General features: G+C 71.8%; 207 protein-coding genes, 1 tRNA gene and 4 pseudogenes (2 of these 212 cut by a window edge). 72 read left to right on the forward strand and 140 right to left on the reverse strand.

The features are described from left to right. Positions 1 to 515: the 5' portion of a glycoside hydrolase family 3 N-terminal domain-containing protein gene (locus CHC05_RS07825; RefSeq protein ID WP_089246288.1), read on the reverse strand. Its footprint begins 937 nt before the window's first position; 515 of the gene's 1452 nt are visible here — the first part of the coding sequence; it begins with the start codon at positions 513 to 515; its stop codon lies off the left edge, out of view. Between the two features lie 133 nt (positions 516 to 648). Between CHC05_RS07825 and CHC05_RS07830 the strand changes: the two genes are divergently transcribed. Continuing rightward, a complete protein-coding gene (locus CHC05_RS07830) occupies positions 649 to 1824 on the forward strand; it encodes an ROK family transcriptional regulator (protein ID WP_089246290.1) in 1176 nt (391 codons plus the stop codon). Between the two features lie 96 nt (positions 1825 to 1920). On the opposite strand, the gene CHC05_RS07835 is transcribed toward CHC05_RS07830, so the two are convergent. Continuing rightward, positions 1921 to 2592, reverse strand: coding sequence for a GNAT family N-acetyltransferase (locus CHC05_RS07835; protein WP_089246292.1), 672 nt, complete (start codon positions 2590 to 2592; stop codon positions 1921 to 1923). Positions 2593 to 2607: 15 nt separating this feature from the next. After that, a complete protein-coding gene (locus CHC05_RS07840; protein ID WP_089246294.1) occupies positions 2608 to 4806 on the reverse strand; it encodes a heavy metal translocating P-type ATPase in 2199 nt (732 codons plus the stop codon). 77 nt (positions 4807 to 4883) lie between these two features. Here CHC05_RS07840 and CHC05_RS07845 point away from each other — a divergent pair, with 77 nt between their 5' ends. Beyond that, positions 4884 to 5324, forward strand: a complete 441-nt coding sequence (locus tag CHC05_RS07845; RefSeq protein WP_144022517.1) for a hypothetical protein — start codon at positions 4884 to 4886, stop codon at positions 5322 to 5324. 444 nt (positions 5325 to 5768) lie between these two features. Here the strand turns inward: CHC05_RS07845 and CHC05_RS07855 are convergent, their stop codons facing one another. From CHC05_RS07855 to CHC05_RS07865, 3 genes are all read right to left on the reverse strand, one after another. Further along, positions 5769 to 6320: a Panacea domain-containing protein gene (locus CHC05_RS07855; RefSeq protein ID WP_089246300.1), complete on the reverse strand. Its 552-nt coding sequence runs from the start codon at positions 6318 to 6320 to the stop codon at positions 5769 to 5771. Positions 6321 to 6457: 137 nt separating this feature from the next. Continuing rightward, a complete protein-coding gene (locus CHC05_RS07860; RefSeq protein WP_089246302.1) occupies positions 6458 to 7297 on the reverse strand; it encodes a hypothetical protein in 840 nt (279 codons plus the stop codon). A gap of 201 nt (positions 7298 to 7498) precedes the next feature. Then, positions 7499 to 9409, reverse strand: coding sequence for a penicillin-binding transpeptidase domain-containing protein (locus CHC05_RS07865; RefSeq protein ID WP_089246304.1), 1911 nt, complete (start codon positions 9407 to 9409; stop codon positions 7499 to 7501). Between the two features lie 172 nt (positions 9410 to 9581). On the opposite strand from CHC05_RS07865, the gene CHC05_RS07870 reads away from it, so the two are divergent. After that, positions 9582 to 14570, forward strand: a complete 4989-nt coding sequence (locus CHC05_RS07870; protein WP_089246306.1) for an NAD-glutamate dehydrogenase — start codon at positions 9582 to 9584, stop codon at positions 14568 to 14570. Between the two features lie 821 nt (positions 14571 to 15391). On the opposite strand, the pseudogene CHC05_RS07875 reads toward CHC05_RS07870, so the two are convergent. The 12 genes and pseudogenes from CHC05_RS07875 to CHC05_RS07930 form a co-directional block, all read right to left on the reverse strand. Next, positions 15392 to 16570, reverse strand: a pseudogene (locus CHC05_RS07875) (arginase family protein); the annotation flags it as partial. 13 nt (positions 16571 to 16583) lie between these two features. Beyond that, entirely contained in the window at positions 16584 to 17516 is a 933-nt protein-coding gene (locus CHC05_RS07880; protein ID WP_089246308.1) for a tetratricopeptide repeat protein, read from the reverse strand. 6 nt (positions 17517 to 17522) lie between these two features. Next, positions 17523 to 20534: an FtsX-like permease family protein gene (locus CHC05_RS07885; RefSeq protein ID WP_089246310.1), complete on the reverse strand. Its 3012-nt coding sequence runs from the start codon at positions 20532 to 20534 to the stop codon at positions 17523 to 17525. After that, a complete protein-coding gene (locus CHC05_RS07890) occupies positions 20531 to 23629 on the reverse strand; it encodes an FtsX-like permease family protein (RefSeq protein WP_089246312.1) in 3099 nt (1032 codons plus the stop codon). Before CHC05_RS07890 ends, CHC05_RS07885 begins: the two co-directional genes overlap by 4 nt. Positions 23630 to 23636: 7 nt before the next feature. Then, positions 23637 to 24503, reverse strand: coding sequence for an ABC transporter ATP-binding protein (locus CHC05_RS07895; protein WP_089246314.1), 867 nt, complete (start codon positions 24501 to 24503; stop codon positions 23637 to 23639). A gap of 66 nt (positions 24504 to 24569) precedes the next feature. Next, on the reverse strand, positions 24570 to 26243 hold the full coding sequence (icmA, locus tag CHC05_RS07900; protein ID WP_089246316.1) for a coenzyme B12-dependent isobutyryl-CoA mutase large subunit: 1674 nt from the start codon (positions 26241 to 26243) through the stop codon (positions 24570 to 24572). A 33-nt stretch (positions 26244 to 26276) separates the two neighbouring features. Further along, complete coding sequence (locus tag CHC05_RS07905) at positions 26277 to 26810, reverse strand: Asp23/Gls24 family envelope stress response protein (protein ID WP_089246318.1); 534 nt, start codon at positions 26808 to 26810, stop codon at positions 26277 to 26279. 32 nt (positions 26811 to 26842) lie between these two features. After that, positions 26843 to 27517, reverse strand: a complete 675-nt coding sequence (locus CHC05_RS07910) for an ATP-binding cassette domain-containing protein (protein ID WP_089246320.1) — start codon at positions 27515 to 27517, stop codon at positions 26843 to 26845. Next, complete coding sequence (locus CHC05_RS07915; protein WP_089246322.1) at positions 27514 to 28392, reverse strand: ABC transporter ATP-binding protein; 879 nt, start codon at positions 28390 to 28392, stop codon at positions 27514 to 27516. The genes CHC05_RS07910 and CHC05_RS07915 overlap by 4 nt, the downstream gene beginning before the upstream one ends. Next, positions 28389 to 31436, reverse strand: a complete 3048-nt coding sequence (locus CHC05_RS07920) for an FtsX-like permease family protein (RefSeq protein ID WP_089246324.1) — start codon at positions 31434 to 31436, stop codon at positions 28389 to 28391. The genes CHC05_RS07915 and CHC05_RS07920 overlap by 4 nt, the downstream gene beginning before the upstream one ends. Before the next feature lie 48 nt (positions 31437 to 31484). Further along, complete coding sequence (meaB, locus tag CHC05_RS07925; protein WP_089246326.1) at positions 31485 to 32456, reverse strand: methylmalonyl Co-A mutase-associated GTPase MeaB; 972 nt, start codon at positions 32454 to 32456, stop codon at positions 31485 to 31487. After that, positions 32453 to 33637, reverse strand: coding sequence for an acetyl-CoA C-acetyltransferase (locus CHC05_RS07930; RefSeq protein WP_089246328.1), 1185 nt, complete (start codon positions 33635 to 33637; stop codon positions 32453 to 32455). The genes meaB and CHC05_RS07930 overlap by 4 nt, the downstream gene beginning before the upstream one ends. Positions 33638 to 33702: 65 nt before the next feature. On the opposite strand from CHC05_RS07930, the gene mce reads away from it, so the two are divergent. The 6 genes from mce to CHC05_RS07960 all read left to right on the forward strand — a co-directional run bounded on the left by mce (position 33703) and on the right by CHC05_RS07960 (position 41051). After that, the gene (gene mce, locus CHC05_RS07935) at positions 33703 to 34179 is read left to right on the forward strand and encodes a methylmalonyl-CoA epimerase (protein WP_089246330.1); all 477 of its coding nucleotides are present in this window, start codon (positions 33703 to 33705) and stop codon (positions 34177 to 34179) included. 75 nt (positions 34180 to 34254) lie between these two features. Beyond that, positions 34255 to 35604 carry a crotonyl-CoA carboxylase/reductase gene (gene ccrA / locus CHC05_RS07940; protein WP_089246332.1) on the forward strand — a complete coding sequence of 450 codons (1350 nt, stop codon included), beginning with the start codon at positions 34255 to 34257 and terminating at the stop codon, positions 35602 to 35604. 138 nt (positions 35605 to 35742) lie between these two features. Next, entirely contained in the window at positions 35743 to 36981 is a 1239-nt protein-coding gene (locus CHC05_RS07945; RefSeq protein ID WP_089246334.1) for a coiled-coil domain-containing protein, read from the forward strand. Positions 36982 to 37165: 184 nt separating this feature from the next. Next, complete coding sequence (locus tag CHC05_RS07950; protein WP_144022518.1) at positions 37166 to 38395, forward strand: coiled-coil domain-containing protein; 1230 nt, start codon at positions 37166 to 37168, stop codon at positions 38393 to 38395. An 86-nt stretch (positions 38396 to 38481) separates the two neighbouring features. Beyond that, positions 38482 to 39828, forward strand: coding sequence for a carbohydrate-binding domain-containing protein (locus CHC05_RS07955; RefSeq protein WP_089246338.1), 1347 nt, complete (start codon positions 38482 to 38484; stop codon positions 39826 to 39828). 86 nt (positions 39829 to 39914) lie between these two features. Beyond that, positions 39915 to 41051, forward strand: a complete 1137-nt coding sequence (locus CHC05_RS07960) for an AI-2E family transporter (protein ID WP_089246340.1) — start codon at positions 39915 to 39917, stop codon at positions 41049 to 41051. Positions 41052 to 41174: 123 nt separating this feature from the next. On the opposite strand, the gene urtE is transcribed toward CHC05_RS07960, so the two are convergent. From urtE to urtA, 5 genes are read right to left on the reverse strand one after another with little or no spacing between them, the layout of a single operon-like run. Next, on the reverse strand, positions 41175 to 41870 hold the full coding sequence (gene urtE / locus CHC05_RS07965; protein ID WP_245870708.1) for an urea ABC transporter ATP-binding subunit UrtE: 696 nt from the start codon (positions 41868 to 41870) through the stop codon (positions 41175 to 41177). Next, complete coding sequence (gene urtD / locus CHC05_RS07970; protein WP_089246342.1) at positions 41867 to 42601, reverse strand: urea ABC transporter ATP-binding protein UrtD; 735 nt, start codon at positions 42599 to 42601, stop codon at positions 41867 to 41869. Before urtD ends, urtE begins: the two co-directional genes overlap by 4 nt. Further along, complete coding sequence (urtC, locus tag CHC05_RS07975) at positions 42598 to 43716, reverse strand: urea ABC transporter permease subunit UrtC (RefSeq protein ID WP_089246344.1); 1119 nt, start codon at positions 43714 to 43716, stop codon at positions 42598 to 42600. The genes urtD and urtC overlap by 4 nt, the downstream gene beginning before the upstream one ends. Continuing rightward, entirely contained in the window at positions 43713 to 44600 is an 888-nt protein-coding gene (urtB, locus tag CHC05_RS07980; protein ID WP_089247436.1) for an urea ABC transporter permease subunit UrtB, read from the reverse strand. The genes urtC and urtB overlap by 4 nt, the downstream gene beginning before the upstream one ends. Continuing rightward, on the reverse strand, positions 44600 to 45853 hold the full coding sequence (gene urtA, locus CHC05_RS07985; protein ID WP_089246346.1) for an urea ABC transporter substrate-binding protein: 1254 nt from the start codon (positions 45851 to 45853) through the stop codon (positions 44600 to 44602). Before urtA ends, urtB begins: the two co-directional genes overlap by 1 nt. A 190-nt stretch (positions 45854 to 46043) precedes the next feature. Here urtA and CHC05_RS07990 point away from each other — a divergent pair, with 190 nt between their 5' ends. From CHC05_RS07990 to CHC05_RS08000, 3 genes are all read left to right on the forward strand, one after another. Further along, on the forward strand, positions 46044 to 46577 hold the full coding sequence (locus CHC05_RS07990; RefSeq protein ID WP_245870709.1) for a GNAT family N-acetyltransferase: 534 nt from the start codon (positions 46044 to 46046) through the stop codon (positions 46575 to 46577). After that, positions 46574 to 47104 (forward strand): GNAT family N-acetyltransferase, encoded by a 531-nt coding sequence (locus tag CHC05_RS07995; protein WP_089246350.1) that lies wholly within the window; start codon positions 46574 to 46576, stop codon positions 47102 to 47104. The genes CHC05_RS07990 and CHC05_RS07995 overlap by 4 nt, the downstream gene beginning before the upstream one ends. Positions 47105 to 47267: 163 nt before the next feature. Further along, complete coding sequence (locus CHC05_RS08000; RefSeq protein WP_089246352.1) at positions 47268 to 48497, forward strand: class I SAM-dependent methyltransferase; 1230 nt, start codon at positions 47268 to 47270, stop codon at positions 48495 to 48497. Positions 48498 to 48502: 5 nt separating this feature from the next. Here CHC05_RS08000 and CHC05_RS08005 read toward each other — a convergent pair whose 3' ends face one another. Continuing rightward, positions 48503 to 48865 (reverse strand): winged helix-turn-helix transcriptional regulator, encoded by a 363-nt coding sequence (locus CHC05_RS08005; RefSeq protein WP_089246354.1) that lies wholly within the window; start codon positions 48863 to 48865, stop codon positions 48503 to 48505. Positions 48866 to 48969: 104 nt separating this feature from the next. Here CHC05_RS08005 and CHC05_RS42335 point away from each other — a divergent pair, with 104 nt between their 5' ends. Continuing rightward, entirely contained in the window at positions 48970 to 49449 is a 480-nt protein-coding gene (locus tag CHC05_RS42335) for an SDR family oxidoreductase (protein WP_245870711.1), read from the forward strand. 14 nt (positions 49450 to 49463) lie between these two features. Beyond that, complete coding sequence (locus CHC05_RS42340) at positions 49464 to 49733, forward strand: Rossmann-fold NAD(P)-binding domain-containing protein (protein WP_245870712.1); 270 nt, start codon at positions 49464 to 49466, stop codon at positions 49731 to 49733. On the opposite strand, the gene CHC05_RS08015 is transcribed toward CHC05_RS42340, so the two are convergent. From CHC05_RS08015 to CHC05_RS08025, 3 genes are read right to left on the reverse strand one after another with little or no spacing between them, the layout of a single operon-like run. Further along, positions 49719 to 50540: an ABC transporter permease gene (locus tag CHC05_RS08015; protein WP_089246356.1), complete on the reverse strand. Its 822-nt coding sequence runs from the start codon at positions 50538 to 50540 to the stop codon at positions 49719 to 49721. The genes CHC05_RS42340 and CHC05_RS08015 overlap by 15 nt on opposite strands. After that, entirely contained in the window at positions 50537 to 51514 is a 978-nt protein-coding gene (locus tag CHC05_RS08020; protein WP_245870713.1) for an ABC transporter ATP-binding protein, read from the reverse strand. The genes CHC05_RS08015 and CHC05_RS08020 overlap by 4 nt, the downstream gene beginning before the upstream one ends. Next, complete coding sequence (locus CHC05_RS08025; RefSeq protein ID WP_089246360.1) at positions 51511 to 52320, reverse strand: ABC transporter permease; 810 nt, start codon at positions 52318 to 52320, stop codon at positions 51511 to 51513. Before CHC05_RS08025 ends, CHC05_RS08020 begins: the two co-directional genes overlap by 4 nt. 100 nt (positions 52321 to 52420) lie before the next feature. Here CHC05_RS08025 and CHC05_RS08030 point away from each other — a divergent pair, with 100 nt between their 5' ends. Beyond that, a complete protein-coding gene (locus tag CHC05_RS08030) occupies positions 52421 to 53287 on the forward strand; it encodes a winged helix-turn-helix transcriptional regulator (RefSeq protein ID WP_245870714.1) in 867 nt (288 codons plus the stop codon). Here CHC05_RS08030 and CHC05_RS08035 read toward each other — a convergent pair. From CHC05_RS08035 to CHC05_RS08060, 6 genes are all read right to left on the reverse strand, one after another. Continuing rightward, positions 53282 to 54457: an MFS transporter gene (locus CHC05_RS08035; protein ID WP_089246362.1), complete on the reverse strand. Its 1176-nt coding sequence runs from the start codon at positions 54455 to 54457 to the stop codon at positions 53282 to 53284. The two genes, CHC05_RS08030 and CHC05_RS08035, sit on opposite strands and share 6 nt — an antisense overlap. A gap of 69 nt (positions 54458 to 54526) precedes the next feature. Further along, complete coding sequence (locus CHC05_RS08040; protein ID WP_089246364.1) at positions 54527 to 55300, reverse strand: GNAT family N-acetyltransferase; 774 nt, start codon at positions 55298 to 55300, stop codon at positions 54527 to 54529. 44 nt (positions 55301 to 55344) lie between these two features. Next, the gene (locus tag CHC05_RS08045; RefSeq protein WP_089246366.1) at positions 55345 to 56568 is read right to left on the reverse strand and encodes a cellulase-like family protein; all 1224 of its coding nucleotides are present in this window, start codon (positions 56566 to 56568) and stop codon (positions 55345 to 55347) included. Next, positions 56565 to 57401, reverse strand: a complete 837-nt coding sequence (locus CHC05_RS08050; protein WP_089246368.1) for a carbohydrate ABC transporter permease — start codon at positions 57399 to 57401, stop codon at positions 56565 to 56567. The genes CHC05_RS08045 and CHC05_RS08050 overlap by 4 nt, the downstream gene beginning before the upstream one ends. Next, the gene (locus CHC05_RS08055) at positions 57401 to 58309 is read right to left on the reverse strand and encodes a carbohydrate ABC transporter permease (RefSeq protein ID WP_218824487.1); all 909 of its coding nucleotides are present in this window, start codon (positions 58307 to 58309) and stop codon (positions 57401 to 57403) included. The genes CHC05_RS08050 and CHC05_RS08055 overlap by 1 nt, the downstream gene beginning before the upstream one ends. Further along, a complete protein-coding gene (locus CHC05_RS08060; protein WP_089246372.1) occupies positions 58306 to 59583 on the reverse strand; it encodes an ABC transporter substrate-binding protein in 1278 nt (425 codons plus the stop codon). Before CHC05_RS08060 ends, CHC05_RS08055 begins: the two co-directional genes overlap by 4 nt. A 159-nt stretch (positions 59584 to 59742) precedes the next feature. On the opposite strand from CHC05_RS08060, the gene CHC05_RS08065 reads away from it, so the two are divergent. The 5 genes from CHC05_RS08065 to CHC05_RS08085 are packed head-to-tail and all read left to right on the forward strand — an operon-like array spanning position 59743 to position 63775. Then, a complete protein-coding gene (locus CHC05_RS08065) occupies positions 59743 to 60492 on the forward strand; it encodes an SDR family NAD(P)-dependent oxidoreductase (protein ID WP_089246374.1) in 750 nt (249 codons plus the stop codon). Positions 60493 to 60500: 8 nt separating this feature from the next. Continuing rightward, positions 60501 to 61220 carry a FadR/GntR family transcriptional regulator gene (locus CHC05_RS08070; protein ID WP_089246376.1) on the forward strand — a complete coding sequence of 240 codons (720 nt, stop codon included), beginning with the start codon at positions 60501 to 60503 and terminating at the stop codon, positions 61218 to 61220. Beyond that, positions 61201 to 62349 (forward strand): galactonate dehydratase, encoded by a 1149-nt coding sequence (gene dgoD, locus CHC05_RS08075; protein ID WP_089246378.1) that lies wholly within the window; start codon positions 61201 to 61203, stop codon positions 62347 to 62349. The genes CHC05_RS08070 and dgoD overlap by 20 nt, the downstream gene beginning before the upstream one ends. Before the next feature lie 15 nt (positions 62350 to 62364). Next, positions 62365 to 63234 carry a class I SAM-dependent methyltransferase gene (locus CHC05_RS08080; RefSeq protein ID WP_089246380.1) on the forward strand — a complete coding sequence of 290 codons (870 nt, stop codon included), beginning with the start codon at positions 62365 to 62367 and terminating at the stop codon, positions 63232 to 63234. 43 nt (positions 63235 to 63277) lie between these two features. Continuing rightward, complete coding sequence (locus CHC05_RS08085; RefSeq protein WP_089247440.1) at positions 63278 to 63775, forward strand: FBP domain-containing protein; 498 nt, start codon at positions 63278 to 63280, stop codon at positions 63773 to 63775. A gap of 5 nt (positions 63776 to 63780) precedes the next feature. Here the strand turns inward: CHC05_RS08085 and CHC05_RS08090 are convergent, their stop codons facing one another. Continuing rightward, the gene (locus CHC05_RS08090) at positions 63781 to 64848 is read right to left on the reverse strand and encodes a DUF2855 family protein (protein ID WP_089246382.1); all 1068 of its coding nucleotides are present in this window, start codon (positions 64846 to 64848) and stop codon (positions 63781 to 63783) included. A 66-nt stretch (positions 64849 to 64914) separates the two neighbouring features. On the opposite strand from CHC05_RS08090, the gene CHC05_RS08095 reads away from it, so the two are divergent. Then, positions 64915 to 65733 (forward strand): serine hydrolase domain-containing protein, encoded by an 819-nt coding sequence (locus CHC05_RS08095; protein WP_218824488.1) that lies wholly within the window; start codon positions 64915 to 64917, stop codon positions 65731 to 65733. On the opposite strand, the gene CHC05_RS08100 is transcribed toward CHC05_RS08095, so the two are convergent. The 4 genes from CHC05_RS08100 to CHC05_RS08115 all read right to left on the reverse strand — a co-directional run bounded on the left by CHC05_RS08100 (position 65724) and on the right by CHC05_RS08115 (position 69795). Then, positions 65724 to 66002 carry a hypothetical protein gene (locus CHC05_RS08100; RefSeq protein WP_089247444.1) on the reverse strand — a complete coding sequence of 93 codons (279 nt, stop codon included), beginning with the start codon at positions 66000 to 66002 and terminating at the stop codon, positions 65724 to 65726. The two genes, CHC05_RS08095 and CHC05_RS08100, sit on opposite strands and share 10 nt — an antisense overlap. A 47-nt stretch (positions 66003 to 66049) precedes the next feature. Next, complete coding sequence (locus CHC05_RS08105) at positions 66050 to 67783, reverse strand: 3-hydroxyacyl-CoA dehydrogenase family protein (protein WP_425426727.1); 1734 nt, start codon at positions 67781 to 67783, stop codon at positions 66050 to 66052. 78 nt (positions 67784 to 67861) lie between these two features. Beyond that, positions 67862 to 68740 carry an alpha/beta fold hydrolase gene (locus CHC05_RS41335; RefSeq protein ID WP_179266094.1) on the reverse strand — a complete coding sequence of 293 codons (879 nt, stop codon included), beginning with the start codon at positions 68738 to 68740 and terminating at the stop codon, positions 67862 to 67864. Next, positions 68737 to 69795, reverse strand: a complete 1059-nt coding sequence (locus CHC05_RS08115; protein ID WP_425426717.1) for an alpha/beta fold hydrolase — start codon at positions 69793 to 69795, stop codon at positions 68737 to 68739. Before CHC05_RS08115 ends, CHC05_RS41335 begins: the two co-directional genes overlap by 4 nt. 81 nt (positions 69796 to 69876) lie before the next feature. On the opposite strand from CHC05_RS08115, the gene CHC05_RS08120 reads away from it, so the two are divergent. Beyond that, entirely contained in the window at positions 69877 to 71385 is a 1509-nt protein-coding gene (locus tag CHC05_RS08120; RefSeq protein ID WP_089246388.1) for an aldehyde dehydrogenase family protein, read from the forward strand. Here CHC05_RS08120 and CHC05_RS08125 read toward each other — a convergent pair. From CHC05_RS08125 to nucS, 5 genes are read right to left on the reverse strand one after another with little or no spacing between them, the layout of a single operon-like run. Next, entirely contained in the window at positions 71354 to 74083 is a 2730-nt protein-coding gene (locus CHC05_RS08125) for a tetratricopeptide repeat protein (RefSeq protein WP_089246390.1), read from the reverse strand. The two genes, CHC05_RS08120 and CHC05_RS08125, sit on opposite strands and share 32 nt — an antisense overlap. Positions 74084 to 74088: 5 nt before the next feature. Next, a complete protein-coding gene (locus tag CHC05_RS08130; protein ID WP_144022520.1) occupies positions 74089 to 75396 on the reverse strand; it encodes a hypothetical protein in 1308 nt (435 codons plus the stop codon). Continuing rightward, positions 75389 to 76468 carry a hypothetical protein gene (locus CHC05_RS08135; RefSeq protein ID WP_089246394.1) on the reverse strand — a complete coding sequence of 360 codons (1080 nt, stop codon included), beginning with the start codon at positions 76466 to 76468 and terminating at the stop codon, positions 75389 to 75391. The genes CHC05_RS08130 and CHC05_RS08135 overlap by 8 nt, the downstream gene beginning before the upstream one ends. Next, a complete protein-coding gene (locus CHC05_RS08140) occupies positions 76465 to 77559 on the reverse strand; it encodes a hypothetical protein (protein WP_089246396.1) in 1095 nt (364 codons plus the stop codon). Before CHC05_RS08140 ends, CHC05_RS08135 begins: the two co-directional genes overlap by 4 nt. Positions 77560 to 77595: 36 nt before the next feature. After that, entirely contained in the window at positions 77596 to 78255 is a 660-nt protein-coding gene (gene nucS, locus CHC05_RS08145) for an endonuclease NucS (RefSeq protein ID WP_089246398.1), read from the reverse strand. A gap of 66 nt (positions 78256 to 78321) precedes the next feature. Here nucS and CHC05_RS08150 point away from each other — a divergent pair, with 66 nt between their 5' ends. The 5 genes from CHC05_RS08150 to CHC05_RS08170 all read left to right on the forward strand — a co-directional run bounded on the left by CHC05_RS08150 (position 78322) and on the right by CHC05_RS08170 (position 83341). Further along, the gene (locus CHC05_RS08150) at positions 78322 to 78906 is read left to right on the forward strand and encodes a DUF4126 domain-containing protein (protein WP_089246400.1); all 585 of its coding nucleotides are present in this window, start codon (positions 78322 to 78324) and stop codon (positions 78904 to 78906) included. A 78-nt stretch (positions 78907 to 78984) separates the two neighbouring features. Then, on the forward strand, positions 78985 to 79245 hold the full coding sequence (locus tag CHC05_RS08155; RefSeq protein ID WP_089246402.1) for a hypothetical protein: 261 nt from the start codon (positions 78985 to 78987) through the stop codon (positions 79243 to 79245). Then, positions 79242 to 79961 (forward strand): hypothetical protein, encoded by a 720-nt coding sequence (locus CHC05_RS08160; RefSeq protein WP_089246404.1) that lies wholly within the window; start codon positions 79242 to 79244, stop codon positions 79959 to 79961. The genes CHC05_RS08155 and CHC05_RS08160 overlap by 4 nt, the downstream gene beginning before the upstream one ends. Before the next feature lies 1 nt (position 79962). Beyond that, positions 79963 to 82617, forward strand: a complete 2655-nt coding sequence (locus CHC05_RS08165; RefSeq protein ID WP_089246406.1) for an FtsK/SpoIIIE domain-containing protein — start codon at positions 79963 to 79965, stop codon at positions 82615 to 82617. Between the two features lie 34 nt (positions 82618 to 82651). Beyond that, positions 82652 to 83341 (forward strand): hypothetical protein, encoded by a 690-nt coding sequence (locus tag CHC05_RS08170; RefSeq protein ID WP_089246408.1) that lies wholly within the window; start codon positions 82652 to 82654, stop codon positions 83339 to 83341. Between the two features lie 257 nt (positions 83342 to 83598). Here the strand turns inward: CHC05_RS08170 and CHC05_RS08175 are convergent, their stop codons facing one another. Next, positions 83599 to 85590 (reverse strand): protein meaA, encoded by a 1992-nt coding sequence (locus CHC05_RS08175; protein WP_089246410.1) that lies wholly within the window; start codon positions 85588 to 85590, stop codon positions 83599 to 83601. Between the two features lie 177 nt (positions 85591 to 85767). Between CHC05_RS08175 and CHC05_RS08180 the strand changes: the two genes are divergently transcribed. Both CHC05_RS08180 and CHC05_RS08185 read left to right on the forward strand, forming a co-directional pair. Further along, a complete protein-coding gene (locus tag CHC05_RS08180; RefSeq protein ID WP_089246412.1) occupies positions 85768 to 86619 on the forward strand; it encodes an ABC transporter ATP-binding protein in 852 nt (283 codons plus the stop codon). Beyond that, complete coding sequence (locus CHC05_RS08185; protein ID WP_089246414.1) at positions 86616 to 87437, forward strand: ABC transporter permease; 822 nt, start codon at positions 86616 to 86618, stop codon at positions 87435 to 87437. The genes CHC05_RS08180 and CHC05_RS08185 overlap by 4 nt, the downstream gene beginning before the upstream one ends. A 267-nt stretch (positions 87438 to 87704) precedes the next feature. Here the strand turns inward: CHC05_RS08185 and CHC05_RS41340 are convergent, their stop codons facing one another. Together CHC05_RS41340 and CHC05_RS08190 are read right to left on the reverse strand one after the other, a co-directional pair. Then, entirely contained in the window at positions 87705 to 87866 is a 162-nt protein-coding gene (locus CHC05_RS41340; protein ID WP_179266095.1) for a hypothetical protein, read from the reverse strand. 232 nt (positions 87867 to 88098) lie between these two features. Next, entirely contained in the window at positions 88099 to 88683 is a 585-nt protein-coding gene (locus tag CHC05_RS08190) for a cob(I)yrinic acid a,c-diamide adenosyltransferase (protein ID WP_089246416.1), read from the reverse strand. Here CHC05_RS08190 and murA point away from each other — a divergent pair. After that, positions 88682 to 90079: a UDP-N-acetylglucosamine 1-carboxyvinyltransferase gene (gene murA / locus CHC05_RS08195; RefSeq protein WP_089246418.1), complete on the forward strand. Its 1398-nt coding sequence runs from the start codon at positions 88682 to 88684 to the stop codon at positions 90077 to 90079. The genes CHC05_RS08190 and murA overlap by 2 nt on opposite strands. Before the next feature lie 1348 nt (positions 90080 to 91427). Here the strand turns inward: murA and CHC05_RS43245 are convergent. Beyond that, positions 91428 to 91709: an SPOR domain-containing protein gene (locus CHC05_RS43245; RefSeq protein ID WP_089246420.1), complete on the reverse strand. Its 282-nt coding sequence runs from the start codon at positions 91707 to 91709 to the stop codon at positions 91428 to 91430. 135 nt (positions 91710 to 91844) lie between these two features. Between CHC05_RS43245 and CHC05_RS08205 the strand changes: the two genes are divergently transcribed. Further along, positions 91845 to 92705 carry a 3-hydroxyacyl-CoA dehydrogenase family protein gene (locus tag CHC05_RS08205; protein ID WP_089246422.1) on the forward strand — a complete coding sequence of 287 codons (861 nt, stop codon included), beginning with the start codon at positions 91845 to 91847 and terminating at the stop codon, positions 92703 to 92705. Between the two features lie 6 nt (positions 92706 to 92711). On the opposite strand, the gene CHC05_RS08210 is transcribed toward CHC05_RS08205, so the two are convergent. The 12 genes from CHC05_RS08210 to CHC05_RS08265 form a co-directional block, all read right to left on the reverse strand. After that, complete coding sequence (locus tag CHC05_RS08210) at positions 92712 to 93161, reverse strand: DUF2550 domain-containing protein (RefSeq protein WP_089246424.1); 450 nt, start codon at positions 93159 to 93161, stop codon at positions 92712 to 92714. A gap of 13 nt (positions 93162 to 93174) precedes the next feature. Then, entirely contained in the window at positions 93175 to 93456 is a 282-nt protein-coding gene (locus tag CHC05_RS08215) for a F0F1 ATP synthase subunit epsilon (protein WP_089246426.1), read from the reverse strand. Positions 93457 to 93599: 143 nt separating this feature from the next. Beyond that, positions 93600 to 94832, reverse strand: a complete 1233-nt coding sequence (locus tag CHC05_RS08220; RefSeq protein WP_089246428.1) for an LCP family protein — start codon at positions 94830 to 94832, stop codon at positions 93600 to 93602. A 230-nt stretch (positions 94833 to 95062) separates the two neighbouring features. Further along, positions 95063 to 96508 (reverse strand): F0F1 ATP synthase subunit beta, encoded by a 1446-nt coding sequence (gene atpD / locus CHC05_RS08225; protein ID WP_425426728.1) that lies wholly within the window; start codon positions 96506 to 96508, stop codon positions 95063 to 95065. Next, positions 96505 to 97434: a F0F1 ATP synthase subunit gamma gene (locus tag CHC05_RS08230; protein WP_089246432.1), complete on the reverse strand. Its 930-nt coding sequence runs from the start codon at positions 97432 to 97434 to the stop codon at positions 96505 to 96507. Before CHC05_RS08230 ends, atpD begins: the two co-directional genes overlap by 4 nt. A 7-nt stretch (positions 97435 to 97441) precedes the next feature. Then, complete coding sequence (atpA, locus tag CHC05_RS08235; RefSeq protein ID WP_089246434.1) at positions 97442 to 99085, reverse strand: F0F1 ATP synthase subunit alpha; 1644 nt, start codon at positions 99083 to 99085, stop codon at positions 97442 to 97444. 66 nt (positions 99086 to 99151) lie between these two features. Next, positions 99152 to 99976 (reverse strand): F0F1 ATP synthase subunit delta, encoded by an 825-nt coding sequence (locus tag CHC05_RS08240; RefSeq protein WP_425426718.1) that lies wholly within the window; start codon positions 99974 to 99976, stop codon positions 99152 to 99154. Then, complete coding sequence (locus CHC05_RS08245; protein ID WP_089246438.1) at positions 99973 to 100500, reverse strand: F0F1 ATP synthase subunit B; 528 nt, start codon at positions 100498 to 100500, stop codon at positions 99973 to 99975. Before CHC05_RS08245 ends, CHC05_RS08240 begins: the two co-directional genes overlap by 4 nt. A 34-nt stretch (positions 100501 to 100534) precedes the next feature. Next, on the reverse strand, positions 100535 to 100759 hold the full coding sequence (locus tag CHC05_RS08250; protein ID WP_089246440.1) for an ATP synthase F0 subunit C: 225 nt from the start codon (positions 100757 to 100759) through the stop codon (positions 100535 to 100537). Between the two features lie 94 nt (positions 100760 to 100853). After that, positions 100854 to 101648, reverse strand: a complete 795-nt coding sequence (gene atpB, locus CHC05_RS08255) for a F0F1 ATP synthase subunit A (protein WP_089246442.1) — start codon at positions 101646 to 101648, stop codon at positions 100854 to 100856. 13 nt (positions 101649 to 101661) lie between these two features. Then, positions 101662 to 101919 carry an AtpZ/AtpI family protein gene (locus CHC05_RS08260; RefSeq protein ID WP_089246444.1) on the reverse strand — a complete coding sequence of 86 codons (258 nt, stop codon included), beginning with the start codon at positions 101917 to 101919 and terminating at the stop codon, positions 101662 to 101664. Positions 101920 to 102065: 146 nt separating this feature from the next. Next, positions 102066 to 102506 carry a hypothetical protein gene (locus CHC05_RS08265; RefSeq protein ID WP_089246446.1) on the reverse strand — a complete coding sequence of 147 codons (441 nt, stop codon included), beginning with the start codon at positions 102504 to 102506 and terminating at the stop codon, positions 102066 to 102068. Positions 102507 to 102664: 158 nt separating this feature from the next. Between CHC05_RS08265 and CHC05_RS08270 the strand changes: the two genes are divergently transcribed. Beyond that, positions 102665 to 104191, forward strand: a complete 1527-nt coding sequence (locus CHC05_RS08270; protein WP_089246448.1) for an SDR family oxidoreductase — start codon at positions 102665 to 102667, stop codon at positions 104189 to 104191. On the opposite strand, the gene CHC05_RS08275 is transcribed toward CHC05_RS08270, so the two are convergent. From CHC05_RS08275 to prmC, 4 genes are read right to left on the reverse strand one after another with little or no spacing between them, the layout of a single operon-like run. Beyond that, positions 104112 to 104771 carry an L-threonylcarbamoyladenylate synthase gene (locus CHC05_RS08275; protein WP_089246450.1) on the reverse strand — a complete coding sequence of 220 codons (660 nt, stop codon included), beginning with the start codon at positions 104769 to 104771 and terminating at the stop codon, positions 104112 to 104114. The genes CHC05_RS08270 and CHC05_RS08275 overlap by 80 nt on opposite strands. Before the next feature lie 10 nt (positions 104772 to 104781). Beyond that, positions 104782 to 105402 carry an arsenate reductase/protein-tyrosine-phosphatase family protein gene (locus CHC05_RS08280; protein ID WP_089247449.1) on the reverse strand — a complete coding sequence of 207 codons (621 nt, stop codon included), beginning with the start codon at positions 105400 to 105402 and terminating at the stop codon, positions 104782 to 104784. Positions 105403 to 105404: 2 nt separating this feature from the next. Next, entirely contained in the window at positions 105405 to 106049 is a 645-nt protein-coding gene (locus tag CHC05_RS08285; protein ID WP_089247451.1) for an L-threonylcarbamoyladenylate synthase, read from the reverse strand. Beyond that, entirely contained in the window at positions 106049 to 106909 is an 861-nt protein-coding gene (prmC, locus tag CHC05_RS08290; protein WP_089246452.1) for a peptide chain release factor N(5)-glutamine methyltransferase, read from the reverse strand. Before prmC ends, CHC05_RS08285 begins: the two co-directional genes overlap by 1 nt. Before the next feature lie 106 nt (positions 106910 to 107015). Between prmC and CHC05_RS08295 the strand changes: the two genes are divergently transcribed. After that, the gene (locus tag CHC05_RS08295) at positions 107016 to 108563 is read left to right on the forward strand and encodes a GGDEF domain-containing protein (protein ID WP_089246454.1); all 1548 of its coding nucleotides are present in this window, start codon (positions 107016 to 107018) and stop codon (positions 108561 to 108563) included. Here CHC05_RS08295 and CHC05_RS08300 read toward each other — a convergent pair. Further along, positions 108560 to 109993 carry a DUF11 domain-containing protein gene (locus CHC05_RS08300; protein WP_144022521.1) on the reverse strand — a complete coding sequence of 478 codons (1434 nt, stop codon included), beginning with the start codon at positions 109991 to 109993 and terminating at the stop codon, positions 108560 to 108562. The genes CHC05_RS08295 and CHC05_RS08300 overlap by 4 nt on opposite strands. Positions 109994 to 110114: 121 nt before the next feature. On the opposite strand from CHC05_RS08300, the gene CHC05_RS08305 reads away from it, so the two are divergent. Further along, positions 110115 to 110618 (forward strand): endonuclease V, encoded by a 504-nt coding sequence (locus CHC05_RS08305; RefSeq protein WP_089246458.1) that lies wholly within the window; start codon positions 110115 to 110117, stop codon positions 110616 to 110618. Here the strand turns inward: CHC05_RS08305 and prfA are convergent. Together prfA and rpmE are read right to left on the reverse strand one after the other, a co-directional pair. Continuing rightward, positions 110604 to 111692 (reverse strand): peptide chain release factor 1, encoded by a 1089-nt coding sequence (prfA, locus tag CHC05_RS08310; RefSeq protein ID WP_089246460.1) that lies wholly within the window; start codon positions 111690 to 111692, stop codon positions 110604 to 110606. The genes CHC05_RS08305 and prfA overlap by 15 nt on opposite strands. An 84-nt stretch (positions 111693 to 111776) precedes the next feature. Next, complete coding sequence (gene rpmE, locus CHC05_RS08315; protein WP_089246462.1) at positions 111777 to 111998, reverse strand: 50S ribosomal protein L31; 222 nt, start codon at positions 111996 to 111998, stop codon at positions 111777 to 111779. A gap of 168 nt (positions 111999 to 112166) precedes the next feature. Here rpmE and CHC05_RS08320 point away from each other — a divergent pair, with 168 nt between their 5' ends. Then, positions 112167 to 113075: a phosphatase domain-containing protein gene (locus CHC05_RS08320; RefSeq protein ID WP_089246464.1), complete on the forward strand. Its 909-nt coding sequence runs from the start codon at positions 112167 to 112169 to the stop codon at positions 113073 to 113075. Positions 113076 to 113182: 107 nt separating this feature from the next. Here CHC05_RS08320 and CHC05_RS08325 read toward each other — a convergent pair whose 3' ends face one another. The 9 genes from CHC05_RS08325 to CHC05_RS08365 form a co-directional block, all read right to left on the reverse strand. Beyond that, complete coding sequence (locus CHC05_RS08325) at positions 113183 to 114562, reverse strand: nitric oxide synthase oxygenase (RefSeq protein WP_089246466.1); 1380 nt, start codon at positions 114560 to 114562, stop codon at positions 113183 to 113185. A 235-nt stretch (positions 114563 to 114797) separates the two neighbouring features. Then, positions 114798 to 116828: a transcription termination factor Rho gene (gene rho / locus CHC05_RS08330; protein ID WP_089246468.1), complete on the reverse strand. Its 2031-nt coding sequence runs from the start codon at positions 116826 to 116828 to the stop codon at positions 114798 to 114800. 238 nt (positions 116829 to 117066) lie between these two features. Then, a complete protein-coding gene (gene thrB / locus CHC05_RS08335; RefSeq protein WP_089246470.1) occupies positions 117067 to 118017 on the reverse strand; it encodes a homoserine kinase in 951 nt (316 codons plus the stop codon). A gap of 40 nt (positions 118018 to 118057) precedes the next feature. Next, positions 118058 to 118255 carry a type II toxin-antitoxin system antitoxin gene (locus CHC05_RS08340; RefSeq protein WP_089246472.1) on the reverse strand — a complete coding sequence of 66 codons (198 nt, stop codon included), beginning with the start codon at positions 118253 to 118255 and terminating at the stop codon, positions 118058 to 118060. Positions 118256 to 118259: 4 nt separating this feature from the next. After that, the gene (locus CHC05_RS08345; RefSeq protein ID WP_089246474.1) at positions 118260 to 119108 is read right to left on the reverse strand and encodes an SPFH domain-containing protein; all 849 of its coding nucleotides are present in this window, start codon (positions 119106 to 119108) and stop codon (positions 118260 to 118262) included. Positions 119109 to 119141: 33 nt separating this feature from the next. Continuing rightward, positions 119142 to 120368, reverse strand: a complete 1227-nt coding sequence (locus CHC05_RS08350; protein ID WP_089246476.1) for an MFS transporter — start codon at positions 120366 to 120368, stop codon at positions 119142 to 119144. Between the two features lie 36 nt (positions 120369 to 120404). Next, positions 120405 to 123674, reverse strand: coding sequence for an efflux RND transporter permease subunit (locus CHC05_RS08355; protein ID WP_089247453.1), 3270 nt, complete (start codon positions 123672 to 123674; stop codon positions 120405 to 120407). Between the two features lie 60 nt (positions 123675 to 123734). After that, positions 123735 to 124784 (reverse strand): threonine synthase, encoded by a 1050-nt coding sequence (thrC, locus tag CHC05_RS08360; RefSeq protein WP_089246478.1) that lies wholly within the window; start codon positions 124782 to 124784, stop codon positions 123735 to 123737. A gap of 64 nt (positions 124785 to 124848) precedes the next feature. Next, complete coding sequence (locus CHC05_RS08365; RefSeq protein WP_245870716.1) at positions 124849 to 125916, reverse strand: ArsR/SmtB family transcription factor; 1068 nt, start codon at positions 125914 to 125916, stop codon at positions 124849 to 124851. A 25-nt stretch (positions 125917 to 125941) separates the two neighbouring features. Here CHC05_RS08365 and CHC05_RS08370 point away from each other — a divergent pair, with 25 nt between their 5' ends. Beyond that, positions 125942 to 126436, forward strand: coding sequence for a tetratricopeptide repeat protein (locus CHC05_RS08370; RefSeq protein ID WP_089246480.1), 495 nt, complete (start codon positions 125942 to 125944; stop codon positions 126434 to 126436). A gap of 9 nt (positions 126437 to 126445) precedes the next feature. Here the strand turns inward: CHC05_RS08370 and CHC05_RS08375 are convergent, their stop codons facing one another. The 3 genes from CHC05_RS08375 to argS are packed head-to-tail and all read right to left on the reverse strand — an operon-like array spanning position 126446 to position 130805. Further along, positions 126446 to 127750 carry a homoserine dehydrogenase gene (locus CHC05_RS08375; protein ID WP_089246482.1) on the reverse strand — a complete coding sequence of 435 codons (1305 nt, stop codon included), beginning with the start codon at positions 127748 to 127750 and terminating at the stop codon, positions 126446 to 126448. After that, complete coding sequence (gene lysA, locus CHC05_RS08380) at positions 127747 to 129132, reverse strand: diaminopimelate decarboxylase (RefSeq protein WP_089246484.1); 1386 nt, start codon at positions 129130 to 129132, stop codon at positions 127747 to 127749. Before lysA ends, CHC05_RS08375 begins: the two co-directional genes overlap by 4 nt. Positions 129133 to 129140: 8 nt before the next feature. Further along, positions 129141 to 130805, reverse strand: a complete 1665-nt coding sequence (gene argS, locus CHC05_RS08385) for an arginine--tRNA ligase (RefSeq protein ID WP_089246486.1) — start codon at positions 130803 to 130805, stop codon at positions 129141 to 129143. 96 nt (positions 130806 to 130901) lie between these two features. Here argS and CHC05_RS08390 point away from each other — a divergent pair, with 96 nt between their 5' ends. From CHC05_RS08390 to CHC05_RS08400, 3 genes are read left to right on the forward strand one after another with little or no spacing between them, the layout of a single operon-like run. Continuing rightward, positions 130902 to 131711 (forward strand): thioredoxin-like domain-containing protein, encoded by an 810-nt coding sequence (locus CHC05_RS08390; protein ID WP_089246488.1) that lies wholly within the window; start codon positions 130902 to 130904, stop codon positions 131709 to 131711. Positions 131712 to 131714: 3 nt separating this feature from the next. Continuing rightward, positions 131715 to 132371: a DUF305 domain-containing protein gene (locus CHC05_RS08395; protein ID WP_089246490.1), complete on the forward strand. Its 657-nt coding sequence runs from the start codon at positions 131715 to 131717 to the stop codon at positions 132369 to 132371. 56 nt (positions 132372 to 132427) lie between these two features. Further along, on the forward strand, positions 132428 to 133099 hold the full coding sequence (locus CHC05_RS08400) for a winged helix-turn-helix domain-containing protein (protein WP_089246492.1): 672 nt from the start codon (positions 132428 to 132430) through the stop codon (positions 133097 to 133099). On the opposite strand, the gene CHC05_RS08405 is transcribed toward CHC05_RS08400, so the two are convergent. Beyond that, entirely contained in the window at positions 133096 to 133737 is a 642-nt protein-coding gene (locus CHC05_RS08405) for a hypothetical protein (RefSeq protein WP_144022522.1), read from the reverse strand. The genes CHC05_RS08400 and CHC05_RS08405 overlap by 4 nt on opposite strands. Positions 133738 to 133911: 174 nt before the next feature. On the opposite strand from CHC05_RS08405, the gene CHC05_RS08410 reads away from it, so the two are divergent. From CHC05_RS08410 to CHC05_RS08420, 3 genes are all read left to right on the forward strand, one after another. Further along, positions 133912 to 133983 (forward strand) — tRNA-Arg (locus CHC05_RS08410). Between the two features lie 282 nt (positions 133984 to 134265). Further along, the gene (locus tag CHC05_RS08415) at positions 134266 to 134799 is read left to right on the forward strand and encodes a hypothetical protein (RefSeq protein WP_089246496.1); all 534 of its coding nucleotides are present in this window, start codon (positions 134266 to 134268) and stop codon (positions 134797 to 134799) included. A gap of 305 nt (positions 134800 to 135104) precedes the next feature. Further along, positions 135105 to 135896 carry an SDR family oxidoreductase gene (locus tag CHC05_RS08420; protein ID WP_245870717.1) on the forward strand — a complete coding sequence of 264 codons (792 nt, stop codon included), beginning with the start codon at positions 135105 to 135107 and terminating at the stop codon, positions 135894 to 135896. Here CHC05_RS08420 and budA read toward each other — a convergent pair. Then, positions 135893 to 136666: an acetolactate decarboxylase gene (gene budA, locus CHC05_RS08425; RefSeq protein ID WP_089246500.1), complete on the reverse strand. Its 774-nt coding sequence runs from the start codon at positions 136664 to 136666 to the stop codon at positions 135893 to 135895. The two genes, CHC05_RS08420 and budA, sit on opposite strands and share 4 nt — an antisense overlap. Positions 136667 to 136668: 2 nt before the next feature. Beyond that, a complete protein-coding gene (locus CHC05_RS41345) occupies positions 136669 to 136977 on the reverse strand; it encodes a thiamine pyrophosphate-dependent enzyme (protein WP_089246502.1) in 309 nt (102 codons plus the stop codon). Between the two features lie 293 nt (positions 136978 to 137270). Here CHC05_RS41345 and CHC05_RS08435 point away from each other — a divergent pair, with 293 nt between their 5' ends. Next, entirely contained in the window at positions 137271 to 137849 is a 579-nt protein-coding gene (locus tag CHC05_RS08435) for a TetR/AcrR family transcriptional regulator (protein ID WP_089246504.1), read from the forward strand. On the opposite strand, the gene CHC05_RS08440 is transcribed toward CHC05_RS08435, so the two are convergent. Both CHC05_RS08440 and CHC05_RS08445 read right to left on the reverse strand, forming a co-directional pair. After that, positions 137846 to 138841, reverse strand: a complete 996-nt coding sequence (locus CHC05_RS08440; RefSeq protein WP_089246506.1) for a hypothetical protein — start codon at positions 138839 to 138841, stop codon at positions 137846 to 137848. The genes CHC05_RS08435 and CHC05_RS08440 overlap by 4 nt on opposite strands. Next, complete coding sequence (locus CHC05_RS08445) at positions 138838 to 139605, reverse strand: nucleotidyltransferase domain-containing protein (RefSeq protein ID WP_089246508.1); 768 nt, start codon at positions 139603 to 139605, stop codon at positions 138838 to 138840. The genes CHC05_RS08440 and CHC05_RS08445 overlap by 4 nt, the downstream gene beginning before the upstream one ends. A 65-nt stretch (positions 139606 to 139670) precedes the next feature. Here CHC05_RS08445 and CHC05_RS08450 point away from each other — a divergent pair, with 65 nt between their 5' ends. Then, on the forward strand, positions 139671 to 140642 hold the full coding sequence (locus CHC05_RS08450) for a hypothetical protein (protein ID WP_089246510.1): 972 nt from the start codon (positions 139671 to 139673) through the stop codon (positions 140640 to 140642). Here CHC05_RS08450 and CHC05_RS08455 read toward each other — a convergent pair. Next, positions 140639 to 142069, reverse strand: coding sequence for an MDR family MFS transporter (locus tag CHC05_RS08455; RefSeq protein WP_089246512.1), 1431 nt, complete (start codon positions 142067 to 142069; stop codon positions 140639 to 140641). The two genes, CHC05_RS08450 and CHC05_RS08455, sit on opposite strands and share 4 nt — an antisense overlap. Before the next feature lie 99 nt (positions 142070 to 142168). On the opposite strand from CHC05_RS08455, the gene CHC05_RS08460 reads away from it, so the two are divergent. Beyond that, positions 142169 to 142759 carry a TetR/AcrR family transcriptional regulator gene (locus CHC05_RS08460; protein ID WP_089246514.1) on the forward strand — a complete coding sequence of 197 codons (591 nt, stop codon included), beginning with the start codon at positions 142169 to 142171 and terminating at the stop codon, positions 142757 to 142759. A gap of 4 nt (positions 142760 to 142763) precedes the next feature. Here CHC05_RS08460 and CHC05_RS08465 read toward each other — a convergent pair whose 3' ends face one another. Beyond that, complete coding sequence (locus CHC05_RS08465; protein ID WP_089246516.1) at positions 142764 to 143126, reverse strand: ArsR/SmtB family transcription factor; 363 nt, start codon at positions 143124 to 143126, stop codon at positions 142764 to 142766. 80 nt (positions 143127 to 143206) lie between these two features. Between CHC05_RS08465 and arsM the strand changes: the two genes are divergently transcribed. Next, positions 143207 to 143992 (forward strand): arsenite methyltransferase, encoded by a 786-nt coding sequence (gene arsM, locus CHC05_RS08470; protein WP_089246518.1) that lies wholly within the window; start codon positions 143207 to 143209, stop codon positions 143990 to 143992. Between the two features lie 36 nt (positions 143993 to 144028). On the opposite strand, the pseudogene CHC05_RS08475 reads toward arsM, so the two are convergent. From CHC05_RS08475 to CHC05_RS08495, 5 genes and pseudogenes are all read right to left on the reverse strand, one after another. Further along, a pseudogene (locus CHC05_RS08475) lies at positions 144029 to 144796 on the reverse strand (aquaporin); the annotation flags it as partial. Then, positions 144796 to 145209, reverse strand: a complete 414-nt coding sequence (locus CHC05_RS08480) for an arsenate reductase ArsC (protein ID WP_089246522.1) — start codon at positions 145207 to 145209, stop codon at positions 144796 to 144798. The gene CHC05_RS08480 and the pseudogene CHC05_RS08475, both read right to left, overlap by 1 nt. Then, the gene (locus CHC05_RS08485; RefSeq protein ID WP_089246524.1) at positions 145202 to 145879 is read right to left on the reverse strand and encodes an arsenate reductase/protein-tyrosine-phosphatase family protein; all 678 of its coding nucleotides are present in this window, start codon (positions 145877 to 145879) and stop codon (positions 145202 to 145204) included. Before CHC05_RS08485 ends, CHC05_RS08480 begins: the two co-directional genes overlap by 8 nt. A gap of 19 nt (positions 145880 to 145898) precedes the next feature. Next, positions 145899 to 147068, reverse strand: a complete 1170-nt coding sequence (locus CHC05_RS08490; RefSeq protein ID WP_089246526.1) for an RCC1 domain-containing protein — start codon at positions 147066 to 147068, stop codon at positions 145899 to 145901. A 25-nt stretch (positions 147069 to 147093) separates the two neighbouring features. Continuing rightward, positions 147094 to 148332: an RCC1 domain-containing protein gene (locus tag CHC05_RS08495; RefSeq protein ID WP_089246528.1), complete on the reverse strand. Its 1239-nt coding sequence runs from the start codon at positions 148330 to 148332 to the stop codon at positions 147094 to 147096. Positions 148333 to 148539: 207 nt separating this feature from the next. On the opposite strand from CHC05_RS08495, the gene CHC05_RS08500 reads away from it, so the two are divergent. Then, positions 148540 to 149925 (forward strand): MFS transporter, encoded by a 1386-nt coding sequence (locus CHC05_RS08500; protein WP_179266099.1) that lies wholly within the window; start codon positions 148540 to 148542, stop codon positions 149923 to 149925. Here the strand turns inward: CHC05_RS08500 and CHC05_RS42345 are convergent. Together CHC05_RS42345 and CHC05_RS42350 are read right to left on the reverse strand one after the other, a co-directional pair. Next, positions 149922 to 150143, reverse strand: a complete 222-nt coding sequence (locus CHC05_RS42345; protein ID WP_245870718.1) for an MmyB family transcriptional regulator — start codon at positions 150141 to 150143, stop codon at positions 149922 to 149924. The genes CHC05_RS08500 and CHC05_RS42345 overlap by 4 nt on opposite strands. 64 nt (positions 150144 to 150207) lie before the next feature. Beyond that, positions 150208 to 150813 (reverse strand): annotated as a pseudogene (locus CHC05_RS42350) (helix-turn-helix transcriptional regulator); the annotation flags it as partial. Here CHC05_RS42350 and CHC05_RS08510 point away from each other — a divergent pair. Next, positions 150812 to 151573: an SDR family NAD(P)-dependent oxidoreductase gene (locus CHC05_RS08510; RefSeq protein ID WP_089246532.1), complete on the forward strand. Its 762-nt coding sequence runs from the start codon at positions 150812 to 150814 to the stop codon at positions 151571 to 151573. The pseudogene CHC05_RS42350 and the gene CHC05_RS08510 overlap by 2 nt on opposite strands. A 36-nt stretch (positions 151574 to 151609) precedes the next feature. Here the strand turns inward: CHC05_RS08510 and CHC05_RS08515 are convergent, their stop codons facing one another. The 4 genes from CHC05_RS08515 to CHC05_RS08530 all read right to left on the reverse strand — a co-directional run bounded on the left by CHC05_RS08515 (position 151610) and on the right by CHC05_RS08530 (position 159347). Beyond that, positions 151610 to 152104, reverse strand: coding sequence for a PspC domain-containing protein (locus tag CHC05_RS08515; protein WP_089246534.1), 495 nt, complete (start codon positions 152102 to 152104; stop codon positions 151610 to 151612). 3 nt (positions 152105 to 152107) lie between these two features. Further along, positions 152108 to 152431 (reverse strand): PadR family transcriptional regulator, encoded by a 324-nt coding sequence (locus CHC05_RS08520; RefSeq protein WP_089246536.1) that lies wholly within the window; start codon positions 152429 to 152431, stop codon positions 152108 to 152110. Positions 152432 to 152530: 99 nt separating this feature from the next. Continuing rightward, positions 152531 to 158725 (reverse strand): metallophosphoesterase, encoded by a 6195-nt coding sequence (locus tag CHC05_RS08525; RefSeq protein WP_089246538.1) that lies wholly within the window; start codon positions 158723 to 158725, stop codon positions 152531 to 152533. A gap of 115 nt (positions 158726 to 158840) precedes the next feature. Beyond that, the gene (locus CHC05_RS08530; RefSeq protein WP_089246540.1) at positions 158841 to 159347 is read right to left on the reverse strand and encodes a winged helix-turn-helix transcriptional regulator; all 507 of its coding nucleotides are present in this window, start codon (positions 159345 to 159347) and stop codon (positions 158841 to 158843) included. 96 nt (positions 159348 to 159443) lie between these two features. On the opposite strand from CHC05_RS08530, the gene CHC05_RS08535 reads away from it, so the two are divergent. Continuing rightward, on the forward strand, positions 159444 to 159749 hold the full coding sequence (locus tag CHC05_RS08535) for a putative quinol monooxygenase (protein ID WP_089246542.1): 306 nt from the start codon (positions 159444 to 159446) through the stop codon (positions 159747 to 159749). Between the two features lie 10 nt (positions 159750 to 159759). Here CHC05_RS08535 and dhaK read toward each other — a convergent pair whose 3' ends face one another. From dhaK to CHC05_RS08560, 5 genes are all read right to left on the reverse strand, one after another. Beyond that, positions 159760 to 160755 (reverse strand): dihydroxyacetone kinase subunit DhaK, encoded by a 996-nt coding sequence (dhaK, locus tag CHC05_RS08540; RefSeq protein ID WP_089246544.1) that lies wholly within the window; start codon positions 160753 to 160755, stop codon positions 159760 to 159762. Positions 160756 to 160773: 18 nt separating this feature from the next. Beyond that, the gene (gene dhaL / locus CHC05_RS08545; RefSeq protein WP_089246545.1) at positions 160774 to 161409 is read right to left on the reverse strand and encodes a dihydroxyacetone kinase subunit DhaL; all 636 of its coding nucleotides are present in this window, start codon (positions 161407 to 161409) and stop codon (positions 160774 to 160776) included. Continuing rightward, positions 161406 to 162185 (reverse strand): HAD-IA family hydrolase, encoded by a 780-nt coding sequence (locus CHC05_RS08550; RefSeq protein WP_089247457.1) that lies wholly within the window; start codon positions 162183 to 162185, stop codon positions 161406 to 161408. Before CHC05_RS08550 ends, dhaL begins: the two co-directional genes overlap by 4 nt. After that, entirely contained in the window at positions 162182 to 163042 is an 861-nt protein-coding gene (locus tag CHC05_RS08555) for a class II fructose-bisphosphate aldolase (protein ID WP_089246547.1), read from the reverse strand. Before CHC05_RS08555 ends, CHC05_RS08550 begins: the two co-directional genes overlap by 4 nt. Positions 163043 to 163113: 71 nt before the next feature. Next, positions 163114 to 164820: a GAF domain-containing protein gene (locus CHC05_RS08560; protein WP_179266100.1), complete on the reverse strand. Its 1707-nt coding sequence runs from the start codon at positions 164818 to 164820 to the stop codon at positions 163114 to 163116. A gap of 351 nt (positions 164821 to 165171) precedes the next feature. On the opposite strand from CHC05_RS08560, the gene CHC05_RS08565 reads away from it, so the two are divergent. Continuing rightward, on the forward strand, positions 165172 to 166500 hold the full coding sequence (locus CHC05_RS08565; RefSeq protein ID WP_089246551.1) for a hypothetical protein: 1329 nt from the start codon (positions 165172 to 165174) through the stop codon (positions 166498 to 166500). A gap of 67 nt (positions 166501 to 166567) precedes the next feature. On the opposite strand, the gene CHC05_RS08570 is transcribed toward CHC05_RS08565, so the two are convergent. Continuing rightward, complete coding sequence (locus CHC05_RS08570) at positions 166568 to 166957, reverse strand: VOC family protein (RefSeq protein ID WP_089246553.1); 390 nt, start codon at positions 166955 to 166957, stop codon at positions 166568 to 166570. After that, a complete protein-coding gene (locus tag CHC05_RS08575) occupies positions 166954 to 167232 on the reverse strand; it encodes an ArsR/SmtB family transcription factor (RefSeq protein WP_089246555.1) in 279 nt (92 codons plus the stop codon). Before CHC05_RS08575 ends, CHC05_RS08570 begins: the two co-directional genes overlap by 4 nt. 111 nt (positions 167233 to 167343) lie before the next feature. On the opposite strand from CHC05_RS08575, the gene CHC05_RS08580 reads away from it, so the two are divergent. Then, positions 167344 to 168108, forward strand: a complete 765-nt coding sequence (locus CHC05_RS08580; RefSeq protein WP_089246557.1) for an SDR family NAD(P)-dependent oxidoreductase — start codon at positions 167344 to 167346, stop codon at positions 168106 to 168108. 16 nt (positions 168109 to 168124) lie between these two features. Here CHC05_RS08580 and CHC05_RS08585 read toward each other — a convergent pair whose 3' ends face one another. After that, on the reverse strand, positions 168125 to 168622 hold the full coding sequence (locus CHC05_RS08585) for a GNAT family N-acetyltransferase (protein WP_089246559.1): 498 nt from the start codon (positions 168620 to 168622) through the stop codon (positions 168125 to 168127). Between the two features lie 85 nt (positions 168623 to 168707). On the opposite strand from CHC05_RS08585, the gene CHC05_RS08590 reads away from it, so the two are divergent. Continuing rightward, entirely contained in the window at positions 168708 to 168965 is a 258-nt protein-coding gene (locus CHC05_RS08590; protein WP_089246561.1) for a type B 50S ribosomal protein L31, read from the forward strand. Here CHC05_RS08590 and CHC05_RS43000 read toward each other — a convergent pair. Further along, positions 168962 to 169432: a MarR family winged helix-turn-helix transcriptional regulator gene (locus tag CHC05_RS43000; protein ID WP_089246563.1), complete on the reverse strand. Its 471-nt coding sequence runs from the start codon at positions 169430 to 169432 to the stop codon at positions 168962 to 168964. The two genes, CHC05_RS08590 and CHC05_RS43000, sit on opposite strands and share 4 nt — an antisense overlap. Positions 169433 to 169484: 52 nt before the next feature. Between CHC05_RS43000 and CHC05_RS08600 the strand changes: the two genes are divergently transcribed. After that, positions 169485 to 170330, forward strand: coding sequence for an SDR family oxidoreductase (locus CHC05_RS08600; RefSeq protein WP_089246565.1), 846 nt, complete (start codon positions 169485 to 169487; stop codon positions 170328 to 170330). A 1-nt stretch (position 170331) separates the two neighbouring features. On the opposite strand, the gene CHC05_RS08605 is transcribed toward CHC05_RS08600, so the two are convergent. Further along, positions 170332 to 171153, reverse strand: a complete 822-nt coding sequence (locus CHC05_RS08605) for an SAM-dependent methyltransferase (RefSeq protein WP_089246567.1) — start codon at positions 171151 to 171153, stop codon at positions 170332 to 170334. A gap of 128 nt (positions 171154 to 171281) precedes the next feature. Between CHC05_RS08605 and CHC05_RS08610 the strand changes: the two genes are divergently transcribed. Both CHC05_RS08610 and CHC05_RS08615 read left to right on the forward strand, forming a co-directional pair. Beyond that, a complete protein-coding gene (locus CHC05_RS08610; RefSeq protein WP_144022524.1) occupies positions 171282 to 172427 on the forward strand; it encodes a sensor histidine kinase in 1146 nt (381 codons plus the stop codon). Then, positions 172420 to 173103, forward strand: a complete 684-nt coding sequence (locus CHC05_RS08615) for a response regulator (RefSeq protein ID WP_089246571.1) — start codon at positions 172420 to 172422, stop codon at positions 173101 to 173103. Before CHC05_RS08610 ends, CHC05_RS08615 begins: the two co-directional genes overlap by 8 nt. Here the strand turns inward: CHC05_RS08615 and CHC05_RS08620 are convergent. Continuing rightward, positions 173079 to 174281 (reverse strand): amidohydrolase family protein, encoded by a 1203-nt coding sequence (locus CHC05_RS08620; RefSeq protein WP_245870719.1) that lies wholly within the window; start codon positions 174279 to 174281, stop codon positions 173079 to 173081. The genes CHC05_RS08615 and CHC05_RS08620 overlap by 25 nt on opposite strands. 44 nt (positions 174282 to 174325) lie before the next feature. After that, positions 174326 to 175042 carry a hypothetical protein gene (locus CHC05_RS08625; RefSeq protein WP_144022525.1) on the reverse strand — a complete coding sequence of 239 codons (717 nt, stop codon included), beginning with the start codon at positions 175040 to 175042 and terminating at the stop codon, positions 174326 to 174328. A 40-nt stretch (positions 175043 to 175082) separates the two neighbouring features. Between CHC05_RS08625 and CHC05_RS08630 the strand changes: the two genes are divergently transcribed. Next, on the forward strand, positions 175083 to 175712 hold the full coding sequence (locus CHC05_RS08630; RefSeq protein WP_089247461.1) for an MBL fold metallo-hydrolase: 630 nt from the start codon (positions 175083 to 175085) through the stop codon (positions 175710 to 175712). Here CHC05_RS08630 and CHC05_RS08635 read toward each other — a convergent pair. From CHC05_RS08635 to CHC05_RS08645, 3 genes are read right to left on the reverse strand one after another with little or no spacing between them, the layout of a single operon-like run. After that, a complete protein-coding gene (locus CHC05_RS08635) occupies positions 175673 to 177088 on the reverse strand; it encodes an MFS transporter (protein WP_089246575.1) in 1416 nt (471 codons plus the stop codon). The two genes, CHC05_RS08630 and CHC05_RS08635, sit on opposite strands and share 40 nt — an antisense overlap. Positions 177089 to 177135: 47 nt before the next feature. After that, a complete protein-coding gene (locus tag CHC05_RS08640) occupies positions 177136 to 177618 on the reverse strand; it encodes a MarR family winged helix-turn-helix transcriptional regulator (protein WP_089246577.1) in 483 nt (160 codons plus the stop codon). Positions 177619 to 177667: 49 nt separating this feature from the next. Beyond that, the gene (locus CHC05_RS08645) at positions 177668 to 179512 is read right to left on the reverse strand and encodes a M48 family metallopeptidase (protein WP_089246579.1); all 1845 of its coding nucleotides are present in this window, start codon (positions 179510 to 179512) and stop codon (positions 177668 to 177670) included. Between the two features lie 119 nt (positions 179513 to 179631). On the opposite strand from CHC05_RS08645, the gene CHC05_RS08650 reads away from it, so the two are divergent. The 3 genes and pseudogenes from CHC05_RS08650 to CHC05_RS08660 all read left to right on the forward strand — a co-directional run. Then, a complete protein-coding gene (locus CHC05_RS08650; protein WP_089246581.1) occupies positions 179632 to 180570 on the forward strand; it encodes a hypothetical protein in 939 nt (312 codons plus the stop codon). Positions 180571 to 180662: 92 nt separating this feature from the next. Then, the gene (locus tag CHC05_RS08655; RefSeq protein WP_089246583.1) at positions 180663 to 183617 is read left to right on the forward strand and encodes a M36 family metallopeptidase; all 2955 of its coding nucleotides are present in this window, start codon (positions 180663 to 180665) and stop codon (positions 183615 to 183617) included. A gap of 89 nt (positions 183618 to 183706) precedes the next feature. After that, positions 183707 to 185176, forward strand: a pseudogene (locus CHC05_RS08660) (glycine hydroxymethyltransferase); the annotation flags it as partial. An 81-nt stretch (positions 185177 to 185257) separates the two neighbouring features. Here the strand turns inward: CHC05_RS08660 and CHC05_RS08665 are convergent. The 3 genes from CHC05_RS08665 to CHC05_RS08675 all read right to left on the reverse strand — a co-directional run bounded on the left by CHC05_RS08665 (position 185258) and on the right by CHC05_RS08675 (position 187774). After that, complete coding sequence (locus CHC05_RS08665) at positions 185258 to 186250, reverse strand: beta-ketoacyl-ACP synthase 3 (protein ID WP_089246587.1); 993 nt, start codon at positions 186248 to 186250, stop codon at positions 185258 to 185260. 83 nt (positions 186251 to 186333) lie between these two features. Continuing rightward, a complete protein-coding gene (locus tag CHC05_RS08670) occupies positions 186334 to 187341 on the reverse strand; it encodes an FUSC family protein (protein ID WP_089246589.1) in 1008 nt (335 codons plus the stop codon). Beyond that, on the reverse strand, positions 187334 to 187774 hold the full coding sequence (locus CHC05_RS08675; RefSeq protein WP_089247463.1) for a hypothetical protein: 441 nt from the start codon (positions 187772 to 187774) through the stop codon (positions 187334 to 187336). Before CHC05_RS08675 ends, CHC05_RS08670 begins: the two co-directional genes overlap by 8 nt. Positions 187775 to 187927: 153 nt before the next feature. On the opposite strand from CHC05_RS08675, the gene CHC05_RS08680 reads away from it, so the two are divergent. After that, positions 187928 to 189451 (forward strand): glycosyltransferase family 2 protein, encoded by a 1524-nt coding sequence (locus CHC05_RS08680; protein ID WP_179266101.1) that lies wholly within the window; start codon positions 187928 to 187930, stop codon positions 189449 to 189451. On the opposite strand, the gene CHC05_RS08685 is transcribed toward CHC05_RS08680, so the two are convergent. Further along, positions 189423 to 190388, reverse strand: coding sequence for a glycosyltransferase family 2 protein (locus CHC05_RS08685; RefSeq protein ID WP_089246593.1), 966 nt, complete (start codon positions 190386 to 190388; stop codon positions 189423 to 189425). The two genes, CHC05_RS08680 and CHC05_RS08685, sit on opposite strands and share 29 nt — an antisense overlap. A 71-nt stretch (positions 190389 to 190459) precedes the next feature. Between CHC05_RS08685 and CHC05_RS08690 the strand changes: the two genes are divergently transcribed. Genes CHC05_RS08690 through CHC05_RS08700 form a run of 3 tightly spaced genes read left to right on the forward strand, consistent with a single transcriptional unit; the run spans position 190460 to position 192732 of the window. Beyond that, entirely contained in the window at positions 190460 to 191140 is a 681-nt protein-coding gene (locus tag CHC05_RS08690; RefSeq protein ID WP_089246595.1) for a DUF6962 family protein, read from the forward strand. Further along, entirely contained in the window at positions 191140 to 191505 is a 366-nt protein-coding gene (locus tag CHC05_RS08695; RefSeq protein WP_089246597.1) for a YciI family protein, read from the forward strand. Before CHC05_RS08690 ends, CHC05_RS08695 begins: the two co-directional genes overlap by 1 nt. 6 nt (positions 191506 to 191511) lie before the next feature. Next, on the forward strand, positions 191512 to 192732 hold the full coding sequence (locus CHC05_RS08700) for an RNA polymerase sigma factor (protein ID WP_089247465.1): 1221 nt from the start codon (positions 191512 to 191514) through the stop codon (positions 192730 to 192732). Here the strand turns inward: CHC05_RS08700 and CHC05_RS08705 are convergent. From CHC05_RS08705 to CHC05_RS08715, 4 genes are all read right to left on the reverse strand, one after another. Next, complete coding sequence (locus CHC05_RS08705) at positions 192721 to 193344, reverse strand: hypothetical protein (RefSeq protein ID WP_089246599.1); 624 nt, start codon at positions 193342 to 193344, stop codon at positions 192721 to 192723. The two genes, CHC05_RS08700 and CHC05_RS08705, sit on opposite strands and share 12 nt — an antisense overlap. Continuing rightward, positions 193341 to 193472 (reverse strand): hypothetical protein, encoded by a 132-nt coding sequence (locus CHC05_RS43005; protein WP_281257656.1) that lies wholly within the window; start codon positions 193470 to 193472, stop codon positions 193341 to 193343. The genes CHC05_RS08705 and CHC05_RS43005 overlap by 4 nt, the downstream gene beginning before the upstream one ends. Positions 193473 to 193569: 97 nt before the next feature. Beyond that, positions 193570 to 194838, reverse strand: coding sequence for a cytochrome d ubiquinol oxidase subunit II (locus CHC05_RS08710; protein ID WP_089246601.1), 1269 nt, complete (start codon positions 194836 to 194838; stop codon positions 193570 to 193572). 4 nt (positions 194839 to 194842) lie between these two features. After that, entirely contained in the window at positions 194843 to 196204 is a 1362-nt protein-coding gene (locus CHC05_RS08715) for a cytochrome ubiquinol oxidase subunit I (RefSeq protein WP_089246603.1), read from the reverse strand. 94 nt (positions 196205 to 196298) lie between these two features. On the opposite strand from CHC05_RS08715, the gene CHC05_RS08720 reads away from it, so the two are divergent. From CHC05_RS08720 to CHC05_RS08730, 3 genes are read left to right on the forward strand one after another with little or no spacing between them, the layout of a single operon-like run. Further along, a complete protein-coding gene (locus CHC05_RS08720; protein WP_089246605.1) occupies positions 196299 to 196994 on the forward strand; it encodes a response regulator transcription factor in 696 nt (231 codons plus the stop codon). Continuing rightward, complete coding sequence (locus CHC05_RS08725) at positions 196991 to 198394, forward strand: sensor histidine kinase (protein WP_245870721.1); 1404 nt, start codon at positions 196991 to 196993, stop codon at positions 198392 to 198394. The genes CHC05_RS08720 and CHC05_RS08725 overlap by 4 nt, the downstream gene beginning before the upstream one ends. Next, positions 198391 to 198849, forward strand: coding sequence for a GerMN domain-containing protein (locus CHC05_RS08730; protein ID WP_089246607.1), 459 nt, complete (start codon positions 198391 to 198393; stop codon positions 198847 to 198849). The genes CHC05_RS08725 and CHC05_RS08730 overlap by 4 nt, the downstream gene beginning before the upstream one ends. Here the strand turns inward: CHC05_RS08730 and CHC05_RS08735 are convergent. The 8 genes from CHC05_RS08735 to CHC05_RS08770 all read right to left on the reverse strand — a co-directional run bounded on the left by CHC05_RS08735 (position 198800) and on the right by CHC05_RS08770 (position 208690). Next, complete coding sequence (locus CHC05_RS08735) at positions 198800 to 199798, reverse strand: D-alanine--D-alanine ligase family protein (protein WP_089246609.1); 999 nt, start codon at positions 199796 to 199798, stop codon at positions 198800 to 198802. The genes CHC05_RS08730 and CHC05_RS08735 overlap by 50 nt on opposite strands. Continuing rightward, positions 199795 to 201000, reverse strand: a complete 1206-nt coding sequence (gene alr / locus CHC05_RS08740; protein ID WP_089246611.1) for an alanine racemase — start codon at positions 200998 to 201000, stop codon at positions 199795 to 199797. The genes CHC05_RS08735 and alr overlap by 4 nt, the downstream gene beginning before the upstream one ends. Positions 201001 to 201085: 85 nt before the next feature. Beyond that, positions 201086 to 201478, reverse strand: a complete 393-nt coding sequence (locus CHC05_RS08745; protein WP_089246613.1) for a thiol-disulfide oxidoreductase DCC family protein — start codon at positions 201476 to 201478, stop codon at positions 201086 to 201088. Beyond that, positions 201475 to 202359, reverse strand: coding sequence for an MFS transporter permease (locus tag CHC05_RS08750; protein ID WP_245870722.1), 885 nt, complete (start codon positions 202357 to 202359; stop codon positions 201475 to 201477). Before CHC05_RS08750 ends, CHC05_RS08745 begins: the two co-directional genes overlap by 4 nt. Further along, the gene (locus CHC05_RS08755; protein ID WP_089246615.1) at positions 202356 to 202796 is read right to left on the reverse strand and encodes a hypothetical protein; all 441 of its coding nucleotides are present in this window, start codon (positions 202794 to 202796) and stop codon (positions 202356 to 202358) included. The genes CHC05_RS08750 and CHC05_RS08755 overlap by 4 nt, the downstream gene beginning before the upstream one ends. Before the next feature lie 40 nt (positions 202797 to 202836). Continuing rightward, complete coding sequence (locus tag CHC05_RS08760) at positions 202837 to 206340, reverse strand: ATP-binding cassette domain-containing protein (protein WP_089246617.1); 3504 nt, start codon at positions 206338 to 206340, stop codon at positions 202837 to 202839. A gap of 66 nt (positions 206341 to 206406) precedes the next feature. Then, positions 206407 to 207054, reverse strand: a complete 648-nt coding sequence (locus tag CHC05_RS08765; RefSeq protein ID WP_089246619.1) for a hypothetical protein — start codon at positions 207052 to 207054, stop codon at positions 206407 to 206409. A 184-nt stretch (positions 207055 to 207238) separates the two neighbouring features. Beyond that, entirely contained in the window at positions 207239 to 208690 is a 1452-nt protein-coding gene (locus tag CHC05_RS08770; RefSeq protein WP_089246621.1) for a M28 family peptidase, read from the reverse strand. A gap of 95 nt (positions 208691 to 208785) precedes the next feature. On the opposite strand from CHC05_RS08770, the gene CHC05_RS08775 reads away from it, so the two are divergent. Next, on the forward strand, positions 208786 to 209391 hold the full coding sequence (locus CHC05_RS08775) for a hypothetical protein (protein ID WP_089246623.1): 606 nt from the start codon (positions 208786 to 208788) through the stop codon (positions 209389 to 209391). Positions 209392 to 209526: 135 nt separating this feature from the next. Here CHC05_RS08775 and CHC05_RS08780 read toward each other — a convergent pair whose 3' ends face one another. Both CHC05_RS08780 and CHC05_RS08785 read right to left on the reverse strand, forming a co-directional pair. Beyond that, positions 209527 to 209895 (reverse strand): nuclear transport factor 2 family protein, encoded by a 369-nt coding sequence (locus CHC05_RS08780; RefSeq protein ID WP_089246625.1) that lies wholly within the window; start codon positions 209893 to 209895, stop codon positions 209527 to 209529. After that, positions 209892 to 210350 (reverse strand): hypothetical protein, encoded by a 459-nt coding sequence (locus CHC05_RS08785; RefSeq protein ID WP_089246627.1) that lies wholly within the window; start codon positions 210348 to 210350, stop codon positions 209892 to 209894. The genes CHC05_RS08780 and CHC05_RS08785 overlap by 4 nt, the downstream gene beginning before the upstream one ends. Before the next feature lie 62 nt (positions 210351 to 210412). Between CHC05_RS08785 and CHC05_RS08790 the strand changes: the two genes are divergently transcribed. Further along, on the forward strand, positions 210413 to 211456 hold the full coding sequence (locus CHC05_RS08790) for an amidohydrolase family protein (protein ID WP_089246629.1): 1044 nt from the start codon (positions 210413 to 210415) through the stop codon (positions 211454 to 211456). A 7-nt stretch (positions 211457 to 211463) separates the two neighbouring features. Here the strand turns inward: CHC05_RS08790 and CHC05_RS08795 are convergent, their stop codons facing one another. Then, positions 211464 to 212630: a serine hydrolase domain-containing protein gene (locus tag CHC05_RS08795; protein WP_089246631.1), complete on the reverse strand. Its 1167-nt coding sequence runs from the start codon at positions 212628 to 212630 to the stop codon at positions 211464 to 211466. A gap of 45 nt (positions 212631 to 212675) precedes the next feature. Between CHC05_RS08795 and CHC05_RS08800 the strand changes: the two genes are divergently transcribed. The 4 genes from CHC05_RS08800 (at position 212676) to CHC05_RS08815 (ending at position 216571) form a co-directional block, all read left to right on the forward strand. Continuing rightward, positions 212676 to 213503 (forward strand): SDR family NAD(P)-dependent oxidoreductase, encoded by an 828-nt coding sequence (locus CHC05_RS08800; protein ID WP_089246633.1) that lies wholly within the window; start codon positions 212676 to 212678, stop codon positions 213501 to 213503. A 57-nt stretch (positions 213504 to 213560) separates the two neighbouring features. Beyond that, positions 213561 to 214316 (forward strand): ArsR/SmtB family transcription factor, encoded by a 756-nt coding sequence (locus CHC05_RS08805; RefSeq protein ID WP_144022526.1) that lies wholly within the window; start codon positions 213561 to 213563, stop codon positions 214314 to 214316. Beyond that, positions 214313 to 215578 carry an MFS transporter gene (locus CHC05_RS08810; protein ID WP_089246635.1) on the forward strand — a complete coding sequence of 422 codons (1266 nt, stop codon included), beginning with the start codon at positions 214313 to 214315 and terminating at the stop codon, positions 215576 to 215578. The genes CHC05_RS08805 and CHC05_RS08810 overlap by 4 nt, the downstream gene beginning before the upstream one ends. A gap of 99 nt (positions 215579 to 215677) precedes the next feature. Beyond that, positions 215678 to 216571, forward strand: a complete 894-nt coding sequence (locus CHC05_RS08815; protein ID WP_245870723.1) for a class I SAM-dependent methyltransferase — start codon at positions 215678 to 215680, stop codon at positions 216569 to 216571. 34 nt (positions 216572 to 216605) lie between these two features. On the opposite strand, the gene CHC05_RS08820 is transcribed toward CHC05_RS08815, so the two are convergent. From CHC05_RS08820 to CHC05_RS08865, 10 genes are all read right to left on the reverse strand, one after another. Then, positions 216606 to 218093 carry a CYTH and CHAD domain-containing protein gene (locus tag CHC05_RS08820; protein ID WP_089246639.1) on the reverse strand — a complete coding sequence of 496 codons (1488 nt, stop codon included), beginning with the start codon at positions 218091 to 218093 and terminating at the stop codon, positions 216606 to 216608. Positions 218094 to 218130: 37 nt separating this feature from the next. Continuing rightward, positions 218131 to 218457, reverse strand: coding sequence for an STAS domain-containing protein (locus tag CHC05_RS08825; RefSeq protein WP_179266102.1), 327 nt, complete (start codon positions 218455 to 218457; stop codon positions 218131 to 218133). Between the two features lie 85 nt (positions 218458 to 218542). Next, the gene (locus tag CHC05_RS08830) at positions 218543 to 218764 is read right to left on the reverse strand and encodes a hypothetical protein (protein WP_089246643.1); all 222 of its coding nucleotides are present in this window, start codon (positions 218762 to 218764) and stop codon (positions 218543 to 218545) included. After that, a complete protein-coding gene (locus tag CHC05_RS08835) occupies positions 218761 to 219909 on the reverse strand; it encodes an inorganic phosphate transporter (RefSeq protein ID WP_089246645.1) in 1149 nt (382 codons plus the stop codon). The genes CHC05_RS08830 and CHC05_RS08835 overlap by 4 nt, the downstream gene beginning before the upstream one ends. A gap of 92 nt (positions 219910 to 220001) precedes the next feature. Beyond that, positions 220002 to 220370, reverse strand: a complete 369-nt coding sequence (locus tag CHC05_RS08840; RefSeq protein ID WP_089246647.1) for an LPXTG cell wall anchor domain-containing protein — start codon at positions 220368 to 220370, stop codon at positions 220002 to 220004. Then, positions 220367 to 221416 (reverse strand): WxL protein peptidoglycan domain-containing protein, encoded by a 1050-nt coding sequence (locus CHC05_RS08845; RefSeq protein ID WP_089246649.1) that lies wholly within the window; start codon positions 221414 to 221416, stop codon positions 220367 to 220369. Before CHC05_RS08845 ends, CHC05_RS08840 begins: the two co-directional genes overlap by 4 nt. Positions 221417 to 221503: 87 nt before the next feature. Then, positions 221504 to 222700: an Ig-like domain repeat protein gene (locus tag CHC05_RS08850; RefSeq protein ID WP_089246651.1), complete on the reverse strand. Its 1197-nt coding sequence runs from the start codon at positions 222698 to 222700 to the stop codon at positions 221504 to 221506. A gap of 134 nt (positions 222701 to 222834) precedes the next feature. Then, positions 222835 to 223638 (reverse strand): phosphate ABC transporter ATP-binding protein, encoded by an 804-nt coding sequence (locus tag CHC05_RS08855; RefSeq protein WP_089246653.1) that lies wholly within the window; start codon positions 223636 to 223638, stop codon positions 222835 to 222837. Positions 223639 to 223654: 16 nt separating this feature from the next. Beyond that, entirely contained in the window at positions 223655 to 224605 is a 951-nt protein-coding gene (locus CHC05_RS08860; protein WP_089246655.1) for a sortase, read from the reverse strand. Next, on the reverse strand, positions 224592 to 225540 hold the 3' portion of the coding sequence (locus CHC05_RS08865; protein ID WP_089246657.1) for an Ig-like domain-containing protein. The gene runs 701 nt beyond the window's last position; the window shows 949 of its 1650 coding nt (coding positions 702–1650); its start codon lies off the right edge, out of view; the stop codon is at positions 224592 to 224594. The genes CHC05_RS08860 and CHC05_RS08865 overlap by 14 nt, the downstream gene beginning before the upstream one ends.

The following is a 225540-nucleotide window of genomic DNA, read 5'->3' on the forward strand; positions in this document are numbered from 1 at the left end:
TGCTTGGCGCAGGCGGCGACCCGGGTCTCCTGCAGGCCCTCGACCGCCGCCGCGGTGTGCGCGGCGACCAGCGCGGTGTCGGCGCCGAACGACCGGGTGCCGATGATCGGGTTGTCGTCGGCCGTGTTGACGTCGACGGTCGGCGCGAGGTCGACGGTCACGCCGACGGCGGCGAGCTCGGCGCCGATCGCCCGGTAGACCGCGCGGGTCACCTCGACGTCGTCGAGCGCGCCGAGCGCGGCGTTGCCCGGGTACGGGCTGCCGGTGCGGTGCGCCAGCCGGGTGACGTCGCCGCCCTCCTCGTCGATCGCGACGATCACCGAGGGGTTCGCGGCGCGCAGCGCGGCCGTGCAGGCGGCCACCTGGTCGCGATCGACGATGTTGAACCCGAACAGCGTGTAACCGGCCAGCCCGTCGGCGGCGAGGTCCAGCGCCCAGGGTGGCGGGGTCGGGCCGGGGAAGGCAGCGAGCAGCGTACGCAGCGCTAACCGGCGCAGAGCGGGATCAATCGCCATCGGTATTCACCCTCTTATGACTCGCTGCTGCCGGGTCGTGTGATCGTCGCACCATTCGCTTCCCAGTACGCTACGCCTACTCGTAAGGCGACTAATGTATTAGTAAAGATTCCTTATTGCTAGAGGATGTCGCATGGGGTCGACCCGCCTGCCCGGTACCCCGCGCCTGCTGCGCGCGCTGAACGACCGCGCCGCACTGGAGCTGTTGCTCACCCGGGGACCACTCACCCGAGCCCAGCTCGGCGAGCTCACCGGCCTGTCCAAGGTCACCGCCTCGCAGCTGGTCGAGCGGCTGGAGGAGCGCGGCCTGGTCACCCGGGTCGGCGAGCAGGCGGGCGGCCGGGGCCCCAACGCGCAGCTCTACGCCGTGCGGCCGGGCAGCGCGTACGTGGTCGGCGTCGACGTCTCCGCCGACCGGGTGGTCGCGGCCTGCGCCGACATCACCGGCAAGACCGTCGGCCAGGTCGAGATGTCCACCAAGGACACCGACGACCCCGTCGGCGTGGTGCACGAGGCGGTGATGCAGGCGGCCAGCGACGCGCACGCCCCGCTGGCCAGCGTGCGCCGGGTGGTGCTGGGCACGCCGGGTCTGGTCGACCCGGGCTCCGGCGATATCACCTTCGCGTTCAACCTGCCCCGCTGGCATCGCGGCCTGCTCGCCGCGCTCCGCGAGGACCTGCACACCCCGGTGGTCTTCGAGAACGACACGAACCTGGCCGCCTGCGCCGAGGCCGAGTTCGGCGCGGCCGCCGGCGTCGACGACTTCGTGCTGGTCTGGGCCGGGGTCGGCGTCGGCCTCGCGATCGTGCTCGGCGGGCGGCTGCACCACGGCAGCAGCGGCGCGGCCGGCGAGATCGGCTACCTGCCGGTGCCTGGCGTCCCGGTCAACCGCGACCAGTCCCGCAAGTCCCAGCCGCCGTTCGGCCAGCTCGCCGGGGCCGCGGCCCTGCGCGCGGTGGCCCGCGAGCACGGCTTCCGCGGCGGCTCGGCGGCCGACGCGATCCGCGCCACGATCGCGGCGGGCACCGAGGGTGGTCCGGCCCTGGACGAGATCGCCCGGCGGCTCGCGCTCGGCGTGGCCAGCACGTGCGTGGTGCTCGACCCGCCGCTGGTGGTGCTGGCCGGCGAGGTCGGCCAGGCCGGCGGGACGGCGCTGGCCGAGCGGGTGCAGCACGAGGTGGCCGCGATCACCCTGGTCTCACCCAAGGTCGTGGTCACCCAGGTCGACGAGGAGCCGGTGCTGCGCGGCGCGCTGCTGACCGCCCTGGACGCGGTACGCGACGACGTCTTCGGCTCGACGACCTCGTAGTCGGACGGCCCCGCGGTCCGACAGCCCCGCGGCCCGACGACCCCGCGGCCCGACGACCCCGCGGTCCGACGACCCCGCGGTCCGACGACCTTCCGGTTAGCGGCCTTCCGGCCCGAATACCCCGTAGCCGGTCCAGCCCAGGTCGGGGAAGCCGGCCGCCGCGGCGACCTTCGCCGACGCGAGGTTCTCCGCGTCGTGCAGGTAGGTCGGCACCGCGCCCTCGTCGAGGATCCGGCGCGCGGCCTGGGCGACCAGCCGGCGGGCCAGGCCCTGGCCTCGGGCGGCGACCTCGGTGCCCACCGCGAGCTCGTGGCCGTACTGGTCGTGCCGCTTGATCCCGACGCCGGCGAGGTAGCGGCCTTCGTCGTCGCGGGCGATCAGCACCTCGCCGCCGAACGGGTGCAGCCACCCCGGCACGGCCGGGTCGTCGAAGGCCACCCACTCCCCCGCGTCGGCCAGCGGCGCCGGGGCGGTGGTCCAGCGGAAGACGGCGCCGGACGCCCGCCAGCCGTCGTAGCCGACCGCGCCCGGAAGCTTGTCGAGCAGGTCCGGCATCGGTAGGTCGGCCAGGGCCCGGACGGTCTCGACCCGCTGCGGCGGCACCGACAGCAGCACGCCCTCGGGCGCGCCGATGCCGACCGCCGGGCGGAGGGCGCCGTCCCAGGCCGGGCGCAGCCGTTTCTCGAAGCCGACGACCTGCAGCGCCTGCTTGGTGGGCCACTGGCCCAACCAGGTCACCAGATGGTGGTAGAGGCGCGTGTCGAGCACCCGGGACCTCCAGGGTCAGTGGAAGCGTCGTAGCCGAAGGCTGTTGGATACCACGAACACCGACGAGAGTGCCATGGCGGCACCCGCGATCATCGGATTGAGTAGTCCCGCCGCGGCCAACGGTAGCGCGCCGACGTTGTAGGCCAGCGCCCAGAACAGGTTCCCCTTGATGACCCGCAGCGTGCGCCGGGACAGCCGGATCGCGTCGGCGGCGGCGGTCAGGTCGTCGCGGACCAGGGTCAGGTCGGCGGCCTCGATCGCCACGTCCGTGCCGGCGCCCATCGCCAGCCCCAGGTCGGCCTGGGCCAGCGCGGCCGCGTCGTTGACGCCGTCGCCGACCATGGCGACCACGCGGCCCTCGTCCTGGAGCCGCTTGACCGTGTCGACCTTGTCGGCCGGCAGCACCTCGGCAATCACCTGGTCGATCCCGACGGCTTGGGCCACCTTGTGCGCGGCGGCGGCGTTGTCGCCCGTCAGCAGCACCGGCCGCAGGCCGAGCCGGCGTAGCTCCGCGACGGCCTCCCGACTGCTGGGCCGCACCTCGTCGGCGAGCACGAGGCGGCCGCGTACCCGCTGATCGATCGCGACGGTGACCACCGTGTGCCCGGTCTCGTTGTCGGCGGCGTCCGCGCCGGTGAACTCGGCCCGGCCCACCAGCACCTCGTGCCCCTCGACCATGCCGCGGACCCCACGACCGGGAGTCGCGCGGAAGTCTTCGACCGGCGGCAACGTCGGGCCGGCGGCCGCGACGATGGCGCGCCCGATCGGGTGCTCGGAGCCGGCCTCGACCGCGGCGGCGTACCGGAGCAGCTCTTCGGGGCCGTCCGTCTCGACCACCGCGAGCTTGCCGGTGGTCACGGTGCCGGTCTTGTCGAGGACGATCGTGTCGACCGTGCGGGTCGACTCCAGCACCTCGGGTCCCTTGATCAGGATGCCGCGCTGCGCCCCCCGCCCGGTGCCGACGAGCAATGCGGTCGGCGTGGCCAGCCCGAGCGCGCACGGGCAGGCGATGATCAGCACGGCGATGCCGGCTGTGAACGCGGCGGCCAGGCCCCCGCCGGTGCCCCACCAGTAGCCGAACGTGCCGGCGGCGAGCACCAGGACGATTGGGACAAACACCCCGGAGATCCGGTCGGCGAGCCGCTGGACCTCGGCCTTGCCGCTCTGCGCCTGGCTGACCAGCCGGGCGATGTGCGCGAGCTGGGTCTCGGCCCCGACCTTGGTGGCGGTGACGACCAGCCGCCCGTCGGCGTTGACCGTGCCGCCCGTGACGGGGTCGCCCGCTTTGACCTCGACCGGCACGGACTCGCCGGTGAGCAGGCTCTGGTCGATCGCCGAGGCTCCGGCTTCGATCACCCCGTCGGTGGCGATCTTCTCGCCGGGCCGGACGACGAAGCGGTCGCCCTTGCGCAGCTCCTTGATCGGGCGGGTGATCTCGTGGCCGTTCTCCAGGACCGTGACCTCTTTGGCGCCGAGGTCGGCGAGGGCCTTGAGCGCGGCACCGGCCCGCCGCTTGGCGCGCGCCTCGAAATAGCGCCCGGCCAGCACGAACACGGTCACGCCGGCGGCCACCTCGAGGTAGATGGCATCGCTGCCGCCACCGCGTTCGAGGGTGAGCGAGAAACCGTGCCGGACGCCGGGCTCACCGGCCATGCCGAAGAACAAGGCCCAGACCGACCACCCGAGCGCGGCCAGGGTGCCGATCGAGATCAACGTGTCCATGGTCGCGGCGCCGTGCCGCAGGTTGACCCACGCGGCCCGGTGGAAGGCGGCGCCACCCCAGACCACGACGGGCGCGGCGAGGGTGAGCGAGAGCCACTGCCAGTAGGTGAACTGCCAGGCCGGAACCATGGCCAGGACGATCACGGGTACGGCGAGCAGAGCGGAGACCAGAACCTTGTCGCGCAGCCCCCGGGTCTCGTCGCGCGGCTCGTCGTTGGTCGTGGCGACGTCGTCGAACGGGGCCGGGGCGGGCTCGGCGGTGTAGCCGGTCTTCCGGACGGTCTCGATCAGGTCGTCAACGGTGACATCCGGCGGCGCGGCCACGGTCGCGGTCTCGGTGGCGTAGTTGACGGAAGCCGTGACCCCCGTGAGCCGGTTGAGCTTCTTCTCGATCCGGCTGGCACAGGAAGCGCAGGTCATGCCCCCGATCGCCAGCTCGATCCGGTTCTCCACCACGCCCGCCACCTTACCCCCCGGAGGTATACGCACCATGCGAGCATACCCATGGGGGGTATGAAGTCAAGCCGGCCGGGCTCGCGGCGATTCCTGAATACGTTCAGAATTGAGTGGTGCGAGAAGTCCGGTGGAGCGAGCTGCAGCGCGACCCGCGGAGCGTGGCCGCCCTGGTCGACACAAGCGACGTCAGAATCCGGCGGCGCGATGGGGCGACGCTCCTGCTGACCCGCGAAGACCGCATGGACGGGGCAGCCGAAGGGGCCATCGCCGCCGCGCGCACGCTGCGCGGCGTCCTCGCCCAACTGGCGCCGGATCAGGCGCTGGAGGTGTTGAGCGAAGAGTTCCCGTGGCTGGCGCTGCTACCCGAGACCGACGCGACGCTGTTCGTCCGCGACTTTGGCAAGGCGGCCCAGATCTCGGCGGAGCTCGGCCAGTGGACGGTCCTGGCGCAGGCGCTGCGCGAGTGGAAAGCCACCGCCGCCGTCTACGCGAACCCCACCCTCGCAGACGACCTGACGCACCCGCTGAATGAACGTCCCGATCCCAAGACCTGACCTCCGCGCGCCCAACGGCACGCGACGCCCGCCATCGGGACGGGTTCCGCGTGCCGCCAGGCAAGGATCCGAAGGTGCCGGACGTGCTGGCTTCGACCCGGCCGGGCTCGCGCACCTGCTCGCGGGCGCTAGCCCGGCGCGCGGACGTGTGCCTAGATAGGCAGTCCGACGCGCCCGATGAGCATGCAGCGAACGACGCGCGTCCTCGTCAAGATCTCGTAAGCGACCGTAACCAGGGTTCCTTCGCCGTCCAATGTGTAGGGAATGCGGCCGAACCAGAGATTCGGGTGGTTGGTGTCTCGCAGCATGCCGGCGAATGGGTCCGCTCGCCGGTTGCCTATCCACTCGATCACTTTGATCTGGGTCTCAGTGTCAGGGCCGTCGCGTTTCACCCATGAGTCGAACATCTCCTCGAACCGAACCAAGATCTAGGCGCTCGGGGCATCAGGAGCCATCTGCGACTCGCGCACGCAGGCGTCCGAGGTCGTCCGGGCTGCCGCCTCCGGTGTCGCGTTCGACTGCTTCGCGCAACCACGCGCCCATCGCCGCCGAGTCAAAGGGCTGATCGACACCGTCGTCGGGAGCACCATCCGTGCTGAAGAATTCGGCCGGCCAATCGCGCCGGATCTTCACGCTCCCATTTGGACGGCGCGACGCGTTGGCGAGTCGCCACGGCGCCTCTTGATGGGTCATGTTGACCAGGTCGTTGGGAGTGAGCTGCCCGTAGCGAGATATCACGTAGCCGACGGTGTTCAACTCGGCCTCGCCCAGCTCATCACCCGGCGGGGCCGTCAGACCCTCCCGCTCGTCACTCCACAGCTTCGGGACGACCGGGCCGTTGTCCCTCGCGAACACGTCTTCGGCGAAGAGGGGCTCGCCGAATGTCGCCAAGTGATGACCTTGGGCGTAATACAGAAGCTTGTGCAGCTTCAGAACGCCGATCCCCGGGATGCGTTGGCGCAAGACAATGGCGACGTCGTGCGCGTGGGTGGTCATTTGCACAGGATAGGCCGCCTGTCCAGCATGAGCGGCCTGCTGACTTGAAGGGCGCGTCTTGTACATGCGTTCGATTGTCGCGGGTGGGTACGACAGGTTCGGCGGCCCTCACGCGGGCTCGCGGGAGAGGCGACGAACTACGTAGGCGGCGGGAACAGGGCACGCAGGGTCGGAGCGACTGCTGCGGCCAGGGTGCCGTCGTCGTCGACGTGCATGAGCAGGTTGACGACTCCCATCGCGCCGTGACCGGTCCGCGTCTGCACCGCCGCGGTCGCGATGTCAGGGCCGGCGAGGTCGGCGAGCAGCCGCCGCACCAGGACGCCCTCTCCCCAGAGTGCCTCGGCGGGAATCGGAAGCCGGCCCAGCCAGGACAGCAGGGCGGTTGCCCGCGCGTCCGGAGCGGGTTCGGCCGCGACGAGTAGCCGGCCGAACTCGGCGACCTGACCCTCGGACAGCTCGCCGCATTGTCGACCGGTCAGCGCGACCAGCGCGGGATGCAGCACGTCAGGAACCGCCCGCTCGGTCAGGTACCGCTGGCCGGCGACGCCGGCGGGCCGGAACTGTGGACTGCCCTCATAGAGGTTCAACAGCTCGGCCAACGGCGCCAGGAAGGAGGTCAGTTGACCGGGTACGCCCTGCTCGGCCAAGAACAGCTGGAGTCCCGTCGGGTCCACCGTAAGCAGGTCGTTGCGGAACCGCGACCGCTCCCAGCTCACTGAACCGTGGCTATGGAGCGCGGCGCTCGCGAGCACGTCACCTGCCTCGTCGAGGAGCACGATCGACGGGCCACCATGACAACGGCAGACGTCCCGGGTGAACCGACCCGTCGTCGTCAGAGCGCGCACCGCCTCGATCGACGCCGCACCCCGAAGCTCAGCCAGCACCGAACGATCGAGCAGGGGACCACCGTCGTCTCCGCCCTCGACGATCCGAACGGTGAGCGCGCGGGCCCAGACCCCGTCAAGCCATTCGATCACGCTCGAGCTCCTGCCGCGGTTGCCGACGCTGGCCTATTCTGCGGCGGTGCGTCCCACCATGTTCGCCCAGGTAGGTGGTGGATCGACCACGTCAGTCAGGTTGGCTGGATGATCACTCACCCCCGACAGCGACCTCATTGCCGAGCGAAGTCAACGACGAGATGCCTGGGCAGCTCCCGCTCTGGCGAGCGTGAACAGAGGTCAGTGCAGGGCGCGGATGAAGCGTTCCGCTGCCGGGACCGCTGTTGTTCCGCTGCCGCCGCCGTTCTCCACGAAGACCGCGAACGCGATGTCGCCCTGCCAGCCCACGAACCATGCGTGGGTGTGTGCCGGGTTGTCGTCGAACTCCGCCGTGCCTGTCTTGCCCGACACCGCGCCTCCCGGCACGTCCTTCAGGGCCGTTGCCGTGCCCGACGTGACCACCTGGCGCATCATCGACTTCAGCGGGCCCAGGGCCTCCGCCTTCAGAGCAGCACCGTCGCCGGCGGCGGGCTTGTCCGCCAGGATCTTCGGCGTAACCGCCGAGCCCTTCGCGACCGACGCCGTCGCCGACGCCATCGACAGGGGCGAGACCAGCGTCGTGCCTTGGCCGAAGGCCGCCGCCGCGCGTTCGGCCGCCGAGCCGCCGGTCGAGACCTTGCCGCTGAACGCGTCGACGCCCAGGTCCCACTTGGCTTCCAGGCCCAACGCCCGCCCGGCTAGAGCCAGGCCGTCGTCACCGAGGGAGGGCGCCAGGGACGCGAACGCCGTGTTGCACGACTTGGCGAAGTCCACCTGGAACGGGACCTTGCCCAGGGCGAAGTTCTCCGAGTTCTTGAACGACCGGCCGTCCACCGTGAAGGTCTTCGGGCAGTCGACCGACGTCGTCGCCGTCACTTTGCCGCTCGACAGCAGGCCGTAGCCGCTCACCATCTTGAACGTCGAGCCCGGCGGGACCTGCGCAGTGAACGCCAGGTTCTCACCGCTGCCGCCGTCGGGGCCGTTGGCCGCCGCGAGCACCGCGCCGTCGCTGACCCGCACCGCGACGAGCGCCGACCGTTGCCGCAACCCGGACAGAGCCGTGTCTGCCGCGTTCTGCACCGAGACGTCCAGCGTGGTCTTCACCGGCGTGCCGGCCTTCGCCTCCGACCTCCACAGCTCCTCGCCGTCGGTGACCTCGCCGTCCGGGCCCTTGTTGGCGATCACGACCGAGACGCCCGGCGTACCGCGAAGCTGCTTGTCCAACGCACCCTGGAGGCCGCCGTGGCCGACGAGGTCACCCTCCGCGACCTCGTCCGGCCGCTTGTCGATGTCTTCCTTGAGCGCCGGGTCGGCCGAGCCGAGCAGAGCGCGGGCGAACGCCCGGGTCGGCGCCAGGTCGCGCTTCTCCTCGCGGAACCGCGTGCCTTCCAGGGGCTGGATCTTGGACCGGATCTGCAGGTACGCGTCGCGCCGCAGCGTGACCACCTCGAGGAACTGCTCCGGGTCCTCGGCCGAGTTGATCTTCGCGGGCAGGTCCGACACGTCGATCTTGGGTAGCGCCGGCCGCACCGACTTGAACGCCGAGTCCAACGCCCGGGCGATGCCCGCGGGGTCGTCGACGCCGGCCGGCTCGACGCCGACCACCACCACGTCGCGGGGCTCCACGATCGGCTTGCCGGCGCCGTCCAGGATGCCGGCCCGTTCCGGCCGCTGGCGGCGCAGCGCGAGCTGGTCGCCGCTCTTGAGCTTGGCGTTGACGATCGCCGGCTCCCAGATCACCGACCAGACGTCGTCGCCGCCCTTGATCAGCCGGACCGTCGACGGGTAGGTCCAGTGGGTGCCGCCGGGCAGGGTCCAGTCGAGGTCGACGGCCGCGGTCGCGCTGCCCTCGACCTCCTTGGGCTCGCCTTCCCGCCGGACAACTGGCGGAGTCAGCTCCCCGGACAGCTCCTTGAGCGCCGCCTGGACCTCGGTGGCGGCGACCTTGGAGCCGGTCGGCTCGACGAACGCGATCTGGCTCAAGTCGCCGGACTTCCAGGCGGACAGGAAGCTGTCGACGGCGTCGTCGGGGCCAGGGTCGCTGGAACACCCGGCCAGCCCGGCCGCGACGAGCGCCAACCCGGCCAGCAGCGCAGCGGGACGTCTAGTCATGCCAGCAAATCCTTCCCCCGGGAACGTTACGGACCCTAGTACGCGTGGCAAAACAGGTATGAGCACCAGTACTCAGGAAGACCCGATCCGACGCGGAACCTTTACCGGGACCGCCGTACGCTGACGGGATTGGGCCCCACAACGTGGTGGGTTTCGAGAGGGAGTGGCACCGATGGACCGGCGTCCCACGCGTACGTCGCAGAGCACCGCCCGGACCCGCGGCGGTGCGCGCCGCCCAGGCCAGCCGGACGTGACTGAGGAATACGACACCGCGCTCGACGACGACGCCGTGTTGGTCGATCCCGTCGGGGCCGGCACCGCCACCGCGACCGCCGACGACGGCGACGAGAGCGAGCTCGACGAGCCGGTGCCCAACGCCGAGCGGCTGGTCGACGAGGCGGTCACCCTGGCCGGCCCGGGCAGTCCGGAAGCGGCGCTGGTGGCCCGATTCTGGCGGTTCGCCCCCGACGAGGAGCTGGTCGGCTACACCGCGCAGGAGATGGCCGACGCCGCCCGAAGCCATCGCGACCTGGCCGAGCAGCGGATGCCGGGGCAGCTCAAGCTGCGGATCACCGATCCGGTGGCCGACCTGCCACACACCGTGATCGAGATCGTCATCGACGACATGCCGTTCCTGGTCGGCTCGGTCACCGCGCTGCTCACCGGCCGGCACCTCGACGTGCACCTGCTGGTCCACCCGCTGGTCGTGGTCCGCCGCGAGCCCATGGGCAAGCTGGTCGAGGTCGCCGCCGAGGTCGAGCCCGACGACGCCATCGACGGTGACATCGTCGAGAGCTGGATGCGCGTCGAGATCGACGCGATCCGCGACGCCACCGAGCGTGAGCAGCTCGAACGCGAGCTGGTGCGGGTGCTGACCGACGTACGCGAGGCGGTCGAGGACTGGCCCAAGATGCGCCAGAAGGCCCTCTCGATGGCCGACGAGCTGGCCGCCAACCGCACCACCGACGCCCGCCCGCCGGTGCCGGAGAAGGACATCACCGACTCGGTCGAGCTGCTCCGCTGGCTGGCCCACGAGCACTTCACGTTCCTCGGCTACCGGGAATACCGCCTCACTCCGGGCGAGGACGGCGAGCAGCTCCTGGCCGCCGAGCTGGGCACCGGGCTCGGCATCCTGCGCCAGGACCAGACCACGCCGCTGGCGTTGAGTGCCCTGCCCCCCGAGGCGCGGGCCAAGGTGCTGGAGAAGCGGCTGCTGATCATCACCAAGGCCAACTCCCGGGCCACGGTGCAGCGCTCCGCGTATCTCGACTACATCGGTTTCAAGGTCTTCGACGACAAGGGCGAGGTGATCGGCGAGCGCCGGTTCCTGGGCCTGTTCTCCAGCGCCGCCTACCGCACCAGCGTGCGTGAGCTGCCGGTGGTGCGCCGCAAGGTCGCCGAGGTGTTCGACCGGTCCGGGCTGAGCCCCCGCAGCCACTCCGGCAAGGACCTGTTGCAGATCCTGGAGACGTACCCCCGCGACGAGCTCTTCCAGATCAAGACCGACGACCTGTACCGCGCGGTGATCGGCGTGCTGCGGATGGCCGGGCGGCGCCAGCTGCGGGTGTTCGTCCGCCGCGACGGCTACGGCCGGTTCATCTCGTGCCTGATCTATCTACCGCGGGACCGATTCACCACGCACAACCGGCTGCGCATGCAGGAGATCCTGCTGCGCCGGTTCAACGGTGTCGGGCTCGACTACACGACCCGGGTCACCGAGTCGCTGCTGGCCCGCGTGCACGTGGTCGTGCGGACCGACCCGACCAACCCGCCCGGCGCCGTCGACATCGACGCGCTGGCCGAGGAGCTCGCCGACGCAACTCGCCTCTGGGACGACGACTTCAACCTCATGCTCGGCCGCAAACTCGGTGACGAGCAGGGCAAACAGCTTTTCGCGCGGTACGCGGACGCGTTCCCGGACGGCTACAAGGAGGAGAACAGCCCGTACGAGGCGTTCAAGGACCTCGCCAAGCTCGAACTGCTGGAAGAGCCCGGCCAGCTCGAGATGCACCTGTTCCGGAAGAACCGCGACGACCTCGACGTGCGGTTCAAGGTCTTCCGGTACGGCGAGCCGATGGTGCTCTCCGCCGTGCTGCCGGTGCTGCACTCGCTGGGCGTGCGGGTCGCCGACGAGCGGCCGTACGAGGTCGAGCGCGCCGACGGCACCGTCTACCTCTACGACTTCGGCCTGGAGCTGCCCGACGGCCAGACCCTGCCCACCGCGGTCCGGCCGCACGTCGAGAACGCGTTCGCGGCGGCCTGGCGCGGCGAGGCCGAGGTCGACGGCTTCAACCAGCTCGTGCTGCTGGCCGGGCTGACCTGGCGGCAGGCGGTGATCCTGCGGGCGTACGCGAAGTACCTGCGCCAGGCGGGCACGGTCTTCTCGCAGGACTACATGGAGTCGACCTTCGTCGCGTACCCGGAGATCGCGACCCGGCTCGTCGAGCTGTTCGAGGTGCGCTTCTCGCCGCGCCTCGCGCTGACCGAGTCCGAGCGTGCCGAGCGCGCGGCGCTCCTGGTCGACGAGATCGGCAAGCGGCTCGACGACGTCAACAGCCTCGACCAGGACCGGATCCTGCGGTCCTACCTGACGCTGATCCAGGCGACGCTGCGCACCAGCTTCTTCCAGCGCGGCACCGACGGCCGGCCCAAGTCCTATGTGGCCTTCAAGCTCGACCCGCAGGCGGTCCCGGACCTGCCGGCGCCGCGCCCGAAGTTCGAGATCTTCGTGTACTCGCCGCGCTTCGAGGGCGTGCACCTGCGGTTCGGGCCGGTGGCCCGGGGCGGGCTGCGCTGGTCCGACCGGCGCGAGGACTTCCGCACCGAGGTGCTGGGCCTGGTCAAGGCGCAGATGGTGAAGAACGCCGTCATCGTCCCGGTCGGCGCCAAGGGTGGCTTCGTCCTGAAGCAGAAGCCGGGCGACCGCGACGAGGCGGTGACCTGCTACAACCTGTTCATCACGGCGCTGCTCGACGTCACCGACAACATCGTGGGCGGCGAGATTCGTCATCCGTCCGACGTCGTACGGCACGACGGCGACGACCCGTACCTGGTGGTGGCCGCCGACAAGGGCACCGCGACGTTCTCCGACTACGCCAACGCGATCTCGGTGGCGCAGGGGTTCTGGCTGGGCGACGCGTTCGCCTCCGGCGGATCCGCCGGCTACGACCACAAGAAGATGGGCATCACCGCCCGCGGCGCGTGGGAGTCGGTCAAGCGGCACTTCCGCGACCTGGGCACCGACATCCAGACCACCGAGTTCACCGTGGTGGGCGTCGGCGACATGTCCGGCGACGTGTTCGGCAACGGGATGCTGCTCTCGCCGCACATCCGGCTGGTGGCCGCGTTCGACCACCGGCACATCTTCCTCGATCCGGCGCCGGTGGCCGCGCCGTCCTACGCGGAACGGCGGCGGCTGTTCGACCTGCCGCGCTCGTCGTGGGCCGACTACGACACCTCGCTGATCTCGGCCGGTGGCGGGATCTTCGCCCGTACGCTCAAGTCGATCCCGATCTCCCCCCAGGTCCGGGAAGCGCTCGGGCTGGGCGAAGAGGTCGTCGCCATGTCCCCGTCGGACCTGCAGAAGGCGATCCTGCAGGCGCCCGTCGATTTGCTGTGGAACGGCGGCATCGGCACGTACGTCAAGGCCACCTCGGAGACCCACGTCGAGGTGGGCGACAAGTCCAACGACGCGATCCGGGTCAACGGCAAGCAGGTGCGCGCGCGGGTCGTCGGCGAGGGCGGCAACCTGGGCCTGACCCAGTTGGGCCGCATCGAGTACGCGGTCCGCGGCGGCCGGGTCTACACGGACTTCATCGACAACAGCGCGGGCGTCGACTGCTCCGACCACGAGGTCAACATCAAGATCCTGCTGGGCGGTGCCGTCGCCGACGGCGAGCTCACGGTGCCCGACCGCGACGCGCTGCTGGCCGAGATGACCGACGAGGTCGCCGACCTGGTGCTGGCCGACAACTACAGCCAGGCGACGGCGCTCGGCACCGCGATCGTCCAGGCCGAGTCGCTGCTGCCGGTGCACCGCCGGCTGATCACCGACATGGAGCGCTCGGGCCTGCTGGACCGTTCGTTGGAGGGCCTGCCGACCGACGAGGAGCTGGCGGCCCGCCCCGGCGGCCTGACCGCACCGGAGTTCGCGGTCCTGCTCGCGTACGTGAAGATCGACCTGGAGAACCAGGTGCTCGCGGACCCGCTGGTCGACGAGCCGTGGACCTTCGACGTGCTGTCGGGCTACTTCCCGACCCCGTTGCGCGCCGCGTACGCGGACCGGATGGCCGGCCACCGCCTGCGCCGCGAGATCGTCACCACGGTGCTGGTCAACGAGGTCGTCAACCGGGGCGGCACGTCCTTCGTCTACCGCGCGATGGAGGAGACCGGAGCCTCGGCCGCCGACGTGATCCGGGCGTACGTGGTGGCCCGCGAGATCTACGGCCTGCGCGGGCTCTGGGAGTCGGTGGAGGCACTCGACAACGCGGTGCCGACGTCTTCGCAGACGAAGGTGTATTTGGAGCTGCGCCGGTTGCTGGACCGGGCGGTCCGCTGGCTGGTCACCAACCGCCGCTCACCGCTGGACGTGACGGGCGAGATCGCCCGCTTCGCCGCGGTGTCGGACCTGCTGGGCGAGCTCGACACCAGGTTCGTCGGCGCGGAGCGCGAGTCGCTGCTGACGCACATGGAAGAGGTCGAGGCCCGCGGCATGCCGGCGAGCCTGGCCACCGCGGTGGCGCGGGTCATGTACGGCTTCGGCCTTATCGACGTGGTCGAAACGGCCCGGGTCACCGCCCGCGCGCCGGGCGATGTCGCGCAGGTCTACTTCGTCCTGAGCGACCGCCTGCGCGTCGACGCGCTGCTGTCGAAGATCTCGCTGCTGCCGCGCGAGGACCGCTGGCAGACGTTGGCCCGGATGGCGTTGCGCTACGACCTGTACGCGGCCCTGGCCGCGCTAACGGCGGGCATCCTGCAGTCCACACCGGACGGATCACCGGTCGAGGAACGAGTGGAGGCGTGGGAAGCGGCCAACGCGACTGCGGTCGGCCGAGCCCAAAGAGCGATCAACGAGTTCGGCGAATCGAACGCGGACCTGGCCGCCCTGTCGGTCCTACTGCGCCAGATCCGCCAACTGGTCCGCCAGTCCTCCGCGAACTGACGTCGAGTCGGGGCAACCGCGACCCGCGCGTGCCCCACTCGTCGTCGCCGGATCTCGACCAAGAACTCACGCGCCGGGACGATCCCGGCCGAGGGGCCAGGCCAGCTTCCGACGCAAAACGAGGCGCTCCGGGGACAGAGCCCTAGCCGCGGCCGGTGCCCCGACCCTGCGTGCACTGTTCCCGCCGCCTGAGATGTCGTCGGTCTAACCCGTGGCATCTCCCGGGAGCGCACATGTTTGGCATGTACGTACGTGCGAGAACACGTCGGCTCTCACAGAGAGACGACCGAGACTTGGCGAGACGCGGGGCGCGCCGGTCAGGCTTCGTCCACGACCGGCGGTTCGTCGGGCGCCGCGCCGGACCGGCGCAGACCGCCGGGGCGCGCATCGTCGTCACCGTTGTCGGGCGAAGCGTTGCGGCGGAGGCCGCCTGGGCGGGGATCCAGCGGTTCCGCGTCACCTGCGTCCGGCTCGACCCGGCGGCGCAGGCCGCCCGGCCGCGCGACGCCGTCGCCGTCGTCGCCCGGAGACTGGCGGCGTAGGCCGCCTGGGCGGACGTCGGTCGCGATCGCTTCGCCGTCCGTGGCACGGCGGAGGCGGCCTGGGCCCGCGGTGTCGCCGCCGAGTGGGGCCGCGAGGATGTCGGCCGCTGAGCGGCGCTTGCGGCCCGGTTCGGCATCGCCGGAGATGACGTCGAAGGCCGAGCGGCGTTGGCGGCCGATCGTGGGCTTCTTGCGCTCGGTGGTTGCGCTGTCCGCGGGCGGCTGCGGCTCGACCTCGGCCGCCGCGACCTCCGCCGGCACCTCGGCCTCAGCGACGGCCGGTTCCGGCGTGACGGCCTTCGCGGGCGGTTCGGCCTTCGCAGGCGGTTCGGCCTTCGCGGGCGGTTCGGCCTTCGCAGCCGTGACCGCGGGCGGCGGCGTGACCGCCACCTCCGGCGTGAGAGCCGGCGCCGGCTCCACCGCGGGCTCCGCTGGGGTTTCGGGTTCGTCCGGGACTGCGGTCAGTGGCGGGCGGAAGCGGTCCGCGTCCGGAGCCGGACGGCGGCGCTGGGTGAAGGCGAGCGGTGACCGCGTCGACGCCGAAGCGGCCGCGCGAATTGGCGCCAGCCCGGCCACCAGCGAGCTGACGATCTCGGCCGCGTACGTGCCGTCCGGGTCGTAGTCAGGATCAAAGACGGTGAGCTCGATGCCCAGGCAGTGTGGCGTGTCCACCAGGCCCGCGATCAGCAGCTCGAGCTCCGTGAAGGCGATCCCACCCGGGTCCGGCGCGTCGACCGCCGGCATCACCGCCGGGTCCAGGACGTCGACGTCGACGTGCACCCAGTAGCCGGCGCAGTCGGCCAGCTGGTCGCGGGCCCATTGCGCCGAGCGGGCCGCGCCCTCGGCGCGTAGGGCCGGGACCGGGCGGGTCAGGATGCCGGCGGCCTGGAGATCCAGTCTGTACTCGTCCTGGGCTCGGATGCCCAGCACCACCACGTCGATGTCGCGGAAGTACGGTCTTCGACCTTCGATGGCGGCCAGGTCAGCTTGGCCGCGGCCCGTCGCCAGGGCCAGGTCCTCGCCGGCGGCGGCTCCGACGTACGACGCGTTGCCGGGGTGGCGGAAGTCCGAATGGCCGTCGACGAAGACGAGGCCGATCCGGCCGCCGACCGCCTCGCCCAGGCGGTGCATGGCCAGGGCCGAGCCGAGCAGGATGGAGCAGTCGCCACCTAGAACAACCGGGAACTCGTCGGCGTCGATGATCGCGCCGATGCGGCCCGCGAGGGCCACCGAGTACGCGGCGATCGCGTCGGCGTGGCACACCCCGTCGCCGGGGCGCCAGTCGCCCGGGTCGTACCGCGGTGGCGTGAGACAGCCCGCGTCGCGAGCCACCAGCCGGCCCAGCAGGCCGTGGTCGCGGAGAGCGCCGGGCGCCTTGGCGCAGCCCGGAGTGGACGTCGGCGTGGGCGGTCGCAGGCCCAGGTTCGACGGCGCGTCCAGGAGTGCGATCCGGCGCACGGCGCTCACCGGCTCAGAACAGCGCGCTGGCCAGGGCCCGGCGGGCCGCGGAGACCGCCGGGTCGTCTGGTCCGGCGATCGTGAACAACGTCACCAGATGCTTGCGGACCGTCTCCTTGTCGTCGCCGACGCTGCGTCGGACCAGGTCGACCAGTCTCTTGTAGGCACGTTCGGCCTCGCCGCCGAGCACCTCGACGTCGGCCGCGAGCAGCTGCGCCGGAATGTCGTCCGGGGCGGCGGAAAGGGCAGCGGCCGCGTCGACGCCCTGCACCCGGCGGAACAGGCCGACCTGGGCCAGCCCGGCCTCGGCGGCCGCGTCGGCCGGCGCCTCGAACAGGATCTTCTTGTACGCCGCCTCGGCCGCGTCCAGGTCGCCGACCATCAGCGCGTCGTCGGCGGACTCGAGCCGCGGGTCGGCCGGCGTCTCGACCTCGACGCCGCCGGCCTTGAGCACCGCGCCGATCCACTGGCGGAGCTGAGCCTCGGGCACGACGCCGGAGAACGCGTCGACGGGCTGGCCACCGACGACCGCGAAGACCATCGGGATGCCCTGCACCCGGAACATCTGCGCCAGCCGCTGGTTGGCGTCAACATCGATCTTGGCGAGCACCCAGGCGCCGCCGCCCTCGGCCGCCAGCTTCTCCAGGACCGGGGAGAGCTGCTTGCACGGCTCGCACCACTCGGCCCAGAAGTCGATCACCACGGGGGTCGTCATCGAACGTTCGAGGACCTCGGTCTGGAAGGTCGCCTCGGTCACCTCGATCACGGCCGCGTTGCCGCCACCGGAGGGTGAGAACGCGGGCTGCCCAGCCGGGGGGCCGGCCGGCCCGCCCGCATCAGCACCGGAGGCACCGGCCGCCGGGGACGGTGATCCGGACGGCCGCAGTGCGCCGAGATCGACCGCACCGCGGGTGAAGATCGACGGAGAGGTCCGTGGTTCGCTCATGGTTACCTAGTCTCGCACGCGCAGCGCGCGACGCAGACCGACCGCCACCGTGGTGAACAGCAGGGCCGCCGCGACCGCCGGCAGGGCGATAGCGATGGGCCTGGGCCAGTTCGGCGCCGCGAGCGCGAAGTCATCATCGACGAAATACGGGACATACTGGCCGACCACCGCCCAGGCGATGACGGCCGCCACCAAACCGGTGACCACGGCCGCGACGGCGACCGGCAGATAGGCCCAGAGCACCCAGCTCCCGCCGGCACGCGCCGCGAGTCCCTGCCGTCGCAGGGCGACCATGTCGTCGAGGACGCGCCGGCGGTCGACGGCCGCCATCAGCCACATGCCGCACGCGGCGAGCAGCACCGCGACCCCACCGGCCAGCAGGTGGAACCAGACCGCGAGCGCCGGCCCGCGCTCGTCGAGCCGGTCGGCGGCCGCCGTCATCGAGTCGCGGCCGATCACCACGAGCCCCTGCGCGGCCAGGCGCTGCTCGATGTCCGGCGGGGCCGCCGGTCCGAGCCAGACCTCGGCGGTGTCCAGGTCGGTGTTGCCGGTCGCGAGTCGCTCGGCGTAGCCGAGGTCCATCAGCAGCCCCGTGCCGATCCGGGGCAGCGCCCGGCCCTCCGCGACCGCGTGGACGGCCACCACGTTGCCGTCGACACCCTCGGCCTCTCCCGACTTCGGCGGCGGTCCGCCGCTGAGCACGGGCACGTCGGTGGGTGTGCCGGCCGGCATCAGCACGGTCGGCCGGGGCTGGATGACCGCTCCGGGCACGACCACGTGCACGCCGCCGTCCTCCGCGGTCACCTTCACGTCGTCGCCGGCCCGCCACGCGTCGGTCGTGAAGGCGGGCACCACATCGGTGAACGGCTGCGACCGGTCGGCGCGGGCGGCCAGCGAGACGACCGACAGCTCGGCCACCTCACCGCCGGCCGCCTCGTAGATCGCTTCGATCCCGGTCAGGACGCAGCCGTCGACACAGGCCTGGCTGGCCAGCTCCCAGGTGTGCCGGCCGGGCTCGATCTTGGCGCTGCCGGCCCGCACCGGCGCCCCGCCGGCCACCGGACGCAGCAACGCGGTCAGTCGCAACTCGGTGCCGGCCTTCTCCGGCGCGGCCAGGTCGACCGTCAGCGCGAGCTCCGCGCCCTTGACCACGATCGGTTCCTCGGCCGGCGGGCGCAGCGCGGCCGCGACCTCGGCGGGCGATCGGTCGCCGTACTCGGGCCGCCAGAACGCCACCTCGGGCAGTGCGGCGGTGTCGGCGAAGAGCACCTGCGGCCCGTCGACCACGGACCGGGTGCCGACCGCCATCGCGAACCGGCCGTCCGGGTCGACGGCCCGCACGGCCGCCCGCAGTGTGCCCGAGTCGGTCGGCGGCACCCGCAGGGTGCGGACGGCGCCGGTCTCCACGGCGGCCCGGTCCGCGCGCGCTCGGTCGGCCACGTCGACCGCGGTGGTGGCGAAGCCGAGCACCGCGACCGCGACCGCGAGCAGCACGAACAGTCGTTGGCTCCCGGGCCGGCGGGCGACCTGGAGCGCGCCGAGGGCGAGCCCGAGCTTGCCGCGCTGGACCGCGCGGCGGCCGAGCCGGGCCGCGAGCGGCACCAGCAGCCGGCCGGCGAGCACCGCGATGGCCAGCCCGATCAGCCCCGGCACCAGCAGGCCGAGCCCGAGCAACTGCCCGTCGAACGCGCGCAGCTGCACGGCGGCCAGCACGGCCAGGACGACCGCGCCCGCGTCGATCGCGATCGTCTGCCAGGCGGCGCCGCGCGGCGGCACCCGGCGCAGCAGGTCGACCACCGGGCTGGCCAGGTCGCGGCGCAGCGCGAGCAGGCCGACCAGCACCGCACCGGCGACCGCGACCAGGGCGGCGGTGAGCGCACCGGGTGCCGGCGCGAGGTCGAAGACCGGGATCGGGCCGAACCGCGCGTCGGCGACGGCCCGGGTGGCCAGCGTGCCGGCCAGGTAGCCCAGCGGGGCGCCGACCGCGATCGCGATCACGCTCTCGCCGGCGGCGAGCCAGAACCGGCCGACCCGGGGTGCTCCGCGCAGCGCGATCAACGCCTGTTCGTGCCGGCGGGCGGCGGTCGCGCCGGCCACCGCGACGAAGATGACCAGCCAACACAGGCCGATCAGCGGCAGCCCGGCCAGCGGCACCAGCTCGCGGGTCAGCTCGTCGGAACGGCGTACCCGGTCGAAGAGCTTGGGCAGCTCGTCGGTGAGCGAGGCGAAGCGGGCCGTCTCGTCGTCGGAGCCCAGGTCCTCGCTCAGGTTGTCGAGGGCCGCGGACAGCGCGGGCAGGTGGTCGGCGTCGAACGCGCCCGGGCCGGGGATGGCCTCGATGCGCCGGTTGTCGGAGTCGTGCTCGAGCCCGTCGACCGTCGGGCGCCCGGCGAACAGCGGCTCCGCGGAGGCGTCCGGCGCGGTGGGCGAGAAATAGCCGCTGCGCCCCCAGTACGGCTCGGCCGGGTCGAGTGGCCGGTAGACACCGACGACGGTGGTCGGCGCAGGCCGCCCGGCGATGACCCAGGCGCGGCTGACGTCGTCGTAGCGGGCCCAGCTCAACATGGTCGATCCGCCGGGCGTGACGCCCAGCCGGCGGGCGGTGGCCTCGCCGACCACGACCTCACCGGCCGACATGAGGCAGCGCCCGGCGACGATCCGCACGTGGTCGCAGACGCCGTCGCGGAAGGTGAGCCAGGAGATCTCGCCCGGCGTGCTGTCCAGGCCGAGGACCGGCAGCACCGCGGTCAGCACGGTGTCGAATCGCGGCAGGTCGGCCAGGTCGTTGGCCAGCGCGTCGAACCGGTCCCGCTGGGTGCTGTCGATCGGGGCGCTGACCGACACCGTGCGCTCGGCCGGCGGGGTGTTGGCCACCTCGGCGACCGCCGCGGCCCGGTCGACGGCGGCCGTGTAGACCGGGCCGGCCACCGCCGCCGCCGTGGCCAGCGCGCTGAGCAACACCACCAGCGCCGCCTGCACCCGGCGGGCGGTGAGCATGAGGGTCACCAGGGCGATCACGCGGACTCCTCGTCGACCGCGCGGACGAGCAGCGTCGCGGCCGCCGCGCCGGCCGTGCCGACGATCAGCACCGCGCCGAGCAGGGCCAGGCCGAGCGGGACGAACTGCGGGCCGACGGCGACGGGCAGCACGTCCCAGCCGTCGACGAAGAGCGGGATCGGCCGGCGGGTGACCGCCTGGGCCAGCGCGCTCGCGCCGATGCCGAGCGCGATCGCCGCCAGGGCGAGCCCGCCGTAGCCACCCCAGGCGACCCGGCTGACCACCCGGGGCGGCAGGCCCTGTGCGCGCAGCGCGGCGAACTCGGCCGCCCGCTCGGGCCGTTCGACCGCGGCCACCACGATGAACGCGCCCGCGGTGAGCAGCAGCCCGGCGAGGGCGGCCACGAGCTGGAAGCGCAGCGCCGCCGGTGGCGCCTCGCGGCCGAACCGGTCGGTCAGGGCGGCGGACGTCTCGTCGGAGATCACCGTCACCCCGCCGGCGCGCAGCTTGTCGACGATGTCCGGTGCGGCGTCGGCGGTCAGCCACACCTGCGGCACGTCGCCGGTGCCGGGGTTCTGGGCGATCCGGTCCGCGTACTCCAGGTCCATCAGGTAGCCGAAGCGGCCGGCGGTGGGCAGCGTGCCGACGACGCCGACCCGGCGGATCGGCACGTCCTCGCCGCCGAAGACGGGCAGCCGCGGGTCACCGGCCGCGGGCGGCGGCGCGTTGTCGGTGGTGACCACCGGCAGCGGCGCGGGCGCGTCGACGGCGTACACCCGGGTGGCCCGGTCGGCCTCGCGCGCGGCGCGGACCGCGGTGATGGTGAGGGCGCCGTCGGCCATGGTCAGGTTGGGGCCGACGGTGTCGGCGCCGACGCCGGCCCGCCAGCGCGAAACGTCGGCGAGCGTGGCTGGCGGCAGCACCGGCCCCGCCGCGCCCGCGAGCCCGAAGACGGTGACCGTCGTGCCCGGCTCGGGCACGACCGAGCGCCCGACGAAGTTGCGGGTCACCGGCTCCAGGCCGACCACGCGGCAGCCGGCGCCACAGCCGGTCAGCGACGCGGTGTAGGACGAACGCGGGCCGCTGACCGGGCCGAACCGCGCGGTGAGCTGGTCGCCGGACGCGTTCTCCAGATGTAGCAGGACGAACAGGGGATCGGTCACCGCGGAACCGCCCGCGGCTCCGCCGGTGTCGCCGGGGCCGAGCGGGGCCAGCGGCGCCGGCAGCAGCTTGGCCTCCACGTCGAGGGTCACCTCGCCGTCCTTGGTGGACAGTGGGGCGGGCGCGGCCGGGTGGAGGAGCTCGGGCAGCGGCGGGCTCCCGTACAAAGGCTGCCAGTCGGCGACCGCCGCGAAGCGCGCGGAGTCGACCGCGAGCAGCACCGTCGCGGGTCCGTTGGCGCCGCGGACGACCGCCATCGCCTGCCGGCCGCCCGGGTCGGCGGCGCGCACGGCGGCGACGAGCTGGGCACGGCTGCGGGCCTGGACGGTGAGCACCCGGTCGGCGCCGAGCTCGTGCCGGGCCCGCTCGACCCGAGCGTCGCTGGCCGCGGTCCACCCGCCGACCGCGGTGCCGAGCAGCGCGACCGCGATGACCAGCAGGGCGAAGACGCGGTGGGTGCCCGGCCGCCGGGCGAGCTGGGTGGCGCCGAGCGCGACCGGGACCCGCCCGGACCGCAGCGCGCGCCGCCCGACCCGGCCGGCCAGCGGGGTGAGCAGCCGCGCGGCCGCGAGCGCGACGAGGACCGCGACCAGCGCGGGCGCGAGCAGCGCGAGGCCGGTGGTGTCGTCGCGGTCGACCGAGGCCGAGGTCGCGTAGCTCTGGTAGAGGCCGGCCGCGGCGACCAGCACGATGACCAGGTCGACCACCTCGGCCCGCCAGCCACGACGCCGCGACGGCACGTGCCGGAGCAGGTCGGTGACCGGCGCACGCATGCCGCTCGCGTCGGCGGCGACCGCCGCCAGCACGGCACCGAACAGGGCCGCCAGGGCGGCGATGCCGGAGAGCATCGCGGCCGAGCCGGTGTCCTTGACATCACCGGCGACCAGCCGGGCCACGCCGAGCCCGGCGGCGGCACCGACCAGGGCGCCGAACAGCATCGGCACCGCGCTCTGCGCGATCGCGAGGTGCCAGAGCCGCCACCGCTTGGCGCCGCGCAGCTTCAGCAGGCCGATGTCGGGCCGGCGCTGCTCGGCGGTGTGCCGGACCGCGAAGAACAACCCGAACCAGCAGAGCACCAGCAGTTGTACGGCGGCCACCCCGACCCCGAGCCCGACGAGGTCGCGTTCGCGGTCGATCCGGTTCGCCAGCGTCACGGCGTCGGTCGTGACCCGCCAGGCACCGTTGTCGCGGCCGACCGGCGCGAGGTCGGCGCGCAGCCCGGCCAGGTCGTCCAGGAACATGCCGGGCGGGACCCGCAGGTGGTAGTCGGCCAGGATCTCCTTGATCGGCAGTGCCGCGACGGTGTCGGAGCTGACGAAGGCCGGGTCGCCGGGACCGTCCGCGCCGGGGTCGAGCGCGGCCGAGCCGCCGAAGTCGGTCAGCGCCCAGTACTGGCCGAGCGGATCCGCGAGCTGGTACGTGCCGGCGACGGTGAACGCGACCGGTGGCTGCGAGGACAGCACGAAGTCGACCTTGTCGCCGGCCTTCACCTGGAGCGCCTGCGCGGTGCGCCGGCTGAGCAGCACCTCACCGGCGGCGCGCGGGCAACTGCCCTCGATCTCCAGGTGCTCGCACATGTCGTCGCGGTAGGCCACCCGCAGGCCGATCCGGGCCAGCTCCGAGACGATCGCGCCGGTCTCGCGGAGGGAGACGGTGCTCTCGGCGCCGGGCACGTCGACCAGCGCGCCGGCCTGTTCCTCGACCTCGGCGACCACGTCGGCGCCCGGGCGCACGCTGCCGCCAGCGGCGATCGAGCCCTCGACCCGGCCGGACACCCGCACCACGAGCTCGCTGGACCGGGCACCGTCGACATCGGCCACCGCGACCGAGCGTTCCGCGGCCCGGACGTACCAGGGCGCGGCGGCGGCGACGGCCACGGCGAGGCCGGTGAGCACCAGCACCGTCGCGGCCTGGGCGCGGCGCGCCCGCAGCGCGCCCCGTACGACTCCGAACATCCGCGGTTTACGCCGCGTCGCCGGTGTGCGACTCCGGGATCTGGGCGGCGCCGCCGGGAACCAGCGTCACGCTGCCGTCGGCCTGGTCGACGGTGAACAGGGTGCCGGGCGGGAAGTGGCCGAGCACGTCCGGCGGGAGCTGCACGGTGCCGTCGCCGGCCACCACGGCGAAGTCCTGGCCGCCGCGGCCTTCGGCGCCCACCCGGCCGTCGCGGATGGTGACCGCGCGGCCCAGGCGGGCACCGACCTCGGCGTCGTGGGTGACCACGACGACGGTGGTGCCGCGCTCGGCGTTGACCGTCTCCAGCGCGTCGAGCACCTCGTCTCGGCCGTGCGAGTCGAGCTGGCTGGTCGGCTCGTCGACCAGCAGCAGGCCGGGCGACGCGGCGATGCCGACCGCGAGCGCGGCGCGCTGGCGGGCGCCGGGCGCCAGGTCGGTCAGCCGGGCCGCGCCCTTGCCGCGCAGGCCGACCAGGTCGAGGATGCGCTCCGGGTCTTCGAGCTCGATGCCCTCGGTGCGGGCGGCCCGCCGCTGGGCGAGCCAGACGTTGCGCTCCAGCGACGCGTACGGCAGCAGGTTGCGGGCCGCGCCCTGGAGCACCACGCCGATCTGCGTGCCGCGCAGCCGGGAGATCTCGGCGTCGCTGAGCTTGCCGAGGTCGTAGGTGCCCACGTTGACCCGGCCCGCGGACGGGCGCATCAGCCCGGCGAGCAGTGCGACCAACGTGGACTTGCCGGAGCCCGACGGGCCGACGAGCGCGAGCATCTCGCCGGGACCGATGGACAGATCGACACCCGAGAGGGCGACGACGTCGCCCGCCTCGGCACGGTAGATGTGCACCACCCGGCGGCATGCGACTGCGAGTCCCGACACGCGTACTGCCTATCACCTATGGCGGCGAATGCGCAGCCCCGTGATCACAGCGTTAGCGAGCGGACCTCAGAAGCGTGCCGGCTCGCGGTATACGCCCCACTCGTCCTTGAGCACGCCGCAGATCTCGCCCAGCGTCGCCTCGACCCGCACGGCGTCCAGCATCGCGGGGATCATGTTGTCGTCGGTGCGGGCCACCTCGACCATCCGCTTGAGCGCGGCCTCGACGACCGCCTCGTCTCGTGCGGCCCGGCGGCGGCCGAGCAGCGCCTTCTGCTCGATCTCGACCTCGTGCGAGATGCGCAGGATCTCCAGCTCCTTGGCGGTGGTGGAGGTGTGCACGTTGACGCCGACGATCTTCTTCTCGCCCTTTTCGAGCGCGCGCTGGTAGGTGAAGGCCGAGTCGGCGATCGCGGCGGTGAACCAGCCGTCCTCGATGCCGCGCAGGATGCCCGAGGTGATCGTGCCGTCGGAGCCCAGCTCGCGGATCCGCTCGAAGATCTTCTCGGCCTCGGCCTCGATGGCGTCGGTGAGCGCCTCGACGTACCAGGAGCCGCCCAGCGGGTCGGCCACGTTGACCACGCCGGTCTCCTCCATCAGCACCTGCTGCGTGCGCAGGGCGATCTCGGCCGACTCGTCGGTGGGCAACGCCAGCGTCTCGTCGAGCGCGTTGGTGTGCAGCGAGTTGGTGCCGCCGAGCACCGCCGCCAGCGCCTCCACGGCCGTGCGGACGACGTTGTTGACCGGCTGCTGCGCGGTCAGCGAGACACCCGCCGTCTGGGTGTGGAAGCGCAACCACAGGGCGCGCTCGTCGGTGGCCCCGTAGACGTCGCGCAGCCAGCGCGCCCAGATGCGCCGGGCGGCGCGGAACTTGGCGATCTCCTCGAAGAAGTCGACGTGGGAGTCGAAGAAGAACGACAGGCCGGGCGCGAACGTGTTGACGTCGAGACCCCGGGACAGGCCGAGCTCGACGTAGCCGAAGCCGTCGGCGAGCGTGTACGCGAGCTCCTGCGCGGCGGTCGAGCCGGCCTCGCGGATGTGGTAGCCCGAGACCGACAGCGGCTTGTAGCGCGGGATCTCGCGGGCGCAGTATTCCATCAGGTCGCCGATGAGGCGCAGGTGCGGCTCGGGCTCGAAGAGCCACTCCTTCTGCGCGATGTATTCCTTGAAGATGTCGGTCTGCAGCGTGCCGTCGAGCTTGCCCAGGTCGGCGCCCTGCCGCTCGGCGGCCACCAGGTACATGCAGAAGACCGGCACCGCGGGCCCCGAGATGGTCATCGAGGTGGTGACCGAGGCCAGGTCGATGCCGTCGAAGAGCACGTCCATGTCGGCGGCCGAGTCGATCGCCACGCCGCAGTGCCCGACCTCGCCCAGCGCCTGCGCGTCGTCGGAGTCGCGGCCCATCAGGGTCGGCATGTCGAACGCGACCGACAGCCCGCCGCCGCCGGCGCCGAGGATCAGCTTGTAGCGCTCGTTGGTCTGCTGCGCGTTGCCGAAGCCGGCGAACTGGCGGATCGTCCAGGTGCGGCCCCGATATCCGGTCGGATAGAGGCCACGGGTGTACGGGTATTCGCCCGGCCAACCGATCCGCTCGAACCCGGGCACGTCGGCGCCCTCGGGCGGGCCGTAGACCGGCTCGACCGGCATGCCGGAGAGCGTGGTGAAGTCGGCGTCGCGCTTGCGTGCGGCGTCGTAGCGGGCCTGCCAGCGCGCTCGCCCAGCAGCGATCTCCTCGGCGTCCATCGGGCCAGTCTAGATGGTTCGCCTGAACGATCGCTAAGCCTCTGCTACGTGTACGTCGTCAACCCTGATATTCACCTCGGTGACCTGGAGGCTGAGCATCTTCTCGACGGCGGAGATCACCTCGGCCCGGACAGCGTCGCTGACCGTCCGTACGACCTGCCCGTACTCGATGACGATGGTGATCTCGACCGTGGCCTGGTCGCCCTGCAGGCGCACCTGGACGCCCCGGTCGGTGTCGTCGGCGGCGTCGCCGAGCCCGACCCGCTCGCGCAGGCCGGCGAACACCCGGGCGACGTCGCCGCCAAGGTCGTGCACACCCGGCACGCCGCGAGCCGCGATCCCGGCGATCTTCTCGACCACCTCGTCGGCGATCGTGGTCGCGCCGCGCTCGGCGACCAGTGAGCCCTCGTTGCGCAGGCGTTCGACGACCGCCGACGCGACCCGGCCGGACGCCGCGGTGGCGCGCTCGACCACCTCACCGATCGCGCCGCCGTCGCCGTTGCTCTCCGGTCGTTGCGCGGGCACGTGCACCTGGGCTGCCGCCTCCGGGGCGGGAGTGTCGGTCATGGCCGGCACCCTAGCCCCGTGCGGCAAACGTGTCAGCCGGCCGCGAGGGCAGGTCCGCGCACCAGTTCGGCCCGCCCGTCGACGAGGTGCAGCTCCGCGTCACACGCGGCGGCCGCCTCCGGGTCGTGAGTCGCGAACACGACGGCCGCGCCCCGGAACGCCTCCTCCCGCAGCAGGTCGATGACCTTCTGCCGGTTGGTCGCGTCGAGCTCGCTGGTGACCTCGTCGGCCAGCACCACGTCGCCGTGCAGCGCCAGCCCGCGGGCGATCGCGGTGCGCTGCTGCTGGCCGCCGGACAGCTCCTCGACGAGCTGGTCTGCCTGCCCGGACAGGCCCAGCCGCTCCAGGGCCTCCGCGGTGCGCCGGCGCGCCTCGGGCGGCGTGACGCCACCGGCGATGAGGGCGACCTGCACGTTCTCGGCGGCGGTCAGGATCGCGGCCAGCCCGTTGTCCTGCGGCACCAGCACGATCTGCTGGGCCACCGCGAAGTCGCGGTCGCGGATCGCCTCGCCGTCGACGGTCACGCCGCCCGCCGACGGGCGCAACAGCCCGGCCATGGTCCACAGCAGGGTGGTCTTGCCGGCTCCGGACGGGCCGGTCACGGCCAGCACCTGCCCCGGCGTCGCGAGCGCGGAGACGCCGGCCAGCACCGGATCGCCCGCGCCGTACGCGACGGTCACCTCGTCGACGACGATGGTCCTGCTCATCGGTTTCCCCCTTCGAGCGCCGGTACGAGCCGGATGGTGCCGTCGGCGTCAGACGCGATCTTGACAAGCGTTCCCGGCGGCAGCCGGTCGAGCAACTCCGTCGGAAGGTGCACGCTACCGTCGCGCCCCACCACGGAGTAGTCCTCTCCGCGCCGGCCCTCGGCACCGACCCGGCCGTCGCGGATGGTCACGGTGCGGCCGAGCGCCGCGCCGACCTCGATGTCGTGGGTGACCACCACGACCGTGGTGCCGGCCGCGTGCAGTTGGTGCAGCACCGCCAGCACCTCGTCACGCGAGTGCTCGTCGAGCTGGTTGGTCGGCTCGTCGAGCAGCAGCAGGCCCGGCCGGGCGGCGAGGGCCACCGCGAACGCCAGCCGTTGCCGCTCCCCCGGTGCCAGCTCGCGCGGCACCGCGCGGCGCCGGGCGAGCAGGCCCACGTCGTCGAGGATCACCGCCGGGTCCGGCGGGCGCCGGCCGTGGCTCCGCGCCGCCCGCTGGGCGAACCGCACGTTCTGCTCGCAGGTCAGGTACGGCAGCAGGTTGCGCGCACTGCCCTGGAGCGAGACGCCGACGTCGACCGCCCGCAGCCGCTGCACCTCGGCCGGGCCGGCCCGGACCAGGTCGAGCTCGCCGACGTGGAGCCGGCCGGCCGAGGGCCGCAGCACGCCGGACATCAGCGACAGCAGCGTGGACTTGCCCGCGCCGGACGGCCCGACCAGCGCGACCGACTCACCCGGCGCGATGTCGAGGTCGACGCCGGCCAGCGCGACCACGTCGTACCCCTCCAGCCGGTAGATCAGGACCACACCCCGGCAGGTGACGCCGAGCGGGACGAAGCCCACCTCGGCGTCCAGCGTGTCGACCCGCGCGCTCATCGCGCCCCTCCCCGCACTCGACGCAGCACCAGACCCGCGCCCACGAGCGCGACCAGCAGGAACAACAACGAGCCGAGCAGCCACCAACCGCCCAGCCGGTACGCCTGGTCGCCTCCGTCGATCGAGACCAGGGCGATCGCGGGCAGCACCAGGGCCGCACCGCCGACGCCGGCCACGATCCCGGCGACGACCGGATAGCCCAGGACCATCAGGTTCTCCCGGTTGGCCATGCCGCGCAGGGCCCGGGCCGGCACGCCGGTCAGCCGGAGCCCGCGGGCCTGCTCGCGGCGCCACGGGGCGGTGATGCCCGCGTCGAGCACCAGCGCGAGCAGGGCGAGCAACAGCGCGACCAGCCCGGAGAACAGGTAGAGCCGCAGGGCCAGCGCCGGCGCGGCCCGGCCGAGCTGGGTCATCTGCTGCGACCAGTTCTCCGTGCGCACGACCGGTATGCCCTCGGCGGCCAGCCGCGCGCCCAGGTCGGCGGGCGCCGCGTCGGTCGCCCAGACCTCGAAGGTCATCTGGTCGGTGTTGAGCCCGGCGGAGCGTTCGGCCCGGTCCACCATCGCGGGACCGTCGAAGAGCAGCGCGTGGTCGCCGCCGCGCGGCACCAGGTCGACGTGGTCGACGACGTGCACCGGGTCCGGCGCCTTGCCGAGCAGCGGGAAGGTGAAGCTGCCCGCCTCGGGGTCGTCGGCCGGCGCCGGACCCGCCAGCACGACCGGCGCCTGCGCCGCCACGTCGCCGTACTGCGCGACGATGTCCATGCTGCTCGCGCCGGTCACGTCGAGGGTGAGCCCGCTGTCGTCGGTGCTGATGTCCATCGTCTGGGTCGCCGGCAGGGGTTCGGTCGGGCGCCAGGCGCCGGGCACGCTCAGCGCCGCGTCGAGCGGGGTGCCACCGAGCTCCAGGCTTTCGATGGTGACCGTCGCGGCACCTGGCGCGTTGTCACCCGGGTAGCGCCGCACCTGCAGCCCGAGCAGCCGGCAGCCGGCCGGGGCGCAGGTCAGGTCGCCCGCGTACGTGGCGGACCCGGACTTGAGGGGGCCGAGGTAGATCGAGCGCGGCGGGGCGCCGGGCTCGCCGACCACCATGCCGAGGCTCATCGGGCGCTGCTGCTGGAGCGCGCGTACGGTCGCCCGCACCTCGACCCGGCCCGTCTTCAGCTGCACGGTCGGCGCGCTGGCGTCGTCGAGGCTCTTGGCCACCTCGGCGACCTGCGCGGCCGACTTGTCAGGCCAGCGACTGACCGCCAGCATCCGCTCGGTGTCGAGCCCGATCAGGTCGACGTAGTCGAGGTTGTAGCTCTGCTTGACCCGGGTGACCGCCATCGCGAGCTTGCCGGACGGGTCGATCCGCTCGACCGCGGCCCGCACCTGGTTGGGCTCGGTGGCGTTGACGACGTACACCCGGTCGGCGCCGATCTCGGCGTTGGCGGTGCGCAGCCGGTTCGCCGAGGACACGTCCCAGATGGTCGCGGCGAAGGTCAGCAGCGCCAGCGCCACCGTCAGCACGGCGACCAGCCGGGCACTCTCCGGCCGGCGGCCGACCTGGGCGGCGGCCAGCAGCGCGGGCAGCCGGCCCCGGCGGATCGCCCTCGGCAGGCGGCGACGGGCGACCAGGCCGAGCAGCCGGGCGGTGAGCAGGCCGGCGAGCAGGGCGATCAGCGCCGGCGCCGCGTAGCCCAGCGTCGCGCTCTGTCCCTCGCTGCCGACCAGGAGCTGGTAGAGGGCGGCGAGCGCGAGCGCCGCGACGATCGCCTCGACCACCAGCGCGCTCCGCTTGGACCGGTGCGGCACCCGGCGCAGCAGCGCGCCGATGTTCGCCCGCACGGTCTCCCGGGCGCCGAGGACGGCGGCGGCCACGGCCCCGAACAGTGCGCCGAGACCCACGAGCAAGGCCGGCCAGCCGATCTGGACGTCGACGCCCGGCGCCAGGAAGGCCCCGGCGGCGAGGTTGGTCAGCCCGATGCCGAGCAGCAGGCCGAGCGGCGCGGCCAGGGCGATCAGCAGCAACGGCTCACCGACCGCGAACCGGGTGATCCCGCCGAGGCTGAGCCCGCGCAGCTTGCCGACCGCGATCTCCGCCCGCCGGTCGTCGGTGACGGCCGCGACCACCAGGAACAGCACGAACCAGCAGAGGAGAACCAGCGGCAGCGCGACCGTCGGCACCGCGGCGGTGATGGCCGAGCGCTGCCGGTCGGCGTTCCGCAGGCTGTCCAGAAGGCCGATGTTGAACGCGACGTCCTCGATCGAGTTGGCCGCGCTCAGGGCGTTGAGCTCGCGGAGCAGCTCGGGCACGTCACCGAGCCGGACCTTCTCGGGTACGAGCGGGTACTCGATGGAGGCCACCGGACGACCGAGCGGGATGCTCAGCACGGTGCTCTCGGTGCCGGTGAACAGCTCGTCGACGATCTTCGTGCCGTCGCCGTACTCGTTGAACTCCGAGCCGCCGAAGAAGCCGGTGGTCTCCCAGTACGGGTCGGTCGGGTCGCCGATCCGGTAGATGCCCACCACCGGGAAGCTGGGGTTCACCGGTGGGGGCGCCCCGAGCGTGGTGCGCGAGCTCCCGCCGGTCGCCGGCAACTTCACCAGGTCGCCCAGGTGCACGTCGATCCGCTCGACCGTCCGGTCGCTGATCATCAGCTCGTTCGCGCCCGGGCACCGCCCCTCGACGATCGTGAGGTGCTCGCAGGCGCCCGGACGGAAGACGATCCGGCCCCGGCTCTTCTGCTTGATGGCGGGGTCGACGCTGTCGGCGATGGTGTCCTGGGGACTGCCGAGGACGGAGGCCACGATCGGCGTGGCCTTCAGCCGATCGTCGACCTTCGTCGACATGTCCTCGAGCTCCGTGCTGCGCGCCGTCAACCCCGCCACGATCGGCGGCGGGGCCGCGACCGTGTCGGTCAGCACCGACTGCGCGGCAGCCCTCGAATACAGCGGCACGAGCACGGCGGCCGCGATGGCGACCGTCGACAGCAGGACGACGAGGGTCGACCGGCCAAACCGTGATCGGATGCCGCGCAGAGTCACGATCAGACCGGACACTGGCTCACCTCCGGGGAACGTAACGCGCCACGTCACCCCGAAGGTTGCCTAGTTTTCGATCTCCAAAGTCGCGAGCAGCCGGTCGGCCGCGGCATATGGGGACAGTTCGCCTGCGGCCACCGCCGCGGCCAGCTCGCCGAGCGTCGTACCCTCGCGGAAAGAGGCCATCCGGGCCCGCAGCGCGCCCAGCGTGATCGCCTCGACCTCGGCGGCGGCCCGCTTCTCCCGACGGCGGCGCAGCTCGCCGTGCTCGACCAGCCAGGCCCGGTGCTTGTCGACCGCGGCGACGATGTCGGAGATGCCCTCGGCCTTGCTGGCCACCGCGCGCACCACCTGCGGCCGCCACTCCCCCGGACCACGCTCGCCCAGGCCGATCATGCCCTGGATGTCCCGGTAGGTGTTGTCCGCGCCGTCCCGGTCCGCCTTGTTGACGACGAACACGTCGGCGATCTCCAGGATGCCGGCCTTGACCGCCTGGATCGCGTCGCCCATGCCGGGCGCCAGCAGCACCAGTGTGGTGTCGGCCAGCGAGGCGACCTCCACCTCGGCCTGCCCGACACCGACGGTCTCGACCAGCACCACGTCGCAGCCGGCGCCCTCCAGCACCCGGACGGCCTGTGGCGTGGCAGCGCCGAGGCCGCCGAGGTGGCCGCGGGACGACATCGACCGGATGTAGACACCCGGGTCGGTCGCGTGGTCCTGCATCCGCACCCGGTCGCCGAGGATCGCGCCGCCGGTGAACGGGCTGGACGGGTCGACCGCCAGCACGCCCACCCGGTGCCCCTGCTTGCGCAACTGCCGGACCAGCTCGTTGGTGGTCGTCGACTTGCCGACGCCGGGCGACCCGGTCAGGCCGATGACCTGGGCCTGGCCGGTGTGCGGGGCCAGCGCGGCGGCGATCTCGGGCAGCAGCTCGTCGCCGTTCTCCACCAGGGTGATCAGCCGCGCGACGGCGCGGTGGTCACCCTCCCGGGCCAGCGCGACCAGCTCGGGAACGCTTCGGCTGCGCCGAACCGTCATGCCTTGGGGACGGAGATGATGAGGGCGTCGCCTTGGCCGCCCCCGCCGCACAGGGCCGCGGCCCCAACCCCGCCGCCGCGCCGCTTGAGCTCCAGCGCGAGGGTGAGCGCCAGCCGGGCGCCGCTCATGCCGATCGGGTGGCCGAGCGCGATGGCGCCGCCGTTGACGTTGACGATCTCGTCGGTGACACCGAGATCGCGCATCGACTGGATGCCGACCTGGGCGAACGCCTCGTTGATCTCGATCAGGTCGAGGTCAGCGGCGGTGAGACCCTGCTTGGCCAGCGCCTTCTTGATCGCGTTGGACGGCTGCGAGTGCAGCGAGTTGTCGGGGCCGGCCACCATGCCGTGCGCACCGATCTCGGCGAGCCAGGCCAGGCCCAGCTCCTCGGCCTTGGCCTTGCTCATCACGACCACCGCGGCGGCGCCGTCGGAGATCGGCGAGGAGCTGCCGGCGGTGATCGTGCCGTCGGCGGTGAAGGCGGGGCGGAGCTTGCCCAGCGACTCGGCGGTCGAGTCGGGCCGGATGCCCTCGTCCTCGCTGATCACGATCGGCTCGCCCCGGCGCTGCGGCACCTCGATCGGCACGATCTCCTCGGCCAGGAAGCCGTTCTTCTGCGCGGCCGCGGCCCGCTGGTGGCTGCGGGCGGCGAACTCGTCCTGCTCGGCCCGGCCGATGCCCAGCTTCGTGCCCAGCCGCTCGGTCGACTCGCCCATGCTGATCTGGTCGAAGGCGTCGGTGAGCCCGTCGAGCGCCATGTGGTCCTTGACCGTGACGTCGCCGTATTTGTAGCCCCCACGCTGGCCGAGCATCAGGTGCGGCGCGTTGGTCATCGACTCCATGCCGCCGGCCACCACGATCTCCGCCTCGCCCGCCCGGATGAGCTGGTCGGCGAGGGCGATCGCGTCGAGGCCGGAGAGGCAGACCTTGTTGATGGTCAGCGCCGGCACCGACATCGGGATGCCCGCCGCGACGGCGGCCTGGCGGGCGGGGATCTGCCCGGAGCCGGCCTGGAGCACCTGGCCCATGATCACGTAGTCGACCCGGTCGGGCGCCACGCCGGCGCGCTCCAGCGCCGCCTTGATGGCGAACCCACCCAGTTTGGTCGCCGGGAAGTCCTTGAGGTTGCCCAACAGTCGGCCCATCGGCGTGCGGGCGCCGCCAACGATCACGCTCGTCATGTCGTTTACCTCTCAGAACGGGTGTCGACCGGTCACCTTAGCGATCGTTCGGCCAGAATATCGCCATGGGCCAGGACGCCGCCGCGAAGCACGCTGACGACAACGTCACAGGAGATGTGGGACTGCTCCGCATCGACCACGTCGGGGTGGCGGTGCCCGACCTTGACGAGGCCGTCGAGTTCTACTCCCGGGTGTTCGGGATGACCTGTGTACACATCGAGGAGAACACCGAACAGGGTGTACGCGAGGCGATGATGTCGGTCGGCCCGACCACCGAGGGTGGCTGCGTGCAGCTCCTCGCGCCGCTGTCGCCGGAGTCGGCCATCGCCAAGTTCCTCGACCGGTCCGGGCCGGGTGTGCAGCAGGTCGCGTACACGGTGCGTGATGTCGAGGTGGCGGCCTCGGTGCTGCGCGACCGCGGCATGCGGCTGCTCTACGAAGCGCCCCGGCGGGGCACCGCCGGCTCCCGGATCAACTTCGTGCACCCCAAGGACGCCGGCGGCGTGCTGGTCGAGCTCGTCGAGCCGCCCCGGTCCGTTTGACGAACCGGGTCCGGGCCGCGGCGGTCGTGCGTAACGTCCGAACCACCAGGTTTGTCGGGGGTTGCGGAGGTTCCGGTGCGCGAGATCGTCGAAGCGATCATGGCGGGCGAAGGCTCCCCTTCGGCTGAGCTGTCCGGGCTGGGGCGGGTGCCGGTGCCGCCGACCTACCGCGGCGTGGTGGTGCGGGCCGACGAGACCGGCATGTTCGAAGGGCTGGCCACCGGCGACAAGGACCCCCGCAAGTCGCTGCACGTGCAGGAGGTGCCGACTCCGGAGCTGGCGCCGGGCGAGGCGCTGGTCGCGGTGATGGCGAGCGCCATCAACTACAACACCGTCTGGACCAGCATCTTCGAGCCGGTGCCGACGTTCGCGTTCCTGCGCCGCTACGGCAAGCTCTCGGCGATCACCAAGCGGCACGAGCTGCCGTACCAGGTGGTGGGTTCGGACGCCGCCGGCGTCGTGCTGCGGGTGGGTGCCGGCGTCTCCAAGTGGCGGCCCGGTGACGAGGTGGTGGCGCACTGCCTGTCGGTCGAGCTCGAGGAGGCCGACGGCCACGACGACACGATGCTCGACCCGGAGCAGCGGATCTGGGGCTTCGAGACCAACTTCGGCGGCCTGGCCGAGCTGGCCGTGGTCAAGGCCAACCAGCTCATGCCGAAGCCGCGACACCTCGCCTGGGAAGAGGCCGCCTGCCCGGGGCTGGTGAACTCGACCGCGTACCGCCAGCTCGTCTCGCACCACGGCGCGGCGATGAAGCAGGGCGACGTCGTGCTGATCTGGGGCGCCTCCGGCGGGCTCGGCGGGTACGCGACCCAGTACGCGCTGAACGGCGGCGCGACCCCGGTCTGCGTGGTGTCCTCGCCGGAGAAGGCCGAGCTGTGCCGGCGGATGGGCGCGGAGCTCGTCATCGACCGCGCCGCCGAGGGCTTCCGGTTCTGGTCGGACGAGCACACCCAGGACCCGGGCGAGTGGCGCCGGCTGGGCGAGCTGATCCGGACGCTGACCGGCGGGCGCGACCCGGACATCGTCTTCGAGCACCCGGGCCGGGAGACCTTCGGAGCCAGCGTGTACGTCGCCCGGCGCGGCGGGACGATCGTCACGTGCGCGTCGACGAGTGGTTTCCAACACGAGTTCGACAACCGCTATCTGTGGATGAACCTGAAGCGGATCATCGGCAGCCACTTCGCCAACTATCGCGAGGCGTGGGAAGCGAATCGACTCATCTCTTCGGCTCGAATCCACCCGACGCTCTCCCGTGTCTATCCGCTGGAGCAGACCGGTCAGGCGACCCTCGACGTACAACGCAACAGGCACCAGGGAAAGGTCGGCGTCCGCTGCCTCGCTCCGGCCGAAGGGCTGGGCGTTCGTGATCGTGAGCTGCGCGCACGGCACGAAGAAGAGATCAACAGGTTCAGAGGCGAATAGCCCGACTCGCCGTTTGTCCACGATCGGCGGAATTTCCTATGTCGACGGCCAGGACTGGTAAGATGACCATGCTTTGTCGGGCGACAACGGCCGCACCGCCCTTGCGCTGCCCCTGGGTAGGTCTGCCAGGATGTCCCAATGCCCCAGCAGCAGTCCTCCCTTGGCTTCTTCGAGAACGCTAACTCGACGGAAGAGTTCACCGTCGCACTGCGCGGCTACGACCGCAGGCAGGTCGACGACACCATCTCGCGTCTCCAGAACCGCCTCGCCGCCGCCGAGAAGGAGCGCGCCGACGCGGAGCAGAAGACCAACGACGCGCAGCGCCGCCTGCGCCAGGCCGAGCAGCGGCTCGGCGCACTCGAGCAGAAGCTGAACGACACCAACAAGCAGCTCGAGGAGAACAACCGGCCGACGCTCTCGGGCCTCGGCACCCGGGTCGAGCAGATCCTGCGCCTCGCCGAGGAGCAGGCCAACGACCACCGGGGCGAGGCCAAGCGCGAGTCCGAGGGCATCCTCTCCGCGGCCCGCCTCGAGGCCCGCGAGATCACCGACAAGGCACGCGCCGAGGCCGCGGCCATGAAGGCCACCGCCGAGCGCGAGGCCGGCAGCCTGCGCACCGCCGCCGAGCGCGAGGCCGCCGAGGTCCGGGTGCAGGCCCGCCGCGAGGCCGACACGCTGCGCGCCGACGCCGACCGCGAGACCAAGCAGCTGCGCACCGTCACCGCGCACGAGGTCGCCGAGCTGAAGTCGACCGTGGAGCGCGAGGTCGCCACGCTGCGTGCGACCGCCGAGCGCGAGATCACCCAGCTGCGCGCCAAGGCCGGCCGCGAGGCCGAGGAGAAGCGCGCCGAGGCGACCAAGATGCTCAGCGACGCCCGCGACAAGCGCGACAAGGACCTCCAGGCCCTCGCGCTCGAGCTCGCCGAGCGTCGCGAGAAGTCCGAGCGGGAAGAGTCGGAGCGGCACGCCGCCCAGGTCGCGCAGACCCAGAAGCTGGTCGCCGAGGCCGAGGAGCGCGCCCGCGCCGCGGAAGACCGGGCCAAGGAGATCGAGCAGCGCGCCGAGGCGCGTCGCGTCGAGTCCGAGCGCACCGCCGCCGAGACGGTCGACCGGGCCCGCGCCGCGGCCGACAAGACCCTCAAGGAAGCGCAGTCCGAGGCGCACCGCCACCTCACCGAGGCGCGCACCGAGGCCGAGATCACCACGAACACGGCCCGGCGCGAGGTCGAAGACCTCACCCGCCAGAAGGACGCGGTCACCGCGCAGCTCGGCCAGATGCTGTCGGGCCTCGCGGGCATCGTCCCCACGGTGGCGGCGCCCAAGCAGGAGACCAAGAAGGACAAGGACGCCGAGGACAAGTCGGCGGCCACCGCCTGACCCCGCCGCTGGGGCTAACGGCTGGCATCGACAGGCCGCACCGCGAGTTCGCGGTGCGGCCTGTCGCCGTCTGAGCGCTCGGCTAGAATTGGTCTACTCCCCTCAATTCGGCAGCAACAGTCGCACGTCCCGCCATGCGGTGTGTATCGGAGCGCTACGGGACGGCGCATGTGAGGATGTGACCATGTCCAACGGCGCGGAACTGTTCGCTCTGGGCGGCGACAACTCCCCCCACTTCGAGTCCGCGCTGCGCGGTTACGACCGTCGCCAGGTCGACCGCTACGTCAGCTCGGCCGAGCAGGAGATCGCCGCCCTCCTCGCGGAACGCGAAGACCACTTCGGCCAGATCCACACGCTCTCGGCGCAGGTCGAGCAGCTCCAGGTCGAGCTGGCCGCGGTGCGCCGGGAGGCAGCGAGCATCGACGTCGTGCGGTTCCGCCACCTCGGCCCCCGCGTCGAGCAGATCCTCGCGCTCGCCGAGGAGCAGGCCGACGACATCCGCGCCGACGCGCACCGCTCGGTCCAGTCGCAGCGCGACCAGGCCGACAACATCATCGACGAGGCCCGCGGGCACGCCGCCTCGGCGATCCGCGACTTCGAGCTCGCCCTGGCCGCCCGGCGCGCCGACGAGGAGCGGGTCGACGTCGCCCGCCGGGCCGAGGTCGAGCAGCGGTTGGCCGCGACCGAGCGGGAGCTCGGCGAGAAGCGCGCCACCGCCGACCGCGAGGTCACCGCGCTGCGTGCCGAGACCGAGCGGTTCGTCACCGAGCGGCGCGCGGAGACCGAGCAGTTCGTCACGGCGCAGCGCGTCGAGACCGAGCAGTTCGTGACCGCGCGGCGAGCGGCGGTCGAGCAGGAGACGGCCGACCAACGGGCCGCGCTGGAGCGCGCGAGCGCCGAGCAGCGCGCGGCGCTGGAGCAGTCGGCGGCGGCGGGCCGGGCCGCGATCGAGCAGGAGCTCGGTCAGCACCGCACGACGCTGGAGCAGCAGATCGCCGAGCGGCAGCGCTCCGCCGAGCAGGACTACGCCGAGCGCAGCAGCGCCGCCGACCGGGAGCTGACCCAGTGGCGCACCGGCATCGAGCAGCAGGTCACCGCTGCGCGCGTCGAGGCCGAGCGCTACGCGGGCGAGCTGCGCAAGCAGGCCGAGGAGCACGCCGCCGCGATCCGCAGGCAGGCCGAGGAAGAGTCCGAGCGGTTGGCCACCACCCAGCACGAGACGGAGTCGGCCCGCAAGCAGCTCGCCGAGGCCCAGGCCGAACTGGCCAAGGCACACCAGGCGCTGGCCGACGCGCGTGCGGCCGCGGTCGCACCGGCCCCGGATGCGGAGCCGGCAGCGGCCGAGCCCACCAAGGAAGCGGTCGCCGCCAACGGCAACGGGAAGGTCGACGCGGCGACGCTCAGCGCCGACTAACTGGCCACGATCACGACGCCTGGCGTCCATTTCGCGTACCTAACATGCGGGTTGTCCATGGACATCCATGCATGGAGGAACCGACAATGCGGGTCAGTAGGACCAGGCTGGCGCTCGCGGTGGTCATCGCCGGCGCCCTGTCGACGGCGGTTGTCGCCCCGGCCGCACACGCGGCCGAACCGTCGCAGTTCACCGTCGTCAACGGCGCGCTGCGCGCCGCGACCGGCACGCCCAAGCCGGCATCCGGCGTGCACGCCTCGCTGTGGGGCAACTCGAGCTACGCGACCACCACGATCACCGGCGGCGGCCGGGTGCAGATCGGCGCGATCGGCGACAACTGCGAGGGCTGGCCGACGGTGGAGCTCATCGTCGACGGCGTCGTGGCGGGCCGGACGACGATCGTCAGCGCCACGCAGTACGGCACGTACCCGGTCGGCCCGACGCTGGCCGCCGGAACGCACAGCGTCAAGATCCAGTTTGTCAACGACTTCAACTCGACGGCCTGTGACCGGAACGTGCACATCGCGTACGCGAAGATGTCCGGCGCCGTCGCGGACACCAAGTTCAGCTTCGCGGTCATGCCGGACACGCAGCAGGAGGTGCTGAACGCGTCCGACACCCGGTTCCTGAACCGGACCAACTGGCTGGTCGGCAACAGGTCCGCGCTCGACCTGCGGTTCGTCACGTCGTCCGGCGACGTGGTCAACTGGGACACGCCCGACCACTCCCAGTACGTGATCGCCCGCAACGCGATGCGCCCGCTGGAGACCGCTCGCATCCCGTACTCGCTCGCGATCGGCAACCACGACACCCAGGCGACCGGCGTCGGCGGCTCGGCCCGCGACCCCGCACACACCCGGGAGCTCGTCCGCGACACCACGGTGTTCAACCAGTACTTCACGGCCGGCCAGTACGGCGCCGTCCGCGGCCAGTTCGAGCCCGGCAAGGTCGACAACTCGTACTCCACCTTCGAGGGCGGCGGCGCCCAGTGGCTGGTGCTGACCCTGGAGCTGTGGCCGCGGGTCGAGGCGGTCAACTGGGCCAAGAGCGTCGTCGCGGCCAACCCGCACAGCAACGTCATCGTGGTCACGCACGACTACATCGACGGCAACGGCAACATCGAGCAGAGCGCGTCGTACGGGGCGACCAGCCCGCAGTACCTCTACGACAACCTGATCAAGCAGTACGCCAACATCCAGTTCGTCTTCTCCGGGCACGTCGGGATCGCCGGCAACCGCGTCGACACCGGCGTTCACGGGAACAAGATCTATTCGTTCCTGCAGACGTTCCACTCGAACACCACCAACCCGGTGCGGCTGGTCGAGATCGACACGGCCTCCGAGTCGCTGCACACCTGGATCTACGGCCCGTACACCAACCAGACCTTCACGGAGTACGACAGGACCATCTCGGGTATCGGCGTCGTGCGCTGAGCCTCGGGTTCCGGTGCGGCGGCCTCGCGGCTGTCGCACCGGTCTTGTAACGTGCCGAGCCTGGATGGGTAGAAGGGGGAGCCACGGTGAGCGTCGACGATCCGGCCCCGGTGGCTGACGAACAGGCGACCAAGGACGAGCCGGTTCCCAAGCCGCGCTCCGCGGAGACCGACGACCTGCCCTTCGGCAAGCCCGGCCGGCCGTTCCGGCGCAGCCCCTTCTCGATCGGCTTCGCGGGCGGGCTGGGCCTGGTCCTGGCATATGCCACGTATCTGGCCGCGCGCAACGCGCTCGGCATCCTCGTGCTCATCTTCATCGCGCTGTTCCTGGCCATCGGGCTCAACCCGGCGGTGGTCCGGCTGCGCCGGATCGGCGTGCCGCGTGGCGGAGCCGTGGCGATCGTCGCGCTCGCCCTCGTGCTCGTGCTGGCCGGTGCGATCGGTGCGCTGGTGCCGCCGCTGGTCACCCAGGTGGGCGATTTCATCACGGCGGCGCCGGGTTACATCGAGGCGCTGCAGCGCAACGACACCATCAACGACCTGGTCGGCCAGTTCGACCTCGTCGACCGGGCCAAGTCGCTGGCCAGCCCGGAGACGCTGAGCCGGGCGCTGGGCGGCGTCTTCGGCGGAGCCAAGCTGCTCTTCGGCACCATCTTCCAGGTGCTCACCGTGCTGGTGCTGACCATCTACTTCATGGCGTCCTTCGACAAGATGAAGAGCGCCGCGTACGGTCTGGTGCCGGCCTCCCGCCGCGAGCGGGTCCGGCTGCTCTCCGACGAGATCCTGGCCAAGGTCGGCGCCTACATCGTGGGCGCCCTGGCGATCGCGGTGCTGGCCGGCATCAGCGCGTTCGTGTTCTCGATGATCGTCGGCTTGGCCTACCCGTTCGCCCTCGCCGTCGTCGTCGCCGTCTGCGACCTGATCCCCCAGATCGGCGCCACCATCGGCGCGGTGATCGTCACCATCGTCGCCTTCGCCGACTCCCTGACGGTCGGCATCGCGGCCGCGGTGTTCTTCATCGTCTACCAGCAGATCGAGAACTACCTGATCTACCCAAAGGTGATGCGCAAGTCGGTCAAGGTCAGCGACGTGGCCGCGATCGTGGCGGCCCTGGTCGGCGTCGGGTTGTTCGGCGTCCTCGGCGCTCTGGTCGCGATCCCGGCGGTGGCCGCCCTCCAACTCATCGTCCGCGAGGTGGTCATGCCCCGCCAGGAGGCGCGGTGACCGGTTCGACCGCGCTCGCTCCCCTGATCCCTTCCCCGGGCGACGAGCCGGGGCCGGCCGCGGTCGGCCTCAGCGCGCCTGCCGGGCAGGCGGGCGTGCGGGTCTGAGGCGCTCCTGACCGCCTCAGACCGCCAAGGCCGCGCGTACGGTCGCCTCCGCCTCCTGGCCGCCGGCGCCCTGGGAGGTGACGCGGCCCGACTCGAGAACGTAGTAGCGGTCGGCGGCCCGCACCGCGAAGCCGATGTGCTGCTCGACCAGCAGGAACGAGATCCCCCTGGCCCGGCTGATCTCGAGGATGGCGCGCTCGATCTCGGCCACCACCGAAGGCTGGATGCCCTCGGTCGGCTCGTCGAGCAGCAGCAGCCGCGGTGCGGTGATCAACGCCCGGGCGATGGCGAGCTGCTGGCGCTGGCCGCCGGACAGCAACCCCGCCCGCCGCGACATCAGCGGACCCAGCGCCGGGAACAGGTCGATCGCTTCGGCCATCGCGTCGGCGCCGGCGCGCCGGGTGTCGGCGACCAACCGCAGGTTCTCCGCCGTGGTCAGGTGCGGGAAGCACTGCTGGCCCTGCGGCACGTAGCCCATGCCCCGGGCCACCCGCTCGTGCGGCGCGAGCCGGGTCACGTCGGCGCCGGCGAAACTCACCGTGCCGGCACGTGGCCGCAGCAGCCCGATCGCCGTACGCAGCAGCGTGCTCTTGCCCGCACCGTTGTGCCCGAGCAGGGCCGAGATCCGCCCGTCCGGCACCTCCAGCGACACTCCATGTAGGACAGCCGTCCGGCCGTACCCGGAGGCGAGGTCCGTCAGGGACAGCATCATGCGACGCCACCGGTGCCCAGGTAGACCTCCTGCACGCGGGGGTCCGCCTGCACCTGCGCCACCGTGCCCTCGCTGAGGACCCGTCCCGCGTGCAGCACCGTGACCGTCCGGGCGAAGCTGCGCATGAAGTCCATGTCGTGCTCGATCACCACGACCGTGCGGGCCGCGCTGATCGCCGCGAGCAGGGCGCCGGTCGCGTCGCGCTCCTCGTGGCTCATCCCCGCCACCGGCTCGTCGAGCAGCAGCAGGTCGACGTTCTGCACCAGCAGCATCCCGATCTCCAACCACTGCTTGTGGCCGTGGGCGAGCGTGCCGGCCAGCGCGTCCTGCCGCCCGGCCAACCCGATCGTCTCCAGCGCTTCCGACACCGCCACCGGCACCGTCCGCCGGCGCCGGGCCATCGTCCACGCCCCGCGTCCGGCGCCCGCGGCGATGTCCAGGTTCTGCAGCACGGTCAGGCCCTCGAAGACCGACGAGGTCTGGAACGTGCGACCCACGCCGAGCCGGGCGATCCGGTGCACCGGCCGGCCGAGCAGCTCGTGGTCGCCGAACCGGACCGAGCCGGTCGCCTTGACCAGGCCCGTGACCGCGTCGACCAGCGTGGTCTTGCCCGCCCCGTTGGGCCCGATCAGGAACCGGATGTCGCCCGGTGCCACCGTGAGGTCCACCCCGTCGACGGCCACGAACCCGTCGAAGCTGACCCGCAACCCGCGGATCTCCAGCCCGGTCATGTGCCGACCTCCTGTCGTGGTGTGCGGCGCAGACGGCGGGCGAGGGCCGGCAGCGACGCCAGCCCGCCCGGCAGGAACGCGACGACCAGCACGAACAACAGCCCTTGCAGGTACGTCCACGCGGCCGGGAACTCCTCGGACAGGCTCGTCCGGGCCCAGGCCACCGCGACCGCGCCGAGCACCGGGCCGAGCAGCACCGCCCGGCCGCCCACCGCGACGCCGACGACGAACTCGATCGACGGCACGACCCCGATCAGGGCCGGGTTGATGATGCCGACCGCCGGCACGAAGAGCGCTCCGGCCAGGCCCGCCATCCCGGCGGCGACCACGTACGCGACGAGCTTGACGGTCGCCGGGTTGTGGCCGAGGAACCGCACCCGCTCCTCGCCGTCGCGCACCGCCACCAGCAGCTCGCCGTATCGGCTGTGCATGAGCTGCCGGGCCAGCGCGAGCAGCAGGAGCAGGCCGCCGGCGACGATGAAGTAGACCATCCGCTGGTTGACCGGGTCGTCCAGGTCGTACCCGAAGAAGCCCTGGAAGTCGGTCAGGCCGTTGGTGCCGCCCGTGGTGCCCTGCTGCCCGATCAGGAAGATCACCAGGGCGGCGGCCAGGGCCTGGCTGAGGATGGCGAAATAGGCGCCGCGCACCCGCCGGCGGAAGACCAGCGAGCCGAGCAGGAACGCCACGAGCATCGGCAGGAGTACGGTCGCCGGCAGCGCGAACCACGGACTGGCAAACGGGCGCCACCACCACGGCAACGCGTCGAGTTGGCCGTAGAGCGCCATGAAATCCGGCAACTCGCCGGGCCCGGCGTCCGCGAGCTTCATGTGCATGGCCATCGCATAGCCGCCGAGACCGAAGAACACGCCCTGGCCCAGGGTGAGCAGCCCGCCCCGGCCCCACGCTAGGCCGATGCCCACCGCGACCATCGCGAGGCAAAGATATTTGGCCAGCAGGCTCAGCCGGAAGTCGGACAGGGCGGACGGTGCGAGGGCGAACAGCAGCAGGGCACCGGACGCGAAGCCGATCGCGGCGCGGGCCGGCCCGCTGACGACGACCCGCCGGCGCGGTGTCGCGGGCGGCGCCGCCGGGTCCCGCGTGACCGTCGCCGTCATGCCAGGCTCCGGGTGCGCAAGGTGAACAGCCCCTGTGGCCGCCACTGGAGGAACCCGACGATCGCCACGAAGACGACCACCTTGGCAACGCTGAGCGTGGTCGTGTACTCCACCAACGACTGCAGCGTGCCCAGCACGAACGCGACGATCACGCCGCCCTTGAGCGTCCCGATGCCGCCCACGACGACGACCAGGAACGCGTCGATGATCAGGTTTGTGCCCATCGTCGGCCCGATCGGACCCAGCAGGGTCAGCGCGACCCCGGCGACGCCGGCCAGGCCGGAGCCGATGAAGAAGGTCAGCCGGTCGACCCGGCCGGTCGGGATGCCGGAGACGGCGGCGAGATCGCGGTTCTGCACCACCGCCCGGATCCGCCGGCCGAGCGGCGTCAGCCGCAGCACCAGCGTCAACCCGACGACCGCGAGGATCGCCAGCGCCAGGATGAACAGCCGGTTGGTCGACAGCGTCAGGTCACCGAACAACGGCACGTTGCCGGTGAGCCAGTCGGGCGCGCGGGTCTGCACGTTCGGCGCGCCGAAGATGTCGCGGGCGAGTTGCTGCAGGATCAGCGACACGCCCCAGGTGACCAGCAGGGTGTCCAGCGGCCGGGCGTAGAGGCGGCGGATCAGCAGGTACTCCAGCAGGGCGCCGAGCGCGCCGGCGACCAGGAAGGCCACCGGCAGCGCCACGAACAACGAGATCCCCGCGCTGGATATCGCGCCCTGCAGGACGTACACCGTGTAGGCGCCGGCCATGATGAACTCGCCGTGTGCCATGTTGATGACGCCCATCTGGCCGAAGGTCAGCGAGAGGCCGAGGGCGATCAACAGCAGCACGGCCCCGATGCTGACCCCGGTGAAGAGCTGGCCGACGAGGACCGTCATCAGGACAGGCCCGTCGCCCACGGGTAGCCCTTGAGGTACGGGTCCGGCTTGAGCGGCCCGCCGGAGTTCCACACCTCGGTGATCAGGCCGCTCGCGTCCACCTTGCCGATCCGCGCGGTCTTGTGGATGTGCTGGGTCGCGCCGTCGACGGTGACCAGTCCCTCGGGGGCCTCGTACGTGACGCCGTCGGCCGCGGCCTTGACCTTCTCCACGTCGAAGGACCCGGCCTTCTCGACCATCGCCTTCCACAGGTGGACCGAGACGTACGCCGCCTCCATCGGGTCGCTGGTCGGCTTGTCCGCGCCGTACTTCGCCTTGTACGCGGCGACGAACTTCTCGTTGGCCGCACCCGGCGTGGTCTGGTAGTAGTTCCAGGCGGTCAACTGGTCGGCCAGGTACTGCGTGCCGATGCTCTTGACCTCTTCCTCCGCGATCGACACCGACACCACCGGTGTGCTCGCGGCGGTCAACCCGGCCGACTTGTACTCCTTGAAGAACGCGACGTTGCTGTCGCCGTTGAGGGTGTTGAACACGGCCGCGGCCTTGGCCGCCTTGACCTTGTTGACGATCGTGCCGAACTCGGTCGACCCGAGCGGCGCGTAGTCCTCACCGAGGACGGTCATCCCGTTCGCCTGGGCGTACGCCTTGATGATCTTGTTGGCGGTGCGCGGGAACACGTAGTCACTGCCGACCAGGTAGACGCTCGTCTTCCCCTGCGACTTGAGGTAGTCCAGTCCGGGCACGATCTGCTGGTTGGTGGTCGCGCCGGTGTAGAAGATGTACGGCGACTGCTCCAGCCCCTCGTACTGGACCGGGTAGAAGAGCAGCGACTTGTTCGCCTCGAAGACGGGCTTGACGGCCTTGCGGCTGGCGGAGGTCCAGCAACCGAAGACGGCGGCGACGCCGTTCTCCTTGATGAGCTTCTCGGCCTTCTCCGCGAAGGTCGGCCAGTCCGACGCTCCGTCCTCACCGATGGGCTCGATCTTCTTGCCGAGTACGCCACCGGCCGCGTTGATCTCCTCGACGGCGAGCAGGATCGCGTCGCGGACGGTCACCTCGCTGATGGCCATGGTGCCGGACAACGAGTTGAGCAGGCCCACCTTGACCGTGTCGCCCGAGGTGTCCACGCTGGCACCGGCGGCGGCCGTGTTCTGTCCGGTCTTGCTGCCGCAACCGGCCAGGGCCAGGGTCGCGGTGAGGAGAACTGCTAATGCGCCGGCGGTACGGCGGCGGCGCGCATGACCAGCGAGCATCGATCCTCCATACGGGGTCAACGGGAGTCATATCGTCTTTGTCGGCCGTTGCCTGCCCATTTCGGCGACGTTGACCGACCGTTGCCGTTCGAGCGACGGTCGGTAACCAATGGACGCTCCACAAGCGACCTCTTGTCCCTGCCGCCGAGCGTGTGGTTAGGTGAGGCTAACCAAAGCTGAGGAGCTCTCTTTGACGTCTGTCACCGTGACGGACAGCGTGGACATCGCCGAGCTGTCCCGGGTCTATCGCGAGGTGCACGCGGCCGACCTGCACCTCAAAGACCACAGCGACCCGACGGTCGAGCAACGACTGACCTGGACGGCCGAGGCACCCGGCTTCGCGGCCACGGTCGCCTACGTGGACGACAAGCTCGCGGGCACGGTCATGGGCTGCCCGCTGCCCCCCGAAACCTTGTGGTGGCGCGACCTGGCGTCCTCGGAGCCGGCCCTGACCCGGGAATGGCCGGGCCGCACGTTCGCGATCTGCGAGGCGTTCGTGCTGCCCGAGCACCGCAGTCAGCGGCTCGGGGTGCCGCTGATCCTCGAGTTGCTGTCGAGCCGCCCGGAGGAGCGGGTCACGATGGCGGTGGCCGAGACCAACACCCGGGTCTGGCGGGCGTTGCAGGCGGTGGGCTTCACCCACGTCGGCGACCTCGTGCCGTTCCCGGGCTGGCGTCCACATCGGATGCTGGTGTGCCCGCTGCCACTGAGCAGCCGTCGATGACGGTCTACGAAGAGGAGCTCCCTGGGCTGGGCCGGTTCCGGCTGGACCGCCTGGACCCTGTCGCGGACCTGGATCTGGTCTACAAGTGGGTCACGGAACCGCGAGCGGTCTTCTGGGGAATGACCGAGCACTCCCCCGAGCTGGTCCAGGAGATCTACGAGTTCGTCGACGGCCTGCCGACGCACCACGCCTACCTGATGCGGCTGGACGGAAGGCCGGTGGGGATCTTCCAGACGTACGAGCCCGCCGCGGACCCGATCGGCGAGTACTACGAGGTCCGCGAGGGCGACTTCGGCATCCACCTGTTCGTCGCCCCCGCGGACCCACCGGTCCCGGGCTTCACCGGGGCGATCGCCGGCGCGTTGTTCCGCTACGTCTTCGCCGACCCGACCCACCACCGCATCGTGATCGAGCCGGACGTTGACAACGGCCACGCGCTGCGGCGCTGGCGCCGGTTGGGCTTCGTCTTCGGCGATCGGGTTAACACGCCGGGAAAGACCGCCCAACTCGCGTTCCTCGACCGCTGAGGGTCACCGGGTCGCAGCACCGCGCCGAAAGGACCGATCAACTGTCGGACTTCTTACTTCACCCCCCATGGGAATGCGCTAGCTAGCTAGCGTTTCGCCGGGCGTGGGCGGGGGCCGACCGACCGCGCTGACCGGTGTTTGCTCGAAATCGGGGTATCCGCGCATGACAACTGCGGTCTGTCGCCTTTGTGCGGCGGAGTTGACCGAAACATTCGTCGACCTGGGCATGTCCCCGCTGTGCGACACCTACCTGCCGGCGGATCGCCTCGACAGCGCGGAGACCTTCTACCCGTTGCACGTGCGGCTCTGCTCGAGCTGCCTGCTGGTGCAGTTGCCCGAGTACGTGCCCGGCGCGGACATCGTCTCCGACTACGCCTACTTCTCCTCGTTCTCGGACTCGTGGGTGGCGCACGCCAAGCGCTACGCCGACACGATGACCGAGCAGCTCGGCCTCGGCCCCGAGAGCTTGGTGACGGAGGTCGCCAGCAACGACGGTTACCTGCTGCGGCGCTTCGTCGCGCGCGGCGTGCCGGTGCTGGGCGTCGAACCGGCCGCCACCATCGCGGAAGCCGCGCGGGGCAACGGAATCCGCACCGAGACCGCGTTCCTGGACGCCGAGACCGGCGCCGCGCTGGCCACCGAGCACGGCCGGGCCGACCTGGTCGTCGGCAACAACGTCTACGCGAACGTGCCCGACCTGGTCGGCTTCACCGCCGGGCTGGCCGCGCTGGTCAAGCCCGAGGGCCTGGTGACGCTGGAGTTCCCGCACCTGCTGCGGCTGATCGAGCGGCGCCAGTACGACACGATCTACCACGAGCACTACCAGTACCTCTCGCTGCTGACGGCTGAGCGGGCCCTGGCCACCGCCGGCCTCGTCGTGGTCGACGTCGAGGAGCTCTCGACGCACGGCGGTTCGCTGCGGGTGCACGCCCGCCACGGCGCGGCGGCCGGCGAGGCGTCCAGCAACGTCAAGTCGGTGCTCGAGGCCGAGGCCGAGGCGGGGTTGCACACCGTCGAGGGACACCAGGGCTTCGCCGACGCGGTCTTCCACATCAAGCGCGACCTGCTCGACTTCCTGCTCGGAGCGCGGGCCGCGGGCAAGCGGGTGGTCGCCTACGGCGCGCCGGGCAAGGGCAACACCCTGCTGAACCACTGCGGGATCCGGACGGACCTGCTCGACTACACGGTCGACCGCAGCCCGCACAAGCAGGGCCGGTTCCTGCCGGGCACGCACATCCCGATCCACGCGCCGGAACGGATCGCCCAGGACCGCCCCGACTACGTCCTGGTGCTCCCGTGGAACCTGCGAACCGAGCTCTCGGCCCAACTCGCGTACGTGCGGGAATGGGGCGGCCGGCTGGTCTTCGCGATCCCGGACCTCGAGATCCTGTAACGCTCTCAGCGCGTGCCGTCGTAGGCCGCCCGGGCCTCGTCCACGGTGTCGAGGTGCGTGGTGGCCCAGTCGGCGAGGTGGGCGAACAGCGGCGCCAGGGTCCGGCCCAGGTCGCTGATCTCGTACTCGACCCGGGGCGGGATCTCCGCGTGGTACGTGCGGATCACCAACCCGTCGCGTTCCAGCTGGCGGAGTCGTTGGGTCAGCACCTTCGGCGTGATCGTGGTGATGCGCCGCTCCAGCTCCACGAAGCGCTGCCGGCCGTGGTAGTTGAGCGTCCACAGGATCGGCGTCGTCCAGCGGCTGAACACGATGTCGACCACCGGCGAGATGGGGCAGGCCTGTTCCGGCGCGGCGCTGGGCTGCATGCGATAGCCACTTTCCTCTAGGTACCTACTATCAACGCGATGTTAGCGTCGCTCCGCCGCCGCGCACCAGGCGCGGATGACGGCAGGACATCGGGGAGCTTTCGATGATCGTGGTGACCGGGGCGACGGGTAACGTCGGCCGTCCGCTGGTGCGGGCCCTGACCGAAGCGGGCGAGCGGGTGACGGCGGTGTCCCGGACGACACTGCCGCCCGCCGACCTGTTCCAGCCCGAGACGCTCAAGCCGGCGGTGGACGGGGCCGCCGCACTCTTCCTGTTGGTGCCGGGTGTCGGCGCGGGGCTCGACATCGACGCGCTCCTCGCGGTCGCGAAGGCCGGCGGCGTCGAGCGGGTGGTGCTGCTCTCCTCGCAGGCGGTCGGCACGCGACCCGGATCAGCCGCGTACGCGCCGCTGCGGGTCATCGAGGACGCCGTCGCCGGATCGGGTCTCAAGTGGACGGTGTTGCGCGCCGCCGGGTTGGCCTCCAACGCGTTCGGCTGGGCCGCGTCGGTCCGGGCGGAGCGCACCGTGGCCGCACCGTTCGGTGACGTCGGGTTGCCGGTGCCGGCCGGACCTACGAGCTGACCGGACCGGCCACGGTGACACCCCGCGCGCAGGCGGCGGCCATCGGCGCCGCGCTCGGCGAGCCGGTCCGGTTCGTGGAACTGTCCCGGGACGCGGCACGCGAGCGGATGCTCGGCTTCATGCCCGCGCCGGTGGTCGAGGGCACGCTGGCCGTGCTCGGCACGCCGACCGACGCCGAGCGGCGGGTCAGCCCGCACGTGGCGGAGATCCTGGGCCGCTCGCCCGGCGGATTCGGTGACTGGGCGCGGCGCAACGTCGCGGCGTTCCGGTCAGAACAGCTGTAGCGAGCCGGTGCGTTGGGCGTGCCGCTCCCCCACCCGCAGGAGCAGGGCCGTCGCGCCCAGCAGCACCGCCGAGAGGACGGCGAGGAACGTCAGGTGGCCGGCCAGGTCGCCGACGTCCTTGCCGTCGAGCAGGGCGCCGCGGAGCACGACCAGGCTCGTGGTCAGCGGGAAGACCAAGCCGATCGCCTTGATCCAGACCGGGAGGGCGAACAGCGGCAGGCGTACGCCGGCGATGAACCACAGTGGATCGTCGAGCAGCGTGTAGAGGAAGGCCGAGTCGCGGCTGAACATCAGCAGGCTGTTGAGGAACGCGCCCCAGGCGACGGCGGGCACCAGCAGGGCCAGCGCGGCCACCGCGAGCATGCCCGGGTGGGCCAGGTGCAGCGTGCCGGTGGCAACGGCGGCCGCGAGCCCGAAGCACCCGAACAGCCACGCGTTCTGCACGAGCGCGCTGGAACCGTTGGCCAGCACCAGCGCCATCCGGCTGGCCGGCGTCAGGAACATCGCCTCCAGCGTGCCGCTGATCCGTTCCCACGAGAAGTGCCAGGCGGACTGCACGAGCGAGAAGAAGAAGGTGTACGCGAGCGCGCCGGCGGCCAGGAACGCCAGCAGCCGCCCGGGTTGCGCGACCAGCGGCCACCGCTCCGCCGCGCCCGGCGCCTCGGTCACCGGCAGCACCGTGTAGTAGGTCGTCGCCAGCGTCAGCACCGGCCACAGCAGCATCGAGAACACGACCAGCTTGCTGCCGAAGATCCGGCGGTGCTGCTTGAGGCCCTCGGCGGCGAACACCCGCAGGGCGGCCCTCATCGCGCTGCCACCGAGGTCGGTGTGCCGGCCATCGCCAGGATCGCGTCCTCCAGCGTCGGCGGGTTGACCTCCAGCCGGACGATCGCGCCTCCGGCCCGGACCACCGCGGTGGCCAGCTCGCCGGCCAGGTCCTCGGGGCTGCGCAGCAGGAAGGTCGGCCGTTCCTCCGTGTCGACGCCGACCTCGAACTCGGCGCCGAGCGCCGCGACGGCCGCGCTGACCGCCGGCGCGTGCTCGGCCAGGGTCAGCTCCACCGTGTGCGGCAGGCGGGTGCCGGCGGTCAGCGCGGTCGGGCTGCCCTCGGCGACCAGCCGGCCGTGGTCGACCACGTAGACGTGCCCGCACAGCTGCTCGACCTCGGCCAGGTAGTGCGAGGTGAGCAGCACGCCGACGCCGTCGCGGGCCAGGTTCGCGACCACCGCGCGCAGGTCCCGCGCGATCGGCGCGTCCAGGCCCAGGGTCGGCTCGTCGAGCAGCAGGTACGCGGGGGCGTTGATCAGGCCGCGGGCGATGCTCAGCCGCTGCCGCATGCCGCGCGAGTACCGCTCGACGAGCGTGCCGGCCGCGTCCGTCAGCCCGACCAGCTCCAGCAGCTCGTCGATCCTGGTGCCCAGCACGGCGCGGGGCACGTCGTAGAGCTGGCCGAAGTACCAGAGGTTCTCGCGGCCGGTCAGCCGCGCGTACACCATGCGCTCGCCACCGGCGATCAGGTTGATCCGGCGCCGGATCTCGCGGGCGTGGTCGACGACGTCCAGACCGTCCACGGTGACCGATCCGGAGGTGGGGCGCAGCAGGGTCGCGAGCACCTTGATGGTGGTGGTCTTGCCCGCGCCGTTGAGCCCGAGCAGGCCGGTCACCGCGCCGGGCGGGATCGACAGCGAAAGCCCGTCGACCGCGTCGGTCGCGGGGCCGGCCGGCCGGAACAGCTTGCGCTGCGCGGGAAAGCTCTTCCGCAGCTCGTGCGTCACGATCACGCTGATCCTCCACGTTGGATTGCGATGCGTTCGGCGGGCCCGAGCAGGCGGAGCCCGACGGCGAGGTAGGCGAGGCCCAGGGCCAGGCAGAGCAACAGGTCCGGCGCGGCGACCGACAGCGGCGCGTGGTCGAGGGTCGCCGCGCGCAGGGCCCGCAGCGCGGAGGTGACCGGCAGGGCCTCACCGAGCCAGCGGAGCGGGTCGGGCAGGTACGCGGGCGGGAACGTGAAGCCGCACAGCAGGCCCATGGCGACGAACAGCGTGTTCTGCGTGATGTGCGCCTCGCCGACACTGATCATGATGGCGCTCAGCGGCACGGAGATCCCGAAGACCGCGACGGAGGCCGCCACGAACGCGGCGAGCAGGGTGACCGGGTCGGGCGCCGGCAGGCGTACCCCGATCATGATCGCGAAGGCCAGCATCACGACGACCTCGACCACCGTCGTGGTGAGGGCTTGCAGACCCACGCCGACCAGGTACGGGAGCCGCCGGGCGGGGGCCAGCACCTGGCTCTCCAGGGTGCCCTCGCGCTGTTCCGTGATCTGCGCCTTGGCCACCCAGAGCACCATCCGGACGGTGAACATCGAGGCGGCGGCACCGACGGTGACGTAGCCGAGGTAGTCGGCCGTGCCGGCGGCGGCCGCGAAACCGCCGCCGGCCCGGCCACCCCCGATCGCGTGGAAGGCGAGATAGGCGAGGCCGACCGTGAGGATCCCGGTGGCCAGCGTGCCGACGAAGTAGGTCCATTGGTACGCCCGCATGGTGACCAGCCAGTTACGCCGCAGCGTCGGCAGGGCGGTGGCCAAGGTTCCTCCTAAGTTTTAATGTGGAACTTAGTCAGTTTCACTTGGGAACTTAGTGGCTGGCGCTCAAGATGTACAGGTCTGGTGTGCGAGGGAGGCTGCGGTGACCGCTCGGGTACGTGCCGTCGACGAGGCGTGCGGCATCGCGCAGGCCGCCTCGATCATGGGCGACTGGTGGAACCTGCTGGTGCTGCGCGAGGTAGCGCGGGGCCACCACCGCTTCGACGAGCTCGTCGCGGAGCTGGCGGTGTCCCGCCGCGTGCTGACCGAGCGGCTGGGCCACCTGGTCGAGCACGGAGTGCTGTCCCGGCTGCCCTACCAGGACCGCCCGGCCCGTTACGAGTACCGGCTCACCGCACGCGGCGAGGCGTTCCTGCCCGTGCTGGTCGGCATGCAGGACTGGGCCGACCGCTGGCTGCTCGGTGACGGCACGCTGACCGCGACCGCGCCGCCGGCGGGTGCCGAGCACGACCGGGTCCGTTCGTTGCTGGGCACCCGGGTGCCGCCGCTGTCGCTGCCGTCGTCGACCGGAGCGGAGCGCGACGTGCTCGACCCGGCCCCGACCGTGCTGTTCGCGTATCCCGCGACCGGCAGCCCGAACCCCCTGCCGGCGGGCTGGGACACAATCGCCGGCACCATCGGCTGCACCCTGGAGAACCGGCTGTTCCGTGACCGGCTGCCGGCCTTCCGGGCGGCGGGCGTCGCCGTGCACGGCGTGAGCACCCAGCGTCCCGAGGAGCAGGCCACGTTCGCGGCCGAGGAAGGGATCCCGTTCCCCTTGCTGTCCGATGTGGACCTGGCTTTGACGGCGGCGCTGCGGTTGCCGACGGTGCGGATCGCCCAGCAGCAGCGCCTCAAGCGGCTGGTGCTGGTCGCCGACCGCGACCGGGTGGTCCGCCACACGATCTTCCCGGTAACGGACATCCCGGCCGCGGTCGACGAAGTGCTCGCGGTTGGCCGCGAGCTATGAGCGGGCGAACAGCACGGTAGAGACCAGGGCGAACCCGGCGGCGCCGGCGAACACCGCGCCCGGCGCGGCGTGATGCAGTGACCAGGCGAACGCCGCGCCGGCCAGCAGCGGCACCGTGGTTTCGGCGACGGCGGCGACGCCGGTCAGGGCGCCGTTGACCGTGCCCCGCTCGTCGGCCCCGGTCACCCGGGAGAGCCAGGACTGGCCGGCGGCCGCACCGACGGCGCCGAGCACGCCGACGGCCTGGAGCAGGTAGATCGTGGCCGGGCTGGACGCGAATGCGGTGCCGCCCAACGCCACCACGCCGCACAGGCTGCCCACGACGGCCGCCCGCCGGTCGCCGAGGCGGCCGACGATCCGGCCGACCGCCCGCGCCTGGAAGACGGCGCCGGCGACGGCGCCCGCCGACATCGTGACGCCGACCTGGACCGTGTTCCAGGCGAACTGGTGGACGACGAAGAACGTCCAGATCGCCTGGTGCGTCATCCGGGCGACGTCGGCGCAGAACCGGGCGAGCATCAGCCGGCCGAGCACGGGCCGGCGCGCGACAGCCGCGATCGCCGCGAACGGGCTGGCCGCACGCAGGCTCAGCGGCGTGGTCCGGTCGCCGGGCCGGGACTCCGGCAGGACCCACCAGCCGTACGCGACGTTGGCGAAGGCCAGGCCCGCCGCTGCCCAGAACGGCAGCCGCGGGTCGACGGCGCCGAGCAGACCGCCGATCACGGGCCCGGCGACGAAGCCGAGCCCGAACGCGGACCCGACCAGCGCGAAGGCGTGGGCGCGCCGGTCCGGCGGGGTGACGTCGGCGACGTACGCGTTGACGACCGTCGCGGTGCCACCGCAGGCGCCGGCGAGCGCGTGGCAGACCAGCAACAGCCCGACCGTCGGGGTGAGCGCGTGCCCGACCCAGTCGAGCCCGAGGCAGGCCAGGGCGACGAGCAGCACAGGACGGCGGCCGTACCGGTCGGCGAGCCGACCGAGCAGCGGCGCTGTCACGAACTGCGCGAGGCCGAACATCGACCCGAGTAGCCCGGACCAGGCGACGGCGTCGGCCGACCGCCCCGTGAGGTCCAGCATCAGGGCGGGCACGATCGGCACGACGATGCCCAGACCGAGCATGTCGACGAAGACGGTGACGAGCAGGAACGAGAGGGCAGGCGCCCGACGCATGAGGTACTCCCGGGTGGCGGAGGGTTGGCCCCCTGGCCCGAGGTACGGAGGATCAGATTATCGGTGCCGTCAAACGGTTTTCGGCGTCCAGACCATGGGCGTGGTCGTGGTGACCGCGCGTAGGCCCAGGCGCTGCAGGATCGGGCGGCTGTCGTCCGAGGCGTCGACCATCAGGTAGCGGATGCCGCGCTCGGTGGCGACCTGGGCCCGCCGCGCGACCAGCGCGCGGTAGATGCCCTTGCGCCGCCACGGCGCGAGCGTCGAGCCACCCCAGAGTCCCGCGAACTCCGTGCCGGGGAAGATCGGCATCCAGGCGGCCGACACGACCTCGCCGGCGGCCTCGGCGACGAAGACGACCAGGTCGTCCGGCGCGGCCTCGATGCGGTCGCGGAGGTCGTCGGCCAGCGACGAGAGGTCGGTGCCCCAGACCGCGGTCTCCATGGCCGCGATCCGGCGCAGGTCCGCGAGGTCGCTCGTGAGCCGGATGGTCACCCCGTCGGGTGCCTCGCCGGCGCCGACCAGGTCCGTCGCCAGGCCGACCAGCACGGTCTCCTGGTCTTCAGGCACGAAGCCGGCCAGCCGGAGCCGGTCGACGAGGTCCGGCCGGTCGTGCCCGTAGGTCTTCCACTCCACCGTCTCGCCGCGGTCGCGGACCCGGGCGATCAACGCGTCCAGGTCCGCGACGCTGAGATCGTCCAGATCCTGGGCGAAGACCATCGAGCGGAACGGCGTCCGCGCCAGCAGGGCGGGGCCGTCCCACTCGGCGTTCCAGGACTTCGGCAAGCGGGCGGCGAGTGTGCCACGGACCTGTCGATCATGTTGGATCAGGAGTTCGTCAGTCATCACGCCGGAGCATGCCAACGGTGCCCGAGCCCGGCAACCCGGTTTCAGCGGTTCCGGAACTCCGCGTTGAGCCGCTGCTGGAGGGCCACGTCCTGCCACATCGGGTGGTGCGGCGCCGCGTTGGAGCAGACCACCGTCCCCCACGCGCCCAGGTCCCGGGCGGTACGCACGGCGTGTGCGCAGATCTCCGCACCGACCGGGCCTTCCTCGAAGTTCGCGTGCAGTGGCGTGTAGCCGACCCAGCCCTCACCGAACACCAGCGGGATGCCCCGCGCGGCGGCGTGGTCGGCCGCCACCTCGAGCCAGGTGTCCATCGTCTGCCGCATCGCGTGCCGGTGCTCGGCGTAGCGGTCGTACAGCCAGCGGTCCCATTTGTCAGGGTCGCACCAGTCGTGGGTGTAGATCTCGCGGTGCGGCACGATCGTCGCCTCGCTCTTCCACGACGCCGGCGGCCGCCAGTCCTCGAGCTTGGGCGCACCGTCGCGCAACAGCTCGAGGAAGGCCCGGTCCTGCGGAAAGGCTTTAGCCGTGTCGCGCAGCGCGAACTCCTCGTAGAGCTGGCCCAGCACCCCGTACACGTAGGGATGGAAGACCGCGACGTCCATGTTGCGCGGCAGCCCGCGCATCTCGCCCACCGGCACGCGGGCGTAGTTGACGGTCACCGGCACCGCCGGGTGCCGCTGCTTGAACCGGTCGATCCCGAGCTCCAGCGAGTCGCGCAGACCCACCACGCCCTCGCCGGCGTGCAGCCCGCTGTACTGCACCTCGTTGTGCAGCTCGACGTACGCGATCACGTCGTCGAGACCCGCCGCGCGCACGAAGTCGACCAGGTCGGCGTGGGCGTCGGCCAGAGCGACGGCACGCGAGGCGCGCGGCACCGCCTGCATCGCCCGGTGCCACGCGTCGTCGACCCCGAACGACGGGCTCTGCTGGTATTCCCAGCTCGACACGATGATCCGGCAGTCGTGCGCCTTGGCCTGCCGGAACAGCTCCAGCAGGTGGGCCCGGCCGTCGAGCGCGGGGCCGTCCGGCACGTCGTACCAGCGGGTGCGTTGCCCGAACTCGCCACCGAGCCCGGTGAACCGCAACGCCGAGGTGTCGAGCCCCGAGCCGAACAGCAGGTACGGCATCGCGCAGACGCGCACGGTGTCGTAACCCCGCTCGACGGCCTCCGCGAACGCCGAACCCAGGTCCGCGAACGGCTCGCCCGGCCCGGTGCGGGTGTACCAGGTGAAGTCCCACAACGAGATGGTCATCGGCGTCGTCATTTGTTGGATCCCATCAGCAGGCCCGAGACGAAGTGGCGCTGGAAGGCGAAGAACACGATGGCGGTGGGCACCGCCGCGATCACCGAGGCGGCCGCGACCACGTTCCAGTTGCTGACGTACCCACCCTGGAGGTTGAGCAGCGCGGCGGTGACCGGCAGCTTGGCCTCGGTGCGCAACACGGTGATCGCCCAGATCAGGTCGTTGAAGATCCAGGTCGTGGCCAGCGCGCCGAGGGCCGCCAGCGACGGCCGGCACAGCGGCATGATGATCCGCGCGTAGATCTGCACCGGGCCCGCGCCGTCGATCCGCGCCGCCTCGGTCAGCTCACCCGGGATCGACCGCATGAAGCCGTGCAGCACGAAGGTGTAGAAGCCGAGACCGAAGCCCACGTGGATCGTGACCAACGCGAACAGCGTGTCGTAGATGCCCAGCGACTCCATCACCCGCGACACCGGGATCAGCAGGATCTGGGGCGGCAGCAGGTTGCCGGCCAGCATCGTGAGCAGGATCGCCCGCCGGCCGGGGATGTTGAACCGGGCGAGCGCGTACGCCGCCCAGGACGCGAGCAGCAGGCTGAGGATCACGGCTGGGACGGTCACCTGAACACTCGTCCACAGTGCCCGGCCCATCGTGCCCCGGCCGAGGGCCTCGCGGAAGCCTTCGAGGCCGAACGAGACCGGCCAGGCGGCCGTGCCGTTGGCGGCGATGTCGTCGAACGACCGGAACGCCAGGACGACGACGAACACCATGGGCGCCACCCAGAGCAGGGTGAGCGGCGCCATGACGGCGTGGAAAACCCAGCCACGACGGCGTTTGAGGGTCGCGGTGGACATCAGGCGATCTCCTCCTTGGTGGCCCGGACCAGGTACGTGATGATGAAGATCAGTGCGAGCACGAAGATCACCACGGCGATCGCCGACGCGTAGCCCAGGTTCAGGAACGTGAAGCCCTGCTGGAACATGTACGTGCTGAGCAGCTCGGACGAGTGGTAGGGCCCGCCCTGGGTCATCGCCCAGACGATGTCGAAGGTACGCAGCGAGTCGATCACGGTGACCGCGAACACCACCGTGTTGACGCCGCGCAGCTGCGGCCAGGTGACGAAGCGGAACCGTTGCCACGCACCGGCGCCGTCGACCGCGGACGCGTCGTCCAGCGTCGGGTCGGTGCTCTTCAGCCCGGCCAGGTAGAGCACCATCACGTAGCCGACCTGGCGCCAGACCGCGGCGATCAGCACCGCGTAGAGCGCGGTGTCCGGGTCGGCCAGCCACTGCCGCTCGACGCTTTCGAGGCCGATAGCGCCGAGCAGCGTGTTGATGGTGCCGTCCGGCTGGTACTGCACCCGCCAGAACAGGCCGGTCACCGCGAGCGAGAACACCATCGGCAGGTAGATCGCGCTGCGGTAGAGGCCGACGCCGCGGCGGGGGCGGTTGAGCGCCACAGCGAGTGCCAGCCCGCCCACGACCGAGAGCCCGCCGAAGCCGACCGCCCAGATGACGTTGTTCCACAGGGCGCCGCGGAAGATCTCGTCGGAGAACAGGTTCTTGAAGTTGTCGAGCCCGACGGGCTGGGCAGCGCCCAGCCCGTTCCACTCGGTCAACGACAGGTAGAAGCTGTTGACCGCCGGCCAGAACACCATGCCGACCTCGACCGCGGCTGGGATCAGCAGGAAGAACCAGATCACCTTGGGTACGGCGCGCAGGCCCGTGCGCCTGCGCCGTGGTGGTGCCGCCACCGAGGTCACGACCCGAGGACCTTCTTCGCGGACTCCTGCCATTCAGCCAGGATCTTGTTGACGTCGCCGGGCTTGTCCAGGAACTTGGTCAGCGCGGTGTCGGCCGTGGTCTGCAGCTCGTCGCTGGAGTCCCGGTTGAAGAACTGGGTGATCGCCTTGCTCTCGTTGAGCAGCTTGATGCCCTTCTGCACCAGCGGTGCGAAGGTGCTCGTGTCGACCGCCTGCGACGTGGGCAGGTTCGACGACTTGGCGAGCTGGATGAACTGCTGCTGGGCCGGCGCCGACGCCAGGTACGACAGCAGCTCCTTGGCACCCGCGGTGTTCTTCGACTTGGCGCTGGCGAAGTAGCCGTCCGTGGGGGCCTCCTCGGCGACCGGCACGCTCGGGTCGATGATCGGCACCCGGAAGAAGTCGAGGTCGTCGACGGCATCGCTCGGCACGCCGGAGGTGATGAACGCGCCGATCAGGTTCATGCCGGCCTTCTTCGAGGTCAGCGGGGTGACCGCGTCCTGCCACGAGTACGACCGGCCCTTGGGGTCGATGTACTCGACGAGCTGGCGGTAGTGGTCCATGACGGTCTTGACCTCGGGGCCGTCGAAGGAGTGCTTGCCGGCCAGCAGCTCGCGGTGGAACTCGGCGCCGTTGATCCGCAGGTTCAGGTAGTCGAACCAGCCCGAGGCGACCCACGGGGTCGACCCGGTGCCCATGCTGATCGGCGCGACGCCCTTGCTCTTGATGGTCTTGCAGACCGCGATGAACTCGTCCCAGGTGGTCGGGACCTGCACGCCCCACTCCTGGAACGCGGACTTCCGGTAGAAGACGCCCCACCAGTAGTAGTTGGTGGGCACGAAGATCTGCTTGCCGTCCGCAGTGGACAGTTCCTTGAGCGCGGGCGAGAAGTTGGCGCACGCCCCGCTGCCGGTCCACAGGTCGGACACGTCGAGCAGGAAGCCCTTGCTGGCGTAGTCCCGGGCCACCGAGCCGGCGTACCAGGTCAGCACGTCCGGCGGGTTGCCCGAGTTGAGGTAGGTGGGCAGCTGCGCCCGGAACGTCTCGATCGCGATGGTGTTCAGGGTGACCGGGGTCTTCCCGTAGCCCTCGACCACCTTGGTCAGCGCGGCCTTGGGATCGGGGTCGGAAAGCGAAGACTGCAAGGTCAGCGTCGAAGAGGCGGCACCGGCACTGTCGTCACTGCCGGTAGCGCAAGCACCGAGAAGCGAAGCAGCACCGATACCGCCGATCCCGGCGAGGAACCCGCGGCGACTGAAGGGTGCAGAACTCATGCGAAGCCTCCGTACTTTCTAAGGCGCCTGGACCTTCGGTCGGCGCAGTGCAAAGGGGAAACGGGGGAGTCGTGTTTCCAAGAGGTTGCAACACAGTCAATGGCCTGTCAACATATCTTCGTAATTAATGAAGACTTCGTGACCAAGGGGGTTTGGCGCATGGCGGGTCGCTTCGCAGGTCGCACCGCGATTGTCACGGGTGCGGCCGGAGGCATCGGCGCTGCCTGCGCGAGGCGGTTGGCGGCCGAGGGCGCCGCGGTGGTGCTCACCGACGTGCGGCCGGCGGACGAGGTCGCGGACTCGATCCGCGCGTCCGGCGGGCGGGCGCACGCACTGCTGGCGGACGCCTCCGACGAGGCCGACTGGGCTCAGGTCGCGGCTACCGCCAGTGACGGGTTCGGGCCCGTCGGCGTGCTGGTCAGCAATGCGTACACAGTGGACGTTCTGCCCGCCGGGCAGACCAGCCTCGAGTCCTGGAACCGGCAGATCGCGGTCACGCTGACGGGTACTTTCCTCGGCGTCAAGGCGCTGCTGCCCGACCTGACCGCGCACGACGGCAGCGTCGTCGTGGTCTCGTCGGTGCACGCGCTGGTCGGCCTGCCCGGACGTCCGGCGTACGCGGCGGCCAAGGGCGGCCTAACGGCCCTGGCCCGGCAGCTCGCCGTGGAGTATGGTCCGGCGCTGCGGGTCAACACCGTCCTACCTGGACCGATCATGACCGCCGCATGGGACTGGGTGTCCGCGGAAGACCGCGCGAGCAGTGTGGCCGAGACGGTGGCCAAGCGGTTCGGCACGCCCGACGAGGTGGCCGCCGCGGTCGCGTTCCTCGCCTCACCCGAAGCGGCCTACGTGACCGGCGCGAGCCTGGTGGTCGACGGCGGTTGGACTGCCACCAAAGCATCGGCCTAAGGGGAGACATGCAGCAGTACACGGCGCGTGGCGTGCACGGCCAGACGGTGGAGGTGCTCGCGCAGCGGATCCTCACCGGCCAGCTCCCCGAGGGCGCGATCCTCGACCTGACCGCGTTGCAGAGCGAGTTCGACGTCAGCCTCACCGTGCTCCGCGAGGCGTTGCGGGTGCTGGCCGCCAAGGGACTCGTCGACGCCCGACCCAAGCGCGGCACGTTCGTGCGCCCGCGCTCGGCCTGGAGCCTGCTCGACGGCGACGTGCTCCGGTGGCAGTTCGCCCGCTCGCCCGGGCCGGGCCTCTTCGACGACCTGCACGAGCTGCGCAGCATCGTCGAGCCCGGTGCCGCCAGCCTGGCCGCCTCCCGCGCGACCGAGGCGGACCTGGCGGCGCTGGACGCCGCCCTGGAAGACATGGCCGCCGCCGGGTCCGACCCGCTCGCCGCGGTCGCCGCCGACCTCGCCTTCCACCGCGCGCTGCTCGCCGCCACCCACAACGAGCTCATCCAGCGCATGGAGGTGGTGATCGAGACGGGGCTGGCCGAACGCGACCGGATGGTGCACGGCACGGACGGCCCCAGCGATCCGGTGCCCAGCCACAAAGCAGTGGTCGACGGGATCCGACGACACAACCCCGCCCAGGCCGCGCGCGCCATGCGCAAACTGCTCGACCAGGCCATCGAAGACGTGGCCAGGCTGGAGAGGAACCACCTTGAAGATCGACAAGATTGAGACCTTCCTCGTACCCCCGCGCTGGCTGTTCGTCCGCGTCGCCACCGACGAGGGCCTGGTCGGTTGGGGCGAGCCGGTGGTCGAGGGCCGCGCCGAGGTGGTCCGGACCGCGGTCGAGGTGCTCTCCGAATACCTGCTCGGTGAGGACCCGCTGCGGATCGAGCAGCACTGGCAGGTGCTGTCCAAGGGCGGCTTCTACCGGGGTGGTCCGGTGCTCTCCAGCGCCGTCGCCGGCCTCGACCAGGCCCTCTGGGACATCGCGGGCCAGGCCTACGGCGCGCCGGTGCACGCCCTGATCGGCGGTGCGGTCCGCGACCAGGCCCGGGTGTACGCGTGGATCGGCGGCGACGAGCCCGACGAGCTCACCGACGCGGTGGCCGCGCACGTCGAGGCCGGGATGACCGCGGTCAAGATGAACGCGAGCGGCCGGCTCTCCCCCGTGCCGACCAGCGGCGAGCTCGACCGGATCGTGCGCCGCCTCGCCGCCGCCCGGGAGGCGCTCGGCGACGACCGCGACCTGGCGGTCGACCTGCACGGCCGGGCCACGCTGCCGGCGGCCCGGATGATCCTGCCGGCCATCGCCCCGCTGCGACCGCTGCTGGTCGAGGAGCCGCTGGTGCCGGAGCAGACCCACCTGCTCGGCGACCTGGTCGCCCGCACCTCGATCCCGGTGGCCACCGGTGAGCGGATCTACGACCGGGCCGGCTTCCTGCCCGCCCTGACCGCCGGCGTGGGCGTCGTGCAGCCGGACCTGTCACACGCCGGTGGCATCTCCGAGGTGCGCCGGATCGCCGCGCTCGCGGAGACCTACGGCGCGCTGTTCGCGCCGCACTGCCCGCTCGGCCCGATCGCGCTGGCGGCCAGCCTGCAGGTCGCGTTCGCGACGCCCAACTTCCTGATCCAGGAACAGAGCATGGGCATCCACTACCACCGCGGCGGCGCGGACCTGCTCGACTACGTGGCCGACCCGGAGCCGCTGCGGATCGTCGCCGGACACATCGCCCGCTGGGACGCGCCGGGCCTCGGCATCACGATCGACGAACAGGCGGTCCGCCAGGCCGACGCGGCCGGACACGCCTGGCGCAACCCGGTCTGGCGGCAGGAAGACGGTTCGTTCGCCGAATGGTGACGTACCGTCGAGTTGATGTCCGAGAACCCGCGGGCGAGCCGCACCGCTGTCTTGGTGTGCCAGGGCCGCGCCGCCGCGCACGGCCTGGTGGCGCCTGAGCGGTTCAGTGATCCGACCGCGCTGCCGTTGCTGCGCGCCGACGAGCGCGAAGCCGTGGTCTGGGTACGCGACGGCCGGGCGCCCAAGGAATGGCGGACCCGGGTCGCGTACGAGACGGTCAAGGCGATCACCGAGCTGATGGTGCCGCGGACCGTGGCCATCGACGACGCCGTGCGGGCCCGGCCCGGTCAACAGGTCGTCATCCTCGGCGCCGGGCTGGACGGCCGGGCCTGGCGGATGCCTGAGCTCGCCGAGGTCGCGGTGTTCGAGGTCGACCAGCCGGCCTCGCAACAGGACAAGCGGTCCCGCGCCGGCGTGCTCTCCGGCCGAGCCCCGACGTACGTGCCGGTCGACTTCCGCGAAGACGACCTCAGCCGGACGCTGGCCGCGGCCGGGCATCTCGGCGACCGGCCGACCACCTGGGTCTGGGAGGGCGTCGTCCCGTACCTCACCCCGGCCGAGGTCGAGGCCACGCTCGCCGCGGTGGCCGCCTGTTCCGCGCCGGGCAGCCGGCTGGTCGTCAACTTCCAGCTACCGGTGCCGTTCCTCAAGCTCGGCTTCCTGGTGGGCCGGGCGCTCTCCCGGTCCGCCGGCCAGACCAGCGTCTTCACCCGCGAGCCCTGGCGGTCGACCTGGACGCCGAGCGCGATGGCGGACCTGCTGGCCCGGCACGGTTTCACCGTCACGGCGGACCAGAACGTCCTCGACGTGGCGGAGAGCCTGCCGGTGCCGATCTGGCACCGCCGTTCGCTCGCGCAGAGCCAGGTCCAGGTCGCCGACCGCTGAAAACCGGGTGACCGCGCGGCCGGTCGCGGCTAGTTTCGCGGGCGTGGAACCGCTGACCGAGGACGCCATCCGGGGCTCGTTCGTCAACTGCAGCAAGGGCGAGGCCGCCCGGATCAAACTGCCGGCCGGGCCCGTGCCCTGGGCCGACCTCGACTTTCTCGGCTGGACCGACCCGTCGGCGCCCTTGCGCGCGCTGCTCGTGGTGCCCGGCGAGTCCGGGCCGACCGGCGTCCTGTTGCGCCGGCCCGAGCCGCGCAGGTCGGCCTTCTCCCGGTCGAGCATGTGCAAGGTCTGCCTGACCGGCCACGGCGCCTCCGGTGTGGCGTTGTTCGTCGCGCCGCTGGCCGGCCCCGCCGGGCGCAACGGCAACACCGTCGGCGAATACCTGTGCTCCGACCTGGCCTGCTCGCTCTACCTGCGGGGCAAGCGCCAGCCGAAGATGCTGCTGACCCGCTACGAGGAGACGCTGACCCTCGACGAGCGGATCGCCCGGGCGCTGACCAACCTGACCGCCTTCACCGAGCGGGTCAAGGCTGGGTGATCCGCTCATAGGCGCAGGACCTGGCCCACCTGGGCCGGAATGCGGCCCGCGAGCGCGTCCTGCCAGGCGGTGCCCAGCGCCTCCGGGCCGTCCCCGACCCGCACGTCGACCCGCGGGCCCAGCGCGTCGACGAACCGGCGCCAGGCCACCCCGAACCGCCGCTCGAGCTCGTCGCGGCCCCAGTCCTCGCCGCGCTTGCGCATCTGGGTCGGTGCGAAGAAGAACTCGCCAGCGCTGCCCGCGTTGGGGATCTGGTACGTCAACCCGACCGCCACGTCGCGGACCAGGTGGTCGCCGAGGTGCTCGCGGAGCGCGTGCCTGGTAGCCGGGGCGCCGGCCAGGTCCAGGTACGCGGTCGGCACCGGGGTCAGCGTCTCCGCCTGGGCGTAGGTGAGCACGTCGTCGTAGCAGCCGAGCGACTCGGTGTAGTCGACGTTGCCCGGCGAGGTCAGCCCGACGACCCGCGGGCCACGACCATGCAGTTCGAAGGCGGCGGCGTACGCGGTCTTGCTGGACGCCGACGAGAGCACGAGCGTGGTCGCGCCGAAGAAGTCGTTGTCGGCCAGGTAGTCGGCCAGCATGAACGAGGTGTAGAACAGCGGCCGGAACAGCACCAGCAGGTCTTCCTCGTCGGCCCGGTACGCACCGTCACCGGTGGTCACCCGGTAGGCGTTGTACGGCGAGGGCAGCCCGGCCCGGTGCGCGCTGGCGTCCCGGAAGCCGCTCGCGTCGACCCGGTCGGGCCGCACCACGAGATGCGTCGCCGGTGGCAGGTAGCCGTAGACCCGCTGGCCGGCGGTGACGCCGTCGACGGTCGAGGCGACCACGTCCGCGAAACCCCAGAGCGGCACGAGCCCCCACCCCGCCTCGATGCCGCGGTGCTCCGGCGGGAAGAACCGCCAGTAGCCGAACGACTCACCGAGCACGGCGTACGTCACGTTGTTGGCGGTCATCCCCACCCGGTCGACCCGCAACAACGCCTCACCGTCGGCGATCTCGGGCACCGGCCCGTCGACGACGCTGGTGCGGGTCAGATCCTCACGATCAACAGCAAACGTCCACGAAGGAGCCATTCAGCGACCGTAGAGACCCAGGACCGCCCGGACAAGACTCGGCCGGCAATCCGTTAGCGTTGCGCTGTGCCCGACTCGCAAGCCCTCGCCCTGGTCAGCTCGTGGCCGGTGGACACCGTCGCCGTCGCCGTCGTCAACCGGGACGGCGTCCTGGCCCGCACCGGCCCGGACACCCCGCTGCCCTGGGCGTCGGTCACCAAGCCACTGACCGCGCTGACCGTGCTGGCCGCGATCGACGACGGCCTGGTCGCGCTCGACGACCCGGCCGGCCCGCCCGGCTCGACCGTCCGCCACCTGCTGGCGCACGCCTCCGGCCTCAACTTCGGCGACGACCAGGTGATGGGCCAGCCCGGCCAGCGCCGGATCTACTCCAACCGCGGCTTCGAGGTGCTGGCCGACTTCGTGGCGGAGCGGGCCGAGGGCAGCTTCGCGGATCTGATGATCGACCTGGTGCTGGACCAGCTCGACATGCCGAACACGGTGCTGGACGGCTCACCGGCGGCGAAGGTGACCGGCTCGATCGCCGACCTGGCGACGCTGGGCCGGGAGCTGCTGAACCCGACGCTGGCACCGGCGCTGACCCGAGAGGCCGCCGGGGTGGCGTTCCCGGGCCTGTCCGGCGTGCTCCCCGGCTACGGCCGGCAGGACCCCAACGACTGGGGGCTCGGCTTCGAGATCCGGTCGCACAAGAGCCCGCACTGGACGGGTGCCGACAACTCGCCCGCCACCTTCGGGCACTTCGGCCAGACCGGCACGTTCCTCTGGGTCGACCCGGTGGCCGGCCTCGCCTGCGCCTGCCTGACGGACCGAAACTTCGGCGAGTGGGCGCACCCGCTCTGGCCGGCACTCTCCGACGCGGTGCTCGCGGAGTTCGGTCAGCCGTAGCGGGGGGCGTTGCGCGACCGCACCACGCCCGGCGCGCGCCGGTCTCGCGCCCGCCAGCAGCCGCTGTGCCAGTGCCGCCGGTCGGTCAGGTCGCCGCGCTCGTCGGCCGGCCACACCACGACGTGCGCGGTGCCGGGCATGATCTCCTGGTCGCAACCGGGGCAGCGGTAGACCTTCGCGCTGGCACCACCGGGCACCAACCGCACCATCCACTCGCCGTGCCGGTCGCCCTCGATCGAGCTGCCGCGCCGCAGCGACTCGTCGTCCAGCGGACGCCCGTCATCGGGCTTCGGACGGTTGCGACGGGGGCTCACATCTAAAGGTTAGTGTGGTCGCGGAAACCCCGGCCGGCCTTGCGTCCCACGTAGCCCGCGGTCACCAGGTGTTCCAGCAGCGGAGCCGGGGCGAAGCCGGGTTCGCGGAGTTCTAGATAGAGCTCGCGCTGGATCGCCAGCGCCACGTCGAGGCCGACCGTGTCGAGCAGCTCGAACGGGCCCATCGGGTAGCCGCAGCCCAGCTTCATGGCGTAGTCGATGTCGTCGGCCGACGCGTACGAGGCCTCGAGCATCCGGACCGCGTCGTTCAGGTACGGGAAGAGCAGTGCGTTGACGATGAAACCGGACCGGTCGGCACAGTGCACCCCGGTCTTGCCCAGCGCCGCCACCAGCGCGTCCGCCGCGGCGGTGGTCTCCGGCGCGGTGCGGATGGTGCGCACGATCTCGACCAGCGCCATCACCGGCGCCGGGTTGAAGAAGTGCAGGCCCACGACGTCGGCCGGGCGCTGGGTGGCCATCGCGATCTCGATCACCGGCAGCGACGAGGTGGTGGTGGCGAGCACCACACCCGGCTTGCAGATCTCGTCGAGGGCGGCGAACACGGCTTTCTTGACCGAGAGCTCCTCGACCACCGACTCGATCACCAGGTCGACGTCGTCGAGGTCCTCGAGCCGGTGCGACCAGGTGATCCGGGCCAGTGCCGCCGCCTGGTCGTCCTCGGTCAGCTTGCCCTTCACCACCGCCTTGGCCAGCGACCCCTGGACCGCCGCGGTGACGGCCGCGGTCTTCGCCTCGCCCCGGGTCACCGAGACCACGTCGAAGCCCGCGCGGGCGGCCACCTCGACGATGCCACGGGCCATCACGCCGGAGCCGACCACGCCGATCGTGGTGATCTGGGTCGACCCGGCGGGCTCCGGTGCGGCGGTGAGCTCGTCGGCCACGACCTTGGGCGAGCCCGGGCCCTCGTACGTGTAGAAGCCCCGCCCGGTCTTGCGGCCGAGCAGGCCCGCCGTGACCATCTGCTTGATCAGCGGGACGGGGGCGTGCCGGCGGTCGCGCCCGCCCCGGCGGTACATCGTGTCCAGGATCTCGTACGCGGTGTCGATGCCGATCAGGTCCATCAGCGCCAGCGGGCCCATCGGGAGCCCGCAGCCGAGCCGCATCGCCGCGTCGATGTCCTCGCGGGTCGCGTAACGCGCCTCCAGCATCGACACGGCCTGGTTGAGGTAGCCGAAGAGCAGCGCGTTGGCGATGAAGCCGGCCCGGTCGTTGATCGTCACGTCGGTCTTGCCGAGCCGGGCGCAGAGCGCCTCGACGTCGGCCACCACCTCGGGCGCGGTGACCACCGTGCGGACGATCTCGACCAGCTTCATCACCGGCGCCGGGTTGAAGAAGTGCACGCCGATGACCTGGTTGGGCCGGGTCGTGGCGACGGAGATCTCGGTGACCGACAGCGACGAGGTGTTGGTGGCCAGGATCGCGCCGGGCTTGCAGACCCGGTCGAGCTCGGCGAAGATCCGCTGCTTGAGCGGGAGCTGCTCGGGGACGGCCTCGATGACCAGGTCGACGTCGTGCAGCGCGGCGAAGCCGACCGCGAAGCCGACCCGGGCGAAGATCTCGTCGCGCGCGGCCGGCGTCAGCTTGCCCTTGGCCACGGCCCGGTCGATCGAGCCGACCAGCGTCGCCTGGCCCCGCTCGACCGCCTCGTCGGTGACCTCGACCGCGACGACATCGATCCCGCTGCGCGCGAAGACCTCGACGATGCCCGCGCCCATCGTGCCGAGTCCGACAACTCCGACGGTGTTGATCTCCCGCGACACGCAGCGCTCCCCTAACGATCCATAAGGTCAGGGTCAGTCTGCCATGCCCCTCCGCACCTCGGCGGCGACCTCGGCGGCGCCCTTGGGCCCGAGCACGATCGTGTAGTGGTTGGTGCCGGGCACCTCCCGCTCGGCGATGCCGGGGAACGCCCGGGTCGCCGCGCCCGCCGCGATCATCGGGTCCGGCTGGTCGAGCATGCCCCGCTCGGCGCGCAGGAAGACGGCCGGCACCGGCAGCGCGGCGGGCGCCACCGGGTGCCACGCGAACAGGTCCCGCGCGTCCCGCAGCGCGGCTTCGAGGTGGCACGCCGGGCGCAGGGCCCCGTCGACCTCGACCAGGTCGTACTCGGCGTACTCGGCCATCGTCCGCGACCAGTCGGCGAAGGACGGATGGGCCTGCCAGGTCGCGACGTACGCCGCGCGGTCCGGAAAGGTCATGGTCAGCCGCTGGTACGCCCGCCCGACCGTCTCCGTGATCGCGGCGGTCACCTGGTCCGGGGTCGGATCGGCCGGCACGCCCGGCGGCGGCGGCATCGCGGGGCCACCGTCGACGAGCACCAGGCGTTCGACCAGCATCGGGTACGACCGGGCCAGCTCGACCGCCACCCACGCGCCCATGGAGTGGCCGACCACCACCGCCGTCCCGCCGTACGCCTGGATCACCTCGGCGAGGTCCGCCGCGTGCCGCGCCATGCCGTACGGCGCCGGCAGGTCCCGGCTGTGTCCCCGGCCGCGCAGGTCGGGAGCGACGAACCGGTGGTCGGCGGCGAGGTCGTCACCGACCAGGGCCCAGGCGCGGTGGTGGGAGGTGATCCCGTGCACGGCCACGACCAGTGGGCCTTCGTCGCCCCAGACGCCGACCGCGAGGTCGCCGCCGTCAACCGGGACTTTCGTGCTTCGGGGCCCGGTCACGGCAGCAGTTCCAGGAGCTCCGCGACGAACTCCGCCGAGCGCTCCAGGTGCGGCGAGTGGCCGCAGCCGGCGTAGACGACCTCGCGGTAGCTGCCGCCGTTCTCTTGGTAGCGGTCGAGCACCGCCCGGGTCTGGCCGACCATCGGCTGCGGCGGGCTCGCCTCGGCGCCCGGCCAGCCCGGCACGACGCCCAGCGAGCCGAGGTACGACAGGTCGAAGAACGAGGTGTCCGAGACGATCGCGTCCTGGTCGCCCCGTACCCAGGTGATGTGCGGCTTGGTGGCGACAGCGACGAGGTCGTCGGCGATCCGGAAGTGGTTCGGCGCCATGGTGTTGAGGACGCCGCGGTCGCCGGGCGCGACGCCGGGCCAGTTGGGGCTCGCCGTCGAGGTGCCCGGGTAGTTGTCGTCGCCGGTGACCGTCGAGAGCACGGTGTCGAGCAGCAGCTCCTCGTCGGCGCCGAGCGAGGCGGGGTCGGCGACGTACGCGGTCCGCATGACCGTGCGGGGGCTGGTCTGCGCGTCGCTCTCGCGGTCCTTGGCGGCCAGCCGGGCGACGAAGTCGGGGTTGGCCGTGCCCGCGCCGGTGCCCGCGAAGTCTTCCGTGGTCGGCGTGCCGACGAGGTCTTTCGTGCCCCCGAAGCCGTAGGGCGACAGGGGCGCCTCCAGCAGCATGGCGCCGACCCGGTCCGGGTGGTCGACCAGCAGCTGCATCGCGACGCCGCAACCCATCGAGTGCGCGACCACGAGGGGCTTGGCGTCGGCCGGGAAGAGCTCGGTTTCGGCGAGCAATGCCGCCACGTCGTCCGCGAAATCGCGCAGGCCGCGGGTGGCGTCGACCGGCGCCGCCTCGGACGCGCCGTAGCCGCGCAGGTCCGGCGCGACGATCCGCAGGTCGGGCGGCAGGTGGCGGAGCAGCGGCCGCCAGAAGTCGGCGGACGAGCAGTTGCCGTGGATCAGCAGCACCGGCGTGCCGTCCGCCGGCCCGGCAACGAGGACGTTCTGGTCGATTCCGCGCGCGTGCACGCGCACCTGCTGGTGCTCCATGGCGCACATGATGCGCCACCCGCCGCGGCTCCGCTGTGTGGTGCGCCCACACCTACCGATGGGTAACCGCATCGGCATAGACTCCGCCCCATGACTGCAACGCGGGCCTACGGCGTGCCTGTCGTCGAAGACGGTGCACTCGTCTCGACCAACCCCGCCACCGGCGAGGAGGTGGGCCGGTTCCCGGTCGCCGACGCCGACGACGTGGCCCGCGCCGTCGAGCGCGCCCGGGAAGCCGCGGCCTTCTGGGTCGGGCTCGGCCACGCCGGTCGCCGCGCCCGGCTGCTGCGCTGGCGCGCCCTGCTCGCCCAGCGGGTCGAAGAGGTCGCCGGGCTGGTCAGCCGCGAGGGCGGCAAGCCGATCGCCGAGGCGATCGTGGAGACCGCGGCGGCCATCGACCACATCGACTGGGCCGCCCGCAACGCCAAGCGCGTGCTCGGCCCCCGCCGGGTGCGCGGCCGGCTGACGCTGGCCGAGTTCTCCGCCCACCTCGAATACCAGCCGATGGGCGTGGTCGGGGTGATCGGCCCGTGGAACTACCCGGTGGTGACGCCGCTGGGCACGGTCGCCTACGCGCTCGCCGCCGGCAACACGGTGGTCTTCAAGCCGAGTGAATACACGCCGGCCGTCGGCCAATGGCTGGTTGACACGTTCGCCGAGGTGGTGCCCGAGCAGCCGGTGCTGCAGATCGTGCACGGCCTGGGCGAGGTCGGCGCCGCGCTGTGCCACGCGGGCGTCGACAAGGTCGCCTTCACAGGTTCCACGGCCACCGGCAAGAAGGTGATGGCCGCCTGCGCCGAGACGCTGACGCCGGTGCTGATCGAGGCCGGCGGCAAGGACGCACTGATCGTCGACGACGACGCCGACGTCGCGGCCGCCGCCGAGGCGTGCGTCTGGGGTGCGCTCACCAACGCCGGCCAGACCTGCCTGGCGATCGAGCGGGTGTACGCGGTAGCGCCGGTCTACGACGCCTTCGTCGCCGAGGTGGTCCGCCGCGCCGGTGCGCTCAAGGTCGGCTACGGCGAGGGCTACGACATCGGGCCGATCACCATGCCCAAGCAGATCGACATCATCCGGCGGCACATCGACGACGCGCTGGTCAACGGCGGCCGGGCCGTGCTGGGCGGCCGCGAGGCGGTCGAGCCGCCGTTCGTACACCCGACGATCCTGGTCGACGTGCCGGAGGACTCGGCGGCCGTGCGCGAGGAGACGTTCGGTCCGACGCTGACCATCAGCAAGGTCGCCGACGTCGACGAGGCGGTCCGGCTCGCCAACGCCTCCACGTACGGGCTGGGCGGCGCGGTCTTCGGCAAGCGGCGCGCGGTGGCCGCGGCCCGCCGGCTGCGCACGGGCATGGCCTCGGTCAACTCGGTGATCACCTTCATCGGCATGTCGTCGCTGCCGTTCGGCGGCGTCGGCAACTCCGGCTTCGGGCGCACCCACGGCGACGACGGGCTGCGCGAGTTCTCCCGCTCGAAGGCGATCACCACCCGGCGCGGCCCGTCGGCCCTCAAGGCGATGACCTTCGAGCGCACCCCGGCCCACGTCGCCCGGATCATCAAGGCGGTCAAGCTGGTGTACGGGCGCTCCGGTCGCTAGCCGCCGCGCGTTCCTTGGCCAGCCGCTCGCCGAGCTCGACGACCTGGGCCGAGTCGGCGACGACACCCGCCGTCACCGCTGACCGCAGGTCGTCTCCGGCGATCGCCAGCGTGGCCGGTGCCCGGGCCGGCGAGGTCGCCGGCAGCACCGCGATGCCCTGCGCGTAGGCGTCGGCCGCGCGTGCGCTCTCGCGGGCCGCCAGCCAGTTGAGGCCGATGTCGAACAGCAGCGCGGACCGCTCGTCGCTGGTCGGCAGGGCCAGCAGGTACGAGTCGGCCGCCTCCGCGTACCGGCCGAGCCGGTGCAGGCACCACCCGATGCCGTGCCGGGTCCACGACTCCTCCTCGCCGAACGGCTCGTACAGCTCGATCGCCGCGCGATAGTCGGCGTCCGCCTCGGCCAACCGCCCCATCGCCCAGCGCACGTCGCCGGTCCCCTGTGGACCCATCGGGTTGCCGGGCTCCTGCTCGCGCATGGCCTGGAACGCGGCCAACGCCTCTTCCGGCCGGCCGCCGTCGACGTAGCGCAGCGCGCGGCCCAACGCCCAGTGCGCCCACGGGTCGACCGGCTCGACCGCGACCGCCGCGCGGGCGGCCTCGACCGCGGCCGGCCAGTCGGCCAGCCCGCCGAACACCTCCGCGCGCAACCGGAGCAGTCCGGACGTGCGCCGCACGGCGAGCGCGCGGTCGATGGTGCGCAGCGCCGTGGCGACGTCGTCCCCGCGCGCCACGATCGTGGCCAGATCGGTCAGCGTGTTCGTGTCCGGTTGGACGTTGGCCGCCCGTTCGAGCGTCTCGACCGCGCGGGCGTGCTCGCCGAGCGCCGACTGGGCCCAACCCAACGAGCGGAGCAGGCCGACATGGTCGGGGCGCGCGACGAGCCCCCGCTCCGCCGTCGCCGCGGCCTCGGCGTAGCGGCGGGCGTCCTGCAGCGCGTCGGCGTACACCTCCTGCACGCCAGGGTCGTCCGGATAATCCGCCGCCGCCGCGCCGATCTCCGTGACCAGGTCGTCGCTGTCGACGGTGTCACGCAACGCCTCGCACAGCCACCACACCGCGAAGCTGGGCTCGGAGCCTCGGCCGATCGCGCGGCGCAGGTCCTCGAGCGCGCCGGCGGAGTCACCCAGTGCCTGCCGCGCGGCTCCCCGGCTGGCCAGCGCCCAGCCGTCGTCGGGCTGGAGCTCGATGGCCGCGGTCAGCGCGGTGACGGCCTCGGCCAACCGGCCCTCGATCCGGAGCGCCTCCCCCAGGGCGGCGTGCGCCTCCCCGAGGTCGGGCTGGGCGCGGGCCGCGGCCGTCAGGTCCTCGACGGCCCGCTCCGTCTCGCCGACGGCCCGGAACAGCTGGCCGCGCAGCAACCGCACGAGCGGGGCGTCGGGCATTCCGGCGAGCGCCTGCTCGGCACAGGCCAGGGCTTCCTCGTACGCGCCGGTGTCGTACAGCAGCCGGCCCAGCTCGTACGCGAGTTGCGGATCGTCGGGGTTCGCGGCGCGGGCCGCCCGCAGCGCCTCCACCGCGTCGGCCGGGTCGCCGTCGCTGCGCAACCAGTGTGCGTAGCCGATCAGCCGCAGGACGGCCGGGTCGCCGGGGCTGATCGCCAGAGCCGCGTCCGCGTGCGCCATGGCGCGGTCGAGGTCGGCGTCGTCCCGGTCGGCCTGCGCGCGGAGGTAGTAGGCCTCGGCCGTGCTGAGCCGGATCCATCCGGTGCCCGGCTCGAGGGCGGAGGCCCGCTCCAGGTCGGCGACCGCCTCGTCGTGCCGGCCCTGGCCGAGTAGCGCCTGGCCGCGGTTCACCAGCGCGTACGCGTCGTCGGGGTCGACCGCCAAAGCCCGGTCGTACGCCGCCATCGCCGCCGTGTCGTCGCCGAGCAGGCGCCGCGCCGAACCGAGCAGCGCGTGTGCGCGGGCGTGCTCGGGTTCGAGCTCGATGACCTTGTCCAGCAGGGCGATCGCCGTGTCCGGCGCCTGGCCGAGCGCCCAGTCGGCGGTCTGTACCACCAACGGCACGAACTCGACTGTGTCCGCGTTGACGGCGATGGCCCGGCGCATCGTCGCCCCCAACTCGTCGAGGGCACCGGACGCGGCGCACGCCTTCGCCTTCTCCAGCAGCAGGTGGAGGTCCTTCGGGGTGCGGTCGACGGCCCTGGTGTAGGCGGTCACCGCCACATCGGCCCGGCCGGCCGCGAAGCTGAGCGCCCCCGCCGTCGCCCACGCCTCGGCGACCGCCGTCCGGTCGCTGGTGACGAGCTCGGCCCGGTCGAGGGCGACCAGCCAGTCGGTCGGGAAGGCGCGGGCGGCGGCGGCCAGCGTGCGCCGGGCGCCCGTGCGGTCGCGGGCGGCGAGCACCCGGCCCAGGCAGCGCCAGACGTCGGGGCCGGCCAGCTCCAGCATCAGGGCGCGGCGCAACGGTGGCTCGGCCTCGGCGAACCGACCGCTGAGGGCGAGCGCGATGCCGTACGCGGCGACGGAGCGCCGGCCGTCGGGTCGCTCGGCGGCGGCGAACCGGTCGGCGGCGGCGGCGAACAACGTGTCGTCCGCCGTCCCGACCCGGGCCTCGCACAGGCCGCGAAGAGTCAGCCCCACGCCCTGCGTCGCCGGGTCGGCCTGGTCACGGGCCTCGTCGGCGCTCTGCCGTGCCGTCGCGAAGTCGCCCGCGTGGTAGGCGGCCCAGGCCCGGACGAGCAGCTCGTTCGTCGTCACCGGCCTCACCGTTTCCCGTAGGGAGCCTGGACCGGACGGCCGGACTGGCGGTCGCGGGCGGGTCCCGTCTTGCGCGGCCACGGCAGCGCGCGGGCGGCGTCGGCGATCTGCCGCACCGCGTCGGCGTCGTGCGGGTCGGTCAGCATCAGCCGCGCGGCCCAGGCGGCGTTGAGCCGCCCACGCGCCGTCGCCTCGCTTCCCGTGCCCTCGGTGAGCGCCGTGTGTGGCCCGGCGGCCTCCTTCTCCCACTGCGCCGAGTCGAAGCCGGGGAACACGCCGATGTTGCGCAGGGTCCCGCGCGCCTCGGCGACGAACGCGTCGAGCTCGGCCCGCCGGCCCGGCTCCGGGTCGGCACCCCGTTCGGTGACCGCGCCGCGCCAGCAGTCGGCGACCTCCTGGATCACCGCGGCCGCCATGCCGTCACCGCTCGTCGCGCGCAGCAGTTCGAGGATGACGTACGCGCGGTCCACATCATCGCCGCTGTGGGGGCGCATCCGGAGCAAGAGCACGGCGCAGGCGTACGCCGGCCCGAGCGCGTAGGCGGCATAGGCGTCGGCGGCCAGTCCGCGCCGCTCCGGGGTGGGACTGTCGCCGAGCAGCCCGCGGGCGAGCTGGGACGTGTGGCCCCAGGCCAGGCCGGCCTCGTGCCCGAAGAGCGGGACGTCCCAGATCGTCCACTCCGGGAACCAGAGCATCACGAGGTCGCCGAGGGACTGGCCCCCGACCAGCTCGGCCGGGCGCGCCGGCACCGAGCGCAACGGCGCGGCCAGCTCGTCGAGCAGGCGGTCGGTCAGCTCGCTGACCCGATCGTCGAGGCCGGTGTCGCGCAGCGTCAGCCCGCCGAGCAGGTCGACGTAGTCGGCGAACAACCGCCGCGCCGTCGTGTCGACGAGCCCGTCGACCGCCACCCAGGCGGCGGCCCGGTCCAGCGTGCCGGCGCGGAACCCCTCCTCGACCCGGTCGAGCTCGGCGATGATCGCGTCGCACCGCACGCTCAGCGTGTCGGTGTTCATCAGCCTGATCATCGAGCCGTTGAGCTGTTCGAGCATCACGCCGGCCTGGTCGACCTTGCGGTCCAGGTCGATCAGCAGCGCGTCGAGGTCGCCGAGCACCTCGACCTCGGGTGCGTCGGCGCCGCGCCGGTAGTCGAGGATCAACCCCCGGGCGTCGAGCAGGCCGTCCCGGATCTCCTTGCGGATCCCCCGGATGCCGTCGAGCCTGCTGTGCCGGCTCTCCGCCAGGTCGGCGACGCGCTTCACCTTGTCGACGTCGTCGCGCAGCTCGGCCATCCGCACCGTGAGCAGGTCAAGCATCGGCGGGGTCCAGGGCACGCAGGGCGGCGGCGCTGACGTTTCGCAGCTTCGCCGGCTTCGCCTCGTCGTGGGCCAGCCGCCACCGCCACGCCGCGGCCACCACCTCGACCGGGCTGCCCTTGGCGGGCGTGCCGGCGTCGAGCGCCGCGACCAGCGGGTCGAGGCCGCCCAGCGGGTCGAAGCGCAGCCGCGCCGGCGCGTTGCGGTCGAGCAGGTCGACCAGGCCGCGGGCGTCGCGCTCGGCCTTCTTCGGTGGATGGTCCCCGAGGCCGTTCAGTGTGGACCAGCGCCGGGCGACCTGGTCGGCACCGCGTCGGTGCCCGGCCGCGGTCAACGGGTCGGTGGCCAGCTCGGCGGTCACCCGCAGGGCCGCCACCATCGTCCACACCCGCCGGTCCCAGGACGGGTGGGTGCGGGTCGCGTCGTCGAACCGGTCGGGCCGGGCGCGCAGCGTGATGACCGCGAACGGATAGGCCGGCCCCAGCGCCCAGGTGGCGAAGACGTCCGCGAACAGCTCGCCGAGCAGCCGGTCGTCCGCGCGGTCGAGGTGGAACAGCACCGGCCGGGCGTTGCGGTCGCCGGGCTCCGGCAGCGCGTCGGCGACCAGGTGACCCAGCTCGTGCACGAGGATCGGCAGGCCCCAGACGTCGACGTCGGGGAAGCGCATCCGGACCAGCCCGGCCATCCGCTCGAAGCGTTCGCCGTCGGCGACCGACAACAGCGGGCCGCGGCCGATCCCGGTGGCCTCGACCAGCGCGTCGAGCAGGGTCTCGGCGGCCACGGTGACGCTTCGGTAGAAGGGGTGGCCACGCAGCAGGATGCCTTCCAGCACGGCGAGCGCGGCGGCTTTGACCGGCGCGATCCGGCGTGCCCGCAGCAGGTCCAGACCGGCCCAGTCGCCGTCGGGCAGGTCTTCGAGATCACGCACGCGATCGCGGAGCAGCAGCGCGAAGTCGTCGCGTACCGCCGCGGTCGTGGTGCCCAACCGCTCCTCGCGCCGCAGTGCCTCGCCGACCTGGGCCAGCTCGGTGACCTCCTGCCGGACCTGGGTGGCGAACCACTGGCCGGTCATGCGGTGCGCGCGGCGTCCTGGAGGATCAGCCGGGCACCGCGGACCCGACCGACGCTGACCGTGGTGTCGATGTAGTCGATCGCGAGCACCACCGCGACCGCGCCGATCAGCAACTCGGCGCCGAGCAGGGCGAGCGGCAGCCACGGCACGGCCAGCCCGAGGTGGCCCTGCACCACGAGGATCCCGCCGACGGCGGCCTGGGCCAGCGCGAGCTTGCCGATCACGCTGTCGAACCGGTCGGCGAGCGCTTCTAGGGCCTCGGTGCCGCCGTCGAGCCGGCCCAGGTCGAGCCCTTCTCTGCTGAGCAGCGAGGCGGCCTCCTCGCGGGCGTGCTCGGCTCCGATCGCGCCGCCGAGCAGGGCGGCGCCGGCTCCGGCCTCGCCCGCCCGGTCGGCCAGGGCGACCAGCCGGTCCCGCGCGGTCTCCAGCCAGGTCGCGTCGACCAGCCGGCGCAGCGCGTCGAGGGCGGCGGACAGGGCGCGCAGGCCCAGCCGGATCAGCCGGCCACCGATGTTGTCGAGGAAGAGCTGCTTGCTGACCTTCTCCCAGGCTTCCTTCCACTGCGCGGGCGCCTTGCCGGCGATGCTCTTGATCGGGCCGGCGACCACGTCGGCGGTGCCGGTGGCGATCGCGTCCAGGGTGTCGCCGAGCCGCTCGCGGATGGTCTCCACGGCTTCCGGGAGGTCGTGCGAGACGAGCCTTGTCTGTTGAAAGCCCTGGTGCCGGGGTGGCTCCTCGAGGGCGACGGTGGTGCGGCGCAGGTCGGCGAGGGCCGTGTCGAGATCGGTCTCCGTTGTCGCCGCGCCGGCGGCCAGGGCGACCTCGCCGAGCCGGAGCTGACCCGCGACCACGGCGAGCAGGGTCTCCGGGTCGGTCGTCGTGCGCTCGGCCGCGTTGTCGCCTGCTGGCGCCTCGAAGAAGCCGGTCTCGACCCGGTTGAGGTCGGCGAGTCCACTCTCGATCGATCGGGCCAGCCGGTCCGCGGCGTCGTCGTGCCCTTCGCCGGTGGCCAGCGCGTCCTGAAGATCACGGCCAGCCCGGTGGACGGCGGTGGCCGACCGCACGAACCGTCCGATCTCGACATCACTCACCGGTACAGCCTGTCACCAGGGTCCACCGGGCGAAAGTCAGAACAACGTCAGCTCGTCGCGCTCGATGCCGCGCAGCTTGTCGTAGTCGACGACCACACACCGGATGCCGCGGTCCTCGGCGAGCACGCGGGCCTGCGGTTTGATCTCCTGAGCGGCGAAGATGCCGGCCACCGGGGCCAGCAGCGGGTCCCGGTTCATCAGTTCGAGATAACGGGTGAGCTGCTCGACGCCGTCGATCTCACCCCGGCGCTTGACCTCGACCGCGACCGAGCCACCCTGCTGGTCCTTGCAGAGCAGGTCGACCGGGCCGATCGCGGTCATGTACTCGCGCCGGACCAGCGTGTAGCCCTCGCCGAACGTGGTCGGGTTGGCGGCCAGCAGCTCTTGGAGGTGCGCCTCGACACCGTCCTTGACCAGGCCAGGATCGACACCCAGCTCGTACGACGTGTCCTGGAAGATCTCTTCCAGGGTGATCCGCAGCTCCTCGCCGGCCTTGTTGACCACCCGCCAGACGCCGGGCTCCTCCTGGATCCGGCACGGCGGGCTCATCCAGTTGAGCGGCTTGTAGGCACGGTCGTCGGCGTGCACCGACACCGAGCCGTCGGCCTTGACCATCAGCAACCGGGTGGCCGTGGGCAGGTGGGCGGAGAGCCGTCCGACGTAGTCGACGGAGCACCTCGCGATGACTAGACGCACCGGTCCAGCCTAGGCGGTGGCTCGTCGGTCCTGATGGGGGTGGCTTGGTGGTGCCATGCTGAGGTCGTGCTGGAAGCCCTCACCGGCGCGGGCCTCGCGACCTCGGCCGGCCTCAACGCGTACATCCCGTTGCTCGCGATCGGGGTTCTGTCCCGCTACACCGACGTGATCGCGCTGCCCGCGGGATGGGGTTGGCTCGGCAACGGCTGGGTGATCCTCATCCTCGGCGCGCTGCTGGCCATCGAGGTGGTCGCCGACAAGGTGCCGGTGCTCGACTCGGCCAACGACGTGGTGCAGACCGTGGTCCGGCCGACCGCCGGCGGGCTCGCGTTCGGCGCGGGCACCAGCAGTGCGACCGTGACCGACCCGGGCGGCTTCTTCGGGTCCAACCAGTGGGTGCCGGTCGCCATCGGGGTGGTGCTCGCCCTGGTCGTCCACGGGATCAAGGCGACCGCCCGCCCGGTGATCAACGTCGGCACGGCCGGCGTCGGGGCGCCGGTAGCGAGCACCGTCGAAGACGTGCTCAGCGTCGTGATGTCGGTGGTGGCGCTGGTCCTGCCGATCCTGATCCTGCTGTTCCTGGTCGGGCTGGTCCTGCTGTTCGTCTGGGCGCTCCGCCGGCGCGGCGCCCGCCGACAACGCGCGGCTTGAGTCGGCGCGGCGCGCTCACCTCTCGCATTCCGGCGATAACGTAGCGTCATCGGTTCGATGCTGCGTGGAGGGGGAACCGTGGCGAGCGTTGCCGAGGTCAAGGCCGCCATCGACGTCGCGATGGCACATGTCCAGGAAGGACAGGAGGCCGTCCGCGCCGCGAACGACAAGCTCGACGCGGCCCAGGCCAGCCTGGCGGCGGCGGTCGACGGCAGCGCACACGAGTCGGTGGCGGCGGCGCGCTCGGCGCTCGCCCAGGCGGCCACCGAGCTCGACGACTGCATGACGGCGACGCTGGGCGCGATGGAGCAGGCCCAGACCTACGCCGCGGCGCTGTGAGCCTGCTCGCCGCGCTGGCCAGCCGGGTGGTGACGGTGCGTTCGGACCTGCCGGTGGTGGAGATCGACGTGGCGTCGTCGCGGCTGCGATCGGCGTTGTCCCTGCTGGCGGCGACGCTCGCGGCGAGCTCGGGGCCCTCACCCGCTTTGTTGCTGGCTTCCGCGAGCTCCCACCTGGACGCGGCGGCGGGTGCGTTGGGGCGGGCCGGAGATGAGCTGTCGCGATATCTCGCGTCCGTGGGTGTGGTGTCTGGCGTTCCGGTTCCGTCCGCGGTGGCCGTCTCGGGGTCCTGCCCCTGGGCGGATCGGGTCGACGTGCTGACCGCTCAGGTCGGTGTGGCGCGGCCCTCGGTCGATGACCGGCTCTCGGTTTCCGCGGTGCTCAGGTCGGCGGTGTCCGCCGCGTCGCGCGGTGATCGGGTGGCGCTGCGGCAGTCGCTCGTAGTGGCGCCCGATTCGGTCGGGTGGTCGCTCGCGGCGCACGCTGCTGGGCGGCTGGGATCGGTCGCACCCGGCTCTTTGCAACGGGACTCCCTCGCGCTGTTGCCGCGGCTGCTTCCGGGGCTCCCGGCGTCGGATGGGGCCGCCCTGGTGGCCCAGGCGTTGCGGTTGCCGGGCGATCCGGTCTCGGCTCATCCCGCGGACGTGGCGGCCGTCGGGGTCGTGCTCGTGTCGGTGGTGCTTTCGCTGACCGGCGCCTCCCCCGAGGACCTTTGACGTGGCCAGCGCGCGATCGCGGCTGGTGGCCGAGGTGCGTGCGTCACTCGCGGCCGCGCGCGGCCAGGCCCGCACGGCGTCGGCGGTAGCGGAGTCCCGCCGGGCGGCGGCGCTCGACCGGCTGCGGGCGGTCCGGGACGCGCACCTGGCCTGTGTCAACGGCCTGGGCGCGCAGCGCGAGCGGGCGAGGCGGGCGATCGAGGCGGACTTCGTCGCGTCGGCGCGCCGGCTGGCCGACGAGTTGGCGGCGCACGAGCCGGACCTGGGCGTGGTGCGGCTCGGCACAGTGGCGGCGCCCGGCTGCCCGGTCCTGATGCCGGCGCTGGTGCCCCTGCTCGACCACGGGCATCTGTGGTTCACCGGCGCGGCGTCCGATGTGGACTCCGTCGTTCGGCTCGTGCTGCTGCGGGTGCTGGGTGCCGCCCCGCCCGGCTCGGTGCGGTTGACCGTGTACGACCCGGAGCGGCTGGGCGGCACGCTGTCCGGTTTCGCGCCGCTGGGCGCGGCGTCGCTGGTGCGGTTCGTCGGCCCGGGCGGGTTGGCGGGTGCGCTGGACGCGCTCGTCGACGAGATCCAGCGGCTCAACGCCCTGGTGCTGGCCGCGGGACATACGTCGGTGTCCGCGCTCGCGCCCCGGCCGGCGCCGTGGTCCGTGGTGGTGCTGCTCGGCGACGCGGCGACGGCCGACGAGCTGACGCCCGCCGCTTCGGCACAGCTCGACCGGGTCGTGCGGTTGGGCCCGCCGTGCGGCATCCACGTGGTCGGTCGTGGGTTGCCGCTGCCGTCGTCGCCGACGGTCGTGCGGGTCTCGGTCGATGGCCGGCGAGCCGTCTCGGCCGCGGTCGCGGAGCTGCCGATCACCCTGGACGCGCCGCCGTCGGCCGACGAGATCGCCGCCCGCTGCCGGGCCGTGGCGTCGGCGGCGACCTCGGGCCCGCCCGCCGCGACGTTCTCTTCGCTGCTGCCCGGGTCGTATTGGACGTGCGTCGCGGCCGAGGAGCTGTCGGCCCCGGTCGGCACTTCGCTAGGTGGCTCGTCGCTGGTTTCGATCGGGCTGGGCGACGACCCACCGCACGCGCTGATCGGCGGCCCGTCGGGTTCGGGCAAGACCAACATGGTGTACGCCTGGCTGGGTGCCCTGTGCGCCCGCTACTCCCCGGACGAGCTCGCGCTGTACCTGCTGGACTTCAAGGAGGGCGTGTCGTTCGCGCGGTTCGCGCCGAGTGTGCGGGACGAGAGCTGGCTGCCGCACGTACGCCTGGTCGGGGTGAACATCAACAACGACCGGGAGTTCGGCCTGGCGCTGCTCCGGCACCTGGGAGACGAGCTGCGCCGCCGGGCCGCCGCGGCCAAACGCTTCGACGCGACCAAGCTGGCGGAGCTGCGGGCCGAGGACCCGGGCTCGAGCTGGCCCCGGATCGTCGCGGTGATCGACGAGTTCCAGGTGCTGTTGACCGGCCGAGACGCGGTGACGACGGAGGCGGTGACCCTGCTGGAGGACCTGGCCCGGCGGGGCCGCTCCCAGGGCATCCACCTGGTGCTGGCGTCGCAGGACGTATCCGGCATCGAGGCGCTGTGGGGCCGCGCGGGCCTGGTCGCACAGTTCACCCTGCGGGTAGCTCTCCCGAAGGCCCGCCGAATCCTGGCCGAGACGAACCTGGCGGCGGAGACGATCCCGCGCTTCACGGCGGTGGTCAACGCCGACTCGGGGGTGCCGCCGGCCAACCAGGTGGTACGCGTACCGGACGCCAGCGACCGCACCACCTGGCGAGCGTTGCAGCACGCGCTGTGGTCGCGCCGCCAGTCGGGGAGCCAGCCCCCACGCCTCTTCGACGGCGACGCGGTGCCGTCGCTGCCGCCGTCCGGGGGCCCGGGCGCCGCCGTCCTGGGAGAGACGATCGACGTCGGCGCGCGACCAGCGGTGTTCCCGCTGACCCGGGCGCCGGGCCGCAACCTGGCCGTACTCGGCACCCGGGCCACAGAAGCGACCGCGATCCTGTCGGCGGCGGCCCTGTCCCTGTCCGTCGTTGACCGCCAGGAACGGCAGGCCGCCGGCGAACAGCCCGACCCGGCTGGCGAAGCCGGCCCACCGTTGTTCAGCGTGGTCTGCCTGGACGATGGGGTTCTCCCGGCCGCGACGGCGTTGTGCGCGGCCTTACCGGGCGGGCGGTTCTTCGACCGGTCCACAGTGGCCGATTTCGTGGCCAGCCTCGACTCGTCGCCGGGCCCGTCGAGCCAGCACGTGGTGATCGGCTTCGCATGGGACGCCCGCCCGCCAGGCATCGACCTCAAACCGCTGCTGAGCCGAGGCCCGGAACAGGGAATCCACGTCCTGGGCTGGTGGCGCACGGTAGCCCGCCTCCGCGACGACCTGGGCGGCCCAGGCTCCCGAACAGACGCGATCGGCGGGTGGGTAGCGCTCGACGTACACGGCCCGGACCTGTCCCCACTGTCCCCGCAGCCCGGCGGCCCAACCTGGTACCCACGCGAACGCCGAGCCCTCTTCTTCGACCGCAGCACGGACCGAGCCCCCCAGGTGATCGTCCCCTACGAGATCCCGCCGGACCGCCTGACCGCGCCCCCGACCGCCCTACCGTCCCAAAACCGCGGCGTCCGCCCCACGGACGCAGCCAACGCGGATGGAGGCACCCGATGATCTCTCGCCCCGCAGCCCGATCAGTGGGGCAGCCGTGAGTGACTACCGCGACCTGATGACCGAGCTTGCCGCGACGGTGACGCGGCGGGCCACGAACCTGGCGATCGCCGAGCGGGCGTACCACGACGGGATGGCCGCCGCAGCGGCCGAACTCCGCCGCGCCGAGCAGGACGCGAAGGAGACCGATCGCCGCGCCGCAGCGGCGGCGTGCGCGGTAGTCGAGGTCGACCGCGAGGCCGAGCGGCTCTGGTTGGACCTCCAACGCACCCGAGTCTGGCCGGGCCAGCGCCCCGGCGCCGCGCCGGAGCCGGCGCCGGCCACCGCCCAGCCGCCCCTGGACGTGGACGACGACGCCAGCATCGCCATGCTGGCCCGCGTAGCCCACCGCATCCACGGCGGTCCACCGCGCATCGCGCTAGGCGACAACCGAAAACTGCCCGCCCTGGTGCCCCCTCTCCTGCCCCTGGTCGGCGCCGCGGCCACGGCGATCACCGCGACCATGGCCAGCGCCCTGGCGGCCCTGGCCACCCTCGACCCACCCGGCGCGGGCGTCCTGCGCCTGCTGGGTTGGCTCGCCTACTTCGCCTCCCCCTTCGCCGGCATTCCCATCGCCACCACCTGGGCCCGCCGCCGCTGGTCGGCCCGCCTCGACACTGGCGGCGTGGCCCTCATCGTCCTGGGCGGCCTGACCGCCCTCAGCGCATTGATCGTCACCCTCGCCTAACCGTCAACCGGCCCGAGGTGGTCCCGCTCGGCGAGGTTGGACGCCGCTCGGGCCGCCTCGGCGTGCGGCACTGGGCCGGCGAGGCCAACACCGGCCCAGTCCGCCAGCGGCCTGGATGAACACGCCCGTCGACGCCGCCGGCGCGGATGGCCCGGCCGGCGCTCACCGCACACGGTTACTTGGCGCTCGGCCAAGACCAAACCGCGGCGCGGCCACGACGGCGCACCGTAGCGGCGGCCGTTTCGCTGTCGGCCAGTTCAGGTCAGGGCGTTCGCCGTGCGGATCACCTCCACCAAGTCGTCGACTATCGCGGTCATGGCGAAGTCCTTCGGTGTGTAGACGCGGGCGACGCCGGCCGCCCGCAGCTTCTCGGCGTCGCCGGGCGGGATGATGCCGCCGACGACGACCGGCAGGTCCGCGCGGCCGGCCGCGCGGAGGCCGTCGAGCACGGCCGGCACGGCGGCCAGGTGAGAGCCGGACAGCACGCTCAACCCGACCAGGTCGACGTCTTCCTCGACAGCCGCCGCGACGATCTCCTCGGACGTCAGCCTGATGCCCTGGTAGATCACCTCGAAGCCGGCATCCCGCGCCCGCACCGCGATCTGCTCGGCCCCGTTGGAGTGCCCGTCGAGACCGGGCTTGCCCACCAGCAACCGCAGCCGGCCACCGCCCAGGTCCGCCGCCGTGCGCAGCACCCGCTCGCGCACCTCGACCAGCGAATGGTCGGCACCGCCGGCACTCGCGGCCGAGAGGCCGGTCGGTGCCCGGTACTCGCCGAACACCTCCCGCAGGACCCCCGCCCACTCGCCGGTCGTGACCCCGGCCCGCACGCAGGTGATCGTCGCGGGCATCAGGTTGACCGAGCCGGCCGCCGCGCGCCGGAGCCCGGCCAGCGCGGCCGCCGCCGACGTGGGGTCCCGTGCCTCCCGCCATTCACGCACGGCCGCCGCAGCGGCGGCCTCGACCGCCGGGTCGACGAGCTCGACGTGATCGGCGCCGGTCGTGGTGAGCGGCGACGGCTCGGTGTCGACGTAGCGGTTTACCCCGACCACCACCTCGTCGCCCGACTCGATCCGCCGGCGGCGCTCGGCCAGCGAGGCCACCAACTCGGCCTTGAGATAGCCCGAGTCGACGGCGGCGACCACCCCGCCCAGGCGCTCGATCGCCGCCAGCTCGCGGCGCGCACCCGCCACGATCGAGTCGACCAACGCGGACACGACCGGCGAGCCGTCGAACAGGTCCGGATAGTCGAGCAGGTCGGACTCGAGGGCCAACACCTGTTGCATGCGCAGCGACCACTGTTGGTCCCACGGACGCGGCAGGCCCAAGGCCTCGTTCCAGGCGGGGAGCTGCACGGCCCGGGCGCGGGCCGAGCGGGACAGCGTCACACCGAGCATCTCGAGCACGATGCGCTGCACGTTGTTCTCCGGCTGGGCCTCGGTGAGGCCGAGGGAGTTGACCTGCACCCCGTACCGCAGGCGCCGTTGCCTGGGGTCGTCGATCTGGTATCTGCTCGCGGTGATCTCGTCCCACAGCGCCCCGAATGCGCGCATCTTCGCCATCTCCTCGACGAACCGCACGCCGGAGTTGACGAAGAACGACATGCGGGCGACCACGTCGCCCATCCGCTCGGCCGGCACCTGCCCGGAGTCGCGCACGGCGTCGAGCACCGCGACCGCCGTCGCGAGCGCGAAGCCGACCTCCTGGATCGGCGTGGCGCCGGCCTCTTGCAGGTGGTACGAGCAGACGTTGATCGGGTTCCACCGCGGAACGTTGGCCACCGTCCAGGCGATCATGTCGGTGGTCAGTCGCAGCGACGGACCCGGCGGAAAGATGTGGGTGCCGCGAGACAGGTATTCCTTGACGATGTCGTTCTGTGTGGTGCCGGACAGCTCCGCACCGGCCGCCCCCTGCTCCTCGGCCACGACGACGTAGAGGGCCAGCAGCCACATCGCGGTCGCGTTGATGGTCATCGACGTGTTGGCCTCGGCCAGCGGAATGCCGTCGAAGAGGGCGCGCATGTCGCCGAGGTGCGAGATCGGGACGCCGACCCGGCCGACCTCGCCCGCGGCGAGCGGATGGTCCGGGTCGTAGCCGGTCTGGGTCGGTAGATCGAACGCCACGGACAGGCCGGTCTGGCCTTTGGCCAGGTTGCGGCGGAACAGCGCGTTGCTCGCCGTCGCCGACGAGTGCCCGGCGTAGGTGCGGATCACCCACGGGCGGTCGCGCTCCGGCAGGCGGCCTTCCATGGCCGCAGTGTAAGGCGGCTTTTAACCACTTTTCGGGCGTTTGACCGGGGTGACGGCGCATGCAAGCGAGTGTGGCCGGCTCGCGAAGATCATTTTGAGTTATCCACAGGCGGAAGTTATCCACAACCAACTGACCCGGGCGAGCCATAAGCGAACGCGAAGGGCATCATGTCCGTCATGACGCAGGAGGAGCCCGCGATCGCGGTCAGTGGCCTACGCAAGGCCTACGGCGACAACGTCGCGGTGGCGGGCGTCGACCTGGAGGTTCGCCGGGGCGAGGTGTTCGCGCTGCTCGGCCCCAACGGCGCGGGCAAGACCACGACGGTCGAGATCCTCGAGGGCTATCGGCACCGCGACGGCGGCACGGTGAGCGTCCTGGGCGCCGACCCCGAGCACGCCGACCGCGCCTGGCGAGCCCGGGTCGGCATCGTCCTGCAGGGCACCGGCGAGTTCGACGACCTGACCGTCGGCGAGGTGGTGACCCACTTCGCGCAGTTCTATCCGAGTCCCGACGACCCCGCCGCGGTGATCGCCAGGGTCGGCCTGGCCGCCAAGGCGAAGGCGCGCACCCACACCCTCTCGGGCGGCCAGAAGCGCCGGCTCGACGTGGCGCTGGGCATCATCGGCCGGCCGGAGCTGCTGTTCCTCGACGAGCCGACGACCGGCTTCGACCCGGAGGCCCGGCGCGAGTTCTGGGATCTCATCCGCGACCTCTCGGCGGCCGGCACGACGATCGTGCTCACCACCCACTACCTGGAAGAGGCCGAGGCCCTGGCCGATCGGCTGGCCGTCATCGCCGACGGCGCGCTGGTCGCGGTCTCCACACCGCAGGCGCTGGGCGACCGGCAGAACGCGCCGGCGACCGTGTCTTGGCGCACGGCCGAGGGCACCGTCGAGCGCAAGGAGACCTCCACGCCGACGGCCCTGGTCGCCGAGATCGCGGCCGGCTACGGCGGCGAGGTCCCCGGCCTGACCGTGACCCGGCCGACCCTCGAAGACGTCTACCTGACGATGATCGGACACCGATGACCGCTAGTACGCAAACGCCGGCCGCGCCGGGTCCGCTGGCGCTCGGCCTGCGGCAGGGTGGCCTCGAGGTCAAGCAGTTCACCCGCAGCCGAGAGGCCGTGGTCTTCACGATGGCCTTCCCGGCCATCATGATCGTCATCTTCGCGTCGATCTTCGATGGCGAGATCGGCGGCGGGGTCAACTTCACCCAATACTTCATCACCGGCATGATCGCGACCGGGCTGCTGTCCGTCGGCTTCCAGAGCCTCGCGATCCAGATCCCGGCCGAGCGCGACCGCGGCGTGCTCAAGCGCCTGCGGGGCACCCCGATGCCCAAGTGGGTCTACTTCGCCGGCAAAGTGATCATGGTCTTGATCGTCGGCGTGGTGGAGACGGCGATCCTGCTCGCGGTCTCTGCGCTCTTCTTCGACCTGGACCTACCGAGCACGGGCGCCCGCTGGCTGACCTTCCTATGGGTCGGGCTCCTGGGCATCTCGGCCTGCACGCTGCTGGGCATCGCCTTCTCGTCGGTGGCCCGCACCGCCCGCAGCGCCCCCGCGGTGGTTACCCCGGTCGCCCTGATCCTGCAGTTCATCTCGGGCGTGTTCTTCGTCTTCACGAGCCTCCCGACCTGGATGCAGCACGTCGCCGCGGTCTTCCCGCTGAAATGGATGTGCCAGGGCCTGCGCTCGGTCTTCCTACCCGACTCCTTCGCCGCCCAAGAGCCGGGCGGCACATGGGAGCTGGGCAAGGTCGCCCTGATCCTGGGCGCCTGGTGCGTGGTCGGCCTGATCCTCTGCATCACCACGTTCCGCTGGACGACCAAGCGCGACGGCTGACCCGGACCCAAACCCAAGACAACGCTTGACCCTTGCCCCGCGCCACCGCAACCAAGATCCAGGCTCAGCCGGCCCGCGGACCTTGCCCGGCACCACCCGGGCCCCCGCGCCGCCGCGCCACCAAGATCCAGGCCCGGCCGGGCGGGAGCTGACCGGTGCGGCGGTCGACCATCCGGCGCGGGGCCGAACAGGCTCAGCAGCTCGGCCGGCTGGGCTCGCGGACCTTGCCCGGCACCACCCGGGCCGCCGCGCCACCAAGATCCAGATTCAGCCGGCCTGCGGACCTTGGCCGGCACCACCCGCGCCGTCGCGCCGCCGGGCCGCCGGGCTGCCGGGCCGCCGGGCCGCCGGGCCGCCGGGCCGCCGGGCCGCCGGGCCGCCGGGCCGCCGGGCCGCCGGGCCGCCGGGCCGCCGGGCCGCCGCGACCAAGATCCTGGTCCAGCTGGCGCCCGGACGTTGCCCGGCACCACCCCGGGGCCCGGCGCGCGGCCACGGCAACGCCTGGCAAGGGTCAGGCGATTGCCTAGGAGGCCGAGTGGGCATAGTAACGATCAAGCCTCGTCCGAGGCCCAAGTCGACCCCCCGACCGGCGAGCACGCTCAGGCCGGATCAAGGCGAGCCAAAGACGGCCCGAATCGGCCCGCCGGGCTATCCAGGAACGTCAGTTCTTCCTGGTGGCGCCCCCGCCCGGCACCCAGAGCACATCGCCGCCGGGATTGGCCGTTCTTGACAGGATGAACAGCAAGTCCGAGAGCCGGTTGAGATACTTTGCCGGGAGCGTGCTGGTTCGGTCGGGATCCTCCGCGATCAGCGACCAAGCGGCACGTTCCGCGCGGCGGGCGACCGTGCGTGCCACGTGCAGCAGCGCGGCTCCCGCAGTGCCGCCCGGGAGGACGAAGGAGTCGAGCTTGGACAGCCTGTCGTTGAACTCGTCGCACCAGCCCTCCAACCGCTCCACGTACTCCTCGGTCACCCGCAGCGGCGGGTACGCCGGTTCGGGCTCCACCGGGGTCGCCAGGTCGGCACCCACGTCGAAGAGGTCGTTCTGGATCTGCCCGAGCACCTCCCGCACCTCCGCGGCGAGGTCGCCCAGCGCGAGCGCCACGCCGAGCGCCGCGTTGCATTCGTCGACGTCGGCGTACGCGGTGATCCGCGGGTGGGTCTTCGCCACCTGCTCGTTGTTGACCAGTCGGGTCGAGCCGGTGTCGCCGGCCTTCGTGTAGATGCGGGTGAGGTGGACGGCCATGACGAACAGCCTACGGACGCCCTCGCGAGACGACCTCGGGGCCGGGACACCGACAGTCACTCCTACGATGGCCGACGTGGATCTGATCCAGGTCGAGGGCGGCGCGCGGCTCGCCGGCGAGGTAGCCGTCGTCGGCGCCAAGAACTCCGCGCTCAAGCTGATGGCGGCGACGCTGCTGGCTCCCGGGCGCAGCGTGATCACCAATGTGCCGCGCATCACCGATATCGCGATCATGGCGGAAGTCCTGCGCAGGCTCGGGTGTCAGGTGGAGATCACGGCAGACGAGGTGCCCGTGGGACGCGAGGGGCCGGCGCCCTCGGTCGTGGTCACGATCGACGTACCCGACGAACCGGGCACCGAGGCCGACTACGACCTCGTGCGCCGCCTGCGGGCCTCGATCGCGGTACTCGGGCCGCTGCTCGCCCGACGCGGCTACGTGCGGGTGGCCCACCCGGGCGGCGACGCGATCGGCTCGCGCGGCCTGGACATGCACGTCGCGGGCCTGGCCCGAATGGGCGCGGAGATCTCCGGCGAGCACGGCTTCGTGATCGCATCGGCGCCGCAGGGCCTGCAGGGCGCGACCATCTGGCTCGACTTCCCCAGCGTCGGCGCCACCGAGAACCTGGTCATGGCCGCCGTCCTGGCCAAGGGCAGCACCGAGATCGACAACGCCGCGCGCGAGCCGGAGATCGTCGACATCTGCGAGATGCTGATCGCGATGGGCGCCCGCATCGAGGGCGTCGGCAGCTCGACGCTGCGCATCGAGGGCGTCGAGGCCCTGACCCCGGTGCGGCACGCCACCGTCGGCGACCGCATCGTGGCCGGCACGTGGGCCTTCGGCGCGGCCATGACCCGCGGCGACGTCCTGGTGACGGGCGTCAACCCGGCGTTCCTAGAGATCGCGCTCGACAAGCTCGTGTCCGCCGGCGGCGTGGTCGAAACCCAAGAAGCGGCCTTCCGGGTACGCATGGACGATCGCCCCAAAGCCGTAGACATCGTCACGCTGCCGTTCCCAGGCTTCGCGACCGACCTGCTGCCGATGGCGATCGGCCTGGCCGCGGTCAGCGACGGCGCCTCCCTGGTCACCGAGAACATCTTCGACGGCCGCTTCATGTTCATCAACGAAATGGCCCGCCTGGGTGCGGACATCAAAACCGACGGCCACCACGCAGTGGTACGGGGCCGCGAACGCCTGTCCAGCGCCCCCGTCCGAGCCACCGACATCCGCGCGGGCGCCGGCCTGGTGATCGCCGCCCTGTGCTCCGATGGCACCACCGAGGTCTCCCACGTCCACCACATCGACCGCGGCTACCCAGACTTCGTAGGCGACCTAGCGGCCCTAGGAGTAGAAGTCCACCGCGAACAGGCCCCAGAAGACCCCCAATTCTCCTTCTAACCACCAGTTCCTCACCCCGCGAACCCGTCGAGGCCGCAGGCAAGGAGCAGCCCTGCCGAGCAAAAGGCAGCAGCAGCCCCGCGACGCCGAGCGGCAGCGACCGCAGGCAACGAGCGGCGGCCGGCGACGGGCAACGGCCGCCGGGAACCGCGCAGCGGGCAGAGGCCAGCGACAACGGCCGCTGCCAGCGACCGGCGAACGGTGACCGCGACGGGCAGCGGGCCACGAGCGAAGGCCAACGGGCCACGAACGCGGGCAGCGGGCCACGCACGCGGGGCACGGACACGGGCAGCGGGCCACGCACGCGGGCCACGGGCAGCTGCGGACACCGGCTACGGCCGACGTCGACGACGGGCGGCGACAGCCGGCAACGGCCGCGGACGCCGACCGGCGACCGTGACCGCGGCAGGCAGCGGGACACGGACACGGACACGGACACGGACACGGGCCACAGGCCGCTGCGGACACCGGCTACGGCCGACGTCGACGACGGGCGGCGACAGCCGGCAACGGCCGCGGACGCCGACCGGCGACCGTGACCGCGGCAGGCAGCGGGCCACGGACACGGGCCACGGACACGGACACGGGCCACAGGCCGCTGCGGACACCGGCTACGGCCGGCGTCGACGACGGCCGGCAACGGCCGAGGACGCCGACCGGCGAGCGTAACCGCGGCAGGCAGCGTGAACGGACGCCGGCCACGGACGCGGGCAGCGGGCAGCTGCGGGCACTGGCTACGCCCGACGTCTACGACGGGCGGCGACAGCGGACAACGGCAGCAGTGGGCAACGGCGACCGGCGGGCGGCTGCGGGCGCCGACGGCAAACGGCAGCAACGGGCGGCCGCTGCGAGGACAGCGACCGGCGAGGAGGAGCGGCAGGCCGCGACGACGGGCGCGGCTGCGGGCGCCGACGGCAAACGGCAGCCACGGGCGGCGGCTGCGAGGACAGCGACCGGCGAGGACGAGCGGCAGGCCGCGACGACGGGCGACGATGAGCGTCCGCCCGCTGCGGCGCGCCGTGACGACCGCGGGTGCAGCGGACTGCGCCGTCTCGCGCCGCGTTATGCGGCGAAAGGGATGGAGTGCCGCCGAAGTGGGCGACACGCCCACGGCGCGCGACACGCGCGGAGGGAACCCACCGCGAAGATCAGCCAAGGGACTGTGACCCGCGAAGCCGGCGCCGTAGGCGAACAAGGATGAGCTGGGTCAGGGCGGGGGAGGAGGTTGTGGGTGCCGACAATAGGGGTCGCGCTCTTTGCGGCCTGTCGGCACCCACAACCTCCTCCCCCGCCCAAGACAGCGCCCAACGACGAACAGACATCCGAGGAGACGAAGAGCAACCGGTCATCAATCGGCGCTGGCGTCCCGAGCCCCACCACCCACCAACCGCCGCGCACGAGCGGCGTTCTCCCGAAAGACCAGAATCCGAGTCCGCCCGTCGGTCCCAGGCGCGATAGTGGAACGGATCCCGTTGGCCGAAAGACGGCGCCGGAGCTCGTCGGCGTCGGCCTCCGTGCTCGTCTGGGCGACCGTTACCAGCAGGCCGAAGTCGGGACCCTCGTTCGTCGGTTTCCCACCCATCCCCGGCCCCCCGCCGCTCCAAGCCCGCGCCCTGTCCGCGCTGGTCATCGGGCATGGCCACAGTCTGACAGTCGGAAACCGGGCGCGGCGTGGACTCGGTCACAGCCGTGGGCTGACCGATCGTTCACCCGGGCGACTAAGTTGCTTGGCAGGTGCACCACATAGAGGAACGGAGAGTGCGGCATGGCGGGTCGGCTGGCGGTCATCGGGGCCGGGCTTATGGGTTCTGGCATCGCTCAGGTGGCGGCGCAGGCCGGGTGGGAGGTGACGCTGCGGGATCTGGACGACGCGGCCACCGGGCGCGGGGTCGCCGCCATCCGGAAGTCGCTGGAGCGGTTCGCGGCCAAGGGGACCATCAGCGGCGACGACGTGGAGCGGACGCTGCAAAAGATCACCACCACGACCGAGCTCGAGGCCGCGAAAGACGCGGACGTCGTCGTCGAGGCCGTTTTCGAGCGGCTCGACATCAAGCAGGACGTGTTCCGGGAGCTCGACAAGATCTGTAAGGCCGACGCCGTGCTGGCGACGAACACCTCGGCCATCCCGGTCACCCAGATCGCGGCGGCGACGCAGCGGCCAGAAAGCGTGGTGGGTACGCACTTCTTCTCGCCCGTACCCATGATGAAGCTCTGTGAGCTCGTCCGCGGTTTCAAGACGGACGACGCGACACTAAACCGAGCCAAGGCGTTCGCCGAGGAGATTGGCAAGACCGTCGTGGTCGTCAACCGCGACGTCGCCGGCTTCGTCACCACCCGGCTCATCGCCGCGCTCGCGATCGAGGCGATCAAGCTGGTCGAGTCCGGCGTGGTCTCCGCCGAGGACCTCGACACCGCGTGCCGGCTGGGCTTCGGCCACGCCATGGGTCCGCTGGCCACCCTCGACCTGACCGGCGCCGACGTGATGCTGCACGCGGCGAAGAACATCTACACCGACACGGCCGACGCCAAGTTCTTCCCGCCGGAGCTGCTCCAGCGGATGGTGATCGCGGGCGACCTGGGCCGGAAGACCGGCAAGGGCTTCTACGACTACGAAGCGAAGAGCTGAGAAGAGCTAAGCAGCCGGCGGCATCGACAGGCGGGGGCTCTGGTAGTCCGGAGGCCCTGCCTCGATCCACGAGGAGAACCCCGTCACCGTCGAGAGGGCCATCGCGATCTCGACGGGGGCCTGGTGGCCGACGCAGCGGAGGATGATCCAGTCGGCGGGCATGATCAGCCGCTCCTGGCCCTCTGGCAGGCGGCGGCTCTCGACGGCCAGGCCACGCCGGGTCAGCACCCGTTTGGGACGCACGGCGATGCTGAAGAGCCGGTACCAGCGCATCTCGTCGCCGACGAACCGGGCGAAGCCCGGCGACCAGCCGCGGCCGACGAGCATCGTGGAGACGCGCAGGTCACAGCGGATGGTGCCGCCGGCGCGGGCGTAAATGGCCCGTCGGGCGATCAACAGGACGATCGTGACCAGGAACAGCAGGAGGCCGATGGCGATCCACTCGATGATCTGCATCGGCCCGGCTCCGTCAGCGAGCCGCTGGTTCGGCTGGCGTCGCGCTCTCGGCGAGGACCGTGACGCCGGTCTCGGTGATCGAGAGGAAGCCGCCCGCTACGTCGTAGGCGAGCGTCTGGCCGCCGTCGATCTTGATGCGGATCTGGCTCGGCTCGGCCAACTGGCCCAGGAGCGGCGCATGGCCCGGCAGCACACCCAGCTCGCCCTCGGTGGTGCGGGCGACGAGCATCTCGGCTTCGCCGGTCCACACCTTCTCTTCGACGGATACGAGCTCGACATGGAGCTGATTTGCCACTATGGCTCCTCTTCGACGCCGGACCGGGGCGAGGGGATCGCCCGGTGTCGCGGTGGAATTGGAGTGAAGTCTAATCGGCCCAGCCGCCCCCTACGGACCTGGGGTGCCCCCTGTGTCAGGAGGCACCCCAGGCGAGAGGTCGATCACTTGCCGGTGTTGACCAGCTCCGGATGGGAGGCGATGAAGGCGTCCATCGTCTCGTTGCGGACGGAGGCGAAGAAGTCCTTCGCCACGGGCTGGAGGGCCTCACCGGCGTATTTGCCGTTTTCGTTGACCCCGCCGCCGGGCAGCTTGATCATGGTGATCGAGTCCTGCCGCATGCCCTTGAGGGCGAAGCCGAAGTCGGCGACGCTGTGGCCGCGGCCACTGAACACCAGCGACTCGCCGGCGGCCCGCAGCACCTTGTCGAGCTTGGGCAGGTCGGTCATCACGTTCTTGCTCAGCACCTGCTGCGCCATCGCCTTGACGAACTGCTGCTGGTGCCGCTGGCGGCCGTAGTCACCGCCGTCGACCGTGTAGCGCTGCCGCACGTAGTCGAGCGCCTGCCAGCCCTGGAACTTGTGGGTGCCCTTGGTGTAGCGGGCCTGCGGGCCGTAGTACGGGTGCGCGCAGTTGTTGCAGTCGCGCTTCGGGCGGGCCTTGCCGTTGGGCTGCAGGTGCTCGGAGAGCACCTCGGCCTCGTCGACGTACATGGTCACGCCGCCGATCGCGTCGACGATCTTCTTGAAGCCGGCGAAGTTGACGATCGCGCCGGCGTCGAAGCGCTTGATGCCGGTGTATTGCGAGATCGTGAGCGACAGGAGCTCGAAGCCCTTCGCCCGGTCGGGCTTGCCACCCCCCTGCACCCGTGCCCCGTGCGACATCGCCGCGTTGAGCTTTTCGCGACCGCCGTTGTAGCCCGCCTTCGGGAACGGCGGGATGTCGACCAGGGTGTCGCGCGGGAGGGAGAACAGGTAGCCGCGGTCGAGACCCTCGGGGATGTGCATGATCATCACCGAGTCGGCCAGCGGCAACGTCGTCTCGTTGCGGGGGTCGATGCCGACCAGCAGGATGTTGAGCGGACCCTTGATGTCGCTCTTGGCCTCGACCTTGGTGCCGTCGCCGAAGAGGTCCTCCTGGACGACCGCGCCCTCGTAGCGGGCCAGCAGCGCCTCGGACGTGACCAGCAGACCGCCGCTGGCGACCATCAGGATGGCACCGAGGACGGTGCACCACCGGGCCCAGCGCGGGATGCCGGACCGCTTGCGCGACTTGCCAGAGACGGCTCCGGAACCAGGTGCGCCGAAGTCCGGCGGGGCGGCGCCGGGTGTGGCCTTGCCGGTCGCACCGCGCCCGGTCGAGCGGCCCGATGAACCGCTGCCCGACCTTCTCGCCATCAGAACTCCTTGTCGTCGATCCCCCGAGTGCCGCATTCCGTTAAGAAGACGTGTGCAGGGGGGTCCGCCGTTGCGCCCGAGAGCCTATATCTCATCGCTGGGTAAGTGCGCCCCGGTCCGGCGCCATGCGAAAACGGGCCAAAACGTTTACAGAGCAGCAACATCACGGTGGCAAAACGCAACGATCCAGGCACCCACCGGGGTGCCTGGATCGCTGTCAGTTAGGACGCTCAGTCCTTCATCAGCTCCGCGGCCTTGCGCTCGAGGTCCTCGAGCCCGCCGCACATGAAGAAGGCCTGCTCGGGGAAGTGGTCGTACTCGCCCTCGGAGATCTTCTTGAACGCCTCGATGGTCTCCTTGATCGGGACCGTCGAGCCGGGCACGCCGGTGAACTGCTCCGCGGCGTAGGTGTTCTGCGAGAGGAACCGCTCGATCCGGCGGGCCCGCTGCACCGTCACCTTGTCGTCTTCGGAGAGCTCCTCCATGCCGAGGATGGCGATGATGTCCTGCAGGTCCTTGTAACGCTGCAGGATCCGCTTGACCTCGGACGCGACGTTGTAGTGCTCCTGGCCCACGAACTGCGGCGCGAGCAGGGTCGACGAGGACGCCAGCGGGTCCACCGCCGGGTAGATGCCCTTGTCGGAGATCGACCGCTCCAGGTTGGTGGTGGCGTCGAGGTGCGCGAACGTGGTGGCCGGCGCCGGGTCGGTGTAGTCGTCGGCGGGCACGTAGATCGCCTGCATCGAGGTGATCGCCTGGCCCCGGACCGAGGTGATCCGCTCCTGGAGCTGGCCCATCTCGTCGGCCAGGGTGGGCTGGTAACCCACCGCGGACGGCATGCGGCCGAGCAGCGTGGAGACCTCGGAACCGGCCTGGGTGAAGCGGAAGATGTTGTCGATGAAGAGCAGCACCTCCTGCTTCTGCACGTCGCGGAAGTACTCCGCCATCGTCAGCGCGGACAGCGCGACCCGCAGACGGGTGCCCGGCGGCTCGTCCATCTGGCCGAAGACCAGCGCGGTCTGCGGCAGCACGTTGGACTCGGTCATCTCCGTGATGAGGTCGTTGCCCTCACGGGTGCGCTCGCCGACGCCGGCGAACACCGAGGTGCCACCGAAGTTGCGGGCGACACGGGTGATCATCTCCTGGATGAGCACCGTCTTGCCCACACCCGCGCCACCGAACAGACCGATCTTGCCACCCTTGACGTACGGGGTGAGCAGGTCGATGACCTTGATGCCGGTCTCCAGCATCTCCGTCTTCGGCTCGAGGTCGGCGAACTTCGGGGGCTGCCGGTGGATCGGCCACCGCTCGGTCACCTCGAACTTCTCGCCCTCCTTGAGGTTGAGCACCTCGCCGATGGCGTTGAAGACGTGGCCCTTGGTGATGTCACCGACCGGCACGGTGATGCCGGAGCCGGTGTCCTTGACCTCGGCACCCCGGACCAGACCGTCGGTCGGCTGCATCGAGATCGCCCGCACCATGTTGTCGCCCAGGTGCTGCGCGACCTCGAGGGTCAGCGTCTTGTCGCCCTCGGCCAGCTTCACCTCGACGTGCAGGGCGTTGTAGATCTCGGGCATCGCGTCGCGCGGGAACTCCGCGTCGACGACCGGGCCGATGACCCGGACGACACGGCCGGTGGCCGTGGTGGTCTCAGCTTCAACAGTCGCAGTCATCAGGCTTCACTTCCCGCCGCGGCCAGCGCGTTCGCGCCGCCGACAATTTCACTGATCTCCTGGGTGATCCCCGCCTGGCGCGCCGAGTTCATCTGGCGCGTGTACGTCTGGATCATTTCTTCCGCGTTGTCGGTCGCGCTCTTCATCGCCCGCCGCCGCGCCGCCGACTCGCTCGCCGCCGAGTCCAGCAGGGCGGCGTAGATGCGGGTGTTGACGTAACGCGGCAGCAGCGCGTCGAGCAGCGCCTCCGCCTCGGGCTCGAACTCGTACGCCGGAAGCAGCCCTTCGGACTTCGGCCGCTCCTCGACCTCCATCGGACCGATGATCCGGGTGACCGGAGCCTGGGTCAGCAGGGACTTGAACTGCGTGTAGACGATGTGCAGTTCGTCGACCCCGGTGACCTGGTCCGCGCCCGGGCCCTCGTCGGTGTCGTCCGCGCCGTGGGTGAACGCCTCGATCAGCGTGTCACCCACGGTCTTCGCGTCCTCGAAGCTCGGCTGCTCGGAGAAACCGGTCCAGCTCGCCTCGACCGGCCGCTGCCGGAACTTGTAGTAGCCGACGCCCTTGCGCCCGATGACGTACAGCACCGGCTCCTTGCCGTCTTCGCGCAACCGCGCGATGAGCGACTCGGCGGTCCGGATCGCGTTGGTGCTGTAACCGCCGGCCAGGCCCCGGTCGCTGGTGATCAGCAGCACCCCGGCCCGACGCACCTGCGCGCGCGGCGTGAGCAGCGGGTGGTCGACGCTGGCGTTGGACGCCAGCGCCGTCAGCACACCCGTGATCGCCTGGGCGTACGGCAGCGAGGCCGCCACCCGTGCCTGCGCCTTGGCGATGCGGCTCGTCGCGACGAGCTCCATCGCCTTGGTGATCTTCTTCATGCCCTTAGCGGAGCGGATGCGCTGCCGAAGGACGCGTACCTGGGCCGCCATGCGGTGCCTACGCCTTCTCTGCCGGCTGGTCGGTGTAGCGGGTCACCGACTCGCTCTCGAGCTCACCCTCGGTGGGCTCGGCCGGCACCTCGTTGACCGTGGTCGTCTCGCCCCGGGCCAGGAAGTTCGCCTTGAAGTCCTTGATGGACTTGTCGAGCGCACCCGAGATGTCGTCGTCCCACTGGCCCGACTCGATCGCCTGGAGCGTGGCCTTGTCGTGCCGGCGCACGTGGTCGAGGAACTCGGCCTCGAAGCGCCGCACGTCGCCGACCGCGATGTCGTCGAGCTTGCCCTCGACACCCGCCCAGATCACGACCGCCTCCTCGGCGACCGGGACCGGAGAGTAGTTGGGCTGCTTGAGCAGCTCGACCAGGCGGGCACCACGGTCCAGCTGCGAGCGGGACGCGCGGTCCAGGTCCGACGCGAACGCGGCGAACGCCTCGAGCTCGCGGTACTGCGCGAGGTTGAGCCGCAGCGAACCGGCGACCTTGCGCATCGGCTTGACCTGCGCGGCGCCACCGACCCGGGAGACCGAGGTGCCGACGTTGATCGCCGGCCGGACGCCCTGGTTGAACAGGTCGGGCTCGACGAAGATCTGGCCGTCGGTGATCGAGATGACGTTGGTCGGGATGAAGGCCGAGATGTCGTTGGCCTTCGTCTCGATGATCGGCAGACCGGTCATCGAACCCGCGCCCAGCTCGTCGGAGAGCTTCGCGCAGCGCTCCAGCAGGCGGGAGTGCAGGTAGAAGACGTCACCGGGGTACGCCTCGCGGCCCGGCGGGCGGCGGAGCAACAGCGACACGGCACGGTACGCCTCGGCCTGCTTGCTCAGGTCGTCGAAGACGATGAGCACGTGCTTGCCGGCGTACATCCAGTGCTGGCCGATCGACGAACCCGTGTAGGGCGCGATGTACTTGAAGCCGGCCGGGTCCGACGCGGGCGAGGAAACGATGGTGGTGTATTCCATCGCGCCGGCCTCGTCGAGGATGCCCTTGATCGACGCCACGGTCGAGGCCTTCTGGCCGATCGCGACGTAGATGCAGCGAACCTGCTTCTTCGGGTCGCCGGACTCCCAGTTGGCCTTCTGGTTGAGGATCGTGTCGAGCGCGATCGTGGTCTTGCCGGTCTTGCGGTCACCGATGATCAGCTGGCGCTGGCCACGGCCGATCGGCGTCATGGCGTCGATCGCCTTGATGCCGGTCTGCATCGGCTCGGAGACCGACTGGCGGGAGACCACGTTGGGTGCCTGAAGCTCGAGCTCGCGGAACCCTTCGTTCTCGATCTCGCCAAGGCCGTCGACCGGGTTGCCGAGCGCGTCGACGACGCGGCCGAGGAACTTGTCCCCGACCGGCACGGACAGAACGCGCTCGGTGCGCTTGACGCGCTGGCCCTCGTCGATGCCGGCGTAGTCGCCCAGGACGACGACACCGATCTCGCGGGCGTCGAGGTTCAGCGCCACGCCGAGCGTGCCGTCCTCGAACTCCAGCAGCTCGTTGGCCATGGTCGAGGGCAGACCCTCGACGTGTGCGATGCCGTCACCGGCGTCGGCGACGGTGCCGACCTCCTCGCGGGAGACTCCGGCGCTGTAGGAGGAGACGTAGCGCTCAAGGGCGCCGCGGATTTCCTCCGACGAGATGGTCAGCTCGGCCATCCTCTGCTTCCTCTATTCAGGCCCGGTAGTTACCGGTGCGGTGTCAGGGTCTAAGCGGGGCGGGGATCAGCGCTGGGAAAGCGCCTTGCGGGTGTCGTTGAGCCGGCGCAGCACCGTGCCGTCGTAGAGGTCGGAGCCGACAAGCACGCTCATGCCGCCCAGCACCTGCGGATCGACCGTCTGCTTGACGCTGACGTCTCGACCGTACAGTTGTGACAGCTTTGTGCCCAGTCGGCGCTCCTCGTCATCGGACAGAGGTGCGGCAACGGTGACATAAGCGACCTGGCGATCGCGGCGTTCCGCGGACATTTCCACCATGCGGCTCAGAGCCGACTGGAAGGACCGTCCGCCGAAGCCGCCGAGCGCCACCTCGACCAGTCGCAGGGTGACCGGCTTGGCCTTGCCGTCGAGCAGGGCCTTGACGAGCTCGGCCCGCTGCGCGGGCGGCGCGACGACGTCGGACAGCGCACCGGAGAGCTCCGGCGAGCCGTCGACGACCTGGCCGAAGCGGAACAGCTCGTCCTCGACGTCGCTGAGGTCGTCGGCGCGGTCGGCACTGGCCAACAGCGCCTCGACGCCCAGTCGCTCCGTCGCGTCGAGCAGCTCGCTCGCGGCCGACCAGCCGCCACCGGCCAGGGTGCTGGCCAGCTCGAGCGTCTCGTCACCGACCTTGCCGGTGAGCAGGGAGCGGATCAGCTCCGCCCGGTCCTGCCCGGAGCGGCCCGGGTCCGACAGCGCCCGCCGCAGCCGCGGCTGCCGGCGCAGCACGTCGGCCACGGACAGCAGTTCGTCACCGGTCGTCGCGATGTCGGCGGCGGGCGCCGACGTCGCGTACGAGTCCAACCGATCCGCTGCGGCGCGGAAGGACTCCCGGCTGACGCCCTGCATCAACGACTCCCGGTCGACTCGAGCTCCGACAGGAACCGGTCGACGGTGCCACGCTGGCGCGCCTCGTCGGCGAGGGACTCACCGACGATCCGGCCAGCCAGGTCGACGGCCAGCGTGCCCACCTCGGCCCGCAGCTCGCGAACGATCTGCTGGCGCTCGGCGTTGAGCTGCTCGCGCCCGGCGGCGATGATGCGGTCGGACTCCTCGCGGGCCCGCACCTGGATCTCCTGACGGATCTCCTCGGCGTCGGCACGCGCGTCGTCACGGATCTTCGCGGCGTCGGTGCGCGCCTCGGCCAGCTGCGCCTTGTATTGCTCGAGCAGCTTGTTGGCCTCGGACTGGGCCTCTTCGGCCCGCTTGAGGCCGCCCTCGATCGCGTCGACTCGCGCCCGGAAGGTCTCCTCCATGCGCGGGAAGACGAACTTCATCAGCACGAAGCAGAGCACCGCGAACGCGACGCCACCGACCACGATCTCCTGCCAGAGCGGCAGGATCGGGCTGTGCTCGACTGCTGCGCTTAGGTTCATGGAAACCTCCTGGGGTTCAGCCGGGTCAGCGGGGTCAGCCGGCCCAGATGAAGCCGAACGCGATGCCGAACAGCGCGAGCGCCTCGACGACGGCGAAGCCGATCCAGACGAACGGCAGGGTCATACGGGACGACTCGGGCTGGCGAGCGGTCGACTGGATGTAGGACGCGAAGATCAGCCCGACGCCGATGCCCGGGCCGATGGCGGCGAGGCCATAACCGATGGCGGCAACGCTGCCCTCAACTGCGGCGATGTCCATTGCTGAGGTTCCTCCTGTTTATCACGCGTGACGTTCACGCGGGACGGACAACTGTTGGTGCGAAACGGTGGACCACTTCCCCGAGGGGCGGGGATCAGTGCTCCTCCGAGACCGCGCCCTGGATGTAGCTCGCGGTCAACACGGTGAAGACGTAGGCCTGCAGGAAGATCACCAGCAGCTCGAGCAGCGTCAGCGCGATGGTCATCAACCAGGAGAGCACCGAGATCGGCGCCAGTGCGGTGTTCGCCTGGAGCATCGCGAACCCGCCGAGGGTGAAGACGAGCAGCAGCATGTGCCCGGCGAACATGTTGGCGAACAACCGGACCGCGAGTGAGAACGGCCGCACCAGGAAGGTGGAGAAGAACTCGATCGGGATCAGGATCGGCAGTACGAACCACGGCGCCGGCGGGATGAGCGAGTTGCGCATGTACTTGCGGAACCCGAACTTCTTGATGCCGACGTAGTTGAAGAGCACGTAGCTGATCAGCGCCAGGAACGCCGGGAACGCGATGTGCGAGTTCGGCGAGATCTGGGCGATCGGGACGATGCTCCACAGGTTGTTGAAGACGATGAAGAGCAGGAGCGTCGCGAGGTACGGCGCGAACCGCACGCCCCGCGCGCCGAGCATCTCGATCGCGATGTTGTTGCGCACGAAGCCGTAAGTCGACTCGGCGATCCACTGCGCCTTGCCGGGAACCAGCTTGGGCTTCCGGTAGGCCAGCAGGAAGAAGACGATGATGAGGGCGGTGCTGACCCACACCAGCGCCGTGATCTTCGTGAACCACAGCGAGTCGAGCCCGCCCCACGGCACGATCGAGGGCAGGTAGAAGTCGCCTACCTCAGGTGGAAACGGAACGTCGCTCTGGAGAGCGACCGCCTGTCCGATCACCGCGTCCCTTCCCTCATGAACTTCCGGGCCCCGGTGGTGGGGCCCCGATCCGCTTGATGACCAGGTAGATACCGCCAGCGCAGCCGATCACCACACCAATGCCGGTGATCACGCCGCCGGTATGCACCGAACGGTCGATCAGCCAGCCGATGAAGCCCCACACCAACATCCCACCGATGAGGTAGGACAGCGCCGTCCAGCCGAGGTCGGCCCCCGTCGGCGTTGCGTCGGGGTCCTTGTCGGAGTGTTGCGAGGGTGGGTCACCGGCCATGACGCGGGAACCGTATCAGCCGGTAGAGGGAGGCGAAGACTCGACCCCCGCACACTCAGGCTGCGCGGGGGGAATGGGATGATGGTTCCGCCTCTGCGCTCACGCTACTCCTCCGACCCGCGATGTGGGGTCACCCAGGGGTCGCGTTAACGGCGAAATCTCGGCGCGTGCACGGTCACGATCCACCAGATCTGGGTCGCTGTCCACGCCAACACGCCGGCGACAATCCCGGCGGAGAGCGGCTTGATGCCGGCCCAGTCGGTCGTCGCGACGACCAGCAGGATGCCGCCGAGCAGGCTCAACTTGGCCACGTAGACACCCATGCCGAACGGCATGACCAGCTTCGTGTCGAGTTTGTCCGCCCACGCGATGGCCAGCGTCGAGGCCAGGAAGCTGCCCGTCGCCAGCAGCACGCCGAGCGGCGCGGCGTACGCGCCGACTCCGCCCGCGAGCAGGCCGCCCAGGACGGCCGCGCCGACGGTCATCACCGCGGCGGCGATCAGGATCGGTGGCAGGTGGCGCAGCCGCCAGTTGCGGTCCGCATCGGCTGCGGCCGCGTCCGGGGTACGGGCAGAGGTCGTCGACATCGCGTCGGAGTCTACGTGCGTCCCGCCAGGTGCCCGAAACGTGTGGCTGATTCGGAAAGAGCCGGACAATTTCGGCGGGTCCGGAAAACTTGCGACGAACTCTGGGTGACGATCCGGATACCAAGCGAACGGCCGCATCGACCCGCATAGTGGGAAGCGTGCAATGCCTAGTCACGGGCGCGACCGGCTACATCGGTGGCCGGCTGGTCCCCCGCCTGCTGGACGCCGGCCACGAGGTCCGCTGCCTGAGCCGCTCGCCGGAGAAGCTGCGCGACGTGCCCTGGGCCGGCCGGGTCGAGGTGGCCAAGGGCGACCTGGGCGACCCCGCCTCGCTGCCCGCCGCGTTCGCCGGCGTCGACGTCGCCTACTACCTGGTCCACTCGCTCGGCCGGCCCGACTTCGAGGCGCTCGACCGGGCCAACGCGCAGGCCTTCGCCCGGGCCGCGCGCGACGCCGGGGTCCGGCGGATCGTCTACCTCGGTGGTCCCGAGCCGCCCGCCGACGGCACGAGCTCGGCCCACCTGCGGTCCCGGGCCGAGGTCGCCCGCATCCTGCTCGACAGCGGCACCCCGACCGCGGTGCTGCGCGCGCCCGTCATCCTCGGCTCGGGCTCGGCGTCGTTCGAGATGCTCCGCTACCTCGCCGAGCGGCTGCCGGCCATGGTCACCCCACGCTGGGTCCGCAACCGGATCCAGCCGATCGCGGTGCGAGACGTGCTGCGCTACCTGATCGGCACCGCCACGCTGCCGGCCGAGGTCAACCGGGGCTTCGACATCGCGGGCCCGGACGTGCTGACCTTCGCCGAGATGATGCAGCGGTACGCCGCCGTGGCCGGACTGCCCCGGCGCGTCATCGTGCCGGTGCGGCCGCTGACCCCGGGACTCTCCTCGCACTGGGTCGGGCTCGTCACCCCGGTGCCCAACGCGATCGCCCGGCCGCTGGTGGAGAGCCTGATCCACGAGGCGATCGCGCACGAGCACGACATCGCCGAGTACGTGCCGGACCCGCCCGACGGCCTGATCGGCTTCGACCGCGCGGTCCGGTTGGCGCTGGCCAAGGTGCGCGACTTCGACGTCGAGACCCGCTGGTCGGGCGCCGGATCGCCGGCCGACCCGCTGCCCACCGACCCGCGCTGGTCCGGCGGCAGCGTCTACACCGACGTGCGGGAGCGAGCCGTCGCGGCCGACCCGGCGATGCTGTGGCGGGTGATCGAAGGGGTCGGCGGCGACAACGGCTGGTACTCGTTCCCGCTGGCCTGGGAGGTGCGGGGTTGGCTGGACCGGCTGTTCGGCGGGGTGGGCCTGCGTCGCGGCCGGCGCGACCCGAACCGGCTCCAGGTCGGCGACGCGCTCGACTTCTGGCGGGTTGAGGAGATCGTGCCGGGTGAGCTGCTCCGGCTGCGCGCCGAGATGAAGCTGCCGGGCCGGGCCTGGCTGGAGCTGCGGTCCGAGCCGGACCCGCCGAGCGGCGGCTCACGCTACCGGCAGCGGGCCGTGTTCCTGCCGCACGGGCTGGCCGGGCACGCGTACTGGGCGGCGGTCTCGCCGTTCCACGCGATGATCTTCGGCGGGATGGCCCGCAACATCGCCCGGGGCGCCGAGAACCCTAGTGACCCAGGATCTCCCGTACCTGCGCCGCCGAGACCGGGCCTTCCCGGAGGACCCGCGGACCGTCCGGACCGGTGAGCGTCACGAGCGTCGAGGCGAGGGTGTGCCGGATCGAGCTGTGGTCGACCACGACCGGCACCTCCTGCGCGGTCGACCATTCGAGCTCGGCGAGCACGTCGGCGTCGACCGGCCGGGACTCCGCCCCGGACGGGTTGAGGCTCGTCGCGGTGACCGGCACCCCGGCCGCGGCGATCACCTGAAGGGTGGCCGGGTGGTCCGGCACGCGGATGCCGACCGTGCCCTCGTGGGTCACGAGCCGGTCGGGAAGCTCGCTGGTCTGCGGGACGACCACCGTCAGCGGCCCGGGCGTGAACGCGCCGATCACCTTGCGGGCCTCGGGCGTGAGCACCGCGAAGTGCGCCGCCATCTCGAGTGAGGCACAGGCGATGTGCATCGGGTGGGCCAGGTCGCGCTGCTTGGCCTTGAAGACCTGGAGCACGGCCGACTCGATCGTCGCGGCGGCGGCCAGCATGTAGCCGGTCTCGGTGGGCAGCACGGCCAGTCCGCCACCGCGGAGCACGGCCGCGACGTCCTCGGCGTCGCCGAGCCGCAGCAGGCCGGACGGCGAGGCCGGTGCCAGCCAACGGGCGTTGACCATGTCGGTCCCCTCAGGACGGAATGAGCAGGCGGGCGAGCGGGACGATGGTCTCTTCGATCTCGTCGGCCACCCGGCTGAACGTCTGGTCGCCGCGCCCCCACGGGTCGTCGAGGTCGTCGGCGGGCAGTGCGGAGGCACCCCGGCGGGCGGCGTCGACCGCCTCGACCAGCGCCACGCCGCGGGCGTAGACGCCGTCGGGGGTCAGCCCGCCGTCCGGCAGCGCGGCCGGGTCGACGGCGGGCAGGAGGCGGCCGAACTCGCCCAGCACGAACGTGCGGCCCGCGGCGTCGGCGCGCAGGGCGACCACGTACTCCTGCTGGTCGGCGGTCGCGGTCAGCACCAGGTCGGCCGCGTCGATGTGCTCGGAGAGCAGCTTGCGGGCGGCGAAGCCGGTCGGGTCACCGCCGCGGGCGCGCACCTGGCGGGCGGCCGGCGGGTTCATCTCCTCGCCGTCGTGCCAACCGCCGGTGCCGGCGCTGTGGCTGAGCACCAGCCCGTCGGCGACGGTGGTCGCCGTGCCCGCCGGCACCCGGGACAGCCGCTGCTGGACGGCGAGCGCGAGCAACCGCTCGGCCATCGGCGACCGGCAGATGTTGCCCATGCAGATGTGCAGGACGGTGAACGGCGGCACGGTCACATCCCCGGACCGGCCAGGCCGGGCACCACGTCTTGCAGCTTCTCGATCGGGATGCCGCCGGCCCGCAGCAGCCGGGGCACGTCGCCGGTCACGTCGACCATCGCGCTCGGCACGGGGTCGGCGCTGGGTCCGGCCTCGAGGTACACCCGGACGGCGTAGTCGAGCTGCTCGCGGGCCTCCTCGGCCGTGGTCGGCGCGGGCAGGCCGGCCTTGTTGGCGGCGAGCACCGCCATCGGGCCGGTCTCGCGCAGCACCTCCAGGGCCACCGGGTGCAGCGGCATCCGCACCGCGATCTGGCCGCCGGTCTCGCCCAGGTCCCACTGGAGGGTCGGCGAGTGCTCGATGATGATCGTCAGCGGGCCGGGCCAGAACGCCTCGACCAGGTCGCGCGCCGCCTGCGGCAGCGAGAAGACCAGGCCGTCGAGGGTGTGGCGGGAGCCGACGAACACCGGCGGGGCCATGCTGCGGTCCCGGCCCTTGGTGGTCTGCAGCTGGGACACGGCGTGTGGGGTGAAGGCGTCGGCGCCGAGCCCGTAGACCGTGTCGGTCGGCAGCACCACCAGCTCACCGGACTTGACCGCCTCGATCGCCGCGGCGATCCCCTTGTCGCGGTCGGCGATCTGCCGGCAGTCATAGAGCATCACGATGAGCCAGTCTGCCACGAGGACGCGTCCGGTCTCAGCCGGGCAGTGGTGAATCGAGGACGGCCAGTGAGATCCGCATGCCCCTCGATCCGGTCAAACCGGCCGTCAGCGCGCAGTAGCTCCGGTAGCGCCTCCGCGTGCTCCTCGTCGTGCTCGATCCCCAGGGCCCCGCCGGGCCGGAGCAGCTCGGCCGCCCGGGCGATCACGGGGCGGACCACGTCGAGACCGTCCTGGCCGCCGAACACGGCGGTCGCCGGGTCGTAGCGGTCGACCTCCGGTGGGACGGGCGTGTCCGCCGGCACGTAGGGCGGGTTGCTGAGCAGCACGTCCACCCGGCCGCGCAGGTCGCCGAGCAGCTCCGGGTCGGCCACGTCGCCCGGGACCACGTGGGTGCCCGGCGCGAGGTCGGCCGCGTTCCGCCGCAGCCAGTCGAGGGCGGCCGGCGACTTCTCCACGGCGTACACGGTCGAGGTCGGAAGCTCGGTCGCGACCGACAACGCGATCGGGCCGGGCCCGGCACACAGGTCGACCACCACCGGGGCGGGCAGGTCGCGGGCCAGGTCGATGCCCCAGCCGGCGAGGAGCTCGGTCTCCGGCCGGGGCACGAAGGCGCCCGGGCCGACGGCGAGCTCGAGATAGCGGAAGGCCGCCGTACCCGTCAGATATTGCAGCGGTTCGCGGTCGACCCGGCGTCGGACCAGCCGGCGGTACGCGTCGGCCTGCTCGGCGGTGAAGGTGTCGACCAGCGGCAGTCGACCGCGCGACACGCCGAGAACGAAGGCCGCCAACAGTTCAGCGTCGTTTCGCGGGGATTCGACCCCCGCGGATACCAATCTTCCGGCGGCATCGGCGATCATTGGTGCGACGCGGATGGTCGTCCCTTCGGTCGGCTGTTGTCTGCGGCCCGTCACGCGATAATCATTGACGCTCGACACCACGAAGGTTGCGGAAGGGGGTCACTCGGTGGGTTGGCTCGACCGGGTCCCCGACCAGGTTGACGCGCTGCGGCAGGCGCGCGCACTGATGATGCGCAGCAAGTCGGCCGACGCCTGCCTGGTGCTCGACCAGGTGCTCGAGACCACCAAGGAGCCGGCCGCCCGCGCGGACGCGCTGGTCCAGCGGCTGTCCGCGGTGCTCAACCTCGGCCGCACCGCCGAGTACGCGGCCGCGGTCGACCAGGCGCTGGAGTGCGCCCGCGAGGTCGGCGACCCGTACATCCTCGGCCATGCCCACGCCCTCGCCGCGCTCGCCGCGCACCACCAGGGCGCGCTCGACCGCTGCGTCACCCACTTCGTGCAGAGCGCCAGCTACCTGGGCCGCGTGCAGGACCCGGACGGCGACACCGCCTGGGGCTGGCACGACCTGGCGATGGCCTACTCCTACCTGAGCTTCCACGGCTACGCGCTGGGCGCGATCGAGCGGGCCCGACAGCTCGGCACGGCCGCCGGGCTCCCCGAGGAGCTGTTCGCGGCGCCCGGCATCCGGCTGCGCAACGCGGTCGCCCTCGACCATTCCGGCGACTCCGACGGCTGCCTGCGGGTGCTCCGCGACATCGGCGTCGACCTGTGCCGGTTCCTCGACGCCGACGGCGGTGTCCGGTTGCGACCGTCCACGGTGACCGCTTACGGCTACGCGGCGGCCCGCCGGAGCGCCCTGGGCGAGGAGGTCGACGACCGGGTCGACGTGCTCGCCCTGCTGGCCGCCGGCGGCGACGGTGCCCGCGCCCGCGACCTGCGCCAACTCGGCGACGTCTGCGTGGCGATCGGCGCCGGCCGGCCGATCGAGGCGCTGGCCCGGCTGGGCACGATCACCATCTCCCCGCAGACCCTCGGCGCGGCCGAGCCCGAGCGGCTGCGCAGCCTGACCTTCGCGCGGGCCGGCGACCACGCCGCCGCGCACCGCGCCGACCGGCACGCGTTCCGGCTGGCCGCCCAGCGCAGCGACCGGCTGCAGACCGTCTACGTCGACGGCATCGCGGCGCAGATCGAGCGCGAGGAGCTGCGGCGCACCGCCGCGCAATATGCGGGAGAGGCGCTCACCGACCCGCTGACCGGCCTGCCCAACCGCCGCCAGCTCGAGCGCTACGTGGCGGCCATGGTCGCCCGGGGCGAGCGGGCCGTGATCGGCGTCTGCGACCTCGACGGCTTCAAGGCGGTCAACACCGAGCACGGTCACCACTCCGGCGACCTGGTGCTGCAACGGATCGCCGGGGTGATCCACCGGGTGATGCGGCGCGGCGACTTCGTGGCCCGCTACGGCGGCGACGAGTTCGTGGTGGTGCTGCCGGGCGCCGGCATGGCGGAGGCGACCGAGGTGGCCCGCCGGATCGCGGTCGCGGTGGGCGCCGAGGACTGGCACGCGCTGGTCCCGGGCACCCCGGTCGGCGTCAGCGTCGGGTTCGCCGAGGTCAACGGCTCCGGCCCGGCGCTGCGCGACGCCCTTGGCCAGGCGTTCGAGATCGCGGACCGGGAGATGCTGCGGGCCAAACGCCGCCCGCGTGCCGCTTCTTAGGCGCGGCGCAGGTGTAGCAAGAGGACCAGGCCCAACATCATCATCAGGCCTCCGACCACCGCTGCCTCCATCGTGGAGAACCGGATCTCGGTGTACGGCAGCGGGAAGCCGGTCCGGAAGGCCGGCAGGTGCGGTGCCGCCCCGCTGCCGGCCTCCAGGACGGTCTCGACGGCGTTGTTGGCGCTGTCCGGGTCGTCCGGCTCACCCTCCACGGTCGCCCGACCGCTGATCCGCCCGGCCACCGCCACCCGGGCCCGCAAGGTCAACGTCGCCACGGCACCGACCGCCAGGTCGCCGACCGTCCACCGTCCGTCGTCGTAGTCGCCCGCGTCCATCGACGCCGACACGAACTCGAGCTCGGCGCCGAACGGGTCGCTGACGACCACCCCGCGGGCCAGGTCCGGCCCGGCGTTGCTGGCGGTCACGGTAACCGTGATCTCCTGCCCGAAGCTCGGGGTCCGGTTGCTGACGTCGCGCGTCAGCGCCAGGTCCGCGGCGGTCACCTTCGGCGCCGCCCGGGCGACGGTGTCACCGCCGACCGGGTCGTCGGCGCCGCTCTGGGTGACCAGCACGGCCGCATCGCCCACGGGTGCCACCGTCGCCAGTGTCCGGACCGCCCACGTGGCGCTGGCACCGGGCGCCAACGTGCCGACCCGCCAGCGGGCCGCGCTGGCCGGCCCACCGGTCCGCACCGGCATCCCGACCACCTGGCCGGCGGACGCGGACGACGCGAGGAAGGTGCCGGTGAGTACCGGATCGGCCACCTCCACCGCGGGCGCCGCGTCGGGCCCCTTGTTGGCGATCGTGACCGCGTAGGTCACCGGGTCGCCCGGGCCGGCCAGCTCGGGCGCGACCCGCGCGCTGAGCACCAGGTCGGCGCGGGGCACGCGGGTCCCGGCCGGCGCGGCGACCCGCAGCGCGGCGGTGGCCAGGTCGTCGTGCGCGTCACCGTCCCGGGGCGTCGAGCCGACCAGGGCCGCCGTGGCGGTGACCGTCGCGGGCGTGCTGCCGCGCACCAGCAGCGTCAGCGTCGCGGCCTTGCGCACCGGCAGCGACCCGATGCTCCACAGCAGACCGTCGAACGTGCCCTGGCTGGCGACCGGCCTGGTCACCGTCACCTGGGCCGGCAGCGGCACCGCCACGCGCACGTCGCCGGCCGGCAGGACACCCTCGTTGCGGGCGGTGAAGGTCAACGTGGCGTCCTGACCGGGCCGGACCACGACCGGCGCGACCTTTCCGGTCACGGCGACGTCCACGGTGGTCGGGATCGGCCGGGGCGGCGGCAGCTTGCGCAGGACAGCGGGGCTCGCGGTCGGTGACGGTGTCGCGTTCGGGGTCGGGGTCGGGGTTGCCACCGCGAGCCCCGGCAGCACGAGCAGCAGCCCGAGCGGCAGGACGCCGGCGGCCCCAGCGAGCCGAAACCCCTTCACCCGAGCCACATTAACCACATAACGGACAAAAGTTCGCAGAATCGAGCGTCACCTCAGCGTTGCCGATGCCAGGGCGTCAACGCAGACTTCACGGCATGGCCGCCTCGCACCGCACCGCCCGGTGACCCGCTACGGCGCGGTCGACGCGCACTATCCGGACGAGGGCGGCGCCCGGGCCGCGCTGGTCGTCGCCACGGACCCGCGCTTCGCCACGCTCGTGGAGGAGCGGGTGGCCGACATCGACGCCGTGCCCGCGTACCGGCCGGGATTCTTCTTCGAACGCGAACTGCCGGCGATCCGTGCGGTGCTGGCCACGACGGAGCCGGTCGACGTGCTGCTGGTGGACGGCTACGTCGACCTGGACCCGGACGGGCGCCCCGGGCTCGGAGCCCGAGTCCACGAAGAGACGAACAGGCCCGTGGTGGGTGTCGCGAAGACCGCGTTCCGGGCGGCGACGCACGCCGTGCCGGTGGTGCGGGGCAGCGGTGACCGGCCGCTCTACGTGACCGCGGCCGGCCTGCCGGTCGAGGAGGCCGCCGCGCTGGTCAGTGGCCTGGCCGGCGCACACCGCATCCCGGCGGCGCTGCGCCGCGTCGACCGGCTCGCCCGGTCACTGCCGGGATAGCTCGGTCTCCCCCGCGAGCCGGGCGGCCCGGTCGGCCTCGGTCAGCGCGTCCAGCACGCCGTCGAGGTCGCCGGCCAGCACCAGGTCGAGGTTGTACGCCGTGTAGCCGATCCGGTGGTCGCTGATCCGGTTCTGCGGGAAGTTGTAGGTGCGGATCCGCTCGGAGCGGTCGACGGTGCGCACCTGCGCCTTGCGGGCGTCGGACGCGGCCGCGTTGGCCTCTTCCTGGGCCGCGGCCAGCAGCCGGGCACGCAGGATCCGCATCGCCTGCTCGCGGTTCTGGAGCTGGCTCTTCTCGTTCTGGCAGCTCACCACGATGCCGGTGGGCAGGTGGGTGATGCGTACCGCCGAATCCGTGGTGTTGACCGACTGCCCGCCCGGACCGGACGAGCGGAACACGTCGACCCGGATGTCGCCGGGCTCGATGTTCACGTCGACGTCCTCGGCCTCGGGCAGCACCAGCACGCCGGCCGCCGAGGTGTGGATCCGACCCTGCGACTCGGTGACCGGCACCCGCTGCACCCGGTGGACGCCGCCCTCCCACTTGAGCCGCGACCAGACGCCGTTGCCGCCCTCGGGCACGCCCTTGGTCTTGACCGCCAGCGAGACGTCCTTGACGCCACCCAGGTCGGAGTCCTGCGCGTCGATCACCTCGGTGACCCAGCCGTGGCGCTCGGCGTAGCGGGAGTACATCCGCAGCAGGTCGCCGGCGAACAGGGCCGACTCCTCACCGCCCTCGCCGGCCTTGATCTCGACGATCACGTCCTTGGCGTCGTGCGGGTCGCGCGGCATGAGCAGCTCCGCGAGCCGCTCCTCCAGCGCCGGCAGGGTGGCCGCGATCGCGTCCACCTCGCCGCCGAACGACGGGTCCTCCGCGGCGAGCTCGCGGGCGGCGGCCAGGTCGGCTCGGGCCTGCTCGAGCTCGTCGTTGGCCTTGCGGATGGGAGCCAGCTCGGCGAACCGGCGGCCGACCCGCCGGGCCGTGTTCTGGTCGGCGTGGATCGCCGGGTCGGCGAGCCGCTTCTCCAGCTCCCCGTACTCGTCGAGCAACCCCGCGAGTCGATCCACGCTCATCTTTCGCTCCTCTGGTCCTTAGCGGCGGCGAACAGACGACGGCGCCCGCCTCGCAGATTCCGCGAGGGGGCGCCGTCGGCGTCGCTACTTCTTCTTGGCCTGGACCTTGGCGTACTTCTGCTGGAACTTGGCCACGCGGCCGGCGGTGTCGAGAACGCGCTGCTTGCCGGTGTAGAACGGGTGGCAGGCGCTGCAGGTCTCGACGTGGATCTGACCGCTCTTCGCCGTGCTGCGGGTGCTGAAGGTGTTGCCGCAGGAACAGGTGACCTCGGTGGTCACGTACTGCGGGTGGATGTCAGGCTTCACGCCTCGGTCCTCTCAATCGATGGTCGCCGGGTCGCCCCTGGGACGGGAACGGGAACCGGAACCTTGGCCGATTGACCAGTCTGCCATGCACTGGTCCGACCCGTGTAACGCGACCCCCAGGGTGCGCATTCCCATGGGCCATGATTCCTGTGGGCCATGATTGATGCCATGCCGCACCGCGCACCCCGGTTGATCATCACCCGCGGCCTGCCCGCGTCCGGCAAGACCACGTACGCGCGGAGCCTCCAGCCCTGGGTCGTCCGGGTCAACAGAGACGACCTACGCCGGATGCTGCACGGCGAGCCGCTGCTCACCGACCGCACGGAGCGCCAGGTCTCGATCGCCTCGTACACGCTGGTCGACAGCTTGCTGGGTGCTGGGATCGACGTCTGCGTCGACGACACCAACCTGATCCCCCGGCTCGCCCGCGACTGGGCGGGCCTGGCCGCCCGGCACGGCGCGGCCTTCGAGGTGCGCGACTTCACCGACGTGCCGGTCGACGAATGCGTCCGCCGCGACGCCACCCGCCCCAAGGACGAGCGGGTCGGCGAGGCGGCGATCCGGTCGATGCACCAGCGCTACCTGGCCGGCCGCACCCTGCCGCTGCCCGTGCCGACCGTGGCGACGGCACCGCCGACGGACCGCTACGAGCCGCCCGCCGGCGCCCCCGAGATCGTCCTGGTCGACATCGACGGCACGGTGGCCCTGCTCGGCGACCGCCACCACCTGGACCTGCACCTGGTGGCCGACGACGAGCCCAACCACGCGGTGATCGCGGCGGTCCGGGCGATGCACGCGGCCGGCTACGGAGTGATCTACTGCACAGGCCGGGAGGAAAGCGCCCGCGCCGACACGGAGCACTGGCTGGCGGCCCACGTGGGCGTCCCGTACCTGGCCCTGCACATGCGCGCGTACGGCGACACCCGCCGCGACGCGCTCGTCAAACGCGACATCTTCCAGAGCGCGATAGCCACCGCCTACCGAGTGGTGGGCGTCTTCGACGACAGACAACACGTCGTGAAGATGTGGCGCGACCTGGGGTTGACGGTCTTCCAGGTCGCCGAAGGCGATTTCTGACAGATCAAGTTCTAGATCATGACTCGGGTTCGCGGTGGTGCGGGCCGTTCCTCCCGCGAGGGACCGCTCCGCTGCGCTCCGCTTGCCAGGTCCGCGCCCGGTTGGGCCTAGTGCCGGACCGGGCAGGCCGGGCGGAGGGTCGGGGACGGGGCCACGCGCGATGGGGCCGCCGGTGGGACGGGCTGAGCGGGGATGCGCTGCGGTGGGGTCGGCTCGGCGACGCGCGTTTCTGAACCGTCCGCAGCCGTCGGGCGCGGTGTCGTCTCCCGGCGGGTCTGGGTTGGTGGGGTGGGGTCCTCGGTTGGCGCGTGGGCGCGGTGGCCGTGGGTGGCTAGGGCGCGGGCTTCCGGGTCGAGGTAGAAGTTCGGGCGTTCGTCGGCCTCGTGGTAGTAGTGGTGGAAGACCTGGGTCGCTCCCCCGGACAGCGGTGGCACGATCCAGCTCCAGTCGGCCGGCACCTCGCGGCCCGCTCTGGTCTCGTTGCGGATGTGGGCCATGAAGCGGTCCGACTCGGTGTGGTGGTCGGTGATCTTCACGCCGGCGCGCTCGAAGGACCAGAGGACCGCGCGGTTGAGCTCTACCAGGGCCCGGTCGCGCCAGAGGGTGCCGGGCTTCGAGGTGTCGAGGCCCATCAGGCGGGCCACCACCGGCACCATGTTGTAGCGCTCCGGGTCGGCCAGGTTGCGGGCGCCGATCTCCGTGCCCATGTACCAGCCGTTGAACGGCGCCAGGGGATAGTGCACGCCGCCGATGGTCAGCCGCATGTTGGAGATCGCCGGGACCGCGTGCCAGCGCAGGCCGAGCTCCGCGAACCAGCCGAACTCCGGGTGGGCCAGCGGCACCTCCAGCACCGCGCGCTCGGGGAGCTCGAACAGCCGTACCCCGTGCGCCGGGGTCTCGATCGCGACCGGGAGCACGTCGAAGGCGTCGCCCTTGCCGCGCCAGCCCAGGTCGCGCATCGACTCGGTGAAGCGGACCACCCGCGGGTCGCCGGTCACGCCACCGTTGACGTCGCGGTAGCCGGCGTAGCGGATGAGCTGTTCGTTCCAGATCCGGGCGTACGGACGGCCCGGCTGGGCCTGCGGGAAGATCGAGATCACCGGACGGATGGCGCCCGGCTCGCGGTTGGCCGCCGCGGTGCCGCCGGCCATGCACAGGTGCCGCACGATCAGGGCGAAGATCTCCTCGGGGGTACGCGCCCGGCGCCGGTCGAGGACCACCAGGCTGCGCCAGTAGAGCCGGCCGATGCACCGGCTGGAGTTGCGCCATGCGACCCGCGCGCCGTAGGCGAGCTCGTCCGGCGTGTGCACGTAGGTGCCGGTCGCCGCGATCTGGGCCCGCACCACCGCGAGCCGGGGCTCCGCCGAGCCGAGCTTGCTGTTCTCGGCGTAGCACATCCGCAGAAAGTCTTCGGCCTCGGCGAGGTCGACCGGGGCGTCGGGATCCCAGGACTCCGGGGGCACGTCACGGTACCCAGGTGTCGTCATCGCGCCTCCCAGATTGATGACGTATTCACAAGCACACGCGCACGGTGGTGCCGCCGCAGTCGGGGGGCAGCTCCCGGTGCGCAGTGTGAGCAGAGTTTCACCTGGGGTCATGCGTGGATCGGACACTTTGTGCGACCAATTGGTCCGTGCGCGAGACACCAACGCGTGGCAAAAACGTGAAACCGGCCCTACCTGCGCAGGTAGGGCCGGTTTCCGTATCGCGGACGGGCCGGGGTCACTCTCCCGGTGTCGACTTGGCGATCTGGCGCAGGAACTCGATGTTGGTGCGGCTCTGCTTGAGCCGGTCGAGCAGGAGATCCAGCGCGGCCTGCGACTCGAGCGAGTGCAGCACCTTGCGGAGCTTGTGCGTGATCGCCAGCTCCTCCGGCGCGAGCAGGATCTCTTCCTTACGCGTGCTGGACGGGTGGATGTCGATGGCGGGGAACACCCGCTTGTCGGCGATCTTCCGGTCCAGCTTGAGCTCGGCGTTGCCGGTGCCCTTGAACTCCTCGAAGATGACCGTGTCCATCATGGAACCGGTCTCCACCAGCGCGTTGGCGATGATGGTCAGCGACCCGCCGTTCTCGATGTTGCGGGCCGCGCCGAGGAAGCGTTTCGGCGGGTACAGCGCCGTCGAGTCGATGCCGCCGGAGAGGATCCGGCCGCTCGCCGGGGCCGCCAGGTTGTAGGCGCGGCCGAGACGGGTGATCGAGTCGAGCAGCACGACCACGTCATGGCCGAGCTCGACCAGCCGCTTGGCCCGCTCGATGGCGAGCTCGGCGACCGTGGTGTGGTCTTGCGGCGGACGGTCGAACGTGGACGAGATGACCTCGCCCTTGACCGAGCGCTGCATGTCGGTGACCTCTTCGGGGCGCTCGTCGATGAGCACGACCATGAGGTGCACCTCAGGGTGGTTGCGGGTGATCGCGTTGGCGACCGCCTGCTGGATCATCGTCTTGCCGGCCTTGGGAGGCGACACGATCAGTGCGCGCTGCCCCTTGCCGATCGGCATGATGAGGTCGATGACCCGGGTGGTCAGGATGTGCGGCTCGGTCTCCAGCCGCAGGCGCTCCTGCGGGTAGAGCGGGGTCAGCTTGTAGAACTCGGGACGGCGCTTGGCCTCCTCCGGGTCCATGCCGTTGACCGTGTCGAGCCGGACCAGCGGGTTGTACTTGTCGCGCCGCTGCTCGCCCTCGCGGGCCTGGCGGACGGCACCGGTGACGGCGTCGCCGCGCCGCAGGCCGTATTTCTTGACCTGGGACATGGAGACGTAGACGTCGTTGGGGCCGGACAGGTAGCCCGTGGTGCGGACGAACGCGTAGTTGTCGAGCACGTCGACGATGCCGGCGACGGGCACGAGCACGTCGTCGTCGCTGACCTGCGGGTCACGGCCCTCACGGCCGCCGCCCTCGCGGGCACCCGAGCGGTCGTCGCCCTCGCCACGCTCGCCACGACCACGCCGCCGGTCACGGAACCGGCTGCGCCGGCTCCGCCGGCCGCCGCTCTCGTCGTCGTCGTCGCCGTCGAGATCACGACCGCCGTCGCGCTGGCCAGCGGGCTGGTTGTCACGCTGGCGGCCGTCACCGTGGCCATCGCCCCGGCGACCGTCACGCTGGCCGCGGTCGTTGCGCTCGCTGCGGTCGTTGCGGTCACCGCGGTCGCCGCCACGGTCACCACGGTCGTTGCGGCTGGATCGCTCGTCGGTGCGCTCGCCCCGCTCGTGGCGGTCACCGCGGTCACGGGTGTCGCGCTCGCCCCGCGAGTCACGGTCGCCCCGCGAGTCGTCGTCGCCGTCGACCTTGGGCTCGGCCGGGGCCGAGGTCGAGGCGGACGCCGTGGCCCGGGTGCGCCGGGACCGCTGGCCGCCCTCGGCGGCCACGGTGGCGGCAGGCGCCTCGATGGTCGCGACGGCAATGCCCGCGGCGGCCGGTGCGGCGGCCACACCCGCCGTAGCCGGTGCAGACGCGGTGCCGGCCGGAGCGCCCGAGGGAGCCGGAGCCGTCTCCGGCGCCTTGGCCTCGGACTCGGCCCGCGGTCGCGGCGTGCTGCCGGCCGCGGCACCGTTCTGGCGCTCGGAGATCGCGGTGATCAGCTCGCCCTTGCGCATCCGGGCGGTGCCGGAGATGCCGAGGGACGCGGCCAGGCTCTGCAGCTCCGGCAGGAGCATCGCGGACAGCCCGCTGCCCCGCCGGCGTCGGGTGCCGGTGGTCGTGGCGTCGTCAGCGACGTTGGAGACATCCGACGTCACGTCGGTGGTGTCGCTCAATGGATTCCTTCCCTCGATAGGCCGGGGCTGCCCAGGTTGGGTAGATCAGGTGGCCGGGCTGCCTCGGTGCACCCGCCTCGCTTGACGCGTCACGGGGTTTCGCACGCCAACTCATCGCGGGCTCAGGTGGTGCGGCGTAAGCCGAGGCAGGAAATTGACGGATCGACCGTCGATAGCTTCGGGGATGCGCCGCCCCGCAGATCGCACGCTTCGCGGCTGTGCTAGGTCTAGAGCGTAATCAACTCTTCCGACCTGCGGCAACAGGGGCCCGCTCGGCGTGTCCGAGTCTACCTGAACCAATCCTGGCGCCGACTACGTCTATCGCCAACTCGACGAGGCGCCAACCTATTCCCAGATCGGGGTCTTCGGGCGGGCTGGTCAGCGCCAGCACGGTCGGCCCGGCCCCACTGACCACGGCGGCCACGCCTCGACCACGCAACTCATCGACCAGGGCCGCGGTCGCCGGCATGCCCGCTGCCCGGTAGCCCTGGTGGAGCTTGTCGGCGGTCGCCGGGAAGAGCAGGTCGGGTGCCGCGGTCAGCGCGTGCACCAGCAGCGCCGCCCGCCCGGCGGTGTAGGCCGCGTCGTGGTGCGGCACCGACGCGGGCAACGCCGCCCGCGCCTCGGCGGTCAACCCGCGATCGGTCGGGATGAACACCGTGGGCCGGACCCGGGCGTCGGGCGCCAACCGCACCGCTCGGAACCCGCCGGTCGTCTCGTCGGACCACGCGATGACGAAGCCGCCGAGCAGGCACGGCGCGACGTTGTCGGGATGGCCCTCCAGCTCGGCGGCCAGCGCCAACGCCGCCGCGTCGTCGAGGGTCGTCGTGCCGTCGCGGACCAGCGCCCGCGCGAGCTGAACGCCCGCCACGATCGCCGCCGACGACGAGCCCAGCCCGCGGGCCTGCGGGATGCGGTTGACGCACTCGATCGCCACGCCGGGCGGCTGGCCACCTAGTCGCTCGAACGTCGCCGCCATCGCGCGCGCGACCAGGTGGTCGGCCCCGGTCGGCAGCTCGCCGGCACCCTCACCGGCCACGTCGACGTGCCAGCCGCGGTCGGTGACCCAGGCGGCGACGTCGTCGTGCAGGCCCAGGGCCAGCCCGAGCGCGTCGAAGCCGGGACCGAGATTGGCGCTGGTCGCCGGCACCCGCACCTTCACGGGGCCGTCGACGAAGGTCACACCCATGCCCGCACTCTAAAGCCAGCCACCGACAAGAAATCGCGGGTCAGGAATCGTCCACGGAGCGGAACTCCGGCTCGGCCTCGACCGAAGGCCGGATCGGGCGACCGGCCGCACGCAGCGCCTGGCGCAACGCGTACTCGATCTGCGCGTTGACGCTCCGCAGATCGTCGGCCGCCCACCGGGCCAACGCGTCGTACACCTGTGGATCGAGCCGCAACAGCAGCTTCTTGCGCTCGGCCATGCCGTCAGTAGAGCGTGCCGGCGTTGACCACCGGCGTCGCGGCCCGGTCGCCGCAGAGCACCACCAGCAGGTTGGCCACCATCTGCGCCTTGCGCTCCTCGTCGAGCTCGACCACGTGCTGCTCGCTCAGCCGCTCGAGCGCGTTGGACACCATGCCGACCGCACCTTCCACGATCTTGAATCGGGCCGCCACGATGGCCGACGCCTGTTGCCGCGCCAGCATCGCCTGGGCGATCTCCGGCGCGTACGCCAGGTGCGTCACCCGCGACTCCAGCACCTCGACGCCGGCCAGTGCGAACCGCTCGGCCAGCTCCGCGGTGAGCTGCTCGCTGACCACGGTCGCGTCGCGCAGGCTGACCGCGCCCTGCTCGTGCGCCTCGTAGGGATAGCTGGTGGCCATGTGCCGCACGGCCGCCTCGGCCTGCACCGCCACGTAGCGCACGTAGTCGTCGACGCCGAACGCCGCGTTGGCCGAGTCGACCACGCGCCACACCACGACGGCACCGATCTCGACCGGGTTGCCGTCGGCGTCGGAGACCTTGAGCTTCTGCGTCTCGAAGTTGCGCACCCGCAGCGTGATCCGGCGGCGTTCCGTCAACGGCCAGACCCAGTGGAACCCGGCGTCGCGTACCGAGCCGACGTAGCGGCCGAAGAACTGCACGACCTGGGCGTCGTTGGGGTTGACCACGACGAAGCCGGTCGCGCCGATCACGACGACCGCGCCCAGGACGCTGGTCACGGTGATGGTGGCCGGCCCGGGCGCCACGACGACGACCACGACCGCCACGGCGGCCAGCACGAGCAGCAGAAGCAGTGCGGCGAAACCAGGTAGCCGGAATGCGCGCTTTTCCATCGGTGCCCCTCCCCCAGTATCAAAGTGATATCACTACGATACCGCAGGCGCGCTCGCCAGCGAAAGCCGTCGGGTGGCCAGCCACCAGCCGACCGCGTACAGCAGCGTCACCGTCCCGCAGCCGGCCAGGATGACCCGCTCGTCGAGGGTGTCCACCACGGCCGCCACGCCGAGCTGGCTGATCGAGATCGACAGCGTCGCCAGCATCAGGTCGGTCGCGAACACCCGACCGCGCAGCCGGTCCGGCACCTCGGTCTGGAGCGCGTAGTTGGACATCGTCCAGTTGCTGCCGGCCGCGAAGTGCGCCAGGAAGACCAGCACCAGCACGAGCGGGAACCAGGTCAGGACCGAGACACCGAGGTACGCGAGCCCGTACGTCGACATCGACAGCGCCAGCCCCGGCAACAGCAGCGCCCGGCGGGTCAGCACCGGCCGCAGCGCGAACGGGCCGACCAGCGCACCGAGCCCGCGCAGCGCGAAGAGCAGCCCGGCGCCGATCGGGCCGACCCCGTAGACGGCGGCCAGCAGCGGGAACACGGTCAGCACCCCGTTGCCCAGGCCCACCGCGGACTTCACCGTGACCAGTGCCCGCACGGTCGGCCGCCCGCCGATGTAGCGCAACGCCTCGCCGATCGCCGCGAACGCGTGCGCGGGCGGCGCCGCCATGTCCCGCGGCACCTGCAGCGGCCCGCGGATCCGGCTGCCCAGCAGCGCGGCGCCGACCAGCGCGAGGGCGGCGATCCAGAAGCAGGCGTACGGGCTCAGCACCGCGGTCAGGATGCCGCCGAGCGAGGCGCCGACCACCGCCATCGTGCCCCAGGCCGAGCCCGCCAGCGTCGTGGCCAGGCCGAGCCGCTCCGGTGGGACCACATTGGGCAGTGCCGCCGACGCGGCCGGCGAGTAGAAGCCCTTGGCCACCGCCATGCCCGCGACCACCGCGATGGCCAGCCAGGCCGTGCCGGCGCTGCGCACGAACAGCAGGAGCAGCAGGACGGCCAGGCACGCCAGGTTGGCGGCGACCATGACCTTCCTACGGTCCAGCCGGTCGGCGATCGTGCCGGCGTACGGCAGCACCAGCGCGGTGATCCCCGTGTCGGCGGCGAGCACGTAGGCGCCCCAGGTGCCGCTGCCCGTCAGCTCCGGCAGGAGCACCAGCAGCGGCACCATGACGAACCAGTCGGACCCGAACACCACGAGCTCCGCGACGAACAGCCGGCGGAAGTCGGGGTGGCGGAACAGGAGTGAAAGGAGCGGACGCACGAGGAGACGTTAGCCTCGTGCGTCCGCTCGCGAAGATCAGTCCTCGCTGGGCGGGCGGGGCCGGTTGCGGGGCAGCCGCAGCACCTCGAACTGGTCGGTGCCCTCGAAGAGCGCGGCCGACGGCCGGCTCGGGTCCGGGTCGGCGGTGCGCTGCAGGGGCGATCCGGCCGGCGTGGCGACCTGGTTGGGCGCCACGTCGTCGAAGTTCTTCGGCCCGTGCCCGTTCGACGACGGGTCCGGGCCGGTGCCGGCCCGGCGCAGCCGGATCCGCTCCTTGGTGCCCTCGACCATCGTGTACAGCGTCGGCACCAGCACCAGCGTGAGCAGCGTGGAGCTGATCAGGCCACCGATCACCACCACGGCCAGCGGCTGCGAGATGAAGCCGCCCTCGCCGGTCAGGCCGAGGGCCATCGGCAGCAGCGCGAAGATCGTCGCCACGGCGGTCATCAGGATCGGGCGCAGCCGGCGCCGGCCGCCCTCGATCACCGCGTCGCGCACGTTCATGCCCTGGTCGCGGTACTGGTTGATCAGGTCCATCAGCACGATCGCGTTGGTGACCACGATGCCGACCAGCATCAGCATGCCGATCAGGGCCGGCACGCCCATCGGGGTGCCGGTCAGCAGCAGCAGGCCGATCGCACCGGTCGCCGCGAACGGCACGGAGACCAGCAGGATCAGCGGCTGCACCAGGCTGCGGAAGGTGGCCACCATGATGACGAAGACGATCGCGATGGCCGCGAGCACCGCGAGCAGGAGCTGCTGGAACGCGTCGGCCTGCTCGGCGCTGACGCCGCCGATCTCCCACGTCGCGCCGCCCGACATCGTCAGCCCGTCGAGCGTCTTCGTGAGGTCGGCCGTCGTCTTGCCCAGGTTGGACCCGGTCGCCGTACCGGTCACGGTGACGCTGCGCTCGCCGTCGATCCGGTCGATGGTCACCGGGCCCTCGACCGACTGCACCGTGGCCACCTGGCCCAGCGTCACCGGACGGCCCCGATGGATCGGGCCGACCGGCAGTGCCTTCAGCTCGTCGACGGTGGTCGGTGCCGTGCCGCCCTGCAGCACCACGTCGACCCGCTCGCCGTCGACCGTGATCTGGCCGACCGGCGCGCCGCGCATGGCGCCCGCGACGAGCTGGCCGACCGACGCGTCCGTGAGGCCGAAGGCCGCCGCCGACTGCCGGTTCAGGGTGACGTCGAACCGCGTCGAGCTCTCCGCGAGGCTGCTCTGCACGTCGACCACGCCGGCCGTGCCGGCCAGCGCGGCCCGCACCTGCTCGGCCGCGGCGGCCAGGGCGTCCTGGTCGGACGCGCGGACCACGACGGCGAGCTGGTCGGCCGAGGCGCTGCCGCCGTTGCCGAAGGTGAACTCGCCGGCGTCGGACAGCTTGCCGACCTCGTCACGCAGCTTCGCCTCGACGTCCTTGGACTCGACGCCGTCGCGCAGGGTCAGCGAGTAGGTGGCGGTGCGGCCGCCGGCCGCGCCCTCCCACGGCAACCCGGAACCGCCGGCGGTGACCTGGTAGGACTCGACGCCGTCGGTGCGCTTCAGGATCGCCTCGACCTGGCCCGCGGCCGCGTCGGTCTGGGCCAGCCCACTGCCGAGCGGCAGCTCCTGGCTCACCGACAGGGTGTTGCCGCCGCTGTCGTCGAGGAAGTTGGTCTCCAGCCGGCTGGCGAGGGCGAACGTGCCGAGCAGCACGACCAGGCCGATGCCGACCGTGGTCCACCGGCGCACGGTCGCGAACCGGATCACCGGCACGTACGCCTTCTGCAGCGGGTTGTCGCGCTCCTTGGCCTCGGCCGCGGCACGGACGCGCTCGTCGTCGGCGCCGGCACCGGCCGGGCGGAGGAACCAGTACGCCAGCACCGGGATCACGGTCAGCGAGACGAGCAGCGAGGCCAGCAGCGCGACCGTGACGGTGATCGCGAACGGCGCGAAGAGCTGCCCGACGAAGCCGCCGACCAGGGCGATCGGTGCGAACACCGCGACGGTGGTCAGCGTCGAGGCGGTCACCGCGCCGGCCACCTCACGCACGCCGGTGAGGATCGCGGTGCTCTTGGCCTCGCCGTACGCCAGATGTCGTTTGATGTTCTCCAGGACGACGATCGAGTCGTCGACCACCCGGCCCACCGCGATGGTCAGCGCGCCGAGGGTGAGCAGGTTGAGCGAGTAGTCGCCGAGGTAGAGCACGATCAGCGCGACCAGCACGGACAGCGGGATCGAGACCGCGGTGACCAGGGTCGAGCGCACCGAGAGCAGGAAGACCAGGATCACGATCACGGCCATCACCAGGCCGAGCAGGCCCTCGGTGGTCAGGCTGTCGATCGACTTCTCGACGAACGGCGCCTGGTCGAAGACCACGGTCAGCTCGGAGTTGACCGCCGTGCCGAGGTCGCCGAGCTGGTCGCGGACCCCGTGGGAGACCTCCACCGCGTTGCTGTCCGGCGTCCCGAAGATCTCGATGCCCAGGCTCGCGGTGCCGTTGGTGCGGGTGAACGAGGTGGCCGGCGCGAGGTCCTCGACCACGTCGGCGACGTCGCCCAGCTTGGCCGGGCGCGCGGGCGGCGTGGCCGGCAGGTACAGGTCCTTGAGGGCGTCCAGCGAGTCGATCTGGCCGCCGGTCTGCACGGCGTACGTCTTGTCCGCGTCGGTGATCGAGCCACCCGGGATCGTCACGCCGTTGGCCTGCAGCACCGTGGCGAGCGCGACCGGGCTCACCTTGGCCGCGGCCAGCTTCGCCGGGTTCGGCGTGATCTTGACGATCTGCTCGCGGGCACCGGAGATGTTCACGGTGCGGACGCCGTCGACGCCTTCGAGCTCCGGCACCACCTGGGTGCGCAGCCGGTCGGCCAGCGCGCGCTCGTCGTCGCGGACGGTCGCGGCCAGCACGAGCACCGGCAGGTCGTCGGTGCTGCCGGCGAACACCGTCGGGTCGACGTTGTCGGGCAGCTGCGGGCGGATCCGGTTGATCGCCGTCTGCATCTGGTTGACGGCGTTGTCGAGGTCGGTGCCGAACTCGTACTCGACCTGGACGGTCGCCGAACCCTCACGGCTCGACGAGTTGACCTTCGATAGCCCGTCGATGCCCTGGATGCTGTTCTCCAGCGGCTCGGTGACCTGCTGCTCGACCACCTCCGGCGACGCACCCGGGTAGGTGGCGATGATGAACGCGCCCGGGAACTCCAGCGAGGGCAGGAGCTGTTGCTTGAGCTGGGGCAGGGTGAAGACGCCGAACAGGGTGATGACCACCGCGATCAGCGCGACGAGGCCCCGGTTGGCAAGACTGAGCCGGGCGAGTAGCGACATGCGGAAGATTTTGGCGTAGCCGGTTGTCACCCTTCCGCGCGGGGTGCGCGGGAACGACGCCTACGCGAGGTCCAATGCCCGTGCTGCCACCAACACGTCGTTACGGATGGTAGTGGGGGAAGGTGCGGTGGAAATGGCCCATTCAGGGTCTTTGAGGCCGTGCCCGGTGACCGTGCAGACCACGGTCGAGCCGCGCGGGATCAGCCCGGCCTCGGCGCTCTGCAGCAGGCCGGCGACGCTGGCCGCGCTGCCGAGCTCGACGAAGACGCCGATCTCGCGGGCCAGCAACCGGTAGGCGGCCAGGATCTCGCGGTCGGTCACGGCGTTGATCAGCCCGCCGGAGGCGTCACGGGCGTCGACGGCCTTGGTCCAGCTCGCCGGGTTGCCGATGCGGATCGCGGTGGCGATCGTCGACGGCTCGCGGACCACGCTGCCGGTCACGATCGGAGCGGCGCCCGAGGCCTGGAAACCGAACATCTTGGGCGTACGCGTGGCCCGCCCGGCCGCCGCGTCCTCCTGGTAGCCCATCCAGTAGGCGGAGATGTTGCCGGCGTTGCCGACCGGCAGGCAGTGGATGTCGGGCGCGTCGCCGAGGGCCTCGACCACCTCGAACGCGGCCGTCTTCTGCCCGTGCAGGCGGTCGGGGTTGACCGAGTTGACCAGCGCGACCGGGTAGTCGATCGCGAGCTTCGAGGCGAGCCCGAGGCAGTCGTCGAAGTTGCCGGCGACCTGGAGCAGCCGGGCGCCGTGCACCAGCGCCTGGGCCAGCTTGCCCAGCGCGATCTTGCCCTGCGGCACGAGCACCGCACAGGTGATGCCGGCCCGGGCGGCGTACGCGGCCGCGGAAGCGCTGGTGTTGCCCGTGGAGGCACAGATGATCGCCTTGTTGCCGGCCTCGACCGCCTTGGACACCGCCACCGTCATGCCGCGGTCCTTGAAGGAGCCGGTCGGGTTGGCCCCCTCGACCTTCAGGTAGACCTCGGCGCCGAGCCGGGCGGAGAGCACCGGCGCCGGCAGCAGCGGCGTGTTGCCCTCGTGCAACGTGACAATCGGGGTGGCGTCGGTGACCGGCAGGCGGTCCCGGTAGGCGTCGATCAGTCCCCGCCACATGGCGCTCTCCTCGTCGCAGCTGTTGCGGCTAGCGTAGGCACACGCTAAGTGATCTTTGTCAGGGCTACCGGCTGTTTCCACCGCTCGGGACGTCGACCGCAGCGGTGCCCAGCGCCGTGCGGCGGTAGCGGATCTCGTGCCGGTGGCGCTCCCCCGTGACGAACCCGGCGTCGCGCAGCACCGTCAGATGCTCGGAGACCGTGGCCGGGGCCAACGCGTGCCGATGGGCGAGCGTGGTCGTGGCCGCGGGCTCGGTCAAACCGATCAGGAGCGCGGCCCGGGTACGCCCGATGAGCCGCCCCAGCGCGGCGTCGGTCGTGCCGGGCCGCGTCTCCCACAGGCCGCCGGTGCCCCGGGCCGGGTAGATCACCGTGGGCTGCCACGGCTCGTCGAGCACGACGATCACCTGGTCCCACTTGAAGACGCTCGGCTGCAGCACGAGGCCCGCGCCGGCCAGGTCGCGATGGTCGTCGTCGCCGCGCGCCCGGATCAGGGTGTTGTCGTGCCAGCGCAGCGCCGGATGCAGCTCCGCGAAGAGCCGGTCCAGACCACCCTCGGCCAGGCGCCGGGTCTGGAAGCCGACGTCGGCGTCGAGCAGCGCCCGCACGCGGGGCCAGAACGGCTCGACCAGCTCCTGCCACGCGGTGCGGATCAACCCGACGAGGAGGTCGACCGGGTTCCCGCTCAGCAGTCGTCCGACGTCGCTGTCGGCCGCGCCCGGCGTGTCGTGCAGCGAACGGGCGATCTCGGCGGCGACCCGCTCAGGCGGAGTGGCCGCGATGCGGGCGAGCTCGTCGTCGAAGCTGAGGGACGCTCCGGTCGGCGGCGGCGCCAGGAAGTCCGGGGTGTAGCCACGCCGAGGTTGCAGCACGGTGATCGGCCGCAGGTCGAGGCCGGCGACCCGGTCGGCGACCGCCGCCAGCCAGGGCCGGTGCTGCCCGGGCGACTCCTCGGGCAGGGTCAGCCGGATCGCCGACAGCGTCTCGAACGCCGGCGAGATCGCGAAGCGGCAGCGCAGCAGGTCGGCGGCGCTGAACCGCAGGGTGACCGCGATGGTTGCCCCCTTTGGTGATTCGGCGGTCGCCGAATCACTGGTGCCGAGGCTAGCGCGCCTCCCAGGATGGGCGCGCACAACCGCACGACGAGATGGAGCAGCGATGACCGAGATCAGTGCCGGCTGGGAGCAGCGGGTGGCCGAGGCGTGGGCCGCGATCGACAGCTACACCGAGGACGACTTCGTGCGCCTGATCGGTGAGCTCGCCGACGAGCTGCCGGCCGGGAGCGCGGTCGCGGCGTTCGAGCGGGCCTGCGCGTGGGACTCGACCGGGCACTCCGACCTGGCCGTCCCGCTCTACCGGGAGGCGTTGGAGATCGGGTTGACCGGGATCCGGCGGCGGCGGGCCGTCATCCAGATGTCGAGCTCGCTGCGCAACATCGGTCGGGCGCACGAGAGCGTGGAGCTGCTGACGGCGGAGCGGGCGGCCGGCCACGACGAGCTGGACGACGCGATCGCCGCGACGCTGGCGCTCGCTCTGACGGACGTCGGACGCGAGCGGGAGGCCGTCTCGATCGCGGTGGCGGCACTCGCCCCGCACCTGCCGCGCTACCAGCGCTCGATGGCGAACTACGCCCGCCTGCTCGTGGAGTCCTAGGCCCGCGGCTTAGACGCTGCCCTCGACGCGGAGGACGCTGGCGATCGCCCGGACGAACTCGAGCTCGCGGAGCTCTTCGACGGTCGCCGCCAGCGCCGCGTCGGGGGCGCCGTGGGTGACGATCACCAAGACTGCGTCGTCGCCCCGGCCGGACTGGCGCACCGTGGCGATCGAGACGTCGTGCTTGGCGAAGACGCCGGCCACGGCGGCCAGCACGCCGGCGCGGTCGGCCACGTCGAGGCTCACGTGGTAGCGAGTGACGGCCTCGCCCATCGGGCGGATCCGCAGGTCGGCGTACGACGACTCGCTGGCCGCGCGCGTGCCCGCGAGGTGGTTGCGGGCCACGGCGACGATGTCGCCCAGCACCGCGCTGGCGGTCGGCGCACCGCCCGCGCCCCGGCCGTAGAACATCAGCTGGCCGGCCGCCTCGGCCTCGACGAACACCGCGTTGAAGGCGTCGCCGACGCTGGCCAGCGGGTGGCTGGTCGGGATCATCGCCGGGTGCACCCGCACGGCGACCGAGGCCTGCCCGGTGCTGTCGACGGCCCGGGTGGCGATGCAGAGCAGCTTGATCGTGCAGCCCATCTGCTTGGCGCTGGCCACGTCGCGGGCCGAGACCGCGGTGATCCCCTCCCGGTAGACGTCGGCCGCGCCGACCCGGGTGTGGAACGCCAGCGACGCGAGGATCGAGGCCTTGGCCGCGGCGTCGAAGCCCTCGACGTCGGCGGTCGGGTCGGCCTCGGCGTAGCCCAGCGCGGTCGCCTCTTCCAGCGCCTCCTCGAAGCCGGCGCCGGTGGCGTCCATGGCGGAGAGGATGAAGTTGGTGGTGCCGTTGACGATGCCGGTGACCCGGTTGATCGTGTCGCCCTGCAGCGACTCGCGCAGCGGGCGCAGCAACGGGATGGCGCCCGCGACGGACGCCTCGTAGTAGAGGTCGGCCCCGCCCTCGGTGGCCGCGTCGTGCAGGGTGCCGCCGTCTTCGGCGAGCAGGGCCTTGTTGGCGGTGACCACGCTCTTGCCGGCGCGCAGGGCCTCGACCAGCCAGGTGCGGGCCGGCTCGATGCCGCCGACCACCTCGACCACCACGTCGACGTCTTCGCGCTTGACCAGGCCGAGCGCGTCGGTGGTGAACAGCGCGGGGTCGACCGGCAGGTCGCCGCGGTCACGCCCCGGCCGCCGCACGGCGATGCCGACGATCTCCAGCGGTGCGCCGACCCGCGCGGTCAGGTCGGCGGCCTGCTCGTGCAGCAGGCGGACGACCTCGGTGCCGACGGTGCCACAGCCGAGCAGGGCCAGGCGCACGCTTCTACTCATCCCACATCCAATGCCAGGAGGTCGTCTTCGGTCTCCCGCCGGACGATCACCCGTGCCTGCCCGCCGCGGACGGCGACCACCGGTGGCCGGGGCACGTGGTTGTAGTTGCTCGCCATGCTCCGGCAGTAGGCACCGGTGCCGGGCACGGCGAGAAGATCTCCGGGCTGCACGTCAGCGGGCAGGAATTCATCCTTAACTACGATGTCCCCGGACTCACAATGTTTTCCCACCACCCGGGCAAGGATCGGGTCGGCGGTCGACGCGCGCCCGGCCACCGTCGCCGAGTAGGACGCGTCGTACAGCGCCGTCCGGATGTTGTCGCTCATCCCGCCGTCGACGCTGACGTAGGTGCGCAGGCCGTCGACGTCCTTGACGGTGCCGACCTCGTACAACGTGAACATCGCGGGGCCCACGATGGCCCGGCCGGGCTCGACGGACAGCTTCGGCACGGCCAGGCCGCGGGCCTCGCACTCGTCGTCAACGATCTTGAGCATCCGCTCGGCCAGGTCGGCCGGGGCCGAGGGATCGTCCTGGGTCGTGTACGCGATGCCGAACCCGCCGCCGAGGTCGATCTCGGGCAGCTCGACACCGCGCGCGTCCCGGATCTGGGCCTGCAGGCCCAGTACCCGCCGGGCGGCGACCTCGAACCCGCTCGCGTCGAAGATCTGCGAGCCGATGTGCGAGTGCAGCCCGCGCAGGTCGAGCACGTCGTCGTCGAGGATCTTGCAGACCGCCTTGAACGCCGCTCCCCCGCCGACCGAGAAGCCGAACTTCTGGTCCTCGTGCGCGGTGGCGATGAACTCGTGGGTGTGCGCCTCGACGCCGACGGTCACCCGTACGAGGACGGGCTGTTTGACGTCGCGCTCGCGGGCGAGCTCGGTGAGCCGGTCGATCTCGTCGAACGAGTCGACGATGATCCGGCCGACGCCGGCGTCGACGGCCCGCGTCAGCTCGGACACCGACTTGTTGTTGCCGTGGAAGCCGATCCGCTCGGGCGGCATGCCGGCCGACAGCGCCGTGGCGAGCTCGCCGCCGCTGCAGACGTCGAGGAACAGGCCCTCTTCGTCGATCGCCCGCACCACGGCCCGGCAGAGGAACGCCTTGCCGGCGTAGTAGACGTCGTGCCCCGCGAACGCCTTCTTGAAGTCGCGGGCGCGGGCCCGCAGGTCGTCCTCGTCGAGGATGTACGCAGGTGTGCCGTACTCCTGGCGGATGTCGTCGATCTTGAGCCCCGCCACCGTCAGCGCGCCGTCGGTGTCCCGGGTCACGCCCTTCGGCCACAGCTGCGGCACCAAGGCGTTGACGTCGTCCGGAGTACGCAGCCAGGCGGGACCCCGATTGCCGAGCTCCCCGTGCAGCGCGCCAGCTTCGTGCGCCCTCATGTTCCTTGTTACATCCGTTCAGGTGCGGTGACGCCGAGCAGCCGCAACCCGTTGGCGATCACGGTGCGGGTGGCGTCGTTGAGCCACAGGCGCGCGCGGTGCGTGTCGGTGATCTCCTCGTCGCCCCGGGGCAGGATGCGGCAGTTGTCGTAGAACCGGTGGTAGGCACCGGACAGGTCTTCCAGGTAGCGCGCCACCCGGTGGGGCTCGCGCAGCTCGGCCGCGGCGGTGACCGCGGCGGGGTAGTCGCCGAGCGACTTGAGCAGGTCGAGCTCCTTCTCGTGGTCGAGCAGCTCGGGGTGGAACTCCGCGCCGGCGCCCCGGGTCAGTCCGACCTCGGCGGCGTTGCGGCCGACGCTGGCCGTACGCGCGGCCACGTATTGCACGTAGTAGACCGGGTTGTCCCGGGTGGACCGGGTCCACAGGTCGACGTCGATGTCGATCGGCGAGTCGATCGAGTAGCGCGCCAGCGCGTAGCGGGCGGCGTCGACACCGATCTTGTCGACCAGGTCTTCCAGCGTCAGCGTGGTGCCGGCCCGCTTGGACATCCGCAGCGCCTCGCCGTTTTCCACGAGGTTGACGAGCTGCCCGATCAGGATCTCGAGGTTGCGGTCGGGGTCGTCGCCGAAGCACGCCGACATCGCCCGCATCCGGCCGATGTAGCCGTGGTGGTCGGCGCCGAGCATGATCACGGCGCGGTCGAAACCGCGCTGGCGCTTGTCGAGGTAGTAGGCGCAGTCGCCGGCGAAGTAGGTCCAGTCGCCGTCGGACTTGCGCAGCACCCGGTCCTTGTCGTCGCCGAAGTCGGTGGTGCGCAGCCAGACGGCGCCGTCGGCGTCGAAGATGTGGCCCTCGGCGCGCAACCGGGTCAGCGCCAGCTCGAGCTCGCCCTCGTCGTGGAGCTGCTTCTCGTTGAAGTAGACGTCGAAGCGCACACCGAAGTCGACGAGCGACGACTTGATCTCGTCGAACATGATGTTGACGCCGGCCACCCGGAAGATCTCCAGGCTCTCCTGCTCGGGGGCCGTGAGCGCGTCCGGGTGCTCCTTGACGACCGTGTTGGCGATCTCGCCGATGTAGGCGCCGCGGTAGCCGTCCTCGGGCGCCGGCTCGTCGTTGGCCGCCGCGCGCAGCGACCGGGCGAACCGGTCGATCTGCGAGCCGGCGTCGTTGAAGTAGTACTCGGTGGTCACGTCGGCACCGGCGGCCCGCAGCAGCCGGCTCAGCGCGTCGCCGACGGCGGCCCAGCGGACGCCGCCGATGTGGACGGGGCCGGTCGGGTTGGCGGAGACGAACTCGAGGTTGATCTTCTGACCCGCGAACCGGTCACTGTGCCCGTACGCCTCTCCCGCCTCGACCACCACACGCGCGAGCTGGCCGGCGGCGGCGGCGTCGAGCCGGATGTTGAGGAAGCCGGGCCCCGCGATCTCCACCGATTTGATGCCTGACGCCCGGCCGAGCTGCTCGGCGATCGCCGACGCGAGCTCGCGCGGCGGCACGCCGGTCTTCTTGGCGAGCTGAAGTGCCAGCGTGGAGGCGTAGTCGCCGTGCTCGGGGTTGCGGGGTCGCTCGACCGTCGTGCTCTCGGGCAGGGCGGACAGATCAAGGCCACGGCCGGTGAAGACGGCGTGGGCGGCGGCGAGCACGACCTCGGCGAGCTTGGCGGGAGTCACTGATCCATGCTAGCGGGGGTAGACTCTGTCACTCGGTGGCGACCCTGCGCGCCCGATGATGCATCCCCCCATCACCGACCGAACTGACGAGGCACCATGAGCATCAGCACTCCGGCCGGCGACTCGAGCCGTCAGACAGCGCCGCCCGCCGCCAAGAAGGCCACGGCCGGCGCGGGCCGACCCCCAGCCGCACGCGGCGCCCGCCCTTCGGGAGGCGGCGGAGGCAAGGGCACCCGGCCGGGCGGCGGAGGCAAGTCGCGCAAGCCGATCACACCGGTCAAGGTCAGCCAGGGCCGGAGCTGGGGCCCGATCGCGCTGTTCAGCGCCGTCGGCGTCATCGCCGCCGCAATCATCGGGTACGGCATCTACGCCGTCTCGGTCGGTCCGAAGGACTGGAAGGAAAAGGCCGAGGGCATCTCGGGGATCAGTGACTTCCGCAAGTCCGACCCCAAACTGGTCGACACCCGCTCGCACAAGAGCGGCTCGATCCAATACCCGCAGACGCCTCCGGTCGCCGGCGACCACAACGTGAGCTGGCAGAACTGCATGGGCGACGTCTACGACGCGCAGATCGCCAACGAGAACGCGGTGCACAGCCTCGAGCACGGCGCCGTCTGGGTGACCTACCGCCCCGACCTGCCCAAGGACCAGGTCGACGCGCTCGCGTCCAAGGTGCGGGGTCAGGAGTTCACCATGATGAGCCCCTTCCCGGGGCTCGACAAGCCGATCTCGCTGCAGGCCTGGGGCTACCAGCTCAAGGTCGACAACGCCAGCGACGACCGGGTCGACGAGTTCATCCGCGCGCTGCGGCTCAACGCCACCCTCGAACCTGGCGTCGGCTGCTCGGGCGGCGTGACCGCTACCGGGACGACCCCCCGGGAGCTCCAGCAGCCGCAGGGACAGTGATCCATGAGCACGACCTATGACGACACCGCGGTGTCTGACTCGTCCGTCGCGGCACCGCCGCGCCGAAGGGCTTTGTTGCTCACGTCCGCCGTCGTCGCGGCCGTGCTCGTGGTGATCGCCGCCTTCGGAGCGGGGTGGTTCGCGTCGTCGCGTAACCACCCCGGCGAAGACTCGGTCGAGGCTGGGTTCGCCCGCGACATGTCCTCGCACCACGCCCAGGCGGTCGAGATGTCGATGCTGGCGCTCGACAAGAGCACCCAGCCCGACCTGCGCCTGCTGGCCGGCGAGATCGCCCAGGCGCAGCAGGCCCAGATCGGCATGATGCAGACCTGGCTGCGCGACTGGCACCTCGGCCCGACCGGGCGCCAGCCGCAGATGAGCTGGATGACCGACGGCGCAAGCCTGGTGCACGACGGCCTCATGCCCGGCATGGCCAGCGCCGCCGACATGACCAAGCTGCGCAACGCGACCGGCCATGACTTCGACCTGTTGTTCCTGCGGCTGATGCAGCAGCACCACCTGGGCGGCATTCACATGGTCGAGGGCGTGCTGGCCGAGACCAACGAGACCGACGTGGTCTGGCTGGCGCAGTCGATGGCCAACAACCAGCGCGCGGAACTCGAGTTCATCCAGCAGATCCTCGCCAAGATCGGTGCTTAGCGTAGTTTCTTGGTTACATTGCGCTACCTAGCCCCCATGACGGTCGTTGACCTGTCATGGGGGCACTTCTCGACCCGCGCGCGTCGGCGCTGAGCTGGTGCCGCCGAGAACGCATCGGCGGCGACGGTGCGTTGGCCGCCGGGCCACGCGCGGACTCCCGCACGCTCACCCGTACGCAGGAAAGCGCCCTGATCGACGCCATCCGCGGGTGCGCACCCACCGACCTGGACCTGCCGGGCGACCTGTGGACCCGGCGGGCGGTCGCGGCCCTGGCGCTGGGCCGGTTGGGGATCAAGCTGACCGCCGCACGCGTCACGCGATTGCTGACCGCGTGGGGCGCGATCGCCCGCGACCCGGCCCAGCGGGCCTGCCCGATGTGCGCGGGGGCGGTGGGTCGCTGGATGACCACGGCGTACCCCCTGATCGCCCGAACGGCGGCCACCCACCGGGGTGAACTGCACTGGATCGGCCGAGCACGGCTGTGCGGCGTGACACCCGCCGCCGACGTCGTGTCGGCGGTCTCGGGCCCGGTGGGCCGCGCCCGGATCGGCTTCATGATCGCGCCAGGCGGCCCGTCGGCGGCGCTCCCGCGCGACTTCCTGGGCCGGCTGAGCCCGGACCGCACGGCACACGCCATCGTGGACGGCACGTGGGCGACGTGGCAGCTACCCCGCCGGGTCCCGGGCCGGGTCGTGCTGCACCCGATGCCGAGCTGCGAACGGACCTAGTGGCTGTGGTCCGCCATGTCGCGACGGTTGCGTAGGCCGACCAGGGCAACACCGGCGGCCATCAGCCCGACGCCGACGAGCAGGACGATACCGACCGCCATGCCGGTCGCCTTGGGATCGGTGCCGTCGTCGCCACCGCCTCCGGTGCCCGGCACCGAGGGGCCGGTGGCGGACACGACGGCGGTGCCGGTCGGCAGGACGTCGTCCTTACGATCGACCACGCGGACCGCACTGTCGGTGGCGACCCGCAGGACCGCCTCGACGACGCCACCCGCGAGCCCTTGCCGCACGTTCCGCTGCCCCGAGCGGAGCCCGACCGGCGGAGGAGGCGGCGGCACGGGCGTCTTGTCCAGCCGGAGATCGTCAGCCGGGGTCGAGTCGGCATCGGGTGGTGGCGGGCCGGGCGGGTTCGTGCCGGTGCCCGGCGGGTCCGTGGCTGTGCCCGTGCCCGTGCTCGGCGGCGGGCTCGCCTGTTCTGGGCTGGCCGGCGGTGACGGCGGGCTGGCCGGCGACAGGGCCACACCCGGCTGCGAACGCCCGGCCGAGGCGGGTTGATCAGCCCAGGCGGGCCCGGCTCCAGAGAGCAGGGCAACACCCACCGCCGAAGCGGCAAGTGCCAGCGCAGGCCGCCAACGCATGATCCTCCAGCCTCCGAACGTCCCTCCCGGTCGACACATGCTTCTCGGCGGCTGACACCCGGCGCATCCACTGAAGGGACAGCTTCAACCGCAGCTCGGACCCCCGCCACCGGCACCTCCCGGGTGCCTTTACACCCCAGGGTCGGATCCCTGGTACTCTTTCTCGGTCGCTGAGCCCCCGTAGCTCAGGGGATAGAGCACCGCCCTCCGGAGGCGGGGGCGCAGGTTCGAATCCTGCCGGGGGCACAATTTATCGATCGCTCCGCGAGCGAGAAATTGTGCTTATTCCTTGCCTGGGGCCCGAGCCCCAGACCCCACGCCGTGGGGCTCTGCCCCCGGACCCCGCCCGGACCGCCGGCGTTGACGCTGTCTGACCCGGTTCACTTTCCCGGTGGCGGTCGTGGTGATTCAGACACTCGTCAGGTTCTGGGCAAGCCGCGTACGTGCGGCTCGGCTCGTGCCACGCCTCGCCCTCGAAACGGACCGCGACGACCGAGTCTTGGGCCAGGCCCGGCATAAGCTCCGACCGTGGTGTACCGGATCGAGCGGCATGAGCCGGACGTGTTGCGGCTGTTCAACGACGACCTGCTGGTCGATCAGGACGTCGAGCAGGAGGACGACACGTTGGCCGACATCGAACGCTGGGGTACCGGCGTCGCCTGGGCCGAGGACTACACCTGCATCGCCCGGTGGGACGCCGAGCCCATCGGCGATCGTTGGCAGGTGTTGGTCGGTGTGGCGTACCGGTATGTGTGCTGGCAACTCGACGGCGTGAGCGCGTGGGACGAGATCGGACCGGACGGCTGGTGCAGTCGGCACGTCGAGATGGGACCGGACGGACGCTACACGGCTGCGGCCGAGTCCGCTGCGGTGATCGAGGCAAGGGACACCGGCGGCGCCCACGCGGTCAGCGCCTACGAACGGGTGTACGGCGTCGTGCCCGAGTCGGCCTTTGGCCCGGACGCCGAGCCGCATCTGACGCCGATCAACGGCCGCGCGTTCCACGACCAGTGGATAGCGGCGCGAAGCGCGCTCGACCCTCAAGGTGGTCCGACACCCTGACGACGTCATACGAGTCGTGGCAGGTGCGGATGTCCGTCATCGTTCCGCCGACAACTCGTGGCGGAGATCAGTCGCGCCGGTCCAGATGAGGTGCCGCAGGTCCCCAGCCCAATGCCCCTGGGCGTGCTCTCGAAGGAGCGCAGCGGCCTCGTCCAGGTTCGCAATGAAACCGGCGAATCGCGCGTCAAAGTCGCCCTCAGTCACTCACGAACGGTAAGACGCCGTGCATTCTCATCGACAGAAGCGGATACGGCGATGAGGTGGCCGGTGCCCCGCCGAGGCCGCACGCCGTGGTCCACGCCTGGGTGACCGCCGTCACGGGCCAGCCCGTTGCGGCGGGTAAACAGATCTGTTTACTGTTGTCGGAAACAGGTCTGTTTACCAAGGAGAGGGGCAGTGTTATGCGGATCGAGGACGCGACGGTGCTGGTCACCGGCGGCAATCGGGGTATCGGGAAGTCGCTGGTCGCGGAGGCGTTGGCGCGCGGGGCGCGCAAGGTCTATGCCGCCGCGCGGAATCCGGAGGCGGTCACCAACCCGGACGCCGTGCCGGTGGCGCTGGATATCACCGACCCGGCGTCGATCACCGCAGCGGCCGAGCGCCTCACCGACGTCGACATCCTGATCAACAACGCGGGCGTGCATCTCGGCGGGGAGATCCTGGTCGACGAGCTCGACAAGATCCGTCGGGAGATGGAGGTCAACTACTTCGGGCCGCTGCAGGTCTCGCGGGCGTTCGCGCCGATCCTCGCCGCCAACAACGGCCACCTGCTGACCATCAACTCAGGGCTGTCGTGGGCCGTGGTGCCGGACTACTCGTCGTACTCGGCGACAAAAGCGGCCTCGTGGATGATGACGAACGCCTTGCGCCTGGAGCTGGTAGCGCACGGTGTCGGCGTCACGAGCCTGCACGTCGGCTGGACCGACACCGACATGGTCGCGCACCGTAGCGACGAGAAGGTGCCGCCCGCGCAGGTGGCGCGCGAGGCGTTCGCCGGCATCGAGGCGGATGCCCTGGAGGTAGTGGTCGGCGAGGGCGCCTCGCAGTTGAAGGCCGCCCTGGCGCTGGACCCGAGCGTCCTCTACGGCGCCCGCTAGCCGCCCTCGCTCTGGCGGATCTGCTTGCCGATATCGGCCCCTGAGAGGTTGGCCCGCGCGAACTCCGGCGTTCGAGGCAGGCTCAGGTGCAGTTGCGACTCCGTGCAGACGCGCACCTCGCCGTCGGTCAGCTCGAAGTCGAGGCTGTGCCCGCCGTGCTGGTGGTCGTCGGTGAGGAAATGCAGGTGGTAGCCGGCAACGGAGATGCCCTGTTCGTACTCGGGGGTGCGGAAGCCGGCCAGGTCGCCGTCGCGTTCGTCGAACGTGGTGACGGCCTGGCCGGCGGTGGCCTTGGTCAACGGTGGGTACGGCTGCTTCTGCGCCATCACGGTTCTGGTCTCGACGCTCCGGAAGTGGCCGTGGATTCGTACCGCCGCCGTCATGTTCGTGGTGGGCAGGGCCTGGTCGATCCGCGTGAGCAGATCCGCGCGCTTGATCGGGGCGTCGACCCGCAACGTGGTCGAGGGCCGGAACCAGGTCACCGCCGCGAACGGAGTCCGGTCGTCCGGCGCGGCGATGCGCGCGCTGCCGTCGGCGCGGAGATGGTGGCATCTGCCGTCGAGGATCACCATCTCGCCGTCGAGCCGGTTGAAGGTGCCGAGGCCGAAGTCGCCGTGCGAAAGCAGCTCGGCGATCGTGACGTCGCCGTCGTAGAGGCCGTCGAGTAGCGCACCCATCGTCGAGGTCTGGTAGATCTCGTTGGTGCCTGTCCGGTGGTGCAGAGTCGCTCGTGCCCACGCTCGGAACCGGTCGTACGCGTCCGCGGCCATGGTCAGATCAGCACTTCCTCGTGCAGCTGGGCCGCGATGTCCGTGCTGTGGCTGTAGTCGACGGGTGCGTCGATGATGGACACTCCGTTCTCGGCGAGGGCGCGCTCCAGTGTGGACGCGAACTGCGCCGGGCCGTCCAGGCGGTAGCCGTGCGCGCCGAACGCGCGCGCGTAGGCGGTGATGTCATAGTCGCCGAGCTGGACGCCCGACTGGCGGATCCGCACGCCGGCCATGAACTCGACCTCGACCTGCGGTGGGATCGCCCCGGCCAGCGGGTCCACGCCGGTGCGCCGGATGAGCTCGCCGATCATCGGCGGAATCTCTTCGCCAGCAGCCAGGAACTCGATGGCTTCGGGTGCGAGAGCCGGTGCGAGCGATCGCGGTCCGAGAAAGGCGACCCCGTGCCCGCGCCGTTTCATGGCACGGGCCATCGGCAACAGTGGCAAAACGTGCCCGAATACCGGAACGGACGTAAAGAGAATGCGCATGCGATACCCCCGGAAAGCGTAGTTCTATTCCCAGGAAACAGACCTGTTTCCTAAATCGGCATGAAGGTACACCGACCTGTTTTGCGGACGCAACCCGGGGAGCTAAGCTTGCCGGCATGGCAGACCCGCGCCAGCCGGACGAGGTACGAGACCGCGTGCTCGCGACCGCGCGACAGCTCTTCAACCACCAGGGCATCAACGCCACCGGCGTCGACCTCCTCTCGGAGCGCGCCGGCGTGTCGAAGCGGACGCTCTACCAACGCTTCCGCACCAAGGACGACCTGATCGCGGCCTACCTCACACAGGAAACCGAGTGTTTTCTCGAGGATCTGCTCCCACCGGACGACAGCGGCAAACCACCGGCGGAACGCATCGTCTCGGTTTTCTCGGCAGTTAGGGAAAAGTCGCAGGATCCGGACTTCCAGGGCTGCCCGGTCCTGAACACGACCGCCGAAATCCGCGACCCGGCCCATCCGGCGCGCGTAGTCGGACTCACCTACAAACAATGCCTGCAGCAATTCTTCGCCGACGAGGCCCGGGCAGCCGACGCCACCGATCCGGACCAACTCAGCGAGCAGCTGGTGATGCTCTTCGACGGTGCCATGTCCTATTCGGCGGTGCGCGGCACGCCCATTCCCCACAGCATCGAGGTCGCTGTGCGCACCCTCGTCGACGCCGCCATCCCGCCTGCTTAGCCGGAAGTCGGCTCCGTCGCCGCGCGGGCGAGTGCCTGCTTGGTTCGGTCGCGGAGGCCTTCGAGCTCGGTTGTGCTGCCTCTGACGTCGATGATCAGCTCGGCCGCGGCCAGCAGGTGTTCGAGGGCGATGACGTCCTCGTCTAACGGCGCGTCTTCCTCGAACTGGTCTAGCAGAGGCGCGAAATCGGCCAGTACGTCTTCGGCGAACCTCGCGGCCCGGTCCGGATCGCCGTTTCGCCGGATGCAGCGTGCTGACTCGATCATCGCTCGTCCCACGAAAGCCGCACATTGGCCCAGCAGGCGCGTGACGATGCGTCCGACGAGGCCGAGGCCGCGCTCCTCGAGCTCGGGATCGGGCTGGGCGGCGAACTTCGCGGTGACCTGACGCGCGGCCGCGGCGAGCGCGACGCCGTCGACCCACTCCTGGGAGCCCTCCGGGGCGCAAGGCCGCTGCCCTAACCGCGCGATGCAGGCTTCGGCCGCGACCGAGATGGACGTCGCCGCTTCCAGGAGGAGATGGAAGCGCGTCTGATCCGGCTCCTGCGACGCGACCGCCAAGCGGGCCACTTCGAGCGCCACGGCGACGTCTTCGGTGCCCTGCGTGGGTTCGCCACGCCTCGCGCGGTCCAGGAGCGCCTCCGCGGACGCCCGCTCCTCCGCCGATGGTTCAACCGCGTCGTCCTCGATGGGCAACCCGAGCTCGATCCGGTACGACGTCCACGCCAGCGGGTCCTTCGCCGGGTCCGGCTCGTTGGCGGGGTTGCCGGTCGCGGCACGTACGACTCCGCCGGCGACCCGGTCCAGTGCGAGCCGGGCGTCGTCGAACGGCAGGGCGAACCGCTCGGTCAGGACGGCAAGGACCTCGCGCCGGGGCGTCCCAGACTTGTCCGCCGCGCGCAGGTACGAGACCAGAGCGAACGTCGATGTTCCGCGAGCGAGACGCACAGTCAGGTCGTCAGTCCATTGCACGGCATCGAGGATGCCCGTCACGACCTTGAACGACAACCCGGTTCGGCGGCGAACAGGGCCTCCGCGGCCGCCACCGCACTGGTCAGCACCGCCGGCTCCGGTCGGAGCCCGGCCACGATCGTGTCGAGGGCGCGTAGGCCCGCCCGGTCCAGCAGCCGCTTCTCGTTGGTGACCCACGCGCCGCGAGCGGCGAGAACGGCGTGACCGGTCTGCATCGCGGCGGTGACCAGGGTGCCGGCGACCTCGGCGGCCTGGCCCCGCGGCGCGTAGGAGCCTCGGGCGTACCCGAGCGTCATGGCGGCCCGCTGCCGCCACACCGGCGGAGCCGCCAAACGCAGCGCCGCCGGGAACTCCGGGCGCGGCAGCGTGCCGCGTAGCACCTGGTTGACGGCGAGCTCGGCGACCAGCAGGTAGCTCGGGATGCCGGCGAGATGGAACATCAGCGGCTCCCAGTGGAACCGGCCCTGCCGCGCCTCGGCCAGCTCGTGGTCGACCACGTCGAGATCGCGGTAGTGCACGTCGACGCGGCGCCCCTCGATGGTGAGCCAGGCCCCGCCGTTGAAGACCCCGCCGCCCCAGCCACCGAGCGCGGAGACCTCGCCGGCCCAGCCCACCGCGCGCAGGTCCGCCGGATCGAACGCGCCCCGGTAGTAGACGGCCAGGTCCCAGTCGCTCTCCGGGGTGTGGGTGCCTTCCGCGCGGGACCCGCCGAGCGTCACCGCCTCGACGGCGGGCAACGCGGCAAGCCGGTCGGCGACAGCATCCAGGAACGTGTGGTCGCTCATGGAAGTACATCCCAGCATTAGGACTCACCACGATGAATTGCGGTGGTGTGGCACTCTGCGGAACCGTGCAAGGGGAACCGGCGTCGACGGCGAGGGACGAAGCCGAAGCGAGCCTGACCTGGCGTCGCTTCCCGGCGGGTCGGGGGCGCATCGTCGCGAACCGGTGGCTCGACCGCCGGCGCGCTCTTCTGTTCGTCGCGTGGTTCTGCCTCGTGCTGGTGCCGGCCTTGGCATTGATCTCGTGGGCGGCACGGGTTGGCGGCGTCGCGGGGTTCGTTCTTCTTGCCGTCGCCGTGGTGGTCGCGTTCTACGTCCCCGTCTTACCGATGGTGAGCGTCGGCGAATGGCGCACCACCGTCAACTCGGCGAGCGCGATCGACGGGCACACCCTGTTGACGAAGCACGGGCAGCGGCAGCCGATCGATCAGGACCTGCACGCGGGCGTCATCGAGGTCCTCGAGCCGGGCTGGCGCCGCGGCCGAGCGCACGTCCTCGGGGTGCACACCGACCCGGCGATGGACGGCTCGCTCGATCTCGTCGGCCTCGTCCTGCTGCCCCTGCTTCCCGTCGTGAAGGCGCGTCGGCGGGCGACGCCCTGGCGGTTGCTGAGCAACCCGGCCACCGGCGAGCTCCGGGACGCGCGCGACCTGCGGCAACTGGCCGACGTGTTGTGCGCGTCGCCGATGGAGCGCGACCGGGTGGTTGGACGGACGGTGCTGGCGTTGAGCGCGCGGGCCGCCGACACCACGGCGGCGCAGCCGGAGCCCGACGAGCTGCCGCGCGGCGTCTGGACCGCGCTCAAATCGGTCGGACGGACGCTGCCGTTGCTGCCCGCGATCCTGGTCACGATCGTGGTCGGCGGTTCGATCGAGGCGTGGCGGGAGACGGGAGCAGGCGACGCGGTGGCGAATACGGCTGTCCACATCCTCCTGCTCTCGGGAGTGGCAGCCGCGGCCTCGTGGTCGGTGTACTTCCTCTACCGGCTGGGCGGCCTGCTCGCGGCGACGGTTCGCGCCGCCGCACGGCTGAGGCGCTAAGAGCGGACAACCGCGTCGCGACCAGCTGGTACGGGGTCCGTTCGCACCGCTGAGGCGGGTTGTGCGCCGGGTAGCCACAGGGACAGGACCACGGCAACGGCGGAGAAGGCGACCGACCACCAGAAGGCGACGTGGAACGCCGAAGCCGCTGATTCGTGGTGGGCGGTGGCCGCTGCCAGGATCACCGCGAGCACGGCCGTCCCGAACGAGCCACCGATCTGTTGCGCCGTGCGGGTCAGGACGCTGGAGTGCGGGATCTGCTGCTTCTCCAGTCCGATGTAGCCGGCCACCATCACGGGCATGGTGACGGCTCCCAGGCCGAAGCCGCGGACGACCATCCAGAAGGCCAGCAGCCAGGCGCTGGTGTGCGAGTCGGCCAGCGCGAACGGGACCGTCGCCGCGGCCACGACGAGAAAGCCGGCCAGGGCGATGACGCGGGCGCCGAAGCGGTCGACGTTGCTTCCGACGACGGTGCGGGACAACAGGGCACCCACGCCCTGGGGTACGAGCATGAGCCCGGCGGTCAGCGACGTCGTGCCGCGCACGCCCTGGTAGTAGAGGGGCATCAGCAGCATCGCGCCGTACAACGAGAAGCCCGAGAAGAACAGCACCGCGCTCGACGAGGCGACGGATCGCTTGGCCAGCAAGCCGATCTCGACGAGCGGGTGGCTCTTGCGCAACGCGTACCCGATGAAAGCCACGAGCAACGCGATGCCCGACGCGAGCGGGACGACGACGTCAGGATGGGCGAAGCCGGCGGCGGTGCCCGCGTTGGCCAAGCCCAGCAGGACCAGCAGGATGCCCGGCGCGACGAGGACGAGCCCGACGACATCGAGCCGGGCCCGGGTCCGGTCCGGCGCGTCGAGGTGCAGGTAGCGCTGGACGAGCAGGAGGCCGGCCACACAGAACGGCACGTTCACCGCGAACATGAACCGCCAGCTCAGATGGGTCAGGATCGCGCCGCCGATCAGCGGGCCGAGGATCGGGCCGAGCAGCGCCGGCAGCGCCACATACGTCACCAGCCGGCCCAGCGACCTCCCGTGCGCCGCTTGGAAGATCAGCGTCGTCATCAGCGGGAGCATGAGGCCACCGCCGATGCCCTGGACCACCCGCCACCCGATCAGCGAGTCGACGTTCCACGCCAGGCTGGCTCCGACCGAGCCCAAGAGGAACACCGACAAGGCGAACATCCACAGGCGCTTGCCGCCGAAGCGTTGGAGGCCCCAGGTGCTCAGCGGCACCGCGATGCCGAGGGCCAGCAGGTAGCCCGTGGTCACCCACTGGATCGTCGTGACCGAGGTGTCGAGCTTCGCCGCGAGGGTGTGCAGGGCGACGCTGACGATCGTCGTGTCGAAGACGACGGCCATCGCGCCGACGATCAAGATCAGGGCGGTCCGCACCACCCCGGAGTCCAGCTTCTCGTCCATGCGGGTCCGCCTTCATTAAGAGAGGTGTTCTTCTCTTACGAAGCTAGGCGCCCGCTTTAAGGAACGCAAGCCTCTCTTATCGCTGGTACGCTGTGCCGCATGACCGAACAGGCGCAACCCACGCGGCGACGGCGCGGGGAGGCGCTCGAGAACGCGCTGTTGGAGACCGCCTGGGACGAGCTCGTCGAGGTCGGCTTCGCCCGGCTGACGATGGAGTCGGTCGCGGCCCGCGCGCGCACGGGGGTCGCGGTGCTCTACCGGCGCTGGCCGCGCAAGGACGACCTCGTACTCGCCGCGATCCAGCATTTCGGCGAGACGCACCCGATCGAGGTCCCGGACACCGGGAGCCTGCGCGGCGACATGATCGCGTTGCTCCGGGGAGCCAGCAACGGCCGCGTCCCCTTCGTCACGGTCGTCAGCGCCGCCTTCTCGGGCCTGCTGGCCAGCAGCGGCCTCACGCCGGCCCAGGTGCGCGAGAAGCTGCTCGGCGATCGCCAGCCGAGGTCGACGGCGCTCTACCGCCGGGCACACGAGCGGGGCGAGATCGACCTCGGCCGCATCCCGCCGGCCGTCCTGACGATGCCCTTCGATCTGATGCGCCACGACATGCTGATGACCTTCCAGCCCATCAGCGACAAGCGGATCCTGGAGATCGTGGACGACCTGTTCCTGCCGCTCGTGACCGCCTGACGTCTCAGGCCGTCGGCGTCAGCGCCGAGGTGTCGAGCAGTTGGGACAGCGGCGCGAGGGCGCTCGGGATCACCCAGTAGTAGACCCAGGTGCCGCGGCGCTCGCAGTCGATCAGGCCGGCTTCGCGCAGCACGCGCAGGTGGTGCGAGATCGTCGGGCCCTTGACCGCGAACGCGTCCGTCAGGTCGCAGACACACACCTCGTTGCCGCCGCGGGCGGCGATCATCGAGAGCAGCCGCAGGCGCACCGGGTCGCCCAGCGCCTTGAATCCCCTCGCGAGGTCGACGGCGGCCGCCTCGGTCAGCGCCTCGTCGACCATCGGCGGGCAACAGGCGAGCGCGCTGACATCCGTGAGCTCCAGTTCCATCCCCACGACCCCATCTTGACAACTATCGAAACAGCGTGCAAGTCTCTGTCTTGACGGTTATCGAATCAAGGAGGATCAAGATGGCCACGGGGTACGAACTGCCGGTGACCCGCGAGGACGTCCGGGACCGGTACGCGGCGGCGGCGCTCAAGGTGCTGGGCAAGCAGACAGGCGGCGGGTGTTGCGGATCGTCCGCGGATGCCGGCTGCTGCGGATCGGCGGCGGAGGCCGACGGTCCGCTCGGCGACCTTTATTCCGACGCGGAGCGGGCAGCGGTGCCGGGTGCGGCGGTCGAGGCGAGCTTGGGTTGCGGCAACCCGCTGATGGTCGCTGACCTGCACGCGGGCGAGACCGTGCTCGACCTGGGCTCCGGCGGCGGGATCGACGTGCTGTTGTCAGCCCGTCGGGTCGGGCCGACCGGCAAGGCCTACGGCCTGGACATGACCGACGAGATGCTCGACCTGGCCCGCCGCAACGCGGCCGAGGCCGGCGCGACCAACGTCGAGTTCCTGCGCGGGCACATCGAGGACATCCCGCTGCCGGCCGGCAGCGTCGACGTCGTCATCTCCAACTGCGTGATCAACCTGTCGACCGACAAGCCGGCCGTGTTCGCCTCGACGTTCGCGGTGCTCAAGCCCGGCGGCCGGATCGGCGTCTCCGACGTGGTCGCCGACGACGACCTCACGCCGCAGGAGCGGGCCGAACGCGGCGACTGGGTCGGCTGCATCGCGGGCGCCCTGTCGTTCGCCGAGTACGAGCGGGGGCTCACCGCCGCCGGCTTCGTCGACGTGGAGATCACACCGACGCACGAGGCGGCCGCGGGCATGCACTCGGCGATCGTCCGCGCCCGCAAGCCGCAGGCGTAGTCAGCCGTCGTTCCCGGTGCCGCCCGCCGCCACCGGGGCGGCCGGCACCGGACCGGCCGGCACGGGGGCGGCGGGCAGGTGGGCGACCGGCACCGGACCGGCCGGCCCAGGAGCGGCCGGCACTCCGGCGTCGACCGCCGCGCGGGCATCGGGATAGAGGGCAGCCAGAGCGGCGACACCGACGACCAGGCCGACGAGTTGAGCGCCGACGAAGCCGGGCACCGACCCGGGTGCGATGCCGGCGAACGAGTCGGTCAGCATTCGGGCGACCGTCACGGCCGGGTTGGCGAAGGACGTCGAGGACGTGAACCAGTAGGCGGCGCCGATGTACGCGCCGACCGCGGCCGGCGCCACCGCCGCTCGGTTCGTGCGGGCCAGGGCGAAGACGAGCAGCACCAGGCCGCCGGTCGCGACCACCTCCCCCAGCCACAGCGGCCCGCCGCCGCGCTCGGTCGAGGAGAACGTGACGGGCCGAAGGTCGAACATCAGGTTCGCCAACACGCAGCCCAGCGCGCCACCGGCCAGCTGGGCCAGCACGTAGACGCCGAGCTCACGAGCTGTCAGGCGCCGGCCGAGCCACCAGTCGGCGAGCGAGACGACCGGGTTGAAGTGCGCACCGGAAACCGGGCCGAAGACCAGGATCAGCACCGCCAGCGCGAATGCCGTCGCGAGCGAGTTCGCCAGCAGTTGCACACCGACGTTTCCGGGCGACAGCCGGGCGGCCATGACGCCCGAGCCGACGACCGCGGCCACCAGCAGTCCGGTGCCGAGCGCCTCGGCCAGCGCCCGCCGCGCGAGGGGCATCACCGGGAGACCGGCACGTGCAGCTCCGCCAGCAGGAGCCGCACCCGCCGCTCGATCTCGTCGCGCACCGGGCGCACCTCGGCCACGCCTTTGCCCGCCGGGTCGTCGAGCTCCCAGTCGACGTAGCGCTTGCCCGGAAACCACGGGCACGTGTCGCCGCAACCCATGCTGACCACCACGTCGGCGGCCCGCACCACGTCGTCGGTCCACGGCTTCGGATACTCGCGCGAGATGTCGATGCCCCGCTCGCGCATCGCCGCCACGGCCGCCGGGTTCACCGCGTCGGCCGGCTCCGACCCGCCGGACCAGGCGACCGCGGCGTCCCCGGCGAGATGCTGGAAGAACCCGAGCGCCATCTGACTGCGGCCCGCGTTGTGCACGCAGAGGAAGAGCACGGCGGGGCGGTCAGACACGGTCGGGACCTTCCAGGACGGGGACCAGGCGCTCGACCCGGTCCGCGATCTCCTCGTACGCCCGCTCGAACGCCGCGTCGGTGTCGACGCGCGCGGGATCGGGGATCGACCAGTGCATCGCGGCCGGCGTGCCGGAGCGCTCGTGCGCCTGGTCGCACACCGAGATCACCAGGTCGCCCGGCCGGACGACCTGGTCGACGTGCACCGGACGCACGCGGCCGAGGCGCACTCCGTGGCGCCGGCCGACCCGCACCGCCCGCGGATGAACCTTCGCGGCCGGCTCCGTCCCGCCCGACGCCGTCGCGACCGCGGCCCGCTCGGCCAGCAGAGCCGCGGCCAACTGCGAGCGCGCCGAGTTGTGCGTGCACACGAAGACCACCCGTGGCGCCCGAATCGGCCGGGGTGCGAGCAGGCCCGCGAGCACCTCCCGCCGCAGCCGCAGATAGCTGCGCCGCCGGTCACCCTCCGACCTGGTCTTCGAGATCAGGCTCGCGTCGGACAGCACGCCGAGGTGGTGCGCGATCAGGTTCGTCGGAAGGTCCAACAGCTGCGCCAACTCACCAGGTGACGCGTCGCTGACCGCGAGCCGGTCCACGATCGCCAACCGCGCCGGGTCACCGAGCGCCGCGTGGACCCGGGCCCGCTCGACCAAAGAAGCCTCAGTGTTCATTGAGGCAATGATGATTGAGCTATCCCCCGGCCGTCAAGCTGAAGGCGAGGCCGCCCGAGATCGAGTGGGTCGGCGACAGGCCCGTGGTCACCGCCGAAGCCCGGTTGCTCGACTCGAATCCGCCGATGCCGAGTTGACCCCTGTTGTTCTCGCCCCACGCCCGCACGCCACCGTGGGTGATCGCGAGGCTGTGGCCGTTGGCGCTGAAGCCGTCGTAACCGGCGGCGACAGCCGAAGCCCCGGTCAGGCCGAGTACGTCGACGGGTACGAGGCGCGGCGTGTTCGTGCCGTCGCCGAGCTGGCCGGACGCGTTGCTGCCCCACGCCTTGACCCGGCCGTTGGTCGGCAGCGCCAAGGAGTGGCCGAACCCGCCGTCAACGGACTTGACCCGCACGCCGCGCAGGCCGACCACCGCGACCGGGGTGGGCTGCACGCTGACCGCGTTGCTGCCGTTTCCGACCTGGCCCTCGTTGTTGAGGCCCCAACCGCGCGCCGAGCCGTCGGCCAGCACCGCCAAGCTGTGGAACAGGCCCGCGCCGATGCTCGTCGCCCGCTGCGGGAGCGGCACCGTGAGCGGCACCGGGTGCGGCTGGTTGTCGGCCGTGCCCTGGCCGAGCTCGCCAGAGCTGTTGAGTCCCCAGGCCAGGACGGTGCCGTCGGCCAGCAGGGCCAGCGCGGTGCTGTTTCCGGCGGCGATCGCGGTCACGTGACCAGGCAGCCCCAAAACCTCGACCGGAAGGGTGCGGTCCGATGTGGTGCCGTCGCCCAGTTGGCCCGACGAGTTCTGGCCCCAGGCGCGCAGCGTGCCGTCCCGCAGGAGGGCGAGGCTGAACCGGCCGCCGGCGGCAACGGCCGTGACCTCACGCAGGCTGGCCACGCTTCCCGGGATCGGTCGCGAGGTGTGCGTGCCGTCATCGAGCTGGCCGAAGTCGTTGCCTCCCCAGGCTTTCACCGTGCCGTTGGACAGCAGGGCCAGGCCGTGCCTGGCACCCGCGGAGACCGCCCGCACGGTGTGCGGGCCGGCCACGGTCACCGCTGACGGCCGGGTCTCCGTCTCCCCGACCGTCCCGATGCCTAGCTGTCCGACGAAGTTGTATCCCCAGGATTCGGCCTGGCTGCCATCCCGACTCGGCGCTGCCGACTCGCATCTGTTTCCCGCGGTGAGAAACGACGAGGGCCTCGCCCGGATCCGGTCGAGGCCCTCGTCGGCGTGGTTAGGAAGCCAAGCTGAACTGGAAGCCGGCCGAGATCGACCGCGTCGTAGCCAGGCCTGTGGTCACCGGCTGAGCCCGGTTGGTCGACTCGGTGCTCCCGATCCCGAGCTGACCCCTGTTGTTCTCGCCCCACGCCAGCACGTCGCCGCGGGCGATCGCGAGGCTGTGCCCGAAGGGGCTGCCGCCGGTGTAGCCGGCCGCGACGGCGGTCGCGCCGGTCACGCCGAGCACGTCGACCGGGGTGTTCGACTCGGTGTTGGTGCCGTCGCCGAGCTGGCCGGCGGTGTTGCTGCCCCAGGCCTTGACGCGGCCGTTGGTGAGCAGGGCCAGTGTGTGGCCGAACCCGCCGTCCACGGACTTGACGCGTACGCCGGACAGGCCCAGGGTGGCGACCGGGCTGGGCTGCGGGGTGACGAAGTTGCCGATCCCGAGCTGGCCGGAGCCGTTGGCACCCCAACCGCGGAGCGAGCCGTCGGCCAGCACCGCGAGGCTGAAGAACTCGCCCGCGCCGATGCTCGTCGCCCGCTGTGGCAGGGGCACCTCGAGCGGCGCCGGGTGCGGCTGGTTGTCGGCCGCGCCCTGCCCGAGCTCTCCGTCACGGTTGTTGCCCCACGCCAGCACGGTGCCGTTGGCCAGCAACGCCAGGGCGGTGCCGTCGCCGGCGGCGATCGCGGTCACGCGACCGGGCAGCCCGGAGACCTCGACCGGGAGACTCCGGTTGGCGGTGGTGCCGTCGCCCAGCTCACCCGAGAAGTTCCCACCCCATGCCCGGAGCGTGCCGTCCCGCAGGAGGGCGAGGCTGAAATGGCCGCCGGCCGCGACGGCCGTGACCCCGCTCAAGCCCGCGACGCTGCCCGGGATCGTGCGCGAGACCTGGGTGCCGTCACCGAGCTCCCCGGACTCGTTGGATCCCCATGCTTTCACCGTGCCGTTGGAGAGCAACGCCAGGCCGTGGTTGTCACCCGCCGAGACCGCGCGCACGGTGTGCGGGCCGGCCACCGTCACGGCCGTCGTCCGGAACTCCGTTATCCCGGCCGAACCGATGCCGAGCTGTCCGACGGAGTTGCTTCCCCAGGCTTCGGCGTGACTACCGCGCTGGCCACCGCCCCCGCCGTGATCACCCCAATCGCCACCGGTCGGTGCCGCCGACGCCGGCGCGCCCAACACACTAGGCAGGGCCAGCAACGCCCCGACAACTACGGCGGCGAGACGGCGCCGCCCTATGACCTGTGCCCGCATATGGCTTCCCCCCGGTGAATGCGAACGCGGGCTGACCGCGCAAAAGCGCAGCTCAGCCACCCTGCGTCACATTACGCACTCAGGCCACTCCAGACCCGGGAAAAACTCACACGGCTGTGCGTCCAGCCACACGCGGCTAACCGGACTCGCGAGACCGGTTACGCTCGACCGCGATCCGGACTAGCGAGTCCGCTTATGGGGGGAACGATGAGACACAACAGGGCACTCGCCGCCATGGGGCTCGGCACCCTCGCGTACGCGCTGGCCCAGACGACCGTGCTGCCAGCCCTGCCCGCGCTCGCGTCCGCGCTGCACACCGAGCCGCAGAGCGTCACCTGGATGTTGACCTCGTACCTGATCGCCTCGGCGGTCCTCACCCCGGTCTTCAGCCGGCTCGGCGACCTCTTCGGCCGGCGCCGGCTGCTCGTGGTCGTGCTGGCGGTGTTCGCGGCCGGATCCGTGATCAGCGCGCTCTCCGCCAACCTGGGTGTGGTGCTGGCCGGTCGCGTGCTGCAGGGTGCCGGCGGCGGGGTCATCCCGCTGGCGGTGGGCATCGCCCGCTCGTCGTTCCCGGCCGAGCGCCGGGCCCCGGCGATCGGCCTGATCTCCGCGATCTTCGGCGTCGGCAGCGGCCTCGGCCTCGTGCTCGGCGGCCTGATCGTGGACCACACCTCGTACACCTGGATCTTCTGGATCACCGCCGGCATGGCGGCCGTGGCGGCCGCAGCCGTCGGCCTCGGCATGCCGGAGACGGCGGGACACTCGACGGGCGGGCGGGTCGACGTGGCCGGCACCCTGTTGCTGGCCGTCGGCGTGACGCTCCCGCTGCTCGCGATCAGCCGGGCCGGCGTCTGGGGTTGGACCTCCGGGCGCACGCTCGGCCTGATCGCCGCAGGGCTGGTCGTGCTGGTGCTGTTCGGCCTGGTGGAACGGCGCCGGGAACACCCGTTGGTCGATCTGGGGCTGCTGGTCCGGCCCTCGGTGCTGGTCACGAACATCACGACGTTCCTGGTCGGCTGCGGCATGTTCGGCGCGTTCGTGCTGGTGCCGCAGTTCGCCGAGGCGCCGGCGGGCACCGGCTACGGCTTCGGTGCCGATGCCACCCGTGCCGGCCTGCTCCTGCTGCCCGGGAGCCTGGCCATGATGGCCGGCGGCCCGATCTCCGCGATGCTCTACCACCGCTACGGCGGCCGCGCCGCGCTCGCCGCTGCCGCCGGCGTGACGGCGCTCGGCTCGGTCCTGCTCGCCGTCGGGCACGGCAGCCAACTGGCGGTGCTGTGTTGGTCGTTCGTCGCGCTCTTCGGCGTCGGCGTCGCGCTGGCCGTGATCCCCACTACGGTCGTCCACGCGGTGCCGGCCGCCCGCGCGGCGGAGGCGGCCGGGGTCAACGCCCTGATCCGCTCCGTGGGCTCGTCGATCGGCACCCAGGTCATGGCCGGCATCCTGGTCGGCGGCGTGACCGTCGGAAGCCGGTTCCCGCAGGCATCCGCGTACACCAGCGCGTTCCTGTTCTGTGCCGCCGGCGCCCTGGTGGCCGCGGTCGCAGCGGCCTTCATCCCCCGCGCGGCCGTCACCCCCGTGCCCGCGAGCTAGGCCAGGTCCAGCAGGGCTTCCTCGGACGGCGACCCGGGGTCGGCCGTGTAGATGACCATGCGCTGGTCCTGGTCGGCGATGTCGAGCACGTCGCAGTTGACCGTGACCGGGCCGACCCGCGGGTGCGCGAAGGTCTTGCGCAGCGTGTGGTGGGCGGAGACGTCGTGGGAGCGCCACAACCGGGCGAACTCGGCGCTCCCGGCCAGGAGGTCGGTCACGAGCGCCCGCAACTCCGGGTCGTCCGGGTAGCGGGCCCGCGGCCGCCCGCAGGTGGTGGGTCGCCGTGCGGCCGAAGGTGTCGGGGTCGGAGACGCCGTACAACCGGCGCGGACCCGGGTCCAGGAAGGTGCGGCGCAGCAGGTTGCGCTCGCGGGGCGGGACGGCGGAGAAGTCCTCCATGAGGGCGGCCGCGAGATCGTTCCAGGCGAGCACGTCGTACGTCGCGGAGGTCACGAACGCGGCCGCGCCCGGCAGGCGGCGGAGCAGTTCGAGGATGCTCGGGCGCACGTCGCGCGCGGGTCCGGGCGGCGGGCCGGGCGGCTCGCCCGCGAGATGGTGGAGGTGGGCACGCTCGGCGTCGGACAGGCCGAGCGCCCGGGCGAGGCCGGTCAGCACCTCGCGCGACGGCCGGGGGCCACGGGCCTGTTCCAGGCGCGTGTAGTACTCCGTCGAGATGAACGCCAGCCGCGCCACCTCCTCGCGCCGCAACCCCGGGGTGCGGCACCGCGGCGCGACCGGCACCGGGGTGATCCGCTCGCGGCGACTGCGCAGGAAGGCAGCCAGTTCCGCTCTGTTCACCGTTCCCAGTGTGCCCGGCGCCGGCGCGAGCCAGCCAGGTACCGCTGGTGCCTGGCTGACCTCGCTGCCCCGCACGACGCTCGAACGCATGACAAACTTGTTGGCCGAAAAGGTCGCATTCGTCACCGGCGCGGGCCGGGGAATCGGCGCCGCCGCCGCGCGGCTGTTCGCCCGGGAGGGCGCGCGGGTGGTGCTCGCCGCCCGCACCGACAGCGAACTGAACGCGGTGGCCGAGGACATCCGGGCGGCGGGCGGCACCGCGCATCATGTGGTGTGTGACCTGGGCGACGGCGCCAGCGTGCGGGCGGCGGTGGCCCAGGTGGTCGATCTGCACGGCCGGCTCGACGTCGCGTTCAACAACGGTGCGACGTTCGTGCCGCCCGGTCCGATGGACGAGCTCTCGGAGGAGCGGTTCGACCACCTCTACACCGTGAACCTCAAGGGCGTCTGGCTGGCCATGGTCGCCGAGGTCAACGCGATCCGGGCGACCGCCGGGACGGGCGCCATCGTCAACAACTCGTCGATCGGCAGCCTGATGGGCAATCCCCAGCTTCCGGTGTACGGAGCGATGAAACGCGCGGTCAACAGCCTGACCGAGTCGGCGGCCATCACGTACGGGCCGGAAGGCATCCGCGTCAATGCGATCGCACCCGGCAACACGGCGACGAAGATGATCGACACCTGGGCGGCCCACTCCCCCGGCCTGGTCGAGCGCCTCACCGCGCTCACGCCCCTCGGCCGCGCCGCGCGGCCGGAGGAGATCGCCGAGGCCGCGGCCTGGCTCCTGAGCGACCGCGCGTCCTGGGTGACAGGCACGATCCTGCGCGTCGACGGCGGCGCCCGCGCTTAGGGTCTGTCCTGCCGATCAACGCGGCCTGGACGGACCCTAGGCGACGGCCGGGCTGTCGCGTTGGCGCTCGTATTCCGCGAACGTCGGGACGACCGGGAGCACGAACAGCAGCACCAGGTAAGGGATCGCGAGTAGGCCGCCCGTGAAGACGAGCAGGGCGAGCGCGATCGTCCGGGTCCAGTCGAGGCTGAAGTCGCCGTAGGCGGACAGGCCTCCGCAGATGCCGCCGAACCACTGCTTCTCCTGGATGCGGCAGAGGAAGCGGCCGCGGGGTGGCGACGAGTGTGCGACGCCCACCGGGCCGAGGTCGGCCAGGATTGCCGTCATCTGGGTGCCGGTCAGCACGTCGTGGGTGCTCAGGCGGTCGCCGATCGCCGACTCGAGGTCGCGGACGATCTCGTCGGCGTCGGGGTCGAAGCGCAGCCTGGCCCGGGCGTCGTCGAGGTAGCGGCGCAGGGTGTCGCGGGCGTCGGGGGTGGCGGGGAAGGCCGCGGCGTGCCCGGTCAGGCGGAGGGAGATCGGCTCGGCCATGGCTCACAGTCCAATCGTGTCGATCATGTAGGACAGCTCGTTCCAGTACGAGCGGAACGACGCCAACTGAGCCCGGCCAGCATCCGTCAGGGAGAAGTATTTCCGCGGTGGGCCGGACAGGGACTCGCGCCACTCGTGCTCGACCAGCCCGTCCCGGCGGAGCGTGCTCAGCAGCGGATAGAGCGCGCCCTCCTGGGCCGGGAACCCCACCTCGTGCAACGCCGCGAGGATCTCCGCCGCGTAGCGCTGTTGCGTGGAGACCGCGGCCAGGACGAGGGGTTCGAGCAGGCCGCGCCGCAGCGCGACGAGCTTCGGGTCGGCCTGCATGGCTACTACCTTGCCACAGCAAGGTACCTTTCGACAACCCAACAAAAACAGGCGCCGCCGGGCCGGTGAGGCCTCGGCGGCGCCTGCCGGCGCCAGCGTCTACCGCGCGGTTCGCACCGTCACGTACGCGTCGCCTTCCTCGAGGTCGATGAGCTGGTTGTCGGGGTAGACCTGCTGCTTCAACGGACCCTTGGGCTCGGCGAGGTTGGACGAAGCCGGGTCGACCCCGGCCGCCGCCAGGATGCTGCCCGCGGTCTGGTGCGCGTCGGTGAACGCGACCGGATGCCCGTCGACCGTGATCTTGACCGAGCGCGCGGGATCGAGCGGCGCCACGTACCGCGGCGTACCGGCCGACGTGCCCAGCGCGATCGTGAGCTTGGCCAACGTCGGCACCGCGATGCGCACCGTCGCGTCGCCGGTGGAGTCGAGCGCCGCCTCGTTGAGGTACGCGATGCGCTCACCGTCGAGCAGCAGCACGCTGAGCCGCGCACCCCCGGCCTTCGAACCCAGGTGTGCGGTCACCGTCGCCACGCCGTCCGCACCGAGCACCGCCTCGTGACCGACGGACGTGATCCCCAGCTCCGGCGCGGCTTCGAGCACCAGACCGGCGGGCGCGGCCACGGGCGATGACACGTTCCGGAGCACCGGCCGGTGAGCCGTGTCGTCCCACGTCCAGACCGTGCCGAAGTCCCAGCCCAGCCCCGACTCCCAGGTCGCCCGCGTCCCCGCCTCGGCCGACGTGCGCGTCTCCCCGTTGAGGGTCGCCGGCCCGGTCGCCGGGTTGCTCTGCACGCCGGCCACGAGCGTCTCGACCGCGAAGTTGTTGGCCAGCGTCCCCGTCTGACCGTTGGCGAACCGGGCGACCACCCGCTGCGCGAGCGACCCGGCGGTCACCGTCGGGTTGAGGGCGAAGCTGTCCCGCACCACGGTCCGGCTGTCCCGGGCGTAGCCGGTGAGGCCACCGGCCGTGGTGCCGCCCGCCTTGACCGCGCCCGTCGCGTAGACGCGCTCCGTGACGCTCGGGCTGTCCGCCACGCCGATGATCCCGCCGGCGTAGTTGCTGGTCGTGGTCGTCGCGCTCGCCGTCGAGTACGCGTCGCGGATCGTCCCGAACGACGTGCCCGCGATGCCGCCGGCGTACGACGGGGTGGTGACCGAACCGGACGTGAAGACCCGCTCGATCGTGCCCCGATGGGTGTCCACGAGAATGCCGGCGATATTGGCCGACTTCGTCACCGAAGCGTCGACCACGCCGAGGTCGTGCACGTTCCCGGTGGTGCCGATCGTGCTGAACAAGCCACCCGTGGTCGACGTGAAGCCGGTGAGCACGTGCCCGGCACCGTCGAGCTCGCCGGTGAACCCGGTCGCACCGCCGATGCCGCCGACGGAACCGGAGACCGCGATGTCCGCGGCGAGCCGGAACTTCTCCGCCGGCCAGGCCGCGACCTCCGCCAGGTCGGCGGACGTGCGCACCAGGTAGTGCCCGTCGGTGTCCCGGTCGAGCGCCGGCGCGGTCGGCGGAGTCACGGTCTGCTCGGGCACCGACCGCAGGACGGGACGGTCGCCGGACCACTGCCACACGCCCGTGAAGTCCCAGCCGAGCCCGGTCTCCCACGTGTCCTGCGTCCGCGCCTCGGACACCGTGCGACTCAACCCGTTCAGCGTCGCGGCACCGACCGTGGTGTCGGCCTGCTTCCCGGCCGTCAGCGTCTCCACCGCGTAGTTGTTCTCCAGCGTGGGCGTGTGCCCCGCGTAGGTCCGGGCCACCACCCGCTGCCCGTAGTTGCTCGCGGTCACCGACGGGTTCAGCGCGAAGTTGTTCCGGACCACGGTGCCCGTGTACGAGTACCCGGTGATGCCGCCGGCGCTCTCGTTGGCGTTGGTCGCGATGGCCCCGGTGGCATACGTGCGCTCGGTGACGCTGCCCGCGGCCGGCACGCCGACGATCCCGCCGGAATAGCGTCCACTGGTGACGGTCACGTCGGCACGCGAGTAGGCGTCCCGGATGGTGCCCGCCGACGTGCCCGCGATGCCGCCGACATAGCCGGCACCGCTGATCGTGCCCGTCACGTACACCCGCTCGATCGTCCCGGAGTTGGTGTTGGCGACGATCCCGTTGTTGGCGGTCGACTTCGTGACCGTCGCGTCGACGATGCCGAGGTCGTGCACCGAACCGCTCAGGTTGTTGAAGAGCCCGCCGGTGGTCGACGTCAGCCCGCTGATGGTGTGGCCGGCGCCGTCGAACGAGCCGGTGAAGGCGCGCGCCCCGCCCAGCGACGTGAAGGAGGTCCCCTTCAGGGAGAGGTCGGCGGCGAGCACGAAGTCGTACTCGGGGAACTCGCCCACCTGGGCCAGATCGGCCGCACTGTCCACAATGTAAGCACCGGAGGCGTCGCGCGGCAGCGACGGCGTCGCGATCGGCGCCACGTCCTCCCGCGCCGCGCGCAGCACCGGACGCAGGCCGGTCTCGCTCCAGTCCCAGACGGTGCCGAAGTCCCAGCCGCGCTGCTCGTAGAAGGCCTTCGTGCGCACCTGCGCCACCGGCACGAGGGCGCCCTTCCAGTTGTCCGCCGCCGGCGGCGCCGCCAGCGACTGGACGCTCACCGGGACGACCGCGCTCGTGTGGTTGTCGGTGAGCGTGGCGACGTTGCCGTCCAACACCCGACCGACGATGCCGTGGGCGAAGCTCGGTGCCGTGACGGCCGCATTGATCGCCACGACGTGCTGCACGACGGTCTCGTCGTAGCCGTAGCTGACCACCCCACCGGCGTTGCGCGCGTCGGCGATGACCGCGCCGCTGGCGTACGCGTTCTCGGTCGTGGATCCGCCGAGCGCGATGCCGACCAGGCCGCCGGAGTAGACGTTGGTCGCGTGGACCGCGGCGGTCGAGTAGCTGTCGCGGAGCGTGCCGTAGTGGTCGCCGACGATGCCGCCGACCCGCTCGGTCGCGGTGATCGAGCCGGACGTGCGTACCCGCTCGATCGTGCCGTGGTTGACGTCGGCCACGATGCCCGCCGTGATTTTCGCGGCGTTGACGGTGGCGTCCACCGACAGGTTCCGGATCGTGCCGTGGTTGTCGGCGAACAGGCCGGAGCCCTCGTCGGCCGGCGCGGTGTAGCCACGGATGGTGTGGCCGGCGCCGTCGAAGACGCCGGTGAAGCTGACCAGGCGACCGATCTGCGACATGGTGGTGCCGGTCAGGTCGAGGTCCGCGGTGAGCTGGTAGACGCCGGCCGGATCGTTGGCGATCTTCGGCAGGTCGGCCGCCGTCCTGATCAGGTACGGGTCCGCGGCGGTGCCGTTGCCGGCGATGCCCTCGCGGACCGTGACCGCCGGGATCAGCGACCGGCCACCGGCGAGGCTGTCCCAGACGAACACCTTGACCGTGTCGCCCGGCGCGACCGGCAGCGGCTTGTCGAAGGTGACGAACTGCTCGGCGCCCCGATGGTCCAGCTTCACGTCGGCGGTGCGGAGCTCGATCATCCGCTGCTGGCTGTTGTCGTACGTCGCCGCGGCGACGGTCAGCGTGTCCCGGCTGCCGGTGTAGCTGCGGAAGCCGACCCCACGCAGCTCGCGGTTCTCGATGTCCGTCGTGGCCAGCTCGAAGTCGCCGGTCGGCTTGTGCACCGTGTACGCGTCGACCACCCGGCCGTCGATCGTGTAGGTGCTCATCGTGAGCCCGTCTCCGTCGGCCCGCAGGACGCCGCCGACCTGGGTGTTCTCGTCGAAGACGACGTCGTCCCACCAGTGGACGGTGTTGTCGTAGAACTTCGGGCCGGCGGAGCCCATCGTGACGAACGTGGTGCCGCGTGCCTCCTCGTCGGGGTTCCGCGCGAGGCGACCGTCGAAGATGGTCGACCGCTTGTAGACGTGGTCGTGCGCGCCGATATACAGGTCCACCCCGAGGTCGTGCAGCGCCTTCGTCACCTTTGGACGGTCGGCCGCCAGGCCCGCGTCGTTGCCGTGCTCGCCTCCGTAATAGGAGAAGTGACCGGTGACGACGTTCCACCTGCGGGTGGACGCGCGGACGTCGGATCGCAACCACGCGAGCTGCTTGTCCATATCCACATTGGAGTTGAGCACCGAGAAGTGGATGTCGCCCCGGTCGAACGAGTAGTTGCTCTCGCCGATGACGCCGTTCTTCGGCGTGTCGAACATGTTGGAGAAGATCGCGGTGCGCTCCGGCGAGTACGCGTTGTAGTCCAGGTCGCCGTAGGTCTCGTGGTTGCCCGCCACCGGCGCGTACTGCAGGTCCAAGCCGTCGAAGACGTGGTCCGCGACCTCGTCCCAGTACTGGCCGCGACCGCCGTTGTCGACCAGGTCGCCGAGCTGGAGCACGGTGCCGCCGCCGGGCTGCTCCGTCTTGAGCCGGTCGACCACGCCGCGCAGCAGCCCGAGGTCGGCCGCGTCGTGCGTGGTCGCCTGCAGGTCGCCGACGACGTAAACCGGCTCGTTCCCGGTGCCGCCCGCGACGAACTGCCCCTTGACCGCGGTCCAGGCCGAGGCGTCGGAGGGCGACGGCGCGCGGCCCTTGACCGCGACGCCGAAGCGGTACTGGTAACGCTCCCCGCCGCGCAGGTCCGCGACGTCGAACTCGTGGCTGCGCAACGCCTGCCCGGTGATCGAGTGCTGGTACTCCGGCTCGTCGTTGCCGATCGTGTTGACCTCGTACGCCCGGTCGTTCGTCGACGTGCGCACCTGCGCCTTGGACCAGTCCTGCGATCCGGCGGGCAGCACCTGGGCGTACACCTTGCCGATGCTCCGGTCGGTGGTCACCGCGACGCCGGCACCGCCGGGACGCTCGGACACCGCCGCCGTGCTGCCGAAGTAGGCGAACACCCCGGCCGGGTCGAGCTTCTTCTGGTCGACGGTGATGCGCAGCAGCTCCGCGTTGGTGCTGCCGGTCGCGTCGGTCGCCTTGACCACCACGAAATGGTCCTGGTAGCTGCGGATCCGGAAGGCGCCGCCGGTCACGGGGACCCGGCCGGCGCTGTCGTAGACCTCGTAGGAGACCGTCGGGGTCACCCCCGAGTCGTCGGTCGCGCTGACCGCGGGCAGTTTGATCGTCTGGCCGTACCCGGCGTGGTCCGGCACCCGGTCCTGGACGGTGATCACCGGCGCGTAGTTCGCGTCACGAGTCTTCTTGCCGAACCAGATCGGGGCCGAGACGACGAAGTCGCCGTCGGCCTGGTCCGCGCGGACGTAGTAGTAGTCGCCGTCCGCGACCGGCTGGTCCAGGGTCAGGTGCACGTTGTTGCCGCTGACGCCCGGGAACGCGTGCGCCACCTGGCCGTGGTTCGTGTAGAGCCGCACCGACGTGAACGAGTCGCTCGCGTCCGGGTCGGTCAGCCAGACGTCGAACGAGGTCGACGTCTTGGTCGCGGGCAGGATCGAGCCCATCAGGTGGTCGTCCGCGCTGAAGCCCAGGATCGAGTTGACGTCCAGCGTGCTGAAGACGCTGCGGTCCCGCATCGCCGCGTACAGCCCGCTCAGGGAGTGGCTCTTCGCCCAGACGCCGGTGATCGCGGGGTTGCTCTTGACCCAGTTGGCGGTGTGCTCGTCGCCGTTCCAGACGGGGCCGAGGTGCCAGCCGACGTCCAGCGCCTGCTGGAACTGGGCGAACTGGCCGTCGGTCTTCACTTCGATGAGGTCGATCCGGTCGTCCACCGTCGGGTCTAGCCCCTTGAACCCGAAGAAGTTGCCCTTCGAGGTCGTGCTCGGGTGGTTGAACTGCGCGATCGCGTCCGGGTCGAGCTTGAGCCGGGCGAAGAACGTCGGCATGTCGTACTTCAGGTCGCCGGTGCCGAACGAGTTGGCGAACCCGTCGATGCTGCCCTTCTCCGTCGCGCGGGCGGTGGCGTGCCAGTCGGTGTTGAAGACGTTGATGTGCCCGGTGCCGTCGTACCAGGTGTTCTCGATCGCCGGGACGGCCACCAGGTCCTGCTGGCTCTTGTTGAAGGCGATGGCCTGCTGGTGCACCGTCCGCCACTCGGTCGAGTCGGCGTCGCGCCAGTCGTCGAGGAAGTCCTCGCCGGTGCGCAGGTCCCACATGACGTCGTGCTCGGACAGCGTGACGAAGTCGGCGTCGGTCTGGCCGCGCACGTAGTCGAACGCGTCCTGCGGCATTTCCACGCCGTCGCTGACCGACGTGTGCGCGTGGAACTCACCGGTGTAGAACGTCTTGCCCAGATACTTCGGGTGCGCCGGATCCTGGTGCGCCGCGAGCACCGATGGTGACACCAGCCCCACCGCCGCCAACACCAGGACGACGGCCCCCGCCACCGACTTCACCATCAGGTCCCCCTCGCGAAAGTTCTCGGGGGAGTAGATCCGCAGCGATCAACGAAATGGTGAGCAGAAGAAGAACAAACGTAATTTCATGATCATCGACACGTACGCGTCGCGACTCTCAGAGCTTGATGGGGTCGAGCAGGCGGCGTGGCTGGTTCATCGCCTGCGACACGAGATCGGGATTCGTCGCGGTCGGTTGGAACCCGGGGCCGGGCTGGATCCGGGTATCCGGGACACCGACCACCGAACCGCACCGCTCGCAGCGTCCCTCGGCGTCGAGCGGGCCACCGTCCTCGTCGTGGAGCAGCGCCCGCCGCACCCCGGCCGGCGAGTAGAACTCGTCGCCCCAGGCCATCAGGGCGCGTACGGTCGGCCAGAGAGCGACGCCCTTGGGGGTCAGCTGGTATCCGTCGGCGTCCCGCTCGAGCACGCCCTCCTCGACCAGTGCCTTGAGCCTGCTGGTCAGGCTGGCGCGGGGAATGCCGAGCTGCGTGGCGAAGTCACCGAACCGGCGCACGCCGTAGAACGCGTCCCGGACGATCAGCAGCGTCCACCGCTCTCCGACGACCTCCAGGGCGCGCGCGAGTGAGCAGTTGCGGTCCGCATAGGTGCTGGGCAAAACCATGCGACCAGCTTACCCGTTCCGGTTCATTCACTGAACCAGACTGCTAGGCTAGATGAGTTCATTCATTGAACTGACGCACCTGAGGAGGATGTGGCGATGTACCAGTTCCTCGTTTCCTTCACCGTCCAGCCCGAGCACCGCGACGACTTCGTGCGTGCGGCTCGCAAGACCGCGCAGGACTCGCTCGCGAACGAGCCCGGCTCCCAGCGGTTCGAGGTGATCGCCGACGAGCAGGACCCGAACCTCTTCTACCTGAACGAGGTCTACACGGACGCCGAGGCGTTCGACACCCACGCCAGCGGCCCCTACTTCGGTGCGTTCTTCGCCGAGGCGAGCACCTACGCGCAGGGGCCGAACTGGCTGATGCGGGGCAACCTCGTGGGCGACAAGGCCGCCGTCTAGGCCGCGCCGCTCAGAACGTGCGGATCGCGATGTCGGCCGGCGCGGACAGCCCGTTGACGATCTCGTCGTCGAGCTTGACGAGGGTCAGCGACGCGCCGGCCATGTCGAGCGAGGTGCAGTACTCGCCGACGTAGTTGCGGCGCACGTGGATGCCGCGGGCCTCGAGCTGTTCGAAGGCCCGGCCGTACAGGATGTACAGCTCGCCGATCGGCGTACCGCCGAGGCCGTTGATCATCAGAGCGACGTCGTCACCCTTCTCGTACGGCAGGTCGGTCACCACGGCTTCCAGCAGCTCGTCGACGATGGTGTTGGCATCGGCGAGCTTCTCGCGGCGGCGGCCCGGCTCGCCGTGGATCCCGACGCCCATCTCCATCTCGTCGGCGCCCAGGTCGAACAGCGGCGTGCCCTTGGCCGGCGGCGTGCACGAGGTGAGCGCCATGCCCATGGTCCGGGTGACCGAGTTGACCTTCTCGCCGAGCCGCACGAGCTCGTCGATGTCGGCGCCCTGCTCGGCGGCCGCGCCGACCACCTTGATGACGAAGAAGTTGCCCGCCACGCCACGCCGACCGATCGTGTACGTGGAGTCCGCGACGGCCACGTCGTCGTCGACCAGCAGCGTCTTGATCTGGACGCCCTCGGCCTCGGCGAGCTCCTTGCCCATGTCGAAGGCCATCCGGTCGCCCGTGTAGTTGTTGATGATGTGCAGGACGCCCTTCGGCGAGGCGAGCATCTTGCTGGTCTCCAGCACGTAGTCCATGGGCGGCGCGGAGAACACGTCGCCGGGGCAGGCGGCGTCGAGCATGCCCTTGCCGACGATCATCGCGTGGGCGGGCTCGTGACCGGAGCCGGAGCCCTGGATGAGCGAGACCCGGTCGTCGCTCGGCGCGTCCACCCTCATGATCAGGTTGTACTCGGGCACGTAGCGCAGCGTGTCCGGGTTCGCCAGGGCCACGCCCTTGAGCATCTCGGGGACGAACTGGTTGGGATCGTTGACGAACTTCTTCATGGCGGCTCCCCCTTCAGGTCAGACGGCCCAGGTGTCGGCAAGGGCTTCGAAGATGACGGCGACGGCGACCGCTCCGGGATCGACGCTGCCGATGCTGCGCTCGCCCGTGTAGCTCTGGCGGCCGCGCCGGGCCTGGAGCTTGGCGGTCTCCTCGGCGGTGGACCGGGCGACCGTCGCGGCGGCCCGCACCGTGGTCGGCCCGTCGCTGCCGAGCCCGATCTGGCGCTCGATCTCGTCGGTGGCCGGCACGAGCGAGTCGAGCAGGGTCTTGTCGCCGAGGCTCGCGTTGCCCCGGGTCGCGATGCCCTCGCTCGCCGCGCGCAGCATCGCGACGGCGGTCGGTCCGTCCACTGCGGACTTGCTGGTCACCGCGGTGGCCGCGCGCAGGAAGGCGGTGCCCCACAACGGTCCTGAGGTGCCGCCGATCCGGCTGGTGATGACGACGGCGACCTTGCGCAGGAAGGTGGCCGGGTCGGTGCGGTCGAAGTCGTCCCAGTCCCGGATGACGAGCTCGAAGCCGCGGGCCAGCGAGTAGCCGAAGTCGCCGTCACCGACGACCGCGTCGAGGTCGCCGAAGTACTTCTCGTTCGCCACGGCGGTGTCCGCGATCGTCCGCACCACGAACTCCACCTGGCCGAGCGGGTAGTCGGTCATCCCCTGTCCCCTTCGAAGACGGCCGCGAGGTCGGCCAGCGTCACGTACGTGCCGGGCCGCGCCGGGCTGTGGTTGGCCAGCACCGTGATCGGTTCGGCGCCCGGCTCACCGAGCGAGTCGACGACGAACGCGGCCCCGGTGAAGTCCTCGTCGGCGGTGTAGCCGTTGACCGTGACCACGCAGGCGATCCCGGCCGCCTTCGCAGCCTCCAGGCCGTTCTGCGAGTCCTCCACGACGACGGCCTGGTTCGCCGCGAGCCCGAGCCGGTCGAGGGTCAGCAGGTAGATGTCGGGCGCCGGCTTCTTGTGCGGCACGACGTCGCCGGCCAGCACCGTGAAGTCGCGCGCCCGGTCCGGCCCGACGGCGTGCTCCAGCACGGCGCGCACGGAAGGCTCGGCCGATGTGGACGCCACCGCTAACGGCCAGTCCGCGGCGAACGCCTCCTCGACGACGCGGGCGATCCCGGGGCGGGCCGGCAGTTTCCCCGCCTGGACCATGGCGGTGTAGATCTGGGTCTTGCGGCGGTGCCAGGCGGCGACGGCCTCGGCCTGCCCGGCCGCGTCGGTCGGCAGGCCGGCCTCGGCGACGAACTCGGGAGTCAGCAGGCTCTTCATGCGCTCCTTGCCGCCACCGATGGCGAGCCGCCGGCCGTACTCCTCCTCGTCCCACCGCACCGGCAGGCCGAACTCCTCGAATGTCTGGTTGAACGCTGGCAGGTGCCCGAACCGCTCGGTGTCGGCGAGGACGCCGTCGCAGTCGAACACCAGGGCGGTCACCACGCCCGCCCCGCGCTGCCGAAGCGGTCGACGTAGCCGGCGGCCATCGCGGTGACGTCCGCCGAGACGTGCCGGAACAGCGACGGCGGGTCCCACTTCCCGCGCTCTTCGGTCTCCCGCAGGAAAGCCAGGTTCGACTGCATGTAGGTCACCTTCAGCGCGGTGGACACGTTGACCTTCGCGCAACCGCGGGCGATCAGGTCGGTGAACTGCTCGTCGGTCATGCCTGTGCCGCCGTGCAGCGCGATCGGCACGCCGGTCGCCGCGACGATGTCGGTGACGCGCTGGCCGTCGAGGTGAGGCTCGGCCGAGTAGACGCCGTGCGCGTTGCCAATCGATGGCGCGAACACGTCGACGCCGGACGTCTCGACGAAGTGCACCGAGACCTCCAGCGACTGCCGCCGGGACTCCTCGTCGCTGCCCACGTCGTCCTCGACGCCCTTGATCGCCTCGATCTCGCCCTCGACATGGGCGCCGTGCGCGCGCGCCTCGGCGACCACCTCGATGGTCTGGCGCAGGTTCTCCTCGACCGGCATGGTCGATGCGTCGAACAGCACCGAGTTCCAGCCCTTGTCGAGGCACTCGGTGATCACGGCCCGCTCCGGGCAGTGGTCGAGGTGGAGGCAGACCGGCACCTCGATGCCGGCCGTCATCGCGCGCCACATCGCCATCAGCACGTCGGACCCGATGGACTTCACGGTCTTCACCGAGGTTTGGACGATGATCGGTGAGCGCCGTTCGACCGCCGCCGCGAGTACGCTTTCCAGCGTCAGGTCGTTGACGATGTTGATCGCGGCCACGCCGTACCGGTCGCGCTGCGCCCGGTCGACGATCTCCTTGAGCGGCACCACACCCATGTGCCGAACGCTAGAAGCGCCACGGTGCCGGCGGCATCAGGGAAAGTACCCGCCCGGCATGGGTAACCTGCCTACCCCGCGGGCAGCCCGCGCGCGATGAGCTCGGCGCGGCCGCGCGAACCGGTCTTGCGGAGCACCGCGCCGACGTGCTTGCCAACGGTCTTGGCCGCGATGCCCAGCCGGGCTGCGATCATCTTGTCGGAGAGACCCTGGCTGACCAGGGCGTACACCTCCAACTCCCGGGCGGTCAGGCCGGCCGGGTTGGGCTCGCTGGACAGCCGCCCGGCCCAGACGCCGCTGTCGGATACCAGGGACTCCCCGCGCGAAGCGGCCACCACCGCCCGGGCCAGGGTCGGCCCGTCCGCGGTGGTCTCGACGCAGCAGTGCGCGCCGGCGAGCAGCGCCTCGGCGACCGCGTGGTGGTCACCGGCGGCGCACATCGCGACCACCGCGACGCCCGCCTTCCTGATCAGCTCGCCCTGGCCGTCGAGATCCGGGCCCACCACGACGACGGCGGGGCGGGCGGCCGCGATCGCGGCTCCGTCGGCGGCCTCGCCCACCACGGCCACGCTCGGACCGGACCAGGCCAACAGGCGGGAGATCCCGGCCCGCAGCAGCGGACGGGCCGCCACGACGAGCACCTCGATCCGTTCGTCGTCGGTGCTTGCCGTGCGCTGGTAAGGAAAGGAGGCCCGCACGCTGGTTCCCCAGCCGGGCACGGACTCGACCGTGGCCGACCCGCCGACGCTGCCGGTCAGCTCGACCATGCGGCGCAGGCCGACCCCGGCGCGCTGGTCGCCGGAGTCGAGCACGAAACCCTGCCCGTCGTCCTGCACGAGCAGCGTCAGCGCGGCCGAGTTGTAGACCAGGCCCAGCCGGATCGTCGACGCGCCCGAATGCCGCACGATGTTGGACACCGCCTCCTGCGCCACGCTCAGCACGTGTTCGGCCAAACCGCGATCCAGCGGCACCGGCGCTCCGGCGACCACCAGCCGCACGTCGGCGCCGCGCGCCCGGTGCGCCCAGCCGAGCTCGGCCCGCAGCGCGTCCTCCAGCGTCCGGCCCTCCAACGGCGAATGGCCGGCGGCACCGAGCGACAGCCGCACCGCGGTCATCGTGTTCTCCGCCTCGGCCCGGGCCCGCCGCAGATACCCGGTGACCCTTTCCGGCGCGTACCGCTCGGCCTGGTCGAGCTCGGCGGTCAGATCGACGAGACCCTTGGCCAGCAGGCCCTGCACCTCGACGAGGAGCCGCTCGCGCTCGGCGCCGGCCGCCTGCAGGCGCGCGCGTTCCTCCGCGGCCTCGTGTGAGTCGGCGTTGACCATTGCCACCGCGGCGTACCGGGCGAACCCGCGCAGCAGGTCGGCGTCCGCCTCCGTGAAGACCCGGTGATCGTCGCGGCCGAACACCACGCAGGCGCCGATGATCCGGCCCCGCCATTCGATCGGCACCCCGATCACACCGTGCGACCTGGCCGGGTCGGAGTCGGGCAGATGGCCGCCCGCCACCTCGGCGTACCGGTCGAATCTGACCGGGCCGCGGCGGCGCACCACCTCGCCCGTCATGCCCTCCGTCAACGGAAACACCCGGCCGGACTGGCAGTTGACCCCGACGTCGGCCTCTTTGCGGTAGGTGCCGGCCAGTTCGTCGACGCTGGAGATCGATCCGGCGTCGCACTCGAGCAAATCGGTGCAGCGGCGCAGGATTCGCTCCAGCAACGGGCGCGATCCCAGCTCCCCGGCCAGATCTTCGGCGGCCGCGTGCAGCGCGTCCTTCACGTCGCCACCTCCCCCACCCGCAGCACCTTCGGCAACTGGGGCATGCCTCGCGAACATCCGAGCCGGCACCTCGATCGTCATCCCAGACGGGCGCACGGTCAACCGAAACGGCACAGGTCACACAATGCCGGCGAAGGCCCAGCCAGGCGCGAACTCGACCTGTCCACAGTGGTCAACATCACGACGGGGCACATCAGGTCGATAGATTCGTTGCCACGGCTATCCGTTTGGTCGATGATCACAACAGTTCGGCCGAACCTCGCGTTACGGCCTTGCGCCAGACACCGTGAGGTGGTCTGGTATCGATGCCCTCCCAATCCCATCTTTACGTCCAGTCACACGGGGTGATCAATGCGCATACTGCGCACAGTCCTCGCCGGCACGGCAGCGGCCGCGTTCGCTGTCACCGGCTCCGTCTACGTCCTGGCGTCCCCCGCTTCGGCGGCGGCAGCAGCGACGGCGGTCGGCACCTACACGCCGCTCGCACCGAGCCGGATCCTCGACACCCGGCACGGCAACGGCGCCCCCACGGGCATCGTCACCGCGGGCAAGACCGTCCACCTCCAGGTCGCCGGCCGTGGTGGCGTGCCCGCGTCGGGCGTCTCGGCCGTCATCCTCAACCTGACGGTCACCGGCAGCCTCGGCAACGGATACCTCACCGCCTACCCGGACGGCGCCACGCGTCCGACCGCCGCCTCCATCAGCTTCGCCAAGGGGGTGACGCGGGCCAACACGGTCACCGTCGCCGTCGGCGCGAGCGGTTTCGTCAACATCTTCCAGAGCAGCCTCGGCACGCACATCGTCGCCGACGTCGCCGGCTACTACAACGGCGACGCGGCTGGTCCGGTCGGCAGCGTCTACCTCCCGGACGGCGTCGGCCCGTGGCGGCTCGACGACACCCGCCTGGGTGGAGCGCCGCCGGTGCCCTCGACCGGCTGGATCCAGTACGCGATCACGTTCGGCGACGACCACCCGCTCAACGAGGCCGTCACGGCGATCGCGATGAACCTCACCGCGGTCAACCCGGCCAGCAGCGGTTACCTGACCACCTGGAACGGTTCGGGCGAGCCGCCGGTTGGCGTCTCCGCACTCAACTACGGCAAGGGCGGCATCTGGCCCAACAGCGCCACCGTGCCGGTCGCGCCGTGCGACTTCTGCGCGGACCCGCGGCTGCCGATGTTCGGCGTCTACACCAGCACCAACACGCACTGGCTCGTCGACATCTACGGTTACTACTTCAACGACACCGTCGATGGCCTGACGTTCAAGCCGATCACCCCGCAGCGGATTCTCGACACCCGCCCGGGTGCCCCGATCGGTGTCGGCACCCGCACCGTTCCGGCTCCGTCGACCATCACCCCCGAGACAATGGCGCTTTCGCTCAACGTCACGGCGGTGGCACCGACGGCCAACACCTACCTGACGGTGTACCCGGAGAACCCGCGTCCGCCGGTGAGCACCCTCAACCCCTTCAAGGGTGAGACGGTGTCCAACGGCACCATCGCGGCACTCTCCACCACCAACGATTTCCTGATCTACAACAACGGTGGGCAGATCGACGTCGTCGCCGACATGGGCGGCCTCTTCGAATACATCGCGCCGACCGGGACCGCTCGCGCCAAGGGCCTGCCGCAGATCAGCGGCCAGGTCGGCGGCAAGCTCGCCGCCAGCACCCGCTGACGGTCCCAGCACACGCGAAAGGCCCCGTCCCGGGTTCGCCCGGGGCGGGGCCTTTCCCGTTGGCCAGTCAGCCGTTCAGCTGGGCGATCTGGATCAGGTTGCCGCAGGTGTCGTCGAGGACCGCGGTGGTCACGGGGCCCATCTCGGTGGGCTCCTGGGTGAAGTGCACTCCCAGCCCGCGCAGCCGTTCGTGCTCCGCCCGGACGTCGCCGACGGCGAACGACGTGAACGGGATGCCGTCCGCGACCAGCGCGCTCTTGAACGGCTTGACCGCCGGGTGCTCGTCGGGTTCGAGGACGAGCTCGGTGCCGTCCGGGTCTTCCGGCGACACCACGGTGATCCACGCGTGCTCGCCGAGCGGCACGTTGGTCTTCTCCCTGAACCCGAGGATCTCGGTGTAGAACCGCAGCGCCTTTTTCTGGTCGTCGACCAGGACGCTGGCCAGGTTGATCCTCATGTCGGTCCCTTCGTCAGCCACCGCCGCACGATCGGTTCGAGCGGCGTGGTGTTGATGTAGTGAAACTTGTAGCGGCCCTCGCGGCGGGTCTCGACCAGACCCGCGGCCTCGAGGAGGTCGAGGTGCTGCGAGATGGCCTGCCGCGACGAGCCGAGCCCGTGCTTGGACGCCAGGCGCGCGCAGATCTCGAAGAGCGTCTGGCCGTCGCGGTCGGTCAGCTCGTCGAGGATCGTGCGCCGCGTGGGATCGGCCAGGGCCTTGAAGACGTCACCCACGCCCCGCACGTTATGCAAGTGACTGCTTGCCTGTCAATGCCCGACTGGTCCTGCCACTCCTAGGGACAGCAGGCACTGGCTCCGCCCGCCGTGGCCCGGACAGTGGACGCCATGGCTAACTCAACCCAGATCGCACTGATCACCGGCGGCAACAGGGGCATCGGGCGCAGCACCGCGCTCCACCTGGCCCGCGAAGGCGTCGACGTCATCCTGACCTACCGTTCGCACCCCGAAGAGGCCGCGCTGGTGGTCCAGGAGATCGCTGAGCTCGGTGGCACCGCCGTGGCGCTGGAGCTCGACGCCGGTGCGGTCGAGTCGTTCGACGGCTTCGTGGCGTCGGTGACCGACGCGCTGCGGCGGACCTGGGACCGGGACACCTTCGACTACCTGGTCAACAACGCCGGCATGCAGATCCCGATGTCGTTCGGCAACGTGACCGAGGAGAACTTCGACCGGGTCGTGAACGTCTACTTCAAGGGCGTCTTCTTCCTCACCCAGAAGCTCTCGGGCCTCCTGGCCGACAACGGCGCCATCGTCAACGTCTCGTCCGCGATGACCCGGTTCTACGTGCCGGAGCGCATCGTCTACAGCGCGGCCAAGGGCGCCGTCGAAGTGCTCACCCGCTATCTCGCCCAGGACCTCGGCCGGCGCGGCATCCGCGTCAACACCGTCGCACCGGGCGCGGTCGCCACCGACTTCAGCGGCGGCCTGCTGCGCGACAACCCGCACGTCCAGGAGCACATCGCCGGCCTGACCGCGCTGGGCCGCATCGCGGTCGCGGACGACGCGGGCGGCGCGATCGCCGCCCTGCTGCGCGCCGACAACCGCTGGGTCAGCGGCCAACGCATCGAGGCCTCCGGCGGAATGCACCTCTGAGGACCGTCCAGTGTGGTCAGGCCGTGAGGTCGTAGCGCCAGTCGTTGCTGCGCATGAAGCGGCCCGGCGGATACTCGAACTCCGTCTCGCCGACGAGGGTGAAGCTGGCCTTGCGGCAGACCGCGTTCGACGGCGCGTTCGCCACGCTCGGGAACGCGTGGAGCCACCGGTGCCGGCCGTCCTCCCGGGCGGCCGCCAGCACCGCCCGCACGGCCGCGCTCGCGATGCCCTGGCCCTGGAACTCCGGCAGGACGTCCCAGCCCGACTCGTACACGGGCTCGTCGTGCCACACCCGGCTCCAGAAGGCGACGCTGCCGGCCGCCTCGCCGCTGGGCAGCTCCACCCGGAACATCCAGCCGTTCTCGAGGGCGAGGTAGCGCTGGTGGCGCGCCAGCACCTGCTCCTCGGTCTCGGCACCGCCGACGTGCGCGCGCATCTCCGGGGTGTTGATCCGGCGCAGCAGGGGCAGGTCGGCGGCGGACCACGGCACGAGGCGGACGGTGGGTTCGTTCATCGGGACACCATCGCACGTGGGATTCCGGCGGTCGCGGGTAGATGACGGGCTGGTCGAGAGGCCCGGAACCGCCCAAGGAGTGACAGTGAAGCCCAATACTCACCCGAAGTACCAACCGGTGGTCTTCCGCGATCGCGGCGCGGACTTCGCGATCCTGACCCGGTCCACCGAGACCAGCGACAAGACGATCGAGTGGACCGACGGGAACACGTACCCGGTGATCGACGTCGAGATCTCCTCCGCGAGCCACCCGTTCTGGACCGGCCGCCAGCGGGTCCTGGACAGCGCGGGTCAGATCGAGAAGTTCCGCCGGAGGTACGGGGACCGCAAGAACCAGTCCTAGGCGTCGGCGGTGTCGGCGCCGCCGGCCGGCAGGCTGGCCACGCCGTCGTGCAGGGCGGCCCGGAACGCGCGGTAGGTGTCGGCACCCAGCGTGGCGGCCAGGTCGCGCTCGATCTCGCCGACCAGGTCGTCGGTGACCTCCATGAACCGCAGGCCGCGCTCGGTCGGCACGATCAGCTTCGCCCGGCGGTCGGCCGGGTCGGGCTCCCGGCGCACGTAGCCCAGCCGTTCGAGCTCGTCCACGATCGCGCCCATCGTCTGCTTGTTGCGCCCGGCCAACCGGGCCAGTTCACCCGGCCGGGTGCCGTTCGCGTCCAGGTAGGCGAGCACGGCGCCGTGCCGGGGGCGGGCGTCGGCGAAGCCCTGGGCGGCCGCGCGGGCGAAGATCTGCCGCTGGACCCGGGCCGACAGTTGGACGGCCAGGATCCCGAGGTCGGGCTCCCGCTCTTTGCGTGTGCTTCGGTTCATACTTTGGTCCAATCATTGGACGGTCACAGGTTTGGACTATACCGTATTCGCCATGACCATTCTGATCACTGGAGCGAACGGCGCCGTGTCCCGGGAGGTAATCCGGGAGCTGGCCGGCAAGACCCCCGTGCGGGCCCTGGTCCGCGACAAGTCCCGGGCCACCGACCTGGACGGCGTCGAGTACGTGGTCGGCGACCTCGACCACCCCGACACGCTGGGCCCGGCGTTCGCGGGAATCCGCACGGTGTGGCTGCTCAACGCGATGGGCCCGATGGCGCCGAGCCAGAGCATGAACGCCGTGTGGGCGGCCAAGCAGGCCGGCGTGAAGCACATCGTCCGGATGTCCGCGATCGGAGCCGCGTTCGACGCGCCCACCCGCAACGGGCGGCTGCACGCGCTCTCCGACGTCGAGTTGCAGAACTCGGGCATACCCTGGACCATCCTGCGCCCCAGCCACTTCATGCAGAACCTGTTCGGCTCGGTCGGAGACGGCGAGCTCAACGGCCTCATCGGCGAGAGCAAGGTCGGCTTCATCGACATCCGCGACATCGCGGCGGTGGCGGCCGAGATCCTGCAGCGGCCGGAGCCGCACACGGGCAAGATCTACACGCTGACCGGCCCGGAGAGCCTCTCGCTCTACGAGGTGGCGGAGGAGTTCGGGCGGACGCTCGACCGGCCGGTGCGCTACGTGTCGGACAGCCCGGAGGAGACCTTGGCGCGCCTTCTGGCGTACGGCATCGACCGCTGGATGTCCGAGGTGCTGGCCGAGTACCGCGTCGCGTACGGCGCCGGTTGGGGCGACTTCGCCAACGACCACGTCGCCAGCGTCGTCGGGCGGCAGCCGCGCAGCCTGGCGGCGTTCGCCCGCGACCACCGCGAGCAGCTCGCCCGGGACTGACCTACGGCTTGCGGGCCAGCCCGGCCCAGTAGTAGGCGGCGCGCGGGTCCTCGGGGGGTGGGCCCTCGGGCCGCCAGGACAGCACGGGCACCACGCCGGGCTCGACCAGGTCCCAGCCGGAGAAGAACCGGCTGACCTGGTCGCGCTCGCGGGGCACCAGGGTGATCCCGCCCCGGGTGGCCGCGCCGACCACGGCGGCCATCGCCTCCGGGTCGAAATCCTGACCCGGGTGGCTGATCGCGACGTAGCTGCCGGACGGCAGGGCGTCGAGCAGGGTCCGCACGACGCCGTACGGGTCGTCCGAGTCCTCGAGCAGCATCAGGATCGCGATCAACAGCAGCCCGACCGGCTGGTCGAGGTCGAGGGTGTCGCGCAGCTCCGGGTGGGCGAGGATCTTCTCGGGCTCGCGCACGTCGGCGTCGATGTAGGCGGTGCGCCCGTGCTCGCCGCTGACCTGCAGCGCGCGGGCGTGGGCCAGCACGATCGGGTCGTTGTCGAGATAGACGACGCGGGTCTCGGCGCCGCCCTCCTCGGCGATCTCGTGCACGTTGGGCCGGGTCGGGATGCCCGTGCCGATGTCGAGGAACTGGTGGACACCCGCCTGCGCGGACAGGTAGCGCACGACCCGGTGCATGAACGCCCGGTTGGCCCGGGCCATCGTGCGGATGCTCGGAATGGCCTCGACGAACGCGGCGCCCATCGCCCGGTCAGCCGCGAAGTTGTCCTTGCCGCCGATCCACCAGTCGTACATGCGCGCGGAGTGCGGCATCGTGACGTCGATCCCCGGTGGCGCCCACTCCGACTCCGCCGATTCCTGAGACATCGACGCCCCTCCCCCTCTTCGGACAACAGTGACCAATGTAGTCACTCCTACCCCGAAGCACAGCCCGCCCACCCGTCTCCGTCGTGAGAGTGAGGCGGTCGGGCGCGGGCGCGGCGGATACTGCCTGCGTGGCTTCGCCCAGCCGAGCGGCCCGCCAGGTGGTCGACCGGGTCCGTGCGCTTCCCGTGCTCGTGGTGGACACCGGCATCGCGGTGTTGTGCTTCGTCGCGTCCGTGCTCTCGGCCGACCTCATGGGTGGCCGCGGCAGTCTCGTCCTGCTGGTCTGCGCGCTGGCCAGCCTTCCCCTCGTCTGGCGCCGGCGGCATCCGCTGGTGGTCACCACGTTCTGCGGCATCGGCACGGTGTGGCTGAGCATGCTCGGCGCCGTCGACGAGCAGCCGGTCGGGCAACTGGTCGCGACCTACACGTTCGCCGCGCTGTGCGGGCCCGTCGGGCGGATGGTCGGGGTGCTGGGCACCGCGGCCGGCGTCGCGGTCTCGATCCTGGTGCCGGGCGGGTCGGTGCGCGCCGTCTCGTTCGTAGGGCTGCTCTTCGCGGTCGCGTACGCCCTCGGCACCAGCGCCCGCGCCCGGCGCGACCGGATCGCGCTCCTGGAGGAGCGTGCCCGCCGGCACGCCGAGGAGCAGACCGCCGTCGCGGCCCGGGAGCGCGAGGCGATCGCCCGCGACATGCACGACATCCTGGCGCACTCGTTCAGCCTCATCGCCGTGCAGGCCGAGGCCGGGCCGGTGCTGGTGCGGCCCGATCCGGCGCGGGCGGAGCGGGCGTTCGACGTCATCGGCGACACCGCCCGCGAGGCCCTGGCCCAACTGCGGCAGACCCTCGGCACGGTACGCGGGCCCGGCGACGACCTGGCGCCCCAGCCACAGCTGGCCGACCTGTCCACATTGGTGGAACGGGCCGGCGCGACCGGGCTGCGGGTCACGGTCGCCCAGCACGGCCGGGCCCGCGCGCTGCCGCCCCTGCTCGGCACGGCGGCGTACCGCGTCGTGCAGGAGTCACTGACCAATGTGGTCAGACACGCCAACGCGACCCACGTCGAGGTCGGCCTGGACTGGTCCCCCGACGGCCTCCGCATCGACGTGTCCGACGACGGCTCGCCGGGGCCGGCGACGCCCGGCAACGGGCTCATCGGCATGCGGGAACGGATGACGGCCATCGGCGGCACCCTGCACGCCGGCCCGCGCACCGACGGCGCCGGCTTCCGGGTGACCGCGCTGGTGCCGCTGGCCGAGGCGGCGCCCGATGGCTGACCCGCTGCGGGTGCTGGTCGTCGACGACGAGGCGCTGATCCGCGACGGCATCACCGTCATCCTGGAGGCCCAGCCCGACCTCACGGTCGTCGGCGAGGCGGGCGACGGTGCGGAGGCGGTCCGGGCGGCGCACGCCCTGCGGCCCGACGTCGTGCTGATGGACATCCGAATGCCGAAGCTCGACGGCATCGCCGCGACCGGCCAGATCTGCGCCGGAACCGACGCGCGCGTGCTGGTGCTGACCACGTTCGATCTCGACGAGTACGTCTACGCCGCGCTGCACGCCGGTGCCAGTGGCTTCCTGCTCAAGAACACCCGCCGGGCCGACCTCGTCGCGGGCGTCCGCACGGTGGCGGCCGGCGATGCGTTGCTGGCCCCGACCGTGACCCGGCGGCTGATCGCCCAGATGGTGGAGCGGGGACGCGAGCCGCCCGGCCCGCCGGCCCGGCTCGACCAGCTCACCGGCCGGGAGACCGACACGCTGCACCTGCTGGCCCGCGGCCTGTCCAACGCGGAGATCGCCGCTCAGCTCTTCGTCACGGAGCACACGGTCAAGACGCACGTCAGCAACCTGCTGGCGAAGCTCGGCCTGCGCGACCGGGTCCAGGCGGTCGTCCTGGCGTACGAGTCGGGCCTGGTCGTGCCCGGCCGTCAGAGCCGCTCGCCGCGCACGTAGACGGCCTGGATCTCGTCCAGCGCGGCCGGGTCGACCAGCGGGTCCCCCGCCACGGCGAGCAGGTCGGCGTCGTAACCGGAGGCGATCCGGCCCTTGCGGTCGCCCAGGCCCAGCACGACCGCCGCGCGTGCCGTGTTGGCGCGCAGCGCCTCCGCCGGCGTCATGCCGACCGCGGTGGACAGCATGCCAATCGCCGACCGGAGCACGTCCGGCGGCTTGACCGGCCCGATGCCCGCGTCGGTGCCGGCGATCAGGTCGACGCCACCGGCGTACAGCTTGCGGAAGTTGGTCGCGATCGTCGGCATGCGCGCGGCCATGGCGGGCAACGGCTGCGCGCCCGGCGCCAGGATCAGCCCGAGCGTGAGCCCGAGCGTGACCGGGGCGGCGGCAAGCCCGGCCACGAGGTCGTCGGGCATCTCGTCGACACCGTCGGCGGTCATCAGCGTGACGTGCTCGAGACCGTCGACGCCGGCGGCCAGCGCGTCGCGGACGGCCCGCAGGCCGTGCACGTGCGCGGTGATCGGCAGGCCGCACGCGTGTGCCTCGTCCACCGCGACCCGCAGCTCGTCGGCCGTGAACTGGGAGAGCTCGGGCCGGCTGCCCGGCGTCAGGTTGCCGCCGCTCGCCATGATCTTGATGACGTCGGCTCCGCGCTCCGCGTGGGCACGCACGGCGGCCCGGATCCCGTCTGCACCGGACGCCGCCGCGCCCAGGTAGTGGCAGTGCCCGCCGGGCGTGGTGATCGGAGGCCCGGACGCCACGACCGTCGGCAGCGTGCGGTCGCCCGCCGCGGCGTCGCGCACCCGCAACGCCAGGTAGTTCCGGTCGCCCAGGTCACGCACGGTGGTCACGCCGCCGGCGGCGGTGCGTCGGGCGGCCACCAGCATGGCGGCGTACGCGGCCTCGTCGTCGCGGGCGGCCAGGGCGCCGACCGGATCGGGAGACGCGTCGAACGCCAGGTGGACGTGCCCGTCGACCAGCCCGGGCAACAGCGTGGCGGCACCGAGGTCGACCACCTCCGCCTCGGCCGGACCGGCCGTGCCCACCGAGACGATCCGGCCGGAGTCGGAGTCGACCGTGACCACCGGATCCGGGGTGAGGGCGTCGCCGGTCCCGTCGAACAGCCGGGCAGCCCGGATGGCGGTCAGCCGCCGGCGCGGCGTCGCGGTGGTGGTCATGCTGGCAGTCTCGCGCCGACCGCCGTCCGGCGCCGTCAACTGGGCTACACCCGTTGGAGGAACCGGAGACCTCGTTTGAGGAACGCACGAGGGTTGGTGTCCAGGTGCCCGGCCCAGGCGGGGTTCCGCTCCCCGCGCAGCCAGGCGTAGCGGGCCAGGGCGTACCCGAACATCGGTTCGGTCAGGTAGCCCAGGCGGGACGTACGCGAGTAGCCGCCACCCACGCTGTAGTCGAAGGCCGCGTTGGCGCCGAAGATGCCGAGGCCGAAGAACACGGTGAGCAGGTCGGTCAGCGGCTCGTGGTCTTCGCGGTCCGCCGAGACCCGACCGTCGCCGATCAGCAGGACGTGCCCGAGCTCGTGGCTGATAGTCGCCACCAGAGCCATCGGGGCCGCCGCCTGGTCGTCCCGGATCCCGATCACCGACCTGCCGGCACGCAGCCGATGGTGCCCGGCGGCGCCCGACGACGCCCAGTTCAGCGGCACGTGGTCTGACAGCTCGGAGACCTCGTCGTTCGCGAAGTGCTCGAGCTCGACCCGGTCCCGGGACACTCCCATGTGGACACAGAGCCGGCGGAGCACCGACTCGACGTCGGCGCGGCTGCCGCGATAGACGCCCGGGAAGAACTCGTCGTTCGGCAGCACGACCGTGCCGCGCAACCGTTCGTCGCCGAACTCGGCCAGCAGCCAGTCGAGCGACGTGTCGACCCACTCCGCTTCGACCGGCCGCACCGGACAGGCGGCCCGACCCCACCACACCATGCCAAGATTGTGCGGCCACGCCGCAAGTAGGGTGGTGATCATGTTGCTCACCAAGTACAAGCACGCCTGCGTCCGGTTCGATGACGGCGACCGGGCGCTGCTGGTCGATCCGGGCATCTGGACCGAGCCGGCGGCCTACGAGGGCATCACCGACATCCTGGTCACCCACGAGCACGCCGACCATTTCGCTGTCCAGCAGATCGCGTCCCTGATCGAGACGCGCGAGCTGCGGATCCACGGCGACGCGTCGCTGCGGGCGGCGGCCGGCGACGAGCGGGTGGCGGCGGCGATCCAGCCGGTCGCGGTCGGTGACCGGCTGACCGTCGCGGGCTTCGAGGTCGTGGCCCTCGGCGGGCTGCACGCCGAGGTCTACGCCGGCCTGCCCGGCCGCGCCAACATCGGCTTCCTCGTCGACGGCGTCTACCACCCGGGCGACTCGTACTTCGTGCCGACCGAGCGGGTGGAAACCCTGCTCGTGCCGACCAGCGGGCCGTGGGCCAAGCTCGCCGAGTCGCTCGACTTCACCCGCGCGGTCGCGCCGACCCGGGCCTTCCCGATCCACGACGAGCTCCTATCGGACATCGGCAACGCCAACTTCGACGGTTGGCTGGTGGAGCAGGGCCAGACCGACTACAAGCGGATCGCGGCCGGCGACTCCGTGACCATCTGAGCCGGCGCGGGCCGGAGCAGCAGCGCCGCGGTCACGAAGGCGACCGCGACCAGCCCGGCACCGACGCCGAAGGCGAGCCGGTAGCCACCGGTCAGCGCCTCGGCCACGCCCTGGCCGGCGGTCCGCAGCGTTTCCGTGCGGGCCGCCGCCAGGGTGGCCAGCACGGCCACACCGAGGGCCATCCCGATCTGCTGCGTCGTGTTGAACAGCCCCGAGACCAGGCCCGCGTCGTCGGCGCGCGCACCCGACATCGCCAGCGTCGCCAGGGCGGGGAGCACCAGGCCGAACCCGCTGGCGAGCAGCATCACCGGCAGCACGTCGACGACGTAGCCGGCATGCACCGGCACCCGGGCGAGCAGCCCGAGCACGCCACCGAGCAGCACCAGGCCGACCAGCAGCATCCGCCGTTCGCCGAACCGGGCGTTGAGCCGGGCCGAGAGACCCAGTGAGACGGCGCCGATCGCCACGGCCGCGGGCAGCATGGCCAGGCCGGTGCGCAGGGCGTCGTACCCGAGCACGTTCTGCAGGTAGAGGGTCACCAGCACCTGGAAGGCGAAGCAGGCGGCGAGGGTGAGCACCTGCACCAGGTTGGCCGCGGCCACGCCGGGCGCGCGCAGCACCCGCACGGGCAGCAGCGGATCGCGGGCCGTGGCCTGGCGCACCACGAAGCCGGCCAGCAGGGCGATCGCGAGGGCGAACAGGCCAGCGGTGCGCACCGACCTCTCCAGCTCGACCACCGCGTAGATCGCCGTCACGAGGCCGGCGGTGACCAGCAGCGCGCCGGTGAGGTCGGCGCCGGAGCGCAGCCCGATCCCGCGCTCCGCCGGCAGCACGCGGTGGCCGAGGAGCAGGGCGGCCAGGCCGATCGGCAGGTTGATGAAGAAGATCCAGTGCCAGCTCAGCACGTCGGTGATGACGCCACCGACCACCTGGCCGATCGCCGCGCCGGCCGCGCCGGTGAAGCTGAACAGGGCGATCGCGCGGGACCGCTCGGCCGGCGCGGTGAACAGGGTGACCAGGATGCCGAGGCTGACCGCCATGGCCATCGCGCTGCCGACACCCTGCAGGAAGCGGGCGACGATCAGCGGTGCCGGGCTGGTCGCGGCGCCGGCCAGCAGGGATGCGGCGGTGAACACCGCGGTGCCGGCCAGGAACATCCGCTTGCGACCGAGCAGGTCGCCGAGGCGGCCGGCGAGCAGCAGCAGGCTGCCGAAGGCGATCAGGTAGGCGTTGACCACCCAGCTCAGCCCCGCGGGCGAGAAGCCGAGGTCGGCCTGGATGGCCGGCAGCGCGACGGTGACGATGCTGCCGTCGAGGATGGTCATCAACGAGCCCGTGGCGAGCACGCCGAGGGCGGTCCAACGCGTACGGTCCATATGTGGGACCGTAGCGGATAGTTCCGTTGCAGACAATCTTTAAAGGACTAGCGCTCCCGGGCTCGCCGGACGGGGCGCGGGCTCTCCACGGGGGTGGCCAGGTGGTCGCCGACCAGGCGCTCGAGGGCACGCAGGAACGCCTTGCGCTCGGTCGCCGGCAGCGCGCCGAGCGCCTCGTCGTGCACCCGGTCGACGATCTGCTGGCTGCGCCGGGCCACCCGGGCGCCCTCCGGCGTCACCGCGATGATCCGGGCCCGCCGGTCGGTGCTGGACGGCCGGCGCTCGGCGAGCCCGGCCTCTTCCAACGCGTCCACCGTGACCACCATCGTGGTCTTGTCCATGTCACCGAGCTCGGCGAGCTGGATCTGGGTGCGCTCCTCCTCCAGTGCGTGCACCAGCACGCAGTGCATCCGCGCGGTGAGGCCGATCTCGGCCAGCGCCGCGGCCATCCGCGAGCGCAGCACGTGGCTGGCGTGGTCGAGCAGGAACGACAGGTCCGGACTGTCGCGCCTGGGTGCCATGGAGGTCATGCGGCCAGCATACCCATTTCGGTCCGTAACGGATTATCCGCCGAAGACGTTATCCGTTGAGCTCGTTGAGGACCTCGGTCAGGGTCTCCCGGCTGTTGCGCTCCAGGTCCTCACCGTCCCACTTCTCGCGCAGCGTGATCTGGCGCCCGTCGTGCAGGGTGAGCGTCGCCCGGATCGGCGTGCGCTTCTCGATCGTCGTCGACGCGATCTCCTCGTACGGGAGAAAACGGTGCCGCTCGGCCAGCGCCTCGGCGGGCGCGGAGCCGACGAGCGCGCGCAGCCGCTCCCGGCCCTTGTCGACGTCACCCGGGTTCGACACGAAGACGAAGCCGTTGTTCAGCAGCAGCAGATCGTGCGCCACGTCGTCGATCTTGACGTTCGCCATGGCGGCGATCACCTGCGCGCCGCGGGCCGTCGCCCGCTCGTCCACCATCGCCGCGGCGGCCGGGTCGATGCCAAGGTCCGCCAGCCGCTTGCGGGCCTCGCCGAGGGTGTCCGGCGACACCGCGAGCTCCGCGATCTCGCGCAGCCCGAGCGGCTGGCCGTCGTTGCCGGTGAACACCGCGGGCTCCGACCACGAGTGCTGCCAGCGCCCGGCGCCCGAGCGCACTGCGGCGACCCGGAGCAGCAACGTCATCGGCCCGGCGAACTGGACCGCCGCCTCGCGCTTGGTCGCGTTCTCGAAGAACGGCGCCGCGAAGTCGCCCAACTTGCCCTCGGGCACCAGGCCGAGCACGGTCTCCAGGCCGGCCTGGGCGGTGCCGGTCGACCGGGCCGCGGCCCGGAACAGGGCGTCGGCCTGGCGCTGGTCGGCGGAGGCGATCGCGGCGGCGGTGAAGTCCGGCCAGGGCAGCACCTGCCGGTCGGCGATGTCGACCAGCTGCTCCTGCATCCGCATGCCGGTGGCACGCAGGTCCGGCAGCAGCGCGCCGGCCTTGCGCGTGTCGGCGGCCCGGTCGACCTCGGGCGCGTCCGCCATCGCCGCCACCCGCGCGCCGAGCGGCGGGTGGGTGTCCCACGCCGAGCTGCGGTCCTCGGGCTCGCGCTCGCGCAGTGCCGCCAGCTCGTCGGTCCGGGCGTCGAGGAGCGCGCCGAACCCGCCGAACAGGTCGTCCGGCGCGAAGCGGGCGGTCCAGCCCAGCTCGACGTACCGCTGGAAGAAGAAGCCCCAGGCGGCGGACAGGCCGGGCAGCTCGCGCAGCGCGGACATGGCGGCGGTGCGACCGGCTACCCGCACGGCGGCGCGGTCGGCCTCCAGCTCCTGCCGGCGCGAGACCACGTTGTCGAGCAGCCGGTAGAGCCGGGCATAACCCCGGAAGACCCAACCCAGCGGGTTGTACGTGGAGAGCCGGCCGATCGTGCCGGCGATGGTGAGCCGGCCCCGGTAGGCGACGCCGGCGAGCTGCGTGTGCATGCCGGAGTAGTGGCCCAGCTCGTGCGCGATCACCGCGCGGAGCTGGTCGACGGTCATCGCCTGGAGCAGCGGCAGTCCGATGTAGAGATACCGCCGGCCGCCCAGCAGGCCGAGCAGCCGGGGGTGCTCGCTGACCGCCGCGTTGACCTCGGGCACGAGCCGGATCTCGTCGGGCATCCGGGTGCGCACGGCGGCGGCGAGCTCACGGACGGTCGCCCACAGCTCCGGGGCCTCCGCCTCGGTGAGCGGCACGCCCTCGTCCAGCTCGGGCTTGTCGCGGATCGCCCGCCACATCGCGACCGCGAGCGCGCCGATCGACGCGATCAGGACCGGCACCACCAGCTTGACCGCGGCCAGGCCGGAAACCCAGTCGTGCACCAGGAATCCGATCACGACCAGGGCCGCGAGCTGGACCAACGCCACGACGTAGAAGCCGGCCAGCATGACGACCGAGACGAGTGCGCGCACCGCGCCGATCATTGTTTCCTCCCCGTTCTCCCAGGCCGCCGCGCGACCTGGCGCAGGGCAACCTACGGCGTCGATCTCCGTACGGCAAGGCCCTTCCGATCGAAGATCACCTCCGTTTACGATCGGCGGCCATGTGGCCGTTCAACCGAACACCTGCCCCCCGGCTCGACCCGGCCGTGGGCGACCCGACCACGCGGGCCCTGCACGACGCTCTGACCGGGCACGACTGGTCGGCCGCCGAGGCGGTCCTGCGCGGCGTCCCGGACGCCGACGACCGGGCCCACCACCTGAGCCGGATCGACGAGCTGCCGGACCTGTGGCCCGCCCTGGGATCGTGGGTGGCCGACGCGGCCGGCGACCCGTTGCCGCTGACCGTGCGCGGCGCGTACGCGATCGGGTGGGCCTGGCAGGCCCGCACCGCGGCGCGGGCCAAGTACGTGACCAAGGAGCAGTTCCAGGAGTTCTTCCGCCGGCTGCGGCTCGCCGAGAACGACCTGGACCAGGCGATCGCCCTCGACCCCGGCAACGTCACCGCGCGCGCCTTCCTGGTGCTGTCGGCCCGGGGCCGCCAGGTCGAGCCGGACGAGGCCGCCGAGCGGTTCGCCGCGGTGGTCGACCGCCACCCGCACCACTCCTTCGCACACCAGCACCGGCTGCAGTACCTGTGCCGCAAGTGGTTCGGCAGCGACGACGAGATGTTCGGCTTCGCCCGCGCCTCCTTCGCCGCCGCACCGGACGGCAGCCTGCTCGGCGCGCTCGTCCCGGACGCGCACGTCGAACGCTCCATGGACGACCGCGGCGACTACTGGACCGCCGAGGTGCGCGCGGAACTGCACGCCGCGGCCGAGCGGTCGGTCTTCCACCCCGACTACCAGCCTCGGGCGGGGTCCGTCTGGGCGATGAACCTGTTCGCGTACGCGTTCTCGATGACCGGTGACCGCCAGGCGGCGGCCGCCTGCTTCGCGGCCCTCGGCGACCGGGTCACCGAGTACCCGTGGACCTACGACACCGTCCTGGCGAGCCCGGCGAAGGCGTACGCCCGGCATCGAGCGAAAGCCCTCGCCGCCTAATCGACTCACATCCATAAAGGGGATGTCCCCAAGTCAGTGACGCACGTAAATTTCTCTCCGACGGCAAAGCGGCCGTCCGGAGAGGAGGGGCCGTGCAAAGACGACTTCTTGGCTCGCGAGGGTCCACCGTGCTGCTGACCGCGGCGGTGCTGGTCCTCGCGTCGGGTGCGGCTGGCGGCGCCGCACGTCAGGCGCCGCAGCAGCAACGTGGACCGTCGGACGGCGGCGTGGTGGTGCAGGGCGACCACGCCGATTCCCGCGACAAGGACAACCGGCGCGGCGCGGTCGCGCCGACCAGTGCGCAACGCGACCGCGCAGCCCGCACGCACGCGCGGGCGACCTTCAACGACCTCGGCACGACCGCGGTCCTCTCCCCCACCGACCGGGCGCTGGCCACGGGGCTGTCCGCCGACCCGGTGGCGGCGGTCCGCGAATACGTGGCCGCCAACCGCGACCTGCTCGGCCTGTCCGAGTCGGGCGCGGCCGCCCTGGAGCCGCTGACCGTGCGGCCGATGGGTGAGGGTGCGGTCGTCGTGCTGCGGCAACGGTTCGGCGACCTGCCGGCCGGCCACGACGGCATCCTGAGCGTCGGCGTCCGGGCGGGCTCGGTCTGGCACGTCAGTTCCTCGCTGGCCCGCGACGGCGGCGCGCCCGAGCCGGCGACGCTGTCCGCGGCCGACGCGGAACGGATCGCGATCGCCGACGCGGCGGCGCCCGGTGCCCGGGTCATGCGCACCGACCTGGTGGCCGTGCCCACCGCCGACCGGGGCGCCCGCTCGGCGTACCAGGTGGTGCTGGTGGCCAGCGGCGCCGAGCCGGTCGGCTACTCCACCTATGTGGACGCTCGTGACGGCGGTGTGCTGGTCCGCGAGGACCTGGTCGACCACCACGACGACGCCGACGACAACCCGCGGTGGCAGGTCTTCCCGCACGCGCCGCGGGTCGACTACAGCTCCACCGACACCCGCGTCGACTGGTGCTGGACCAGCGCCCGCGGCTGCGACGAAGTGGTCGGCACGCCGGCCTCGCCGCTGCCCTGGGACGTCGACCCGGCCACCGGCCTGTCCACCAACACCACCCGCGGCAACAACGCGATCGCGGTGCACAACTGGAACAGCGCCGACCCCTTCACCGTCGGCACGGAGACCGCGACGCCGAGCGCGACCCGCGACTACAGCTACCCCTGGACCAACCAGTGGTACGAGCGCGGCTGCGACCCGTCCGTGTTCACCTCGCCGGAGCGCAACGACATCGACGCCGCCCGGGCCAACCTGTTCGGCATGCACAACCGGATGCACGACTGGACCTACCACCTGGGCTTCACCGAACAGGCCTGGAACATGCAGGGCGACAACTTCGGCAAGGGCGGTCTGGGCAACGACTTCGAGCAGGGCAACGCGCAGGCCGGCGGCATCGCGGGCGGGTTCCCCGGCTTCGCGGCCCGCGACAACGCCAACCAGATCACACCCCCGGAAGGCACCGCGCCGATCACCAACATGTACCTGTGGCAGTCGATCCCCGGCACGTTCTACGCACCGTGCGTCGACGGCGACTACGACATGTCCGTGATCGCGCACGAATACGGCCACGCCGTGACCGGCCGCATGATCGCCGGCCCGAACATGGGCCTGAGCAGCCCGCAGGGCATGAGCGAGAGCTGGTCCGACCAACTGGCGATGGAGTACGCCTACGAGTACGGCTACGCGCCCTCGGGCATCCGTGGCTACACGATCGGCCAGTACGTCACCTCGGACCCGATCGCCGGCATCCGCAACTACAACATGAGCCAGAGCCCGCTCAACTACAGCTCGGTCGACTACGACTTCGTCGGCCTGCAGGTGCACGCCTCGGGCGAGGTGTGGACGGCGACCAACTTCGACATCCGGGCCGCGATGATGAAGCGGTACGGGTCCGGCAACGCCGCGATCCAGAAGGCATGCGCCAACGGCACCCGGGCCGTCACGTCCTGCCCTGGCAACCGGCGCTGGATCCAGCTCGTCTTCGACTCGTACCTGTTGATGGCCGTCAGCGGGGTCAGCATGGTCGACTCCCGCGACGCGCTGCTGGCCGCCGACAACATCCGCTTCGGCGGCGCCAACCAGGATCTGCTCTGGAACGCGTTCGCCAAGCGCGGCCTGGGCTCCGGCGCGACCAGTGCCGGCCCGGCCGACGTCAACCCGGTGCCGAGCTTCGAGTCGCCGCACGCGACCGAGGCGCGGGTGCAATTCAAGCCGATCGCCCTCGGCAACGGCACCGGCGCGCTGGAGAACGCCAAGCTCTACGTGGGCCGCTACCAGGCCCGCGCGGTCCCGGTGGCCGACACCGACGCCGCGACGCCGCTGGGCAACGAGGTCCGCCTCGTGCCGGGCAGCTACGAGTTCGTGGTGCAGGCGCCCGGCCGGGGCCTGGCCCGGGTCGGCCCGATCACCGTCAAGGCCGGCCAGACCGTGCCGCTGCCGGTGGTCATGCTGCCCAACGTCGCCTCGGCCAGCGCCGGCGCGGTTGCCACCGGCGACGGCGTCAACCAGGCCAGGCTGATCGACGAGGACGAGTCGACCAACTGGGCGTCCCTGAACAGCCCGGTCGCCGGCAAGCAGGTCACGGTCGACCTGGCCGGCGGGCCGCAACTGGTCAGCCGGGTCAACGTCAGCGCCATGCTCCGGCCGGCGATCGCCGGCGATCCGGACGCGGGAGGCCAGAACAGGTTCAGCGCGTTGCGCCAGTTCAAGGTCTCGGCCTGCACGGCCCGCGGCACGGTGACCTGTGCCGACGCGGCCGACTTCCGGTCGGTCTACACGAGTCCGAAGGACGCGTTCCCGTCGGTCGCACCGCGGCCGAGGGCGCCGGAGCTGATCTTCGAGAGCTTCCGGATCCCGCTCACCCTGGCCACCCACCTGCGCTTCGAGGTGGTCACCAACCAGTGCACCGGCGCGCCCGACTACGCCGGCGAACAGGACCAGGACCCGCAGTTCACCACGGACTGCGCGGCCGGCAGCATCCAGGACGACTTCGTCCGGGCCGCCGAGTTCCAGGCCTTCCTGGCCTGAGGTCAGCGGCACAGGGCCCCTGTCGACTTTCCCGTCGGCAGGGGTCCCCTGCTGTGCCGGCGACGAGCTGCCTGGTTGAGAATGTCCGCATGGAGACGATCGTCGGTAGGTATCTGGGCGCGGTTGAGCACGGGCGGTTGGATCCGTCCGCTATCGGGTTCTACGCGATGCTCGACGCGGTGCGGGCGGTCGATCCCGGCATCGCCGCCGCGACCGTGCAGGAGTTGCTCGACCAGCGGTCGCATCTCAAGCTCATCGCGTCCGAGAACTTCAGCTCGCTGGCCGTGCAGGCGGCACAGGGCTCGTTGCTCACCGACAAGTACGCCGAGGGTTACCCCGGCCACCGCTTCTACGCCGGTTGCGACAACGTCGACACCATCGAGGCGACCGCGGCCAAGCTGGCCACCGACCTGTTCGGCGCCGCGCACGCGTACGTGCAGCCGCACTCCGGCGCCGACGCCAACCTCGTGGCCTTCCTGGCCATCCTGGCCACCCGGGTCGAGGCCGACGCGCTCACCCGGTTCGGCACCGCCGACGCGCCGGCCCGGCTGCCGCAGATCACCGCCGAGCAGTTCGCGGAGCTGCGCGCCGAGCTCAACAACCAGCGGCTGCTCGCGATGGACTACTACTCGGGCGGGCACCTGACGCACGGCTACCGGTTCAACATCTCCAGCCGGATGTTCGAGGCGCACTCGTACTCCGTCGACCCCCAGACCAAGCTGCTCGACCTGGCCGAGGTGCGGCGGCAGGCGCGCGAGGTGCGCCCGCTGATCCTGCTCGCCGGCTACTCCGCGTACTCCCGGAAAATCAACTTCGCGGAGCTGCGCTCGATCGCCGACGAGGTCGGGGCGACGCTGATGGTCGACATGGCGCACTTCGCCGGTCTGGTCGCCGGCAAGGTGTTCACCGGCGACTTCGACCCGGTCGCACACGCGCACGTGGTCACCACGACCACCCACAAGACCCTGCGCGGCCCGCGCGGCGGCATGGTGCTCTCGACGGGCGAATACGCGGAGGCCATGGACAAGGGCTGCCCGGCGATCCTCGGCGGCCCGCTGTCGCACGCGATGGCCGCCAAGGCCGTCGCGCTGCGCGAGGCGTCCCAGCCCGCGTTCGCCGACTACGCCCAGCGGATCGTCGCCAACTCCCAGGCGCTCGCCGACGGCCTGCTGCGCCGCGGCGTCCCGGTGCTCACCGGCGGCACCGACAACCACCTGCTGCTGGTCGACGTCGAGGAGGGCTTCGGCCTCACCGGCCGGCAGGCCGAGCAGGCGCTGCGCGACTGCGGCATGACGCTCAACCGCAACAGCCTGCCCGGCGACCCGAACGGCGCCTGGTACACCAGCGGGCTGCGGCTGGGCACGCCGGCGCTGACCACGCTCGGCATGGGCACCGCCGAGATGGACGAGATCGCCGACATCGTCGCCCGCGTGCTGGGTGCCACCACGCCGGCGGGCAGCAAGGCCAAGTTCACCACCACGCCTGACGCGGTCGACGAGGCCGGCAAGCGGGTGCACGCGCTGCTCGCCCAGCACGTGCTCTACCCGGAGCTCGACCTCGACCACGTGCACCCGGCCGACTTCGGCATCAACGCCTTCGAGCATCGCGGCGCAGCCGCCTAGCAGGCAGAGCGGTGCGTCCTATGCGTTGGGCAGATCCACCACCATCGCCGAGTACGACAGCCCCGCGCCGAAGCCCACCAGCAGGGCCGAGCCGCGCGGGGCGTCGGCGGTGGCGAGCAGCGCGTCCAGCGCCAGCGGGATCGAGGCGGCCGAGGTGTTGCCGGCCGTCTCGATGTCGCGGGCGACCACACAGGACGACGTCAGGTCCAGGCCGGCGACCATCCGGTCGGTGATCCGGGCGTTGGCCTGGTGCGGCACGAACGCGGCCACCTCCGCCGGCACCAGCCCGGCCATCGTGACCGCCGCGCGGGCGGTCGCCGTGACCTCCTGCACCGCCCAGCGGAAGACCTCGGGCCCGGCCATCGACATGGTCGGCCAGAAGTCGGGCTTCTCGAGCATGCTGGTGTACGGCTCCGGGTGCCCGATCAGCCCGGCCCGGGCGCCGTCGGAGCCCCAGACCACCGGGCCGACGCCGGGCTCGGGCGCGGGGCCGACGACCACCGCTCCGGCCCCGTCCGCGAACAGGAACGCCAGCGAACGGTCGGTGGGATCGATGATGTCGGTCATCTTCTCCGAGCCGATCACCAGGACGTGCCGGGCGCTGCCGGCCCAGATCAGTCCGTCGGCGATCGCGATGCCGTGGCAAAAACCGGCGCACGCCGCGCCCAGGTCGAGGGCCGCGGCGGTGGTGGCGCCGAGCTCGTGGGCGACCTGGGGCGCGGCCGGCGGCGACTGCTGGACCCGCGACATCGTCGCGAGCAGCACCATGTCGATGTCGGTCGGTTCGAGGCCGGCGCGCAGCACCGCCTGGCGCCCCGCCGCGGCCGCCATGCTGATCACGGTCTCGGTCTCGTCGGCGAACCGGCGGCTGACGATGCCGGACCGCCGCCGGATCCACTCGTCGGTCGAGTCGATCCGTTCGCAGATCTCGGCGTTGGTCACCACCCGCGCGGGCCGGTAGGCGCCGACACTGACCACTCGGCTCCCACTGGCCTCTGCCGACACCCGCATCAACCACCTCACCGGTCCGCGTCTACAGCCAATTACAGCCAGGCCCCGCCCCGGTCGGGCCGGTTTCGTCAAACACCGGAGGCTCAACCCGCGGGAGCGGCCGCGCGCGCCAACTCGCCCGACGCGGAGCGGACGTGGTCCGCCACCTGTGGCGACACGCCGGCCAGACGCTCGTGGGACGGCGCGGCGGGCCGGGCCGCCGGGCGGTCCTCCGGGCGCAACAGGGACGCGACCAGCTCGTCGGTGCCGCGCGCCAGCGCCGAGACCGCGTCGACCAGGTCGTCCGGCACTCCGGCCACCAGCTCGTCCGCCTCGGCCCGGAGGGCGAGATGGGTGTGGGTGAGGGCGGCTCCCAGAAAGGGCAGCTTGGCCTCGGCCGACGCGAGGATCCGGCGGGTGCGGCGATGGACGAGCGCTACCGAGATCACCTTGGCAAGCTTTCCCGTCTCCTCGGCCACGTCCCGCAGGACGGTCTGTGCCGACTCGAGCCGGGCCGCCGCGTCCCGCGTGATCGGCTGGTCAGCGGCGCGCAGTCCGGCATGGGCGCCGTCGAACGCCTCGCCCAGTTGAGCGCGCAGGACGCCGGTCGCGCGGCGGAGCGCGAGCGGCAGCAGCGGCACGACGGCGGCCCGCACGACGAGCGCGACCCCGGCACCGATCAACGCGTCCAGCCAGCGTTCGTAGAAGATGCCGGAGCTGGCCGACGGATACAGGGCCACGATCAGCACCGCTGTCGTCGTGGCCTGGTTCAGCAGCATCTTGCCGCCGCTGACCAGCAGCGCCAGGCCGGCCGACAACGCCACGACCACCCCGAGCTGGACCGGCCCCCGGCCGATCAGGTGGATCAGCCCATCGGCGAGGACGAGTCCGACGGTGATGCCGGCGATCAGCTCGACCGTCTGCCGCAGTTGCCGACCGATCGACCCGCCGACCACCAGCACCGCGGCCGCCGGCGCGAAGAACGAGTTGGTCTGCCCGAGCAGCATCCCGGCGAGGAACCAGGCCAGCCCGGCCGCGACCCCCAGTTCCAGGACGACCCACCGGTCGATCCAGGTGGAGCGCAGGCGGTCCCGCAGCCAGCCGTCAGCCACGCACCCGGTAGAACGTCCGGACCAGGTCGTCGGCCAGCAGGGACAGCCCGATGCCGAGCAGCCAGGTGTCCTTGGCCAGCACCGTGCCCGCCTCGGTGGGTCGCAGGCTGCCGTCGAGGCGCATGCCGGGTGTCTTCAGGTAGAGACCCACCAGCCCGGCGGCGAACCCGGTCAACGTGAGCCCGGCCAGCCCCTCCGGCACCAGCGGGAACAGCAGCACCGCGCCCACCGTGATCTCCGCCGTCGACAGGAGCTTCGCGAACTTCCGCGGCTCCATCCGGCCCAGGAAGGGGTACGCCGTGGTGGCGAAGCCGTGCATGCCGGTCGCCGCGTCCGCGTCGGCACCCCGCTTGCCCAGCCCGGAGTTGAGCACGAACGCACCCGTCGCCAACCGCAGGGGTGCCTGGTGGGCGAGATCTCGCAACAACAACACGCGTACTCCTCCTTGTGCGCGACAGCGAAAGGGGGATTGCTTGGCGCCTACCCGGTGCCGACGGGTCCAAACGGTCCATCTCTCGTCCACCGGGGCTTAACGCGGCCGGGCTATCCTCACCGGCCAGGTGACCGCGGCACGGAAGGTTGGGCATTGGACGCCATTCCGCGGGTGCTCCGCAACGACTGGTCGACGGTCGCGGTGCCGGAGCTTGCCGGCTGGCAACCGACCCGGTCGGTCAGCGTGGTCATCCCGGCCTACCGGGCGCAGGCGACGCTCGACCTCACGCTGGCCTCGCTGAGCCGCCAGACGTATCCGGCCGACCTGCTCGAGGTGGTCGTCGTCGACGACGGCTCGGAGCCGGCCCTGGAGCTGCCGCCGATCCGGCCGGCCCGCACCAAGCTGGTGCGCGTCGAAAACGGTTGGGGCCGGGCCAACGCGCTGGCCTGGGGCGTCCGGCACAGCACCGGCGAGATCCTGCACTGGCTGGACGCCGACATGGTGGTCTACCCGGAGCACGTCGCGGCGCAGGCCCGCTGGCAGCACGTCCTGCCGTACGCCGTGACGCTGGGCTACAAGCGGTTCGTCGACCCGGAGACGCACGGCCCGTGGCCGGCCGCCGCGGTGGTCGACGACGTCTGGCGGAGCGGCACGCCGGACGGCCTGTTCGGCGGGGCGACCGGCGAGCCGCACAGCTACGTCGAGCGCTACATCAACCAGACCGACCAGCTCCGCACCGCCGACCACCTGGCGTTCCGGATCCACGTCGGCGCCACCGCCGCCCTGCGCCGGGAGCTCTACGAGGCGGCCGGCGGGTTCGACACCGACCTGCGGCTCGGCGAGGACACCGAGTTCGGCTACCGGCTCGCCCAGGCCGGCGCCGTGTTCGTGCCCGAGCCGGCGGCCCGCGCCTGGCATCTCGGCCGGACCCAGGTGATGCGGGCGCGGGAGCAGGTGGCCCGCTACAACCAGGCGTTCTTCGCCGACCGGATCCCGTACCCCCGGCACACCCGGCGGACCGGCGGCACGGTGTGGACCGTACCGCTGGCCGAGGTGGTCATCCCGGTCGGCGACGAGCCGTTGGAGCGGGTCCGGGCGGCGACCGACGCGGTGCTCCGCGGCACCGACCTCGACGTGCGGGTCAACCTGCTCGGCGCGTGGGACGAGCTGGCCGACGCCCGGGTGTCGCCGCTCGCCGACCCGCACCTCGACCTGCGGCTGATCGCCGCCACCTATCGCGGTGAGCCGCGGGTCCGGCTGGTCACCGAGCCGGTGGCGGCGTTCCCGGCGCCCTACCTGCTGGATCTGCCGCCGTCGCACCGGCTCGCCCCGGACACCCTGCGCCACCTCGTGGAGCTGGCCGACCACCACCAGGTCGGGCTCGTCCAGGCCGGCGACGCGCTGCTGTGGCGGACCGCCGCGGTCCGGCGGGCGGAGCAGGTGCGGGCGCCCGGCGAGTCGCTGCGCGACGCGGTCACCGCCGTCCACGGCAGCCGGGCGGAGCCGCCGGCCGCCGTCGGCATCACCGCGCACTGGGAAGGCGCGTCGGGGCGGCGCAAGCGGCCCATGCCGTCCACCCTCGAGGTCGGCGGCGTGCGCTCGCTGGCTCGGGCCACGGTGATGGTCGGCCGGCTCACCGGCCGCCAGCTCAGAGCGCGACTGATTCGCCGGGGCTGACCGACGGCCGGCGGCGCAGCACCAGGTCGCGCAGCCTCGCCCGCAGCTTCGGCGGCAGCAGCCAGATCTGCAGGAACGTGACGTAGTCGAGCACGCCGGGCCGGCCGTGCCGGCGGGCCTCGCGCAGGACCTCGCGGAACACCGCGAAGCTGCCGCTGGCCACCGCCATCGAGCTGATCACGCTGAGCGTGACCGCCGCGTACGCCCGCGGGGTGAACAACGACCGGTTGGCCCGCGACCAGGCGAACATCTTCTCCCACGGCGACGCGAGGCTCAGCCGCGGCCGGTTCTCGTCGGTGTGCCAGACGAGCAGCGCCTCGGGCGCGACGAACAGGTCGACACCGTCCACGGTCAGCGCCCGCAGCGTCCAGTCCAGCTCCTGCAGCCGGGGCAGCCCGACGGTGAACGGCACCTGCCGGAACAGCTCGGTCGGCGCCAGGATCATCGAGGTCTGCACGAAGCCGTCGCCGTGGGTCAGGCCACGCCGGACCGTCAGGTACTCGCTGCGCGGCTCGCCGTGGTCGGGCAGCCGGCGGGGCATGACGACGTCGGCCCGCGGCGTGCGGTTGACCAACCGGCACGTGACGACCGGCAGCGGCACGTTCGCGGCCTTGGCCTCGTCGAGCTGCACGGCCAGCTTGTCCGGCAGCCACTCGTCGTCGTCGTCGAGCATCGCGGTCCAGGGCGCCTGCGCCGCACCGACGCCGGCGTTGCGGGCGTTCGGCGCGCCGCCGCGCCGGGGCAGCACCACGGTCCGCAGGCGGGGGTCGTCCAGGGCCCGCAGCGTCGCGACGGTCTCCTCGTCGGGTCCGTCGACCACCACGATGACCTCGAAGTTGTCGAAGGTCTGGGCCAGGACGCTGCGCACCGCCCGGGTGACCAGGGCCGGCCGCGAACGGGTCGGGATGACGACGCTGACTTCCGGGATGGCCGACATGGAGCGGAAGCTATCGACGCTTCCCTACGGGAAGATGAAGTCGAGGTGGCGTGCGCGCGTAGCGTGGAGTGATGTTGGCGCAACCCGCGCAGGCCCTGACCGACCTGCTCCTCGGTCTGGTCGTGTGCGGGCTGGCGATCGCCCTGCTGCGCCGCCGGGTGGCGCCGACCCACCGTTACTGGGAGTTCGCCCTCGCCTGTCTGGCGGTGTCCGCGCTGGCCGGTTTCGTCCACCACGGGTTCCTCGTCCGGTGGCCGGCGGTGGCGACCGTGAGCTGGACGCTGATCAGCGTCACCGTCGTGCTCGGCATCTCGTACCTACTGGCCGCCACGGTGGAGGAGGTGTTGGGCCCGGGCCACCGGCGGGTCTTCTGGGTGCTCCGGGCGGCCGGGCTCGGCGCGTACCTGGGCCTGGTCATCACCACCGGAGCCGGGGTCGGCGCGCTGGTCCTCTGCGAGTCGATCACCTTCGCCTGCATCGTCGGGCTGTGGTTGTGGGCGGCCCGCCGCCGGCACCCGCTGGCGCTGCCGGTGCTGGTCGCGATCCTGGCCAGCGCCGCGGCGGCCGGCACCAAGGTGATCTCGGACAGCCTCACCGGCGCCGTCTACCTGGACGGTGACTCCCTCTACCACCTGGCCCAGATCATCGGCATCGTGTTGCTGTACCGCGCGGTGTCGATCCGTCGGACCCCCGTTCGTGTAGGGGTCGACGGGCCGGCACGGACGCCGGCCCGAGACGGAGGGCAACCTTGATGAGGCACTACCTGTTGACGGTCCAGCAGCCCGGCGAGGGGCGCCAGCTGCCGCCCGAGCAGCTGGAACCGATCATGAAGGACGTCACGGCGGTCAACGACGAGCTGCGGGCGGCGGGGGCGTGGGTCTTCGCGGGCGGCCTGCACCCGCCGAGCACCGCGACGGTCGTCCGGCTCGACGGCACCGAGCTGGTGACCACCGACGGACCCTATGCGGAGGGCAAGGAGCACGTCGGCGGCCTCACCGTGCTGGCGGCCGAAGACCTCGACGAGGCGCTCGAGTGGGGTCGCCGCTTCGCCCGGGCCACCCGGCTCCCGATCGAGGTACGCCCGTTCCACGGCGACCCGGGGACGCACCTCCCATAGGGCATGATGCCCGTTGTGGCAGAGGTGTCCACGGCGGAGATCGAGCAGGTCTTCCGGTCCGAGTACGGTCGCGCCGTCGCGGTCCTGGTGCGCGTCCTCGGCGACATCGACGCCGCCGAGGACGCGGTCCAGGACGCCTTCACGATCGCGGTGCGCCGCTGGCCGGAGACCGGCCTGCCGCCCAGCCCGGCCGGCTGGATCATCACCACCGCCCGCAACCGCGCGATCGACCACGCCCGCCGGGAGTCGACCCGGGACTCGCGCCAGGCCGAGGCCGCGCGGCTGTTCGCGGCGGCGGAAACCGTCGAGCCGGACCCCGTCGGCGACGACACGCTGCGGCTGATCTTCACCTGCTGCCACCCGGCGCTGGCTCTGCCGGCCCGGGTGGCGCTCACCCTGCGGCTGCTGGGCGGGCTGACCACCGCCGAGATCGCCCGCGCGTTCCTGGTGCCGGAGCCGACCATGGCGCAGCGGCTGGTGCGGGCCAAGGGCAAGATCCGGGACGCCGGCATCCCGTACCGGGTGCCCGCCAAGACCGACCTGCCCGAGCGGCTGCGGGCGGTGCTCGCGGTGGTCTACCTGATCTTCAACGAGGGTTACACCGCGACGTCCGGCGCCGAGCTCACCCGGGAGCCGCTGACCACCGAGGCGATCCGGCTCGGCCGCCTCCTCGCCGACCTGCTGCCGGACGAGCCCGAGGTGGCCGGGCTGCTCGCGCTCATGTTGCTCACCGACGCGCGCCGGGCCGCCAGGACCACGGCCGCGGGCGACCTGGTGCTGCTCGCCGACCAGGACCGGGATCGCTGGGACGCGGCGCTGATCCACGAGGGGCGGGCGATCGTCCGATCCTGCCTGGCGCTCGGCCGGCCAGGCCCGTACCAGATCCAGGCCGCGATCAACGCGGTGCACACGGACGACGGCGACACCGACTGGCGACAGATCGTGCGGCTGTACGACCAGCTGCTGGTGGTCGCGCCGAGCCCGGTGGCGGCGCTGCACCGGGCGGTCGCGGTCGCCGAGGTCGACGGTCCCGGGCCGGCCCTGGCCATCGTCGAGACGCTGGACCTCGACCGGTACCACCTCTACCACTCGGTGCGCGCCGACCTGCTCCGCCGGTTGGGACGCGGCGGCGAGGCGGTCACCGCGTACGACGAGGCGATCGCGCGCACCGACAACGCGGCCGAACGCCGCTTCCTGGAGCGGCGGCGGGCCGCGTCAGCGGGGTAGCAGGCCGGAGACGTCGACCGGGGGGTACGCCGAGACCATCGAGGCGCGGTCCTCGAACACCTTGACCGACGGGTAGCTGGCGCTCAGCCGGTCCTGCCACTTGCGCGGGTGGCCGAGGTAGAGCACGAGCTCCACCGTCTTGACCACGCGCCCGTCCGGTAGCGCGGTGCGGCGGCGCTCGTCGAAGATGTAGCGCGACTCGCCGAGCGCACCGACCAGGTTGGCCTGGGTCGGCATGGCGTACTCGAGCGCGACGATCTGGCTGTGCTGCGCGCGGAAGCCGCGCTCGCCGACCTCGACCCGGCCCCAGGCCTCGACCACGCCGGTGACGACGCAGCCGGGGTGCAGCACCGAACGGGTCGCCAGCTGGTCGTCGTCCGGGCGGTGGCAGGCGTAGATGCCGCAGGCACAGTCGGCGTGCGGCGCGGCGTGGTCGGTCTCGGGGTGGCGGCAGATCGCGCGCATGGGGGAATGCCAGACGTGGTTCTGCGTCACCGCCTTGAGCCGCATGTCGAGGGTGACCTCCCACTGGCGGTACCCGCGAAGCGCGCCGGCCACCAGGGTCGCTGGTCGGTCGGCGCTGAACTGGTCCTGGAAGGGAGACCGCGTCACGTTGTCGCTGGCTCCTTTACGGGCGCCGGCTCGACCGGGGCGGGGATGGCGGGTTCTCCAGGTGCCACGAACGGGTCGCTGTGCAGGGGCGCGAACTCGTATTCGTGCGTCTCCTTGCCAATGTCCATGACGGGCAGAATACAAGGCTTTGAGCTGGGAATTCGCTGGCAGGAGGCGGACTTCCGCCCAAGGCACAGACCACCCAAGTCCGAAATATCCGGAGTGCTAGCGGCGACGGCGCACGAGCTCCCGCAACGACCGCCCGGCCACCTTCGGCGACGGGCGCGCCGCCAGCTCCGTCGGGCCGACCGCCCGGAAGCCCGCGAACGTCGCGATGCCGAGGAAGATCAGCCCGAAGATGTGCGAGACGGCCGGCTCCGCGATCGTCAGCAACACGAACCCGGCGAGCAGGAAGCCGATGCCGGCCTGCGCCGCGTGCTTGCGCCGCTCACGGGTGACCGGCCCACCCGGGACCGGCGGCGGGCCCTGCGCGGCCGGGTCGAACCGCCCCGCCAGGGTGAGCCGGAACAGCAGCACGAGGCTCGGGAAGAGCACCACCGCGCCGACCGCCAGCGACACGATCAGCGCGATCATCGTGGTGTCGTTGGCCGCCGCGTCCTCGATGGTGACCGTGGTCGGCAACAGATAGGGCCGCTGCGCCACCGCCCAGCCGATGATGACCGCGGCCACCGCCAGCGCCGCGCTCAGCCGGGCCGCTGTGAACCGGCGCAGCACGACCAGGGCCATCGACACCAGCCCGGCCACCCCGCTGACCACCACCGGGACCAGCCCCCAACCGGAGGTCAGCCCGTCGAACAACCGCGGCACGTCGGCCCGCACCACGAACAGCCCGCCCACCGCGAGCCCGCCGGCCACGACCCCGGCCAGCAGCGCGCGGCCGCGGAACGACTCGACCAGGTCGGGCTCGCGCAGCCGCTCCGCGTCGGCGGCCAGGAACACCGCGGCCAGGAACGCGCCGGTGGCCACCGCGAGGAAGCCGGCCAGGATCGAGGTCGCGTTGGTCCAGCTGCCCACCTCCGCGCCGAGCGCGTTGCCCGGCGGCACGCGGCCGCTGGCCACCGCACCGATCACGCTGCCGAGCATGTACGGCGTCATGATCGAGGCGGCCGCGAAGGACACGTCGATGTAGCGGCGCTGGCGGGCGTCGGCCGCGTTCTGCAGGGCGTACGACGTCCCGCGCAGGATGATGCCGAGCGCCGCGAGGAAGATCGGGATCGCCAGCGTGGAGAAGATGGCCCCGAACACCGACGGGTACGCCGTCCAGAGCACCGTGATGACCAGGATCAGCCAGACGTGGTTGGCCTCCCACACGGGCGCGTTCGCATGGTGCGCGTGGTCGCGGATCCGCCGCCCGTGCTCGCCGCCGCCCGCCGAGAGCTGCCAGACGCCGGCGCCGAAGTCCGCACCGGCCAGCAGCGTGTAGAGGATCAGGCCGATGACGACGACGGCCGCGGGGATGGTCTGCAGGGCCATGCCGTCACTCGACGTGGCTGAGCGGGTGCACGGTGTCGATCCGGTCGTCGGGCGGCCCGGCCAGCGGCATCCGGGCCAACCGCACCAGGACCCAGCCGACCGCGATCACCAGCCCGAGGTAGACGGCGGCCAGGGCGCCGTAGCCGACGGGGATGCCGGAGGCCCCGGTGACCGCCTCCTCGGTGCGCATGAAGCCGTACACGACCCAGGGTTGCCGCCCGACCTCGGTGGTGATCCAACCGGCCAGCAGCGCCACGACCGAGAGCGGGCCGCACAGCACCACGGCCCGGTAGAACCACGGGCTGGCCGGCAGGGTCCCCTTGCGCCAGCGCAGGTAGAGGAAGAGCACGGCGACCAGCGCCATGATCGACCCGGCGACGACCATGCTCTGGAACGAGTAGCGGACCACGTTGACGGGAGGCTGGTCCGCCAGCGGCACGGTGTCCAGGCCCTGCACGGTCGAGTTGATGTCGTGGAACGCCAGCAACGAGAGCAGCTTCGGTATACCCAGGCCCCAGACCACCTCACCGTTCTGGTACCAGCCGGCGACGTGCAGCGCCGCGCCCTTGGTGGTCTGGCCCAGCCCCTCCATCGCGGCCAGCTTGACCGGCTGGTTCTTCGCCACCTCGCGGGCGGCCCAGTCGCCGACCAGCAACTGCACGGGCGAGGCGACCGCGGCGGCGGTCATCGGCACGGCGAAGGCGGTCCGCTCGTAGCGGCCCCACCGGCCCCGCAGCGCGTAGACCGCGTACGCGGCGGCGACCAGGAAGCCGGTGACGATGAAGCCCGCGACGTACATGTGGACGAACTCGTGCCAGAAGTACGGGTTGCCGAACAGCGCCCGCGCCGCGTTGGACGAGGTGACCCGGCCGTTCTCGAAGGTGAAGCCCTCCGGGTGGTTCATCCACCCGTTGACCGCGATGACCATGAACGAGCCGACGACGCCGGCGACCGCGATCGGCAGGCCGGCCAGGAAGTGCGTGCGCGGCGCGAGGCGGTCCCATCCGTACACGTAGATCCCGATGAAGATGGCTTCCAGGAAGAAGGAGAAGCCCTCGATCGCGAAGCCGAGACCGAACACCTCGCCGAAGGTCGCGGTGAAGTTCGGCCAGAGCAGGCCGAGCTCGAAGCTGAGGATCGTGCCGGTCACCACGCCCGCGGCGAACAGCGCGACCATCACCTTCGACCAGCGGCGCGCGAGGGTCCGATAGAGCTCGTCGCCGGTGCGCAGGTAACGCCACTCGACGAAGAGCACGAGCGCCGGGAACGCGATGCCGAAGCAGACCAGCGGGATGTGCACCACGAACGAGAGGGCCTGCATCTGGCGAGCTTCGAGCAGGTAGTCCTGCGCCAGGATCTCGGTCATCGCCACGTCACGCTACGCGTTGGTAACCGTCCCGCGTGGCCAAACACACAACGTGAGGTCCGATCGGGTTTCCCGCCGATGCCATAGTTGTGCCATGTCGCGGGTGCTGCTGATCGAAGACCATCACACGGTACGGGAGGGTCTGCGGATCGCGCTCACGCGGCAGGGGCACACCGTCGAGGCGTTCGAGACCGGCGAGCAGGCGCTGGCCCACCTGTCGGCCGCGCCCGCCGACGTCGTGGTGCTCGACCTGATGTTGCCGGGCATGGACGGTTTCGAGGTCTGCCGGCGCATCCGGGCCAACCAGGACCTGCCGATCATCATGCTCACCGCCCGCGACGACGACATGGACGTGGTGGCCGGGCTCGAGGCCGGCGCCGACGACTACGTGGTCAAGCCCGTGCAGGCCCGCGTGCTCGAGGCGCGGATCCGCGCGGTGCTGCGGCGCACCAGCGCCCGGGCCGTGGACGCGGTCGCCGTCGCGGTCGCCGAGGAGCGGCACCGCGAGCTGACCATCGACCGGGCCGCCCTGGTGGTCCGCAAAGACGGCGCGACCGTCGGCCTCGCACCGACCGAGCTCCGCCTGCTGCTGGAGCTCTCGGCGACGCCCGGCCGGGTCTACAGCCGCCAGCAGCTCCTCGAGGCGGTCTGGGAACACGGCTACCTGGGCGACTCGCGCCTGGTCGACGCCTGCGTGCAGCGGCTCCGGGCGAAGATCGAGAACGACACCACCGCTCCGGTGTACGTGCAGACGGTGCGCGGGTTCGGATACCGGTTCGGGCCGCTGTGACCGGTTGGGGTCTCGGGCTGCGTGGCCGGCTGCTGCTCGCCTTCGCGATGCTCGGGCTGACCACCACCGCCCTGGTGGCCGGGGTCAGCTACGGCCAGGCGCGCACCGTGGTCCTGCAGAAGGCCCAGGACGCCGCCGTGAACTCGCTGGTCGACGAGGTCACCCGGCTCGCACCGGTCTACCAGCTGCCGCCCGGCCCGAAGCAGCTCAATGCGATCGCGGCCGCCCTCGCCGCGGGCCCGGACGCGGCGGCGGTGGTCTACCGGGACCAGTTCGCCGGGATCCATCCGAGCGAGATCCCCCAGCCGCTGCGCGCGGACGTACGCGAAGGCAACGTGGTCTGGCAACGTTTCTCGTGGGACGGCACGCCGGCCCTCGCCATCGGCACCCAGCTCCTGACCAAGCGGCCGGACGGGCGCACCGAGCCGACCGGCATCGAGGTGTACCGCCTGCACTCGCTCGCCGAGGAGCAGCACAGCATCGACCAGCTCGCCGCGCTGGCCTGGTCGACCGGCGCCGCGTCCCTGGTGCTGGCGGTGCTGCTCGCCCTGCTGGCCGCCCGCGGCGTGCTGCGACCGGTGAGCGAGCTCGGCCGCGCCGCCCGCCGGCTCGGTGAGGGCGACCTTCGCACCCGCGCGACCGTCCGTGGCAGTGACGAGCTGGCCGGGGTGGCGCTGATCTTCAACCAGACCGCCGAGCGGCTGGAGCGGCAGGTGGGCGAGCTGCGCCGGATGGAGGCCGACGCCCGGAGGTTCGTGGCCGACGTGTCGCACGAGCTGCGTACGCCGCTGGCCGCGATGACAGCCGTGACCGACGTGCTCGACGAGGAGGCGGAGCGGCTGCCCGGCGACGCGGGCAAGGCCGCCCGGCTGGTCAGCCAGGAGACGCAGAACCTGGCCCAGCTCGTCGAGGACCTGATCGAGATCAGCCGCTTCGACGCCGGCACGGCGGCGCTGTCCCGCGACGACATCGACGTCGGCGCCGCGATCCGGGCCACGCTGCGCGCCCGGGGCTGGACCGACCGGGTGACGACCACGCTGCCGGACGGGGTGGTCGCGCTGCTGGACCCGCGCCGGCTCGACGTGATCGTGGCCAACCTGGTCGGCAACGCGCTGCGGCACGGCGCCGCACCGGTGACGGTCGACCTGCGGGTGGTCGGCGGCTCGGTCGAGGTGACGGTCGCCGACCACGGTGCCGGCCTCGCGCCCGGCGTGCGGGACCACGTCTTCGACCGGTTCTACAAGGCGGACAGCGCGCGGTCGCGGTCCGAGGGCGCCGGGCTCGGGCTGGCCATCGCGCTGGAGAACGCCCGGCTGCACGGCGGCACCCTGGTCGCCGGCAACCGCGCGCCGCACGGCGCGGTCTTCACCCTGCGCTTTCCGACCGGAGGCATCTCATGAACCGCCTGCTGCTGGCCGTCGGCGCACTGCTGGCCCTCGTGCTGGCCGGCTGCGGCGTCCGGCCCAGCGATGTGATCACCGGCGGCCCGGCACCGGCCAGCACGGTCGAGGGCGTGCGGTTCTACCTGCTCTCCGACGACCAGCCCACGGTCGTGCTCCGCGGGCTCAAGCCGATGAAGCTGGACGACCTGCTGAGCCTGCTGGCCGACGGGCCGACCGAGGCCGAGCGGGCGGCCGGGCTCACCAGCGAGGTCCCGCCCGGGATCGCCCCGGTGAAGGTCGGCACCGCCGGCGACGGCGTGCTCGTGTCCCTGTCCACCGACGTGCGCGGGCTGTCCGTGCTGGCGGTGGTGCAGATCGTCTGCACCATTCAGGGTGTCGCCGGCGCCGCGCCGGTGACGCTGGTCAACGGCGAGCAGCGCCGGGGACCACTGAGCTGCCCCGGCTATCGCTGACCGCGCCCGCGATCAGGATGTCCAGCAGCTCCGGGTAGTCGATGCCGGCCCGCTGCCAGATCTGCGGGTACTGGGACACGGTGGTGAAGCCCGGGAACGTGTTGACCTCGTTGACGACCGGTTCGCTGCCCGGCCCGTCCTCCGGCAGGAAGAAGTCGACCCGGATCAGGCCGCGGCAGCCGAGGGCCCGGAAGGCGCGGACCGCCCGGTCCTGGAGCACCTCGGTGGTGGTCGGGTGCAGGTCGGCCGGGATCTGGAAGCGCGCCCCGCCCGCGTACTTGGCGTCGTAGTCGAAGAAGCCCGCCCCGCTCACCAGGATCTCCAGCGGCGGGCCGGCGACGACCCGGCCGTCCGGGTGCTCCAGCACGGCCACGTCGACCTCGCGGCCGATCACGGCGGGCTCGAGCAGGACCTTCTCGTCGAACATCCGCGCCGCGGCGAGCGCCTCGGGCAGTTGCCACCAGTGGTTTACCCGGGACACGCCCAGGCTTGACCCGGCCCGGGCCGGCTTGACGAACACCGGCAGGCCGAGCCGCTCCTGGTCGGTTGGCGTGAGATGTTCGCCTTTTCGCAGGGTGACGCCGCCGGCTACGCGCAGGCCGTCGGCCGCGAGCAGGGTCTTGGTGACCGCCTTGTCCATGCCGGCGGCACTGGCCAGCACCCCGTTGCCGACGTACGGCACGCCGAGCCACTCGAGCATGGCCTGCACGGTGCCGTCCTCGCCGTACGGGCCGTGCAGGGCGGGAAAGACGACGTCCTGGTCTTTGAGCACGTCGAGCGCGTTCGCGAAGGTGACCGGCACCTGGTCGACGTGCCACTGGCCGTCGCGGCCGATCAACACCTCGGTCACGGCGTACGCGTCGCCCAGGTTGGCGATGATGCTCTGCGCCGACTTGCGGGACACCTCGTGCTCCCCGCTGCGCCCACCGAACAGCACGGCGATCCTCATGCGGCCACCCCCAGATAACGGCGGGCGACCCGTGGGCCGATCCCGGTGAGCAGGTCGTTCGGGTTGGTGCCGGCCCAGCGGGCCCACTCGGCCACGGTCGGCTCGTCCGGCCCCGGGCCGAAGATGGTGACCGGGTCGCCCAGCCGCACGGGCCGGTCGCCGACGTCGACCACGCACTGGTCCATCGTGATCCGCCCGACGATCGGGCACCGGGCGCCGCCGACCCAGACCTCGGCGCGACCCTGGGCCGCCCGCGGGATCCCGTCGGCGAAGCCGACCGGCACCAGGGCCAGCGTGGTCGGTTCGGCCGTCACGTGGTCCGGGCCGTAGGAGACGCCCGTGCCGGCCGGGACGCGCTTGAGGTTGACCACGGAGGACCGCAGGGTCATGGCCGGGCGCAGGCCTGTTCCCGCACCGGCGACCGGCTCGACGCCGTAGAGGGCCAGCCCGATCCGGGCGATGTCGAACCGGGTCGCGGGCGCGGTCAGCGCACCGGCGGAGTTGGCCAGATGCAGCAGCACCGGGTCGAGCTTGGCTGCGCGGGCCACCCGGACGGCGGTCCGGAACGCGGTCACCTGCCGCCGGACCAGCGGCGAGCCCGGCTGGTCAGCGTCCGCGAGATGCGACCAGACACCCCGGACCTTGACGCTGCCAGCCATCTCGTACGCCCTGGCCAGCGCGACGAGGTCGGCCCAGTCGGTGCCACGCGCGCCGTTGCGGGACAGGCCGGTGTCGACCTTGAGCTGCACCATCGCGGTCGTTCTCAGGCGCGCGGCGCCCGCCGCCGCGGCTCGCAGGTGCGTCATGGTCGAGATGCCCAGGTCGACGCCGGCCGCGAGCAGCGGGCCGAAGTCGTCGTCGGGGTGGTGCAGCCAGCTCAGGACCGGCGCGCTGATGCCGCCCGCCCGCAGGGCCAGCGCCTCGGCGGCCGAGGTGACCCCGAGCCAGGTGGCGCCACCGGCGAGCGCGGCCCGGGCGACGGGCACGGCGCCGTGACCGAAACCGTCGGCCTTGACCACGGCCATCAGGTCCGTCCCGGTCACCTCGGCGATCGCCCGCGCGTTGGCGGTGACGGCGTCCAGGTCGATCTCGGCTTCGGCGAGCGCCCGGATCGCCGGGGCGTCGGGCGGCGCCGCACCGCGCGAGGTGGTCGGATGGCTGATCACCCGCAGCACGGTGCCAGCGCGATGTCCGGGACCCATCCCCGGAATGTCACGAGCCCGTAATAACCGAGGTCAGCCGCCTGTCACGCGCATCACCCCACCCCGGGGGTGCTGAGTTCTCAGCTCACGCGGCGGGGCGGCGGGCCGGGGAGTCGGCCGGGATGGCGCAGGCGGCGGTGCCGCCGGGTAGGCGGTGGCGGTTGCGGGCCACCCAGCGGTAGGCCGGCCACGCCAGCGCGGTCACCGGCCGCAGGGCCAGGGCCCGGCCCGCGAGCCGCCACACCGGGCCGCTGGAGCGCAACAGGTCGGCGATCGCCACGGGGCCGGCCGAGGTCGGGCCGGTCGTCGGGACCCACTGCACGGCCTCGACGCACTGCGCGCGGGTCAGGCCCAGGGCGTCGAGGTCGGCGAACTGCCACGGGATGACGGTCGCGCCGGTGTGGATGCGGCGTTCGATGAACCGCGCGCACATGGTGCAGAACGCGCAGTCACCGTCGTACACGAACGTCTCGGTCATGCTCGTCGACCTCCGCCCGCCTCGGCACCCACCGGATCAAGCGTAGCCACGGCCGGCCGCGGTCGCGTTCGCCGGCGGAGCCATTCGATCGGTCGCACGCGCTCCAGCGGCAGGAACGAGGTCATCGCGATCAGGTGCGGCGCGAACGAGATCGAGATGGTGGCGAACGACAGCAGGTGGAACGAGTAGAAGAAGCCGATCGCGGCGTAGCGGTAGCGGCCGCGCAGTGCGAACACCAGCGGGCTGAGCGCCTCGAAGGTGACCATGCCGATCTGGGCCGCGATCATCAGATACGGAACGCTGGCGATCAGGTCCGCGAACTCCGAGCCCCGCCGGATGAATGCCCGGGCCAGCACCGAGCCGGTCATCCAGCCGAGCCCGCCGAACCGGATCTTCGCCCAGGCCGCGAGGAAGTAGGTGGCGACCACCGCGATCTGGATCATCCGCAGCGCCCAGCCGGCCGCCTCGCTGCGCTCCCCGTCGCCGTGCCGGGCGCGGCCGACGGTCGGCAGCACGGCCAGCGCGATCAGGAACGCGAACCGGTCGTGGTCGACCTTGCCGTAGCTCATCGCGATGATCAGCCACTCGAAGTAGAACCCGAAGACGAGCCAGCCGAGCAGCCGCGGGAAGCGGCCGGTCGCGGCGAGCGGTGCCAGCACCAGCAGCGCCCAGAACACCACGTTGACCAGCGTCACGGTCGGCGCCGGCAGGTGCAGCACGCGGCCGATCCACAGTGGCTGGTAGAGGTCGGTCGGCACGTCGCCCCGGGTGCGCACCCAGGAGCTGTAGACCAGCAAATCGAAGACGACGAAGAGGTACGTCAGCGTGCGCAGCGCGGCGACCCGGCCACGCGGGACCGCCTCGAACAGCCAGGCCCTCATGCCGGCCGCTGCCAGACCGCGCGCACGTCGTCGTGCCATTTGCCCGTCGCGCTGCTGCGTTTGATCTCGTGCAGCCGGACGATCAGCGCCACCTTGTCGAGCGGTGGCGCGCCGGGGTTCAGCCCCTGGTAGCCGTCCGCGATCCGGGCGAGCCGGCTGGGGTCGGCCACGTAGGCGCCCTCCTGGCCTTCGATCTCGGCCCGGCGCACGCCCGCGTTGCGCTCGTTGAGCACGAACGCACGCCCGGTGCGGTCGGTGCCCTCGACGCGGGTGTCGGGCGCCGGCTCGTTGGGGCCGTTGACGCCCGCGTACATGCTGAACGGGCCGAACGGGAACTTGTCGTCCTGGCCCCACAGGGTGCCGGCCAGCAGCAGCGCTACACCAAGGGCCGCCGCGACGACCCGCGTGACGCGGCCGGTCGCCGTCAGTTCCGCCATTGTCCACCCCCGTACGTGCCGGCCATGAAGATAGCCCACGTCAGCCCGCGAGATGCCCCCAGCGCGGCGCGAGGTCCTGCCACGGCCCGCTCGCCGCGACCGTGCCGTCGGTCAGCACGACGACGTGGTCGGCCTGGGCGAGCGCGGCCTGCTTCGATGTCGAGCCGATCACCGTGACGCCGGTCGACCGCAGCGCCCGCCAGAGGTCGAGCTCGGTCGTCACGTCCAGCGCCGAGGAGACGTCGTCGGCGATCAGCAGCTCGGTGCGCGGAGCCAACGCCCGGGCCAGCGCCAGCCGTTGCAGCTGGCCACCGGACAGTCGGGTGCCCTTGTGCCCGATCAGCAGGCCGAGCCCGCCGCCGGCCGCCGCGAGGTCGTGCGAGAGCTGGGCGATGGTCACCGCCTTCTCCGCGTCGACCTGGTGGCCGAGCTCGATGTTGTCGGCGACCGTGCCGGACAGCACGCGCGGCAACTGGCCGACGTAGCCGACCTGGTTCGGGCGCAGGAACAGCTCGGGCTCGGTGACCGCCTCCTCGTTCCAGCGCAGCAGGCCGCCGTGGTGCACGATGCCGGCCATCGCCCGCAGCAGCGACGACTTGCCGGCGCCGACCGGGCCGACCACCAGCACGAGCTGGCCGCGGCGGAGGGTCAGGTCGACGTCGCGTACGCCGATCGTGCCGTCCTCGTGCACCGCGGAGAAGCCGCGCAGCTCCAGCTCGCGCAACGGAGTGCGAGGTGCGGCCACGGGCGCCGGCGCGATGCCGAGCGAGATGTCGACGCCCGGCACCTCGGCCGAGTAGTCCGGTTGCCCGGCCATCGCCGCGGTGCGCCGGGTCCAGACCCGCGCCGACGGCAGTTGGGCGACCAGCGAGGCGGTGGTCCAGGCGAACCACCGGGCCGCGCCGAGGGTGGCCACCGTTACCAGCGCGGCGCCGCCGGAGAGCCCGCCGCCCAGGTAGAGCGCCCAGGCACCGATCGGCAGCAGGCCGCTGACCATCGACGGTGTCGACCGGGCCAGCACCTGGGTGGAGATCTCGCGGCGCTGCTTGTCGCTGCGCACGAAGTCGAGGTGGGCCAGGTGGGCGAGCACCGGCTCGCTGGCGCCGGCCAGCTTGACCGTGCGGGCCGCCGAGAGACTGGAGACCAGCGCGGTGGCGAACGCGGCCCGGGCGGCCACGGTGCTGCGCGCCAACCGCTCCAGCCGACCGCCGAACGCGGTCGCCACGAGGCCGGAGATCAGCACGGTGGCCAGGAAGAACCCGGCCGGCACCAGGGACTGGGAGACCAGCGTCATCGAGACGAGCAGGAACACGCAGATGGTCTGGTCGACCAGGTGGTCGGCCATCAGCACGACGCGCTCGGTGTCGCCGGCCTGCGCGACCACCTCGGCCGGGGTGTGCTTGCTGACCCGGCGCGGGCCGGTCTGGCCGTGCAGCAGCCGCAGACTGATCCGCAGCATCTGCCGGACCCACCATTCCGGGTACCAGACGGAGCTCACGTACGGCATCGGCAGGTAGACCAGTAGGCCGGCGATGATGCCGACGGTCGGCCAGAACACGCCGCCGCTGCCGTCGACCAGGCTCGCCCAGAGGTAGGGCAGCACCGAGCCGTCGAGCCCGAGCAGCGTCATGCCGCAGAAGATGACCAGGCCGGCGATGCCGTACCGCGGGTCGTTGGTCATCAGCCGCAGGATCTCGCGCAGCGTGCCGGGCCGCTTGGGCTCGGCGACCGGCGGCGGGTCGGCCTTGGGCGGCACGGTCTGCGCGGCCCGCACGCTCGTTTGGTGCGGGGCGACATCGGCCGGGCCGGTCTCGTCGCCGAGCACGAGGTCGTGTTCGTCGGGCCGGTCGGCGAGCGCCACGCCGCCGATGCTGACGCCGCGGCTGCGGGCCATCAGCGCCGCGAACCGCTCGGACTCGCGGAGCGGGCCGGCCTCGAGCACCGCGCCGTCGGCCAGCACGATCACCTCGTCACACCGGCGCACCGAGGAGAGCCGGTGCGCGATGACGATGCCGATGCGGTCGCGGAGCAGGCGCTGGGTGGCTTGCTGCACGCGCCCCTCGGTGACGGGGTCGAGCCGTGCCGTGGCCTCGTCGAGGATCACCACGTGCGGGTCCCGCACGAGGATCCGCGCGAACGCGACGAGCTGCTCCTGGCCCGCGGACAGCACGTTGCCGCCCTCGCCGAGGCGGGTCTCCAGCCCGTCGGGCAGCTCCGCGACCCAGGTCGACAGGCCGAGCTCGGCGAGCGCGGTGCCGGCCCGGCCGATCAGCTCGGGGTCGAAGAGCGCCACGTTCTCGGCGAGCGTGCCGGCGAGGATCTCGGTGCGCTGCGGCACGATCGCGACCCACCGGCGCAACCCTTCGAGGTCGATGTCGACCAGGTCGGTGTCACCGAGCCGGACGGTGCCGCGCGGCACGTCGACCGAGCGGGTCAGCACCTTGGCGAGCGTCGACTTGCCGGATCCGGTGCGACCGACCACGGCGTACGAGCGGCCGCGCACGAAGCTCAGGTCGACGTCCCGCAGCGCGGCCGGGCGCCCGCTCGCCTCCGCCGCCGGGTAACGGAAGGTCAGCCCCCGCACGGAGATGTCGGCGTCGGGCGGCGGCGCGCCGCCCACGGGCTCCTGCGCCGAGCCCTTGAGCAGGAGCACCCGGCCCCAGGCGCCGAGCGCGTTCTGCAGCTCGGGAACCATCCGGCTCATGTGCTCGACCACGCCGGCGAACCCGATGACCAGCAGCCAGATCGCGGTGAGCCGGGAGCCGTCGATGCGCCCGGTGGTCAGCGCCCACACCCCACCGACGACGGCGATCGCGACACCGACCCGCATGACGCCGACGGCCATCGTGGTGACCTTGGCGGACAGCCGCCAGACGACCCGGCCGAGCCGCAGCACCTCGCGCGACCGGGCGGCGAACAGGCGCAGCACGTACGGCCGGGCCAGGCTCGTGCGTACGTCGTCCTGGCCGTGAATGGATTCCTCCATCACCGCGGCCAGGTCGGACCAGGCTTCCTCCTCGGCCATCCGGGCGGGCGCGATCGACTGGGTCGGCTTGGCCAACCAGAGCACCAGGATCGTGGCCAGCACGACCATGCCGACGCCCGCCGGCCACCAGACGACCAGAGCGGTGACCACCGAGACGAGGCCGATGGCCACGGACTGCACGACCCGGATGCCGCTGCCGCGCAGATCGCCGCCGATCTGGTAGACGTCGTTGTCGATCCGGTCGAGCAGCTCACCGACCGGCGTCGACTCCAGCTTTGGAATGTCCTGCCCGAGCGCGACCCGACACAGCCGCCGCCGCACGTCGGCTGTCCAGTCGGCGCTGACCCGCGCCATCAGCAACCCGGTGGCGGTGTCACTGAACACGGCGGCGGTGAGCGCGATCGCCAACGCCACGAAAGCGGTCATCGAGTGGTCGACGAGCACGGGCCCGGCCAAAGCCGCGGCCAAGGCCATCCCGACCGCGTTGACCAACACGAGAACCGCTACGACGGCGGTGCGTAGCGGTGCGGTCGACCAAAGGTCGCGAAACAACGGCATCGGCGTGCGTCCCCCGGGATTGGCGAACCTCCAGACTGCGCCGGAATCCCCGATCCCTCAACGCATTTAGGGGGTCAGCCGATGGTGGCGAGCGATGACCAGGAACACCGTCAAGGTCCGTCGTACGCGCCGCTCGGACAACGCGAGCCGCGGCAGGACGTGGTCGAGCGGGGCCCGGGAGGTGCCGTCCACCCAGGTGTGCTTGCCGAGCCTCCGCATGCCGTCGGCGACCTCGACGACGCCAGCTACGACGACTTCCGTGTCCGCATCGACGATCTTCTCGAACTCACGCGGGTTGCCGCCTCCCGGCTCTGCGACGGTCGTACGCGACATCGCCTCGTGCCCGCTGAGCAGGTCTCGTTCGGCCAGCTCCGGGGTGATCCATACCCGGCTGTCACCTTCGCCGTAGACATGTAGGTCGCCGCCCTGGCTGCTGTCCGTGACCAGCTCCTCCCATTCGGAGCTGTGTTGGACGAGCGTTTGTACCTCGACCTGCCATCCGACGCAGGTCAGTCCCGACAACGGCGCCTCCGTCGGCGGGCCGGTCGCGGTGCGGCCGGCCACGACCACCGCCGTGAGCGGTTCGACGTCCACCAGTTGGCCGACGGTGAGCATCGGTCGGGCCGCGATCCGCGACCGCCGAAGGCGAAACCAGAGGACCACGGCGGCGGAGATCGCCGCCCCGCACCAGGCGAGCACGATGAGGACGGTCACTGTCTCAGCATCGCCGGGCCGGGCAAGCCGGGCCGCCGACCCGGCTCACAACACCGGCTCAGCATCGCCGGGGCCGGCCGAGCCGGACCGCCCGCTCGGCGGCACGGCGCACGGCACTGGCTCTGCATCGCCGGGGCCGGCCGAGCCGGGCCGCCCGTTCGGCGGCCCGGCTCGCGGCGGGGTGTCACGTGCCGGGCACCGGGAAGGCGACCGGGCTGCGGTGGCCGTCGCAGTCGTAGGCGCGGACGCCGAAGAAGACGTTGTCCTTCGACAGGTCGATGGTCGCGCCCGCGACGTTGCCCGCGTCGATGACGTGGGTCCAGTCGTCCTCGCGGGTCTCGCGCCACACGATCTCGTAGCCGGCCAGGTCCGGCTCGGTGCCCGCCTGCCAGCGCAGTTGGGTGTCGTTGGTCAGGTTCGTCGTCACGATGACGACGCCCTTGGGTGTGCCGGGGGCCTGGGACAGCGACCAGACCGTGGCCAGGTTGACCTTGGCCACCCGGGCGATGAAGTCGAAGTCGCAGAACTCCGGCAGGTCGCCGAACTGGACCCCGTTCTCGACGCGGACGTCCTGGTGCTGGTGGGCGAAGATCTCGTTGGGCTCGGTGAACCGGCCCGCCGGGTAGCCGCGTTCCAGGAACGAGATGTGGTCGCTGCCGCGCAGGTAGCGGTCGCGCCGCCAGATCACGCGGACGTGCATGTCGGTCTCGTCGTTGTCGGCCACCGCGTCGACGAAGCGGGCCAGTTGCCGGCTCGCGGAGTCGTTCTCACCGCCGACCGAGCGTCGGGTGTTGCCCTGGCCGGGTGTTTCAGAGGTGGGTACGCCCTCGGCGAACAACCGGACCGTGCGGGGCTCGCGGGTGCCGTCGTCGGCCCGGCTGGAACCCACGATGTCGTTGGAGAACATGCCCTGGATGTCGGTGTTGGCGTCCTTCATCGCCTGAGCCATGTAGATGGAGCCGTACAGGCCCTGCTCCTCGCCCGCCACCGCGCCCAGCACGAGGGTCGACTCGAGCGGCCGGCCGGCGAGCACGCGTGCCAGCTCCAACAGGATCGCCACTCCGGACGCGTCGTCGTCGGCGCCCGGTGAGTCGTCGGTGAAGTTCATGACGTCGGAGATCCGCGAGTCGTAGTGCCCGGTCAGCACATAGACCCGCTCGGGCGTAACGGTGCCGCGCAGTGTGGCGATCACGTTGGTGAGCACCGTCGGGGTCGGAATGCGGGGCGACACCGGCTGCGTGAACGACTGCTTCTCCACGGTCATCCGGCCGCCGGACCGCGCGGCGATCAGCGAGAACTGGTCGAACAGCCAGTCGCGGGCCGCGCCGATGCCACGCACCGGGTCGGTCTGCGTCGACAGCGTGTGCCGGGTGCCGAACGCGGCCAGCCGGCGCACGTCGGCCTCGATGCGGTCGGCATCGACCTCGCGGAGCGCGCGACGCAGCGCCGCGCTCGGACGTTGTGCGTTGATCCGGCGACCCGGACCGTTGACCGGCGGGTCACTCCACCGACCGTCGGCCCGCGCGGGTGCCGCGCCAACCAACGGAACGGCCGCCGCAGCGGTGACGGCGGATGCGGACAAGAACGCCCGGCGGGTGGCCGTGGGTCGCTCCTGGCTTTCACGGTTGTCTCCCATTCCAGAAATCATCGTCGTCGATCGATGCCATGTAAACCGCTTCGCGGCCCCGGCCCAGCACCAGTGATCAACAGGGATCGTGTTGAATGCCGGCCATGTCACTGACGATCGGACCGGCGTTCACCATTCCCGGGTATACCACTGTGGACCCGCCTGACTACGACAGCGAGCGCGAGGCGACCGTGTACGCCGCCGACCCCGTGCTGGGCCACCCGGCCTTCTGGTCGCACTACCTCGCCGGGCCGCTCGGCGCGGACCGGGAGTCGGACGCCGCCTTCGAGGTCGCGGCAGCCGACTACCAGGAGCTGACTGCCGTGCTGAACGACCCGGACCGTTGGCCGGCGGTGTCGGTGCGGCTCGACGGGGACGCCCGCCTCCACATCGTGTACCGCAACTTCGACGAGGACGAAGGACTCGACTTCGTCGAAGAGCGACCGGGCCAGCCGGTAACGGTGTTCACCCCGGACCAGAGTGCCGAACCTTCCACGATGACCTGGGCGAAGCTACTCGTCACGGCCGACCTGCCGGACGAGCGGCTCACCTGGGCGCAGCGCTTCATCCTGTTGTTGCCGATGCTCTACCCGCAGGAGCTACCCCCTGACGCCGGAGAAGTAATGGACCGTGCGCTGGCCGGAATCGGAGCCAGGAACCGAGCGCCCGTGGTGGCCGCCCTGCTCGACTCGCTGGACCAGCGGGCCTAAAGCGGTCTCACAACTGAGACCGGGCGGCGGAGGGCCGCGCGGGGCGTCGCCGCGCGTCGACCCCAGCTATGAAACGCGCCTCAGGGGCTGTCTCGAGGTGCTGACCGCGCGGCGGGCCCCACCTCGAGCCCGACCCTAGAAGCGCTCGACCAGATGCTCGCGCCCCGGCGGTGGGTCGTAGGGCTCCGGCCAGAACTCTGTGATCGTCGTGATCAGCCCCTCCTCGTCGAACTCGAAGAACGTCAGTGCCTCCGCCGGCTCGCCGTCGGTGCGGAAGTGGCACCAGGTCGTCGCCTGGCGTCCCTCGCCGACCACCCGGTGCACGGTCAGGTGCCAATCACCCGGATATTCCACATTGAACTGCAGGTAGGCCGCCTTGCCGCGGATGCGCTCCCGGCTCTGCGGCAGCTCGTAGACCACGTCGTCGGCCAGCAATGCCCCGAACGCCGACCAGTCTCGGGCCTCCGCCGCGGCCCAGAAAGCCAGAGCGGTGCCGGCGGTCATGACTGGCTCCGGGTGAACTCCGCGACCCAGTTGGGCTCCCACGTCGCCCCCTTGTCGACGGAGAACGCCTGCTCCCAGCGGCACGACGACGCCGTGATGTCGGACCACGTGAAGCGCACGGTGATCGGGCGTCCTTCGTAGTCTTCCTCGGCGGTGAACACCCCCACCCCGGAGTCGAACCGCCCGACCACCGGCGGTAGGGACAACCCGGTGCGGCTGTTGGCCCAGTAGAGCGACCACTCGTCCCGGGCCGCGTCGTAGAGCCGCATGGTCACCCCGCCGAAGCCCTGCGACGGGAACCTCACCTCGTCGATGTTGCCCGCGCCGTCGAGCACGCTCCAGCAAACGCTGAAACCCTCGAACTCGTACCACTCGGTGCTGCCGGACAGGACCGACCGCAACCGTCGCTGCCGCGACGTCCAGGTGCCCACGAAGAAATCGAAGTCGTTTCCCATGGCCGGACGCTAACGCGCCCCTACGACAAAAACTCACGAGCGACCGGCGTACCCTCCCGACGATGAGCGTTCTGCGGATCCGCGGTCGTGCCCTGCCCAGCGGCGAACAGGTCGACCTCTACGCCGACGGCGACCGCTGGACCACCGACCCGGTGCCCGGCGCCGACCTGGTCGCCGAGGGCTGGCTGCTGCCCGGCCTGGTCGACGCGCACACCCACCCCGGCGCCGATGCGCCCGGCGGCCCGCTGAGCGAAGAGCTCCTCCGGGACGACCTGCGCCGCCACGCCGACAGCGGCGTCACCCTGATCCGCTCCCCCGGCCTGGCCGACCACCCGCCGCAGTGGTTCGGCGAGGACCCGGACCTGCCCCGCGCCGTACACGCCGGTCCCTGGTTCGCCCAACAGGGCCAGTTCTTCGACGCCTGGGGCCGCCGCCCGAGCCACACCGACCTGCCCGGCCTCGCCGCGAGCCAGGCGGCGTCGACGGGCTGGGTCAAGCTGATCGGCGACTGGAAGCCCGGCGACCCGCCGTTCCCCGAGGCCGTCGTCCGGGACGTGGTCACCGCCGTGCACGCGGTCGGTGGCCGCGTCGCCGTGCACGCCCAGAACGCCGAGGGCTGCGTGATCGCCGTCGCGGCCGGCGTCGACTCCCTCGAGCACGGCATGTGGCTCGACCCCGCCCTGCTGACCCGGATGGCAGAGCAGGGCACGGCCCTGACCCCGACGCTGGCCGCGCTGAGCGACTCGCTGGAGAAGCGGAAGGAACAACCCGACAGCCCGGGCAAGCGGTGGTACGTCGGTGGGGCGAGCAAACACCCCGCGCTCGTCGCGGCAGCGGCGGAGGCCGGCGTGACGCTGCTCGCCGGCACCGACTCGCGCCCGCACGGCCGGATAGCCGACGAGATCCGCACCATCGCGAAAGCGGGCGTACGCGCACACGACGCACTGGCCACGGGATCCTGGGCGGCCCGGGCCTACCTCGGTCTCCCCGGTCTCGAACCGGGCGCACCCGCCGACGCCGTCGTCTACGCCGAGGACCCACGTGAAGACCTCGACCAGTTGGACAAGCCCCTCGCGGTGATCCTGCGCGGCCGAAGGGTGCGCTGAGCAGAGGTCAGTCGTCGATCGCCTGATAGGCCAAGGTCCAGAAGTCGCGCAGGATCGGCGGTGGCTCCGGAGACGACCAGGCCCGTTGGGTCATCAAAATTGTGATCATCTCTTCCGCGGGGTCGATCCGCCACGACGTGCCCAGGCCGCCGTCCCACCCGTACCGGCCGGGTGTGTCGGCGATCGTGTGTCGGTGTGTGGTCACCTTGCCGCCGAAGCCCCAACCGGACGCCGCGAACTCGTCGGCCACCCAGTGCGGCAGCACCTTCTGCCCGCGCGTCAGGTGGTCGGCCGTCATCGTCGCCAGCGAGGGCCGGGACAGCAACCGCTGCGGGCCCGCGCCCAGCATCATCCGTCCGAAGGCGAAGAAGTCGTCCACCGTGGACACCACACCGCCGGCCCCGGAGAAGAACGGCGGCACGCTCGCCCACTCCTCCTGCGTGTCCAATGCCTCCACCGGGTCACCCCAGTAGCCGTTGGCCAGCCGCTCCAGCGAGACCACCGAGAACCCGGTGTCGGTCATGCCCAACGGCGCGAACACCCGCTCCAACAGGAAGTCCGCATAGGACAGTCCGGACGCCCGGGACAGCAGCACGCCGAGGACGTCCGAACCCGTGTTGTAGAACCATTTCTCCCCCGGCTGCGCCATCAACGGCAGCGAGCCGAGCCGTTTGAGCCACTCGTCCTGGTCCGGCATCGCCCGGGGCCGCGGCTCACCCATGCCGATGTCCAGATCCCAGGCCGCTTTCAGCACCGGGTACGCGTCGGCAGGCGCGTACACCTGCCCGAAGCCCCACGTGAACGTCAGCAGGTCGCGCACCGTCACCGGGCGGAAGGCGGGCACGGTGTCGTGCAACGCCGCGCCCATGCTGCGCAACACCTGGCGGTCGGCGAGCTCGGGAAGCAGCGCGTCGACCGGGTCGTCCAGCCGGATCCGGCACTCCTCGACCAGCATCATCGTCGCGGCCGCGGTGATCGGCTTGGTCATCGAGCTGACCCGGAAGATGGTGTCGGCGCTCATCGGGCGCCCACCGCCGTACGCGGTCGTGCCGAGCGCCTCGACATGCGTCTGCCCGCGCCGGCTCACCAGCGCCACCACCCCTGGCACGTCGCCCCGTTCGACGTATCCGGTCAGTACTTCGCGCATCCGCCGCAACCGCATCGTCGACAACATGTGCCGACGTTAGCGTGCCTACGGTGGATTCGAGGGGGTACCACCATGGCGAAGACCTGGCTGGTCACGGGAAGTTCGCGCGGCCTCGGGCGGGCGCTCTGCACCGCCGCGCTCGACCGGGGTGACAACGTCGTCGCCACCGCACGCCGGCCCGAACACCTTGGCGACCTGGTGGAGGCTTACGGCGACCGGGTGAGCGCGGTGGCGCTGGACGTCGGCGACCCGGTCGCGGCGGAGCGGGCGGTCGCCGCGGCGGTCGACACGTTCGGCCGGATCGACGTGGTCGCCAACAACGCCGGAAACGCCAACAGCGCGCCGATCGAGCAGACCTCACTGGACGAGTTCCGCCAACAGATCGAAACCAACCTGCTGGGTGTCGTGTACGTGTCGAAGGCCGCGCTGCCGCACTTCCGGGCCCAGCGGTCCGGCCATTACCTCCAGTTCTCGTCGATCGGCGGGCGGGTGGGCGGCACGCCCGGCGTCGGGCCGTACCAGGCCGCGAAGTTCGGTGTGGAGGGCTTCTCGCTGGTCCTGGCCGCCGAGGTCGAGCCGTTCGGTGTCCGGGTGACGATCGTCGAACCGGGCGGCTTCCGCACCGACTGGGCCGGAGCGTCGATGCGGATCGAGGACGGCGGCCCCGAGTACGCCGAGTCGGTCGGCGTCATGTCCCGCTACCGCGAGCAGGCCCGCGGCAAGGAGCCCGGCGACCCGGCCAAGGCGGCCCAGGTGCTGGTCGACGTGGTCGACCTGGCCGAACCGCCCAAGCGCCTGCCGCTTGGCTCGGACGCACTCGGCCTCGCCGAACGACACAACCAGGCGCTCGCGGACGAGCTCGCCACCTGGGCGGACCTGTCCCGCTCGACCGACTTCTGAAAGAACTCTTCCGCAAGAGCTGTTGCGCAATGATTCTTGCCATGCCAGGCTGTGGGCATGGCAGAACGTCACGTCCGACAGGTCACCGACTCGCGGGTGCTAGCCGCGATGTCCCACCCGCTGCGCCGGCGGCTGCTCGACGTGCTCGCGGTCTACGGCCCGCAGCCGGTGGGCGCGCTGGCCGAGCGCACCGGCCAGGCACCGGCCAACATCAGCCACCACATGAAGGTGATGCGCGAGTGCGACCTGGTCGAGGAGGCTCCCGAACTGGCCCGCGACCGCCGCGAACGGTGGTGGCGCCCGGTCAGCGCCGGGTTGCGGTGGTCAGGCCGCGACTTCGAGGACGACGCCGGCGAGGCCGCCGTCCTGCGCGCCGCCGAGTCGCTCAACCTCGACCACCAGGTGGGTCTCGTCCGCGAGTGGTACGGCGCACCCGACGCGGAGCAGGCCGTCTGGGGCGAGAGCGCCTTCGCCGCGGACCGCTGGCTCCACCTGACCCCTGCGGAGTTGGTCGAGCTCAGTCGTGACATCGTCGCCGTGCTCGACCGCTGGTCGGCCCGCACGACCGCGGCCGGAAGCGCAGGCGACAGCGCCGCCGGAGGCCCGGGCGGCAGCGCCGCCGGAGGCCCGGGCGGCAACCCGGCCGGCAACCCTGTGGGAGGCGCGGCCGGCAATCCGGCGGAAGGCGCGGCCGGCAACCCTGCGGGAGGCGCGGGTGGCAACGCGGCCAATGACGCGAGCGGCAGTGCGGGCGACGAGGAGCTTCGGCGGCCGGTTTTCGTTTTCGCGCACGGCATTCCGGCGACGCCGTGAGCGCCGACGACCGTACCGTCGCTGGTCGGGACTTTCGGCTTTTCTGGTTCGGCCAGGCCACGTCCAAGCTGGGCAACAGCGTCAGCTCCGTGGCGCTGCCGCTCGTCGCGGTGGCCACCCTCGACGCCGGCACGTTGCAGGTTGCCTTGTTGGCGGCCTTCTCCTGGCTGCCTTGGCTGCTGATCGGCCTGCCGGCCGGCGCGTGGGTCGACCGGCTCCCCCGCCGCCCCTTGATGATCAGCTGCGACCTGCTCTGCCTGGTCGTCATCGCGAGCATCCCGCTCGCCTGGTGGCTCGGCTCGCTCACCTTGACCCACCTGTTCGTCGCGGCGCTGGTTACCGGCACGGCCGGGGTCTTCTTCCAGACCGCGGACCAGGTCTTCCTGCCCACCCTGCTGGACCGCGCCGACCTGCCGAGCGGCAACGCCCGGCTGCAGAGCACCGAGCAGGCGGCCTACGTCGCCGGCCCGGGCATCGCCGGCCTGCTCACCCAGCTCGCCGGCGCGATCGCCGGTCTGCTCGTCGACGCGGTCAGCTTCCTGGTCTCGGCGATCTGCCTGTGGCGCATCCGCGTCCCAGAGAGACTCCATCGTGGACAACAGCGGTCGCTGCGGGCCGAGGTGGCAGAGGGCTTGCGGTTCGTCGCGGGCGACCCCTACCTACGGGTGCTCACGATCTGGGGCGCGATGAGCAACCTGGCGCTGATCGGCTACCAGTCGGTGCTGGTGGTGTTCCTGGTCCGCGAGGTCGGTGTGGCACCCGCCGTCGTAGGTGGCCTGGTCGCCGCGACCAGCCTCGGCGGCGTACTCGGCGCCGCGGCCGGCAGCGCGCTCGGCCGGCGCCTAGGCACGGCGCGGGCCCTGCTCGCCACCTCCGTGCTGACCCCACCATTCGGTCTGCTGCTGCCGCTGGCCGAGCGGGGGCCACGGCTCGCGCTGGCGGTAGCCGGCGTCGCCGTGCTGGTCGCCGGGATCAGCGCCGGCAACGTGGTCAAGGGCAGCTTCCGCCAGACGTACGTGCCGCACCACCTACTCGGCCGCGTCACGGTGAGCATGCAACTGCTCAACTACGGCGCGATCCCGCTGGGCGCACTGATCGGCGGTGTGCTGGGTTCCACGATCGGCCTGCGGCCCACGATCTGGCTGAGCATGGGCGCCGCGGTGGCCGCGGGCCTGATCGTCCTCATCGGACCGATCCGCACAACCCGCGACCTACCCGGACGACCGATCCCAGCTTCACCCGACCTGGTACACGCCGGATAGGCGAACGCCCCGACCCGCACACTGGCGGGTGCCGGCTCCACCCCGCTGTTATGGCCGACCCGCTGGTCAGGATGATCCAGCAACCGCCAGGATGGAAGAGTGACCAGGTGGCAAGAGATGATCGGCAACCTCGTCGATCTGCTCCCGGCGGCACCGGCGACCGTGGCGGTCGACGGGGCCGGAGACCGCAACGCGCTGGTGGCCGACCGGCTGGCCGAGGCCCTCGACCCGCGGGTCCTGGTGACCACGGGCCCGGGCTGGCGGGAGTCACGCCCCGACGCCCTGGTCTGGTTGCGCCTCTCGCCGGGCAAGGCCGACGGACCCGAGCACCAGGCCGACGTGGTGATCGACCTGCACGATCCGGACTGGCCGGTGATCCGGCACGTGGACCCGAGGCTGGCCGACCGGACCCGGTGGTACCTGCCCGAGAGCCGCGCCTTCTTCGCCGTCCGGGCGGCGACCTGGGATGCCAAGTTCGGTGACGACCTGCCCGCCTACGCGGCTGCGGTGGCGGAGGCGGCTCTGCCGACGGGCGGCACCGCGGTCGACGTCGGTTGCGGCACCGGCCGCGCGCTGCCCGCGCTGCGTGCGGCGGTCGGCCCGACCGGGCGGGTGCTCGGCGTCGACATCACCCCGGAGATGCTGGCCGTGGCGCGCGAACGGGCGGCGACACTGCTGCTCGGCGACGCCCGCCGCCTGCCGTTGCGCGACGCCGTGGTCGACGGGATCTTCGCGGCCGGCCTCGTCGCGCACCTCCCCGACCCGACCGACGGCCTGCGCGAGCTGGCCCGGGTGACCCGGCCCGGTGGGCGGCTCGTGATCTTCCATCCGACGGGCAGAGCGGCGCTCGCGGCCCGGCACGGCCGCCCGATCCGCGCGGACGAGCCGCTGTCACGGGGCCCGCTAGCGACAGCCACCGCCGCCGCCGGCTGGCGCCTGGACCGCTACGACGACGCCGAGCACCGGTTCCTGGCCCTCGCGACCCGCGTCTGACGAACCCAGCGCCACCACCCGGAAGCGACCGGGGCTATCGGAGCCAGCGTCGCAGCTTGCGCCTACGGGACCTGGCCTGGGCGGCGGGCAGGGCCCGGACGAGCGCGCGGCCGTGCGCGACCTGCTCGGCGTACAACAGGCCGTAGGTGAAGGTGTTGGCCTTGCGGTCGTGAGCGCTGAGCGCGGCCGAGCGCAGCACCTGCCGGGTGATCACCGAGTCCTGGTGGTCGCCGAGCAGGTCCTGGAGGCCGCGGAGACCGCGCACCAGCTTCCGGGCGTTCTTGTCGCCCGCGAGCTTGCGCACCTCGACGGCATAACGACCACGCTTGTACGCCTTGCGTGCCTCGTGCAGCGCGGGGTCGTCGTCGCCCGTGCCACCTTCGTTCTGCCTCTCGAGCGCCAAGTCGAGCAACCCGTCGGCGCGGCGCACCGCCTTGTGGATCCGCCGGTTCACCCAGCCCGGCCCCACCGAGACCACCGGCGGCGCCTCGATCACCTCGTCCAGTGTGGACAGCAGCGCGGCATAGCGACGTGAGCTCAGCGCCCGCCGCAGCTGGGTCAGCGCCGCCGCCTCGTCCGCCGCGAACCGCTCGCTCAGGTCCGCGGCGACCGGGCCGAGCACCAGCTCCGGGGGCTCGTGGCGCACCGCCTTGGCCAGCCGCGGCCCCATCACCTGGGCGTCGCGCACGCCGCCGAGCTGCTCGCCGAGCCACTTGAGCTCCGCGCGGACACCGTCGACGCGACCCGCCCCCCAGAGGCCACGGAACGTCCGGAACGTGCTGCGCAGCCGGCGCACCGCCACCCGCATGTCGTGCACGCCGTCGACGTCGCCCGCCCGGGCCGCCGGCTCGTGCGCGACCAGGTCGTCCCGGTGTGCGGCCGCGTAGGCGAGCACGGGCGTGGCCGCGCCGGCGTCGATCGCGGTGAGCGTGGCGAGCCGCTCCGCCAGCACCCGGTGGATCTTCGCCGGCGACCCCGGCCGGGCGCCGGCCTTGCGCAGCCGCCGTTCGACGGCGTCGAGCAGCTCCTCGTCGCCGTCGACCAGCTCCACCTCGATCTCGTGCCAGGCGACGCGGCGGTCGTCGACCAGGTCGTGCCCGACCACCGCGTCGTCGGCGAGGGTGGCCAGCACGGCACCGTCTGCGCCCAGCAACCGCCACTCGCGGCGACGGGTCTCGATCCGGGCCACCGGCTCGACCGGTGCACCCCGGGTCGCCGCCTGGACCAACCGCATCAGGTCGCGGGGCGGGCCGGTGCTGCGGGTCAGCGCCCGCTGGTGCTCGGTGCGGGCGCCACCGGCCGCGCCGACCTTGAGATGCCAGCCCGCGTCGGCCCCACCGGTGCGGCGGCGCAGCGCCAGGGCGCCACGGGTCAGCCGGAGCTCAGGGGTGTCGTAGTAGGTAGCGTCGAGCTTGAGCAGGGCCGGCTCGTCGAGCGCGGAGATGCCGTCGCGGAGCAGGTCCGGCACCCGGAAGCCAGCGGGGCTCTCGAACTTGCGCTCACGCTCCACCACGGTCCGCATGACCTGTTCGTACCCCGGAGCCGGGTTGGTATGCGGATCAGACGCGCGCTGCTGGACTGACCTGTGCCCGGGGCAGCCCCGCGACCAGCAGGTGCTCGGTCACGTCGGGCGCGGCGTCGCGCACGGTCATCGATATGCCGCTGTCGCTGGCCACGTCGGCCCCGGCGACCACGGCGCCGATCCCCTCGGGTTCGATGTGCCCGGCGCCACGGAGGTCGACGATCACCCGGGTCGAGTCGGTATGGCGGATCGCACGCACCAGCGCCGCTCGCAGCTCGGCTGCGTCGGTGGCACCCACGTCGCCGCGCACTTCGACGACGACGACGCCGAGTTGGTCGCGCTCGGTGACGAGCACCGTACCCACGGGGATACCTCCGGGTCGGCCGCATTTTCGGCGCCTTCACGGTATCCGTGCCGGCAAGCTCGCACCACCCACTGTTAGCTAGCCGTTAGAGCAAGGTATAGATCCCGTATCCGACGGCCGCGCCGCAGATGGCGAAGCAGAGGCTGGTGATGGCGATCCGGAGCGGGCTCGGGCGACCCGTCGACTCGCCGTCGGCGTCGGCCGGGCTGAGCACCCGGACCCCGACGGCGTACAGAACGATCACGCCGCCGCCCAGGAACAGCGCGGCCATCAGCACCGTGCCGAGGTCTCCCCAGGGAACGTTCATCGCGCGTACCTCGATGTGACCGAAGGCTTGGGCTTGGGCTTGGGGGGCGACACCGGCTCGTCGTTGACGTTGTGCCGGTCGACCTTGTTGCGCCGCGACAGCAGGTAGAACGTCGTGGCCAGCGCGACCAGCACTCCGGCCACGATGAGCACGCCAGCGGTCCCGCTGATCGCGACCCGGCCGGCCAGGGCGCCGATGGCGGCCGCCGCCGGCAGGGTCAGGCCCCAGGCGATCGCGATCCGGCCCGCGACGCCCCATTTGACCTCGGAGAGCTTCTTGCCGACGCCCGAGCCGATCACCGCGCCGGACGTGACCTGAGTGGTCGAGAGCGGGTAGCCGAGGTGCGAAGAGGCCAGGATGACCGTCGCGGCGCTGGTCTCGGCGGCGAAGCCCTGCTGCGGCTCGATCTTCGTGAGCCGGTGCCCGACGGTACGGATGATCCGCCAGCCGCCGAAGTAGGTGCCCAGCGCGATGGCGAGACCGGAGGTGAAGATCACCCAGAGCGGTGGCCCGCTGTCCACACCCAGCACGCCTGCGGTGATCAGGACGAGCGTGATCACACCCATGGTCTTCTGCGCGTCGTTGGCACCGTGCGCCAACGACACCAGCGAAGCCGACACCACCTGGCCGTGCCGGAACCCTTCCCGGGTCCTGCGTCTGGCCGCCCGCCTGGTGATGGTGTAGAGGAGGAACATGCCGGTCGCGGCCACCGCGCCGGCGATGATCGGCGAGGCGATCGCCGGGATGATCACCTTGGTCACGACCGTCGCGAAGTTCACCGCATCACCACCCGCGGCGATCCAGGTGGCGCCGATCAGGCCGCCGAACAGCGCGTGCGAGGAGCTCGACGGCAGGCCGACCAGCCAGGTGACCAGGTTCCACAGGATCGCGCCGACCAGGCCACCGAAGATCACCGCCGGCGTGATCTGTGCGTCGTCGACGAGGCCGCTGGAGATGGTTTTGGCCACCTGCACCGACAGGAACGCGCCCACCAGGTTGAGTACCGCCGAGATGGCGACGGCGACCCGGGGCCGCAACGCCTTGGTGGCGATCGACGTCGCCATCGCGTTGGCGGTGTCGTGAAAACCGTTGGTGAAGTCGAACGCCAATGCGGTGATGATGACGACGATGACCAGCGTGTCCATCGATGCCTCCCAGGGGAACCCTGGTCACGTGGACTAGTTCATCGCTCCCATTGTTGCCCCCCAACAACCGCCGCGGGTGGAGTTTGGCCAGATCAGCGGGCCATCCACCGTTCCGCGTCGGCGCGGCGGCGCGCCAGCATCCGCAGCACCACTCCGCCGGCGACGAGCAGCCCGCCGACCAGCGCGATCATCATGATCGCGGCACCGGTCCTGGGCAGGTCGCCACCACCACCGGGGTCGTCGTCCGGCGGTTCGGTCGAGGGCGGCGGCGTCGTGGGTGGCGGCGTGGTCGGTGTGGTGTTCGGGTTGGGCTCGATGCGCACGGTCAGGTCGACCCGGGCCCCGGCCGGCCCCGGCGTCGGCGCGACGACCGCGGCCCGCGCCGGCGTGGCGGGCGCGGCGGCGACGGCCGGCACACCGAGAACGGCGGCGGCCACCAGGACGACGGCAGCCCGGTTCACGGCGCCGTCGGGACGGCCTGGCCGGCACCGTCGAGGAACGTGGGCGCGGGACGCCGGCGGGCGCGGAGCAGGAAGATCCGGTACACCACCAGGGCGAGGACGACGAGCAGCAGACCGAGGACCAGCCAGGGTACGGCGGTCGTGCCGGCCGCTCCGGAGACCGACGGCAGGGTCTCGCGGTTGGTCGCCGGGTTGAAGTCGACGGCGGTGGTCAGCCGGCCCGCCGGGAAGACCGACGAGAACTCCTGCCGCAACCGCAGCTCCGAGTCGGGCAGCAGTTCCGCGACGGTGATCGGGTCACTGCTGGCCAGGCGTACGCCCAACGGCCCGTCGACCCGCACCCGCACGGTGCCGGACAGCCGCACGTTGCCGTGGTTGGCGACCCGGTAGGTGACCGCCATCTTGCCGCCGGGCAGCGGGATGATCGGGTTCTCGTAGTCGACGTCGACGGCGGTGACCGCGGCCGCCGGCTCGAGCGGCCCCGAGACCCGCAGGTAGATCCGGGCGGCGACCCGGCGCTCGACGTCGACGCGCTGGCCCTTCTCGTTGACCTGCTGCTCGGTGATCGAGGCGATGATGCCGCCGATGTGGTCACCGGGCGTCGCGCCGGCGGGCACGGACAGCGTGAACGGCATGTCCGAGCGCTTGCCGACCGGCAGGGTGGTGCTCGCCTTGGACAGCTTAATCCAGGTGCCGACGCCGTCGGGCTTACGGTCACGGGGCAGCAGGGCGAAGCCGCCGTCCGCCGCGGTGAACGCGTCCGTCGCGTAGAGGTCCACGGTGAGCGGCTTGGTGCCGAGGTTGCTCACCGAGATCCAGTCGGTGATCGCCTCCTTGGCGTTGAGCTCGTAGTCGAACTGCTTGCGCCCCTTGGGCCCGGTCGGGCTGCCGGGCACGACCGTCCAGGTAGGACTCTCCTCGCGCCGGGCGGCCGGGGCGGCCGAGGCGGCCGGCAGCGAGCCGGAGGTGAGCAGCATCGCCGCCACGGCGACGAACACCCCGGCACGCCAGGCGCGTCGGGGTCCGTTGACAGTTCTGGTGTCCATCTCGGCGGCTCCGGTTCGACGACGGTGGTACGTGGAACGGCGGAGGTGCCGCGGGCCGCGACACCTCCGCCGGTTGACACGGGCCGATCAGGCCAGGGTCAGGGTCAGGGTCGCCGCGTACTCACCCGGTGCCACGTCGTCCGGGATCGTCAGCGTCAGGCCGGCGTCGCAGGTGAACGTGCCGGCGCTGGCGCCCGAGGCGGCCGAGCAGAGGGTGCGGGTGTCGCCGAGGTCGGCGGCGGCACCAGCGGTGACCGCGCCCGAGCCCGAGACCTTGGCGGCCGACGGGGTCCAGGCGAGCTTGCTGTTGGCGATGGTGTTGGTGCCCTGGGCGAAGTCCTCGAGCTGACCGGTGAGCGACCAGCCGACGTTGGTGCCGCGCAGGTCGGTCACGGTCGCCTTCGGCAGGGTGCCGAGGGCGGTGCCACCGACGACGCCACCGGACAGCGAGGTGGTCGGCGCCGCGACGGCCAGGCTGAACGCGCCCGGGTCGATCGGGGCGAGGATCTCGACGTCGGCCGACGGGCCGGTGGTCTGGCCCGGCGCGATGGTGAACGCCGCCGCGGTCGACACGGACGGCTTGAACGCGGTGGCGTCCGCCGGCGTGAAGGCCGCGGTGAACTGGTAGGTGCCCACCGGCAGCGCGGTGGTGGCGAAGGTGGCGACGCCGTTGGCCACCGGCGCCGAGCCGATCACCGTGGTGCCGCGCTTGAACTCCACCGTGCCGGTGGCGGTGTTGGGCGTGACGTTGGCCGTGAAGGTGGCCTCCTCGCCGCGCTCGATGCCGCCGGCCGGGCCGACCGACAGGGCGGTCGTGGTCGCCTCGGCGACCGGGATCCGCCACTGGTCGCCGTTGACGACGATCGAGGTGCGGAACTCGTCGACGTGCCGGCCCTCGGTCAGCGAGTAGCACTCGACGATGACCCACCACTCACCGGAGGCCGGCGCGACGCCGCCCAGCGCGGTGGTGAAGGACCGGTTCGAGTGGACCGTGATCGGCTCCTCGTCGAACCCGCCGCCGCCGAGCGCGACCGCGAGGTTGCTGTAGGGACCGCCGGGGCGCCCGACCCGCAGCGACGCGTTCTCGCCGAACCCGGTCGGGCACGCCGGGCTGGTGGCCGTGGCGAACATCGGGGTGTCGTTCACACTGCCGCTCTGCTGCGACAGCGTGACCTCGCCCAGCGAGGCGGCCTGGGCCGGGCTGGCGATGCCCGCCAGGACGCCGGCCGTGATGGTCGCCGCACCCAGCAGCGCGGCCGCGCGAGCGAACACACGCTTGCTCATGGATCACTTCCTCTCAGAAGTTCAAGCCGGGTCCGGTGATCCGGCCGCGATCAGGCTTTACAGCGGCCGTGTCCCGGTCATCAGGCCGATCTCTCCGCCGGACGTGCGCTAGGGAAACAGTTGGGGTCGCCCGGTCACCCGAAGCGACCGTTCACGTAGTCGTTCGTCCGTTCGTCGCGCGGCGAGTCGAACATGACGTCCGTCGGCCCGTGCTCCACGATCGCGCCCGGGGTTCCGTGCGAGGCGAGGAAGAACGCGCAGAGGTCCGAGACCCGGGCCGCCTGCTGCATGTTGTGCGTGACGATCACGATGGTCACCTCGCCGGCGAGCTCGGCGATGGTCTCCTCGATCCGCCGCGTGGACGTGGGGTCGAGGGCCGAGCAGGGCTCGTCCATCAGCAACACCCGCGGGCGTACGGCCAGCGAGCGCGCGATGCAGAGGCGTTGCTGCTGGCCGCCGGAGAGCGCGCCGCCGGGCGAGCGGAGCCGGTCGCGCACCTCTTTCCACAGCCCGGCCCGGGTCAGCGTCTCCTCGACGATGTCGTCCCGGGTCGAACGGGAGGCGCGCGTCCCGGTCAGTTTCAGGCCCGCCAGCACATTGTCGAAGATGGACATCGCCGGGAACGGGTTGGGCTTCTGGAACACCATCCCGACCTGCCGGCGTACGTCGGTGACGCGGCGCTCCGACGAGTACAGGTCGGTGTCGTCGAGCAGCACTTCGCCGGCCAGGGACGCGCTCGGCACGAGCTCGTGCATCCGGTTGAGGATCCGCAGGAAGGTCGACTTCCCGCAGCCGGACGGGCCGATCAGCGCGGTCACCTTGCCGGCCGGCATGGTCAGCGAGACCCGGTCGAGCACCTTGTGGTCGCCGAACCAGGCCGAGATCGCCCGCGCGTCCAGGGTCCCGCCGATCGGCGGGGCGGTCAGCGTCTGGGTCACGTCAGTTCTCTTCTCTCTACAGCAGGTTGGGCAGCAGGCGCGCGGCCTGGTCGGCGACGGCGAGACCGAGGAAGGCGAGCACCGGCGCGCCGATGATCCAGGCGTGCCAGCCGCTCAACCTGGTGCGCAGCCAGGTGACCGCGATCGCGGCGAGCAGCAACGCCTGACCCCACAACATCGCCCAGAGCCAGCCGGACGAGTCGGTGGCCATCACCCGTTCGGCCTTGGGCAGCGCGCCCTCGCCGAACCGGCTGGCGGGCGTGGGTTGCGCGGGCGAGAGCAGTTCGGCGTCGACGTAGACGGTGCCGTCGGGGTCGAACGCCCGGCCGTGCCCGGTGACCAGGGTGAGCCGGCCGGCGCCGGGCGCGAGCGCCGGCGGCTCCGGGTCGCCAGGTCGGCGGATGCCGGTCACCTTGTACTCCGCGCGGCCCTGGCCGGTGGTGGCGTAGATCGCGTCATCCTTGATCAGCATCTCGAGGTCCCGGAACGGCGCGCCGTACGCCGACTGCCGTCCCATGAGGACACTCGTGCCGGACTGCCCCGGCAGCACGGTGTCGCGCCGGTGGCCCGGCCCCGCGCGCAACACGTCGCCGCTGGTGCCCTCGACGACCACCGCGTTCAGGCCGATCCCCGGGATCTCCAGCCAGGTCACCGGGCTGCCCGGCGAGACGAGCTCCTCCGGCCGGGGCGTGCCGTCGGGCGCGAACGTCACCCGGTACTGCCCGACCGGCGCCGTGCCCAGCTTCAGCTCGGCGCGGAAGTCGGCGAACAGGGTCTGCTGGTCACGCTGGTACTGCAGCCACGACACCGCGGTCAGGTGCGCGATCAGGCCGATGGCCAGCACGGCGACGATGGTGAACGCGGTGCCGACGACCTGCAGCCCGAGGTTCGGCGGCCGTGACGGCGGAGGCACCGCCGGCACGGAGGCTGCCGCCGGTGCCGGTGCCTGGAGCTCAGTTGTCGTCATCGCGGCGGTCCAGCCAGGGCACCGCCGGCAGCAACCGTCGACGGCGACCGGTGGTCATCGCCAGCGCGCCGACGCCGACCAGGCCCGCGCCGACCATCGCGACACCGACGACCGGGGCGCCGGTCAGGGCCAGGTTGCCCCCGTCGTCGTCGTCCGGATCGTCCTCGCCGGGATCATCGCCGTCCGGATCGTCGTCGCCTGGGGTCTCGGGGCCGATCGCGTCGATCACGAAGTTCACCGGCGCCGACGTGGAGGTCGCGAACGTGGCCGTGTCGGTCGGCTGGAACTCGGCGGTGAAGACGTAGCTGCCGGGCGGCAGCGTGCCCAGGTCCAAGGTCGCCACGTTGGCCGCGACGGCCTTCGGCTCACCCAGCGGGTCCGGGCCGCTCCTGAACTGGACGACGCCGGCAGTGCCGGCCGGCCCCACGGTCGCCGTCAGCGTGATGGCGGTGTTCTCCGGCTGCGGGCTCAGCTTGCTCGGGCTCAAGGTGACCGTGGTGGCCTGCTTCACCGGCTCGCCGACCTGGTAGTCCGGCAGCGACGTGGTCGACGGTCCGAAGCCTTCCCCGGGTACGAACGTCGCGGTGATCGTCAGTTTGCCACCCGGCAGTTCAGTGGTCTTCGTGGTCGCCACGTTCTGGTCGGGTGACACCTCGGCACCGATCGGAACATCGGTCGGGTCATCGCCCCGCCGGTACGAGAACGCGACCTTGCCCGCCGCGCCCGCCGGCTCGATCGTCGCCGCGATGGTCACCTCCGCGCCCACGTCGGCGCCGTTCTTCGGCGTGACCTCGATCGCGACCGCGGTCGGCATCGGATCGGCGGTCTGGCGCACGTTGAGCTTGACGCGGTTGCTGGTCGACTCCTGGTACTCACCGATCGGGGTGAAGACGGCGGAGAGCTCGTGGAACTGGCCGGACTCGTTGACCGGGATG

Origin of the sequence: Asanoa hainanensis, assembly GCF_900188485.1 — a bacterium.
Classification (GTDB): Bacteria; Actinomycetota; Actinomycetes; order Mycobacteriales; family Micromonosporaceae; genus Asanoa; species Asanoa hainanensis.

Excerpts from the sequence above, each read along its gene's own strand:
- CHC05_RS08830 (WP_089246643.1), bottom strand. The coding sequence starts at position 218,764 with ATGAACGTTCCCTGGGGAGACCTCGGCACGGTGCTGATGGCCGCGCTG.
- CHC05_RS08445 (WP_089246508.1), bottom strand. The coding sequence starts at position 139,605 with ATGAGCGACCACACGTTCCTGGATGCTGTCGCCGACCGGCTTGCCGCG.
- CHC05_RS08850 (WP_089246651.1), bottom strand. The coding sequence starts at position 222,700 with ATGAGCAAGCGTGTGTTCGCTCGCGCGGCCGCGCTGCTGGGTGCGGCG.
- CHC05_RS08495 (WP_089246528.1), bottom strand. The coding sequence starts at position 148,332 with ATGCGGGCACAGGTCATAGGGCGGCGCCGTCTCGCCGCCGTAGTTGTC.
- CHC05_RS08625 (WP_144022525.1), bottom strand. The coding sequence starts at position 175,042 with ATGGTGTGGTGGGGTCGGGCCGCCTGTCCGGTGCGGCCGGTCGAAGCG.
- CHC05_RS08605 (WP_089246567.1), bottom strand. The coding sequence starts at position 171,153 with ATGTCTCAGGAATCGGCGGAGTCGGAGTGGGCGCCACCGGGGATCGAC.
- CHC05_RS07905 (WP_089246318.1), bottom strand. The coding sequence starts at position 26,810 with ATGACCGACACTCCCGCCCCGGAGGCGGCAGCCCAGGTGCACGTGCCC.
- CHC05_RS43000 (WP_089246563.1), bottom strand. The coding sequence starts at position 169,432 with ATGAACCGAAGCACACGCAAAGAGCGGGAGCCCGACCTCGGGATCCTG.
- CHC05_RS08045 (WP_089246366.1), bottom strand. The coding sequence starts at position 56,568 with ATGACGACGCCGATGACCATCTCGTTGTGGGACTTCACCTGGTACACC.
- CHC05_RS08615 (WP_089246571.1), top strand. The coding sequence starts at position 172,420 with ATGGCTGACCCGCTGCGGGTGCTGGTCGTCGACGACGAGGCGCTGATC.
- CHC05_RS07950 (WP_144022518.1), top strand. The coding sequence starts at position 37,166 with ATGTCCAACGGCGCGGAACTGTTCGCTCTGGGCGGCGACAACTCCCCC.
- CHC05_RS08500 (WP_179266099.1), top strand. The coding sequence starts at position 148,540 with ATGAGACACAACAGGGCACTCGCCGCCATGGGGCTCGGCACCCTCGCG.
- thrB (WP_089246470.1), bottom strand. The coding sequence starts at position 118,017 with ATGGGTGTGACCTTCGTCGACGGCCCCGTGAAGGTGCGGGTGCCGGCG.
- CHC05_RS08060 (WP_089246372.1), bottom strand. The coding sequence starts at position 59,583 with ATGAGTTCTGCACCCTTCAGTCGCCGCGGGTTCCTCGCCGGGATCGGC.
- CHC05_RS08435 (WP_089246504.1), top strand. The coding sequence starts at position 137,271 with ATGGCAGACCCGCGCCAGCCGGACGAGGTACGAGACCGCGTGCTCGCG.
- CHC05_RS08080 (WP_089246380.1), top strand. The coding sequence starts at position 62,365 with ATGTCCGAGAACCCGCGGGCGAGCCGCACCGCTGTCTTGGTGTGCCAG.
- CHC05_RS41345 (WP_089246502.1), bottom strand. The coding sequence starts at position 136,977 with ATGATCGGCGAGCTCATCCGGCGCACCGGCGTGGACCCGCTGGCCGGG.
- CHC05_RS08190 (WP_089246416.1), bottom strand. The coding sequence starts at position 88,683 with ATGGCCGTCCACCTCACCCGCATCTACACGAAGGCCGGCGACACCGGC.
- CHC05_RS08005 (WP_089246354.1), bottom strand. The coding sequence starts at position 48,865 with ATGCAGCCCAGCGCCGCGCCGGAACAGGCCTGCCCCATCTCGCCGGTG.
- urtE (WP_245870708.1), bottom strand. The coding sequence starts at position 41,870 with ATGATGCTGTCCCTGACGGACCTCGCCTCCGGGTACGGCCGGACGGCT.
- CHC05_RS08535 (WP_089246542.1), top strand. The coding sequence starts at position 159,444 with ATGTACCAGTTCCTCGTTTCCTTCACCGTCCAGCCCGAGCACCGCGAC.
- CHC05_RS08700 (WP_089247465.1), top strand. The coding sequence starts at position 191,512 with ATGCCCGTTGTGGCAGAGGTGTCCACGGCGGAGATCGAGCAGGTCTTC.
- CHC05_RS42335 (WP_245870711.1), top strand. The coding sequence starts at position 48,970 with ATGATCGTGGTGACCGGGGCGACGGGTAACGTCGGCCGTCCGCTGGTG.
- CHC05_RS07915 (WP_089246322.1), bottom strand. The coding sequence starts at position 28,392 with ATGAGCGCGCGGGTCGACACGCTGGACGCCGAGGTGGGCTTCGTCCCG.
- CHC05_RS07910 (WP_089246320.1), bottom strand. The coding sequence starts at position 27,517 with ATGAGCAGGACCATCGTCGTCGACGAGGTGACCGTCGCGTACGGCGCG.
- CHC05_RS08115 (WP_425426717.1), bottom strand. The coding sequence starts at position 69,795 with ATGTGCGCCATGGAGCACCAGCAGGTGCGCGTGCACGCGCGCGGAATC.
- CHC05_RS08340 (WP_089246472.1), bottom strand. The coding sequence starts at position 118,255 with ATGGCCGAGCGCAAGAAGCTGCTGTTGCGGCTCGATCCACAGGTGTAC.
- CHC05_RS08715 (WP_089246603.1), bottom strand. The coding sequence starts at position 196,204 with ATGACCGAGATCCTGGCGCAGGACTACCTGCTCGAAGCTCGCCAGATG.
- CHC05_RS08685 (WP_089246593.1), bottom strand. The coding sequence starts at position 190,388 with ATGTCGGCCATCCCGGAAGTCAGCGTCGTCATCCCGACCCGTTCGCGG.
- CHC05_RS08585 (WP_089246559.1), bottom strand. The coding sequence starts at position 168,622 with ATGAACGAACCCACCGTCCGCCTCGTGCCGTGGTCCGCCGCCGACCTG.
- meaB (WP_089246326.1), bottom strand. The coding sequence starts at position 32,456 with ATGACGGTTCGGCGCAGCCGAAGCGTTCCCGAGCTGGTCGCGCTGGCC.
- prmC (WP_089246452.1), bottom strand. The coding sequence starts at position 106,909 with ATGATCGCCGATGCCGCCGGAAGATTGGTATCCGCGGGGGTCGAATCC.
- CHC05_RS07890 (WP_089246312.1), bottom strand. The coding sequence starts at position 23,629 with ATGTTCGGAGTCGTACGGGGCGCGCTGCGGGCGCGCCGCGCCCAGGCC.
- CHC05_RS08120 (WP_089246388.1), top strand. The coding sequence starts at position 69,877 with ATGACTGCAACGCGGGCCTACGGCGTGCCTGTCGTCGAAGACGGTGCA.
- CHC05_RS08600 (WP_089246565.1), top strand. The coding sequence starts at position 169,485 with ATGACCATTCTGATCACTGGAGCGAACGGCGCCGTGTCCCGGGAGGTA.
- CHC05_RS08760 (WP_089246617.1), bottom strand. The coding sequence starts at position 206,340 with ATGCCGTTGTTTCGCGACCTTTGGTCGACCGCACCGCTACGCACCGCC.
- CHC05_RS08260 (WP_089246444.1), bottom strand. The coding sequence starts at position 101,919 with ATGGCCGGTGACCCACCCTCGCAACACTCCGACAAGGACCCCGACGCA.
- CHC05_RS08265 (WP_089246446.1), bottom strand. The coding sequence starts at position 102,506 with ATGTCGACGACCTCTGCCCGTACCCCGGACGCGGCCGCAGCCGATGCG.
- CHC05_RS08050 (WP_089246368.1), bottom strand. The coding sequence starts at position 57,401 with ATGTCCACCGCGACCCTCAAACGCCGTCGTGGCTGGGTTTTCCACGCC.
- CHC05_RS08835 (WP_089246645.1), bottom strand. The coding sequence starts at position 219,909 with ATGGACACGCTGGTCATCGTCGTCATCATCACCGCATTGGCGTTCGAC.
- CHC05_RS08570 (WP_089246553.1), bottom strand. The coding sequence starts at position 166,957 with ATGAGGATCAACCTGGCCAGCGTCCTGGTCGACGACCAGAAAAAGGCG.
- CHC05_RS08320 (WP_089246464.1), top strand. The coding sequence starts at position 112,167 with ATGCCGCACCGCGCACCCCGGTTGATCATCACCCGCGGCCTGCCCGCG.
- CHC05_RS08035 (WP_089246362.1), bottom strand. The coding sequence starts at position 54,457 with ATGCGTCGGGCGCCTGCCCTCTCGTTCCTGCTCGTCACCGTCTTCGTC.
- CHC05_RS08000 (WP_089246352.1), top strand. The coding sequence starts at position 47,268 with ATGACAACTGCGGTCTGTCGCCTTTGTGCGGCGGAGTTGACCGAAACA.
- CHC05_RS08745 (WP_089246613.1), bottom strand. The coding sequence starts at position 201,478 with ATGACCGAGACGTTCGTGTACGACGGTGACTGCGCGTTCTGCACCATG.
- prfA (WP_089246460.1), bottom strand. The coding sequence starts at position 111,692 with ATGAGCGTGGATCGACTCGCGGGGTTGCTCGACGAGTACGGGGAGCTG.
- CHC05_RS08485 (WP_089246524.1), bottom strand. The coding sequence starts at position 145,879 with ATGAACACTGAGGCTTCTTTGGTCGAGCGGGCCCGGGTCCACGCGGCG.
- CHC05_RS08465 (WP_089246516.1), bottom strand. The coding sequence starts at position 143,126 with ATGGAACTGGAGCTCACGGATGTCAGCGCGCTCGCCTGTTGCCCGCCG.
- CHC05_RS08355 (WP_089247453.1), bottom strand. The coding sequence starts at position 123,674 with ATGTCGCTACTCGCCCGGCTCAGTCTTGCCAACCGGGGCCTCGTCGCG.
- CHC05_RS08400 (WP_089246492.1), top strand. The coding sequence starts at position 132,428 with ATGGGGGCACTTCTCGACCCGCGCGCGTCGGCGCTGAGCTGGTGCCGC.
- CHC05_RS08635 (WP_089246575.1), bottom strand. The coding sequence starts at position 177,088 with ATGGACCGTACGCGTTGGACCGCCCTCGGCGTGCTCGCCACGGGCTCG.
- CHC05_RS07995 (WP_089246350.1), top strand. The coding sequence starts at position 46,574 with ATGACGGTCTACGAAGAGGAGCTCCCTGGGCTGGGCCGGTTCCGGCTG.
- urtA (WP_089246346.1), bottom strand. The coding sequence starts at position 45,853 with ATGCTCGCTGGTCATGCGCGCCGCCGCCGTACCGCCGGCGCATTAGCA.
- CHC05_RS08525 (WP_089246538.1), bottom strand. The coding sequence starts at position 158,725 with ATGGTGAAGTCGGTGGCGGGGGCCGTCGTCCTGGTGTTGGCGGCGGTG.
- dhaL (WP_089246545.1), bottom strand. The coding sequence starts at position 161,409 with ATGACCGACTACCCGCTCGGCCAGGTGGAGTTCGTGGTGCGGACGATC.
- CHC05_RS08250 (WP_089246440.1), bottom strand. The coding sequence starts at position 100,759 with ATGGACATCGCCGCAGTTGAGGGCAGCGTTGCCGCCATCGGTTATGGC.
- CHC05_RS08775 (WP_089246623.1), top strand. The coding sequence starts at position 208,786 with ATGTCACTGACGATCGGACCGGCGTTCACCATTCCCGGGTATACCACT.
- CHC05_RS08645 (WP_089246579.1), bottom strand. The coding sequence starts at position 179,512 with ATGATCGGCGCGGTGCGCGCACTCGTCTCGGTCGTCATGCTGGCCGGC.
- CHC05_RS08230 (WP_089246432.1), bottom strand. The coding sequence starts at position 97,434 with ATGGCGGCCCAGGTACGCGTCCTTCGGCAGCGCATCCGCTCCGCTAAG.
- urtB (WP_089247436.1), bottom strand. The coding sequence starts at position 44,600 with ATGACGGTCCTCGTCGGCCAGCTCTTCACCGGGGTCAGCATCGGGGCC.
- CHC05_RS07870 (WP_089246306.1), top strand. The coding sequence starts at position 9,582 with ATGGACCGGCGTCCCACGCGTACGTCGCAGAGCACCGCCCGGACCCGC.
- CHC05_RS07930 (WP_089246328.1), bottom strand. The coding sequence starts at position 33,637 with ATGACGAGCGTGATCGTTGGCGGCGCCCGCACGCCGATGGGCCGACTG.
- CHC05_RS08530 (WP_089246540.1), bottom strand. The coding sequence starts at position 159,347 with ATGGTTTTGCCCAGCACCTATGCGGACCGCAACTGCTCACTCGCGCGC.
- CHC05_RS08555 (WP_089246547.1), bottom strand. The coding sequence starts at position 163,042 with ATGGGTGTGGTGCCGCTCAAGGAGATCGTCGACCGGGCGCAGCGCGAC.
- CHC05_RS08515 (WP_089246534.1), bottom strand. The coding sequence starts at position 152,104 with ATGGCCGAGCCGATCTCCCTCCGCCTGACCGGGCACGCCGCGGCCTTC.
- lysA (WP_089246484.1), bottom strand. The coding sequence starts at position 129,132 with ATGAGGGCGCACGAAGCTGGCGCGCTGCACGGGGAGCTCGGCAATCGG.
- murA (WP_089246418.1), top strand. The coding sequence starts at position 88,682 with ATGACGAACAGCCTACGGACGCCCTCGCGAGACGACCTCGGGGCCGGG.
- CHC05_RS08520 (WP_089246536.1), bottom strand. The coding sequence starts at position 152,431 with ATGCAGGCCGACCCGAAGCTCGTCGCGCTGCGGCGCGGCCTGCTCGAA.
- CHC05_RS08375 (WP_089246482.1), bottom strand. The coding sequence starts at position 127,750 with ATGAGTAGAAGCGTGCGCCTGGCCCTGCTCGGCTGTGGCACCGTCGGC.
- alr (WP_089246611.1), bottom strand. The coding sequence starts at position 201,000 with ATGGGTCCCGGACATCGCGCTGGCACCGTGCTGCGGGTGATCAGCCAT.
- CHC05_RS08090 (WP_089246382.1), bottom strand. The coding sequence starts at position 64,848 with ATGGCTCCTTCGTGGACGTTTGCTGTTGATCGTGAGGATCTGACCCGC.
- mce (WP_089246330.1), top strand. The coding sequence starts at position 33,703 with ATGGGCCAGGACGCCGCCGCGAAGCACGCTGACGACAACGTCACAGGA.
- CHC05_RS08175 (WP_089246410.1), bottom strand. The coding sequence starts at position 85,590 with ATGGAAGGCCGCCTGCCGGAGCGCGACCGCCCGTGGGTGATCCGCACC.
- CHC05_RS08735 (WP_089246609.1), bottom strand. The coding sequence starts at position 199,798 with ATGAGGATCGCCGTGCTGTTCGGTGGGCGCAGCGGGGAGCACGAGGTG.
- CHC05_RS08395 (WP_089246490.1), top strand. The coding sequence starts at position 131,715 with ATGAGCACGACCTATGACGACACCGCGGTGTCTGACTCGTCCGTCGCG.
- CHC05_RS08205 (WP_089246422.1), top strand. The coding sequence starts at position 91,845 with ATGGCGGGTCGGCTGGCGGTCATCGGGGCCGGGCTTATGGGTTCTGGC.
- CHC05_RS08180 (WP_089246412.1), top strand. The coding sequence starts at position 85,768 with ATGACGCAGGAGGAGCCCGCGATCGCGGTCAGTGGCCTACGCAAGGCC.
- urtD (WP_089246342.1), bottom strand. The coding sequence starts at position 42,601 with ATGACCGGGCTGGAGATCCGCGGGTTGCGGGTCAGCTTCGACGGGTTC.
- CHC05_RS08805 (WP_144022526.1), top strand. The coding sequence starts at position 213,561 with ATGGCAGAACGTCACGTCCGACAGGTCACCGACTCGCGGGTGCTAGCC.
- CHC05_RS08510 (WP_089246532.1), top strand. The coding sequence starts at position 150,812 with ATGACAAACTTGTTGGCCGAAAAGGTCGCATTCGTCACCGGCGCGGGC.
- CHC05_RS08105 (WP_425426727.1), bottom strand. The coding sequence starts at position 67,783 with ATGGGCGCGGGCATCGTCGAGGTCTTCGCGCGCAGCGGGATCGATGTC.
- CHC05_RS08720 (WP_089246605.1), top strand. The coding sequence starts at position 196,299 with ATGTCGCGGGTGCTGCTGATCGAAGACCATCACACGGTACGGGAGGGT.
- CHC05_RS07865 (WP_089246304.1), bottom strand. The coding sequence starts at position 9,409 with ATGACTAGACGTCCCGCTGCGCTGCTGGCCGGGTTGGCGCTCGTCGCG.
- CHC05_RS08455 (WP_089246512.1), bottom strand. The coding sequence starts at position 142,069 with ATGGACGAGAAGCTGGACTCCGGGGTGGTGCGGACCGCCCTGATCTTG.
- CHC05_RS08710 (WP_089246601.1), bottom strand. The coding sequence starts at position 194,838 with ATGGCCCTGCAGACCATCCCCGCGGCCGTCGTCGTCATCGGCCTGATC.
- CHC05_RS43245 (WP_089246420.1), bottom strand. The coding sequence starts at position 91,709 with ATGACCAGCGCGGACAGGGCGCGGGCTTGGAGCGGCGGGGGGCCGGGG.
- CHC05_RS08820 (WP_089246639.1), bottom strand. The coding sequence starts at position 218,093 with ATGCGGACCGTGGTGGAGCGTGAGCGCAAGTTCGAGAGCCCCGCTGGC.
- CHC05_RS08565 (WP_089246551.1), top strand. The coding sequence starts at position 165,172 with ATGCGCATACTGCGCACAGTCCTCGCCGGCACGGCAGCGGCCGCGTTC.
- CHC05_RS08755 (WP_089246615.1), bottom strand. The coding sequence starts at position 202,796 with ATGGCGGAACTGACGGCGACCGGCCGCGTCACGCGGGTCGTCGCGGCG.
- urtC (WP_089246344.1), bottom strand. The coding sequence starts at position 43,716 with ATGACGGCGACGGTCACGCGGGACCCGGCGGCGCCGCCCGCGACACCG.
- CHC05_RS08860 (WP_089246655.1), bottom strand. The coding sequence starts at position 224,605 with ATGACGACAACTGAGCTCCAGGCACCGGCACCGGCGGCAGCCTCCGTG.
- CHC05_RS08665 (WP_089246587.1), bottom strand. The coding sequence starts at position 186,250 with ATGCGGGTGTCGGCAGAGGCCAGTGGGAGCCGAGTGGTCAGTGTCGGC.
- CHC05_RS08780 (WP_089246625.1), bottom strand. The coding sequence starts at position 209,895 with ATGACCGCCGGCACCGCTCTGGCTTTCTGGGCCGCGGCGGAGGCCCGA.
- CHC05_RS07830 (WP_089246290.1), top strand. The coding sequence starts at position 649 with ATGGGGTCGACCCGCCTGCCCGGTACCCCGCGCCTGCTGCGCGCGCTG.
- CHC05_RS08275 (WP_089246450.1), bottom strand. The coding sequence starts at position 104,771 with ATGGTCAACGCCCGTTGGCTGGCACCGGCCTCGCCGTCCGGCCTGCTG.
- CHC05_RS07855 (WP_089246300.1), bottom strand. The coding sequence starts at position 6,320 with ATGACCACCCACGCGCACGACGTCGCCATTGTCTTGCGCCAACGCATC.
- thrC (WP_089246478.1), bottom strand. The coding sequence starts at position 124,784 with ATGTGGCGGGGACTGATCGACGCCTACCGGGACCGCCTGCCGGTCACC.
- CHC05_RS08325 (WP_089246466.1), bottom strand. The coding sequence starts at position 114,562 with ATGACGACACCTGGGTACCGTGACGTGCCCCCGGAGTCCTGGGATCCC.
- CHC05_RS08770 (WP_089246621.1), bottom strand. The coding sequence starts at position 208,690 with ATGGGAGACAACCGTGAAAGCCAGGAGCGACCCACGGCCACCCGCCGG.
- CHC05_RS08580 (WP_089246557.1), top strand. The coding sequence starts at position 167,344 with ATGGCTAACTCAACCCAGATCGCACTGATCACCGGCGGCAACAGGGGC.
- CHC05_RS08460 (WP_089246514.1), top strand. The coding sequence starts at position 142,169 with ATGACCGAACAGGCGCAACCCACGCGGCGACGGCGCGGGGAGGCGCTC.
- CHC05_RS08750 (WP_245870722.1), bottom strand. The coding sequence starts at position 202,359 with ATGAGGGCCTGGCTGTTCGAGGCGGTCCCGCGTGGCCGGGTCGCCGCG.
- CHC05_RS07880 (WP_089246308.1), bottom strand. The coding sequence starts at position 17,516 with ATGAGCGAACCACGGACCTCTCCGTCGATCTTCACCCGCGGTGCGGTC.
- CHC05_RS08785 (WP_089246627.1), bottom strand. The coding sequence starts at position 210,350 with ATGGGAAACGACTTCGATTTCTTCGTGGGCACCTGGACGTCGCGGCAG.
- CHC05_RS08790 (WP_089246629.1), top strand. The coding sequence starts at position 210,413 with ATGAGCGTTCTGCGGATCCGCGGTCGTGCCCTGCCCAGCGGCGAACAG.
- CHC05_RS08285 (WP_089247451.1), bottom strand. The coding sequence starts at position 106,049 with ATGCTCTATGACTGCCGGCAGATCGCCGACCGCGACAAGGGGATCGCC.
- CHC05_RS08845 (WP_089246649.1), bottom strand. The coding sequence starts at position 221,416 with ATGGACACCAGAACTGTCAACGGACCCCGACGCGCCTGGCGTGCCGGG.
- CHC05_RS07955 (WP_089246338.1), top strand. The coding sequence starts at position 38,482 with ATGCGGGTCAGTAGGACCAGGCTGGCGCTCGCGGTGGTCATCGCCGGC.
- dhaK (WP_089246544.1), bottom strand. The coding sequence starts at position 160,755 with ATGAAGAAGTTCGTCAACGATCCCAACCAGTTCGTCCCCGAGATGCTC.
- CHC05_RS08130 (WP_144022520.1), bottom strand. The coding sequence starts at position 75,396 with ATGCTTGACCTGCTCACGGTGCGGATGGCCGAGCTGCGCGACGACGTC.
- CHC05_RS08040 (WP_089246364.1), bottom strand. The coding sequence starts at position 55,300 with ATGACTGACGAACTCCTGATCCAACATGATCGACAGGTCCGTGGCACA.
- CHC05_RS08630 (WP_089247461.1), top strand. The coding sequence starts at position 175,083 with ATGTTGCTCACCAAGTACAAGCACGCCTGCGTCCGGTTCGATGACGGC.
- CHC05_RS08620 (WP_245870719.1), bottom strand. The coding sequence starts at position 174,281 with ATGACCACCACCGCGACGCCGCGCCGGCGGCTGACCGCCATCCGGGCT.
- CHC05_RS08800 (WP_089246633.1), top strand. The coding sequence starts at position 212,676 with ATGGCGAAGACCTGGCTGGTCACGGGAAGTTCGCGCGGCCTCGGGCGG.
- CHC05_RS08135 (WP_089246394.1), bottom strand. The coding sequence starts at position 76,468 with ATGACCGGCCAGTGGTTCGCCACCCAGGTCCGGCAGGAGGTCACCGAG.
- CHC05_RS08220 (WP_089246428.1), bottom strand. The coding sequence starts at position 94,832 with ATGGCGAGAAGGTCGGGCAGCGGTTCATCGGGCCGCTCGACCGGGCGC.
- CHC05_RS08730 (WP_089246607.1), top strand. The coding sequence starts at position 198,391 with ATGAACCGCCTGCTGCTGGCCGTCGGCGCACTGCTGGCCCTCGTGCTG.
- CHC05_RS08185 (WP_089246414.1), top strand. The coding sequence starts at position 86,616 with ATGACCGCTAGTACGCAAACGCCGGCCGCGCCGGGTCCGCTGGCGCTC.
- CHC05_RS08690 (WP_089246595.1), top strand. The coding sequence starts at position 190,460 with ATGTTGGCGCAACCCGCGCAGGCCCTGACCGACCTGCTCCTCGGTCTG.
- CHC05_RS08245 (WP_089246438.1), bottom strand. The coding sequence starts at position 100,500 with ATGAACCTAAGCGCAGCAGTCGAGCACAGCCCGATCCTGCCGCTCTGG.
- CHC05_RS43005 (WP_281257656.1), bottom strand. The coding sequence starts at position 193,472 with ATGGACATTGGCAAGGAGACGCACGAATACGAGTTCGCGCCCCTGCAC.
- CHC05_RS08370 (WP_089246480.1), top strand. The coding sequence starts at position 125,942 with ATGACCGAGATCAGTGCCGGCTGGGAGCAGCGGGTGGCCGAGGCGTGG.
- CHC05_RS08210 (WP_089246424.1), bottom strand. The coding sequence starts at position 93,161 with ATGCAGATCATCGAGTGGATCGCCATCGGCCTCCTGCTGTTCCTGGTC.
- CHC05_RS08345 (WP_089246474.1), bottom strand. The coding sequence starts at position 119,108 with ATGGAAAAGCGCGCATTCCGGCTACCTGGTTTCGCCGCACTGCTTCTG.
- budA (WP_089246500.1), bottom strand. The coding sequence starts at position 136,666 with ATGGCCGCGGACGCGTACGACCGGTTCCGAGCGTGGGCACGAGCGACT.
- CHC05_RS08390 (WP_089246488.1), top strand. The coding sequence starts at position 130,902 with ATGAGCATCAGCACTCCGGCCGGCGACTCGAGCCGTCAGACAGCGCCG.
- CHC05_RS08405 (WP_144022522.1), bottom strand. The coding sequence starts at position 133,737 with ATGCGTTGGCGGCCTGCGCTGGCACTTGCCGCTTCGGCGGTGGGTGTT.
- CHC05_RS07840 (WP_089246294.1), bottom strand. The coding sequence starts at position 4,806 with ATGGTGCGTATACCTCCGGGGGGTAAGGTGGCGGGCGTGGTGGAGAAC.
- CHC05_RS08015 (WP_089246356.1), bottom strand. The coding sequence starts at position 50,540 with ATGAGGGCCGCCCTGCGGGTGTTCGCCGCCGAGGGCCTCAAGCAGCAC.
- CHC05_RS08650 (WP_089246581.1), top strand. The coding sequence starts at position 179,632 with ATGTGGCCGTTCAACCGAACACCTGCCCCCCGGCTCGACCCGGCCGTG.
- icmA (WP_089246316.1), bottom strand. The coding sequence starts at position 26,243 with ATGGACGCCGAGGAGATCGCTGCTGGGCGAGCGCGCTGGCAGGCCCGC.
- CHC05_RS08065 (WP_089246374.1), top strand. The coding sequence starts at position 59,743 with ATGGCGGGTCGCTTCGCAGGTCGCACCGCGATTGTCACGGGTGCGGCC.
- CHC05_RS08070 (WP_089246376.1), top strand. The coding sequence starts at position 60,501 with ATGCAGCAGTACACGGCGCGTGGCGTGCACGGCCAGACGGTGGAGGTG.
- CHC05_RS08795 (WP_089246631.1), bottom strand. The coding sequence starts at position 212,630 with ATGTTGTCGACGATGCGGTTGCGGCGGATGCGCGAAGTACTGACCGGA.
- CHC05_RS08640 (WP_089246577.1), bottom strand. The coding sequence starts at position 177,618 with ATGACCTCCATGGCACCCAGGCGCGACAGTCCGGACCTGTCGTTCCTG.
- CHC05_RS08695 (WP_089246597.1), top strand. The coding sequence starts at position 191,140 with ATGAGGCACTACCTGTTGACGGTCCAGCAGCCCGGCGAGGGGCGCCAG.
- atpA (WP_089246434.1), bottom strand. The coding sequence starts at position 99,085 with ATGGCCGAGCTGACCATCTCGTCGGAGGAAATCCGCGGCGCCCTTGAG.
- arsM (WP_089246518.1), top strand. The coding sequence starts at position 143,207 with ATGGCCACGGGGTACGAACTGCCGGTGACCCGCGAGGACGTCCGGGAC.
- CHC05_RS07945 (WP_089246334.1), top strand. The coding sequence starts at position 35,743 with ATGCCCCAGCAGCAGTCCTCCCTTGGCTTCTTCGAGAACGCTAACTCG.